This window comes from Sporomusa sp. KB1, from assembly GCF_007830295.1.
Lineage (GTDB): Bacteria > Bacillota > Negativicutes > Sporomusales > Sporomusaceae > Sporomusa.
Genome location: NZ_VLKC01000002.1, coordinates 406940 through 637625 on the forward strand (window position 1 = coordinate 406940; position 230686 = coordinate 637625).

Annotated in this window: 209 protein-coding genes, 1 riboswitch and 1 other annotated feature (1 of these 211 only partly in view); of the genes, 34 read left to right on the forward strand and 175 right to left on the reverse strand. The window is 43.9% G+C overall.

The features are described 5' to 3' along the window. On the forward strand, nt 1–519 hold a 519-nt coding region (istB, locus tag SALPA_RS05690), incomplete at its 5' end, for an IS21-like element helper ATPase IstB (RefSeq protein WP_186450926.1). Nucleotides 520–1594: 1075 nt separating this feature from the next. Here istB and rfbD read toward each other — a convergent pair. The 30 genes from rfbD to SALPA_RS05840 form a co-directional block, all read right to left on the reverse strand. Beyond that, nucleotides 1595–2419, reverse strand: coding sequence for a dTDP-4-dehydrorhamnose reductase (rfbD, locus tag SALPA_RS05695; RefSeq protein WP_145090812.1), 825 nt, complete (start codon nt 2417–2419; stop codon nt 1595–1597). 54 nt (nt 2420–2473) lie between these two features. After that, nucleotides 2474–3031: a dTDP-4-dehydrorhamnose 3,5-epimerase gene (gene rfbC, locus SALPA_RS05700; protein WP_145090815.1), complete on the reverse strand. Its 558-nt coding sequence runs from the start codon at nt 3029–3031 to the stop codon at nt 2474–2476. Between the two features lie 21 nt (nt 3032–3052). Then, on the reverse strand, nt 3053–3931 hold the full coding sequence (gene rfbA, locus SALPA_RS05705) for a glucose-1-phosphate thymidylyltransferase RfbA (RefSeq protein ID WP_145090818.1): 879 nt from the start codon (nt 3929–3931) through the stop codon (nt 3053–3055). 134 nt (nt 3932–4065) lie between these two features. After that, nucleotides 4066–4416 (reverse strand): four helix bundle protein, encoded by a 351-nt coding sequence (locus tag SALPA_RS05710; protein WP_145090821.1) that lies wholly within the window; start codon nt 4414–4416, stop codon nt 4066–4068. A 254-nt stretch (nt 4417–4670) separates the two neighbouring features. Further along, a complete protein-coding gene (rfbB, locus tag SALPA_RS05715) occupies nt 4671–5750 on the reverse strand; it encodes a dTDP-glucose 4,6-dehydratase (protein WP_145090823.1) in 1080 nt (359 codons plus the stop codon). A gap of 559 nt (nt 5751–6309) precedes the next feature. Further along, the gene (locus tag SALPA_RS05720) at nt 6310–7188 is read right to left on the reverse strand and encodes an NAD(P)-dependent oxidoreductase (RefSeq protein ID WP_145090827.1); all 879 of its coding nucleotides are present in this window, start codon (nt 7186–7188) and stop codon (nt 6310–6312) included. Nucleotides 7189–7212: 24 nt separating this feature from the next. Continuing rightward, nucleotides 7213–7992 (reverse strand): glycosyltransferase family 2 protein, encoded by a 780-nt coding sequence (locus tag SALPA_RS05725; RefSeq protein WP_145090829.1) that lies wholly within the window; start codon nt 7990–7992, stop codon nt 7213–7215. Between the two features lie 289 nt (nt 7993–8281). Beyond that, nucleotides 8282–9511 (reverse strand): O-antigen ligase, encoded by a 1230-nt coding sequence (locus SALPA_RS05730; protein WP_145090832.1) that lies wholly within the window; start codon nt 9509–9511, stop codon nt 8282–8284. Between the two features lie 17 nt (nt 9512–9528). Further along, nucleotides 9529–10530 carry a glycosyltransferase family 2 protein gene (locus SALPA_RS05735; protein ID WP_145090835.1) on the reverse strand — a complete coding sequence of 334 codons (1002 nt, stop codon included), beginning with the start codon at nt 10528–10530 and terminating at the stop codon, nt 9529–9531. Further along, nucleotides 10509–11669 carry a polysaccharide pyruvyl transferase family protein gene (locus SALPA_RS05740; protein ID WP_145090838.1) on the reverse strand — a complete coding sequence of 387 codons (1161 nt, stop codon included), beginning with the start codon at nt 11667–11669 and terminating at the stop codon, nt 10509–10511. Before SALPA_RS05740 ends, SALPA_RS05735 begins: the two co-directional genes overlap by 22 nt. Before the next feature lie 204 nt (nt 11670–11873). Next, nucleotides 11874–13325, reverse strand: a complete 1452-nt coding sequence (locus SALPA_RS05745; RefSeq protein WP_145090841.1) for a lipopolysaccharide biosynthesis protein — start codon at nt 13323–13325, stop codon at nt 11874–11876. A 21-nt stretch (nt 13326–13346) separates the two neighbouring features. Next, a complete protein-coding gene (locus SALPA_RS05750) occupies nt 13347–14657 on the reverse strand; it encodes a hypothetical protein (RefSeq protein WP_145090842.1) in 1311 nt (436 codons plus the stop codon). Between the two features lie 2 nt (nt 14658–14659). Next, entirely contained in the window at nt 14660–15799 is a 1140-nt protein-coding gene (locus tag SALPA_RS05755; RefSeq protein WP_145090845.1) for an NAD-dependent epimerase/dehydratase family protein, read from the reverse strand. Continuing rightward, nucleotides 15789–16439, reverse strand: coding sequence for an acyltransferase (locus SALPA_RS05760; protein ID WP_145090848.1), 651 nt, complete (start codon nt 16437–16439; stop codon nt 15789–15791). Before SALPA_RS05760 ends, SALPA_RS05755 begins: the two co-directional genes overlap by 11 nt. 27 nt (nt 16440–16466) lie before the next feature. Further along, on the reverse strand, nt 16467–16883 hold the full coding sequence (locus SALPA_RS05765) for a hypothetical protein (RefSeq protein WP_222427885.1): 417 nt from the start codon (nt 16881–16883) through the stop codon (nt 16467–16469). A 114-nt stretch (nt 16884–16997) separates the two neighbouring features. Further along, complete coding sequence (locus SALPA_RS05770) at nt 16998–18191, reverse strand: IS256 family transposase (protein WP_145088854.1); 1194 nt, start codon at nt 18189–18191, stop codon at nt 16998–17000. 75 nt (nt 18192–18266) lie between these two features. Next, on the reverse strand, nt 18267–18818 hold the full coding sequence (locus SALPA_RS05775) for a hypothetical protein (protein ID WP_145090854.1): 552 nt from the start codon (nt 18816–18818) through the stop codon (nt 18267–18269). A gap of 94 nt (nt 18819–18912) precedes the next feature. Then, nucleotides 18913–19557, reverse strand: a complete 645-nt coding sequence (hisH, locus tag SALPA_RS05780; RefSeq protein ID WP_145090857.1) for an imidazole glycerol phosphate synthase subunit HisH — start codon at nt 19555–19557, stop codon at nt 18913–18915. Further along, on the reverse strand, nt 19557–20321 hold the full coding sequence (gene hisF / locus SALPA_RS05785; RefSeq protein WP_145090860.1) for an imidazole glycerol phosphate synthase subunit HisF: 765 nt from the start codon (nt 20319–20321) through the stop codon (nt 19557–19559). The genes hisH and hisF overlap by 1 nt, the downstream gene beginning before the upstream one ends. Beyond that, a complete protein-coding gene (locus SALPA_RS05790; protein ID WP_186450928.1) occupies nt 20290–21036 on the reverse strand; it encodes a cytidylyltransferase domain-containing protein in 747 nt (248 codons plus the stop codon). The genes hisF and SALPA_RS05790 overlap by 32 nt, the downstream gene beginning before the upstream one ends. Next, nucleotides 21015–22175: a UDP-N-acetylglucosamine 2-epimerase gene (gene neuC, locus SALPA_RS05795; protein ID WP_145090866.1), complete on the reverse strand. Its 1161-nt coding sequence runs from the start codon at nt 22173–22175 to the stop codon at nt 21015–21017. Before neuC ends, SALPA_RS05790 begins: the two co-directional genes overlap by 22 nt. Then, nucleotides 22168–23202 carry an N-acetylneuraminate synthase family protein gene (locus tag SALPA_RS05800; protein ID WP_145090869.1) on the reverse strand — a complete coding sequence of 345 codons (1035 nt, stop codon included), beginning with the start codon at nt 23200–23202 and terminating at the stop codon, nt 22168–22170. The genes neuC and SALPA_RS05800 overlap by 8 nt, the downstream gene beginning before the upstream one ends. A 19-nt stretch (nt 23203–23221) precedes the next feature. Then, nucleotides 23222–24433 carry an N-acetyl sugar amidotransferase gene (locus SALPA_RS05805; protein WP_145090872.1) on the reverse strand — a complete coding sequence of 404 codons (1212 nt, stop codon included), beginning with the start codon at nt 24431–24433 and terminating at the stop codon, nt 23222–23224. Nucleotides 24434–24767: 334 nt separating this feature from the next. After that, the gene (locus SALPA_RS05810; protein ID WP_186450930.1) at nt 24768–25346 is read right to left on the reverse strand and encodes a sugar transferase; all 579 of its coding nucleotides are present in this window, start codon (nt 25344–25346) and stop codon (nt 24768–24770) included. A 122-nt stretch (nt 25347–25468) separates the two neighbouring features. After that, nucleotides 25469–27382 (reverse strand): nucleoside-diphosphate sugar epimerase/dehydratase, encoded by a 1914-nt coding sequence (locus SALPA_RS05815; RefSeq protein WP_145090875.1) that lies wholly within the window; start codon nt 27380–27382, stop codon nt 25469–25471. A gap of 37 nt (nt 27383–27419) precedes the next feature. Next, nucleotides 27420–28115 (reverse strand): CpsD/CapB family tyrosine-protein kinase, encoded by a 696-nt coding sequence (locus SALPA_RS05820; protein WP_145090878.1) that lies wholly within the window; start codon nt 28113–28115, stop codon nt 27420–27422. 2 nt (nt 28116–28117) lie between these two features. Beyond that, nucleotides 28118–29575: a GumC family protein gene (locus SALPA_RS05825; RefSeq protein WP_145090881.1), complete on the reverse strand. Its 1458-nt coding sequence runs from the start codon at nt 29573–29575 to the stop codon at nt 28118–28120. Between the two features lie 39 nt (nt 29576–29614). Next, on the reverse strand, nt 29615–30250 hold the full coding sequence (locus SALPA_RS05830; protein ID WP_255450875.1) for a polysaccharide biosynthesis/export family protein: 636 nt from the start codon (nt 30248–30250) through the stop codon (nt 29615–29617). Between the two features lie 903 nt (nt 30251–31153). Continuing rightward, entirely contained in the window at nt 31154–32047 is an 894-nt protein-coding gene (locus tag SALPA_RS05835; protein WP_145090884.1) for a hypothetical protein, read from the reverse strand. Between the two features lie 78 nt (nt 32048–32125). Then, nucleotides 32126–32959, reverse strand: a complete 834-nt coding sequence (locus SALPA_RS05840; RefSeq protein ID WP_222427886.1) for a hypothetical protein — start codon at nt 32957–32959, stop codon at nt 32126–32128. A gap of 842 nt (nt 32960–33801) precedes the next feature. On the opposite strand from SALPA_RS05840, the gene SALPA_RS05845 reads away from it, so the two are divergent. Next, nucleotides 33802–34686 (forward strand): glycosyltransferase, encoded by an 885-nt coding sequence (locus SALPA_RS05845; RefSeq protein ID WP_145090890.1) that lies wholly within the window; start codon nt 33802–33804, stop codon nt 34684–34686. Nucleotides 34687–34759: 73 nt separating this feature from the next. On the opposite strand, the gene SALPA_RS05850 is transcribed toward SALPA_RS05845, so the two are convergent. Next, on the reverse strand, nt 34760–35845 hold the full coding sequence (locus SALPA_RS05850; protein ID WP_186450931.1) for a glycosyltransferase family 4 protein: 1086 nt from the start codon (nt 35843–35845) through the stop codon (nt 34760–34762). 31 nt (nt 35846–35876) lie between these two features. Beyond that, on the reverse strand, nt 35877–36878 hold the full coding sequence (locus SALPA_RS05855; protein ID WP_186450932.1) for a glycosyltransferase family 9 protein: 1002 nt from the start codon (nt 36876–36878) through the stop codon (nt 35877–35879). Nucleotides 36879–37203: 325 nt separating this feature from the next. On the opposite strand from SALPA_RS05855, the gene SALPA_RS05860 reads away from it, so the two are divergent. Next, complete coding sequence (locus tag SALPA_RS05860) at nt 37204–38166, forward strand: glycosyltransferase family 2 protein (protein ID WP_186450933.1); 963 nt, start codon at nt 37204–37206, stop codon at nt 38164–38166. A gap of 22 nt (nt 38167–38188) precedes the next feature. Further along, complete coding sequence (locus SALPA_RS05865) at nt 38189–39367, forward strand: glycosyltransferase family 4 protein (protein WP_145090904.1); 1179 nt, start codon at nt 38189–38191, stop codon at nt 39365–39367. Nucleotides 39368–39496: 129 nt separating this feature from the next. Here SALPA_RS05865 and waaF read toward each other — a convergent pair whose 3' ends face one another. The 86 genes from waaF to SALPA_RS06290 all read right to left on the reverse strand — a co-directional run bounded on the left by waaF (nt 39497) and on the right by SALPA_RS06290 (nt 125326). Further along, nucleotides 39497–40525, reverse strand: a complete 1029-nt coding sequence (gene waaF, locus SALPA_RS05870; RefSeq protein WP_145090908.1) for a lipopolysaccharide heptosyltransferase II — start codon at nt 40523–40525, stop codon at nt 39497–39499. Between the two features lie 38 nt (nt 40526–40563). Then, nucleotides 40564–41034 carry a D-glycero-beta-D-manno-heptose 1-phosphate adenylyltransferase gene (gene rfaE2 / locus SALPA_RS05875; protein WP_145090910.1) on the reverse strand — a complete coding sequence of 157 codons (471 nt, stop codon included), beginning with the start codon at nt 41032–41034 and terminating at the stop codon, nt 40564–40566. After that, nucleotides 41031–42029, reverse strand: coding sequence for a bifunctional heptose 7-phosphate kinase/heptose 1-phosphate adenyltransferase (locus tag SALPA_RS05880; protein WP_145090913.1), 999 nt, complete (start codon nt 42027–42029; stop codon nt 41031–41033). The genes rfaE2 and SALPA_RS05880 overlap by 4 nt, the downstream gene beginning before the upstream one ends. A gap of 32 nt (nt 42030–42061) precedes the next feature. Continuing rightward, complete coding sequence (locus SALPA_RS05885; RefSeq protein ID WP_145090916.1) at nt 42062–43450, reverse strand: LPS-assembly protein LptD; 1389 nt, start codon at nt 43448–43450, stop codon at nt 42062–42064. A gap of 152 nt (nt 43451–43602) precedes the next feature. After that, entirely contained in the window at nt 43603–44532 is a 930-nt protein-coding gene (locus SALPA_RS05890) for a hypothetical protein (protein WP_255450880.1), read from the reverse strand. 193 nt (nt 44533–44725) lie between these two features. Beyond that, nucleotides 44726–45997, reverse strand: coding sequence for an S-layer homology domain-containing protein (locus tag SALPA_RS05895; RefSeq protein WP_145090919.1), 1272 nt, complete (start codon nt 45995–45997; stop codon nt 44726–44728). A gap of 221 nt (nt 45998–46218) precedes the next feature. Then, nucleotides 46219–47451, reverse strand: a complete 1233-nt coding sequence (locus SALPA_RS05900; RefSeq protein WP_145090922.1) for an S-layer homology domain-containing protein — start codon at nt 47449–47451, stop codon at nt 46219–46221. 444 nt (nt 47452–47895) lie between these two features. Further along, nucleotides 47896–49179, reverse strand: coding sequence for an S-layer homology domain-containing protein (locus tag SALPA_RS05905; protein WP_145090925.1), 1284 nt, complete (start codon nt 49177–49179; stop codon nt 47896–47898). A gap of 258 nt (nt 49180–49437) precedes the next feature. Next, complete coding sequence (locus tag SALPA_RS05910; protein WP_145090928.1) at nt 49438–49851, reverse strand: pre-16S rRNA-processing nuclease YqgF; 414 nt, start codon at nt 49849–49851, stop codon at nt 49438–49440. A gap of 124 nt (nt 49852–49975) precedes the next feature. Beyond that, nucleotides 49976–51142 carry an S-layer homology domain-containing protein gene (locus SALPA_RS05915; RefSeq protein WP_145090931.1) on the reverse strand — a complete coding sequence of 389 codons (1167 nt, stop codon included), beginning with the start codon at nt 51140–51142 and terminating at the stop codon, nt 49976–49978. Nucleotides 51143–51545: 403 nt separating this feature from the next. After that, nucleotides 51546–52814, reverse strand: coding sequence for a DUF3084 domain-containing protein (locus SALPA_RS05920; protein WP_145090934.1), 1269 nt, complete (start codon nt 52812–52814; stop codon nt 51546–51548). 15 nt (nt 52815–52829) lie between these two features. Next, nucleotides 52830–53918: an LptF/LptG family permease gene (locus SALPA_RS05925; RefSeq protein ID WP_145090937.1), complete on the reverse strand. Its 1089-nt coding sequence runs from the start codon at nt 53916–53918 to the stop codon at nt 52830–52832. Nucleotides 53919–53987: 69 nt separating this feature from the next. Further along, the gene (lptB, locus tag SALPA_RS05930) at nt 53988–54707 is read right to left on the reverse strand and encodes an LPS export ABC transporter ATP-binding protein (RefSeq protein ID WP_145090940.1); all 720 of its coding nucleotides are present in this window, start codon (nt 54705–54707) and stop codon (nt 53988–53990) included. 28 nt (nt 54708–54735) lie between these two features. Then, nucleotides 54736–55470, reverse strand: coding sequence for an LptA/OstA family protein (locus tag SALPA_RS05935; protein WP_255450884.1), 735 nt, complete (start codon nt 55468–55470; stop codon nt 54736–54738). Continuing rightward, nucleotides 55467–56021 carry an LPS export ABC transporter periplasmic protein LptC gene (lptC, locus tag SALPA_RS05940; protein WP_145101766.1) on the reverse strand — a complete coding sequence of 185 codons (555 nt, stop codon included), beginning with the start codon at nt 56019–56021 and terminating at the stop codon, nt 55467–55469. The genes SALPA_RS05935 and lptC overlap by 4 nt, the downstream gene beginning before the upstream one ends. Nucleotides 56022–56026: 5 nt before the next feature. Continuing rightward, nucleotides 56027–56911, reverse strand: a complete 885-nt coding sequence (locus tag SALPA_RS05945; RefSeq protein ID WP_145090943.1) for a lysophospholipid acyltransferase family protein — start codon at nt 56909–56911, stop codon at nt 56027–56029. Between the two features lie 89 nt (nt 56912–57000). Next, nucleotides 57001–57546: an HAD family hydrolase gene (locus SALPA_RS05950; protein ID WP_145090946.1), complete on the reverse strand. Its 546-nt coding sequence runs from the start codon at nt 57544–57546 to the stop codon at nt 57001–57003. Then, nucleotides 57546–58520 carry an SIS domain-containing protein gene (locus SALPA_RS05955; protein WP_145090949.1) on the reverse strand — a complete coding sequence of 325 codons (975 nt, stop codon included), beginning with the start codon at nt 58518–58520 and terminating at the stop codon, nt 57546–57548. The genes SALPA_RS05950 and SALPA_RS05955 overlap by 1 nt, the downstream gene beginning before the upstream one ends. Before the next feature lie 18 nt (nt 58521–58538). Next, nucleotides 58539–59363, reverse strand: a complete 825-nt coding sequence (kdsA, locus tag SALPA_RS05960; RefSeq protein WP_145090952.1) for a 3-deoxy-8-phosphooctulonate synthase — start codon at nt 59361–59363, stop codon at nt 58539–58541. Continuing rightward, complete coding sequence (kdsB, locus tag SALPA_RS05965) at nt 59360–60106, reverse strand: 3-deoxy-manno-octulosonate cytidylyltransferase (RefSeq protein ID WP_145090955.1); 747 nt, start codon at nt 60104–60106, stop codon at nt 59360–59362. The genes kdsA and kdsB overlap by 4 nt, the downstream gene beginning before the upstream one ends. A gap of 34 nt (nt 60107–60140) precedes the next feature. After that, on the reverse strand, nt 60141–61298 hold the full coding sequence (gene lpxK / locus SALPA_RS05970) for a tetraacyldisaccharide 4'-kinase (protein ID WP_255450886.1): 1158 nt from the start codon (nt 61296–61298) through the stop codon (nt 60141–60143). A 26-nt stretch (nt 61299–61324) separates the two neighbouring features. After that, entirely contained in the window at nt 61325–62641 is a 1317-nt protein-coding gene (locus SALPA_RS05975) for a 3-deoxy-D-manno-octulosonic acid transferase (RefSeq protein ID WP_145090958.1), read from the reverse strand. A gap of 16 nt (nt 62642–62657) precedes the next feature. Further along, a complete protein-coding gene (locus tag SALPA_RS05980; protein WP_145090960.1) occupies nt 62658–64382 on the reverse strand; it encodes an ABC transporter ATP-binding protein in 1725 nt (574 codons plus the stop codon). Then, nucleotides 64379–65527 (reverse strand): lipid-A-disaccharide synthase, encoded by a 1149-nt coding sequence (gene lpxB / locus SALPA_RS05985; protein WP_145090963.1) that lies wholly within the window; start codon nt 65525–65527, stop codon nt 64379–64381. Before lpxB ends, SALPA_RS05980 begins: the two co-directional genes overlap by 4 nt. Nucleotides 65528–65540: 13 nt before the next feature. Continuing rightward, the gene (locus tag SALPA_RS05990) at nt 65541–66344 is read right to left on the reverse strand and encodes an LpxI family protein (protein WP_145090966.1); all 804 of its coding nucleotides are present in this window, start codon (nt 66342–66344) and stop codon (nt 65541–65543) included. Between the two features lie 184 nt (nt 66345–66528). Then, nucleotides 66529–67350 carry an acyl-ACP--UDP-N-acetylglucosamine O-acyltransferase gene (gene lpxA / locus SALPA_RS05995; RefSeq protein ID WP_145090970.1) on the reverse strand — a complete coding sequence of 274 codons (822 nt, stop codon included), beginning with the start codon at nt 67348–67350 and terminating at the stop codon, nt 66529–66531. Between the two features lie 195 nt (nt 67351–67545). Continuing rightward, the gene (gene fabZ, locus SALPA_RS06000) at nt 67546–67977 is read right to left on the reverse strand and encodes a 3-hydroxyacyl-ACP dehydratase FabZ (protein ID WP_186450934.1); all 432 of its coding nucleotides are present in this window, start codon (nt 67975–67977) and stop codon (nt 67546–67548) included. 26 nt (nt 67978–68003) lie between these two features. After that, nucleotides 68004–68831: a UDP-3-O-acyl-N-acetylglucosamine deacetylase gene (gene lpxC / locus SALPA_RS06005; protein ID WP_145090973.1), complete on the reverse strand. Its 828-nt coding sequence runs from the start codon at nt 68829–68831 to the stop codon at nt 68004–68006. 91 nt (nt 68832–68922) lie between these two features. Further along, the gene (locus SALPA_RS06010; protein WP_145090976.1) at nt 68923–69696 is read right to left on the reverse strand and encodes an amino acid ABC transporter ATP-binding protein; all 774 of its coding nucleotides are present in this window, start codon (nt 69694–69696) and stop codon (nt 68923–68925) included. Nucleotides 69697–69721: 25 nt separating this feature from the next. Continuing rightward, nucleotides 69722–72076 carry a hypothetical protein gene (locus tag SALPA_RS06015; protein WP_145090979.1) on the reverse strand — a complete coding sequence of 785 codons (2355 nt, stop codon included), beginning with the start codon at nt 72074–72076 and terminating at the stop codon, nt 69722–69724. Nucleotides 72077–72326: 250 nt separating this feature from the next. Further along, nucleotides 72327–73211 (reverse strand): lysophospholipid acyltransferase family protein, encoded by an 885-nt coding sequence (locus tag SALPA_RS06020; protein ID WP_145090982.1) that lies wholly within the window; start codon nt 73209–73211, stop codon nt 72327–72329. Between the two features lie 15 nt (nt 73212–73226). Further along, nucleotides 73227–73859: a YjbH domain-containing protein gene (locus SALPA_RS06025; RefSeq protein ID WP_145090985.1), complete on the reverse strand. Its 633-nt coding sequence runs from the start codon at nt 73857–73859 to the stop codon at nt 73227–73229. A 57-nt stretch (nt 73860–73916) separates the two neighbouring features. Next, a complete protein-coding gene (locus SALPA_RS30185; protein WP_222427887.1) occupies nt 73917–74171 on the reverse strand; it encodes a hypothetical protein in 255 nt (84 codons plus the stop codon). Then, a complete protein-coding gene (lpxD, locus tag SALPA_RS06030; protein WP_145090988.1) occupies nt 74137–75156 on the reverse strand; it encodes a UDP-3-O-(3-hydroxymyristoyl)glucosamine N-acyltransferase in 1020 nt (339 codons plus the stop codon). The genes SALPA_RS30185 and lpxD overlap by 35 nt, the downstream gene beginning before the upstream one ends. A 13-nt stretch (nt 75157–75169) precedes the next feature. Then, a complete protein-coding gene (locus tag SALPA_RS06035) occupies nt 75170–75592 on the reverse strand; it encodes an OmpH family outer membrane protein (RefSeq protein WP_145090991.1) in 423 nt (140 codons plus the stop codon). A 54-nt stretch (nt 75593–75646) separates the two neighbouring features. Next, a complete protein-coding gene (locus tag SALPA_RS06040; protein WP_145090995.1) occupies nt 75647–76603 on the reverse strand; it encodes a molecular chaperone Skp in 957 nt (318 codons plus the stop codon). A 110-nt stretch (nt 76604–76713) separates the two neighbouring features. Then, a complete protein-coding gene (locus SALPA_RS06045; RefSeq protein WP_145090998.1) occupies nt 76714–77184 on the reverse strand; it encodes an OmpH family outer membrane protein in 471 nt (156 codons plus the stop codon). Nucleotides 77185–77268: 84 nt separating this feature from the next. Next, nucleotides 77269–78618, reverse strand: coding sequence for a hypothetical protein (locus tag SALPA_RS06050; protein ID WP_255450890.1), 1350 nt, complete (start codon nt 78616–78618; stop codon nt 77269–77271). 3 nt (nt 78619–78621) lie between these two features. Further along, on the reverse strand, nt 78622–80358 hold the full coding sequence (locus tag SALPA_RS06055) for an outer membrane protein assembly factor (protein WP_145091001.1): 1737 nt from the start codon (nt 80356–80358) through the stop codon (nt 78622–78624). A 22-nt stretch (nt 80359–80380) separates the two neighbouring features. Then, nucleotides 80381–80971, reverse strand: a complete 591-nt coding sequence (locus SALPA_RS06060; protein WP_145091004.1) for a hypothetical protein — start codon at nt 80969–80971, stop codon at nt 80381–80383. Between the two features lie 366 nt (nt 80972–81337). Further along, nucleotides 81338–81976, reverse strand: a complete 639-nt coding sequence (locus SALPA_RS06065) for a sigma-70 family RNA polymerase sigma factor (RefSeq protein WP_145091007.1) — start codon at nt 81974–81976, stop codon at nt 81338–81340. Nucleotides 81977–81990: 14 nt separating this feature from the next. After that, entirely contained in the window at nt 81991–86322 is a 4332-nt protein-coding gene (locus SALPA_RS06070) for a translocation/assembly module TamB domain-containing protein (RefSeq protein WP_145091010.1), read from the reverse strand. A gap of 156 nt (nt 86323–86478) precedes the next feature. Further along, nucleotides 86479–87828 (reverse strand): TolC family protein, encoded by a 1350-nt coding sequence (locus tag SALPA_RS06075; protein ID WP_145091013.1) that lies wholly within the window; start codon nt 87826–87828, stop codon nt 86479–86481. Nucleotides 87829–87937: 109 nt separating this feature from the next. After that, nucleotides 87938–89209 (reverse strand): MlaD family protein, encoded by a 1272-nt coding sequence (locus SALPA_RS06080; RefSeq protein WP_145091016.1) that lies wholly within the window; start codon nt 89207–89209, stop codon nt 87938–87940. Continuing rightward, nucleotides 89206–89964: an ABC transporter ATP-binding protein gene (locus tag SALPA_RS06085; protein WP_145091018.1), complete on the reverse strand. Its 759-nt coding sequence runs from the start codon at nt 89962–89964 to the stop codon at nt 89206–89208. The genes SALPA_RS06080 and SALPA_RS06085 overlap by 4 nt, the downstream gene beginning before the upstream one ends. A 21-nt stretch (nt 89965–89985) precedes the next feature. Further along, a complete protein-coding gene (locus SALPA_RS06090) occupies nt 89986–90756 on the reverse strand; it encodes an ABC transporter permease (RefSeq protein ID WP_145091021.1) in 771 nt (256 codons plus the stop codon). A 201-nt stretch (nt 90757–90957) separates the two neighbouring features. Next, on the reverse strand, nt 90958–92784 hold the full coding sequence (locus tag SALPA_RS06095) for a SpoIVB peptidase S55 domain-containing protein (protein WP_370516729.1): 1827 nt from the start codon (nt 92782–92784) through the stop codon (nt 90958–90960). Between the two features lie 11 nt (nt 92785–92795). Then, complete coding sequence (locus SALPA_RS06100; protein WP_145091024.1) at nt 92796–93107, reverse strand: biotin/lipoyl-binding protein; 312 nt, start codon at nt 93105–93107, stop codon at nt 92796–92798. A gap of 64 nt (nt 93108–93171) precedes the next feature. Then, nucleotides 93172–94599 carry a phosphodiester glycosidase family protein gene (locus tag SALPA_RS06105; protein WP_255450892.1) on the reverse strand — a complete coding sequence of 476 codons (1428 nt, stop codon included), beginning with the start codon at nt 94597–94599 and terminating at the stop codon, nt 93172–93174. A 36-nt stretch (nt 94600–94635) separates the two neighbouring features. Continuing rightward, nucleotides 94636–95049 carry a rod-binding protein gene (locus SALPA_RS06110; protein WP_255450893.1) on the reverse strand — a complete coding sequence of 138 codons (414 nt, stop codon included), beginning with the start codon at nt 95047–95049 and terminating at the stop codon, nt 94636–94638. 34 nt (nt 95050–95083) lie between these two features. Further along, nucleotides 95084–96205, reverse strand: coding sequence for a flagellar basal body P-ring protein FlgI (locus SALPA_RS06115; RefSeq protein ID WP_145091027.1), 1122 nt, complete (start codon nt 96203–96205; stop codon nt 95084–95086). A 52-nt stretch (nt 96206–96257) separates the two neighbouring features. Beyond that, complete coding sequence (locus tag SALPA_RS06120; RefSeq protein WP_145091030.1) at nt 96258–96842, reverse strand: flagellar basal body L-ring protein FlgH; 585 nt, start codon at nt 96840–96842, stop codon at nt 96258–96260. A 15-nt stretch (nt 96843–96857) separates the two neighbouring features. After that, entirely contained in the window at nt 96858–97829 is a 972-nt protein-coding gene (gene flgA / locus SALPA_RS06125) for a flagellar basal body P-ring formation chaperone FlgA (protein ID WP_145091033.1), read from the reverse strand. A gap of 10 nt (nt 97830–97839) precedes the next feature. Then, nucleotides 97840–98622: a flagellar basal-body rod protein FlgG gene (gene flgG / locus SALPA_RS06130; RefSeq protein ID WP_145091036.1), complete on the reverse strand. Its 783-nt coding sequence runs from the start codon at nt 98620–98622 to the stop codon at nt 97840–97842. A gap of 133 nt (nt 98623–98755) precedes the next feature. Further along, the gene (flgF, locus tag SALPA_RS06135; protein ID WP_145091039.1) at nt 98756–99499 is read right to left on the reverse strand and encodes a flagellar basal-body rod protein FlgF; all 744 of its coding nucleotides are present in this window, start codon (nt 99497–99499) and stop codon (nt 98756–98758) included. 66 nt (nt 99500–99565) lie between these two features. Further along, nucleotides 99566–100594 (reverse strand): rod shape-determining protein, encoded by a 1029-nt coding sequence (locus tag SALPA_RS06140; protein ID WP_145091042.1) that lies wholly within the window; start codon nt 100592–100594, stop codon nt 99566–99568. A gap of 170 nt (nt 100595–100764) precedes the next feature. Continuing rightward, the gene (gene spoIIID / locus SALPA_RS06145; protein ID WP_145091045.1) at nt 100765–101034 is read right to left on the reverse strand and encodes a sporulation transcriptional regulator SpoIIID; all 270 of its coding nucleotides are present in this window, start codon (nt 101032–101034) and stop codon (nt 100765–100767) included. A gap of 225 nt (nt 101035–101259) precedes the next feature. Continuing rightward, nucleotides 101260–101973, reverse strand: coding sequence for a M23 family metallopeptidase (locus SALPA_RS06150; RefSeq protein ID WP_145091048.1), 714 nt, complete (start codon nt 101971–101973; stop codon nt 101260–101262). Nucleotides 101974–102025: 52 nt separating this feature from the next. Then, entirely contained in the window at nt 102026–103027 is a 1002-nt protein-coding gene (gene spoIID, locus SALPA_RS06155) for a stage II sporulation protein D (protein ID WP_145091051.1), read from the reverse strand. A gap of 281 nt (nt 103028–103308) precedes the next feature. Further along, nucleotides 103309–104565, reverse strand: coding sequence for a UDP-N-acetylglucosamine 1-carboxyvinyltransferase (murA, locus tag SALPA_RS06160; protein WP_145091053.1), 1257 nt, complete (start codon nt 104563–104565; stop codon nt 103309–103311). A gap of 222 nt (nt 104566–104787) precedes the next feature. Beyond that, nucleotides 104788–105201, reverse strand: coding sequence for a F0F1 ATP synthase subunit epsilon (locus SALPA_RS06165; protein WP_145091056.1), 414 nt, complete (start codon nt 105199–105201; stop codon nt 104788–104790). A gap of 3 nt (nt 105202–105204) precedes the next feature. Then, nucleotides 105205–106614: a F0F1 ATP synthase subunit beta gene (gene atpD / locus SALPA_RS06170; RefSeq protein WP_145091059.1), complete on the reverse strand. Its 1410-nt coding sequence runs from the start codon at nt 106612–106614 to the stop codon at nt 105205–105207. Nucleotides 106615–106646: 32 nt separating this feature from the next. Beyond that, on the reverse strand, nt 106647–107498 hold the full coding sequence (gene atpG / locus SALPA_RS06175) for an ATP synthase F1 subunit gamma (RefSeq protein ID WP_145091062.1): 852 nt from the start codon (nt 107496–107498) through the stop codon (nt 106647–106649). A gap of 6 nt (nt 107499–107504) precedes the next feature. Next, nucleotides 107505–109028 carry a F0F1 ATP synthase subunit alpha gene (gene atpA, locus SALPA_RS06180; RefSeq protein ID WP_145091065.1) on the reverse strand — a complete coding sequence of 508 codons (1524 nt, stop codon included), beginning with the start codon at nt 109026–109028 and terminating at the stop codon, nt 107505–107507. Between the two features lie 82 nt (nt 109029–109110). Next, nucleotides 109111–109665 (reverse strand): F0F1 ATP synthase subunit delta, encoded by a 555-nt coding sequence (locus tag SALPA_RS06185; protein WP_145091068.1) that lies wholly within the window; start codon nt 109663–109665, stop codon nt 109111–109113. Continuing rightward, the gene (atpF, locus tag SALPA_RS06190; protein WP_145091071.1) at nt 109659–110162 is read right to left on the reverse strand and encodes a F0F1 ATP synthase subunit B; all 504 of its coding nucleotides are present in this window, start codon (nt 110160–110162) and stop codon (nt 109659–109661) included. Before atpF ends, SALPA_RS06185 begins: the two co-directional genes overlap by 7 nt. An 86-nt stretch (nt 110163–110248) precedes the next feature. Next, a complete protein-coding gene (atpE, locus tag SALPA_RS06195; protein ID WP_075757102.1) occupies nt 110249–110500 on the reverse strand; it encodes a F0F1 ATP synthase subunit C in 252 nt (83 codons plus the stop codon). A 55-nt stretch (nt 110501–110555) separates the two neighbouring features. Continuing rightward, complete coding sequence (gene atpB, locus SALPA_RS06200; RefSeq protein ID WP_145101780.1) at nt 110556–111233, reverse strand: F0F1 ATP synthase subunit A; 678 nt, start codon at nt 111231–111233, stop codon at nt 110556–110558. Between the two features lie 21 nt (nt 111234–111254). Further along, entirely contained in the window at nt 111255–111674 is a 420-nt protein-coding gene (locus SALPA_RS06205; protein WP_186450935.1) for an ATP synthase subunit I, read from the reverse strand. 12 nt (nt 111675–111686) lie between these two features. Next, entirely contained in the window at nt 111687–111896 is a 210-nt protein-coding gene (locus SALPA_RS06210; protein WP_145091076.1) for an AtpZ/AtpI family protein, read from the reverse strand. A 192-nt stretch (nt 111897–112088) separates the two neighbouring features. Beyond that, the gene (wecB, locus tag SALPA_RS06215; protein WP_145091079.1) at nt 112089–113255 is read right to left on the reverse strand and encodes a non-hydrolyzing UDP-N-acetylglucosamine 2-epimerase; all 1167 of its coding nucleotides are present in this window, start codon (nt 113253–113255) and stop codon (nt 112089–112091) included. A gap of 112 nt (nt 113256–113367) precedes the next feature. Beyond that, nucleotides 113368–114417, reverse strand: coding sequence for a glycosyltransferase family 4 protein (locus SALPA_RS06220; protein ID WP_145091082.1), 1050 nt, complete (start codon nt 114415–114417; stop codon nt 113368–113370). A 108-nt stretch (nt 114418–114525) separates the two neighbouring features. Continuing rightward, nucleotides 114526–115200: a nucleotide pyrophosphohydrolase gene (locus SALPA_RS06225; protein WP_145091085.1), complete on the reverse strand. Its 675-nt coding sequence runs from the start codon at nt 115198–115200 to the stop codon at nt 114526–114528. A gap of 131 nt (nt 115201–115331) precedes the next feature. Then, nucleotides 115332–115793, reverse strand: a complete 462-nt coding sequence (locus SALPA_RS06230) for a cytidine/deoxycytidylate deaminase family protein (RefSeq protein WP_145091088.1) — start codon at nt 115791–115793, stop codon at nt 115332–115334. A gap of 68 nt (nt 115794–115861) precedes the next feature. Next, nucleotides 115862–116488: a uracil phosphoribosyltransferase gene (gene upp, locus SALPA_RS06235; RefSeq protein ID WP_145091091.1), complete on the reverse strand. Its 627-nt coding sequence runs from the start codon at nt 116486–116488 to the stop codon at nt 115862–115864. Nucleotides 116489–116507: 19 nt separating this feature from the next. Next, complete coding sequence (glyA, locus tag SALPA_RS06240) at nt 116508–117743, reverse strand: serine hydroxymethyltransferase (RefSeq protein ID WP_145091094.1); 1236 nt, start codon at nt 117741–117743, stop codon at nt 116508–116510. A 33-nt stretch (nt 117744–117776) separates the two neighbouring features. Further along, a complete protein-coding gene (locus tag SALPA_RS06245; protein ID WP_145091097.1) occupies nt 117777–118331 on the reverse strand; it encodes a TIGR01440 family protein in 555 nt (184 codons plus the stop codon). A 19-nt stretch (nt 118332–118350) separates the two neighbouring features. Next, nucleotides 118351–118794 (reverse strand): ribose 5-phosphate isomerase B, encoded by a 444-nt coding sequence (gene rpiB / locus SALPA_RS06250; RefSeq protein WP_145091100.1) that lies wholly within the window; start codon nt 118792–118794, stop codon nt 118351–118353. A 56-nt stretch (nt 118795–118850) separates the two neighbouring features. Continuing rightward, the gene (locus SALPA_RS06255; protein WP_145091103.1) at nt 118851–119315 is read right to left on the reverse strand and encodes a low molecular weight protein arginine phosphatase; all 465 of its coding nucleotides are present in this window, start codon (nt 119313–119315) and stop codon (nt 118851–118853) included. A 61-nt stretch (nt 119316–119376) separates the two neighbouring features. Beyond that, entirely contained in the window at nt 119377–119973 is a 597-nt protein-coding gene (locus tag SALPA_RS06260) for a manganese efflux pump (RefSeq protein ID WP_145091106.1), read from the reverse strand. A 61-nt stretch (nt 119974–120034) separates the two neighbouring features. Next, nucleotides 120035–121081 (reverse strand): L-threonylcarbamoyladenylate synthase, encoded by a 1047-nt coding sequence (locus SALPA_RS06265; protein WP_145091109.1) that lies wholly within the window; start codon nt 121079–121081, stop codon nt 120035–120037. After that, entirely contained in the window at nt 121071–121952 is an 882-nt protein-coding gene (gene prmC / locus SALPA_RS06270) for a peptide chain release factor N(5)-glutamine methyltransferase (RefSeq protein ID WP_145091112.1), read from the reverse strand. The genes SALPA_RS06265 and prmC overlap by 11 nt, the downstream gene beginning before the upstream one ends. A gap of 63 nt (nt 121953–122015) precedes the next feature. Next, complete coding sequence (prfA, locus tag SALPA_RS06275) at nt 122016–123083, reverse strand: peptide chain release factor 1 (protein ID WP_145091115.1); 1068 nt, start codon at nt 123081–123083, stop codon at nt 122016–122018. Beyond that, nucleotides 123073–123963, reverse strand: coding sequence for a DUF1385 domain-containing protein (locus tag SALPA_RS06280; protein ID WP_145091117.1), 891 nt, complete (start codon nt 123961–123963; stop codon nt 123073–123075). Before SALPA_RS06280 ends, prfA begins: the two co-directional genes overlap by 11 nt. A gap of 117 nt (nt 123964–124080) precedes the next feature. After that, nucleotides 124081–124290 carry a 50S ribosomal protein L31 gene (gene rpmE, locus SALPA_RS06285; RefSeq protein ID WP_094603960.1) on the reverse strand — a complete coding sequence of 70 codons (210 nt, stop codon included), beginning with the start codon at nt 124288–124290 and terminating at the stop codon, nt 124081–124083. A 214-nt stretch (nt 124291–124504) separates the two neighbouring features. Beyond that, on the reverse strand, nt 124505–125326 hold the full coding sequence (locus tag SALPA_RS06290; RefSeq protein WP_255450901.1) for a carbon-nitrogen hydrolase family protein: 822 nt from the start codon (nt 125324–125326) through the stop codon (nt 124505–124507). A 121-nt stretch (nt 125327–125447) separates the two neighbouring features. Here SALPA_RS06290 and SALPA_RS06295 point away from each other — a divergent pair, with 121 nt between their 5' ends. Beyond that, entirely contained in the window at nt 125448–126605 is a 1158-nt protein-coding gene (locus SALPA_RS06295) for an HD-GYP domain-containing protein (protein WP_145091122.1), read from the forward strand. Nucleotides 126606–126635: 30 nt separating this feature from the next. Here SALPA_RS06295 and SALPA_RS06300 read toward each other — a convergent pair whose 3' ends face one another. The 3 genes from SALPA_RS06300 to SALPA_RS06310 form a co-directional block, all read right to left on the reverse strand. Then, nucleotides 126636–127538, reverse strand: a complete 903-nt coding sequence (locus SALPA_RS06300; protein WP_145091124.1) for a hypothetical protein — start codon at nt 127536–127538, stop codon at nt 126636–126638. Next, complete coding sequence (locus SALPA_RS06305; protein ID WP_145091127.1) at nt 127528–128109, reverse strand: RNA polymerase sigma factor; 582 nt, start codon at nt 128107–128109, stop codon at nt 127528–127530. Before SALPA_RS06305 ends, SALPA_RS06300 begins: the two co-directional genes overlap by 11 nt. A 138-nt stretch (nt 128110–128247) precedes the next feature. Then, nucleotides 128248–130779: a hypothetical protein gene (locus SALPA_RS06310; protein ID WP_145091130.1), complete on the reverse strand. Its 2532-nt coding sequence runs from the start codon at nt 130777–130779 to the stop codon at nt 128248–128250. 171 nt (nt 130780–130950) lie between these two features. Between SALPA_RS06310 and SALPA_RS06315 the strand changes: the two genes are divergently transcribed. Beyond that, a complete protein-coding gene (locus tag SALPA_RS06315) occupies nt 130951–131244 on the forward strand; it encodes a hypothetical protein (RefSeq protein ID WP_145091133.1) in 294 nt (97 codons plus the stop codon). Between the two features lie 211 nt (nt 131245–131455). Here the strand turns inward: SALPA_RS06315 and SALPA_RS06320 are convergent, their stop codons facing one another. The 26 genes from SALPA_RS06320 to SALPA_RS06445 all read right to left on the reverse strand — a co-directional run bounded on the left by SALPA_RS06320 (nt 131456) and on the right by SALPA_RS06445 (nt 163246). Beyond that, nucleotides 131456–134389 carry an insulinase family protein gene (locus tag SALPA_RS06320; protein ID WP_145091136.1) on the reverse strand — a complete coding sequence of 978 codons (2934 nt, stop codon included), beginning with the start codon at nt 134387–134389 and terminating at the stop codon, nt 131456–131458. A 152-nt stretch (nt 134390–134541) separates the two neighbouring features. After that, nucleotides 134542–134949 (reverse strand): VOC family protein, encoded by a 408-nt coding sequence (locus SALPA_RS06325; protein ID WP_145091139.1) that lies wholly within the window; start codon nt 134947–134949, stop codon nt 134542–134544. Continuing rightward, nucleotides 134946–135722: a histidinol phosphate phosphatase gene (locus SALPA_RS06330; protein ID WP_145091142.1), complete on the reverse strand. Its 777-nt coding sequence runs from the start codon at nt 135720–135722 to the stop codon at nt 134946–134948. Before SALPA_RS06330 ends, SALPA_RS06325 begins: the two co-directional genes overlap by 4 nt. A gap of 232 nt (nt 135723–135954) precedes the next feature. Next, complete coding sequence (locus tag SALPA_RS06335; RefSeq protein ID WP_145091145.1) at nt 135955–136242, reverse strand: hypothetical protein; 288 nt, start codon at nt 136240–136242, stop codon at nt 135955–135957. 70 nt (nt 136243–136312) lie between these two features. Further along, entirely contained in the window at nt 136313–137254 is a 942-nt protein-coding gene (gene gluQRS, locus SALPA_RS06340) for a tRNA glutamyl-Q(34) synthetase GluQRS (protein WP_145091148.1), read from the reverse strand. A gap of 73 nt (nt 137255–137327) precedes the next feature. Continuing rightward, nucleotides 137328–138605 (reverse strand): uracil permease, encoded by a 1278-nt coding sequence (gene uraA / locus SALPA_RS06345; RefSeq protein ID WP_145091152.1) that lies wholly within the window; start codon nt 138603–138605, stop codon nt 137328–137330. 280 nt (nt 138606–138885) lie between these two features. Next, nucleotides 138886–139779, reverse strand: coding sequence for a radical SAM protein (locus SALPA_RS06350; RefSeq protein ID WP_145091155.1), 894 nt, complete (start codon nt 139777–139779; stop codon nt 138886–138888). A 107-nt stretch (nt 139780–139886) separates the two neighbouring features. Further along, nucleotides 139887–140354 carry a chemotaxis protein CheW gene (locus tag SALPA_RS06355; RefSeq protein ID WP_145091159.1) on the reverse strand — a complete coding sequence of 156 codons (468 nt, stop codon included), beginning with the start codon at nt 140352–140354 and terminating at the stop codon, nt 139887–139889. Nucleotides 140355–140569: 215 nt separating this feature from the next. After that, nucleotides 140570–141175 carry an NTP transferase domain-containing protein gene (locus SALPA_RS06360; RefSeq protein ID WP_145091162.1) on the reverse strand — a complete coding sequence of 202 codons (606 nt, stop codon included), beginning with the start codon at nt 141173–141175 and terminating at the stop codon, nt 140570–140572. Next, on the reverse strand, nt 141172–141948 hold the full coding sequence (gene yqeC / locus SALPA_RS06365) for a selenium cofactor biosynthesis protein YqeC (RefSeq protein WP_186450936.1): 777 nt from the start codon (nt 141946–141948) through the stop codon (nt 141172–141174). Before yqeC ends, SALPA_RS06360 begins: the two co-directional genes overlap by 4 nt. Beyond that, entirely contained in the window at nt 141923–143263 is a 1341-nt protein-coding gene (locus SALPA_RS06370) for a nucleobase:cation symporter-2 family protein (RefSeq protein ID WP_145091167.1), read from the reverse strand. Before SALPA_RS06370 ends, yqeC begins: the two co-directional genes overlap by 26 nt. A 143-nt stretch (nt 143264–143406) precedes the next feature. Continuing rightward, the gene (locus SALPA_RS06375) at nt 143407–145698 is read right to left on the reverse strand and encodes a xanthine dehydrogenase family protein molybdopterin-binding subunit (protein WP_145091170.1); all 2292 of its coding nucleotides are present in this window, start codon (nt 145696–145698) and stop codon (nt 143407–143409) included. Continuing rightward, nucleotides 145695–146150, reverse strand: coding sequence for a (2Fe-2S)-binding protein (locus SALPA_RS06380; protein WP_145091173.1), 456 nt, complete (start codon nt 146148–146150; stop codon nt 145695–145697). Before SALPA_RS06380 ends, SALPA_RS06375 begins: the two co-directional genes overlap by 4 nt. Continuing rightward, nucleotides 146141–146941: a xanthine dehydrogenase family protein subunit M gene (locus SALPA_RS06385; protein WP_145091176.1), complete on the reverse strand. Its 801-nt coding sequence runs from the start codon at nt 146939–146941 to the stop codon at nt 146141–146143. The genes SALPA_RS06380 and SALPA_RS06385 overlap by 10 nt, the downstream gene beginning before the upstream one ends. Before the next feature lie 166 nt (nt 146942–147107). Continuing rightward, nucleotides 147108–148664, reverse strand: coding sequence for an ABC-F family ATP-binding cassette domain-containing protein (locus SALPA_RS06390; RefSeq protein ID WP_145091178.1), 1557 nt, complete (start codon nt 148662–148664; stop codon nt 147108–147110). 324 nt (nt 148665–148988) lie between these two features. Then, entirely contained in the window at nt 148989–149816 is an 828-nt protein-coding gene (locus SALPA_RS32420) for a methyl-accepting chemotaxis protein (RefSeq protein WP_304624546.1), read from the reverse strand. 152 nt (nt 149817–149968) lie between these two features. Beyond that, nucleotides 149969–151075, reverse strand: coding sequence for a uroporphyrinogen decarboxylase family protein (locus SALPA_RS06400; RefSeq protein WP_145091184.1), 1107 nt, complete (start codon nt 151073–151075; stop codon nt 149969–149971). Nucleotides 151076–151126: 51 nt separating this feature from the next. Continuing rightward, on the reverse strand, nt 151127–152344 hold the full coding sequence (locus SALPA_RS06405; RefSeq protein WP_145091187.1) for an MFS transporter: 1218 nt from the start codon (nt 152342–152344) through the stop codon (nt 151127–151129). A 266-nt stretch (nt 152345–152610) separates the two neighbouring features. Then, nucleotides 152611–153735, reverse strand: a complete 1125-nt coding sequence (locus tag SALPA_RS06410) for a uroporphyrinogen decarboxylase family protein (RefSeq protein ID WP_145091190.1) — start codon at nt 153733–153735, stop codon at nt 152611–152613. 74 nt (nt 153736–153809) lie between these two features. After that, nucleotides 153810–154967, reverse strand: a complete 1158-nt coding sequence (locus SALPA_RS06415) for a uroporphyrinogen decarboxylase family protein (protein ID WP_255450911.1) — start codon at nt 154965–154967, stop codon at nt 153810–153812. Nucleotides 154968–155183: 216 nt separating this feature from the next. Continuing rightward, complete coding sequence (locus SALPA_RS06420) at nt 155184–156617, reverse strand: S-layer homology domain-containing protein (RefSeq protein ID WP_145091196.1); 1434 nt, start codon at nt 156615–156617, stop codon at nt 155184–155186. 293 nt (nt 156618–156910) lie between these two features. Continuing rightward, the gene (locus SALPA_RS06425; protein ID WP_145091199.1) at nt 156911–158122 is read right to left on the reverse strand and encodes an MFS transporter; all 1212 of its coding nucleotides are present in this window, start codon (nt 158120–158122) and stop codon (nt 156911–156913) included. Between the two features lie 206 nt (nt 158123–158328). Then, a complete protein-coding gene (locus tag SALPA_RS06430) occupies nt 158329–159435 on the reverse strand; it encodes a uroporphyrinogen decarboxylase family protein (RefSeq protein ID WP_145091202.1) in 1107 nt (368 codons plus the stop codon). Between the two features lie 121 nt (nt 159436–159556). Then, on the reverse strand, nt 159557–160675 hold the full coding sequence (locus SALPA_RS06435) for a uroporphyrinogen decarboxylase family protein (protein ID WP_145091205.1): 1119 nt from the start codon (nt 160673–160675) through the stop codon (nt 159557–159559). Between the two features lie 150 nt (nt 160676–160825). Then, nucleotides 160826–161938, reverse strand: a complete 1113-nt coding sequence (locus SALPA_RS06440; RefSeq protein WP_186450937.1) for a uroporphyrinogen decarboxylase family protein — start codon at nt 161936–161938, stop codon at nt 160826–160828. A gap of 108 nt (nt 161939–162046) precedes the next feature. Then, nucleotides 162047–163246: an MFS transporter gene (locus SALPA_RS06445; protein ID WP_145091211.1), complete on the reverse strand. Its 1200-nt coding sequence runs from the start codon at nt 163244–163246 to the stop codon at nt 162047–162049. Between the two features lie 324 nt (nt 163247–163570). On the opposite strand from SALPA_RS06445, the gene SALPA_RS06450 reads away from it, so the two are divergent. Together SALPA_RS06450 and SALPA_RS06455 are read left to right on the forward strand one after the other, a co-directional pair. Beyond that, nucleotides 163571–164458, forward strand: a complete 888-nt coding sequence (locus tag SALPA_RS06450) for a LysR family transcriptional regulator (protein ID WP_145091214.1) — start codon at nt 163571–163573, stop codon at nt 164456–164458. A 1019-nt stretch (nt 164459–165477) separates the two neighbouring features. Further along, a complete protein-coding gene (locus SALPA_RS06455) occupies nt 165478–166644 on the forward strand; it encodes an ABC transporter substrate-binding protein (RefSeq protein WP_145101782.1) in 1167 nt (388 codons plus the stop codon). 206 nt (nt 166645–166850) lie between these two features. Here SALPA_RS06455 and SALPA_RS06460 read toward each other — a convergent pair whose 3' ends face one another. The 7 genes from SALPA_RS06460 to SALPA_RS06490 all read right to left on the reverse strand — a co-directional run bounded on the left by SALPA_RS06460 (nt 166851) and on the right by SALPA_RS06490 (nt 173602). Next, nucleotides 166851–167609: an amino acid ABC transporter ATP-binding protein gene (locus tag SALPA_RS06460; RefSeq protein ID WP_145091217.1), complete on the reverse strand. Its 759-nt coding sequence runs from the start codon at nt 167607–167609 to the stop codon at nt 166851–166853. A gap of 12 nt (nt 167610–167621) precedes the next feature. Further along, a complete protein-coding gene (locus tag SALPA_RS06465) occupies nt 167622–168275 on the reverse strand; it encodes an amino acid ABC transporter permease (RefSeq protein WP_145091220.1) in 654 nt (217 codons plus the stop codon). Nucleotides 168276–168286: 11 nt separating this feature from the next. Further along, a complete protein-coding gene (locus tag SALPA_RS06470; RefSeq protein WP_186450938.1) occupies nt 168287–169051 on the reverse strand; it encodes an amino acid ABC transporter substrate-binding protein in 765 nt (254 codons plus the stop codon). A 163-nt stretch (nt 169052–169214) separates the two neighbouring features. Continuing rightward, nucleotides 169215–169979, reverse strand: a complete 765-nt coding sequence (locus tag SALPA_RS06475) for an epoxyqueuosine reductase (protein ID WP_186450939.1) — start codon at nt 169977–169979, stop codon at nt 169215–169217. A gap of 37 nt (nt 169980–170016) precedes the next feature. Then, entirely contained in the window at nt 170017–170769 is a 753-nt protein-coding gene (locus SALPA_RS06480) for an AAA family ATPase (RefSeq protein WP_255450913.1), read from the reverse strand. 116 nt (nt 170770–170885) lie between these two features. After that, entirely contained in the window at nt 170886–171494 is a 609-nt protein-coding gene (locus tag SALPA_RS06485; RefSeq protein WP_145091229.1) for a peptidylprolyl isomerase, read from the reverse strand. Between the two features lie 62 nt (nt 171495–171556). Next, entirely contained in the window at nt 171557–173602 is a 2046-nt protein-coding gene (locus SALPA_RS06490; RefSeq protein WP_145091232.1) for an LTA synthase family protein, read from the reverse strand. 230 nt (nt 173603–173832) lie between these two features. On the opposite strand from SALPA_RS06490, the gene SALPA_RS06495 reads away from it, so the two are divergent. From SALPA_RS06495 to SALPA_RS06510, 4 genes are all read left to right on the forward strand, one after another. After that, on the forward strand, nt 173833–175032 hold the full coding sequence (locus SALPA_RS06495) for a hypothetical protein (RefSeq protein WP_145091235.1): 1200 nt from the start codon (nt 173833–173835) through the stop codon (nt 175030–175032). A 507-nt stretch (nt 175033–175539) separates the two neighbouring features. Beyond that, entirely contained in the window at nt 175540–176511 is a 972-nt protein-coding gene (gene arsM, locus SALPA_RS06500) for an arsenosugar biosynthesis arsenite methyltransferase ArsM (protein WP_145091238.1), read from the forward strand. Between the two features lie 53 nt (nt 176512–176564). Then, a complete protein-coding gene (locus SALPA_RS06505) occupies nt 176565–177362 on the forward strand; it encodes an MIP/aquaporin family protein (RefSeq protein ID WP_186450940.1) in 798 nt (265 codons plus the stop codon). A 25-nt stretch (nt 177363–177387) separates the two neighbouring features. Next, nucleotides 177388–178488, forward strand: coding sequence for a GTP-binding protein (locus SALPA_RS06510; protein WP_145091244.1), 1101 nt, complete (start codon nt 177388–177390; stop codon nt 178486–178488). A gap of 288 nt (nt 178489–178776) precedes the next feature. On the opposite strand, the gene nirJ1 is transcribed toward SALPA_RS06510, so the two are convergent. Next, on the reverse strand, nt 178777–179955 hold the full coding sequence (nirJ1, locus tag SALPA_RS06515; protein ID WP_145091247.1) for a putative heme d1 biosynthesis radical SAM protein NirJ1: 1179 nt from the start codon (nt 179953–179955) through the stop codon (nt 178777–178779). A 136-nt stretch (nt 179956–180091) separates the two neighbouring features. Beyond that, a complete protein-coding gene (gene fliB, locus SALPA_RS06520) occupies nt 180092–180997 on the reverse strand; it encodes a flagellin lysine-N-methylase (protein WP_255451405.1) in 906 nt (301 codons plus the stop codon). 162 nt (nt 180998–181159) lie between these two features. Between fliB and SALPA_RS06525 the strand changes: the two genes are divergently transcribed. The 3 genes from SALPA_RS06525 to SALPA_RS06535 all read left to right on the forward strand — a co-directional run bounded on the left by SALPA_RS06525 (nt 181160) and on the right by SALPA_RS06535 (nt 185145). Next, nucleotides 181160–182746: a spore germination protein gene (locus SALPA_RS06525; protein ID WP_145091253.1), complete on the forward strand. Its 1587-nt coding sequence runs from the start codon at nt 181160–181162 to the stop codon at nt 182744–182746. After that, a complete protein-coding gene (locus SALPA_RS06530) occupies nt 182743–183915 on the forward strand; it encodes a Ger(x)C family spore germination protein (RefSeq protein ID WP_186450941.1) in 1173 nt (390 codons plus the stop codon). The genes SALPA_RS06525 and SALPA_RS06530 overlap by 4 nt, the downstream gene beginning before the upstream one ends. Nucleotides 183916–184041: 126 nt before the next feature. Then, the gene (locus SALPA_RS06535) at nt 184042–185145 is read left to right on the forward strand and encodes an endospore germination permease (protein ID WP_186450942.1); all 1104 of its coding nucleotides are present in this window, start codon (nt 184042–184044) and stop codon (nt 185143–185145) included. A gap of 11 nt (nt 185146–185156) precedes the next feature. On the opposite strand, the gene SALPA_RS06540 is transcribed toward SALPA_RS06535, so the two are convergent. From SALPA_RS06540 to SALPA_RS06570, 7 genes are all read right to left on the reverse strand, one after another. Next, nucleotides 185157–185543 (reverse strand): YkvA family protein, encoded by a 387-nt coding sequence (locus tag SALPA_RS06540; RefSeq protein WP_145091261.1) that lies wholly within the window; start codon nt 185541–185543, stop codon nt 185157–185159. Between the two features lie 57 nt (nt 185544–185600). Next, complete coding sequence (locus SALPA_RS06545) at nt 185601–187010, reverse strand: MFS transporter (protein WP_145091264.1); 1410 nt, start codon at nt 187008–187010, stop codon at nt 185601–185603. Between the two features lie 242 nt (nt 187011–187252). After that, nucleotides 187253–188566: an ammonium transporter gene (locus SALPA_RS06550; protein WP_145091267.1), complete on the reverse strand. Its 1314-nt coding sequence runs from the start codon at nt 188564–188566 to the stop codon at nt 187253–187255. A 162-nt stretch (nt 188567–188728) separates the two neighbouring features. Then, nucleotides 188729–189067: a P-II family nitrogen regulator gene (locus SALPA_RS06555; protein WP_145091270.1), complete on the reverse strand. Its 339-nt coding sequence runs from the start codon at nt 189065–189067 to the stop codon at nt 188729–188731. Nucleotides 189068–189184: 117 nt separating this feature from the next. Further along, complete coding sequence (locus SALPA_RS06560) at nt 189185–190378, reverse strand: IS256 family transposase (protein WP_145088854.1); 1194 nt, start codon at nt 190376–190378, stop codon at nt 189185–189187. A gap of 412 nt (nt 190379–190790) precedes the next feature. Then, a complete protein-coding gene (locus tag SALPA_RS06565; protein ID WP_145091273.1) occupies nt 190791–192041 on the reverse strand; it encodes an S-layer homology domain-containing protein in 1251 nt (416 codons plus the stop codon). Between the two features lie 393 nt (nt 192042–192434). After that, nucleotides 192435–193160 (reverse strand): HD domain-containing protein, encoded by a 726-nt coding sequence (locus SALPA_RS06570; RefSeq protein ID WP_186450943.1) that lies wholly within the window; start codon nt 193158–193160, stop codon nt 192435–192437. Nucleotides 193161–193329: 169 nt separating this feature from the next. After that, nucleotides 193330–193540, forward strand: a binding site (T-box leader). A 56-nt stretch (nt 193541–193596) separates the two neighbouring features. Here SALPA_RS06570 and SALPA_RS06575 point away from each other — a divergent pair. From SALPA_RS06575 to SALPA_RS06585, 3 genes are all read left to right on the forward strand, one after another. Then, entirely contained in the window at nt 193597–194076 is a 480-nt protein-coding gene (locus tag SALPA_RS06575; RefSeq protein ID WP_145101786.1) for an Lrp/AsnC family transcriptional regulator, read from the forward strand. Further along, complete coding sequence (locus tag SALPA_RS06580) at nt 194073–195239, forward strand: aminotransferase class I/II-fold pyridoxal phosphate-dependent enzyme (protein ID WP_145091279.1); 1167 nt, start codon at nt 194073–194075, stop codon at nt 195237–195239. Before SALPA_RS06575 ends, SALPA_RS06580 begins: the two co-directional genes overlap by 4 nt. 219 nt (nt 195240–195458) lie before the next feature. After that, a riboswitch (cyclic di-GMP riboswitch) is annotated at nt 195459–195546 on the forward strand. Between the two features lie 208 nt (nt 195547–195754). Further along, nucleotides 195755–197470, forward strand: a complete 1716-nt coding sequence (locus SALPA_RS06585; RefSeq protein ID WP_145091282.1) for a methyl-accepting chemotaxis protein — start codon at nt 195755–195757, stop codon at nt 197468–197470. Here the strand turns inward: SALPA_RS06585 and SALPA_RS06590 are convergent. The 3 genes from SALPA_RS06590 to SALPA_RS06600 all read right to left on the reverse strand — a co-directional run bounded on the left by SALPA_RS06590 (nt 197438) and on the right by SALPA_RS06600 (nt 201334). Then, nucleotides 197438–198418, reverse strand: a complete 981-nt coding sequence (locus tag SALPA_RS06590; protein WP_145091285.1) for a P1 family peptidase — start codon at nt 198416–198418, stop codon at nt 197438–197440. The two genes, SALPA_RS06585 and SALPA_RS06590, sit on opposite strands and share 33 nt — an antisense overlap. Before the next feature lie 21 nt (nt 198419–198439). Next, entirely contained in the window at nt 198440–200344 is a 1905-nt protein-coding gene (locus tag SALPA_RS06595) for a [Fe-Fe] hydrogenase large subunit C-terminal domain-containing protein (RefSeq protein WP_222427888.1), read from the reverse strand. 342 nt (nt 200345–200686) lie between these two features. After that, nucleotides 200687–201334 (reverse strand): HD family hydrolase, encoded by a 648-nt coding sequence (locus SALPA_RS06600; protein WP_222427889.1) that lies wholly within the window; start codon nt 201332–201334, stop codon nt 200687–200689. Between the two features lie 480 nt (nt 201335–201814). On the opposite strand from SALPA_RS06600, the gene SALPA_RS06605 reads away from it, so the two are divergent. Further along, the gene (locus SALPA_RS06605) at nt 201815–203236 is read left to right on the forward strand and encodes a DEAD/DEAH box helicase (RefSeq protein WP_145091289.1); all 1422 of its coding nucleotides are present in this window, start codon (nt 201815–201817) and stop codon (nt 203234–203236) included. A gap of 65 nt (nt 203237–203301) precedes the next feature. Here the strand turns inward: SALPA_RS06605 and SALPA_RS06610 are convergent, their stop codons facing one another. Together SALPA_RS06610 and SALPA_RS06615 are read right to left on the reverse strand one after the other, a co-directional pair. Further along, nucleotides 203302–204534, reverse strand: coding sequence for an aminopeptidase (locus tag SALPA_RS06610; RefSeq protein ID WP_145091291.1), 1233 nt, complete (start codon nt 204532–204534; stop codon nt 203302–203304). A 167-nt stretch (nt 204535–204701) separates the two neighbouring features. Beyond that, nucleotides 204702–206384 carry a methyl-accepting chemotaxis protein gene (locus SALPA_RS06615; protein WP_186450944.1) on the reverse strand — a complete coding sequence of 561 codons (1683 nt, stop codon included), beginning with the start codon at nt 206382–206384 and terminating at the stop codon, nt 204702–204704. A gap of 636 nt (nt 206385–207020) precedes the next feature. On the opposite strand from SALPA_RS06615, the gene SALPA_RS06620 reads away from it, so the two are divergent. Together SALPA_RS06620 and SALPA_RS06625 are read left to right on the forward strand one after the other, a co-directional pair. Further along, complete coding sequence (locus SALPA_RS06620) at nt 207021–207371, forward strand: hypothetical protein (protein WP_145091295.1); 351 nt, start codon at nt 207021–207023, stop codon at nt 207369–207371. Beyond that, complete coding sequence (locus tag SALPA_RS06625; RefSeq protein WP_145091297.1) at nt 207368–208219, forward strand: GGDEF domain-containing protein; 852 nt, start codon at nt 207368–207370, stop codon at nt 208217–208219. Before SALPA_RS06620 ends, SALPA_RS06625 begins: the two co-directional genes overlap by 4 nt. Nucleotides 208220–208441: 222 nt before the next feature. On the opposite strand, the gene SALPA_RS06630 is transcribed toward SALPA_RS06625, so the two are convergent. The 5 genes from SALPA_RS06630 to SALPA_RS06650 all read right to left on the reverse strand — a co-directional run bounded on the left by SALPA_RS06630 (nt 208442) and on the right by SALPA_RS06650 (nt 213300). Beyond that, nucleotides 208442–208921: a DUF134 domain-containing protein gene (locus SALPA_RS06630; protein WP_021169443.1), complete on the reverse strand. Its 480-nt coding sequence runs from the start codon at nt 208919–208921 to the stop codon at nt 208442–208444. A gap of 225 nt (nt 208922–209146) precedes the next feature. Then, on the reverse strand, nt 209147–210394 hold the full coding sequence (locus tag SALPA_RS06635; protein ID WP_145091300.1) for a M20 family metallo-hydrolase: 1248 nt from the start codon (nt 210392–210394) through the stop codon (nt 209147–209149). A 2-nt stretch (nt 210395–210396) separates the two neighbouring features. After that, complete coding sequence (locus SALPA_RS06640) at nt 210397–211356, reverse strand: DMT family transporter (protein WP_145091302.1); 960 nt, start codon at nt 211354–211356, stop codon at nt 210397–210399. Between the two features lie 82 nt (nt 211357–211438). Then, nucleotides 211439–212248 (reverse strand): AraC family transcriptional regulator, encoded by an 810-nt coding sequence (locus SALPA_RS06645; protein WP_145091305.1) that lies wholly within the window; start codon nt 212246–212248, stop codon nt 211439–211441. Between the two features lie 137 nt (nt 212249–212385). Beyond that, a complete protein-coding gene (locus SALPA_RS06650) occupies nt 212386–213300 on the reverse strand; it encodes a DMT family transporter (RefSeq protein WP_145091308.1) in 915 nt (304 codons plus the stop codon). 245 nt (nt 213301–213545) lie between these two features. Here SALPA_RS06650 and SALPA_RS06655 point away from each other — a divergent pair, with 245 nt between their 5' ends. The 8 genes from SALPA_RS06655 to SALPA_RS06690 are packed head-to-tail and all read left to right on the forward strand — an operon-like array spanning nt 213546 to nt 222971. Further along, entirely contained in the window at nt 213546–214067 is a 522-nt protein-coding gene (locus SALPA_RS06655; RefSeq protein ID WP_145091311.1) for a chemotaxis protein CheW, read from the forward strand. A 13-nt stretch (nt 214068–214080) separates the two neighbouring features. Continuing rightward, nucleotides 214081–214512, forward strand: a complete 432-nt coding sequence (locus tag SALPA_RS06660) for a hypothetical protein (protein ID WP_145091314.1) — start codon at nt 214081–214083, stop codon at nt 214510–214512. Beyond that, entirely contained in the window at nt 214509–216026 is a 1518-nt protein-coding gene (locus tag SALPA_RS06665; RefSeq protein WP_145091317.1) for a methyl-accepting chemotaxis protein, read from the forward strand. The genes SALPA_RS06660 and SALPA_RS06665 overlap by 4 nt, the downstream gene beginning before the upstream one ends. 27 nt (nt 216027–216053) lie before the next feature. Continuing rightward, nucleotides 216054–217082, forward strand: a complete 1029-nt coding sequence (gene cheB / locus SALPA_RS06670) for a chemotaxis-specific protein-glutamate methyltransferase CheB (RefSeq protein ID WP_145091321.1) — start codon at nt 216054–216056, stop codon at nt 217080–217082. After that, entirely contained in the window at nt 217079–218629 is a 1551-nt protein-coding gene (locus SALPA_RS06675; protein ID WP_145091324.1) for a protein-glutamate O-methyltransferase CheR, read from the forward strand. The genes cheB and SALPA_RS06675 overlap by 4 nt, the downstream gene beginning before the upstream one ends. A gap of 38 nt (nt 218630–218667) precedes the next feature. Beyond that, nucleotides 218668–220848: a hybrid sensor histidine kinase/response regulator gene (locus SALPA_RS06680; RefSeq protein ID WP_186450946.1), complete on the forward strand. Its 2181-nt coding sequence runs from the start codon at nt 218668–218670 to the stop codon at nt 220846–220848. A gap of 21 nt (nt 220849–220869) precedes the next feature. Beyond that, on the forward strand, nt 220870–221466 hold the full coding sequence (locus tag SALPA_RS06685) for a response regulator (protein WP_145091330.1): 597 nt from the start codon (nt 220870–220872) through the stop codon (nt 221464–221466). A gap of 38 nt (nt 221467–221504) precedes the next feature. Continuing rightward, nucleotides 221505–222971: a sigma-54 dependent transcriptional regulator gene (locus SALPA_RS06690; protein WP_145091333.1), complete on the forward strand. Its 1467-nt coding sequence runs from the start codon at nt 221505–221507 to the stop codon at nt 222969–222971. 79 nt (nt 222972–223050) lie between these two features. Here SALPA_RS06690 and SALPA_RS30190 read toward each other — a convergent pair whose 3' ends face one another. Both SALPA_RS30190 and SALPA_RS06695 read right to left on the reverse strand, forming a co-directional pair. Then, nucleotides 223051–223272 (reverse strand): hypothetical protein, encoded by a 222-nt coding sequence (locus tag SALPA_RS30190; protein ID WP_222427890.1) that lies wholly within the window; start codon nt 223270–223272, stop codon nt 223051–223053. A gap of 107 nt (nt 223273–223379) precedes the next feature. Then, a complete protein-coding gene (locus tag SALPA_RS06695; RefSeq protein WP_186450947.1) occupies nt 223380–223682 on the reverse strand; it encodes a helix-turn-helix domain-containing protein in 303 nt (100 codons plus the stop codon). Between the two features lie 302 nt (nt 223683–223984). On the opposite strand from SALPA_RS06695, the gene SALPA_RS06700 reads away from it, so the two are divergent. From SALPA_RS06700 to larA, 5 genes are all read left to right on the forward strand, one after another. After that, complete coding sequence (locus SALPA_RS06700; RefSeq protein WP_145091338.1) at nt 223985–224248, forward strand: helix-turn-helix domain-containing protein; 264 nt, start codon at nt 223985–223987, stop codon at nt 224246–224248. 97 nt (nt 224249–224345) lie between these two features. Continuing rightward, nucleotides 224346–226388, forward strand: coding sequence for a methyl-accepting chemotaxis protein (locus tag SALPA_RS06705; protein WP_145091341.1), 2043 nt, complete (start codon nt 224346–224348; stop codon nt 226386–226388). A gap of 543 nt (nt 226389–226931) precedes the next feature. Then, entirely contained in the window at nt 226932–227873 is a 942-nt protein-coding gene (locus tag SALPA_RS06710; RefSeq protein WP_145091344.1) for a GGDEF domain-containing protein, read from the forward strand. 129 nt (nt 227874–228002) lie between these two features. Next, nucleotides 228003–229694, forward strand: a complete 1692-nt coding sequence (locus tag SALPA_RS06715; protein ID WP_145091347.1) for a methyl-accepting chemotaxis protein — start codon at nt 228003–228005, stop codon at nt 229692–229694. 59 nt (nt 229695–229753) lie between these two features. Further along, nucleotides 229754–230686, forward strand: partial view of a nickel-dependent lactate racemase gene (gene larA, locus SALPA_RS06720; protein WP_145091350.1) — the 5' portion only. The gene runs 360 nt beyond the window's last position; 933 of the gene's 1293 nt are visible here — the first part of the coding sequence; it begins with the start codon at nt 229754–229756; its stop codon lies off the right edge, out of view.

Here is a 230686-nt window from a genome sequence, read left to right on the forward strand (position 1 = left end):
GATTGTCAATATATCCAGCAAAAAGAAGGCATTGTCTTTTGTGGCAACCCTGGTACTGGGAAAACGCATCTGGCAACTGCCCTCGGTCTAAAAGCCTGTGAAAAAGGACTGCGCGTGCGGTTTTACACTGCTGCGGGGCTAGTGAATGATTTGTTAGAAGCTCAGCAAAATCACACACTTTCTAAGTTGGAACAACAACTCACCAAACTCAATCTATTGATTTTGGATGAACTGTCGTATCTAACCTTCGCGCGTTCCAGCGCCGAGCTGCTATTTCAGATTCTATCCAGTCGTAATGAGCGTGGCAGTGTGATCATCACTACGAACCTGGAGTTTTCACGCTGGACGGAGATCTTCGGTGATCCTATGCTTACTGCTGCTATCGTGGACCGAATGACGCATCGTTCTCATATTGTCGATACCAACGGTCCCTCATACCGCCTCCGCCAGAGGATTGCGGCAACCGGACAGTTTGGAGGTGAGACTCCAGACAACAACAGCGGAGACCAAGAGGTTTAATATTTTTTATCGGGGTGGCTCACTTCTTGAGCATCAAAAGTGGCTCACTTTCTGAATGTCAAATGGCTCACTTTTCTATTGCTTTTCACACTAGCGCAAAGGAATCTAACAAAAGTAATTTGAAATTTCGATAGAGCATGGCTCTCACCATGAACACGGGTGGCTCCGATTGATGCACATAGTGGCTCTCGTCTCGTTGAGCACACTCGTGGCTCTATCCAAAATATTATTATTCATAGTGCAAGGGAGCAAGACGCCAGACGATCTGAAGCCATGTCTTTCTAATGGATTCCAGCGACTAGGCGAAGGAACGAAAAAAATGGTTGAGAGTTTCGTGAATATTACGGTGCGGTAGTACCTCAGTTCCGACAAAGTGGAAACCGCCTATCCGAAACTAGGAAACCGCTTTATTCTTCTGGATGTTGATTTTAGAATTTTGATAAGTGTTACCGAGTAGAATTTCCCTGTTAACTATAAATCATTTTCTGAAATCATTTAGTCAAGGGCGAGCGCTTTTTGCTCGGCAAAGCGTACCCTTGATTGAATGATGGAAGGAAATATAATCTGATTACAGAAGGGAAATTTTCATAAATAACACGGTTTCCATGACCGGAATTGCGGTTTCCAATCATCCGGAACTGCGGTTTCCTAACACCGGACAGGCGGTGTAGTTGGCTCCGGAATACTCATTTCGTAGCAGGCTAGGTTCAGGGAAATCCCCCCGCATAATGGAGATAATTCCTAAGTGGTCGGAACGCAGCATCAAGCCAAGGACAATTTACTACAAACTACTTGAAGGTGTTTTCGCGGGAAAAGCAAGGTTGAAAATCATGTAACACAGAATCAATAAATTTCAGCATGGGTATGGTCAATCGCAAAAATTGGATACCCTATTGGGTATAACCCTTTCAGCGATCTGATTTCCTTTCTGGTTGAGGGACCTTTGGATATCATATCATTGTTTGAAAGGGTTATTTGTTTTTTTGAGAACTTTTCACTCTCCAGTCACCATATAAGAACCTCCGAAATTGCCACTCTGTCATTCACAATTAGCATCGATTGCTTTTGCCACACTTCACTTCAGATAGGCTTGGAGCGCCTCTTGCCATGTTCTCATAGGGTCACCAATCGTCATCCGAAGCATATAATTATCCAGCACCGAATAAGCTGGTCGCTTAGCCGGACGGAGAAATTCTGCTGTCGTTACCGGCTCTACTTTGACCTTTTTCCCTGCTTGCCGGAAAATTTCACAGGCAAAATCATACCAGGAACAATGCCCCTGACAGGTGGCGTGATAGGTTCCATAAGCATTTGTTTGCAACAGCTTAAAAATAACTGTTGTAAGGTTCGCTGTGGATGTAGGTGACCCAATTTGATCAGCTACTACACGCAGCGTATCCTGCTCATCTGCTAGCCGCAACATAGTGCGCACAAAATTATTTCCCTCACCATACAGCCAGGCAGTACGCACAATATAATGCTGGCCTAGTAACTGCCGTACCATCTCTTCTCCCTGCCATTTCGTTCTGCCATATACCGTTTGAGGATTGACTGCATCAAATTCTCGGTAAGCTTGGTTCCCCGCCCCGTCAAACACATAGTCGGTGCTCACATATACCAGCCGAGCTCCAGTTTCCAAACAACCGGCAGCCAAATTTTGCGCACCGATGACATTGACCCGAAAGGCCCCGTCCTCGTCAGCCTCCGCCCCATCAACATTAGTATAAGCCGCGCAATGAATCACAGCATCTGGCTTACTGTCTTGCATACACTTGGCCACTGCCACTCCATCAGTAATATTGAGTGTATCATAATCAGTCAAAATCAATTCATGTTCGCTTCCCTGCCTTGCCACTTCCCGGCCAAGCTGTCCATTAGCACCGGTTACCAAAATTTTCATATCACATTGTCCTTTCGGTTATATTATGATGGGGCGGTTTAAAAACCGCCCCCATTATCTCCTATATACAGGCAACTTATCGGCTGCTATATCTCTCAGTCTCGGATACACCTGATCCTTATCTGAAAGCACTGCACCATCAATCGGCCACTGGATACCAATATCCGGATCATTCCAGATAATGCCGCCTTCGGCCGCCGGTGTATATACATCAGTGCATTTATAGGTAAAATATACAGTATCGCTTAACACACAAAAACCATGGGCAAAACCAGGCGGAATCCAGAATTGACGATGGTTCTCACCAGAAAGCTCCACCCCCACCCATTGACCAAAAGTCGGCGAACCTGCACGAATATCTACCGCTACATCAAATACTATTCCCTGCACAACCGACACCAATTTTCCCTGGGAATGTGGATTCTGGTAATGTAGACCACGCAAAACCCCACGGGTAGAATAGGACAAATTATCCTGAACAAACTCTTCCTTAATGCCAATGGCTTCATACTTCGGCTTGCTCCAGGTTTCTTGAAAAAAGCCCCGGGTATCGCCAAATACCTTAGGCTCCATGATGAGCACTCCATCAAGCTTTGTTTCTATAACATTCATATTTGTTCACTCCCAAATTTCTTACTCTTCTCCAGCAATCTGCAACAGATACTTGCCATACCCGTTCTTCTTCATTTCCCCCCCCTGGGCAACCAGTTCCTCTCTGGAAATATATCCCATCCGGTAGGCTATTTCCTCCGGACAGGCTACCATAAGACCCTGACGTTCCTGAATGGTCGCAATATAGTCAGAAGCCTGTAAAAGAGACTCATGGGTTCCTGTATCCAGCCAGGCATAACCCCGACCTAAGGTCTCTACTCGAAGTGTATTTTGCTCTAAATAAAGCCGGTTTAAATCGGTAATTTCCAATTCCCCCCGGGCAGAAGGTTTCACCGTTTTCGCAAGTTCCACCACTTGGTTGTCATAGAAATACAGCCCAGTGACCGCATAATTGGACTTTGGCTTAGACGGCTTTTCTTCCAGACTAACAGCCTTGCCAGCGGCATCAAACTCTACCACACCATACCGTTCTGGATCTTTCACCCAATAAGCAAAAACAGTAGCCCCTTGCTCCTGCTGCGTCGCTTTTTGCAGTTTTTCACTAAATCCATACCCATAAAAAATGTTATCCCCCAATACCAGCGCACATCCATTTCCGGCAATAAAGGATTCCCCGATTAAAAAAGCCTGCGCCAGTCCATCCGGACTGGGTTGGGCGGCATAAGACAGATTGATTCCCCATTGCTTGCCTGTACCCAATAACTGTTGAAAGCTTGCCTGATCCTGTGGCGTAGTAATAACCAGGATATCCTGAATCCCGGACAGCATTAAGGTTGATAATGGATAATACACCATAGGCTTATCAAATACCGGCATTAGCTGTTTGCTAATAGATTTTGTAATCGGATACAGACGAGTACCTGACCCACCTGCCAGAATAATTCCCTTTTTTATAGACATGTTTTCATTCCTTTCATGGCTCAGGGAACGAGGCGTAAGGCTCCTGGCACAGGGCGCATGGCGCGGGGTTGCGAGGAACGGAGCCCTGAGCCCCACGCCCTGTGCCCTGTGCCCCGCGCCCATACCCCCGCGCCTTACGTTCCGTTCCCTACTGTCTTTTTCAAAGCACGTACTTGTTTTTGCACCACTTCACATTGCAAGCTTAAATTATGTATTTCAACTGAATAACAGCGTTGTGCTAATTCTAACTGTGTTTCCAATTCACATAAGCTTCCATGCGCAATATCTAAAAAATGATTAAATTCCTTATCTCGTTTTCTTCCCCAACCTTCCGCAATATTCGAAGGTACAGATACTGCACTGCGTCTTATCTGCGAAATCAATCCATGCAATTCATGTTGCGGAATTTGCTCCGCCATTTTATACACTTGAGCAGTCAAATCCATTGCATCTTGCCAAACCCGCAGATCTCGAAAACTAGACATAAAGAACCTCCTAGAAGTGGCTCAGGGCTCTTGGATCAAGGCGCAGGGCTCAGAGCGCAGGGCTCGAGGCTCGGAGAGAGTGGGGCTCTGGCACGTGCCCCGTGCCCCGCATCACGCGCCCCAATCCTCACACCCCGTGCCCTGGGCTCCGTGCCACGCAACCTCAAACCTCACACCCTGTGCCCTGCGCCCCATGCCACGAGCCCCAAGCCTTACACCCTGTGCCTTGCGCCCCGTGCCACGAGCCCCAAGCCTTACACCTCGTGCCCTGCGCCCCGTGCCACGAGCCCTAATCTCTCCCGCCGATAACTGCCGTCAGTCACCCGGCGGCACCATTCCAAATTGTTCAGATACCATTCCACAGTTTTTACAATCCCGGTTTCAAAGGTCTCAGCAGGCACCCAGCCCAATTCTTTTTGAATCTTAGATGCGTCAATGGCATAGCGCATATCATGTCCGGGACGATCTTTTACATAGGTAATTTGTTCCCAATAGGACTTACCATCACTGCGCGGCTGCTTTTCATCTAATAATTTACACAAAATCTGAACAATATCAAGGTTTTTCTTTTCATTATGTCCGCCAATATTATATTTTTCCCCCGGTTTTCCCGCTTCCAAAACCCTCAGAATAGCCTGGCAATGATCTTCCACATACAGCCAGTCCCGTACATTTTGTCCATTACCATAGATAGGCAACGCCTTGCCTTCTAATGCATTCAAAATCATTAAAGGTATCAGCTTTTCCGGAAACTGATATGGGCCATAGTTGTTAGAACAGTTGGTCATGAGTACCGGAAGCCCATAGGTGTGATAATAGGCCCGCACTAGATGGTCAGACGATGCTTTGGATGCGGAATACGGGGAATTCGGTGCATAGGGTGTTTCTTCCGTAAAAAAGCCGGTATCCCCTAATGAGCCATATACTTCATCGGTTGAAATATGCAGAAAACGAAACTGGTTTTGTTTCTCTTTATCCATCTCCCGCCAATACTTTCGCACTCCTTCTAAGAGAGTAAAAGTTCCCTGAATGTTGGTGCGAATAAATTCCCCCGGCCCGTCAATCGACCGATCTACATGGGACTCGGCAGCAAAATGAACGATGCTGTCAGGCTGATATTGAGTAAAAATATCATTTACCAAATTACTATCACAAATATCCCCTTGGATAAAGGTATATCGGAAATCGTGCTCCACATCTTTTAGCGAATCCAGATTTCCCGCATAAGTTAGCTTGTCTAGGTTAATAAGACGAATATTAGGATTCTGTAATGCAATATGGATAAAGTTGCTGCCAATAAAACCGGCGCCGCCGGTGACAAGAATGGTTTGCATAGAATTTGCCTCTCTTTCTATACTATAATTTTTCTTTCTGCCAATATCCCAAACAAAGTTGATTCAAGAATTTTCCGCAAAGTACTCAAAATTTCCTATGTTTGTTTGATGAGTAACTCCTCTTACCATTATATGATATATTCCTGTTTCACTCTTTTTCGCGTATGCCTGGGCACATCAACGTTGAGTAGCTCGACTTCCACCTCACTTTAATGATGAGTTAAATGTAAGAATGCCGTCCACGCCCCTCGCAACAATAGGCTAGTCCCTTTTCTCGTGTTTGTTCTGGAAGATTTCACAAGTAAAATCTATCAATACAAATTTCTGGCCCCTTATCTTGACTTCCCGACAGCGTGTTATCAAACAAAAACATTGTCAGTCAGAACCGTCGCGAGTGGCACTCCGTTTCAACTACAGCACTTCCCTGCTGCTGTCTTTATACACCTGTCCGCCAGATACCACAACAATCAAAGCCTGTTTTTTTTCTGCAGACGAGCCGCTGTCAGATGGCTCCAAACCTTCCTTTTTCATGGCAGAGAAAATAACTCTCATCTTTATATTAGATCATCCCTGCTTTTCTAAGTGATTCTACTTCCAATCTTATACCTTCACCAAATGTAATTGGATTAAAATCTAATTCTTGAGCCGCTAAAGAATAATCAAAATTTTTGTCTTCTAATAGTCTTTTAACCTTCTCATAATCAATAATTCCATTTGGAATATAGTCGGCGAGTTTGCCAACAACTAAAGCAAAACAATACGGTATATGAATAAAGAATACTTTTTTCTGCATAGCAATTGATATCTCATTTAATAAGTTAAAATAGGTTATTGGATACTTCCCCGCAACGTTATATTCTTTATACCTTGTAACTGTTTCACGTTCAAAAGCAGTCAATATAACTTTAGCAAGATCAGATGCATAAATAGGATGCATTAAACCGCTACCTTTCCCGATTACAGGAAACAGCTTGCATTTATTTATCAATTTAACTAATTTATGAATATTAACATCTTGTTGGTTTCCGTAAATCATTGTCGGCCTTATTATTGTATAAATTAAGCCACTAGATTTCATCTTTTTTTCAAGCTCAATATACATTTTTGCATAAGCCTTGTATTTACTATACATACCTGTTGTATTTACAAAAAAGACTCTTTTAACGCCTTTTCTTAAACATGCTTCTGTCACATATTCTGAATTAGTAATGTAAGCTAGATGAATAATCATTTCTACACTTTCAAATGCTTGTTCCAATTCATTTATATTTTCAATATTTGCAAAAACTATTCTATTATCAATATCTTCTTTAGACATAAAAGAAATATTGGAATTATTTCGTACTAGATACTTTACTTCTAAATTAGGCATACGGTGCTTTATTTCTTCATATAAGAATCTTCCTGTTAACCCTGTAATTCCAGTTATTAGTATCAATTTAACTGACCCCTCCCCTCTTAATTAATAAAACTTCCATCCCCATTTGTTAAAATAGTAAATAGCTGATTTTAATGTTATTAGAGTTTGTTTCCATGATTTATGAGAACCTCGCCCCCACAAATGTTCTACTGAATTGTAAGGATAAAATATGCATTTAGATATTTTATTAGTCCTTCTTGATATGTCTGCATCTTCCATGTGAAGAAAAAATTTTTCGTCAAATCCACTAATCTGGTTCAGAACTTTACCTCTATAAAACATAAAACATCCTGTTGCATATGGTATTACAAATTCTTTATTATATCCTGTATACTTCATTTGAAACCAGTCTTCTCGGTTTTGGAATAGCCTTTTTAGAGGCTTTGGTAAAAAACGTCGTACAAACAAATCAAATACCGTTGGATTTTGTTTGCATAAATATTGAATTTCTCCGTCAGGATAAGTTACTTTGGGTGTTAGCATACCTATATCAGTGTGAACTTCCATATAATTATATAACTCTTTTATAATGTTATTTTTAACTCTAAGATCCGGATTATAAATCAAGTAATATTTCGCATCATATTTTTTTAACACTTGATTATGACCATAGCCAAATCCATAATTAATATCACTGCTAAGAATCATAATATTAGCCGACTGTATTGAATTTATTATGCTTAATGTTTCATCAGATGAATTGTTATCAAAAACTACTATTTTATACAGTAAACCATCAGTATAATTCAATATAGACTCAATAGTATCTTTAATTATTTTATCGTTATTATATGTAACAATGCAAACTAATACATCTACCATTTTTCACCTCTACTATAAGAATAATAATCATTTGAGGAATTTGATTAATTTTTGAAACAAACATTTATCCTTGGGCGAATTTCGTCTACCAAATGATAAGCATGTTTTTTGCATCCCCAAAGTTCTTCAATCAGATTAATGTTGGAACTGTCATCTCCAAACGTTGATCACTTGATACCTACGATATTAAAAGAAGAAAATTTTTCCTAATGTAAGTCTTTTTTTAGATATTTATATATATTAAAAATTCTAGATTTATTATTGCTACAAAATCTTGTAAAAAAATCAACTATTTGGTTTTCTTTTCTATATATATCTTTTCCATTTCGATTATCATGAACAAAATAATGATCATCCCAACAAAATTTAATAAATAAGGATTAGTTGCAGTACTAAATAGAAATGCCACTGTCCCAGCAAGCGTATAAAGCCATTTCTTCCTCCCTTCACGATCTACATATGGGGGTTTTGCATGATAAAAAAGGCAAGCTAAAGTTAAACCCCATAGTGAAACACCTACAAAACCCAATTTCATTAATAGTGAAACTAATGATACCTCATAGGTAAATGGGACATCCTGAACCCGAATATATTCCGCATGTCCTCCAAATCCAATTCCAAATAAAAAATTTTTTGTCCACATGTCTAAAATAGAATCAATTTGAACGATTCTTTCTAAAGTTCCATCATCATCATAGAGACTATTTAATCTCGAAAACGTAGTTTCACTAACATCTGTAAAAATAGAAATACCAATCATTCCACATAAAACAACAGCAATTATAACAATTCCTTTTACCTTTATTCTTTTTCTTATTAATAAAACAAGCATTATTCCAATTATGCATGCTAACCATAAGGCACGAGTATAAGATATATATAAGGTAAATAAGAATAAAACTATTTTAATATAATCCAATAAATTATTTCGGCTATTACCAGCAATTAAAAATATCCCCGGAATTGTAAAAACTGTTGAAATCCACATAACCCTATAGAAGCCATCTTTCATATGACCTACATAAATTGAACCATATTCATCTGCTCCAAAAAAGCTAATCATATTTAAAGACAATCCAAGATCCAAAGTACCATTTATCCAAATTAATACTTGAAACAAAGCAACTACTATAATGAGATTAATAAAATATTTTTTAACATTTTCCCAGTTAATTAATTTTGTACGAATAAGCTGTACTATAGGGAAATACAATAAAAATATAAATATTGAACCGCCATCTTGAAACGCAAAACCCAAGCCTTGACCATTTACTACTGGTAAGACCAACATCCAAATAATTGTACTTAGAACTATACACAAAAAAATAAGTTTATCGCGAAAATATACCTTAAAATTCCCCTTTTCAAAGAATTGTATATATGCTGTAATTAATAGCGCAATAAAAATTAATTTTCTGATTGATATTCCTATTTCATTAATTCCCCAAAAACCGGGACCACCTAATACTAGTTCTGCCAAAAATAAATAAAAGATAATGATAAAAAATAATTTAAACATTAGTTACCTCACGTATACTAAATATAGTCTTTATATTTACAACGAATTAATATTAAATAGAATATTATTCTTCTAATATAACTCAGCTGAGATATACCCATTTTATGTATCCTTAATACTGCGCTAATACCTCCCTGTAAAATAATTTTAATATAATCATCCAAAAAGGTAGACTTCGAATAACTGAGTTTAGCTAAGTGATTTTTTAAATCGATTGCCTGCAAAAATGCACCCGCAAATAGTTTATCCAAATATGAAAGCTTAAATATTTTTTTCATATTATATATTGCATAAAATCCACATGCTCCAACCTGATTATTTCCATGTTGACGATATAAAATGTTTGATTCTTGTGACAACAATATTTTCCCGGTAGCAGCTGCAACTATGGCAAACCACCAATCATGCATCAACACTTTGGGTGGAAAAGGAAGAGCTTTATTAATCAAACATCGATTCATCATCACTGTACAACCGGTAACAAAATTATGAGTCAGAAGAACTTTAAGCTGTTCTTTCTCCTCATGATGAATTTGCCGCATATGCATAAATGAAGAGTGAATAACATTACATTGTTTATCAACTACCTGTAAATCTGAGTGAACAAGTATCGGAATTTCACTTCCTAAGCATTCTTCTTCAGTTATTATGGTATTTATTGAATCTTTAATTTTATTTGGTAACCATATATCATCTTGATCACATAATGCAATATACTCACCCTTGCATAAGCTTACTGCTTTTTCAAAGTTCTTACTTACTCCTAAACTAGTCTCATTACAAAATACTTTTATGGGAAACGGTGCTCTCATGGCAAATTCTTTAATAATTAGAACAGTATTGTCACTAGAAGCATCATCACAAATAACTAGTTCAGTTGGTAAATATTCCTGAGCTGCAATACTATCAAGTTGTTCCAATATATATTTAGCACCATTATAAGTACATAAAGCAATTGAAATAGATATCTGTTTTGTATACAACATTTCACCCCTACTTAATACTTTGTTGACAACCATTTATTTAACTTCTTATAATACAAATTTGCTTGATCATTTAACCCAACATTTAATTTAGCATAATTCTGTTTAATTTCATCAAAATTATTCAAACTATTATCCAATTTATATAATAATTCCTCTACAAACTGCTTACTATTTATTTTAACACATCGTTTCGCCAAACCTAACTCGTCATACAATGAAGATATTTGTTCATGTCCTGCCAAACCAATTGTAGGTACATTCATGCCGATTGAACATAAATTTGAATGAAACCTCATGCCAATTACACAAGAACATACTCTGTATAAATCAAAGATATAGTCTACTGCCTCCCCACCACCGGAATAAAAAGGAGCAACTGCCAACCTTGTTCTTCTGAATTGATCTTTAATCTTTTCCATAAGTATGCCGATAGTAGTTAAGTCTTGATGTGTATGTGGAAACAATATAATACCTGCATTGTTAGTTTCCGCCAAAATATGGTTAATGAATTGACCAATAAGATCATTAAAATCATCTATACTAACATCTTTATTAAATTTTTCATTAAACAAATCATTTGTAATGCACATTCCAATCCACGTTTTATCATTATCTTCTAGACCAAGCCTATTATATTCTTTGGGACAGAAAAAACTTCCATGATCTGGTATTTTTAATATTCTATCCACTACGTTACCATATCTATTATGCAGTCTGCTAAAAGAACCATCATTTCTCACAGAAATAAACCAATTATTATTATCAATAGTAGTTTCAAGGAAGCTTCTAAATTTATTGACATTATCCTCATCTATTACACCAAATTCATGATACCCCATTCCGTTCACCAAAACAGGAACTTTTATCTTATGAATTAACTGTTTTGAAAAGTCAATTGTTGTACCACTGCTTGAGTAGGCCCATTTCAAATCAAAGAATCCGCCTCCTCCTAGTACTAATAAATCATACTGATTAACCATTTCTGCAAATCTATCGTCAAATTTCATTTCTGCATACATTCTGTAAAATTTTCTTATTTCTATTTGATTAAATTCAACATTATTAAATATATTTTCTTTAAACTTTTTATAAAATCCAGCGTGATTAGCATAGTCCCCAATATTACCTAAAAAAGAGGCAAGATGAAGTATCTTTATCTTTTTATTATTCATTTTAGTCAATCCTTTTCGTTCTTAATTATTTCTAAGCCTTTAAATAATTCTTACATAAAGATTTTCCGCTTAAAATACTATTTAACCGTATTGGCGGGTTGAGCGAAAAAACGGTAAATTACGGTATTCAAAAGAAACTTGCTTACAAAAAACTGGCTTAATTCATCATTCTGACCGTGGCAACCAGCGTTAAAATGCGAACATTCATACCACCGGATTCCTTTTATATTTTTTCAAAAATATGATTAATTCACTTATTTCTTTTTTAAAAGAAACTGCAGTAATAAATAGTATTCCTAAAATAATCATCATTTCTAATATATATTGATTAACAAATATACAATTTGTAATTGAAAGAACTAAAATCATTATAATGACCATAAACGTTTTTACTGGCTGACAGATACTTCTATAGTATTTTTGCCCAATAATAGTTGATAACAAAAGATAAATTAGCGCTGAAATCATAGATGCAACAGCGGCACCAATTATTCCCATATAAGATAACAAAACATAACAACCTACCACGTTAATAACAGCCGACAATAAATTAATTAATAAACTATATTGGATTTTTTTTGCAATTGTAATACCATAAGCAGTTGTTTCTGCGATAATCTGAAATAATGGATATACTAAAATAAGTGTGAAAAAATAGCGACTTTCCTGATAGTTTCCACCCAATAGAGAATACAAGATATTTTGGAATATAATAAATATCCCTAATAAAGCTATAGTAAACAACAATACATAATTATGTACCTTTTTAATCTTTTCTTGTTCTGTAATATATTTTGCATACATAAAAGCTGCCCAATATGTTTTAAAACCATTTTGTATAACGCCTATAATGCCTATAAATATTCCCGCTGAAGCATATATGCCAAGTGAATATGCTCCTAATTTCCAATTAATTACCATTTGAGAGAGAAATGTATTTAAATGTATTATCATTACAATAGGCCAAGATAAAACGGCAAACTGCAAAACTTCTGTAAAATTGGTAAATGACCAATTTATTTTTTTAGGCAATACCTCTTTTTTTTGAATTAAGAAATATACTACCGTTAAGATAATAATTCCTATAGTATTAAATGTAATTACTATATTTGTACTTGGTTCAACTAATGCAGCACTGATTACAAAACATTTTGAAAAAAACTGAAGTAATACACTTTGTATTGTGTAATTTCGGGCATCGCCACGCATTCTATAACAAGTTGCGAAAAAATTCAAGACCACTAAAGAAAGTGCATTGGCACAAAGAAGAATAGTAATAACTAAACTTACCTTATTAAATAATGCATCTGATATCTGCTGATAAAACAGTGGTACAATTAATAATGATAACACTGTTAAAAATGCTATCGGTATCCCCATGCATTTTACCAATAGTTGTTTCGCATCATATCCCTGTGGAGGCTCATTATAAAATCTGAGAAAACTGCTATCAAGCCCCAGACACGCTACTCCCATCAATACGTTTGAAGCTGAATTGAACATATTTAAGGTTCCATATAAATCAGGTGAAAAAACTCTTGTAATTATCGTTACTGAAATAATACTAATAATGAAGTTCACCCATGATGAAATCGAGAACTTAAATATCGATTTAATAAAAGTATTTACTGATATTCTTCCTTGGATATTACTCATATTAATAATCCTTTATCTGTATTACATATAATTATTGAAAAAGCTTCTATAATTGTCAGCTATATCACCTTTTCCACACAATAAATGCCTCACCTCATTTTTTCGGTGCTGAAACTTTTCTTTATCATTTTGATACTCTTGTATTAAATTCAATAAATCATCTGTACTTTCAAAATTTCCCCACTGAACTAGATCATAATCATCTCTTACCAGTGTGTAGCGAAAAGCAATTCCTCCCATATACATTAAATCTACATATACACTCGAGCTACCTACTATACTGAAATCAACATTTGTAATGTATGCTTCCAAAGAACTATCTTTATCACAAATTGCATATAAAAATTCCTGGTTTACCAAATCATCATATGTTCTACATTCATTAAGCGTATCGCCCGGATGATATTTAATTACATAATTTATTCCTAATTTGTAAGATACACTATTCGCGATTTTAATTAAATCTCGATTTTCTTTGTAACACTGATAATTACTCCGACCAAGAATTATTCCAAATATATTTTTAGTTAAACAATTTTCTTGTTTTTTTTCACAGCCAATATATGCAGGATGTCCTATACAAACAATATTCTCAGGCTTTATACCACTACTCTGTATAGCACTCATCTTGGCATACTCACCCCAAACTAGAAACTTATCGCTAATAAAACCTTCAAAACTAACCTCAATACCACTAAAAGCAGCAATGTCTTTTAGCGTTTTACGATACCAGCCATGCTGCAATGTTGCAGTGGTAACTCCTGCTTTTTTAAAGCACTGTGTCATTAGATTATCTGCTAAATGAGCATCACAAAAGGTGACTAATAAATTATATTTCGAGGGAAACTTTCTAAATTCAGCACTTGAAGTCCATTTTTTACTTTCGGCAATAACCGATAACAAATATAACTTATGCTGAAAACCAATTTCAATTTTACGCATTTGTATTAACCATATTGGCAAATAGAACAATAAAAGTATACCCCGCAAATAAAGCATATTATGTCTGGCTTCTGCCAGCAGTATATCCCTATCCGTTAATAAGTTTGTGACTTTATTGAATATTTTGCTTAAATCTGTTCTTACTGCATAACTATGCGAAAACAAACATAAAATTTTAGCGTCTGTTTGTATTTCAACCTTATATAAATAATTATTAAAGAAAACAGACGCAATAATTCTCTTAAAAGTTGTTTTTATATTCTCCGGACAAGTCAAAAGCGCCTCTCTAACCGATATAGTCATAGCAGTTCCCATATCATACTCAGTTAAGCCGACAAAACGTATTTCATTCAGATTTCTTATTATTGTTCTAAATCGATCAAGCAACATGGCTACTTGTATAATCCCTTCTGTTTCATCTCATCAATGGATGCATCATAACCATCTTTCTCGATTTCCTGTGACTGAACCCAACAAGCAAACTTTCCTAATCCTTGATCTATTGTTACCTTGGGTTCAAAACCCAGCTTACTTTTTATCAGTGTAATGTCCGCATAGTTATGTCGAATATCACCAAGTCTATAATTTCCACTAATTTTTATTTTAGTATCCTTTTTATACATTGCTACCAGCATTTCGGCAACAGACAACACATTGGCTGCACTGCCTGTTCCAACATTAAAGCAACAATAATCCGCTTCTTTCCTCTCGATTCCCATCATTGTTGCATTTACCACATCGTCAATATAGACAAAATCCCTGCTTTCTTTTCCATCCTCAAAAATATTAATCTCATTCCCATTCATTATTCTGGTCGAAAATACCGACAAGATGCCGGTGTAAGGATTTTTTAAAGATTGACCGGGACCATATACATTTTGATAGCGAAAAGCAACCACAGGAATATTCAACGATTTTCCGACCAGCATGCACATTTGCTCCTGTACACTTTTTGTCAGCCCATACACCGATGTCGGATGATTCATTGAACTCTCATCTGTTGCTTTTAATTCTACATCATTCCCGCAATGTGGACACTTAGCACCAAAATCACCTTTCGCCATATCCTCATCTTTACGTTCTAGTGGATAGACATTTCCATGTTCTGTACAAACATATTTACCCTCACCATAAATAGCCCTGGATGACGCAACCACTATCTTTTTTACCGAATGCTTTTCGTTAGTAAGTATATCCAGCATCAAGGCTGTTCCTTTTATATTTACATCTGTATATTTTTCAATTGCATACATTGACTGCCCGGTACCAGTTTCTGCTGCTAAATGTACTATAACATCCACGTCTTTGATGGCTTTACCCCAATCTTCTTGGTCTTGTACACTCCCAATCATCACCTCGGCAATATTTTTAACTGATTGATATAATTGAGATTGGGTATAATCATCTCCATGAATTTGTGGAGACATATTATCTAAAATTCTAACTTTATAACCATGTCCAACAAGTTTTCGAGTTAAATTACTACCGATAAAACCTGCGCCACCGGTAATCAATATTCTGTTATACTGCATCTATAAAATCTCCCTTACTGTTTGTTTTCCGCCACATGTTTGCTTCAAAATCATAGCGTTTAATAATTTTTGCTGGAGTCCCTCCCAATACCACATAACTGGGATATTCACCAATTACTACAGAATTACTCCCAATAATGCAGTTGTCACCCAATTTTGTACCAGCCATAATCTTTACCCCCATGCCGATAAAACAACACTTACCGATAACTGTTTCCTTCACTTCCAACGGCTGACTCATTACATTTTTATTGATTACCGAATAAGAATGATTATTATCCGTTATCATAACATCAGCTGAGATAACTGTATCATCACCAATTTCAATAAGTTTGGCACATATCATATGAAGCCTCTGTTCAATTGAAACTCTATTACCAATTATTATTTGGGGCTTGTATGAAATATTTCCCCATCTTTCTATTGTCATAATGCGCGATTGTTTAAATATATGTACACCGTCACCAATAAAAACATTCTGAGGATTAAATAAACTAAGTGGTGTATAAATCATGCTTTTTATCCCAATTCTTCCGAAACGCCATTTATAAATCAAATTCATTCTGGTAGAAATATATTCTACTTCAAACCTCTGAATAAGTCGTTCGACCATTTTAAATATGCTTCTTGATATTTGCATTTAGCCTTAACTCCACTCTACTATTAGCTAATTATCTATATCTAATATTTTTTTAATCCAATTAGTCAATGAATACCGTTCAACTATTGCTTCCTGAATATCTTCATAAGGTGCCGTTAGAAATTTCAGATCAATCATAGGATTTTCCCGATCAACAATAAGTATATTATTAGTATTATAAAAATCGTACTTAACCACATCACTATTAGTAGTTATTAGTTTGGCTTTAGCGGCTAAAGCCTCAATTGTACGCATAGTCAAACCTTTCTGCGTCGGATGTTGAATGTCAAGAAGTATTTTACTATTTTTGGTTAGTTCTGCATTTTCTTTTAATGATAGTGTATTAAATTTTATATACTCTGGATCCTTACTAAAATTTAATTGTTTTATTTTATTTATTAAATAGTTCCATCGACCAGTAAAAATATGAATATAGACTTTCATTTCATTATATTTGAATACTGGTAAAATTTTTTCTATAAGCTTTCTTCTATCTGAATGTTCCCAGGTAGTGTCAAGAAAGTTTCGCAAAAAGGTTTGCAGTCCTAGGTAGTAAAATCAGTCATCACTAAAATCCGACTCAGGGTCGGTATTTTCTAGATGTTTCATATTCATATACTTTTTACTGCCCCACTGGGTTCCAGCAACGTGGCGAAGGCGGGCGCAGACCAGCATCAGAGCGGACTGCCCATCCGGGAAAGCACCCACGACCCTGGTTCGCCGCCTGATCTCCCGGTTGAGTCTCTCAATCACATTGTTAGTCCGGATTCTTGTCCAGTGCTCGCCGGGAAAGTCGGCATAAGCAAGCGTTTCCTCGATGCTTTCCTCGATTTTGGCCGCCGCTTCTTTGAGTTTCATGTCGCGCAAGCTTTTTGCTACCTGTGCCGCCTTTTCCCGGGCAGCGGACTTGCTTTCCTGCGCATGAATCGCTTTGAGCATTTTCGCAACCGTTTTGACCTTGGAGCGGGGAACAACTGAAAAGACATTGCGGTAAAAGTGAACAGTGCAGCGCTGGTATTTGGCCTGGGGGAAGACCTCATTTGCCGCTGCCAGCATCCCTTGGCATTTATCACCAATGATCAGTTGGACGCCTGTTAAACCGCGGCTTTTCAGCCATTTGAAGAATTCCAGCCAACTGACTTTGTCTTCTTTCATGCCTTCGGCCGCTCCCAGCACTTCACGGTAGCCGTCTTCGTTGACGGCAATCGCCACCAATACGCTCACATTCTCATATTCACCGCCCCAGTTGCGGCGTAAGTAAATGCCGTCGACGTAAACATAGGGATACTTACCACTTTGCAGCGGCCGACTGCGCCACTCTTCAATGTGGACATAGGCCTTCTTATTCAACTCACTGATGGTGGACGGCGATACCTTGCTGCCCCACAGAGCCTCGGTGATGTCTTCCACTCGCCGGACGGATACGCCAGCTAGATACATTTCGATGAGCGCTTCTTCTACGGAACTTTCCCGCCGGCGATAGCGTTCGATAATGGCGGTTTCAAAAGGAATGCCCTTGAGCTTGGGAACTTTCAGCGTGACATCGCCGGAGGTAGTAGTCAACCGCCTGTCGTAGTGACCGGAGCGGTAACCTTGACGGGTTTCAGTACGCTCATATCGGGCCGCCTGGGTTAGGTCTTTGGCTTCCTGATCCAGCAAGTTATTGAGCGTTTCCTCCACGCTGCTACGCACCAGTTCCTTCAGTTCTACCTTGATGATTTCTTCATTCAACTGTATAATTTCTTTGGACATGTTTGCTCTTCCCCTTTCGGTAAATGGTGTGTGGTGACTTCATTTTACCGGGGAACTGCAAACTTGTCCTCTTTTTTAGCCGTATTTCAATTTGCGAAACTTATTGTACCTTATCTGTTCCCATCCTGAAAAATATATATCTATTTTCTTTTTATTATTGTTGGTTTTAAATTCAGAACAAAAAAATAATGGCAAAAAAGATAATCCATTTTGCTCAGCATCTATTCTATCAAAAGTAAATATTTTATCGTAAAATTTTTTATTCTCAAAAAAACTTTCAACTCTTACAATGTCATCCCATAAATATAAAATAAATCGCGCATTTGGATTAAGTTGTTTCAGTTCAGTCATGAATTTGTTTGTCAGTTTAGCTCCCTTTATTACAAAAATAAACTCATACTGTTTCTTTTGAATAGCTAAAGTATTAATAAATTCATCCTGTTTTTTTGAATTTTTGTTTATAGCATATTGAGGATTAAATTTGTAAATTAACTTTTCAAAAAAATTAAAATTGGCATCTTCACAAAAACAATCCACGTCATAACCGAATTCGCACATTTTATTTACTATTCGCTGATTATATTCGTAAAAATCGATATGAATGAATAAAACTCTTTTATTGGTCATATAATTTGCCTCACATATATAGAAGATGTTAGTTTGGTTACTTGTTAGTTTAAAAGTCACTAAAGTTTTAAAGCAAAAAGTAAAATTATCTATCTTACTTTATTTTTAAAAAATTCTCAATAATTCTCAATCCAACTTTCCCACTTTTTTCAGGATGAAACTGACAACCATACAAATTATTTGATTGAACAGTTGCCGTAATTTCCAGACCATTATAAATACAGTTTGCTAAACGATTACTTTCATATGTAGGTACAGCAGCAAAAGAGTGGACGAAATATACTGCCTCGCCTTGATTAATCCCATCAAGAATACTTTTATCCCAGCTTAGAAATAATTTTGTTTTCTTCAATGCATTCCAACCAATATGAGGTATCTTATGCAATTGATTATCAGTTCCTGTATCCGATATTCTTACGACTTTCCCTGGTATTAAACCTAAGCCTTCATGCGTTCCAAACTCTTCACCAATTTCTAACATCATCTGCATTCCTAAGCATATACCTAAAAATGGTCGGTTTTTCTTTGCATATTCTTTAATTGGTTCGATAAACCCGCGTTCTCTTAAACCTGCCATTCCGTCCGCAAAAGCTCCAACACCCGGCAAAACTAAGTGTTCAGCTTGCTCTATCTTCTCTATAGAATTGCCACTAATAATCTCTGCATTGCAATATTCAAAAGCTCTTTGTACACTAAGCATATTGCCTATACCATAATCTATTATTGTTACTTTAGGCATTACTCATATCTCCTAACATTTATATTTTTAGCAAGAGCTTCATTACGAATATCCATTACAGTCAATTTATTATAATGTAGTACATACGCCATAGCTACAGAATCTGCACAACCTTGATTTACAACCTTAACAAAATCATCAGTGTTACCCATACCCCCGCTGGCAATTACGGGAATAGGAACAGCTTCTGTAACAGCTTTAACTAATTCAACATCAAAACCCTTGGCCGTTCCTTCTCTATCAACAGAAGTTAATAATATTTCCCCTGCTCCCAGTTCATATCCCTTAACAGCCCATTCTATAACATCTACTCCTGTTTTTTCACGTCCATTGTCATAATAGGCTTCCCACTTACCTTGAGCAACTTTTTTGGCTTCGATCGAAAGAACCATACACTGAGAACCAAATCTTTGCGACACTTCGGATATGATTGCTGGACGTTTAATCGCAGCTGTATTAATTGATATCTTGTCTGCTCCAGCCCGCAACATATCCCTAACATTCTCAATGGAACGTATGCCGCCTCCAACAGTTATGGGAATAAAAACATCTTGGGTTGTCCTTCGCACAATATTAATTATACTTTCTCTTTCATATAAGCTAGCCACTATATCCATATATATAATTTCATCGATGCCTTGATCGTAATAGCGTTTGGCAAACTTATTCGGATTACCTAATTTACGTAATCCTTCAAGCTGTATGCTTTTTATTAAATTAGAACCTTTTACATCAAGTCTTGCAATTAGTCTTATATTTTTCACACTGTACGGCCCCCACAAAAGATTTGTTTTTAATAATAACCTCTGCCATCTCTAAATCGGAGCGATTGTCAATATCTATACTATCATTTGCACTCATCACATAAGACATCACCGGTGGTACAAAAAAAGTTCTTGCTTTTAAAAATAGCTGAGTCCTTACACCATAAATCGCACCATTTTGTCTGAATACCTTAGGAAGCAATTGTCGAGGCATATCTAGACTTTGAACATCATGAAAAGGCTGAAGCTGTCCACTATCATCACAAGTTAAACATTTATATGGATGATGCTCAGTTTCGGCAACACTCATAACACTACTGAAATTACTGGATAAAAACGTATCCAAACACTCATCCAAATGCTTTTCAGTACGCAACGGCGATGTAGGTTGCAATAAAACAAAATAATCAGGAAAAACGCCCTTATCGTGGAGTTGCAGTAAAGCGTGACAGACTACATCTTTACTCATAGCATAATCGGTCGCTAATTCAATTGGTCGATCACAAATCTCCGCTCCCCATTGTAAACTAACTTGTTTTATCTCTTCATCTTCTGTACTTACTATACATCGATTAATAAAACTACTATTTAAGGCCGCCAAAATACTATGAGCAATTAGTGGTTTTCCAGCTAAATTTCTAACATTCTTTCGAGGTAATCCTTTAGATCCCCCCCTAGCAGTTATAATAGCAATTACATTGTTTTTTCTTTCCATATATGTTTCTCCAATTCGTAAAATTGCTTTTGTTTGGACAACTTCCAAAGTTCTTCACTCTTTAAAACAGCTATGAACTTTTGTGCGCTGTCACCCTGTCCAAAATACATACATGGCTGAGGCTTATTGTGTACTAGATTCCGGGTCTCAGCAATAGCTTTCAATATTTCATTCTTACATGGATTAACATGATTGATTGTATTATGGTCAAACCTACCATTCTGTCGTGTACCTATATCTATTGAAGGAACTGCATATACTGGCGCCTCTCGTATTCCTGCACTTGAATTTCCAATAATAAAATCAGCGTGTTTTAATAAAACTAGAAAATATTCAAATCGCAAGGATGGAAACATTTTAACCCTTTCTAACTTACGCAATCTTTCATACCCCGCAAATATATCATGGCATCCTTCGTCATTATTAGGATAAATAACAACATAATTTCTCTTTGTCTCAATCAAAGCATCCACCAATTCGCTTATATCACTGTGTATTTTGTCAAGTTCTGTCGTTACAGGATGAAACATGACAATTGAATAATGCTCAAAAACAATATCATAATATTGTTTCACCTCATCTATCAATGGAAGGGTAGATGAAAGCATAATATCAATATCTGGCGAACCAATAATATAGATTGACTTAGGATTTTCCCCTAGCTGTGTTAATCTTGCGGCAGCTTCTTCATTGGCAACGAAATGTAAATGGGCTAATTTCGAAATCGAATGTCGAATAAGCCCATCAATTGTACCAGATAGCTCTCCACCTTCTATGTGTGCTACAAAAATGTTATTCAAGCTGCCAACAATTGCACCTGCTAACGCTTCAACTCTGTCACCATGAACGACAATCATATCCGGCCTATTCTCATGAATAAATCTTGATAAACCATTAATAGTATTCGCTAAGACCATATCCATCGGTTCACCGTATATTTGATTCATGAAAATATGAATATTATTAAAACCAGCTTTATTAACTTCATCAACAGTATATCCATACCGATTCATTGTGTGCATACCAGTAACAAAAATGCAATATTCCATTGCGGAATCTTTAACAGCTTTTATTAACGATTTAAGTTTACCAAAATCAGCTCTAGTACCTGTAAGAAATAGTATTTTTTTTTTAGTCATGAACATGACCCCATTTTATTTGCTCATTTTTCCTAATATACTTATTAGATCTTTTACCCAATATTTCATTGTATTGATCTGCTTTAATTTCGCCAGTTCCAGGGCGCTTAACCCATATATTACTTTCTGTAAAGATGGCCCCTTCCGTTATATCGGAAATTGCCACAACACAAGCATACGCAAAATCAATTGTTGGTCGTTCTTCTGGCAATATTGTTTTGTTACCACCAATTGCTTCATAAATTGCTTTGCTTCCATTTATTAATTCCTGTAAATTTTTCGGATCCATCGAAATTTCAATATCAGGTCCCGGCCATGTTTTATCTGAGGTAAAGTGCCTTTCTAATATACTAGCACCTAACGCAACAGCTCCAAGGCATGGATAGTTTGATAAAGAATGATCAGATAAACCTAATACAGCATCTGGAAATCGTTGTTCTAAATCCCTTAATGCCCCTAATCTTACTTTATTGTATGGAGTAGGATACATACTCGTACAATGCATAAGTGCAAACGGAACTTTATGGCTACGAAAAATATTAACAGCCTTACTTATACTGTTAATATCATTCATTCCTGTACTTAGAATAACGGGCTTTCCATATTTTGCAATATGTTCAACTAAGGGATAATTATTACATTCGCCTGACCCAATTTTATATGCACTAACACCCATTGTTTCTAATCGCACAGCTGCTGCTCTAGAAAATGGAGTACTCAAAAAAATCATTTTTCTTGCTTCAACATAATTTTTAAGTTTGATTTCTTCTTCTTCTGTTAAAGCACAACGCTTCATAATTTCCCAAATTGATTGTTTAGCATTTCCTGGAATAACATCATTAGGAATCATTTCATCTTCAATTACATGAGTTTGAAATTTAACACATTCACATCCAACATTTGCAGCATCATCAACCATTTGTATTGCTTTATCAAAACTGCCTTCATGATTGATGCCAATTTCTGCAATAACTAATGGAGGATTGTTAGGGCCTATCCGTCTACCACATATCTCAATTTCCGGCATATATTTCAACCTCCATTATTTATAACACCTGATGTCGTAACTTCCAAACGCCATTTTCCTTTTTCCATAAATGAGGAGATCTGGCATTATCAATTATTTCCCAAAATCTCTCCTCCGTAATATCCATATACTCTAAAATTTCCCTAAAATATTTTGCTGGAAATTCATCATCATACTTATGTACTAACGCCACCCCCTCTTCACGAGTTATTTTACCATTGCGGATTTCTTGAGAACTGTCATAAGTTGCTCTACCAATACCAAATTTAATAAATGTTGTATAATAATGCAACGGATCAATTCGATCATCAATTGAACTATATTTTGAATAGGAACCTTCTGTTCTCTCTGTATTGGCTTGAAAGCCAACATTCTCAGACGCATAATAATAACATTCTTGCGGATCCCATTTTATGTAATAGCTCAAATAATGTACTTCGGTGCCAATTTTTTTCAGTCTAGAACCATCAACAGGTAAATATGGATTAAGGTCTCTTTTATCCACATGGTAATCTTCCACTAGCTGTTTAACTGTAAGGCCACCCAAATATAATTTATTCAAGTCTGGGCGTTCACTATAAAAATCAGGAGCCATCGTAGGTCTATCATTATCTTTAATGTTGTTTCCATATTCTGCTTGGTTTTCACCATAAAAAACCAATGGTATATTATATAAAGCAGAAAATCTTGGCCCAATTAATCTTTGACCAATAATAAACGGCTGAAAAGGATGCACTAAATTCTCAAAAGCAAGTTTTGTTAGTGTCCTATGTAGTTTACCGTTAGGTCCATATAAAATATTATCTAAACCTGCATGAATCCAATTTTGCATATTATTCCAACCAATATCGGTATATTTATGTGGTGCCCACGTCACAGTTAGGGGATTCATCCCATATTTATATTTCAAAATATGGGAAACAAAAACACTGTCCTTTCCTCCACTACCTGGAACAATACAATCATAAGAACCATCTTTACTGCGATATTTATCACATAGTTCTATTAATTGTTGTTCGCGTTCTTGCCAATCAATTTTTGATTCCTTAATCTCGGCAAATTGACAAGCGCTACATACATTCTCTTCATCAAATTCAATAGTTGGCTTAATATCAGATGGTTTATTTTTAAATTCAATTACCGAACTAGGTCTTTGATTAGAAATAGTACATTTTTTACAAAATTTCACTTCTTGGGGTAATCCATAATATGCTTCAAGTTTTTCTGACATTTTATCACTCCAAATCTTTATTATCTTAATGTTTTATTTTTTTGAAAGTACAAAAAAATAAAACTTTTATCGAATATTTTAGTGCTAACAAACACAGCAAAAGATAGTGTTCCTCTCTCATGATGGCACTACACAACTTGCAATAGATTTGCTAGTAATCCTAGTAGATAACACTTGCTTGGGGCTGTTTATGGAACATTGAGGAGGATTCCAGTCGATAAATAAGTCCATTATGCACTATAGAAATCATTATTCCTCTGTCAAATCTTAAAATGAGAAAGGTTGTTTGCTCAGGAATTTCCGCTTCCATGGCTAATGCGAAACTCAACAGCAATTACTTCAACGAAAATGTCTTAACCTTCACACCACTACCAGAAAAAACACTAGCAAATGTATAAACAATAATTTTCATATCAAAATAGAAGCTTTGCCGTAAGCGATACTGTTCATCGAATGCAACTTTCTCACCTAACCCAATCTCATCTCTCCCATTTATCTGTGCCCAACCCGTAAGGCCGGGACGCAAGGCGGAAATTCCTTGTTTATTTCGCATTTCCCGTAATTCATACTGGTTATATAATGCAGGTCGTGGCCCAACGACAGACATCTCGCCCTTTAAAATATTGATTAACTGCGGTAATTCATCCAAGCTGTACTTACGCAAATAATAACCAACATTTGTAATATATGCCTGACTATTTGACAGCTGATCAGTGGCTACTTCCGGTGTTCCAGCAGTCATGGAGCGAAATTTATACATCATAAACTCTTTATCATTGACACCTACGCGTCTTTGGCAAAAGAGTATCGGTCCTTTGGAGTCAGCTTTTATTAGTATTGCTATGATAAAAAATACCGGCAGAAATAGGAGCACTGCAAGAGCAGATGATATTATATCAAATAATCTTTTCATTATGCACATCCTTTCAAAAGCTAAGAAATCACACCTACGGATGCAGTAGTCTTTTGATTTCTTATCCAATATGTAAGCGAACAAACTGATGCTGATTAAATCTCCCGGAAATTTAATCAGCATCAAACCTCCGCCACAACACGATAGTCTTCAAGACTAACTTCAGGTCGACTTGTCATCCCAAACTCTCCAACCTTGCCATTCTCTCGAGCTACTTTTTCCCTGGTAACCCGATATTGTGGCACAATCTCTTCAATGATATGGACAATATTATCACCTGTGTGTACTCCGGTCTGCAATAATGCCAAAGCTTTCCGTAAACGTTTCTCATTTACCAACTTAAGATTCGCCACATAAATCTTCTCATGCCGGGTCGAACTTGTTCCTTCTTCTGCAGTCAGCAACTCTTCAAATAACTTCTCTCCCGGCCGCAGCCCGGTATATTTAATCTCCACATCTTTCCCCGGCACCAAGCCAGATAGCTCAATCAGATCTCTCGCCATATCGACAATCTTTACTGGCTCACCCATATCGAGGACAAAAACTTCCCCCCCCTGGGCCATGGAACCAGCCTGCAGCACCAACTGGGTTGCCTCGGGAATGGTCATGAAATACCGTTTCATTTCCGGATGGGTAATGGTAATAGGACCGCCTTTGGCAATCTGGCGCCTAAATAACGGGATAACACTGCCCCGGCTTCCTAAGACGTTACCAAAGCGTACTGCGGCGAATTTGGTTTTACCTTTTCCATTCATGGATTGGACAATAAGCTCCGCTACCCGTTTGGTTGCCCCCATGACACTGGTCGGGTTTACTGCTTTATCTGTCGAAATCATAATAAACATTTCAGTATCTGTCCTGCATGCGGCTTCCGCCACATTCTTGGTCCCAAATACATTATTGCGAACAGCCTCTTCCGGCTGCGCCTCCATCAAGGGAACATGCTTATGGGCAGCGGCATGAAAGACTACCTGGGGTCTGAAACGGTCAAATAGCTGGTTAATCCTACTCTCATCCCGCACGTCGGCAATAATCGGCTCTACCTTGAGATTGCCATGTTTTTCACGCAATTCCCTGTCAATCTCGTAGATACTGTTTTCGCCTTTACCTAGCAGGACTAGTTGGCTGGGCTCAAGCTTAGTAAGCTGGCGGCATAATTCTGAGCCAATAGAGCCACCGGCTCCGGTAACCAATACCCGCTTTCCTCTTATATAACCAGCAATTTGGTCAAGATCAAGCTTGACTGGTTCACGTCGTAGTAAGTCCTCTAAATCCACATCTCTTAGTTGTTGTAGGGTAACTTTACCATCAATCAACTCATAGATTCCCGGAACTGTTTTAACCTTGCAACCTGTCAGCTTGCAGACCTGTACAATTTCCCGTAGTTCTGCTCCCTTCAAGGACGGTATCGCGATAATGATTTCATTGACTTGATACTTATTCACAATGCACTTAATATCTTGCCGGTTTCCCAGCACGGTTGCGCCAAACAAGCTTCGCTTCACTTTGTAAACATCATCATCAATAAAACCGACAAGCTTTTTGGTATCATAGTAGCGTTGACCAATTTCGCGGGCAATCATAGCCCCGGCATCACCGGCACCGACAATGAGTGTCCTCGTAGCAGCTTGGCATTTGTTGCTTGTACGGATAAAATGCAATACTCGAATACATAATCGACTACCACCAATTAACAAAATAACGATGATCCAGTTAAGAAAGGGAATACTTCGTGGAACATTTGCACCAGTGGCATACATATAGACTGTAATGAACAGGGAGCTTATAGTTACGGCACTGATAATCGCCAGCAATTCACTAATACTCGCATAACGCCACAGACGATGATAGAGTCCAAAAGCATAAAATGTCACCAAGCGTAGTAAAATAATTGCTGGTAGATAGCTTAGAAATAAGCTGTAATAATTTTGCCCTACCACCCCTTCAAATCGAAGGAATAGTGCAATAAATGGAGCTGCAGCAACTATGACCATATCCATTATAATTAAAAACAGTGATATAACTTTCTGTCTCATAAATCACTCCAGCCTCACCTTCATATTTGACCTTCAATTACTGCCTTTTCTTGGAAGTTTTTTCCCCATGCCCATAATAATAGTAATAATAACTATGTTCTGCATCAATCTCAACCCGGTTTAAAACTACTCCCAATATATGACCATTAGCCCTTTCCAGTGCTTCTTTGGCCTTTTGTGCCATTTCAGGTCTGGCAATGCCAGCACTAACAACCAGGAGAATTCCATCGACTTTTGAGGACAGCACTGATGCATCAGTTACCGCCACAACCGGCGGCGCATCAATTACGACATAATCAGCTTGATCCTTTAGGGAATCAATTAGTTTTACCATCTTGCCAGAGCCAAGTAATTCCGAAGGATTGGGAGGAATCGGGCCGCTGGTCAGAACTTTTAACCCTAGAACATCTGTTTCCTGAATAAACTGCTCGCAGGGAAGATCCTCAACTAGAACATTGGTTATGCCCCGGTTTTTTTTGCCAAAAATACGATGCTGCACCGGTTTGCGCAAATCGCAATCAACAAGCAGTACCTCTTTGCCGGATTGAGCCAGCGCGACTGCCGTGTTAGCCGCTGTAGTTGATTTGCCTTCCCCCGGCCCGGCACTGGTAAACATAATGGTCTTAATTTCGCTGTCTACCTTGGCAAATTGAATATTGGTTCGCAACGTCCTATACGCTTCCGATATCGGGGACTTGGCATCTTCTTGTACAATTAATTTACGTTTATTCACAGTTAGCCCCTCCTCTGCGTTTTAGTGCCTATAGCCGCTTTTACCTTAGCCCAGAGAGTAAGGTCATTGCTTTGGTGCTCTTGGTCAAAATCCGGAATACTGCCAATAACCGGCAGATCAAGGTATTGCTTGACATCTTCGGCGGTTCTGATTGTTTTATTCATATATTCCAATCCAAATGCAAGACCTGTTCCAGCAAACAGACCTACTATAACCGCAATTACTATGTTCAGCATTTTCTTAGGCTTGACTGGTTTTTCAGGGGCAATAGCCACATCAATAATTTGCACCTCGGTGGGCTGCATGACTTCACTAATACGGGCTTCTTCATGGCGCTTAGCCAACATGACGTAGATTTCCTGGGCCACACTAGCGTCACGCATAACCCTGACTAACCCTTGTTCTTTTGCCGGCAGTTTAATAAGTTCCTTTTCATTGTCGTTAATAATACCGGCAATGGCTTGCTTTTGGGCAGCAGAAGCCGCAATCTCGGCTTCTGACTGAATCTTACTCTGCAGCAAGCCTTGATGAATAGGGTTCATAGATGGGGCTTCCGCATTTACAATTCGGCTGACTTCGACATTGATTTTGGTTCTTGTTTCATCTATTGCTGCCTGAGTTGCTATGACTTCAGGATGGTTGCCGGTATATTTTTGTAACAGGCTGACAAGCTGTACTTCATAGTCGGCTAACTTTCCTTTATACTGCTGGATTAACGGGCTGTCAGCAACAAAACCTTGTTTTTCCCTGTCCAGTTGCTGCTGGGCGCTACTTAACTTAGCCTGCGAAGCCGCTGTGTTTACTGTATTTTGGGCCGATAGTTGATTGATATCTTTCAGTCGATCAACCATCGCTTTCGTTTCTTCCGTAGGTGCAACAATTTTATTATCCCGCTTATACATTTCTAGCAGGCTTTCAGCTTTTTCCAACTCCTGTTTGGACCCCTGCAAACGCTGACCGATAAATTCCCTGACTACCGTTTGCTCAGAACGCACTAAGCTAGTTAAGCGATCGGTAAAGGTATTTACCAGTATATTAGCAACATCTCTGGCCTCTTCCGGTGATTTGGCCTGCACCTGGATTTTCAGGATTTCGGTGTCTTTGACTGGCTGGGTAGTAATAGTCTTCAACATACCTTCATATGTAGGTATATTTTCCTTATTTTGTTGGGTTTTATCAATAACCGTCTGTATAACGGTGCGGCTCTTCAGAATCTCCGCATAGGTTGACATCAGTTGTTTGGTATTACTGCCACCGGTAGGCATATCGGCGAGCAACGAATTGGCAAGCCCTTTTGGTTGTTTGATTCGTAAGGTAGTCTCAGCCTCGTAAGTAGGGGGAATTAGGAAACTAATAATTGCAGCCGCTATCACGAAAGCCAGAAATACTTTCGTGATTATTCCCCGGCGTTTTTTTAGGGTTTTTATTATATCCCGCAGATCTAGGGTCGTTTCATCCACAATTCTTCCTCCAATGCTCGTTGTGTATTTTGCTATAAACTAGTCGTTTTTCATATTGTCCACATAATACAGTCCGCTGACAAACGGCATAATGTCTCTAGCAAAATCAATCCGGCCATTATCCTTGAGGAAGACAATGTCACCATCAGCTAGCGGGTAGTTTTGCGTCAGATCTGCTTTGTTAAGAAGATTTATCAAATTGGCTGTCTGCACTTTTCCAGGTTCAGCTTTTCGCAACACCATAACTTTTTTCTTCGCCGCTTCTTTGGTATAGCCACCAGCCATACTAATCGCATCCAAAAGATTGTGCTGTCTTTCAATTTCGTACATACCTGGTTTGCTTACTTGACCCAAGACATAGATTCGGGTGGTATGGAATTTATCCACATTCACTGTCACTTGCGGATTTTTAATATACACACTCAACTTTTTCATCAAGCCCTCGGTAAAATCACCAGTAGAAATACCTTCAACTTTCATCTCCCCCACCAGTGGAAACGAAACTTTGCCATCCGGTCGTACTATGACTTGCTTTAGCTGTAGTTCCTCATACCCCCAAACCCCGATGGAAAGGATATCTCCGGGTGCCAAGTGGTAGTCAGCAGCCGTAACAAGCTGAATTGGCGTAATGAATACAATGATAGCCATAAGAAGCGTTCTTAAAGTACTTGCCACTTTTATTCCTCCTGATTTACATGATAATATCCAAATTCTTGCTAGATAATAGTTCTGCATAATTTTGCATAATCCTGCCAACTTGATTTGTAAATTTTTGGATGAACAAAAAAATACTCAGTCCCTTTAAACCGAAAAACAATAACAGAATTCTATTCTTATATTGGTCCAACAACAATGCTACCCCTTCTTGGGTGAAACGAAGGTAATTGATTTGTAATTATTAGATTAGCTACTACAATGTTGCCTTGGCTATATTTAACAACAAATTCAATGTAAATCTCATCTCATCTCGGCGACATAGTATAAAAGTCCCATCAATAGGACTTTAACAGCATATATTGTACCATGAAATCCCTCAATTGTAAAAAAAGTATTTAGTTTTGGCAATATCCAGTCGTCTATAATAATACAACGAATTAGCCTTGGACAATACTATCCGAAAGTATACTCTTTTCCATCAACCATTCTTGTGCTCCATATTAATGGGAAACCGTGGTGGATTGATCATACAAGTAACACTAAATCACCTTCCTTCTAAGGATAAGGCTAAAAAGCAAAAGCAAAGGCTAGCGTCTATATGCGTCAGCCTTTACTTTGCTGAGTTGTATTAATAAATTTGTCACAATCCTCAGCATCCTCAAATAAGCCCCTTTGTCTGGTGTTTTACTTATTGAAGTTTTAGCATAATTACGATAAAATTACGCTAAAATAACCTAAGGAGTGGCTAACATGGCACAGATTGGACCTGTATCTGATTTAAGAAACAACTTTGCTGACATTTCAAGGGTTTCATTCTTTCGTGCTTGCCTTGGCACAACAGCACAAAAATATTGTCTTCCTTCTAGCAAGAAAAGTCCCTGTTCCTTTGTCTGCCTTCACACCCATAGTCAAAAATGGAGATTAGCCTTCGTCTTTTGGGTAATCGAAATATAAGAAAGTATATTTTTGAGCTAAAGCTTTCACCTGTTTGGGGGACATTTCATCCATATCTATAAATTCATATTCATGTTCATTACCTTTACGTCCATAAATATCCAATCCGTTAGTTATACAGTTTTCTATGTATTCCGCCGAATAAGCATTCGCTTTCGATTCGACAATTGAATTTAATTTTAGCAAAATTTTATCAATTCCACCTAAATAAGAGAAATGCCAACCTCCGTTCTTTATTCGAGGGAATTTATCCCTTCTATTTCTCATTTTTTGCGGAGTGGAAAGATTTTTACCCTTAGTTATCACAGTCCCGTTCCAGCGGCCTTTAGAGCGGCAGTTAACAAAATAGTAAAATAATGTTTGTTCCAAAGCAAGAGGCGTTCTATCCAATAAGCTCAGGCCGTGATTTTTCAGGATACTTTGTGGAAGAAATTGGATTACCTGTATTAAATCCAACTGTGATCTGTTTCGTGTCTTGAAAACTACATGACTTTTATTACTATTTAATTCTTCTAGAACATTGGGGTTGGGAATTTCGTCCACATCTGATATAAAGACGATATCTTCAGAATCAATATTTTGCAAGCCTCTGGCGATACAGTTTCGCTGATAATTTTCTAGTATCCACTCATTACCAGGATTGTAATCCGGCATATCGTCAACTTTTATATGAATTATTTTATTAAGATAATCTGCAAATCTGTCTTTATTTTTTTCAAAATAAAACTCTTTATTGCTGTTCTTATGAGTTTTATTTGCTTCCACCAGTACAAAATAATCTACCATATTGTTCAACAAATTTAATCGTAGTTCTAATAATTCAAACTCATTAAAAAAGGTAAAGCAGTCATAAACTTTCATGGAAATCACCCTCACTACTTCTTTTTTGTGGTAAAAGTTTTATTCTTCTCTTTCCGTCTGCGTTATCCGAATAGTCCCTTAATGACCTATAAATACATCTTTAAACTTTTCCATAACCGCTCTGGGATTAAACCGTTCCGAATAAGCATCCCAACTTTTTCCTGAATCTCCTTTTTTGAATCTAAGCAGTATATTTGTTAAAGTTTGATAATTGAAATAATGAATCCCTTTATTCCCTAATATTTCAATATGACTACGTTCCCGTATGTAAGGTGCGTCGCAGGTAATAACCGGCTTATTACAGATGGAAAACTCACCGCAGGTAATACCAAAGCTTTCTCCCTGCCGTCTGGCATGAAGCATCGCATCACAGGTTTGAATAAACTTTCTTTTATATATAGGATCGGCTGTCCCTTCTAAAAAAATAATATTATTGATTTTATTCTTAGAAAACATCACCGGACTTACAATCTTATTGATCCATTTTTTACGAAAGAAACTTTTATCTTCTAAAAAATTTTCCGTATTCATAAATAAAAAAAATATATCTTTTCGTTTTTCGGCTACTTTATAAATTACCCGTTTAACAAAAGGAAGATCAAAGGTTTCTCGGCCACCGTAGCGGCCGAAAACAATTGCACTGCTGGGTATTCCCAATTGAGACCGTAAATCTCCATCCTCTTCAGGAAGCAGTATCATATGTGGGACATAGGGGCTCTTTCCCCCCGTCATCTCATTACTGAGCCACTCAGAGACATAGGCGTACACATCACCATGAAAATCATGGTGTTTAAATACCGCATGAATGCAGTTTTTTACCCCGTTTAGCACTATGCCGTCATTTTTGCCTGATTTAATTGCGTAAAAAATATCTATTTTTTCAGTGTCTGCATACTGCTGCAATTCTGCCAATGTATCGTAATAGATTACCTTAAAACGTTTGGCAAACTTTTCGACGGCCAAGGGATGATGATGTCCATCCCGCCTTGTTGCCACAACAGACTCGTTGTTTAAGTATAGTTCATTAAAATGAGCATAATCATATAATGCAACTTCAGTGCCCCGTAGTGACAATTGATTAGAATGGAATAGAATTTTCATCGTTATATTCACGCCTTTCGCTGCGTTCAAGGCACAAAATGTTATGAAAATTCGTGCCAGAACGCCTTATTTTTTCTATACTCTAGCTTACAGGAATAACGGTATACGACCAATCACGGGGAGAAGGTAAAACCTTTCTCGTTTTCGCTTAGGCTTCCAGTCAATGCCTTTGTTCCCTGTAATTTTGTATAAAAAGGAATTTCGTATGTCCCTTAAAATCGTTTATCCTATTTGCTGTGTGCTGTGGTATTGATATCCATAAAACTTTCGTTTTTGCCTGCATCGCTTCCACCAATCGAATATTACTTTCTGAGCTCGGTACGAACATGGAAGCGAATTCGCCAGGAAACAGCGAGAATAAACACTTTATACATTCAAGTTATTCTCAAAGTGGTTTCTCTGTAAAATAGATTCATTACGGCCACATCAGGATATAAATAAAACCGTTACCCCTTAGAGTACAGGAATACGGCGTTTTCACTCAAAAGTCCTTTTATAGTATACAGTAACTCCGTCTTTCCGAAACAAGAGACTTGTCCCCTTGTCTGAGTCCTAATCGAAAGAATAATCTTTGAGATCGTATACTCGAAAAAAGGTTTATGGTGGCCAAATAGCAAATTGATTTAATGCGCAAATAATACAAGGAGAAACATATGGATAAAGTTGCAATTATAGTATTAAATTACCTAAACTATAAAGACACCATTGAGTGCATCGAGAGTATCGCCATCGATCAGTACCCGCTAAAAGAAATAATTATCGTGGACAATGGGTCGACCAATGATTCTAAAGCAAAGCTGGAAGAAATGTTCAGGAATAATGATGAAATCCATTTATTAGCGAATGATAAAAACGCAGGTTTTGCCAGAGGCAATAATTTAGGCATCCGCTATGCCAGAGATATTCTGGGGTGTAGCTTCGTATTGCTTGTGAATAATGATACCATCTTCAAAGATCCCAACATGATAACTACTCTAATGGGAGCCTATGAGCCGGGAGTAGGTGTATTGGGTCCACGGATCTTAGCCGCTGACGGACCTGAACAAAACCCGGCAAGGGTAATGGTCAGAGGTAACCTACAACAGCATTTGTATTATTGGCGTATAAGGCTTAAGCAAAGCTGTTTGTATCAAAGCCTAAAAAGGCTAAGGCCAAATATCTTTAGGAAGAAAAAGAAAAAAAACGGTAAAATTGCGCGCAATAATTTGGCCTTTAAAAGTATCACCTCGGCAAATTTAGTATTACATGGATCCTGTTTTCTCCTTACCACAGATTACTTTAAGTATTACCCTTGGCTTTTTCCGGGTACCTTTCTCTTCTATGAAGAGGCTATTCTTACCATACTGACTGGTAAAGTGGGTTTAGTAAAGAAATTTGTTCATACAACCTATATCTTTCACAAAGAACATCAGGCTACTGAAATGAGTTTTGAGCATAAGAACAAAAAAACCGAATACTTTACGGATAGCCTCAAAATGGCTAATGAAATCTATTCATTAAACTATAAGACCTTGATAGAACTGTATTTTAAGCCATAGTAGGCTGCACTCCACTAGTCAGCAATTGTCTTTGGGCAAGAAAAACCGCATTAAGCAATCAATTGCATTAGCGCTAGTTGCTATTCAGTGTATCATAATAAACCTTCCGAGTATTTATCGCCATATCTCTCATAGTAAACTTTTTTGCCCTGTTCATTCCGCTTGTTTTTAGTTTACCGGCTAACTCACTGTCGGTCAGTACCCGTATTATGGCTTGCGCCAACTTTGCTGGATCTTTGGGAGGAATAAGAATACCGCTTTCGCCATCGATAATAATTTCTGCTGTCCCTCCTGTGTTGGTTGCCACAACAGGGGTACCTGCGGCCATGGCTTCAACTGTCACTAAACCAAACGGCTCATTCCATGATGCTAACACAAAAACATCCAGATCCCTCATTATTCCGAGAATATCATTGCGTACTCCCAGAAAGTTTACAGCACCGTTAATCCTTTTCAATTCCGAAATATATTCATCACTACCGCCACCAATGACAACAAATACCGTGTCTGGAAGCTTGCACAATATCTCCGGGATGCTTTGGATAAATGTTTCCTGCCCCTTACTCGGATTAACACGACCAACCATACCTACAATTTTAGTTTGTGGAGAAATACCCAATTCCTTCCGTAATGTTCCCGGCTGCGCGGCCGAGTATTTTTCTACATCTATTCCATTGTAAACCACTGCTATTTTTTCGGACGGAAAAATCGTTATTGCATTTTTAACTGTCTGAGACACAGCTATTACTTTATTTACTTTTTTATATGCCCAACGGCGCAGCCCACTGTTTTTTAAGGGGGCGCGTATATGTCTGGTTATGACTATCTTCAGTTTCGGGTTAAAGAATTTTGTCCAAATTGCCAGCCAATAGTCTCGCCCCGTATGAGCATGAATAATGTCTACAGAGTTTTCTTTGCAAAACTTTGCCAGTATCCAAGCGCTCCTAAAATCAATGACTGTTGCAAGTGGTAAGTTAAAGACCGGAATATTTGCTTCTCTGGCATTTTGGTCGATGGCACTTCCCGGCCGGCATGTCAGAACTATGCTTTCTCCTATGTCTATTAGTTCTTTGCACAACAGACATACATGTACTTCACCACCGGCCCAATTCTTCATGGAGTTGATCTGTAACACCTTTATGGAGTTACTTTGTTCCATAATTATTCCCCCTGTCCATGGCAAGAACATGCTAAGTCTCACTTATCGCTATTTTCGTCGCTTCTACTACTTGTTCAACGCTGATATCTTCTATCAAATTTCCTTTTTGCGGTCTTACAGCCCATTCCGGATGTCTATAGGGACCAATTCTCAGGTAATTGGTAGGACCAACAAGCATAACTGTGCGCTTTCCCGCAGCTAGCGCGGCATGCATTAACCCAGTATCTCCACCTACCACGATTGAAGACAGCGTCGTTAACCCCACAGATGTAAGAAAATCAGACTGCCCTGCCGCGACAGGGAATTGGGTTGCCACATCATTTAGTTTCTCCCGTTCTGCCGGGCCTCCGCCAAACACGATCTGAAGCCCCTGGCTTTTCCAGTATTCAGCAAGGATCACATACCGCTCTATTGGCCAAATCTTACCATTAACGCCATCACCCGTAAAAGGTTGCATGAATATCGTAGGTTTTTGCAGGGAAAGGCCCCATTGGTTAAACAGTGTTTTAGCTTTCTCTAAGTTATCTTTCGGTACAATGTATTGATTTTTAACTGGAAAAGGCGTTAACCCGCCTTGTTCAAGCAGTTTAAGATGCTGATCAATAAGATGAACATCTGGTAACCGCCTTATAAAAGTATTAGTATAAAACCACTGCCGTACTGGCTTTCTTGATTTAATTGATCCCCAGCGATGTTTTATCCTACTTAACCATAGTAAAAAAGCATGTTCCCCATGTCCGACAAAATCAACCGCTAATTGATAGTTATTATCTCGAATGGTATGAAATAGCTCTGTACTCATTTTCCCTATCTCTAGTATGTTTTTAGAAGAAAGCACTTTATTGCTGATAACCAGAACCTTATCAAGATCGGGAAATCCTCCTAAGACATGTGAATATCGATCCTTAACTAAAAAACTAATTTTGCTATTTGGAAAATTGGCCTTAAGCATATAATAGGCGGGAAGAGTAAAAATAATATCCCCTATGGCGCCTCTCCGGATCATTAGAATATTCTCTATACTATCTTTCATTAAACTATTCCTCCATTTCTCAGCATAGCTAAGACTCATACTTTTGCTGCATAGATTTTATAAAAAACAATACTTTATTTTACAAAGAAAGGCAATAATAGCTAATGTATATTATATTGCAGTAACTTCTCTCTTGCAACTGTCATGTTTTGATGCCAAAACCACTGCTCAAAACCGTTCCGCGGCTTCCAGAACAATAGCAGGAATTTAAATTTTCTTGTTGAATTTGTGAATTTATATTAAATTAAGCTTAGTGCTTACTTGACTGGTGTTGCTCCGCAGTCAATAGCGCTTGAATTATTAACTATTGGGAGATGACACTAGCTTGGACAAACTTGTATCAATCATCGTTCCTGCATATAATGTGGCTCCAGAAATTGGGGATTGCATTCGTTCTGTGCAGCAGCAAACTTACCCTCACTGGGAACTGATAGTAGTAAACGACGAATCAAAGGACAATACCGAGGTAGTAGTGGAAGAATTAATGCGGGATGATTCCCGCATTCGATTAGTTAACCAGGAAAATGGTGGTGTATCAAAAGCACGCAATACTGGGCTAAGTAAGGCATCCGGAGTATATATTGCTTTTCTTGATGGGGATGACATGTGGGAACCCACTTTCTTGGATGAATTGATAGCTGCCAAGGAAAAATCCAACGTGGATATGGTTTATTGCGGGTATTCCCATTTATATACTAGCGGTCTAAAACGAGGATTTAGCTATCCGTATTCAAATGGGCATATCTTAATGGATGTTATCAACAAAACAACTCATATTCATATCGGCGCCATCCTAGTAGATAGAAGCTTTATTGCCCAGATGAATTTATCATTTACTGAAGGATGTTTAGTTGCTCAGGATCAAGAATTTATTAAAAAACTGGTGTCTCGCGCTAATGTCCAAGCCGTACCCAAAGAGCTAATGATTTATCGAATTCGTTCTGGGTCGGCGGTAAGAGCCAAGTGGAACTGGGAGAAGCATATTCATGGTATACATGCTTTTCGGCGGGCTGCTGAGTTTATTCTAGCACAAGATAATCCCCATTACGACAAACAGCAACTCATCTACGAGCTAAATGCGAAAAATGCTTCCAATTTGTATAAGTTACTATGGCGAATGATTAAGCACGGCTATCAACGCGAAGCATTGACATTAATGGATGACCAAGAAAACGCATTCATCTTATCCCAACTTGATAGGTCTAAAATTAATTTACTCCAAAGAGTTAAGTATTGGGCGGTTAGATCAAGAAATAACGCAATTTGGCGATTAGTAGGATTTTTGTAAAGAAGATATATGGAGGAAATTTATGCATGTTTGTATGATAATGTCCAGTTACCACGGCGAAAATACATTTCAGAGCGGGGCGGAACTGCAGGCTCATACACAGATTCAGCTACTGAAAAGCTTGGGCTGCAAGCTCACGGTCATTACTAAAAAGCGATCTTCACAGAGTCAATATAAAGAGATTGTCAACCGAACAATCATATACCGGGTATTTCCAACAGGACTGCGATCGATTAGGGCCGCCTTGCTGCTTTTTCAACACCGCCATGAATTTGATGTTGTCCACATTCATGGACAGCATCTCTTCAGCACCCCTGTTATTTTGCTCTGTCGGCTACTTGCTATCCCTACAATACTTAAAATTACCATTGCCGGCCAGACAACAAGCCCAATGGCACTGGATAAACTGTTGCCGAAAGGCTGGAATCCTTGCCGCAAACTGGTTAATGGAGTTTCTCGCCTAACTTCTGCTTATTTGGCGATTAGTACGGAGATTGTTGACGAACTGAAATCCCAGGATATTGCTCCAGATAGAATTGTTGCTTTGCCTAATGGAGTGAACACAGAGCGCTTCCACCCGGTAACAGCTGAAGAACAGCAGCAATTGAAGTATAAATTGGGATTACCGCCAGATAAAAAAGTGATGCTTTTTGCCAGCCGCTTGATCGAGCGCAAAGGCTATGACATCATGCTTGAAGCCTGGAGAAACATTCATCTCGCCTGTCCTTCGACAGTTCTCATGCTGGTGGGAAAAGGTTCACCTGAGGCTGTGCATGCTCTTGAACAATTGCAACAGGAATTGGGCAAAGATTCTATTTTCTATAAAGGCGAAGTCCTGGATACTGCGCCATATCTTCAAGCCAGTGACCTGTTTATTTTTCCGTCCCGACAAGAAGGATTACCTAACGCATTGCTGGAAGCCATGGCTTGTGGTTGCGCCTGTGTGGCATCTGATATTGGTGGCTGCAGCGATCTTATTATTTCCGAAAAAAACGGATTACTGTTTCCAAGCGGTGATCCAGCAGGTTTAGTCGAAGCGGTGAAGCTGATGATGTCGAAGTCGGAACAAATGGAGACGTTCGGCCAAAAGGCTTATGAGACTGTCAAAGCTAACCATGATATTGCTATTATTGGAAAGCAATTGCTTCAACTCTATCATAACCTGCTTGATGGGAAAAAACCGGTTACTATTAATCGATAGATCTGATGTTAAATGCCCGGGCTGAAGCAGAAACAATGCTCCAGGAACCTAAGAAATAGAACCAGCCTTGTTAAATCACAAGGTTGGTTCTATTTCTTAGTCGCAGTTCCCCAAATACACCAGAGCAACCTAGGGGTGGTTGACTAAGCGCATAACTGCATCAAACACCTGGCCGACTTGTATATCTGCTAAACAGTCTTTGCCATCAGGACACTGCCGCTTCCAACAATTCTGGCAAGAATGTCCGGGTCGCAATATAATATGCCCTTTTCCATGGGGCCCGTTACGTTTAGGGTCGGTTGGGCCAAATAAGGCGACCACTGGGGTCTCCATGGCGACGGCTAAATGCATGGGGCCAGTGTCGCCGGCTACGACGGCACTGGCATTTTGTAATATATATGCCAATTCTTTTAGCGATGTTTTTGCACTAATATCAACAGGCGGGATATTGGTCTGCTCCAGTATCTTTTGAACTAAATGCTGCTCATTCGGACTGCCAGTAATCACTGGAATAAGATTGGCTTCGTACAGTTTATTGGCCAATTGGGCAAAATGCGGCAAAGGCCAGCACTTGTTCGGCCAGTTTGTCCCCGGTATCAGAACAACATATTTACTTGCTATATCCATTCCGGCCAGTTTGAGTTTTGCTGCCGCCATTTCTTCTTCAGCGGAAGTGATATTGATACAATACTGGAGACTACCTGTATCACAGCCCAACGCCCGGACAACATCAAGATACCGGTCAACAACATGCCCTTCCCGATTGGGTCCGTACACCTGCTTGCTGACTTTATTGCTATATTCCCGGGCGTTGCAGTATACAAGACGCTTGGGCGCGCCGCTCAGATAGGCAATAGCCGCACTTTTGAAAAGACCTTGCAGATCGAGGGCCAGGTCAAAACGGCGCTTGCGCAGTTCACTAATGAAGCCGGGCACATTGCACAGCAGACCGGTCAAGGTTTTGAATTTTGCTTTATCAAAAATAATAATTTCATCTATATTGGGGTTGTTAGTTAACAAATCGTAGGCCGGTTTTTCCACAACCCAGGTTATTCGGGCTTGCGGAAAGCATTTTTTCAGGGCTGGCGCTACAGGCAGCGCATGAATTACGTCACCAATGGCGCTTAGTTTGACAATAAGGATATTGGTATAACTCAAATAGGGCACCTCCTGACGGAGTGTGGCGACCTCGCCTTTCATACTTCACGGCTGATTTTTTTAATAATATTACTGGATGACCGCCCCGGTACCTCAGGTACCAATACAATACGACCACCATGGGCGGCTACTATTTTACTTTCAGGCAGTGTTTCGATGGTATAGTCACCGCCTTTTGCATAAACATCAGGTTGAACTACAGCAACCAGGTTTTCTGCTGTAGTTTCATCAAAAACAACCACATAATCGACTGCTGCAAGACCGGCAAGTACTTCGGCTCTGTCCTCCTGGCAATTAACCGGGCGGTTTGGTCCTTTGAGCTGCCTTACCGAACTGTCACTGTTCAAACCAACAATTAGACAGTCGCCTAGTTGCCGGGCACCTGCCAGATAGCGAACATGACCGGCATGTAATATATCAAAACAGCCATTGGTAAATACAACAGTTTTCCCCGCTGCCTGTAATGTTTTACTGATGATACCGCTAGTTGTCTGATCCACAATTTTCATCCGTAATACTCTCCAATCGCGACTTTGAGCTCTTGCGGCGTAGTAGTGGCTGTACCAGGCTTACGCACAACAATGCCTGCAGCAAAGTTAGCCAGGCAGGCAGCCTCTACATAATTCGCGCCAGCAGCCAATGCCAGCATCATAGTGGCCACAACTGTATCACCAGCACCTGTCACATCGTAAACCTCGCTCATATTGGTTACTGGAATATGAGTATGGGTGCCATTGCGATTGAATAGTGTCATCCCGTCCGGCCCCTGGGTAATTAAAATTACCTCTGCCTTTAGTCGTGCCAGCATGAGTTCGGCGGCTTGCTGCAACTGACTGCCATCAAGCACTTTTAAACCGATAGCAGCCGCTGCTTCTGATTCATTTTGTTTGACAAGCCGAATACCTTCATATGCCATAATATTATAGCGTGAGTCGACAATCGATGGAATGCCCACCCGGTTACAGACGCTAATCACCTGTTCCCTAATGGCGGGTGAAATTGTCATACTGCCATAGTCGCTAATGATTACAGCCGACATGTCTTGAAGTGTTGCTTCAATATAAGTAAGCATCTTTTGTTCAATAGCAGTGCCAAGCGATTCTTTACTTTCACGGTCGATCCGCACGATCTGCTGACGAACAGTAGCCTGGCCTCCAGCCATAATACGGGTTTTGGTAATTGTTGGCCGCGAGGCATCAATAAAAAGTCCATCTGTATTAACCTTTTTGTCATGCAGGCTGTTGGTAAGCTGCTCGCCTGCATTATCTTGACCAACCACGCCAACAGCATACACCTGTCCGCCTAGGGCGGCAGCATTATGGACAGCATTAGCCGCGCCACCTGGCACTACGATTTCATGGGAGTGTTCAAGGATAAGAACAGGTGCTTCACGGGATATGCGGGCTATCTTACCTTCAAGGTAAACATCGGCAACCATATCCCCGATAATCATTATTTTTTGATTCTGGAGTTTATCGATATAATGCACTAGATTCCGAGACATATGTGGAATGGCTCCTTTCAGAGTTAAAAGAATTACCATTTGATAGTATTAACATCCACTCGAAGTTGATCGCGTTCAGCGCGGTACGTTATTTTCGCTTCCCAGCAATGCAGATTGCGATACCAGCTATAGTCAACATCGTGAACTTCATGGTTATCCAGATCATAGCTGTGACTAATGCCAATAGCATTCATTTTGTCGATTTTATAGATAAAGCCAGATTTTAGTTCACGACTCAAATCTGTTTTATCATACTCAAACAGCGTATTATTATTTTGAGCATAATGATATCCAACTGAAGTACTGAAGCGCTCAGACCATTGCTTATCAAGGGTCGCATCAAATTTCCAAATATTTCGTGTGGAATCATCATAACTTTCTTTTACATGCTGAACCCCAGTTCCTAAATTTAGCTTGGTACTGCTGCCAAATTTAATCGGTTCATGCTGCAAATAAAGACTATACTCCTGGTGCCAGCTTGTTTTGTCTGAATCACTCCATTTTCCATAAGCAGCAGAAAAGGTATAGTTTATCGGCAGGTTACCTAACCGCTGGGGCTTGTAGGAAAATTTAAATTCTGGTTCTTTCTTTATCCAATTGTTATCATCATCGGTAAAATGACCTTGGTCAATACTAAAGGTATAGTTTTTGTCGCGATGAATCAGACCATAGCTTGGCTTAAAATTGGATCGTGAGTAATAGTCAAGGTTCGCATAGGCTGATACCATGTTGTTAAGAGGGTATTCAAGATGCTGTTTTATGAACGCACCGTCATCATTATCGTAACCTAATCGAGGAAACACGCCTCTGTTCCCGGCATTCGGTTTCAAGGACTGTTCATATTTAGGAAGAGTAAAGATCACCATCTTGCCAATCCAAACTTTAGCATTATAAGCAATCATTTTATCGCCAGGCCAAATTTCGATTTTATCAGCACTAATATGATAGTCCGGAACTTTGGCTGGACAGGCCGTAGCCGTACCATTATTGATTGTAAGCTGACTGGGAGACATACTAATGGTTTCGCCAGCGATATATTTATCCTCAAGTTGACCTTTTGCCTGTTTCATACTGCCTGTTTTAAGTTTATAGTTATATACTGTTCCTGTACCATCTAGTGTAAGATCTTTTTGAAAAAACCGGGATTTTTCTTTAATCCGTATTTCGCTTATTTTGGCGTTGCCGTCAATTTGTTCTGCTTCCAGGCGCTGGCCAACGTTAGTGATAACTACATTGCCTTTAGCAAGGATGTCACCTGTTTCATCGCTGAAAGAAAGGTCATTAGCTTCAATTACGATAGGCACTTGGGGGGCAGCAATCTCATTAGTGGCTTTTGTGTCTTTAGCCTGACTAGGAACTGTTCCCCCAAATACTATGGCAAACGCCAATAGCCCTAAGATAAGTTTATTATTATTAGGCATAGCACATACTATTCTCCTATTTAGTAAATATTCAAGCAAGATTCTTGGTTATCTAAAGTTAATTCTACACCTGCTGCACCATTCCTTCATAGTTTTTTCGGTAATATGTAGAAAAGCCGCATAAAGCGGCTTTTTTCGCAGTTATTTACCGGTTATTTAACTCTAATTCCATATACTTCAGCATCTTCTTGGGTCTGTATGTATAGTTGACTGCCAATAGGTATGTTAGCCTCTTTGCCATTAATAAAAGCTCCGCCAATAATGCCAACTGGGCCAAGGATAATCATGCCGGCTACACTGGCACCTGCCGCTTTGGCCAGCGACTTGGTTTCGGCTTTGGCCTTTTCGCCCAATATGGTAGCAACTGTACTGCCATCTGTGGCACGAATGTTGTCAAAGCTTATGTCCAACTTGGCATCCCGGCCAAAGTTTTTTGCTGATTGAACTTTTAGAATTTTACCAATCCCACTGGCGCCTTGGGGGAATACCAATACGCCGTCAATGGTTACGTCTTCAGCGATACCTAAAGCCACAGTATCGCCAACCTTGCTTTGTTTGCTGTTTAGTGTGGAGAGGGTTTTTATTTTAACAAGCGTGTCTTTGGGCACTTTCGTAGCAATAACTTCAAACTGGCCATCTGTGTAGGCAAGTTTGAGAAGTTTACCCAGACGCGAATCCACAGATCCCGTTGCCGGGCTGCCATTCATTATTGTCTCAAGCTTCTCTACCCGCACTTTTATCGGATTATCACTTACCCGATGTGTCAGTGTCCACTCAACAGCATTAAGTTTGGTAAGTACTGATGGTGCATGTTCGGTTGTTTCAAGAACATGCACATACAAATTATCCACCCGTGGCAGCAACGCTTCCTGCGTTTTACTGCCATAGACTTCTTCTTCTACTTTGTTTATCCTATCTGTTAATGCGCCTGTTTGCGTAGTGCCGTAAATAGCTTTCTCGATTATCGCCAATTTGCCGACAACCGTAGGCTCGCCAGCTGTTTGTGCCGAAACAGGAACGGCAATTGCCGAAATCATGAGCATAAGTGTAACAAATAGCGCTGTAATTTTCTTATTAACCATGAAGACCCCTCCTTGATGAATTACGTATTTGTAATAATTCGTCATGGCAAAGAAAATATCCTGCCTTGGGAGCACGATAATATGATATCAGAGTTACCATATATCCTCGTCTTTCTGGTTCCCCACATGAGCGGAGGAGTGAGTCAACAAAAAACCCGCTAACAAAGTTAGCGGGTTTTTACGATTGTTGATATTAGAATGTGTAGATAAGCTCAGCAAACATATTATTCTTATTGGTATTGCCAGTTTTTTCATCTTCCATATCATTGTATTGGATCCGCATAATGCCGTTTTTGAATAAGGCATATTCAAAACCGTAATCTACACCTTTAATATCGTCCATTTCCTTGATGCCATTCCAACTAGTATTATCAGTGAAGTCATTCCAGTTTCTCGGGTCAAAGCCAGCTTCAGCTTTTCTGTAGCTAACATACAAACCGTAGGAATGAACCTTGCTAGCGATTGCACCTTTATACTTAATTCTGCTTGCCCAAGCTTTGGATGTATCGCCATTACTACTATTAGCCGTGTAAGAATCGTTTTCGCCATACTCACCGGTAACTGTGAAATCTTTCCAGCCAGTATATTTCAAACCAGCAGCAACGCTCTTATAATATATTTCATCCTGATCGGCAAGATAAGAAGCGGTAATGTTGAGATTTTTATTTACTTTGAAATCAATATTACCGGCAGCAAAGTTAAGATTTTCATTTACAGCTTCGCCGCTTACTTTTTTGCCAAATTTTCCTTCATTTTTGAAAGCATATGCAGTAACTTTAATATTTTTACCAGCACTTAATGACAAACCATCATTGTATTGGGTGTTATTGGAAAGTAATTTTTGTCCAAGAACTATCGGCTGACGACCAAAGCTATATCCTAAACCATTTATAGCACCAGTAATATATGCCTGGTCAATTTTGGCTTCCGAGTCAGTTGAACTGCCCCATGCACTTTCACTGTGGAAACGTCCTTTGAAGGTTACATTTTCATCAATTGGTGCCGTCATGGAAATACGGACACGAGTTTTCTCGCCAGTTCTATCGCCATCTTTAGCTACTTCATCGTTCCACTCATAACGCTCACGAATTTCACCAGTGAATTTTACTTTGGAAGAATTTTTCTCCAGGTTGTCAACGCGAACGCCGAGGTTGTTGAGTTCTGTGCCGAATTCAGCTTTCAGGGCTTCAATCTCTCTTTTGGTTGCAGCGTCGGCTTTGTCGCTGTTAGCCATAGCTTTGGCTACGATAGTAGCAACTTCATAACGGGTAAGGGTTCTGTCACCTTTGTAGGTGCCGTCGCCGTAGCCGGAGATTACGCCAGCTTGCGCAAGTTTGTTGATGGAGTCATATGCCCAGTGTTTTGCCGGTACGTCGACGAAGGGGTTAGCAGGTGCTGCCAGCGCGGTGCCAGCAACGCTCATTGCAAATACTGCTGCAAGAGCCATAGCAGTTTGTCTTTTCATTGTGTTTTGGCCTCCTTAGATTTTGGAAATTTTATTTTGAGCTGCCCTACTAAGGAGAAAGACTTGTAAGTGTCCATGTTTCCTTACATTTTTCTCTCTGTAGCTTGCTCATAGGGTATATATTCTACATTATGTATTATATTCCTGCTAAGGGAAATAATATTTTTCCATTTTTGAAATTAAAAGCCGCTAACCAAAGTTAGCGGCTTTTATAGGTTAGATTAGAAGAAATATTCTAATTGGGCAATCATGTTTTTCTTATCAATTTTGGTGTCTTTTGTTTCTAAATCATTGTATTGAATTGTCAATACACCATTTTTGAATACAGTATAGTTAATTCCATATTCCAAACCTTTAACATTGTCAGCAATACCATATGCATGAGCAGTCATATCCGCAGCAGCAGCGGTATCACCGGAATCTAAAGTAGTAAATACACCTGGGTCGAAACCAGCATCAGCATTTCTATAGCCGACCCATATGCCAAAGGACTTAGGTTGTGCGGAATCAGCACCTTTATAAGCTATTTTACTCATCCAGCCTTTAGCTGCATCGCCCATATTATCTGAATTAGCTCCATCTGAATCGTTTTGGCCATACTCTCCACTAATTGTGAAGTTCTTCAAGCCAGTGTAACTTAACCCACCAGAAGTTGTTTTATAGAATTCAGAATCTTTATCTTTTAGATAGGAAGCTGTTACGCTAAGCTTATCATTCAGCTTAGCGCTAATGTTGCCAGCATAGAAGTTGTAATCCTCTCTTTTGAATGCACCAGCAGTAACCTTCACGTCATTACCACCGGTTATTAGGATACCATCATTATTACCGGTAATATCAGCAATTAAACCTTGACCTAGCCAGATAGGCTGGCGACCAAAGCTATACTCTAAACCAGCGACTTTCCCAGTAATATAGGCTTGATCTACTTTTGCCGTACCATTAGAGCTACCCCATTCTGATTCGTTGGCAATACGGCCTTTAAAGGTTACATTATCATCAATTTTAGCTTCCATTTTCAAACGGAGACGAGTTAATAATGCATTATCAACGTCTTCGGCATACTCATACCGTGAACGAATTTCGCCAGTGAATTTTACTTTAGAAGCATTTTTCTCCAGGTTATCAACCCGAACGCCGAGGTTGTTGAGTTCTGCGCCGAATTCGGCTTTCAGAGCATCAATTTCTTTTTGGGTTGCGGCGTCAGCTTTGTCGCTGTTAGCCATAGCTTTGGCTACGATAGTAGCAACTTCATAACGGGTAAGGGTTTTGTTACCTTGGTAGGTGCCGTCGCCGTAGCCGGAGATTACGCCAGCTTGCGCAAGTTTGTTGATCGAGTCATACGCCCAGTGTTTTGCCGGTACGTCGACGAAAGGATTAGCAGGAGCAGCTAGTGCTGTGCCTGCTACGCTCATTGCAAATACTGCTGCAAGAGCCATAGCGGTTTGTCTTTTCATTGTGTTTTTTCCCCCTTAGGTTTTTTAATTTTTGAGCAGTTACCTAAGAAGAGACTATCTGAGTGGCCATGTTTCCTCAAATCCTCTTCTCTAGCTTGTGCTCTTATCTAAGCGCCTGCCTTTTGGCAGACGTAAAGACCAGGTAGTTAACTTTTATGGGATTTTCTCTTTACCTTGAAGTATATTCCTTACTATGCAGTATATTCTACGTCGTGAGATATATTTCCTGCTGCAAGTTAAGAAAATGTTAACATAAACAATATTTTTATTTATCCAAAGGTATGGTATGCTTACTTTTTATGCTGCAAAATAGCGCTCAGCCAGGATTACGGCAAAATAGAGGTCGCCCAAACCATAAAAAGCTTTTGGGACGACCTCTATTCTCTTACGCATAAAATAGAAACCGCTAACTTAAGTTAGCGGTTTTTCTTTATGCTATGTTTATTAGAAAGTGTAAGTTAAGTGAGTGAAGAAACTTTTCTTATTTTTGTTAAAACCAGGAAGACCAAACGGATTATCTTTAAGGTCCAAATCATTATACTGAACTGTCAGTACACCGTTTTTAAACAAAGTATACTCAACCCCAAACTCAGCACCTTTAACATTGTCAAGAATGCCATAAGTAAAATCATCATCAATTCTACCAGATTCAAGAGTGGTCAATTGGCCAGGATCAAAACCACTTTCAGCACTTCTGTAACCTACCCATACGCCCATGGAGCCTACTTTATCACTTTGGGCACCACGATATTTAAGCTGACCCATCCAGGCTTTTGCTTTATCGCCGTTAAAAACATTAGCAAAATCAGAATCATTCTCGCCATACTCACCGGTTACAGTGAAGTTTTTAATTCCAGTGTACTTTAAGCCAACTGACGTAGTTTTATACAAATCATCATCTTTGTCAGCAAGATAGGATGCAGTCATGTTGAGGTTTTTATTTAGCTGAGCATCAATATTGGCCGCAACAAAATTCATATCATAGGTACCGCCATAATATGTCGAGTCCTCTCTTTTAAAGGCACCTACAGCAACTTTTACTTTGTTGCCACCGCTTAAAAATAAGCCATCATTATTACTATCAATATCGGCAATCAGACCTTGGCCCAACCAGACAGGTTGACGACCAAAGCTGTAGCCTACCTCGCCAATTTTGCCATCAATATAGGCGTGAGTCAGCTTGGATTCAGAGTCGCTGCCGCTGCCCCAGTTTGTTTCTGTTTCATAACGACCATGGAATGTAACATTTTTGTCTATCGGAGCTTCCATGTTTAACCGAAAACGAGTCCATTCTCTAGTGCGGTCTAGAAAACCAAAATCTGTTTCATCTTGGTTATCATAACGCACCCGAACTTCGCCAGTGAACTTTACTTTGGAAGAATTTTTCTCCAGGTTGTCAACGCGAACGCCGAGGTTGTTGAGCTCTGCGCCGAATTCGGCTTTCAGGGCATCAATTTCTTTTTGGGATGCAGCGTCGGCTTTGTCGCTGTTAGCCATTGCTTTGGCTACGATAGTAGCAACTTCATAACGGGTAAGGGTTTTGTCACCTTGGTAAGTGCCGTCGCCGTAGCCGGAGATTACACCGGCTTGTGCAAGTTTGTTGATGGAATCATACGCCCAGTGTTTTGCCGGTACGTCGACGAAAGGATTAGCAGGAGCGGCCAGCGCAGTTCCTGCTACGCTCATTGCAAATACTGCTGCAAGAGCCATAGCGGTTTGTCTTTTCATTGTGTTGTTTCCCCCTTAGGTTTTTTAAATTTTGAGCAGTTACCTAAGAAGAGACTATCTGAGTGGCCATGTTTCCTCAAATCCTCTTCCTTTAGCTTGTGCTCTTATCTATGCGCTTGGGTTTACAAGCGTAAAGATCGAAAATATTTATATTTTCCCTATATTTGTAATAATAAATATTTGTAATATTAAATAAATATTTATTATACCACATTATACCTATTCCTGCTTATCTTTTTTAAAAATTTCCAAAAATGGTTATCGTCCTACAAAATAGCGTTCAGCCAGAATTACAGCAACATAATCGTCTACCGGCCCTGGGGGAACTTGCATGGTGGTTGGCAGCAAGCGTTTGATACCCTTAGGGGGATGCTCTACCCAGTAGCGCTTGCGAGCCTCATCGGTAGAACGGTGCTCATTGACCGGAATGACGGTGATTTCTTGTCCGTTGACTTTGATCCCTGTTAAGGTCGCTTGCGCGGTATGGGAGGTAGTGCGATCACCGATGACGGCAGTAAATACATTATGAGTTGTGGCGAGGATAGTCACAACTCCAGGCAGGTCAGCTGTCGCAGCAATGGTTTTGTAAATAACGCCTTGCTCTTTATGTACTACGGCAATACCACATTTCTCCCGGCCTGGGTCAATAGCTATAACTATGTTTTGTGCCACTTTATCCGCCTCTCCTTAACTATATGCATACACTTTGCAAAAGTTTCCTTTTTATATTATCACATTTATAGGCCAAATACAAAAAGGACGCCCGCAGGCGTCCTTTTTGTTGCAGAATACTTTATTAGAATTTTACGTTGATAGCAGCTTGGGTACGAGCGCCGCCATCGATTTTAGTACCATCTTGTTTTTCAAAGTCTTGGTATTTGAGGTTCAAAGTGGTGTTTTTAGCAATTTCGCGGTCATATCTTACTTCAAGACCTTTATAACCGTTTTCGTTTTTAAGGTTCTGGATATCATTTTGGATGTTGGAGTAAGGAGAGTTTGCGCCGTCTTCTACGTCACGATACAGAGCTGTTAAGCCAAGTTTGTTGAATTTCAGACCATAAGCAACAGCGTTGCCATCAGTTGTGCCGTCGTCAACATTGTAGAATTCACCAAGAGCAGTTACGCTGTTAGTCAGTTTAATGCCTACGTTAGCGCCATAAACATCTACACTATTATTGTCAATATCGTAATTTACATAGTCGGCAGCAATGTTAGCCGCGCCAAGTTTCATACCATATTCAGCACCATAGATTCTGTTGGTGTCTTTCAGGTTACCGGCAAACATTTTCAGGTTGCCAGCTTGGGAAGCGATACCAGTGATAGCGGAGTCATGCAGGAAACCGTTACCCAGTACCAGATCTTGACGGCCAATTGTATTAGTCAGGCCAAGTGCATTGAAAGTTACATTAGCAGTGTCAAGCTTAATGGTGTTAGTGGTATTGAAGTCTGAACCACTGAAGTCGCCTTTATATCCCATGTTGCCACTAGTCAAACGAGCATTGAATTTCAGATTGTCGTTGATTTTACCGTCAAAGCTTACACGGGCACGGAAATCTGTGTTATCAAAGCTGTCGCCATTACCATAACGGACACGTGCGTCACCAGAGATTTTAACCATATTGTCCACTTTATTGTCAAGATTGTTAACTTTGATGCCCATGCTGATAAGCTCAGCAGCAAATTCTTGGGACAGTTTGTCAACAGCTGCTTTTTGATCGCCGTTGAGGTTCTTTTGCATTGCAGTAGCAACCACGGAAGCCATTTCGTAACGGGAAACGGTTTTGTCGCCTTTGAAGGTGCCATCGCCGTAACCAGATACCACACCAGCTTGTGCTAATTTGTTTACTGCGTCATAAGCCCAATGTTTTGCAGGTACATCGGTGAATGGGTTAGCGAAAGCTGGAACAGCGAAAGCTACGGTAAGAGCAGTAGTTACAGCTACTTTAAGAAACCTTTTGTTCATTTTAAATAATCCCCCTTGAAATATTCTTATTTGTGCGGGTGTTGCCACCGGCATACCGGAAGATTCACCCGTTCAAGGGGGAGGGGTTCAAATGAGTATCCACGTTTCCTCAATCTGTCCTTCCTCTCTGCAGGGTTTATTTTCGATACGCACCTGCCGCATTCTGCAGGTTTTATATTAACATAACTTCGACACATCTGTAATGTTTCCTGCTTATTTACGTAAGGTATGTTTTGGTAAACACCTTTATTTGCAACACTTTGCAGGAACTGCAGATTGTATCTGGACCGATTATGAACTTTACATAATCAATCTTTATGCTTGTATATATTCGCACAAAAAAGAAAGAATCCTGCTTAATAAACAGGATTCTTAACTAGTATATTTTGTTAATGCCGAAGGATTACCACACGTTTTTAATTCTTATTTCTATTTGTAGCGGGCCTGCGGTATAGGTGTCATTTTTGGCAACAGCAGTGAGTTCTATGTTTCCAGACTGGCGCTTAACCTTGCTGACGGTGTTAAATAGCTGTGAACCGCTCATGCTGCCAACTGTACCCTGGATGGGGTCAGAAAGAATGCCTTTAGCTACGGCGGCTGTGTTTACTTTTTGCAAGAAAGATATAATCGTCTCTTCTGCCGAATCATCGTTGGTGATCGTAACAGTTTCGCTGTAGATAGCTTCTCCCTGGCTATAAACAAGATAGTTGGGAAACAGCTCAAGCTGACCGATGACTGGTTCACCGTAGATGGTGTTACCGACAGTCGAAATACGGACAATGACTTCTTGATTGGTTGCGGCGATCAGTTTGGCTGCTTGGTTGAACTCCGAAGTGGCAATCCATAGTATTTCTAGTTTTTTATCGGTTACATTTAGCTTATCAAGGATATGCTGATTGGTATCATAGATTACACCGCCCAGCTCCTTAGTCGTATCTTCCTGTGACTGGCCGCCATGCACAATGGCAGTTGAAAGTATTTCACCAGCCCGGAATACTACAGTACCCTGCCTGACAATCTGCAAGCCTTGTTTCAGATTGGAGGTCAATTCATTAAGGCGGTCAACGTCTGTTTGCAGCGTGGTCTTGGCGGTGTTTAATTCACCGATTTGGCTATTAAGCCCGGCAACCCGTTGATCCAGTTCGTCTTTAATGGCCTGGAGATTTTTGATGTTATCCTGATAGCTAACTAAATCACTTTGTGCCAAGGCATAGTCTGCCTGCAATGTAGTTAAGGCAGCTGTTGTTCGATCACGTTCAGCGGTTACTTTTGTGAGTTCGTCCATGATTTGGGCAAGTTGCTCTGTTGTTTGTTTTACTTTGGCACTGATGGCGGCATATTCAGCATTTTTTGCGTCCAGAGCCGCACGGCTGGCTTCCAGTTCGGTTGTTTTTGAGGTAACTTCTGTAGTTAGGTCTAGGAGTTCGGCTTTGAGTTCTTCCATACCGAAGAGAGCTGTGCGCACATCCCACGACACGGCGGTCATAATGCCAAGGGTTGTGGCAGAAATCAGGATACCGGTAACAATAGTGACAATGATCGATGTATGTTTTGGTCTGAGGCCAAACATACTCAGTTTTTTCTTGCCCACCTTGGTGCCCAGTTTGTCGCCAATATAGGCAATGGCTCCACCCATGATAGCAATAATGGTGATTATCGCCAACCCGTACATGGTGCTCCCTCCCTTCTACCGCGAGGATTTGGATACTAAATATATACCTGCCAGGATACCAATAATATTAGGCATCCAAGCTGCTAAAAACGGATCAATGGCTCCACCTTTTCCTAAGGCTGTCGCTATCGTCAAGATGATATAGTATATAAAGATGATGATAATGCTTAGTCCAAGGCCAATGGATGAACTGGAGCGAGGCGATGATAACCCGAGCGGCGTGCCAATCATGGCAAAAACAAAGCTGGCAAGCGGAATAGCCAGTCGCTGATATAATTCTACTTCATACTCGCTGGTTGCTACATATTCCTGCTTTAATACTGCAATATGCTGCCTGAGTTCTTGTATGGACATATCTTCGGCGTCTTTTTGTTCCCGTGATATACTAACTGGATTCTTCTCTATGGGCAATACCTGTTCAGTAAATTTAAGCGTGCGTTCTACCCGCCCCTCAGCCGAAAATTCGGTAATTGTACCCTCAACCATCATCCATTGATTATTCTGCCATACAGCTTTTTCCGCGTTCTCTACCCGCACAAGCCGGCTGTCCGCATACTGCTGAACAGCTACCTTATTCATGGTGCTGGTTTCTTCTATGAAATTTTGTGCATAGGTTATCCGTTCCAACTCACCTTGTTTAATGTCTTTGATAATAATGTGTTCCTGGATTTTGGGACCAGTATTTTTTTCTACCTCATAGTGCACAATGTTATTATAGGCGGTGTTAGCGGACGGCACCAGGGCTTCATTGAAAACTACGGCTGCAAAGCTAACAAAAAATGCAGCAATCAACACAGGGACAGCCAACCGGGCAAAGCTCTGACCGCTTGATTTCATGGCTGTTATTTCGCTGGAACTTGATAACCGGCCAAAGGCCAGGAGCGATGCCAGCAGCATAGCCATGGGAAAGGTCAGGACTATAATGCTAGGCAGACTGTAGATAAAAAGCTTGACGACAGTTAGCACCTGCGCATTATATTGGGTTATATATTTGGTTAACTTAACGAGCACATTGGTACCGATAAAAATACTGGCGAAGGCGGCTACGCCGAAAACAAACGGCCCCAGCATCTCTTTGATGATATATTTGTCAAGTATACGCATTAGCTTCTCCTACTTGGTAAGTTAGCGTCGGAGTGAGATTGCTGCAGGTACGACGCAGCAATCTCACTTTTACAGGGTGAAATTTTGCCCCAGGTAGTACTTCTTGGCAATTTCGCTGGTGGCAATGGTATCACTATCGCCGGCGATGAGGATTTGGCCTTCGTTTAAGATATAGGCATGGTCAACAATGGTTAAGGTTTCACGGACGTTATGATCGGTAATGAGTACGCCAATGCCGCGTTTTTTGAGGTAGGCAATGATCTCCTGGATATCCGCAACAGCAATGGGATCAACACCGGCAAAGGGCTCGTCCAGTAGGATGAATTTGGGGTCGGTCGCCAGTGCCCGGGCAATTTCCACCCGGCGGCGTTCGCCGCCTGACAGTTCGGAGCCTTGACGCTGACGAACATGAGTGACGTTGAATTCTTCCAGCAGACTGTTCATTTTGTCCTGGCGTTCGGCTGGAGTAAGCTCTGTTGTTTCCAGGATGGCCATGAGGTTATCCTCTACTGTCATTTTACGGAAAATCGAGGCTTCCTGGGGCAAATAGCCGATACCGAAACGAGAGCGCTGGTACATAGGCAGGCTGGTAATATCCTGGTCGTCAATATATATTTTGCCGCTGTTGGGGCGTTCCAAGCCGACAATCATGTAGAAGGTAGTTGTCTTGCCTGCGCCGTTAGCACCTAACAGGCCGACGATTTGCCCCTGGTTAACACGAAGGCTGACACCGTTGACTACATTGCGGCTTTTATAAGTTTTAATTAAATCGCGGGTTTCAATATACATATCGGCAACATCCTTGCTCTATTTTAGATTACTTCGGAGTAATAACTAACTTGCTGCGGCCACCTTGGGAGTCCATAGCTTTTTCGTCAAGGCGTATGGTGAGGGTTTCACCTGTCAGGACATTGCCGTCCTGAACGGCGCGGGCATTGCCGTTTAAAATGACTTTGCTCTGGCCTTTGGGCTCACCGTAATAGGTGGCCGTATTGGCGGTAGCATCTAACTTTCGGACCAGGCTGACTAAATGGACAAGGCCAGTGCCTATTGCTCTGTTTTCCTGCAGGAAGGCTTCAATTTTGTCGGCTGTCATGGTGCCGTCCGGCAGCTCGATTTTTCCATTTTGGGGAATTAATGCATATTGCGAATCGGCAGAGTATTCCACTCTGGGACCAGTAAGGCGGTTTTCACCTTTGGTCAGTACGACATCACCGCTGGCAATAAGATAGGTGTTGCTTTTGTAGGTTTCCACTTCGGCAGCTGTTAGGGTGGCATCCTGATTGACAGCTGTGACACCGCCAGTAATCCGCCCTTCTTGGCTATCGGTGTTGTACTGGGCTTTAGCACCTGTGATTACTGCTTCACTTTGGGTTATACGAACCGTGCCGGTGGCGTTAATAATGCCTTGTTTGGAATCGTAGTCGATGGTATCAGCAACAAGTTCAACCGGTGTTTTGGCCTCGTGCTGCGCTGCCGCCATGGCGAATAGACATGTAGCACTTATGAATAATGCAATAACAAAGCAAACTCGCTTTTCACTTTTCATCATTTATTGCCTCCTGTAACGACCTTGGCATTACCTTGGACTTTTACTTTTTCCAGGTTGGTATTAGTATCGATTTTGTCGCCGGTAATGATGGTGTCACCCTGGGTCAAGGTGATGCCACCTGTGCCGGAAAAGGTTTTGGTTTGTTCCTCATAGCGGCCTTGGGGAGCCGTAAATACAGCACCCTCGCTGGAGGTGGCTTTGATATCCCCTTGCAAGGTAATGTCATGAGTCTTGGTATCAAGAATACCCTCTTGAGCAATAATATCCACTTTACCGCCTTTTTCCTGATAGAATACTCCTTTAAGTTTTTTAAGAAAAACCAATTTGCCACTCGCATCAACTTCGATACTTTCAGCGTTTAATTCCCATACCTTTTGGCCATTTTTCTCTTCAACAATGGAAGATCCGGCAAAGGTTAGATTAGACGCCGGTTGTGGTGTTGTTTGCTCAACGGCTGGAGTATTATCAGGCAGCACCGGTTCTTCCCGGAAAAAATAATAAAGTCCCCCGGTTACGAGCAGTAAGGCACAGGCAAGACTTACGTATGCCATTTTGTTCACTGAGACTTCACCTCTGTATTCCAGCGCTTTTTAAACCAGACCCATTCGTCAGGATAGGTCCTGATTGCGGACTCAATGATTTTGGTCGTACGTTCTGTCAGATTATATAAATCGGCATCCGGGTTGCCGGTGTCTTCATAGTAAATAGGCGGCTGTAATTGGATACGGTGTGTGCCATCCGGGTTACGGGTAATAAAGCCCGGCACTACTGGCGAATTAAATTTGCGGGCAAATACGGCCGGTCCCAGGTGGGTTGAAGCTTGCTTGCCAAAGAATTCAATAAAAATACCGTCACGACCGGCGTCACCATCGGCAAAAAAGGCGAGCATCTTGCCTTTTTTCAGGGCTCTGGCAGCACCAATGATTTCACTGGTGCCACTGGCAAAAATCTCAATGCCAAATAACTGTCGGTTTTCGTTCAAAAGACGGGTATGCTGGTTATTGGGCTGGCGTTTGACAATGTCGGCAACAGGAAAACCAGCCATAGCCAGTGCTGCGCCAAACCATTCCCAGTTGCCAATATGAGCAGTTAAAAAGACAACTCCTTTTTTCTGGGCCAGCGCGTCGTCAAGATAGTGGCGGTTCTCAATGGTTACATAGCGTGCCAGTGTTTTCTTGGTCAAAGCAGGCATATAGAGTACCTCTATAAAAGTCTTGGCAAGCTTAATGAAGGAGCTTCTGATGGTTGCTTCTGCCAGTTCCGGGGTTAGACCAAGACGTTCTTTGATCTGCCTTAAGGCACGGTTGCGCTGTTTGGCGGCAATGCGGTAATATAGGCGGCCTAGCAATTTGCCGCAGGACAATAGGACAGAACGTGGCAGCAAGCACACGAAACGGCTAACTAGCTTCCAAGTATAATATTGCCATTCATTTGATAACATGTGCTCCGGCTGTTTTTATAAACGCCCATCGGCATTGTTGCTGCTGAACATTTCTAAACATCCTCCACCTCCTGCACTACTTCAATTCATTACTGGGTTATCATAAACCGGTCTGAAACCATATACTCGCTGATAATTTTGTCCCAAACATTTTGGGATTTCAAAATATACTCGATAATGTCACGGACAGCGCCGTTGCCGCCTTGGCGGGTGGCGATATATTTGGCCACAGCTTTAACCTCTGGCACAGCATTGGCTACCGCGCAAGGCAGCCCGACCTGTACCATGACCGACAGGTCGTTAATGTCATCGCCAACATAGGCAATCTGTTCGAGGGGTAAGGAATGTTTTTTCATAAGGCTATGCAAGGCAATAACTTTGTCGGCTGCACCCTGGTGGATATCACCAATTTTCAGCTCGGTGGCACGCCGGTGTACGATTTGGCTCTCGCGTCCGGTAATGATAGCGGTCTTGAGACCGGCCTTGTGGGCCAGCGAAATGCCCATGCCATCCTGGCAGTGGAAGGCTTTTAGCGCTTCACCGTCCTGACCAAAGATAATATGTCCTTCTGTTAACACACCGTCAACGTCAAAAATGATCAGTTTAATTTGTTTAGCATAAGGGACATTATTCATTATACCACTCCTTGACGTAATAAGTCAGTAAGGTGAATAATTCCAATGGCATGAAATTCACTGTCAACAACTGGCAGCAGTGTGATGGGACGCGGCTGATTTTTTTCCATAATATTGAGCGCCTGTGCAGCTAGCTTTTCTTTTGTAATGGTGCGTGGTTTTTTCGTCATCAGCCCGGCTACCGATTTATCAAGAAATTCATGGCCTTTTTCCAGGCTGCGGCGAATGTCGCCATCAGTTAATAGCCCTACCAACTGCATGGTAGTCAGTGAATCAACCACAAGGACTGCGCCAAGTCCTTTGGCGGTAATGGAAAATAAAGCTTCTTTTACTGTCTTATCTGGTGTTACTATTGGCAGTTCTTCGCCGCCATGCATAACGTTTTCAACTGTTAGCAGCAATTTGCGCCCCAACGCGCCGCCTGGATGGTATAAGGCAAAATCCTCGGACGTAAAATTGCGTGCTGATAGCAGTGCAACCGCCAAGGCATCCCCCATCGCCAGTGCTGCTGTAGTACTGGCAGTAGGTGCCAGACCAAGCGGACAGGCTTCCCGTTCTACAGTTACGTCCAGAAAAATATCGGCATTTTTGGTCAGGGTAGACTCTTCCCGGCCAGTCATAGCAATGATGGGCGTGCCAATCCGTTTTAGCGTTGGCAGCAGGCCAATCACTTCGTTGGTTTCACCGCTATTTGAAATAGCGATAACAATATCATTGGCTGTTACCATGCCTAAGTCACCATGAATGCCTTCGGCCGGATGAAGAAAAAAGGCCGGCGTACCGGTGCTGGCCAAGGTTGCGGCTATCTTTTTACCAATAATGCCTGATTTGCCCATACCTGTAACTATCACCCGGTCATGACAGTTCAAAATCATGTTCATCGCGGCAGCAAATTGGTCGTTGATCCTGGGAATTAATGCGCGGATGGCCTCCGCCTCAAGTTCTAAGCAAGCGCGCGCATGTTCAATTGGCATGAGACTATTCCTCCTTGGTTACTTGTGTTTCCGCACAATATTATCAATGGCTAGCACATCTTGCAGTAAAGCCTCCACTTGGTCAATGTAGAGCATGTTGGGACCGTCTGATTTGGCTTCAGGCGGGTTATCATGTACTTCCATAAATAGTACATCAATGCCTGTCGCGACAGCAGCGCGGGTCAGGTAAGGCACAAATTCGCGCTGGCCGCTGGAGGTTGTTCCCGCACCGCCGGGAAGCTGCACACTGTGGGTGGCGTCAAATACTACCGGATAACCGAGTGAACGCATAATGGGCAAAGCGCGAAAGTCGGCTACCAGGTTGTTGTAGCCAAAGGTTGCGCCGCGTTCGGTCAATAGGATATTTTTGTTTCCGGCTTCTTCCATTTTGGCAATAACATTCTTCATATCCAGTGGAGCCAGAAACTGGCCTTTTTTTACATTGATAACCTTGCCGCTGCGGGCGGCCTCATATACCAAATCAGTCTGACGGCAGAGAAAGGCGGGAATCTGAAGGATATCGAGCACCTCAGCGGCTGCTTCAATCTGGGTAATGCAATGAATATCACTCACTACAGGTACGTCTAACTCTTTTTTTATATGAGCCAGGATCTGCAGTCCTTCTTTCAAACCAGGGCCGCGGAAGGAGTTATAGGAAGAACGGTTGGCCTTATCATAAGAAGCTTTAAAGATATAGGGAATGTGCAAGCGGTCAGCAATTGCTTTGATTGCCCGGCCGATAGCTAAGGTACGTTCGGCATCTTCAATAACACAGGGCCCGGCAATCAGGGCAATAGGGTTTTTCGCACCAACGGTGATGTTTTTAATCTGTACTGTGTTCATAGATTACGCCTCCTAAAATATTCGTTCACTTTTTCTAAGTCTTCCGGGGTATCTACGCCGATAGATTTAAAGTCGGTTTTAAGTACTTTAATCTTATAGCCGTGTTCCAGCGCCCGTAACTGTTCCAGGGATTCCATCTGTTCGAGCGGAGTCGGGGTCAGGGCGGCATAGGTAAGCAGAAATTCACGGCGATAGGCGTAGATGCCAATATGCTTGTACACCGCCGGCAGCAAACCACCGGGCAGTTTATTGCTGCGAGGATAAGGAATGAGTGAACGGGAAAAATACAAGGCATAGCCAGTAAGACTTGCCACTACTTTGACTGCACTGGGCAGATTATACTCGCTTTTATCCATTTCAGTCATTAGGGTGGCCATGTTTAATTCAGGATCCTTATCAAAAGCACCTGACAGCAAATCAATAACTTCAGGTGCAATGAGCGGTTCGTCTCCCTGGACGTTGATAATAATATCAGCTTCCGGGTGCTCTTTGGCCACCTCAGCCAAACGATCAGTACCTGTAGGGTGGTCAGGTGAAGTCATCATTACTTGGCCGCCAAAGTCCTGAACTGTCTGGTACACTAGCTCATGGTCGGTGGCTATTAGCACGGCTGTTGGCCGTTTGGCTTTTTTTGCCTGCTCATAGACCCGCTGAATCATGGGTTTGCCGGCAATCAGGGCTAGCGGCTTGCCTGGCAGGCGGGTGGATGAATACCTGGCGGGAATTACACAAAGTATGTTCATGGTTTTTTGCCTCCAAAGCGGAACTGTGGCGTTCTCACGCCTCTTTATGTTTGGCTACATTTTTTATCATGTCCATTAGTTCTTCATAGCCGTCATGAAATCTGACTTCAATGGATAATACATACACTGGCAGAGGCCGTTCAGAGTGAATAAACTCGGCAGGAATTTTAACGGCATCTTTGTCGGTGGTAATCAACGCCTCGGCCTTATTATCAACCGCTTTTTGCATGATCACCTGCATCTCGGCCATGGTATAGTCGTGGTGGTCCGGATAGCGGGCAGCAGCAACGATTTTGCCGTCTAAATCAGTAATGGTTTGTTCAAAGGAGGATGGATTGCCAATGGCCGAAAATGGGAAAACTGAGCAGCCCTTAATGACTTCCAAGGGCACTGTTTCCGACCGAACCCCTTTGTACCATTCTTCAATTTCAATGAAACAACGCGGGGTATGAGTACTCTCAATGATTAGCGCCGCTGAATTGTATTTTCGCAAAGTCTCCCTGATGGCGTCTCTGGCTGTGTCGGTAGACTGATCCACCTTGGTCAACAGGAAGGCATTGGCTCTGTTCAGGTTGGTGAGCGGCTCGCGTAATGTGCCTCTTGGCAGCAAAAAGTTATTACCAAAAACATTGATGGTATCAATTAGCACAATGTCAAGATCACGTTCCAGCTGCCAATGCTGGTAGGCATCATCCAGGATAATGACTTCAGCGTTTAGGTGCTCCACGGCGTAAGCGCCGGTAATGGAACGGTTGCGGCCAATGACTACCGGTACGCCTGGCAGGCTCTTGGCAAGCAGATAGGCCTCGTCGCCTGCTTCGGTAACTGTCATGTAAATTTTACGGCCATCAGAAACAACGCCAACTTGTCCTTTCCAGCCAGCCCGGTATCCCCGGTTAAGAATGACAACCCGGTATCCCTTATCGCGAATAAAGGCCGCCAGGCGCTGAGCCGTCGGGGTCTTACCTGTCCCGCCAACAGTAATGTTCCCCAAGCTGATAACTTTACAGGGAAGTTTATGCCGCTGCAGGACACCCCAGCGGTACAATGCAAGCTTGCATTGTACTCCTAGTCCATAAATGAAAGACATGACGCGAAGCACGCCAATAATCACGACTGTTAACAAACTATGTTTCTCGCCGTGCACTAGTTTATATAGATATACTTGGAGCGCTTCCCGCTGATTCATCATATAGTTTCCGCCTTTTCCTTGGACTTTCACTGTTTGCTGCTTTCTAGAGCTTTTTTTTGCTGCAATATTTCTTTTAAATACAAGGCGCTTTTATGTGAAGCACCACGATTTTCATTGATAATTATAAGTGCCTCCTGACCGATCGCTTGTCTCTGCTCAGGACTATGCAGCAGCTTGAGCATTGCTTCGGCTAAACCAGCACTGTCACGAACGGTCAGACATACCCCTCGCTCAGAAAATAGCGCATAAGTCTCTTTGAAATTAAACATATGCGGTCCGACTAGTATTGGTTTACCATGAGCAGCTGGTTCTAGAATATTGTGACCGCCATGGGGGATAAGACTGCCGCCAACATAGACAATATCACCCAGACCATAGATTTTTCCTAGTTCGCCAATGGTATCAACAATAATCATATCAGGGTTCTCGGCCAATTTCCCTGGCATATTGGTACGCCTTACGGCGACAAAGTTATATTTGGCAGCTAACTCAACAAGCTCATCGGCCCGTAATGGTTCACGCGGAGCAATTATAAACTGGGTATGGGGAAATTGTTCGCGAACCTCATTGAAGGCCGGAAACAGCAACTCTTCCTCACCCCGGTGAGTACTGCCTGCTACCAGGATTTGGTCAGCGCTGCATAGCCCCAGGGATGAAAGCATGTTAGTCTTGTCTTCCAGGCTAAGTTCTGTATAGCTTTGATCAAATTTAGTATTACCGGTAACAACCACCCGTGCCGGATCGGCGCCTAACCGGGTAATATATTGGGCATCAATGTTGGATTGCATGCAAAACTTGACAACAGTATTCAGCATGTCAGCTAGTACCCGTCGGAAGTAGATGTATCGATTTACACTCTTGTCGCTAATTCGGCCATTAACCATCATGGCCGGTATATTGAATTTCCGGACAACTTTGAGAAAGTTCGGCCACAATTCGGTTTCTACCATCAGAAATGCCTGTGGTCTGATTTTAGCAACAACCGAATAGCTAAGAAGCGGTAAATCCAAAGGGAAAAAGATAATACCGTCTGCTTCCGGGATAATGCGTTTAGCCATAGCGTAACCACTAGCAGTAACTACCGATACCACAATGGGAATACCCGGCAATTCCTGCCGTATTTCTTTAACAATCGGACTCGCGGCCACAATCTCGCCGACTGATGCGGCATGCACCCAAATAGCCTCTTTGCCCGCAACTTTTACCAGAGTTTCGGCCGGCAAGGCACCAAAGCTTTGCTTCACCCGCTCTGCAAACCCTTTTTCCCGGACAAGACGTACGACAAATACAGGCAATGCCAGGATGACTAGTATGACTGCCAGGATATTGTAAATAAAATACATATTGATACCTCGCCTCTTACTTATCGGCAAATTGCACTTGGTACAGCTTGCTGTACAGACTTCCTGCCGCCACTAATTCGGTATGGGAGCCGCTTTCGATAATTTGGCCTTTTTCTATAACTAAGATAACATCAGCGCGCTGTACGGTAGATAAACGATGAGCAATCACAAACGAGGTTCTGCCAACCATCAGCTTATCAAGTGCGCCCTGCACCAGTTTTTCACTTTCGGTATCAAGCGCCGAAGTGGCTTCATCCAGTATCAGTACACGGGGATCTTTGAGAATAGCCCGGGCAATGGCAATACGCTGGCGCTGTCCGCCTGAAAGCTTGGAGCCGCGTTCACCAATCTGAGTATCATATTTTTCAGGCATTGCCATTATAAATTCATGGGCATTGGCAGCTTTGGCCGCTGCAATCACCTGGTCTTTATTAGCTGCAAGATCGCCATACAAGATATTTTCATATACCGAGCCGTTAAAAAGAACTGTCTCCTGTGGCACGATACCAATTTGCTCGCGCAAGGAATTCAAGGTAACAGTTTTAATATCATAACCATCAATGGTAATACGGCCTGCCGTTGGGTCATAAAAGCGGGGAATAAGGTTGGCAATCGTAGTTTTCCCGGCGCCACTGGGTCCAACAATAGCAATCATTTGTCCGGCCTCGGCCACTAAGGATACGCTGTTAAGTGCCGGTTCACCTGGTTTATAAGAGAAATCAACATTTTCAAAAGCTACTCGCCCGGTAATGCGCGGCAACTCCTTGGCTCCTGGCAAATTTTGAATTTCAGGCACCGTATCAAGGACATCGAAAACGCGCTGCGCCGCGGCCAAGGCCCGCTGGATGTTGCCATACACCCGGCTCAGGCGTTTGATGGGGTTGCTGATGTTAACCGCATAGATTAAAAAAGCAATCAGCGAGCCTGCTGTCAGGCTGCCGTTGATGACCTCAGTACCGCCATACCAGATGATAATGGTAATTCCAATAGCGACCAAAAATTCTACAACCGGGGTCAGCGTAGCCATGATTTGCGCCGTTTTCATTTGGGCGCGGAAGTTGGAATAGTTTTCGCGATTAAAGCGTCCGATCTCGTAGTCTTCCCGGACAAAGGATTTAATGACCCGTACTGCCGCAATGGTCTCCTGCAGAACAGAGGTAATATCTGCTGCCCGTTCCTGCATGATCCGGCTGGAAACGCGAAGACGTTTACCAAAAATACTAATGGCCTGGGCCACCAGCGGTAATGCAATAAAGGTCAACAGCGAGAGCTTCCAGTGCAGGTAGAACATGGCAGCCATGGAGCCAAGCAGTGTCATGCCTTCGGTAAACAGTTCAATCACACTTTCAACCAACGCATTTTGCAATGCGGCCACATCATTGGTAATATGGCTCATGATAGCTCCTGTCTGGCGTTTTTCATAATAGGATAGGGATAATCGCTGCAAGTGGCGATATACGGATTCCCGGATGTCTATAATGACCTTTTGTCCAATAAAGGACATCAAATAGGTCTGTCCGTAAAAGAAAACACCACGCAACAAATACACCATTACAATGCCGATGGCAATTTTGTTGAGCATGTCCATATCTTTGGAAGCAAGGACACCATCAATTACATCCTTAATTATCCAAGGCACGTACAGGTTGGCGCCGGAAGCAACTAAAATGCACACAATGGCCAGTGCAAAGCGCGGTAAATAAGGACGTATATAGCTGATTAACCGTAAGTAGAGCTTCATATAGTTACCTCTTTTTTTCTGCACGCTACTTCTAGGATGACCTCTGCGACCCGTTTCACGGCACCGGTTTGACCAAGCTTCGCTTTTACTTCAGCCAAGTCTGCCTGCGTTTGGGTGTAAACTTGACTATCTGTGAGGATTTTCAGCGTTTCGGCCGCAATGTTCTCTGGATTAGCGTCATTTTGCAGTAATTCGGGGACAATGCGGCGCCCGGCAATAATGTTAGGTAATCCGATATTAGGTATTTTAACCAAAAACTTGCCTAAAAAATAGGTAAGCGGAGCAAGTTTATAAATAATGACCGTAGGCGCCCCCATGATAGAGGTCTCCAGGGTCGCTGTTCCAGAAGCGGCTATGGCAACATTTGCCAAACCCATTAGATCATAGGTATAATCGGTTGTTAAGGTAACAGGCACTTGGTAGCTGTCTATTATATCTTGCAGTATTTCCCGGGAAATTGTCGACGCTATGGGTAAAAAGAATTGACAGTCCGGCAATTTTTTCAGTATTAACTGACTTGCACCCAGCATTACCGGCAGTAGTTTGACAATTTCCTGCTGCCGGCTGCCTGGCATTAACAGTACAAGCGGCCGGTTTTGCTCGGCTTTAAAGTGTTGATAGGCCTCTTCCTGAGTCATAGCCGGTCTTACAATATCTACCAGCGGGTGACCAACAAAAGTAACATCCGCACCGGCTGCTTTGTATATTTCAGCCTCAAAGGGAAAAATGGCCGCAACTTTATCTACTGTCTCGGCCACCCCTTTGGCCCGGCTGCGCCGCCACGCCCACGCTGAAGGGCAGATATACGACACAACCGGAATCCCTTTTGCTTTTGCAATTTTTGCCAGACGCATGTTAAAGTCCGCATAATCAATAACAACAAGCGCATCCGGACGTTCTTTATCCATAAGGGCCGCCAGGTTATCCCGCAATTCAAATAGCTTTCCTAAATTTTTTACGACTTCCACTAACCCCATAATTCCCTGACCGGCAATATCATAGTCTACTCGTACGCCTGCAGACCGCATGGCTTTGCTACCCATTCCAAAAAGTTCAATATCTGGCTGCAAAAGCTTGAGGGCGGCCGCCACACTGGCGCCATGCATATCACCTGAGGCCTCGCCGACTGAGAGCATGATTTTCATGGTGTCCTCCCTATTACATAGCAACGATGGTTATATTATTCATGTTAGCTAATTCAACAACTTGCTTTTTATCCACTAACAAGGTTTTGCCTGCTTCGACAACCAAAGCTACTGCCCCGGAGCCAATCATAGCCTTCAGGGTATCTGGCCCCACACTGGGAACATCAAAGCGGGCATCCTGCTGCGGTTTAGCAGCTTTTGCCACCACTGTACCGCCGCGGCCAAGGTCTCCCCCCCGCTTAATACAGGCATCGGTGCCTTCAATAGCTTCCACAGCCATAACTGCCTTATTTTTTACAACAACGGTTTGGCCAATATCCAAACCGCCAAGTTGACGCGCCATAGCCAGGCCGTACTCCATATCCGCCTGTTCCTCCGGAGTGGGCTGGCGGGTTGTAAGTACACCTGGCGACGGCATAAGCTGACGAATAAACTGTGTCTGGTCAAACACACCCACACCGGCTTTAGCAAATTCATGCACAAGTGCCAGCATGACAGTGTCATCATTCAAATCCGGAAGTTTGGCTAACAACTGCTGCATACGTGCATCCGGGCGCGCAGTGCCGCTGAAAAGGTGCTCCTTGGTAACCTTGCCCAGCATAGTAACTTGTTGTACGCCGTCTTGTTGCAGCAGACCAATCAGCTTATTCAATTCACCCAGGCCAACTGTGTGAAAACGGGTGACGGCTTGTTCCAGTTCTGCTTCCACCCCTGGCGCCACAGCTATGGCTATCACGTCAAAACCCATGCCGCGAGCGGCACGGGCAAATTCTACTGGTAACCGGCCAATTCCGGCAATTAATCCGATTATATTCATAATGGTTTCCCGCCTTATGTAGTTGATGCGGCACACTGCCGCATCAAGCACTGTTATCCTACACTCTCTTTACTTTAATTGACCAATTGAGTATAAAAAAGCGCCGTATCAAACGCTGTTAGTATACAACTTTATGTCGCTCTTTACCTATAGGTTTTGCTGAGTAGCATTTACCTATTCACTCCTAATTATCTGATTCCCTGCGTCCACGGCAAATACCGCGTTCTGCGTTGCGCAGAAACCGCAGCATATGCTCGACTTCTTCACAGGCGTCCAGTTCCTGCTCCATTACGGCAATGGCCTGGGGCAGGCTAAGGCCGGAACGATAGAGCGTTTTATAGGCTTTTTTCAAATTGCTGCGAGCAACTGTGCCTACACCGGCGCGAGCGATACCAACACTGTTTAGGCCGCAAACTTTAGCCGGATGACCATCAACAATTACGAAAGGCGGAATATCTTGTACAACCTTGGAAGCGCCGCCAATCATAGCATTCCGGCCAATTTTAACAAATTGATGCACACCAGCCAAACCACCGATAACGGCACGATCCTCTACAATTACGTGACCAGCCAGGGTTGCAGCATTTGACATAATTACGTGGTTGCCAACAATACAGTTATGCGCAACATGGGTATAGGCCATCAGTAGGCAATTAGAACCAACCCGGGTTTCTTCCCCTTCGCCAGTAGCGCGATTAACTGTAGCAAATTCACGGATTTTGGTATTATCCCCGATAAACACGTAGCTTTTTTCGCCACGAAATTTCAAATCCTGTGGCTCAGCGCCGATAGAGGCACTGGGATAGATTACGCAGTTTTTGCCAATACTAGTCCAACCGTCAACCACTACGTGAGCGCCAATTTGCGTACCGTCTCCTATGAGCACATTCTCGCCAATAACGGCATAAGGCCCGATTTCTACATCTTTACCAATCCGGGCATTAGGATGGATTACTGCAGTTTCATGTATTTTATGCAATGGTATTACCACCGATTCCGGTTTCATATCAAAATCAACTCCCCACTAGAATTAGAACTATATAAGCATATTTTATATGTCGTTTATTGTTATATATATTCCGACTGGACAGTCGAAAAATGACATGCCGATTTTAGGCAAAATAAAGCTATACTCTCTAAAATACGTACATTACTAGCATTTATCAACCATCTTTAAGTGTTTATATCCGTTTTTCGATCATTATACTGCTGTAAGTGCAAACAAAAATTCGGCTTCTGCCACAACCTGACCGTCAACAGAGGCTTGTGCCCATAACTTGCCGATTGAACCGCGAAGTTTCAGAACCTCAGCTTCCATTCGGAGCTGATCACCAGGCGTAACCGGTTTTCTGAATTTAACCCGCTCCATTCCCCCAAAAACAGCCAGCTTGCCACGGTTTTCCTCAGGATATAGCATAGCTACACCGCCAACCTGAGCCATAGCTTCCAAAATAAGAACTCCCGGCATAACCGGTTTTTGCGGGAAATGTCCTGCGAAGAAATATTCATTGATGGTTACACTTTTTATGCCTACCGCCCGTTTCATTGGTTCAAGTTCAATAATACGGTCCACCAGTAGCATAGGATAACGGTGCGGAATAATGGCTTGAATCTCTGTTGCTGTCAAAATCATCTAGGAAACGCCTCCTCAACTCTTCATCACATACTTGCTTTTACAATCTCTTTGGCCAATGCCGTATTAAGCGCATGACTTGACTTTACGGCAATAACATGACCGGCAATACGGCCAGCTAGTGCCAAATCGCCAATTACATCTAAAATTTTATGCCGGACCAGTTCATCAGAGAACCGCAGCGGCGTTAAGCAATTTTCATCATCGTATACTACTACATTGTCCAGGCTGCCTCCCAAAGCCAAGCCCTGGGCTTTGAGAGTCTCTACCTCGTGCATAAAACCGATGGTACGAGCCGGAGCCAGTTCCCGGGCGAAAACTTCAGGAGTTATTTCATAGTCACCAAACTGAACACCTAACAGTGGGTGCGGGTTAATTGAGGTAAAGGTGATGCGAAATCCATCATAAGGTAAAATAGTAATAAATTTTTCAGGATACCGCACTGTTATGGCTTGTTTAATAATAATGGGCGGACGACGCAGTTCAGAGAGTACCTGGGTGCCTGCTGTTTCAAATAGTTTAAGAAAAAGCAATGAACTGCCGTCAGCTACCGGTGGTTCCACAGAGGAAATTTCCACCAGACAGTTGTCAATGCCCATAGCGGCAAATGCAGCCAATAGGTGTTCCACGGTAAAAACTTTGGCCTCGCCAGCTTCTAGCGTAGTTGCCCGCATGGTATTGGTTACGTTGATTGCCTTAGCCGCAACACGAGGTGTACCAGTAAGGTCAGTCCGGGCAAATACAATGCCACTACCGGCAGGTGCCGGGTTCAAAGCAATGGTTACATCCCGCCCTGAGTGCAAGCCGATACCGGTATAAGTTACGCGCGAAGCTACTGTGGTTTGGCGATCCATAGGTTTCCTCCTGAGTTGTCTAAGTCCAATTAATTTTACAGGATATTGAGATTTTGTGCAAGTATGTTAGTGAACTTAAGGAAACGAATCGTTATGCAATACGTTTACCAGCCAGAGTACGGGCACTGGTATTTAGTTGGTACTCAATAAGTTCTTTATACTGACGGCCAACGTGAGAAGCCGGATTAACAAACACTTGGCTGGGAATGCCCGACTCTACGATGGTGCCTTTTTCCATCAGCACAATGCGGTCGGCTACATGTAGTGCAAAAGCAATTTCATGGGTCACCACCAGCATGGTGGCCGCCCGGTATTTGGCCAGTTCTTCCATAACGACAAGAACTTCTCTTACTAACATGGGGTCAAGGGATGCAGTAGGCTCATCCCACAACATGAGTTCTGGTTCAAAGGCCAGCGCCCGGGCAATGCCTACCCGTTGTTGCTGCCCGCCGGACAGTTGCTCTGGTTTGTGGTCTTGCAACTGTTCCATACCTACTTTGGTCATGGCAGCAAGCGCCTTGTCATAGGCCTCTTCTTTGGTTTGTCCCCCCATGACTAATCCCAGCATGACATTTTCAATCGCGCTAAGACGATTGATAAGATTAAAGTGCTGAAATACATAGCCAATACGTTTACGTACCTTTCTTAGCTCATCCTCCCTTACTTGGGTAATGTCCAGGCCATCAAAAACAATCGAGCCACTATCTGGTTCAATTAAACGATTAATTGTCCTGATGGTTGTTGACTTACCACAACCTGACGGCCCCATGATGACAACAGTCTCACCAGGTGCCACTTCCAGGCTAAGGTTGTTGACAGCTACCAGACTGCCAAATTTTTTATACAGGTTCTGGATGGTAAGCATACTGCTCACCTCCATTCTAGTCATATTACTTAAACTTTACCTTACGTTGGTTCAACTTTTGCATAAGACCTGGACGGCCGCTGGGGATAACAATCTCTCTCATGACTTCGTCGAGAGACAGTCCCAGTGCCTCACCGGCCATAACCTCTTCGCCTGCAATCGGGCTAATCTTTTCAGTATAGGCAGCCACTATCAAGCCAAGCAGTGCACCAATAACAGGCACCCCAATCCAAGGCAGGTACGGAATACCACCGCCAGCGAGAATGAACATGGCTGTCAGCATCACGGCACCTACGCCCATACCATAGCGGCGCTCCGGTGCAGTAAAAGCTCCTGTCATACGCTCTATTACTTTGCGCCAGCCTGTGGCAGGCAGCTTTTTTGCTAAGCGCTTACGGCGAATAACAGTCATGATCGCTGTGTGGTCCAGTCCCAGGAACAAAATGGTGATAATGATGGCCGTCATGCCTGCCAATACTCCTCTTACTTCATTAAGCACCTGGTATAGCTCGCCACGTGCGTTGGGTTCAATTACACCCAAAGCGGTCGAGTAGAGCGATACGTTGTTGTTACCGGCCTGTGCATGAACAATAGGGGCCACAGCCTCTGTGCTAATGCTGCTTGTTGTCAAAATCTGAATCCTGGCACCGGGAATAACTTGTCCGGCGATAAATTTATCCAGTAAGGTAACTGAATGACTGATTTCGTCATCTTTGAGATTAGGCACAGCACTTGCCAGATATTGAACCTGAGCTGTAATCATGGGCACATTAATTTCCTGCAACCCATTAAGGCGGGCATTGGCATCTGTCAGTCCCCGTTTGGCTCCCTGCGCATCAAAAGCGCGCAAGGTACCAAGTGTTGTTTCTCCATTTGCAACAATGTTGTCAATGGCTGACTTAGCCTGGCGGGCATTGGCTGCCACACTATCCAGGGAGGCCAAGCTGGAGCTTAAACTGCCCAGATTTTGCTGTGCCCCTGTCAGAGTGCTGATAGTCGAGTTGACATCACCATTGAGCAACTTCAATACCTGCAGGCTAGTAACCAAACCGCCGATGTTACGTGAGGAGCTGTCAAGCTGATAACGGATACCGCGGGTGTCAATACCAGCCAGAGCACTGGTAGCAGCCTGAATGGTACCACCTGCCACCTGCAAGCTTGATAAAGTGCCTGCTAATGCGTTCACACTGCCGCCATAGTTATCAAGTGCACCCAGGGCAATGCCGCTCAGGCTTTTGGCATCTTGGGCAAAACCGGGAATTTGTCCGACAAGCTTACCTGTCTCGCCTAATGCATTTCCCAGTTCCTGCCGTGGATTTTTATAGGTGGCGCTAGCGGTTTGCGCTCCAACTACCTCTTTTTCTAATTTATAACCTGGTGTGCTGCCTAACTTGGAAGCATCACCCTGAGTAATACGGCCTTCTGCCATGCCATTGGCAAGAGCAGCTGTGATTTCCACAATTACATTACTTTTTTCCGGTGCTTGTCCAGCTTGTGGCAGCTGCGCCGCCTGACCTTGAAAGACAACAATATCCCCTTTTGCCAGTTTAGTACCGGCAGCCGGGGTTAGCGTGACTTGGGAAGCATAGGCTGACAGGAACCGTTTCAATTCAATCATGGTGCTGACCATATAGGTCATATCATCATTTTTGCCGTCAATTGATACATTCTGTGCATATTCCAGGTGCAGATCTTTTTGCATGGCTTCTGAAATACCTTCACCCAGACGTACTGGATTGGCTGGTTCACTACCTACCGGAAAGGTAATTTCAATAACTTGATAGTCTTTTAAAATATTCTTGATACTGTTACTTACAGCTGATGACTTATCCAGTGAAGTTAAAATAACGCCAACACTGCTGCCATCACGGAAAGCGAAACGAACCCCCTCCATTTTCATGATACGCTCAATCAACATGTTTTTCGCACCGTCTGGCACGCCGCGAATATTAAGGCGTGGCTCAGTCATCATACCGACACTGCCACCGCCGGGGATGCTGCCAAAGGTTTTCGACAGATTTTCATAAATTTCTTTGGTTTTATATTGGTCAGGCAGAGTAACATAAAAAAACGATTTGCCGGTAACTGTCGGTCCTTGACTTACCGTGCCGCCTGGGAACACCTCGGCAACAATCTTGTTCACCTGCATGGCGGTATCGTCTTTCATTTCTTCCCTGACTTGAATTACTAAGTCATATTCACCATAGTCACCCACAAGGCTAGCGAGTGTTTTCGAAAAATAGGCATTAGCGGCCATGGAGACCGAACTGGACACCAATGAGCCGATAATTACACTTACGGTAAGCAATAGTACAATATCTCGTTGAATAGAATCCTTACATATGCTTCTAATTGTTCTCATTATTTTCATTTTCAACATACGTTTTCGTCACCCCATTTCTGGAGTACATTATAACACATATATCAGTTTTATGTAAATAAGTATATCAAATTTAACGTATTACTTATATACATTTTTAGATTATTTTCTTTACTAATGAATGATTTGCCTGTTTCTGCTGCCTAAAAAAGCGAGCTTGCCCCGCTGTGCTATCATCACAACGACCGGGATCGTAGTACCGTTTCCCATTACAGTCATTGTGAGCACCAACGTGGCAATCTCGCTTTTCCTACATGCAATATTTATCTTTTAAATCAGGCGGAGCCGTCTTCCAACGGTTGTGCAGCCAGAACCATTCCTGGGGATGCTGTCTGATATGCTGTTCAATAATTCGGGTCAAGTGCTGGGTAGTATTGCGAATATCCTCAGTACGATCCTCTGTTTTAGTTACCAGGATAGGCGGGTGAAGGATGGCGATGTGGGTACCATCGGGGTTCTCGGTGATAAAGGCCGGAACTATGGGAGTGTTACCCAGTCTGGCCAGTGCGGCAGCCCCTTGCGGCGTGGAAGCCATACGCCCGAAAAACTCTACAAATACACCATCCCTGTGATTGTCTTGATCCATTAACAAACCGATAATTTTGCCTGATCCCATTAGCTTGACCATTTCCCGCACTCCTTGCTTATAGGTGACATGCATACCGGCTTTAGTACGATATTCATTAATAAAGGTATCCATGGCGGCATTGGTCTGACGCTGGACTACGGCCACTATAGGAAATCCATGCATGGCCAGTGCTGCCCCTAAGAGCTCCCAATTACCACTATGTGCGGTAGCCAGTACAGCTCCCCGTCCCATAGTAAGCGCAGCTTCAAGATGCTCACTGCCTCTAAGGGTGACATACTTATTAATGTTGTCTTTGTTCAGTCTGGGCATGTGGAGTACTTCCATAAACATCGGTCCAAAACGAATTCCACTGCTTTTTGCAATGGTTTCTGCCTGCTCCTCAGTAATTCCAAGACTGCGGCTGATGTTGTCAATGGCCATCTTCCGGCGCTTTTTTGATACTAGTGGCCAACAAAGCCTGCCAATAACCATACCCAGATTACGCCGTAAAGCTCGCGGCAAAATACATACAAAACGGCTTATTGTTTTCACCAGGTAGTACAGCATTCGCTGTCCCTCCTTTTAGTAGGTAAAGCTGGCACCAAAGTACGTCTGATGCTCGCGACGGCCAACATCTAATTTGAGGCCAGGCACTACTGCCATACGCGCGCCATAATTCATGTCATTGCCATCCCATTCAGCGATCAGCGTTGTTGCCGGAAAAACGTTGTTGCCAGTAAGTATGCCTAGCGGGTTAATGGTCTTTTCCACGGCAGCAAATACACCATCATAGCGGCCATTGCCAATACCGGCATGAATACGGAATCCGAAAGGCAATGCTTTGCTGGCAGATACATAGGCTGTGCGCTTGTCTAAATTGGCAATATCTTCAACGCCAATAGCCACACCAGGGGTTAAAACGGTTTCCGGCACCAGACCATACTTGGCATTAACATAGGTGTGATCTTTACGACCAGCGTCGTTATCATAACGAAAGCCTGCTGCACCAACTTCCAGTTTGCCAGTCAAATTCATAGTAACGGTACCAACACTACCATCTTTTAAATGATGGTATCCCAAAGAGAATTGCCCCTCCTGCAGGACATCGGCCGAAGGAGTATTAATAAGGCCTGTTGAGCCATTGACAGAAGGTGCTGCGAACACAGGCGACGCCGTCAATAAAAAGGTTATAGCCGCAAAAATTGTTTTTTTCATGCTTATTCTCCTTAATAGAAGTGTGGTTTTATGGTACGAGTTTATATGTATTCCCCATCAGGCTCCCAAATCCTGCTTACCAGGGCAGCATAATTTATGGAAGTGAACTTGTTTCAGCATAGCTGAAACATCGGCGGGTTCAGGTGGGGAGTCAACCCCACCTGAACAAACGCCGCCTGCAGAGGCGGTAGTCTTAACTCGCCGCAAAAGATAAAAAGAAACGGTTATGGTGTAATCATTTTGAATGATACACCATAACCGTCCTCGATATTCCCGCTTACTTAGGTTCCAGTTGAGCAAGTCTTTGTTCAAGTTTGCGGATTTTTTTGACTAGTTCCGGCAGGTGACCGATGGCGGCTTCGGAACGCAGCCATTCCTGGTGTGGGCGGGCAGGAAAGCCGGCACAGAAGGAATTGGCTGGAATATCATTTATTGGTGCGGTACGGGCGGCAAATACACAGTTGTCGCCAATGGTTATATGCCCGTTGCAGCCTGATTGTCCGGCAAAGGTAACGTTATTGCCGATTTTGGTGCTGCCGGCAATGCCTGTCAGGGCCACAAAGAAGCAATTTTCACCAGTTACTACATTGTGAGCCAAATGTACCAGGTTATCAATTTTGGTACCTTTACCAACAATGGTACTGCCGGTTGTGGCTCTGTCCAAACAAGAATTGGCACCAATTTCAACATCATCTTCAATGATAACATTTCCTACTTGAGGTACTTTTTGGTGGCGGCCACCGACGGTGACAAAACCAAAGCCATCGCTGCCGATGACAGCACCGTTTTGAACAATAACCCGGTTACCGATGTGACAGGTTTCACGTACGGTGACATTGGAATAAATGATTGTATCATCACCCACAGTCACATCCCTGCCAATATAAGTATTGGAGTAAATAATGGTATTATTGCCGATTTGAACATTATCTTCAATGACGGTATGGGCCATAATGGCCACCGCTGTTCCCAGTTTTACATTCGTCCCAAGGATAGCGGTCGGATGGATACCAACAGGTATCGCCGGTTTAGGAGTAAGCAAAGCGAGTAATGTGGTAAAGGCCATCCGGGGGTTAGTTACCCGGATAGCCGGCTTGGGAAAGTCTCCCATTGTATCAGGAATGATTACCGCTGCGGCAGCGCATTGAGCGGCTTTGTCAATATGAGGAGGTACAGCAAAGGTAATGTCACCAGGGCCGGCATCCTCAATGTTTGTTATACCGGTAACCTCCCTATCAGCGTCACCAATGACTGTTCCGTTAACCAATGCGGCAATCTCAGCTAATGTTTTTTTCACTGGACGCCTCCATTTATTGCATTTTCTGAATAACGGCATCAGTTATATCTGTACCGCCTGTGGCTATACTGTTTTTATAAAGTACAACGCCCATCTTTTTCTCTTGGCTTACTTGCTCAATGGCCTGTTTAATATTGGTGTCAATCTGGGTTTCCAACTCTTGTTTGGTCTTTAGAAATTCACCATAGGCAGCTTCCTGGCGTTTTTGAAATTCTTCTGCACTGATACTGGCTTTGTCTTTTTCCAGTTGGTCACTCAATTCTTTGCCTTTAACATTAAGCTGGTCTTGAAACTGCTTAATTTTTGGGCTGTCAGACATAACTTTGTTTACATCAAGAACACCAATGGCCGCCTGACCGCTATTACAGCCTGCAAGTGCCAAACCGGCAACAAAAACGAGTACTAACACCAGGACAATTCTAATTTGTCTATTCATGATAAACTCCTCCTTTGGAACCATCATCACTTAATTATAGTATATGCACGCAAATTATTTCTTAAACGCGGCAATCACCGCGTTAGTAATATCAACAGCCGTACTATTGACTTGATATCCTGTCAATACAGTGTCCAGGCGACGTTCAATTGCCACTTTGGCCGTTTTATCACGGATATCATTTAAAATAGTTTCTTCAAGCACATTGATTTCCTGTTGTTTCATGCCCAGTTGCTGCTCTAACTGCTTATTAGCTGCCGCTCCATCCGGGGGGGTAATTGCCTGGGCTATCGGGGCAGATATATTGGCAGTTTGAGCCAGTGTTTTGGCATTGAGCTCCGCATTTACTTGTTGGGCATAGGCAGCAAGTTCCTTCTCAATAGCAGCTTTTTCAGGAGCTAGCAAAGCATCTAAGCTTTGGCCCAACTCTTTTTCTTTGGCGGCCAGTTTATTGGCTTGCTCTGCTTTCAATTCATCCAGGATCTTGCTTTCTTCAGCCGTTTGTTTTTCATCTAGCCGGACAGTTTGTAATTTTAGCTGTTGATTAAAAATCTGTGGCCGATATTCCTTATCCAGTTCTTGGGCATAGGCCTTAAGCTCAACCGCTAGTTCACCATGGACTTTATCAGCTTTTTTGACAAGCTTAGCCTGCAATTCTTGTTGTTTTGCTGCCATTTTGACATTAAATTCCTGTGCAGCTGCGGTTTGGAGTCCGTCAGCCACACTGCCTTGCAGATCCATGACTGGTGCTTCTGTGGCATTACGCGCTTGATTAACTTGCCCGCTTAGTTGTTGGCGAAGGGTGGCTGCCTGTTGCTTGAGTTTTTGCCACTCCTGATATTTAGGATGAGCATTTATGGCCTTATCCATGTCAATTACGCCAACTTGCGGTACTTCGGGGGGCTTGGTTTCAGGTGTCGCCGAACGGGAACAACCTGCAAAAAGAACAGTACTAAGGATCAGGATTACCAGAAACCGTATTGGTGTTGTTTGCTTTTTAGTTGTAAACACCAAATCACCCTCTCTAGTGTTAAGGTTCAGGATTACAGGCTTGTTTATGGTAAGGCTAAAGCCGAGCACAGACTAAACCGGCTCGGCTCAATTTATACCGGAACCTTATATTATTTACCGGTAATTTTTTTGCTAACATCCTCTGTCAGATCCTGGGCACCATAAACTACGTTGCCGACATCAAACACGACAGCGATTCCTTTGGCATCAGCTACTGCTTTGATGGCCGCATCTACTTTGTCCTGAATTGGTGCAAATAACTCTTGCCGTTTCAATTCAAGGCGTTGCATAGTTTGATTGTAGTATTCTTGTTTTTCTTTGTCTGCCATATTAGCAGACTTGGTTTCAAAGTCGGTTTTAGCCTGCTCTACTTCGGTTTTCATGGTTTCTTCTGCTTTAGCCAGATCAGGATGCTGTTGCAGCAGTAATGACCTGTTTACTTTGCCGATATTAGATGCAGTACCGGCACTAGCCGCATGGCCTGTACCAGCTTGAGAAAGCGCCAAACCAAAGACCCCCAGCAAGAATACTGCAGCTATAGTAACAGCAACAATTTTAGCATTTTTTTTGTTTTTAAACATTTTTTACCCTTCTTTCCTGCCACTTGGCAATAAAATTTCTCCTCCACTTACCAATTATAACAGGCCCTACCCTATTCAGCAAGCCTACAAATTGGCGATCAGTCTAAGCCAGTTTTCCTTTTCAGTAATAACATATTCGGCACTTAGAAACTCATGCAGCTTATATCTGACCCCAAATTCGTAGTAATCAGCTTTGGGCGTGTCTTCCAGCCGAATCATCCAGTTGGGGCCAAGGTTGTGATTAAGCCATAGGATACTATCATGTTCTGAGATATTGTACCTTAGACCGGCTAGCGTATTTTCTGTAAATTTATGGCCCCAACCTGGTTCAAACTCCCACTCCATGCTATCAGGGGCAAATTTAATTTCCATAAAAGCCTCATCCCGCTTGCCGGTAAATTTACCAAAATGAAGTTTCGCCATCGTATTATCTTTCTCTCGCCCCATATCCAAACTGCCTTCGAGAATTACCCGGTATTTGGTAGTTTCGGCCTGAAGTGTTATTGCAGTATCAACGCCGGGATTTATAGCAGGAGTTAATAGCAAGCCATACTTTTTAACTACGGGATGCTTAGCCGCCGTTTTTTGTATCTCAGTAGTAAAATACTCTTTATGCCGCTCCACAAAAGCTACCGGCAAACCACGCAGCATGTCCGCCGCTTTGCGGACAGGGGGCCTGGCCTCAGCCAGCAAGATATTGGGAATGGTACTTGAGCGCAGGGAAAGTTCAACATTATTAATTGTTGGTCCTGTGGGAATTAGCGAAAGTTTGATACTCGTATGCTGCCCGGCAGTAATCTCAAGATTACTGCGAAATTCCGGCAGTTCGGTTGCCAACAATTCGCGGATAACCGTCTTGGATATTCCGCCTGCCCATTCTACTGAGTCTACAGGCAGACCAATCAAAACATCGGCAGCTTGATCTTCTATCTTACCCATGTCGTTTTTGATTACTGTCATTACCTCAGGTGAGAGACCACCGATGTCAATTTCAAGAGAAATGTCGCGCACGACATCACCCCAGGGTCTTACTGTCACTAAAATATTGGTGCTGGTACCTGGAGTTAATTTAACTTGCTCGACTGTATAACCAACGAGTACTCTGTTGAATATATCCCTGACAAGATCTTCATAGTTGGCTTGATTTGTCTCTACATCAATAAGGGTTCGCCCAACAAGAATCTGTTCTCCTACTGTCATAATACTTGCGGTCATTCGCTTGGCAATTCTGGCAGGAGGCGGCTCAGCAGCCGCAACAGTTACCACGATTTTATCCACTGTCTCAGTTGCAGCTAAGCCGGTTCCCGGCCAAAGGCTCAGCAAGGTAATAAAGCTGAGAACTAGGAGTATCTGGCGTGGACATTTTCTGCTAATAACTCGCACCTCCCTCTTAGTAAATGAGTCAGGCCAGCGGCCTGACTCATTAGCTAACATGTTTTAGAACTGACCACCAAAACTGAAGTGAGTACGTCCACCCTCATCGCCTTTAGCAAAGTCGATACGAACCGGCCCAATTGGCGTTGTCATGCGGATACCAACACCAACGCTGCTTTTTAGGTCATCAAGTTTGTAACCGCCACCAGTCCAGGCATTACCAATATCAGTAAATACTACACCCTGAATTTTGCTAATAACCGGGAAGCGATATTCGACAGAACCGGCAAGCATCTTGTTGCCTTTGTATTGTTCATCCTCATAGCCACGGAGTGTATCGGCGCCGCCGACTTCAAACCGGTTTGCATCCGAAATATTACCGTCAGCATAACCGGCCGTGAGACGGGTAGCGATTACGTGGTTAGGCCCGACTTTGAAATATTTACGTCCTTCAAGAGTATATTTGTTGAAATTAAAGTCGCCGCCCAAACCGGCAAATTCGGCTGACAGGGAGTACCGTGCTCCCTCAGACGGAGCAAAAACGTTATCCCGCGAGTCAAACACTCGCATTAACGTAACGCTGCGGGTCAGGCCATAGTTATCTTTAAGATATTGGTTATGCTCCGCAGTCCCGTCTAAATAGTTTATAGGTCCACTTTCATATTCTTCATAGGTGTCTTTACGGTTTTTAAAGGTGATATAATTTTGAATATACTCACCTGACGGACGGCCCAGGGTAATGTCAAAACCTCGACGGTTTTTGTCATAGGTTGTCTTCTCAGTATCAGTACCGTCATAGTAATCCGTATACTCATTGGTCAAGTCGTATACGCTGAAACTCAGCGAGGTTTGTTTGCTGTCAAGCCAGGGGCGGGTAAAGCTAACTTCATAGTTTTTGTCGCTGGCACCGCCAAACTCCCAGTGAAATTTGACTTTGTCGCCACTGCCCCTGAAGTTGTTGTCACCTACTTCAATAATACCAATCATACCATCAGATTTGCTGTAACCGCCGCCGATGGAAAAGGTACCTGTTTTCTGCTCAACGACTCCTGCCTCAAGCACAACAGCATTCGGCTCTTTACCAGGATTAAGTTTCATGTTAACATCTTCAAAATAACCAAGGTTGTACACTTTTTGCATGCTGCGTTTGGCATCCTTTACATTGAAAGGTTCGCCTGGCTTGACTTTCATTTCACGGGTGATAACATTGGTTTTGGTTTTATCATTACCTTTAACAACAACACCTTCCAACACACCCTCACTAATGGTCAGTGTCAGTACACCAGCCGGGCTCATAGCCACATCAGTTACCTTTGCCAGAATATAACCCTGGTCATGGTAGTACTGTTCGATAGCCCGAACATTGGTGTTTAGGGTTCTGGTGTTCAAAATACTATCTTTGCTGGTAGTCACTAATTCTTTAATTTTGTCTACAGATACTTTGGTATTGCCTTTAACAACAATGTCGGCTAACTTTGGGTTTTCCATAACGGTATATACCACGTTGATGCCTTCAGGCACTTCATTGAAGTTGGCTACAACATCAAAAAAGTAGCCTAAATCGTAGATAGCCTGCATGTCCTGTTTAACTTTCTCGGCGGTTAAGGTATCCCCAGGCTGGATTTTTACCACACCCCTAACAGTGCTTTCGGCAACTTTATCAGTGCCGGTAACTGTTATGGAGGTAGCCGTTTTGCCTTCAATATTTGCTGCTGCATAAGCAGGCAGAACTAACGATGCGGTCATGCTTAAAACAAGCGCAGCAATAACAAAAATTCTGCAGCGTAGAACGTTCTTCATCTATTACCTCCTTATTTATTTGTTATTGACCTCGCAACGATTGTCCAGCTGTGCGGATTAGCTTGTTAATCTCATCCGTTGTCAGGGGAACTTCTTTGCTTTGGTCGGCATTAGAAGCGGATTTTTTTGGTTCTGATGGTTCCGAACCTTCATAAGCAGACTGTACAGTCTGCTTATGAGTTGCAGGCTGAACAGCTGCAACTGTTGTAGCTGCTGGCAGTGAGACAGACATTGCAGCCGGCGGAGCCTGGATGGAGTTTATTTCCACCGCCGGAACCAACTGTTGAGTCTCAGCTATTGGCTGTACTTCCTGTTGCTGGCGCCCTCCCCACCAATAACTGACGCCTACTCCGCCAACAGCTACCACCACAGCCAACCCCAAAGCCAGACTATGCCGCAGCACCGGATATTTGTACCGCCACTGCTGGGAACGGTTAACTTCCCTGGCATGGGTGAGTTCAGCCTGAGCTAAAAACAAGTTAAGCTCGCCGCGAATGTCTTTGTCTTTGTCAAAAGCCTGTTCAGCCTCTGAAAGCCATTGCTGTGCTGAGTTTAGATGCCTGTTAACATTTTGTTTACAATCCGCCACATTCACCACCCCTATTATAAACACTATTTATACTCCTGTGAAGAGGCCAGATTCTGGTCATTAGTAAACAGCCAAAAACGGATAAATGTCTAAATTAGCTTGTTGATAGTCGGTATTTCGAGTAGTTTCGACGTATTTGCTGAGTTTTTTGAGATTGTCGTTTTCTTTTCCCCCGGCGTGTTTGATAAAACACGTTACCTTACTTTCCGGAAACTGGCGAGAAATGTCAGCTGCGAGGCGCACCGGAGAAACGTGCAGCGCCGCGTACAAGGCGTACGCAAACAAGCGTTTCGAGGAGCAACACCGTCGCCTACGAAAATACTTTACGGCAGTTTGTGGCAGTAGTCTTGTTATAACAGCCCGTGCAGATGGGCGTTTATCGCCAGTTTCCTACCAGTTGCCCATTAGCTTGGACAACATCCCTCGCAAGCGCCTAATTCCTTGTTTTTGCAGACGATAGATATGTGATAGGCTTACCTCCATTGTAGCCGCTAACTCTTTGGGCTGACAGTCATCAAGAAACACGCCCTGTAAGACCTGCTGCTCTTTGGCTGGCAGACGATCCATGGCCGTTTTGAGTTGCTCGACAAGGTAGTTCTGCTCTACTTGTGCAGCTACCTCAGCCTGAGCATCAACTAACAAGTCAGCAATTGTTGTCTGGCTAACCCCCTCGGTTAGCGGGCTATCGATATGCAACAAGCTGCCGTCTTCACATTTCAGGTGATTAATAATCCGGCCCTTGATGCGATGCACAGCAAACAGGCTAAAAGCGACCCCCCTGGTATGGTCATATTTTTCAACAGCTTCAATGAGTCCTACTGTCCCTTCCTGAATACTATCCAGCATCGCCGGTTCAGGCAGACGCCAGCGCATGGCTGTTTTAAAAACCAGGGGCTGATAGCATTCGATAAGGCGGCGGCGACTTTCCAGGCTGCCGTCCACCTTATAGCTCTGCCACAAGCTCTGTTCTTCTTCCGGCAGCAAGGTTTGAATATTTTTCAGTTCTGCCAAATACTGACTGAGAATCATGGTATCCACCCTTTTTAGAAATTAGCTCTTGTCTCAATTATGAATAGCCCATTATTCGTTCCCCCAAAGGTTCCTCCGACGGAAAAACGCTTGTTCAAGTCATAACGCAGACTTACACTATTTTTTTTCTGATCAAGATCCATGGTATAACTTAGTAGTAGCTTATCTGTTAGATACTTGCCTATTTCCAGGTTGTATCCCTGGAAACTGCTATCGTTATTATCTTGACTGTCCCGAGTGCTATAGGTATCAAATACTGAAGATTTTGCCAGACGAAACTCATCAACCCCCAAAGCATTTTGCATGGAATTCTCTATCTCGGCAATAAAACGCATCTGCAAGCCAGCATTTAGCAGGCTGACTAACTGATCATGGCCTAACACACTATCATGTCTGGCCTGACTATTCGATTTAGAAAAATCGCCGCCGCTGAGCGTCAATATTGACATAATTTCCTGCTGGCTCATATCCGGGTCAGAGGTTAAGGTAAGGTCCATCGCCGTAGCAGGGCCATTGATCACCAGATCGATACGTGTTCGTTGCAGTTTGGCGTTAGCCTTTAACTTAATTATCGGTATAATCGAATTGTATTGGGTAAATTCGGCACTGCCACTTTCAATGTTAAAACGGTTTGTCAGGTATTTTACCGTACCGCGCCTTGCTTCTATGCGGCCAGCGGCTCGCGGCTTTTGTAATGTACCGGAAAACTTCACTTTACCCGCGGCCCGGAAATCATAGAGATAGGGATTATACATCCGGACTTTATCGCCAATGACTAGCTCGACATCCAGCCCGGTATCCCAATCAAGCTCACCGCCTTCAGGCACCGCCGGTATATTAACGGTGGCATCTTCAATGGTCAGTTTCCCTGATAGTTGCGGTTTTCCTTTTTCACTAGTTAATGATACCACACCATCTAGCGGTCCGGCAAAGTATTTGTGTTTAATTCCCAAATGATCCAATCGCAGCATGAGGTTGTAATTATCAAGCGCTAAGCCATTTAGACGGGCAGAACCGTTTAAGGCATAGGAACCGCCCCCCATTTGTCCATCAAAGTCATTTATAGTAATTGTATCATCTTGAAACTGAATATCAACCCCTACATTTTGGATGGGTTCATTAAGGTCGGCCAATTTAATAGTGCCCTTAACTACTGTTAGCTTACCATTCAAAGTAGGCTGAGCCAATGTGCCGCCAACACTGATTTCACCGGTAGTTGGACCAGTAGCCCAGGCCACTTCTTTGGTCAGCATCGGCAGTATCCTTAGATCCGCGTTATCAAGGCGCAGCTTCAGATCCATTCTATCGGTTATATCAGCTTTGCTGCGGCCTTGGCTATTGAGGGCTTTTAACGGTATTACGCCATAGGCGCTTGCTTTATAAGGTCCGCGCGCCAAAAACAGCTGATTAACATGAATGCTGCCTTGCTTATAGATGAACAACCCGTAAAGATTATCAAATTCAGCGTTAGCAACACTCCCGTCTTTGATCTCTAACGATACGGCTACATTGGGATCGGCTGTTAGGCCGGTAGCCTGGGCATTAAAGCTAAATTTCCCTTTGGTCTCAACAGTTGTATCAAACAAGGCCGGTAAAATTCCGGTCTCAATATCGCGACCACCAAATTCCATATCAATAGCCCCGTTCAGATCGGCCTGCCCTCTGGCAACCAGTATCCCATCAGCCCCTTGTTTACCCATAAATTTATTGATAGTAATAATCTGGTTGGTAAGCTCAGCATCAATGTCAATACTGTCAAGTGAATAGTTTTTGATCTGGCCGCTGGAGATGGCGCCGCGTAATAGCACGTCGGGATTGGTTATGCTGCCATTTAAGGCGATTTCCCCGTTAAGCCGGCCGCGAATACCTCGCTCCGGTATATTGGCTATCGCCAAAATACCGGCCAATTCACCATTTTCCACCTTGAGCAAGCCGTCAATTTCTTTTGTATTTAGATCAGCAGCCCCCGCAAAAACATAGTTGCCAGTACCTTGAGCAAAATGAAGTTCCTGGATAGTAGCGTGTCCGTCTTGATACGTTAAGCGCGAAAAAATGTTCTTAACCTCCTGGCCGTTCAGCAGGACTAGCGGCGCTTCCAGTTGTCCTTCCAGTTTGGGGCTAGCCATAGTACCTGTTACTTGACCACTAATATTCACCTTGCCTAAAACTGGGTAAGGGTAATTTACCCGCAGTCTGCCAAGTTTTACATCTTGGGCGTTTACGGCAAAGTTTAAACTATTATCAGCTGCCACCGTACCTGATAGTTTTATGCTGGTACCCAGTGATACTATATCCAGATTATTGACAATAATAGCGCCATCTCTGCGTTCATAAGATCCCTCGGCTTTGGCAATAAGCTGACCGTACAGACTGCCTTGCGTCAATATAATTTTCCCTTGAAAGTTTGGATTGCTCAGCGGCCCTGTCAGGCTTAGCTCATGGTCCACATTGCCTGTTAATTTAAGTTCAGGCATAATCATTCTGGCAAATGTCTCAGCCCGGGCGGCGTGAGATATCACCCTCAGATTAAGCTCCGGCTCGAAGCCTGTCAACAAGATTTTGCCAGTAACTTCATGTCTGGCGGTGCCGTCGGTAAGGAGCACCTGATGCAAAGCTACCTGTTGGCAATCGGCTGTAAGCTTACCTGTAGCTGTTCCCAATAATTGTTCATTGGCCTTTAGGTTAGCAATATCGAAAGTAAGGGCGATGACTGGGGCAGCTGTTGTACCGGTAATTTCACCGTCAAATGCCGCTATTCCGGCAAAATTACTATTTTTCACAATAGCATCGTCAATATCCTGTAATGCTATCCCCTGGCCGCTGACCTTCATTGTCAGCTGTTCTCCCTGCAGCATGCCATTGGCGGCAACATAGCCTGTTGGCAGCGCTGCATTAAAGTATTCTACTGTTGTCTTATTGCCACTGCGTTCTATGAGAGTTGACATCGTATTGTACGGTATCCCATTGATGTTCCCTGCTGCCAGGGTCACAGCAGCCATACCGGCCATTGATTGCCAGTCATTGCCTTGCCCGCTGACAGAAAGATGGACTTTTCCCCGCCCACTTAGTTCCAGCGGCAGCTCTTGAACAGCAGCTGCATCCAAATTTTCACCAGCAAGCTGCAATTGATAGCGGCTGCTGACAACATCGAATTCTCCCTGCCCCTGTACCTGCCCCCCCAGCATACTAGCAGAAAAATTATCAATAGTAAGGATATTGCCGGCAAATCTGAGGTTTGCCTTGGCTGCTTGCAAGGAATAGTTGGCAACTGTCCCCTGGGCTGCGGTAACTTTAGCAGCCACAACCGGATCGCGCAGTGTCCCTGCAACCGTAGCGTCAAACTTAACAATCCCGGTAACTGGCAAATTTCCGTTAATGGCCCCTGGATCAAAACCGGGAGATCCTACCCTTAAATCGAACACCGGCTGATCACCAGCTATGCCGATTTTTCCAAACATAGTCACTGGCTGACTGGCAACAAGCGCATGACTGCCCAGTATGTAAACACTTTCATTAGAAAACATAACATCACCCTGCGCCTGCTCAACAGGTATACCTGCCACCTGGGCTGCAAGGTTATCCAGGCCGAATTTCCCTGCATAACGCAAGCCTGCAGGACTGTTGGTAACTGTAACCTCTACCTGTTTGAGCAAACCGGCGGTGAATTTGAGTTCTGTACCGGCAGGCACCAATGCCTGATAATTGGCTGGATTCAGCTGTTCTGCTTTGACTGTCAGCCATAGGCTGTTTTTGGTATTGTTAAGCGAGCCTTGTATTTTCAGTGGCGAGGCGTTATGACTGGCGGTCAAAATTGCATCAACGGTTTGACTCCCGTCGATAGTAAACTGACCATCAATCTTATCAAAATCCCATTGGCCTTTACGTGAATGGACTTGAATACTTGCCTGCTCTAAGACTACATTACCACTAAATTCCGGGCTGCCAGGCTTAGCGTCCTGCTTTAAACACGCCGCATTCCAGGTACCATCAGCTTCTTCTACCAATACAATTGTCGCTTGCGTAAGTGTGATTTTTTTGAGAGCATCTATGGCCGTCTGACCACGCAGCAAAGCAAGCAGGCTATAGGAAACAGTGACCTGCTTAATAGCCGCCATTTCCCGGCCTTGCTTATCAAATATCGTTACATCATCTACGGTAGCTGAAGTTAGTCCTGCCGTATGCAGTTGGCCGATTGTTACCTTGGTTCCCAACGAATCGGTCAATTGGGCAGCTAAGGTTCCTTCCAGTTCGGCAAAAACAGTCTGACTGTGGGTTGACCACCAGCCAAAAACAGCCAGCCCAACCATAAGTACTATTATAAATAAAGCAATTGCTTTGATTCGCATTGTGTGCCTCCTCGGCTTGTTCAGTACTGTTTATTTCGACGAAGCTGCTGCATCTTCCTTTAAAACCAGCTGGGAATTTTGCATTGGATAATGTAAAAAAAAGGTTGTTTTGACATAATTGTCAAAACAACCTTTTTTTACATTCCTAAATAAAACCTATTTTACTGCCATACCCATAGCCTTATTAAGCTTCGCACGACTGGTATTGTAGTCGTACAGGGCTTGTACATAATCGGTTTTGGCTGAGGTTAAGGCAACCTGGGAATCAATAACGTCAAGGTTAGTACCAACCCCGGCACTATAACGCACTTGGGCAATTTTATAGTCTTCTTCGCCTTTGACTACCGCTACTTTACTGGTCTCAATCCGCTTTTCAGCTTCCAGCATATTGAGATATGCCTGGCGGACTTCAAGCTGCACACTGTCTTTGGTTTGACGCAGCTGTTCTGTCGCTTTCGTAAATTCAGCCTTGGAACCTTTAACTTGCGCTTTGACTAAGCCGCCGTCAAACAGATTGTAGCTGGCGTTTATGCCGATCGACCAGGTGTTGTTTTCTGTCCCTGGAAAATCACTGTCATGCCACTTTTCGGATGCTGTGGCAGCTACTGTTAGCTTGTTGCCGCTTTCGGCTACTTTAATACTAGTTTTGGCAATATCGACATTGACCTGTGCCTGGGCTAAATCAGGCCGGCTGGTTAAAGCAACCTTAATGCAGTCTTCCAGCGATTTATCAAATTTTTGGTATTTCAGTTCATCTTTAACGATAAGTTCCGTATCAAGCGGCAAACTAATAATATTATTTAAGCTGGATACCGCAAGTTCGTAAGAATTTTTGGCTATAATCAGATTTTGCTCGGCATCGGCTTTTTCCACTTCTGAGCGCAATACATCAGTTTTCGCCACTGTGCCGGCATTATACTGGGCCTCTACATTCTTCAGATGCTCGGTGAGACGGTCTAAGGATTCTTCGCGAAGGGTAACCAAATTACGTGTCTGTAAAATACTGTAATACCCGTTTGTGGCATCCAGTTTAATCTGCTGCTGGGCGTTGGTTATACCTAAATCGGCGACCTTCACTGCCAACTTAGCCTTATCAATAGTACCTTCGAGCTTACCACCGGTGTATAAGGGCAGTGTCATGTCAATACTGTTGGTATAGAGAGTGGTTAAATAGTCCGGAACAGGATATTTGAAAATGTAATTTGAAGTTTCATTGTAAACATAAGTACTTGATGCCGCCGTCTTGTAACGACTAGCATTATGAGCTAAGCTTACCGATGGTGCTTTCCCCGCTTTGGCAACACTTACATCCCAGTTGGCTTTTTCCAGCTCTGATTCAGAAATTTTTACAGAAGGATTACTCTTGAGTGCCATTGCGACAGCTTCATCAAGCGTCAATTCTACTGGTGCAGCAAAGCCTGGAAGCGATGCCGCCATTAGCATCGTCCCTGTAAGTAAGGCTGATGCCTGTTTAACCCTACGACTGGATAAGATAAATTTTACCATAATCTTTATATGACCTCCTTGATGTGATCACGTGTTTCAAGTGCTGACTGTTTAGTCAAGCACTTATAATTATATGTCCACCCCCTGATGGTGTCAATGCGAACTAGCGCTAAAATGACTGTCTTATACCAAAATATGAAGTTCTTTCCTCATCCTTATTAAGACTGCTGGTCTGCCCTACAAGAAAGGTGTCCGGAGCTACCTGATACTGAGTGCGCAGTTTGACCCGGACATCATTGGGATCATAGGCATCTAGCGACATTCGCAGCTCATTACCCAGTTTAGCATCCAAACCAACGCCGATCTTATTATCAATAATGCCTACCCGCCGGCTTACAGCCGGACCACTTTTACCTAGTTGCAGATTTACTCTATTGTCTTCACCGATATCGTTAACACCAATGACAGCAAAATCACTGGGCGAAGTGTTGATGGTAAAATTAGCGTTGCTTTGGTATTTGCGATTATCAGCATCATATAGGGCTTCGATACTGGCTTCGGTTTTAATATTTGCTACCTTGTTCAGCATTTGATTCGCTTTGGCCGCGGCATCACGGGCATTTCTCAGCGTTTCCCTGAGATTCCTGGACGCTTCGGGGTCGGTTACGACTCCCTCTAAGGCAGCAGCCATCTTTTCAACCCGGCTGCTGGTTTGACGAAGTGCGGCAATAGTTTCCCGCAAGTCTTTGGCTGTTTCTCCGTTGTTATCCACATCGGCAAGCATAGTATCCACCCGGGCAGCCGTAGCCTTGAGACTGATAGACATATCCTTTAGGTTACTGACCATAGATGTTACATCACCATGGCTTTCATCAGCCATCATCGCCAAAGTAGCTGTCAGCCTATTAAGGTTGTCTGTTATATCTCTGGTATTTAGCGCCGTTTCTTTAAGTGCTGCCCTAACCTTTTCGTCACCGACAACATCATTGAGCGCCTTAACCAACGTTTTGATTTCAGCCAGTACCTCATTGGCTGATACCAAGAGTTCATCCATTCCCTGGGGATTTTCGCCATAAACGGTGTCGTTAGGAACTAAAAAACCTTTCACGTCCCGCTGTGGCACTACATTAATAAACTTTTCCCCCAATAGGCCATCTGATCCGATGGTAAATTTTGAGCCAGCAGGAACCTTTACCCCAGGATTCAGCATAATATCAGCAACCACACCATCAGGCAGCACCCTAACATCAGCCACCTTGCCAACATCGACACCCGCATAGCGCACAATGTTACCTGGCTTCAAACCGCTTACCTGCCCAAACATTGCATGCACCGGATACCCTTTGTCACCAAAACTCATACCGCTCAAATAAAAAAGCATTCCGACCAGTAAGGCAAGGCCCGCCAGTGTTATGGCTCCAACTTTTGCTTCCGTATTCATGCTCTGGACCTCCCTTTACGTTCTGGGAAAGTAGATCCTCCCCGGATAAATTTGATCATTATCGGATTTTCGGACTGTCTTATTGTCTCTGGTGTGCCAGTTTCGACAATGCTGCCGCCATAAATCATCGTAATCCGGTCGGCAATGTTGAACACGCTCGACATGTCGTGAGTAACAACAACCGAAGTGGCGTCCATCATCCGTCTGGTACTAACAATCAGCCTGTTAATAGTATTTGACATAATAGGATCAAGGCCGGCTGTAGGCTCATCATACAACACAATATGCGGATCAATCGCAATCGCCCGGGCCAAACTGACCCGTTTTTTCATCCCGCCGGACAATTCGTTGGGCATCGCAGTTTCCTGCCCCCGCAGACCAACCATTCGTAACTTACGCCGCACGGTTCGTGCAATGTCTTCTTCCAGCATATCGGTATGCTGCCGTAAGCCAAATGCCACATTTTCCCCTACTGACATGGAGTCAAACAAGGCAGAATACTGAAAAACCATACCCATTTCCAGCCTAATCTTGTTAAGCTCATCTTCTGTCATAGTCGTAATTTCCCGGCCATTAACCCAAATCTCCCCGCTAGTGGGTTTCAATAAACCGATAATTAACCTGAGCAGGGTACTTTTCCCCGAGCCACTTGGCCCGATAATGACCATTATTTCCCCCTGTTCAATTGTCAGGTTAATGTCTTTGAGGACTTGTTTCCCACGGAAATTCATATTGACATTAACTAGCTTGATCATGGTTGACCTCACATTTCTATGTTACCGATATAGCGCTACAGATAAAAAATAGTTACTGACAAAAATTAGAATGATAGACAAGACCACTGAACCTGTCGTTGCCTGTCCTACCCCTTCAGCGCCTTGCGCAGTGGTTAACCCTTTATGGCAGCCGATAATGGCAATAATAGATCCGAACACCATGGCTTTAATCATTCCGCCAATAATATCATGCGGCACAGCAAAAGCCTTAATCGAATTAAAGAAGGTAAACGGCGTAATGCTGGCATAGGATGTAGCAATCATATAACTGCCTATGATACCAATAACATCGGCAAAAATGACCAATATGGGCAACATGGCCATACAGGCAAGTAAACGCGGAACTACCAGGTAGGCAACAGGACTTATCGCCATAACCCGTAGGGCATCTATTTGCTCGGTTACCTTCATTGAACCAATTTCGGCAGTAATGGCCGCCCCTACCCGCCCGGCAAATACTACCCCTGCCAGCACTGGCGATAATTCACGTCCCATAGCCACCGCTACCAACCCGCCTACTGACGACTGTGCCCCATATTTTACAAATTCATGGGCAGTCTGCACCGTCATGACCATGCCGGTAAATAGCATAGTCAGAAGCACGATTGGCAACGAGTCAGCCCCTAAATGTGCCATTTGCCGCAGCAGCAGCCTACTATTTAGGTGGCGTAAATGATAGACAGTCTGACCAAACAAAATCAAGACTTCTCCTATATTTTCTAAAATGCCAATAACCATCCTACCGGTACGGGCGAAAAATTCGATAAGCATAACCAGGCTCCTTACCCTGTATTTGGTTCAGATTATGTTTATAAATATTCAATATTTATTTGTAATTCCCTGCTGCTTTCCTGTTAATTTAAATTTTCAAATGCGCCAGCTAACCGGCCTCTTGCTGTCGCTTGCCGCGCCGCGCCCCTTTGTTGCATGTAAAAAGAAGCCGATATTCGGCTTCTTTCGCAAGTAATTATTTTACTTATTTACGGTGAGTACAAGCTGGGTATCGCCATCAATGATATAGTCAGTACTGATGCATACTTTACGTTGACTGTCATCGCCTTTAGTGACTTTGGTGGTGGTTGTATTGCCATTACCAGTTAGTCCCGATTTGACAGTGCCAGCATGCAAAGCTGGGCTAGGGCTTGTTTCAAATTTTCCAGTTACCGGTTTTTGAGGATTTCCATCACTATTTTGCGTAACTCCAGGAATATTCATATCAAGGGTTTCTACCACAATGTCATTATTTCGGTCCCGCTTGATCAGTTCCTTGACGGCCTCATCCAATGACTTAGGACGGGCTTTAACAAATAGCTTGGCAATATCTTCTTCCCCACTTTGTTGCTTACCAAGTAGTTGTGCCACTGAAACCATCCCGCCGCCGCGTACTACCAGCGTCAGTGGTCCCGCTTGCTGATCTTTGGGGACTGTATAGGTAATATGGCGCGTAATAAGCTCATTACGGAAGGGTTTGAGTTTAACTGCAATATCCACATTGTCACCTGGCTTAACAACAGCGTTAGCGGCTTTGGCCTCGATAATAGTGGCTGTCCGCCGTTCGGCATCTATGTCGATATTTACTTTGACATCCATGATGTCAACAGCAGCGAACTGGTTGCCTGCCAAAAGCGTCAAGGCTTCATGCACTTCAGCTATTGCCAGTTCACCAATGTTTCCCTGGGTATAAAACATATTTTCACGTTTTAATACTTGGCCGGGAATACCGGCTGCACTGATTTCAAAGCTGACTTTTGCTGTTCCAGAACCAATGCGATCAGTCGTTTTTTCAATGGCATTAACAACACTGACTGCCGCCAGGGTAGGCGCCAATTCTTCATCCCGGATTACTTGTGCCCACAGCTCATTGGTCTGCCCCAGGTTCTTATCAGTAACAGTGATTCGCAGCGGCACAATGCCAGGAAATTTCCCCAGCTTACCTGCAACTCCAGCTCCTCTGTCCTGGTTAATTACGCCAATAGCTTCAGTGGGTGTTCCCACTTTGAAGGAGTTTTCCAAACCACTGATTGTTGTAAAAACATCAGCGTCAGTGAGAAAGTAGTTGGCTTTCCCCCGTTTTAGAAAAGGATGGCCAAACGCCAATATTTTGTCGCCTTCCACATAGGTAACTGTTCCTAATGCGCCTACGCTGACATCACCACGCACTAATTGTATGCCGATAGTGCTGCCAGGTTCCACTGTTTTATAAGCAATTCCATTGTTGTCGTCAGCCATACTGGCATTTACTGCATAGGGGATAAGATTATAGGGTTTGAGCTTATCTGCCAGCATTTTCAAAGAGTGTTCACCAAAGCCTGCTACCATCAGCGGTGTGGCGACTGGGGTAGCTGCCAGCCCCTCATCCGGACCCTTCTGCTCAGCTTGGCTATCAGTAATATCCCATAGTTTGAGCATGTCGGCAATTGGTGTTACCATCCCAATTTTATGGTCGGTTAATGACCAGCCATAGGCAATAGCGCCTACCAGCTTGCCATTAATATATACCGGGCTGCCGCTCATTCCCTGAGCAATACCACCAGTACGGTCTATTACATCGCCGTAGGTACGGACTAAAATCAGATCCCCTGACGGACCCTTTTGTTTCATAACTTCCAGAACTTCAACACCAAATTCCTCAATGGTATTACCGGAAACAACCGTTTTGGCAATTCCATGCATACCTTTAGTAATTTGGTCTACAGGCAAAAATTCAGGCGCGGCCTGGACGTAAGCAATTGGTAGCAGGAAAAATACGGCTACCAGCGCTGTCAGACAGCGCCTCATAAATATTGACAAAATATTCATCCTTCCCAAAATCACCGTTTAGCTGGTTCAATTCTAACTAATATATCGCCTGCTCTGACTTTGTCGCCAGGTCTGACCAATACTTCTCGGACAACACCATCAACATTGGCACGTACTGCAACAGCCGGGCCAGTGATGGTTTCAACATATACCAGAATATCACCCTCACGCGCCGCAGCGCCAGCAGCGACAAGACCGTTTGATAAAACATTGCCTGACAGCACACCGCGTTGATCAACGGTTTGACCGGCTGCCAGTGACCAAGCAACCGCACCGATTATTAGCAATACGGTAATGGCAATAATAGTTTTTTTGTGGGCCATACATAACACCTACCTTTACTTTACTTAAAAAGGCTCTTCTTACTTTTATTATAACGTATTTTTTCTAATTGGCAACAGAGGAAGGCACAATTACTAACGCATCACCTACCCGCCGCTCATGGCCATCAGACGGGTGGTTAACAATCTTACCTTTTACTACCATTTCACTTGAACCGCCACCATCCAGGTTCATAGCGTCCTGAGCCCCTAATTCTTGCATAAATAAGGCTAGTTCCAAAAGTGTCATACCAATACTGTTTTCTTGCCGGCCATCAACAACCACTGCCAGAATCTGGCCGTCAGCTTTAAGACCAAGTGCCGTTCTCGGGGCACGGCCACCAGCTACATCTGAGCCAAATTCTTCAATTTTTGTAGTCAAAAATACACTGCTATTCTTAACCAACATGGGGCCGGCCCCCAGCACATGTTGGGTCTTATCCCATATCGTCCCCAGTGTTTGCTGGACCTTAACGGTATCGCCTACTTTAAGAGAGGACATTAGTTTTGCAGCTTCACCATGAACTGACAGTACTACCCCATCAGACGGTATTGGGGAATTACTCGGATTAATGGCAGTTACTATGTCATTTACTACGACATATTCCTGTCCATAATTGTTACTACCAGTGGCAGGAGCATACAAACCATTATATACTATAAGCTCATTTTCACCGCGTTCCCGGTTAACTGCATTAATAGGCACAGTCTGCCCATCAGGCAGTGCCACTTTACCGTCATATTGTACCTGATCAATCAGAAGTTTGCCATCTGGCATAATGCCTAGGGCTGTCCGTGGCAGTTCCGGCGTGCTGGCAATTTGACCATCAATTTTAAGTAAGCCGATAATGGAGCCATCAAGGCCAAAATAGGAACCATTAACAGCAGCCAGCGCCTGCGTACGTTCAACCATAGATAGTAACGGCTCCAGGCCTTTCACAACGCCATTAGAGATGGCTGGTTTTATGATAAAGCCCGCTTTAGGATCAATATCAAGAATATGGGCAAATACCGGACCACTGGCTGATCGTTTCAGCCACGAGGTATAGGTAATACCAGGAGCTACTTGCTCGACAAGTTTGCGATCATATTTTTTGATAATATCGACAACTAGGCGGTTAGGATTTTTCAGGGTAAATACTTTATATGTATACTCTGTTTTAAGATCAATAACGGCTCTGACCTTACCTGCTTCACCTGTTGATAGCCGCAACTTGTCTACTGTCGCATCATTAAAAACATATTGACTAGCCGCACTATTGCCAATATCTGGAATATCAATGACCAACCGCGACGGGTTTTCGAGGGTTGTTACTGAATACTCAGGCAAAGCTGTCACATCAAAAACAATTCGCACTGTATCAGCTGTCTGGCTTGTCCGGACTTTGCTCAAAACATTACCCGGAGCTGCCCAAACAACACTCTGCATTACAAAGATAGCGATGGCTGTGACTACAGTAGTAAAGGATAACCTTTGCCTAACATGATTAAACATCTATTCCACACTCCTGATATATAGAGTAAAACCAGGCTACCGAGTAGCCTGGCTTTTAACAGTAGTTTTACTCAACTGACGGTAAAGCATATCGGCCAAGCCCATGCCACCGGCTTGCGCCATATTTTTGGTTAATTCAGTGTCTAACATCGAGGTCAGCATTTGTTCCTCTTGGCTGTTGCCAAATAAACCATCTTTGGGAACAGTAGCCCGCATGCGTGTCATCATCATATTAAGAAAGACAGCCTCCATATCCCGACAAGCAGCTTTGAGCTTGGCATCTTCGCCAGTTGTCGCTGTTGCCGTCGCTGTAGTTTTGGCCTGTTCTGAAGCCTGAACAGCTTTTCCCAGCCGATTGGCAAAGTCCGCTTCTTGGTCAGACGTGGTCATCCCACCATTACCGGCAGAAATTGTACTGGGCTGAATCAAATTGCTGGAGTTAATTCGCATTCGATCACCACCTATGGAAATTGAGATTATTCTTTTACATTATTTGTAGCTCGGCGTGCAAGGCTCCTGCTGCTTTTATGGCTTGCAGAATAGAGATAATATCACGTGGAGTTGCACCTACCGCATTAAGAGCAGAAACTATATCACCAACACTGGACGAAGCAGGTAGTTCAACAAGTCCGGCAGGCTTTTCTTTAACTTCAACGACGGTATCTGTTGTTACCACTGTGTTGCCGTCTGAAAAGGGTGCTGGCTGAGAAACATTCTTCGTCTGTCCAATCTTTACAGTAAGGCCGCCTTGGGCAACAGCTACCTGGTCAATTGTTACATTGCCGCCAATAACCACTGTACCGGTACGTTCATTAATGGCAACTTTCGCGGCATTATCCGGCGTGATGGGTAATTCCTCGATAGCCGCGATAAAAGCTACTAAATTGTTGCTGTAATAGGAAGGTATCTCGACAGCCACTGTACCAGGATCTTGGGGCAACGCGATTTGACCAAAATTCCGGCCAATAGCTTCACTAATCCTGTTAGCGGTAGTAAAGTCTGGCTGACTGAGCGACAATGTAATTTTATCGTTGTCTTTGTCGGTAAAGGACATCGGTACTTCCCGTTCCACTAACGCTCCGTTCGGAACATTGCCAGCGGTAGGGAAATTTTTACGTTGGCTGGCACCACCATTGCCGGCAACATAACCACCTGTTGATACTGCTCCCTGGCCTACAGCATATACCTGTCCATTGGCTGCCCGCAGGGGTGTCTGCAGTAGTGTGCCCCCCTGCAAATTTTTGGCATCACCCATAGAAGAAACAGTAACATCAATAGTATCGCCAGCTTTGGCAAAAGGCGGTAAATTAGCTGTTACCATAACAGCAGCCACATTTTTGGTTTTAGACTGCGTTGCATCGATAAAAACGCCGAAGGATTTAAGCATATTGCCTATCGACTGAATAGTAAATTTACTTTTATTACTGTCGTCGCCTGTACCATTTAGACCGACCACCAAACCATAGCCTACCAATTGATTACTGCGTATGCCCTGCACCTTGGCTACGTCTTTAATCCGGGTGCTGACTTGGGCGTCAGCTATTGACGGAATCGTCATACTTACAACCAGCACGGCGGCTAGAAGGATTGCTGTGACTTTGCGCATATGTCCTCCAATACTATTTCTAGAACAATTAGAACTGCTCATTGTTCATGTCCTAGAATAAAAAGTTGAATGCCTGTGTTAATATTCCCTGGCGCTGTTTGCCAGTCAGCGGACCCTTGCCTTCGATCTTAAGTTGAGCATCAGCTACATTGCTTGATAGCACCGTGTTGGCAGCAGTCACATCGTCTGACCTGACGATACCAGTAATGGTAATTGTCTGTACATCGGTATTTTGTCTAATGGTTTGCGTGCCTTTTACAACCAATTGACCATTTGGTTGAATTTCCGTTACCTTGACGGTAATCCTTCCAGTTACTTTGTTGGTGTTAGACAAAGAACCGTTGGCAGTAAAGCTGTCAGAAGTTGAGCCACTGAGTGCATTAATAAAAGTAAATAACCCTGTACCACTCTCCAGGCTAACACTGGCATCTTTGGTGTTAGAAGCACTACCAACACGTTTGGCACTCGAAGACTCGCTGATAATAATGGTAATAACATCACCAACAGCATGAGCCCGATGGTCGTAAAATAAGTTAGCAGCCGGCGCGCTGTCTACCCAAAGAGAATTGGCTTCCGCATTAAGCGCAGACGCAATAATCAATGTACATGCCAGTAAAAAACCTATTAGCTTGCGCATTATATCACCTTACTTTTATATATTTGCCCGAACAGTTGTGTCATCAATTACCTGACAGATAATTACTTTTTGGGAATTGATGTTTTTCACGCGGATAAACTCACCTTTACTGCCGTCTTGTAAGGCAGTGCCTGACACTATTACCTCTATGCCGCCATTTTTAGCAGTAATTGTGACTGGTTTTCCTCGTCTGATAAGTACAGTTTGCCCCAACATGTTTTCGGTTATGACTACCCCGGGAGCCAATTGACGTTTTACCGGTAAGCCCAGTATTTTATCAACCTCGGTAAAATATCCCGGCACCAACCGGCCAATATCGCGTCGTTCAAAGATAATATTATCAGCTGTTATAGGCTCATTGGCATTGAGTAACCGGTTGGCAATGGCAACTTGTTGGTATTTTTTAATATCAAACCGCAACATAGCTGTAGAAAACGATCGACCAGCCACTTGAACATCAATACTTACGTTAGTAGGGGCGTTATAACGAATCCCATAGGGCAACGCCATGTTAAAAGCTATCTCCCCTGGCGGCACCTGAATATCCTGAGGTTGCCCAGCTGAGGTAATCATAACCTCTCCGGTTAAGCAAGCCCTTAGATACTGCTTAGCTTGCTCAACAAGCTGCTGCCCGCTGATTGACTGTGCCAATGCTGTTACCTTAAGCTGCGGTGGCAGCTGCCAAGCGATACCTGATAAATCAACGTGTGCCGCTCTTATCCGAGCCATTAAAATATCTCCAGCAAGTACATAGCTTTGCCCTGGCCGAGGAGTATGCCCCAGCCGAATGTGCCGTAAGCTGTCAATGCGCTCCGTATCGTCACCATTGATACTAGCGATATCTCCCAAGGTAAAATATTGTCCGGTAATGGCGGCTTCCTGGGGAATGCGAACTGTCAGCTCCTGGGCCCGAACACTCTGGCCGGTAAAGAATATACCGGCAACACATAGAATCACCATGATAAGCCGGTATAGGTTAGTTTTCATAAATTATTTCCTATCGTTTAAGACCAGCAGCTGTTTCTAACATAGAATCAGCCGTCGTAATCGCCTTGGAGTTAATCTCATAGGCTCGTTGAGCCACAATCATGTTAACCATCTCTTCCACTACCTGAACATTAGACATTTCAACATATTGTTGCACCAACGTCCCGGCGCCTTCTTCTCCAGGATTATTCACAATCGGCGCACCGGAAGCAACAGTTTCTTTAAGCAGGTTGCCACCCAAGCTCTCCAACCCAGCATCATTAATAAACCGGGCAAGAGTTATCTGCCCCAACTCTTGCGTCCCTGTAGGTATGGTAGCTGTAACAACTCCTTCCGATGAAATTGTAATAGCGGTGGCATTATCAGGAATAGTAATCGCCGGTTCCAGCGGATACCCTTCAGAAGTTACTACCCGCCCCTGGGAGTCTTTCTCAAAGGAGCCGTTTCGAGTATAGGCCAGCGTCCCATCAGGCAGAGTTATTTGGAAAAAACCATCATTTTGAATAGCAATATCCAATTCATTGCCAGTACTCTGCAAGCTGCCTTGTGTGTATATTTTCTGCGTAGACACCAGACGTGTACCATGCCCCATTTGAATGCCGCTTGGCAATTGACTGTCAGCTCCGGTAGAAGCACCAGCCTGCCGCATGTTCTGATACATCAGATCGGCAAAATCAGCCCGGCTTTTTTTAAAGCCAGTAGTATTCACGTTTGATAAGTTGTTAGAAATAACATCAAGATTGGTTTGTTGAGCAGCCATGCCCGTTCCGGCAGTCCATAAAGCTCGAATCATAGCATTACCCCCGTATTATTATTCACTCGCCGCCTCAGTCAGTCAGCAGGCTACAGGCCTCCCTACAGGTCCGGCCCTATCTATAGTAAATATCGGTTTTTTTTAAAAAAAGTTAAGTATTACCTATCTGCAACTACGATATCTTACCGACTTCGTTGACAGCTTTATCAAGCAGCTGGTCATGAGTTTGCACGGTTTTTGCATTCAGTTCATAGGCCCGATAACCACTTATCAGGTTGACCATCTCAGAAACAACATTAACATTTGATTGTTCCAAAAAGCCCTGAGATACTTTGCCGGTTGCCTGACGTCCATTATTAGGCGCCTGAAATAAATTAGCACCTTCTTTTATTAATTCACGCTCATTATCAAATTCAACAACTCTAAGTTGTCCAACAGTAGCACCCTCTACTGTCACATTGCCTGTACTGTCGACGGTAACTATGCCGCGATCAGGTAAAGTAATCGGACCGTTTTGCCCTAAAACCTCTTGGCCATCAGCCGTTACCAGTTGACCTCGCGCATTGCGGGTAAATGCACCATTTCTGGTATAACGTATTCCCGCCGCTGTCTGAACAGCAAAGAATCCTTTACCGTCAATAGCAAAATCCAATGGATTGCCACTATAACGCATAGCACCGGTGGACTGAATGGTAGCTATTTCATCAATCACAGTGCCTACACCTAGCCCGCCAATAACCGGTGCCTCCGGGCCGTCATTGATACGCTGGATTAACACACTGGCAAAATCCTTGGATATAGCTACATCTTTCTTATAGCCAGCTGTATTGCCGTTGGCAAGATTGTTGGCTATAGTATCAGCTCTGGTGGTTTCAGCAAGCATACCCGAAGCCGCTGTATAAATACCCCGAATCAATGGTATCACCTCTTTTCATATTATCGTAAATATTTTCGGTTTTCTTAACTTTTTACTATTAGATTTTTACCCGTTCAGATTGCCTTTTTTCAGCGTTGTCAATGTATCCTGAAGGCTCTCCAGTGAATCCAGTGCCTTACCAGTCCCTAACGCCACGCAAGACAAGGGATCCTCAGCTAAATAGGTAGGAATACCGGTCTCCTGATTGATTAGCTTGTCCAGCCCATGAATAAGCGAACCGCCGCCAGTCATTACAATCCCGCGATCAACAATATCAGCAGCTAATTCAGGCGGTGTCTTTTCCAACACCGATTTAACACATTCGACAATGAGCGCTACTGGCTCAGCCAAGGCATCCCGCGTCTCAGCCGAGTTTACACGCAGGGTTTTGGGCAAACCAGATACTAAATCACGACCGCGTATTTCCAAAGTTTCGTTACGGCCATTAGGATAAGCGGTGGCAATAGCAACTTTTATCTCCTCAGCCGTACGCTCACCAATCAAAATATTATACTCTTTTTTCACATGGCGAATAAGCGCTTCATCAAATTTGTCGCCGCCAATACGCAGCGATTCACTAACAACAATACCGCCAAGGCTGAGTACAGCCACATCAGTGGTACCACCGCCGATATCAACAACCATAGCGCCACACGGTTCCGCAATTTCAAGTCCTGCGCCAAGAGCGGCAGCCAGTGGTTCTTCAATTAGATAGGTCTTACTGGCACCGGCCTGCATAGCAGCTTCCAGCACAGCCCGCTTTTCTACGGTAGTCACCCCGGATGGAATGCAAACCATAATTCGGGGCTTAAAAAAGAAATTCTTGCCAGCTACTTTTTGGATAAAGTGTCTGAGCATACTTTCAGTAGTATCATAATCGGCAATAACACCCTCACGCATAGGACGAGTGGCAATAATATTGCCTGGTGTCCGCCCCAGCATCCGGCGCGCTTCCTCGCCAATCGCCAAAATGCGGTTACTGTCACGGTCAATAGCCACCACTGAAGGTTCCCGTAATACAATACCTTTTCCCTTTATGTATACTAAAACGTTGGCTGTTCCCAAATCGACGCCAATATCCATAGATCCAAACATGTAAAATTCCAATCCCCTTTCAAGCTATCTTAATGCCTATCCCAAACTTGCCCTACTATTCTTAAAAGAAAAATAGAGGTGGCAGTAAGATAATCACAAGTGAATTACTAATTCTACATATAATTTAAAAGTCCTCTATTTTTCGCTATCTTTCTAAACCTCAATCCTTTTTATTTACAACTGTTATCTTCTTTTTCTTCTTTGTATTTTTTCCTGGTAGCTTCACCACCGCGAATATGGCGTTCAGCCTTATTCATCTCCAGAATATTTTTCACCTTGGCAGCCAATCGCTTATTTATTTCTGGTAGACGCTCAATCATATCTTTGTGAACCGTGCTCTTGCTTACCCCAAAAACCGTGGCTGTCTGGCGTACTGTATGTTTTGTTTCCATGATGTGATTGCATATATCCAGCACCCGCTTGCGAATGTATTCTTTCATCCATTCTCTTCCCCCTCGCGCCCGTCCTTTTAACTCTTTGCTACCATGTATATGCGGTATCAGAGGGAAGCAGAATATCTGATTTTTAAATTTTTCTACAATAACTCAGGTCAACTTTATGGTTTTCAACGTAACAAGAAACAGCCCCCCCGGTTTAGCCAAGCACTCGTAAATCACTACGACTGGCTTTGCTGTATCGGGAAGAGCTGTGACGATGTTTCTATTTTACTCCGGGATATTGGGAAATATTTCGTGAGGAGCAAGATACTCTTGCTTATCCTGTGTCTGGACCGCCAAATGCAGGTGTGGCTCGGGCTCAGACTGGGTAATCCCCATTGAACCGATTGGCCGGCCTCTTTTTATTATCGTATTTTCCTGCACAGCAACGCTGGCAAGTGAGCTATAGTAAATTAGGTAGTTGGCACTTTTAACAACTGCCGTAAGCCCATATTCTTTGTCAGTATAAATCTCAATTACTTTACCATTTACCAGTGAGGGCACGATTTTCCCTTCACTCCCAGCGATATCAACACCGTTATGATACCGCCAATCCTGGTATAGGGGATGAAGCCGCCAGCCAAATTTTTGCGTGATTACACCGTTCCATAGCTCGCTAATAGCTTGACTATCAGCGGCTGCATTGTTTTCTATATCAACTACTTCTACTGGCGCAGAAACGCTGGATTTCGGCTGAGATGCCGGCGAAGCTGGAACAGCGTTAACAGGATCTGCTGACAGAGAATTCAGCGTTGGGGACTGGGCCTGTTGCAGAGGCTCTGATACTGGTGCCTTTTTAGCTACTGGCGGTTTTGCCGCCGGTTCCAAGGTACTAATAACGGCAAACATAAGCAGCGCCGCCACTGTTAGCAGCATTCCCGCCGTTACTACCTGCCCAACATAACCAGTGCGTATTATCTTAGTGAAAATTCTTCCGGGCATATACTCACCTCATGGTTAGTATGCCCATTCCTGGCGAAATATAGCACCCTTTTTAGGAGCCATAAATATTTTTTAGTGCTGTCCCGGTATAATAGTATGTCAAAATTTGCCGGAAGTCTCGATTTTGCTTTGCCTGCCCATTAGCCCCATACTGACACAAGCCGACCCCATGTCCATAGCCAATTGTTTTAAATATCAATTTATCACTAGCTGCCTTGACACTAAAATTGGCTGAACGCAACTCCAATTGTTGGCGGACTTCAAGCCCGGTTAATGTTTTAGAACCAATTCTTACCCTATTGACCCTTCCTGAGTCGGTATAATCAATAATGCTGACAACCCCAGCACTTCCCCCGCTTTGAGCAGTTACCATAATTCCGGCATCTGTGCCTAAGCGCGCTTCTAGCTCGGCAAGCGATATTTCTTTGGTATCCTGATATCGCGGCGACAGTTGATCCCAACTACAGGCTACACTTTGTAGATAGGGATAATCGAATCCCCATACCTCCTTGGCACTTGCGGTACGTTCCCCACTCGTGGAATGAAATACTGCATTAATGGGTTCTCCCTGGTAAGTAATTATCAATCCTTGTGTCTGATCTACTGCTGTGCAAACTTTGCTCCAATACTTACCATAATTTGTTCCCCAGTGCTCTTTTAGCTTAGTTTCATTATACCAGGCCTGGCTATCTTTATGGTCTGTGGTGACATCGGCACCAGGATGTTCGCCCGCACCTGTTCCACCGAATATCACCATATGCTTTACCGCATAGGTACGTGCTGCTACAGCTTGTGCCTTGAGGGCTTCAACTTCAAACTCAGCTGGCATTTCGGCAGCAACTACTCCTTTTACATAATCTTCAAGATTCATAGAAACAATCTGATTAGTTTCATGCATATATACTCTTATAATAACATCCTCACCCCGCAAAACAGTTGATTGATTAACTGCCACCCGGTTTGTGTCATACGTGCTTAGCACCACCACGATCGACGGAACAGCAATAACTGAGACAATCACCAGCAATATACTGCAGATGACTATATACCTCACCAACTCACCTTCTTTAGCAAACTAGCCTATATTCATACTATGCAAACAAGCTACCCGCTATGAGCAAAAAGGGATCTGGCTGAAAACCTAAAGCGAGATTGCTTTGCTGATACTGGCAATGACTGGTGAGTCAAACTCCCAAAAGTCATTGCCAGCATCGTGAAGCAATCTCGCTTGCGTTTAACTATATACAACGCGTCAAAGTTGGGTCACACCCACTTGCCGGCTCACGTAAACTTCTTTACTATGGAATATATATTATAATTAGTTCATCAATGTGACTAGCAATCTACTCGTTCTATATTTGCGCCAATACTACGGAACTTTTCCACTAATTTGTCATAGCCGCGGTCAATATGATGGATATAGCCAATCTCTGTTTGTCCTTCTGCAACCAAACCAGCCAGCACAAGCGCCGCCCCTGCTCTAAGATCAGTAGCTTTCACTGGGCAACCGGTAAGGGTTGATACACCTTCAACCACAGCGCTGCGCCCATCAATTTTGATCGACGCCCCCATCCGTTTCAGTTCATCAACATGCATGAACCGATTTTCAAAGACAGTTTCGGTTACAATACTTGTACCTTTGGCCACCGTCATAAGCGCCATAAATTGAGCCTGCATGTCGGTTGGAAAACCAGGATACGGCAAGGTTTTAATGTCAACAGCACGAATGCTGCCGTTACTGCAGACTCTTACACCATTTACGTCTTCTTCAATGGTAACCCCAGCTTCTTTTAGCTTGGCAATCACTGGTTTTAGATGTTCTATCAGGGCATTCTCTATATAAACATCGCCCCCTGTGATCGCAGCAGCTACCATATAGGTACCAGCTTCAATCCGATCAGGAATTACGCAGTGACAAGCGCCTTTTAATTCACGGACACCTTCGATTCTTATCATCTTGGTGCCAGCGCCACGGACATTAGCGCCCATGTGATTGAGCATATTGGCCAAGTCCACAATCTCAGGCTCTTCTGCCGGATTCTCAATAATGGTCTGTCCTTTGGCCATACTTGCTGCCATCATAATATTTTCGGTAGCACCAACACTGGGAAAATCCAGATATATTCGCGCTCCTTTTAAGCCTTGCGGCGCTTTGGCTTCGATAAAGCCATGACCCATCACTATTTCAGCACCTAATGCCTCAAAACCCTTTAAGTGCAAGTCAATTGGCCTTGTGCCAATTGCACAGCCACCAGGCAACGAAATTTTCGCACAGCCTTCTCGCGCCAGGAGTGGCCCCATAATCAGAAAAGAAGCTCGCATTTTCCGTACAAGCTCATATGGTGCTTCACAGGTTGTTATCGTAGTGCTATCAACATAAAACGCACCTGGTTCAATTTTAACCGCTGCACCCAAGTGCGTAAGCACCTCGGCAATTGTGCGCACATCTTCTAAATTTGGTATTTCTTCTAAGGTGCTGGGACTTGTCCCGAGCAGTGTTGCCGCAATTACCGGTAGCACTGCGTTCTTAGCTCCGCTGACTTTTACTGTGCCAGAAAGCCGATTGCCCCCTCGAACAATTAATTTTTCCACAAAATTTCCTCCCACCACAGCGGTAAGTACAATTCAATTTTCCCTAACCTAGTTTATCATTACCGTGGTAGCTAAAGCAAGAGCTCCTAGTCCTATAATTATTTAAAATAAAGCCTTTACTTTCATTTTTGCCAGTATTTAGGCCAGTTATTCCATGTAAATTATGGTGAGTAAGAAAAGGATTGTGACGCTAGCATCACAATCCCATTTTTCTTACAACTATTACATTTTTTTCTCTGCAACCCTAAGACGCACTAAAGCACGTTTTAATGCCACTTCAGCCCGCCTAACATCAATGTCAGTCGCGGCTTGTGCTTCCTTTAGACGTCTCTCGGCACGGTCTTTGGCAGATTCGGCACGGTCAATATCAATTTCTTCCGGCAACTCAGCGCAACCTGCCAACACAGTTATCTTTTGAGGGCGAACTTCAATAAAGCCGCCACACACGGAAAACAGGTTCTCGCCTTCGTCTGTCTGAATTCTCAGTGGCCAGATCTCAAGACCGGCAATTAAGGGTGCGTGACCAGGAAGAATACCCAGATCACCGTCAGTGGCTCTGGCAATAACCATATTGACGTCTGCGGAATAGACCATCCGATCAGGAGTAACAATATCCAGCCGAATTTTATTGGCCATGTATTATTCCCCCTTCATCTTTTGAGCCTTTTCCACTGCTTCCTCAATAGTTCCTACCATATAAAAGGCCGTTTCCGGCAAATCATCATATTTTCCGCTCAAGATTTCTTTAAAGCCCCGAATAGTTTCTTTGAGCGGTACGTATTTACCAGGAGTGCCTGTAAAGGCTTCGGCTACGAAGAACGGCTGGCTGAGGAATCTTTGAATTTTTCTTGCCCGGGAAACTGTCAGTTTGTCATCATCAGACAATTCTTCCATACCCAAAATGGCAATAATATCTTGCAATTCTTTATAGCGCTGCAGTACTTCCTGCACACCACGAGCAACTTGGTAGTGATCTTCTCCCAATACATGCGGGTCCATAATCCGGGATGTGGAATCCAGCGGATCAACAGCAGGGTAAATACCAAGCTCCGCAATCTGACGGGACAATACGGTAGTGGCGTCCAGATGAGCAAAGGTCGCCGCCGGTGCCGGGTCAGTCAAATCGTCAGCAGGTACATATACGGCCTGTACTGAGGTAATGGAACCTTTTTTGGTTGAGGTAATCCGCTCTTGCAATGCACCAACGTCTGTGCTCAGAGTAGGCTGATATCCTACCGCCGATGGCATCCGGCCAAGTAGCGCCGAAACCTCGGAACCAGCTTGAATAAAGCGGAAGATGTTATCTACAAACAATAGCACATTTTGCCCAGCAATATCACGGAAATATTCGGCCATAGTAAGACCGGTAAGACCTACCCGCATTCTGGCCCCGGGTGGTTCATTCATCTGACCGTAAACAAGCGCTGTCTTATCAATAACGCCTGATTCAATCATTTCATTCCACAGGTCGTTACCTTCACGGGTACGTTCACCTACTCCAGCAAATACGGAGTAGCCGCCATGCTCTGTGGCGATGTTGCGGATAAGTTCCATAATCAGTACGGTTTTACCTACACCAGCACCACCAAACAGACCAATTTTACCGCCAAGTGCATAAGGCGCAATCAGGTCAACAACCTTGATGCCTGTTTCCAGTATTTGTGTCGATGTTTCCTGGTCTTCAAACGCCGGCGCCGGCTTGTGAATAGGCCAAAAATCATCAGCAACTACTGGCTCCGGATTTTTATCTACTGTTTCACCAAGTACGTTAAATACCCGGCCTAACGTGCCTTTACCAACCGGAATTTTAATTGGCGCCCCGGTATCTGCTGCCTTCATGCCACGAGTAAGGCCGTCCGTAGAAGACATAGCTACGCAGCGGACGGTATTGTCGCCCAGGTGCTGCATTACTTCCGCAGTCAGCTTAACATGAACATCGCCAACTGTTTCGTCAATTGTGACAGCATTATATATGGCAGGCAGTTTTTCCGGGGGAAACTCAGCGTCAATAACAGGACCGATAACTTGTATAATTCTACCGATATTCACGGGGTTTCCCCTCCTTAACTTCTTAGAACCCTCTACTTAAGTGCCTCTGCGCCGCCCACGATCTCGGAAATTTCCCGGGTAATGGTGGCCTGACGAACTTTATTGTAGTTTAAGGTCAGTTTGGAAATGAGTTCTTGTGCGTTATCAGTAGCCGACCCCATGGCAGTCATACGGGAACCTAGCTCGCTTGCAGCTGCTTGTAAAAGGGCTCCGTAAATAACTGTTTCCAGGTAACGCGGTAAGAGTAAACTAAGAACCTCATTAGCTGACGGTTCAAAAATGTACTCAGTCTGGGGCATTTCCTCCCCTTCGCCGATTTCGGCTACCGGCAATAGCTTAATTGTTGTTGGCTGCTGATTAATCGGCGAATAAAAATGAGTATATGACAAATAAATTTCATCATATTCACCTGTTGCAAATTTATCAGCCATGAATTGAGCCAACGCAGCAGCATCCTGATAGGATGGTCTTTCTGAAAAGCCGGTGTACTCGCCATCAATGGTATAACCCCGCCGCTTAAAATAGTCACGGGCCTTACGTCCAACAGTAACCAATCTGGCGTTATCTTTACCGCGCACTTGCGGTAAGACCTCTTTAATCAGGTTCGACGAATACGCCCCAGCCAAGCCTTTGTCTGCACTTAATACCAAATAACCAATCTTCCGTACTTCCCGCACCTCAAGCAGTGGATGGGAGGCATCACGGGCATTGGCCGCCACACTAGCCAATACTTCTCTAACCTTCTGGGTATAAGGCCTACTGGCAATGGCTCGTTCCTGCGCCCGGCGCAACCGGGCCGCAGCCACCATTTTCATGGCTTTGGTTATCTGTTGAATATTTTTTACGCTTTTGATACGGCGACGGATATCGCTGGCGCTAGCCATGTATTATCACCTCGCCGCTTCAACTTTAACAAAAGTGTCTTTAAACTCTTTAATCGCTTTTTTAAGAACGGCCTCAGTCTCAGTATCAATATTTTTCTTTTCTCTGATGGTTTTAGTCACTTCGGCATAATTGCTGCGCATGAACTTGATGAAGTCTTGTTCAAACTTCGTTACATTCTCAATAGCGACATCATCAAGATACCCATTAATAGCGCAATAAATAGATATAACTTGCTCTTCGACTGCCATTGGTGCATATTGTGGTTGCTTCAAAATTTCCATTGTCCGTTGACCACGATCAAGCTGTGCTTGGGTGGCCTTATCAAGGTCAGAGCCGAATTGGGCAAAAGCCGCGAGTTCCCGGTATTGCGCCAAATCCAAACGCAGGCGGCCTGCAACCTGTTTCATGGCTTTTATTTGAGCGGAACCACCAACACGGGATACCGAAAGGCCTGCATTAATGGCCGGACGAATGCCGGAATAGAACAGCTCGCTTTCCAGGAATATCTGACCATCAGTAATGGAAATTACATTTGTTGGTATATAGGCAGACACGTCACCTGCCAAGGTTTCAATAACTGGCAGAGCAGTAATTGAACCGCCGCCTAAATCGCTTGACAACCTAGCCGCCCGTTCAAGCAAGCGGGAGTGTAAGTAAAATACGTCGCCTGGATAAGCTTCGCGGCCGGGAGGACGACGAAGTAAAAGCGACATAGCACGATACGCCGTAGCATGTTTTGATAAGTCATCATACACGCAGAGAACCGAGCCGCCTTTATACATAAAGTATTCGCCCATAGAAACACCGGCATAAGGTGCCAGGTATTGCAGTGGCGCACTATCAGAGGCAGTAGCGGCTACAATAATGGTATATTCCATGGCACCGGCCTCTTCCAGTGTTTTTACAACACGGGCAACCGTCGATGCCTTTTGACCAATAGCGACATAAATACAAATTACGCCTTGACCTTTTTGATTAATAATAGTGTCAACAGCAATGGCTGTTTTACCTGTACCACGGTCGCCGATAATGAGCTCACGCTGGCCGCGGCCAATAGGTACCATAGAGTCAATAGCCTTAATACCTGTTTGCAACGGTTCTTTAACCGACTGCCTGTCAGCAATACCAGGAGCACGGTATTCAACCGGGCGAAACTCAGTAGAATTAATCGGACCTTTGCCATCAATAGGCTGACCAAGTGCATTGACAACCCGTCCAACCATCTCTTCCCCTACCGGCACCTGCATGATACGTCCGGTCCGGCGAACATTGTCGCCTTCTTTAATTTCAATTTCACCGCCTAAAAGTACAGCGCCGACATTGTCCTCTTCTAAGTTGAGGACCAAGCCAAATACTTCGTGCGGAAATTCTAATAATTCGCCGGCCATAGCCTTTTCCAGGCCGTGAATCCGGGCGATACCATCGCCTACTTCGATAACAGTGCCAACATCATCAACATTTAATTCTACCTGATAACTCTCAATTTGTTGCTTGATGATGGCCGTTATTTCTTCTGGCCTCATTTTCATATCTCGTATGTCACCCCAATCATAAAGTCTACAGCAAGGCGGCTCAAGACATAAGCAGTCTTATCCATAAGCTACTAAAGGATTACACTGCAACGGCTTGATTAGTGAGTAGCGCCGCTTTCAGCGCTTTAAGCTGGCGCTGTACACTGCCGTCAATCAGTTTATCACCGATTTTAACAACAATTCCACCGATAAGTGCCTGGTCCAAGGTTGTCTTGAGCACAATATTTTTGCCGGTAACTTTGCTAAGCTTAGCCGCTAGCGCCTCAAGCTGCTTTGCGCTGAGTTCTTTGGCGGTAAAGACTTCGGCCTCGGCAATATTTCTGGCTTCATTGGCCAAGCGAGTATATTCGCTAATAATGGCCGGAAGCGCTGGTTCCCGTCGTTTATCAATTAAAAGCAACAAAAAATTTTGGACAAAGCCATCCAAATCTCCGGCAAAAACACGGGTTATTGTTTCCTTTTTGGCTGGAGCCGGTACCAGTGGATGATACATAAGAGTAGCTAAATCGGCATGTCCGGCAATAGTGGCTTCTACCAGCTTAAGCTGTTTTTCCACTACGTCCAGCATAGCCTTTTCGCTTGCAATTTCATACACGGCCTGTGCGTATTTGAGCGCTAACTTATTGGTTAGCATGGCAGACCACCAATTTCCTTGCCGTCAAGTTTATTGATAAAATCATCAACAATCTTGGCATTGGCTTGTTCATCCATGTTCTGGGCGATAATTTTGGAAGCAGCTGCAACAGCCAGCGTTACAACCTCGCCTTTGAGCTCGGCGATGGCGTGTTCGCGTTCGCGGGCAATTTCTTCCTGGGTGGCCTTTACTAGTCGAATACTTTCTTCACGGGCTTCTTTGAGAATTTCTTCTTTGGTCTGTTCAGCCAGCTTGGCGGCCTTTTCAACAATAGCCTGGGCCTGAGTACGTGCTTCAGCCAGTTGGGCAAGATACTCCTGCTTAAGTTTTTCAGCAGCTTGCTTTTCCTGTTCAGCCGTTTCCAGACTGTCAGCAATTTTGGCCTGCCGGTCAGCCAGCGCCTGCATCAGCGGTTTATATGCCACTTTTGTTAGAATAGCTACAAGTATAAGAAAATTTATAATTTGCGCTATAAGCGTCGCATTCAAATCAACCAATTGAGGGCCCCTCCTCTTTCCGGCGTATAAGGGGAGCGCTGACAGAAGACATAATGCATCCTGCCAGTCGCCCGATAACGCTTAGATTACTTAATGAACGGATTGGCAAATACAAGTACAATTGCAATAACAGCAGCAATAATAGGAATAGACTCGATCAAACCTACGGAAATCAGCATGTTTACGAGAATAGTTCCTTTTGCTTCTGGCTGTCTTGCCATCCCCTCAATTGCCTTGGCGGTTACTGCACCATCACCAATACCGGCGCCAATGGCAGCAAGACCGATAGCTAAACCAGCACCAATAGCAGAAGCCGCAATAATAATAGCTTGTTCCACAGAAAACTCCTCCTTTTTGTTTGTTCAGTTATAGATTTTCAGAGTAAGCGAAAAACTAATGCTCATTCTTTAATGAGTTGGACAGATACGACATGGACAACATGGTAAAAATAAATGCCTGAACAACACCAACAAACACACTGAAAGCCAACCATGCTGTCGGAATAACATATGGCACCAGCATGCCCAAAATAATGAGCAAAATCTCGCCTGCCAGAATGTTGCCAAATAAACGGAAGGATAATGTAATCGGTTTAGCCAGTTCTTCGATAATATTGATAATAACAAAGGGGATATAGGGCTCAAAAAAATGCTTAACGTACCTAACGGCTCCCTTTTCCTTGACACCGATAATATGTACCAAAATAACAACCATCAAAGCCAGCCCTAGTGTTGTGTTGATATCATTGGTTGGTGAGGTGAATCCCGGCACCAAGCCTAATTCATTGCCAACAACAAGGAACAGAAACAATGTGATAATTAGTGGTGCCAATTTTCGGCCTTTGGGCCCCATCGTGTTATCAATCTGATCTAGCAAGGCGGTAACAGCCATTTCCAGGAAGTTTTGCCAGCCCCGGGGAACAATCGCTGCCCGCCTAGTGGCAACAATTGCCAAAATGATGACAATTGCCATAGTCAACCACGTCATAGTTAAGGTGTCCATATTAAAGGTAAGTCCGGCAAAATGCGCCAGCTTATGTCCACCAATCTCATGTCCTCCACCATGTCCCATATTCATTTTCACTCCTTTCTATCAGTTTATTTTTGACTTTCCAAAATTTGTTATAAATCCGGAAACCACGATACATACGGCATTCAAGAAAAGCACTATATGAAGTGAGAATAACCCCACTACTGCCGCCATAAAATCAATACCTGGCACATGAACTGATAAAACAAGCATCGAAACCATAAAACCATACCTGAGCAGCCAACCTGTTCGCATTGATGCAACTGCTTGTCCAGGCGGTAGTTCGGCACTTTTCTTTACCCGGCGGCACATGAGCAGAAAATAAAACAAACTGCCTGCCCAGCCAGTCAATAAACCAGGTATAATGGATATTCTACCTGATACTAAAGCACCGATGGTTATAAATAAACCCCAAGCCAAAAGGTGCAGTAACGTTCGCCGCACTTGACTGGTGTAGTTATCGGAAAACTCTATTTTGAGCAAAAAGAACACCCTTTATGACTTGACAATTTTTTTGTAGGTAGCCCATAACCCAGACAACATGCCTAGTACAATCCCTGATACAGTAAACCAAGGAAAACTGTCACAATAGTTATCAGCCCAACGACCTAAAAACAGTCCTACCGCTACCGTAGCCACCGTAGTAAGACCAATGTTCATTGCTACACTAAGCGCTGACCATGTCCCGTCAGGTTTTCCCGGCATAGCTTCACCTCTTACAAACTTATCAACTATTCTATTTATTGTGACCCAAATAGCAATAAGTTATCATTTTTGGGCAATAATCCACCAAAAGCTGTATCCTGTCAATATATTCTATGCTGCATGTGAAAATTCCTGCTATTATGTTACAGAAAACAATAAAAATTTAACCAATTTGCATAATTTAGAACACTATTATTCTTTACTGCTGACCTTAAATTCATTTGGCAGCGACAAAATCAGGTTATACCTATACAAAATAGTATTCACGATCCGGTTGGAAGCTTTGCCATCCCCATAGGGATTTACCGCACTTGCCATACTCTGATATTCTTTGTCATTTACAAGTAGTTCCCGAGTCTCATTATATACCCGCTGCTTATCGGTGCCGATAAGTTTAACCGTGCCAGAGGTTACTGCCTCCGGACGTTCAGTCGTATCACGTAAAACCAGCACTGGTTTGCCAAGGGCTGGCGCTTCCTCCTGGATACCACCCGAATCAGTAAGGATCAAATAGGATCTGGCCATGAGGTTGGCAAAGGGCTGGTAGTCAAGCGGGTCAATCAAATGTACGCGGCTGAGCCCGCCAAGTTCTTCCTGAACGACTTGGCGCACAAGAGGATTTTTATGGACTGGAAAAACAATTTCAACATCATCAAAATCATCAACAATCGCTTTTAATGCCTGATAGACATGTCGCATAGGTTCACCCAGGTTTTCGCGGCGATGGGTGGTAACCAGGATGACTTTCCTGCTGTCATAGTTAATGTTTTGCAACAGCGGGTCAATAAATCTATAGGTAGAGTCGATGGTAGCTTTCAGCGCGTCAATAACGGTATTACCTGTTACAAATACGGTTTTAGGATCTACATTTTCCTGCAGTAGGTTTTGTCTGGCTGTGGATGTCGGTGCAAAGTGGATATCGGTTAATGTACCTGTCAGCTTACGGTTCATTTCCTCTGGATATGGCGAATACTTATCGCCAGTACGTAATCCTGCTTCGACATGACCAATTACAATCTGGTGATAAAAGGCTGCCAGCGCACCGGCAAAGGTCGTCGTTGTATCACCATGAACCAGGACAATATCCGGTTTTTCCTCGGCCAACACCTGATTGAGGCCTTGCATGACCCGACAGGTAATGTCAAATAGGGTTTGGCCTTGGCTCATAATGTCCAGATCATAATTAGGAGTAATCTTAAATAAACCAAGTACTTGATCAAGCATCTCCCGGTGTTGGGCCGTAACTGCCACTATAGGGGTTATGTATTCGGGATGCTTTGCTAACTCAAGTACAATAGGTGCCATTTTGATGGCTTCAGGCCTAGTGCCAAAGACAGTCATAACTTTAATGCGTGACATAAAAAGCTCCTTCCGCTGGAAACAAAGTGGTGTTTTTCACTTTTTCCTCTGCTAAATACAAGGCGGGCAAAATTGCCCGCCTTGTATTGCATATTCGATTTCAAAATCACTATTAATGGCTTTTCACTGAATCAGTGTGTTTAAGCACGCCATCATTATTACTCAGCACACCAATTTTCTTGGCACCAAGACAGGCCACAATAATAATGGCCAGAACAATTAACCCGGCATATACTTGGCTGACTTCGGTAAGCACAATCGCACTCACGCCTAAAAAACCGCTAATTACATACATCAACAATACGGCCTGTTTCTGGCTTAAACCCATAGCCAACAGTCGATGGTGCAAATGCCCCTTATCTGGCTTAAAAATCGGCCGGCCATTCATATACCGGCGAATTATAGCAAAAGCAGTATCCATAATTGGCAGCCCTAATGCCACAATAGGAACTATCAGCGCAATGGTTGCCGCGCTTTTAACAGCCCCTAATATGGAAACAGCGGCCAGCATATATCCTAAAAACATGCTACCGGTATCACCCATAAAAATCTTGGCTGGGTTAAAATTATGCTGCAAAAAACCAAGTGCACTGCCAGCTAATGCGGCAGTCAACAGAGCTACTGTCCAGAAATTTTGTTCCAGCGCCACTAATAAAATAGTCAGTGATGCAATTGTCGATACCCCGGCAGCTAAACCATCCAAGCCATCAATTAAGTTAACCGTATTGGTCAATCCGACTACCCACATAATTGTAAGCGGGATGGCCAAATAGTTAACATAAATCATATCACCGAAAGGATTAGTCAACCATTCAATCCGAACATCGAACATGACTAGCACAGCTGCTGCCAGAATCTGACCTAACAACTTTACCTTAGCTGACAACTGGATCATATCATCAATAATGCCTACAGCCAAAATGACAGTACCACCTAATAACAATCCTAAAATTTCATGGCTAATATGCATGCTGGACAATACAGCAAGTACAAAGCCAAAATATATTGCCAATCCACCCATCCGTGGAATTGGAGTAGTATGCACTTTACGGGCATCCGGGGCATCCAAAGCTCCTGCCTTAATGGCTAGTTCCTTGACGTGTGGCGTAATAAAGTAAGTTGCTGCCAAAGCAACAGTAAAAGCCACTACATATGTTTGCATATGTTAACACCTCATTTCTACACAACTCCAATTGTAACTCCCCGTGTGAAAGTTGTCAATCCGCAGCAAATGGAGAAATATGCTGGCAATTATAGTAATTCTCTAATATTACTGACAATATCCTTTACGACGCAGCTTATTCACATGCCCCTCAACAAGCTCTGGTATATTTACAGCATACCGCTCAGCTAAAATATATATCATCGTAAAACAGCATTGAGCAACATCTAATAACTCCAAAGCCGCCCCCTTGTTAACCTCGTCGGCAGCAAGACAATTTTGTTCACCTGATGCGCCAGCATGTTTGCCAAGGAATTGGGTAAGTTCGCCAAGTTCTTCCTGAATTTTGCACACAGTAGTAAGTAGTGTGACGTCCGCAATCTGAAGGTGTGGCAGACTAATATACTTGTAGTTGCCGCCATGGCGGTTTTGTATCGTAGTGATGCGATAACTTTGATTATTATCATAGGCATAGCCTTTGTCCAATAATTTTGCAAGATGCTCGCCAATCAGGCTGTCAGCATCAATCACAAAGTAGTCCTCCATGACAAAAATCATCGTCACACAGGTTTGCGCTACATCCAAAAGTTCTTCTTTAACATCCGCAAGTAACCCTGAAGCCAGTGGTTGGTTTGCGAGTTCCTCCGGGCTTAATTTCTCCCAGGGCATAAATTTAAGTACAGCTCGGGCTAATTCTCCGGCTTCTTCCATAGCCTTCAGCAGCGTTGAATCCAGTGTCGGGGTAAGGTTATTAAGTTTTGGTAAATAAATAGCTTCTACCATTGAACTCCCCTTTTATCTTTTGCGGCGAGTTAAGACTCCCGCCTCTGCAGGCGGCATTTGTTCAGGTGGGGTAGACTCCCCGCCTGAACCCGCCGATGTTTCAGCTATGCTGAAACAGGTTCACTCACTGACTAGCCGAAGCAGTCGTAAGTGATGCCGGCTTCAGCAATTAGCTGCTCCGCCAGTTTATCCGGATAGCTATACTGATAGACAATTCGTCTAATGCCAGCATTTATAAGAATTTTGGTACAGGCTGAACAAGGTTGATGGGTCGAGTAAATCGTGGCATCACGAATAGGAACCCCGTACATAGCTGCCTGAACTACTGCACTTTGCTCGGCATGAAGGCCCCGGCAAAGCTCCTGACGTTCGCCTGATGGTACCTGATTAACAGCACGTACACAGCCAATTTCGCCACAATGGGCCAAACCACAGGGCGCGCCATTATAGCCGCTGCTTAAGAGACGCTGATCTTTAACAATCACAGCCCCAATGTGACGACGCAAACAGGTTGAGCGGGTAGCAACAACCTTGGTTATTTCCATAAAATACTCATCCCAGGACGGCCGGGTAAGTTCTAGGTTATCACTCATGCGTTTCTACCCCCTTGGCCAAACAATGTACTAACAGTGTATTCCTGGCCCAAGTAAAAAATGACCGTTTACTTGGTGCCAAAAATCCGGTCACCGGCATCCCCTAAACCAGGCACAATGTAGCCGTATTCATTGAGATGGCTGTCAACAGCAGCTACATACACCTCAACATCAGGATGGTGAGCATTAACCAGATTAATACCTTCCGGTGCAGCCACCAGACACATTAGTTTAATATTCCTGGCACCTTTGGCTTTTAAGAGGTCAATGGCCGCGACTGAGGAACCGCCGGTAGCCAGCATAGGATCGATAACAATAAGTTCACGTTCATCAACATCTTTCGGCAGTTTGCAGTAGTACTCCACCGGTTTTAGCGTTTCATGGTCACGGTATAAGCCGACATGGCCGACCTTGGCAGCAGGAATAAGTTTTATAATGCCATTTACCATGCCTAAGCCGGCACGTAAAATCGGTACAACACCAATTTTTTTACCTGACAGTACTTTACAAGTACAAGTTGTAAGTGGCGTTTCGACTTGGGTTTCTTCCAGAGGCATATTCCGGGTCAGTTCAAAAGCCATGAGCATCGCAATTTCTTCTAAGAGTTCACGAAACTCCTTGGTTCCTGTCCTAACATCACGAATGAGCGAAAGCTTATGCTGAATGAGCGGGTGATCAATTATTTTTACTTGCATGATATCATCTTCTCCTTACTTATGCGTACAATGGGTATTTGCGGCATAACTCGGCCACCAGCGAGCGCGCCTTGTCTTGCACTGCGCTGTCATCCGGGTTGGTCAGTGTCATAGCGATAATATCACCAATTGCCACCATATCGACCTCTGCCATTCCGCGGGATGTAACTGCGGGTACGCCAATACGGATACCACTTGTCACAAAAGGACTGGCAGGATCATTGGGGATAGCATTTTTATTGACTGTAACGCCGATCTCATCCAAAAGGTGTTCGGCTTGCTTACCAGTAATGTTTTGCGTCCGCAAATCAACCAGCATCAGATGATTATCGGTGCCGCCAGATACCAGCGTAAACCCTTTTTGTTTGAGCCTTTCGGCTAAAGCCTGGGCATTTTTTATAATTTGGCCCTGATAAAGGCGGAATTCCTGGCTAAGTGCTTCTTTAAAAGCCACTGCTTTGGCGGCAATTACATGCATTAACGGTCCACCTTGAATGCCAGGGAATACGGCTTTATCAATAGCTTTGGCATATTGGGCCCGGCACAGGATCATACCGCCACGCGGGCCGCGTAGTGTCTTGTGAGTCGTTGTGGTAACAATATCGGCATGTGGCACCGGGCTGGGATGAAAACCAGCTGCCACTAAACCGGCGATATGCGCCATATCTACCATAAACATCGCCCCAGCATCGCGGGCAATTTGTCCCAGTCGGGCAAAATCAATAATTCGTGAATAAGCGCTGGCACCAGCCACCAGCATCTTGGGCTTATGCTTATAAGCAAGCTCAGCTACCTGGTCATAATCGATAAGATGAGTATCATCATTAACACCATAGGCAACTACATTAAAGTATTGTCCGGAAATATTCACCGGGCTGCCATGAGTCAGATGACCGCCATGGGCAAGATTCATACCTAAAATAGTATCGCCGGGCTTCAAGAACGCAAAGTACACGGCCGTATTAGCCTGCGCACCTGAATGAGGCTGCACATTAACATGCTCGACACCAAAGATTTCTTTTGCTCTGTCAATGGCCAGTTGCTCAACAATATCAACACATTCGCAGCCGCCATAATAACGATGTCCAGGATACCCCTCGGCATATTTATTAGTAAGTACTGATCCCTGGGCCTCCATTACGGCTTTGCTGACAAAGTTTTCTGACGCAATAAGTTCCAGCTTATGTTGCTGACGAGCGCGTTCAAGGTCAATAGCTTTTTTTACTTCAGGATCTATTCCAGCAAGTATTGTCATGTGTATTCCTCCCCAAAAATAAAGCAATCTTCTTTAGGATAATTCATAAACAGCGCGTACGCCGCCGATTAGTTTTGGCCTGGTATGGGCCGCAGTTAGATAAGCTTGTCCAATATGCTTTAACGTTAAACGCACAGGAATGGCCACTCGTTTGATATGCATACCTATAAGCGTGCTGCCAATATCAAGGCCGGCATGGGCAGTGATGGTTTCCACCACCGTCGGCTGGGTAAATTCGCGCATAGCCTGTGCCGCCAGCGAACCACCGGCTTTGGCTACCGGAATGACTGTGACTTCTTCGAGATGATACTCAGCAGCTACAGCCTGTTCGACAACAAGTGCTCTGTTAAGATGTTCGCAGCACTGTATCGCCAAGGAAACCTGATACCAGGAACAAACCTTTAAGAGACTTGACAAAATCCGAGCAGCCACTACCTCAGAGCCATAGGAGCCAATGTGCATCCCCTGTACTTCACTAGTACTACACCCCACTACCAGAATTTGACCTGGCTTTAGGTGGGCTGTTTTTATCAATTCTTCAGCCGCCTGTATTGTTTGGCGACCAATCGTTGCCAAGTCTGTGTCCATGATCATCCACTCCAATTTACTAGCAGTCTTTTTCTAGCTCCATAAGTTTGGTTACCCGGCAAGCGTGACGTCCTCCGGCAAATTCAGTTTTAAGCCATACCTCAACAATCATTCTGGCCAAACCAGAGCCAATCACGCGTTCTCCCATTGTCAGGATATTCGCGTCATTATGCTCGCGTGACATCTGTGCCGAAAAGGCATCATTACAAAGAGCGGCTCTAATTCCCTTTATTTTGTTAGCCGCAATACTAACCCCAATGCCTGTGCCGCAAACAATAATGCCCCGTTCATACTCACCTTTTGCCACTGCTTCGGCTACTTGACGGGAAATGTCGGGGTAGTCAACTGATTCACAGGTATATGTACCAAAATCATGGTTATCTACCTTAAGCTCAGTTAATAGGGTTTTAATTTCTTCTTTTAGGCGAAAACCGCCATGGTCGCTGCCAATTGCTACTTTCATTGCAGTAACACTTCCTATGTATATATTTACACGCCATTCTTCATTTTCAACGCTAATTACTTTTTTCCTGCTAAACTTACAATTTTTTCCCACGCCGACATCAGCAGTTGCCGCAGTTGCTGTGCACAAGCATGGTACTTAATCTCGCTGCCGCCAAATGGATCGGCAACATCGCCTGTTTTACCGGCAAACTCAGATAACGTGTACGTTTTTTCCACCATACCTGGTGCCACCTTCATAATCGCCTGTTTATGCGCTATTGTCATGGCAAGTACCAGATCTGCTGCCATCAATTGTGCCAAATCAACCTGCACTGAGCAATGCCTGTCCAAACTAAGGCCAGCCTGATGCATAACAGCCTGAGCCTGAGGCGAAGCGGACTGCTGCCAGGCGGAGAGTCCAGCCGAGGTGACAACAATTTTATCAGCCAGCCCCGCTTGTACTGCCATATCAGCAAGTATAGCGGCGGCCATGGGACTACGACAGGTATTGCCGGTACATACAAATAGTACCTTAAACATCTTTGTTCAACCCCTCCTATTTTGTACCAGGAAAAAATTTCTCATACCTACATATATAATTCTAGCAGATTGTTGTCCATAAGATATGTATTCCTAAAACTACTAAAACACTGCCCCCCATCAGTTCAGCCCGTTTGCCAATATACCGCCCCAACTTACGGCCTAATGCCAGACCAAGCAGCGCAATGGCAAAGATAACTGTCCCCAAAACCAAACTTAGTTCGAATAAATTTACATCAATCATGCCTAGGCTGAAACCAGCTGCCAGAGCATCAATACTCACGCTGGCAGCCAACAAGAGGAGGGCTGCGCCATGCAAGGGATTACTTGGCATAGCATCCTTTGAGCCACGTATATTGTCCTTAATCATTGAGGCACCTAAGCCAGCAAGCACCAAGGCGCCAATAATTGTCGCCATATTCTGCACGCTAGCCACTGGCCAGTTGATATGGTAGGCCCCCACGTGCTCAACAATGCTCCCCAACCAGTGTCCAATATGATATCCAATTAGAATCATTATAATATGGGATACCGCAAACACAAAGGCTGACTGGAAAATCACCAGCCGGCGCACCTTGTTCATACCAATAGGCACCGCCACTGAAAACAAATCGGTTCCCAAAGCGGCACTCAGAACAACCAGTTCAAGCAGGCTCATATTTTCACCTCCGCGGTAATGTATATGTACCACCAAGAGGCAATATGAAGCATTCCTCAATCTAGCGGCGAATGATGCGATATCCTGCGGCTTTGCGTAACCGGTTCATGACAGCAAGCCCCAACCCCTGATCGCTAATACCTTCCGCATAAATGACATCCACTGGCTTATTATCAAAACTCCTAAGAGCCGTATAGAGGTTGGCTGCAATAGCAGCCGTGTCGTCGCGTGGTCCATAAACATAGGCTATAGCCTCAGCCGGCAAACTGTCTGCTAATTCAGCAGATACAATAACCCCCACTGTTTTCCCTGTCGCCAGCGCTTGATCAAGCTCCCGCTTTAGAAGCGCAGTCGCAGCAATCGGTTCGGCCTCCACTAAAAACAGCGGCGCCAAAGGTGCATAATGGATATATTTCATGCCCGGCGATTTTGGTATCGCCTGTGCGCCTGAGAGCGTCGAATCAATTTCAACTTCCCCCAACACTTCGACCAGCATTTCATAAGTAATCCCCCCTGGTCGCAGCAATGTCGGCACCGGGGTGGTACAATCCACCACCGTTGATTCTACACCAATCTCACAGGGACCGGCATCAATCACAGCGGCAATTTTACTATCAAGATCTGCCAATACAGCTTGCGCTGTCGTCGGGCTTGGTCTTCCCGAAGTATTTGCACTAGGTGCCGCCACTGGCACACCTGCCAGACGGATTAGCTCCCTGGCCACCAGCGACGAAGGTAAACGAATGGCCACCGTATCCAAACCACCAGTCACAGCATCAGGCACCAGTGGTCGACGTTTAACCACCACCGTGAGTGGTCCAGGCCAGTAGCGCTCAGCCAAGGCCAACACATTGGCCGGCACAGATGCAGCCAGCGTGTATAGCTTGTCAACAGCATCAATATGTAGAATAAGCGGGTTATCTGAAGGCCGGCCTTTGGCCTGAAAGATAGATTTTACCGCTTGCACGTTAAGCCCGTTAGCGCCAAGACCATACACGGTTTCGGTAGGAAACGCCACCAACTGCCCCTGGCGCAGCATAGCAGCTGCCTCTGTCAAAACAGCTATATCCGGGTTGAACGGGTCTATTTTATAATAATTAGTATGCACTCTGATCATCTCCATTAGCAAAACGAAAAATTACAACACGTTCAATACCAGCATAATCTTTAATAATCGTTTCCGGTATCAGCCTACTGCCGGTATCAGCCAGCGTTGCTACCTGTCCGGCCTGGTTAATTCCTACCTCTACGGCAATGAAGCCAGCCGGTTTAAGGTAGTCTGCTCCCTGCGCCACAATCCGGCGGTAAAAATTGAGACCATCAGGCCCGCCAGCCAACGCCAGTCGTGGTTCCTGACGTACCTCAGGACTTAATCCGGGGATCTCACTATCCGGAATATACGGTGGGTTAGATACTATTGCATCGAATTTTTTACCTGCCAGCGGTTGCAGCATATCACCCCTAAAGAGCGCCAGACGTTCGGAAACCCCTTGTCGACCGGCATTTTCTCCGGCAACTGCCAGCGCCGCAGCAGAAATATCAACCGCCGCGCCTACCGCAGTAACAAGTTTAGATAATAAGCTAATGATTATGGCACCACTGCCTGTACCCAGATCAGCAATAACCGGCGCCGCTGTACCAGCCAGGCGGTCAAGTGCGGCCTCCACCAATATCTCGGTATCAGGCCGGGGAATAAGTACAGCCGGATTAACCATGAAATCCAGCCCCATAAACTCTTTATAACCGTTAATATAAGCTACCGGCGCATACATGGCCCGGCGTTTGACAGCTTGTCTGTAAGAAGCCAGTTCCTCTGAAGTTAGCGGCTGATCAAAATTAGTATATAAATACAGCCTATCTTTGCCTAATATATGGGAAAGCAGTACCTCAGCATCCAGGCGAGAATTATCAATCCCCTTGGAGTCGAAGTACTGCCTGGTCCATTGTACAATTGAAGTGATGGTCCATTGTTCAGTCATTGCACCCACCCGGACAGTAAGAAATGCCCATTCGGCATTTCTCACCATCCTTAACTTTATTATTTATTGTACTTCTTGTAATTTTTCACTTTGACCAGCAGTTACCAGCGCCGAGATTAGCTCATCTAAATCGCCGTTGAGGACAAAATCCAGTTTATGCAGTGTTAGACCAATGCGATGATCAGTAACGCGGCCCTGCGGAAAGTTATAGGTCCGAATTCGTTCACTGCGATCACCGGTGCCTACCTGACTTTTGCGATTCTCCGCCATCTCAGCAGCTTGCTCAGACTGCGCCAGCTCTAATATTTTGGAGCGCAGCACACGCATGGCCTTATCCTTATTTTTAAGCTGCGATTTTTCATCCTGGCATGTTACCATAACTCCTGTCGGCAAGTGGATAATGCGCACCGCCGATTCCGTCTTATTGACATGCTGACCGCCGGCGCCACTGGCGCAATAGGTATCAATGCGCAGGTCATTGGGGTTGATTTCAATATCCACATCTTCGGCTTCAGGCAATACCGCTACTGTCACGGTGGAAGTATGAATCCGGCCGCTGGACTCAGTTGTCGGCACCCGCTGCACGCGATGCACCCCACTCTCATACTTGAGCTTAGAATAGGCCCCCTCGCCTTGAATAGAAAATATCACTTCCTTGAAACCGCCAAGATCGGGTGCATTGGCATCAAGTATTTCAGTCCGCCAGCCCTGATTTTCAGCATAGCGGGTATACATACGGAATAAATCACCAGCAAACAGTGCGGCCTCATCGCCACCGGCACCACCCCGGATTTCAACAATAACGTTCTTGTCATCTTTAGGGTCTTTGGGCAAAAGCAAAATTCGCAGTTCCTTCTCTAAGCCCTCTATTTTAGAGTACGCCTCATTATACTCAGCTTCCACCAGCTCGCGAAATTCATCATCAAGTTTATCTTTGAGCATTTCACGGGCATCCTCAACAGCCTGCAGTGTTTTCTTATATTCCCGGAACTTTTCCACAATCAAAATCATTTTACTGTGAGCCTTGGTCAGTTTCTGCCATTCGGCCATGTTAGCCATGACCGCCGGGTCGCTGATCCGCCCTTCCAGTTCGAGAAATTTATCTTCCATTGCCTGCATTTTATCCAGCATTTGTTTTCACCTCTATTTCTTGGTCAGGCCGCACAGCATGTAAGGCTGCAATCGCTACTTCAATCTGATCGTCACTAGGCTCACGGGTAGTCAACTTTTGCAACCACAGGCCTGGTGTAATGGCACAAGCAACCCACCGAGCTTTACTCCGTCCGGCAAAGCGGATAATTTCATAAGCAATGCCAGCCACTACCGGCAGCAAAACCACCCTGGACAAAATCCGCAGCCACAGGTCCGGCCAGCCCAAAAAAGCAAACATAATTATACTTACTACCATGACAATAAGCAAAAAATTGGTGCCACAGCGGGGATGCAGCCGGCTATATTTTCTGATATTCTCCACCGTCAGTTCCTCGCCAGCCTCATAGGCATGGATAGTTTTGTGCTCAGCACCATGATACTGGAATACTCGCTGAATATCTTTCATGAGTGATATTCCTCCAATATAGAGGAAAAAAATGGCCAGCCGCAAAACACCCTCAAAAGTATTAAGTAACCGGGAATCAGTGACTGCACTATGAATATATTTTGCAGCAAAGGTTGGGATAATCACAAATAATAAAATAGCCAATCCCAGCGAGAATACCATGGTCACGGCAATTTCTTTTGTCGATAAACTCTCTTCCTCCTCACCGGCCGCTTGTGCGGAAAACGATAAGGCCTTCAAGCCATAAACCAGCGATTCTACTAAAGCGACAACCCCGCGAATCATCGGTTTCTTCAAAATAGGATACCGATCAGTAATCGAAGTCAACCGTTCCTTTTGAATCGTAATGTTGCCGGACGGTTCACGAACGGCAGTGGCGATAAATTCCGGACCGCGCATCATAACACCTTCAATAACAGCCTGCCCGCCAACAAAAGGCTTTTTTTGACTCATGCTGCCAGCCCTCCTTCTAGCAAAACTTTCTACGCAATACCAGCTGTGTTCACATATAAGTACAGCAGAGCATTCCTGCTCTGCTGCCCAGATGTTCTTCAATTAGCCAAGCGGCAATTATTCTTTGGTATTGCTGCCAAAACGCTTGTTGAATCTTTCTACACGGCCGCCTGCTGCTATTTGACGCTGTTGACCGGTATAGAACGGGTGGCATTTGGAGCATACATCTACACGCAGTTCTTTTTTAACCGAACCAGTAACAAATGTATTGCCACAGCCGCAGACAACTTTGGCTTCGTTGAATTGGGGATGAATCTTTTCTTGCATATCTTGCACCTCACTTTATCGAGCCATTTAAATTAAATTTATGCGTAGTAATTATAGCATATCAGACTACGCTACGCAAGCTATCTCATGGCAACTTTGCTAATATCCTGTCCCTTGTAAGCCCGGGATAGCCACCGCCATTTCATACCTTGCTGTTAAAACGAAAAAATAGTGGCTGGCATTAAGCCTGAGCCACCAAGCTCTCATTTCTTCCTCAGATCCTGTAAACTTCTGGCTTGCGGTGGCGCAGCAACGGCAATTCTTCCCGCACTCTGTTCAACGTTCTAAAATCAATCTTGCTGGTAATCACGGTTTCGGCTTCATTGGTAAGTGCCAGTACTCTGGCCCAGGGGTCAACAATAATGGAATGCCCATATGACTTATACTCGGTGGCAGCATTTAATGCTGGAGCCGCTCCAATTACATATACCTGATTATCAACGGCTCTGGCGCGCATCAATAGCTCCCAATGGGCCGGACCTGTCACCGGGCCAAAGGCACCTGGATACACTAAGATTTTGGCTCCTTGCAGCACCATTGACCTGGCCAGTTCGGGAAAACGCACATCATAACAAATTGCCACTCCAATCTTTCCCAGTGATGTATCTACCAGCGTCATACTGCTGCCGGCTACTAACGTCTTAGATTCCTGGAATACAGTCCCCCCTTTAATGTCCACATCAAACAGATGTACTTTGCGATGGCGGCCAATCAGGCTGCCCTGCTCATTAAAGATAAAGCAGGTATTATAAATATTACCTACTTCATCCCGTTCCGGAATTGAACCACCAACAAGAATTATTTTGTGCTTTTCAGCGCACTCGGCCAACATGGCAATTGTCGGCCCTTCCGGATAGATTTCAGCATATTGAGAAAACAGTTCTGACTGATAGGGACAATTAAACATCTCCGGCAATACCACCAAATGACTACCCCGATCAGCTGCCTCGGCAATCATGCTCCTTGCTTTACAAATATTCCCCTGTTTATCTGCCACAACACCTAATTGGCAAATTCCAACACTAAAAGCTAACACCTTTCGACCCCTCCAATGATATTCATGCCACTTATGGATTATCAATAAAAAACCTAAAGGATTTTCCATTACCTCCTGTCGAATAAATTCAGTAGACTAGCAGAAGGGGACATCTTAAATCATGCAAAAAATTGCTATATCAGAGCTTCAACCTAACATGGTAGTTGCCCGTAATATCTTCAGCACCGAAGGCGTCTTGCTCTTACGCACCGATACAGTGCTCAATGCTACGCAAATTGAACGCTTACAGCAGTTTGGCCTACCTAGTATCTATATAAAAAATCCCTTTACTGACACTATCCCCTATGGCGACCTTTTAGATACCATTCCTGAAGTTGTCCGCGAAGAAACACGGGTTCAGGCCGTCCAACTCGTGAATACCGCTTTTCAAAACCTTACTGTCATGCGGAATCTCGACACACAGCAGTTTAAGGCAATTTCTGATTTTATTCTTGATGACGTTATCAAAAATCGTGGGGCCATGATTCATCTCACAGATATCCGGGCCCGTGACGGCTATACCTTTGGGCATTCGGTCAATGTCTGCGTATTAGCTACCCTCACCGGCGTTCAGTTAGGCTATGACATGATTAATCTCAAAGAACTGGCATTAGGAGCCTTACTCCACGATGCAGGCAAAATGCTCATTCCACAAGAAATCCTCCTCAAACCTGCTCCGCTTACAAATGCCGAGCGTAAACTTATGGAACAACATTCCGGTCTTGGTTTTGATATTCTCCGTAAACACAGCGACATCCCCTTAGTCTCAGCCCATATTGCCTTTCAGCACCATGAAAAATTTGACGGCACTGGCTATAACCGCGGCCTTGCGGGCACAAACATTCATGAGTATGCCCGCATAGTAGCCATTGCCGATGTGTATGATGCTCTTACCTCAGACAGACCTTACAAAGAAGCCTCCTTGCCGCACGAAGCCTATGAAATCATGATGTCACTGGCTAATACCCACTTTGATCCAATTATTTTGCAGACTTTTCTAAATCAAATTGCCCTTTATCCGCTAGGCAGCATCGTCCAGCTTAATACAGGTGACATCGCGGTAGTAACCCGAGTAATTCCCGGACTACAAACCCGGCCAACTGTAAAAGTTGTCTTTGATGCAAGCGGTCACAAGCTGAAAAATGGCCCCGAAATTGATTTGGCCAGACACCTGACAACTTTTATTACTAAAGTATTCACCCTCACAGAGGTTCTGCAACTGGGCACCAATTCAACCCAGCAAACAAACCTTCATCAGCCCTTTGAACCAAGCAGCTAGCCTGAAACATAGGCAAGCTCCACTTCATGCTTATTTCGCAACACTTACTTTGGTTAATGTTTTGGCAAGGCTCAGTAGTTCTTCCTGGCTGGCTGCGCCTTCCAGCGTTACTTCATTATTATCAATAGTGACAGTTACTTTATTACGGCTTGGCAGCTTACTAGTAATGGCTTCCCTGGGGATGGCCATTTTTTCCTGTACCTGGGGCGGCACCGGCACTGTGCGGAGCGTATTGGTTGGCTTTGGAGCCTGGGTGATGATGATTTCATCAGGAGCACCCTGATGGTACACTTGTCTAATCGTTTTGCTGATTGCATCAATTGTGACAATATCAGCTTTACGGTCAGCCAAGGCCAGCATGGTATCGCTGACTGCTGGCACAGCAGGGGACGGCGCAGCCAAGGCTGCACCAGGCGCCTGGGTGATTTCAGACCTAGGTTGAGCTGGCTCAGTAATTTGAGAACCAGGAGTAGTCGAAGCCTGTATTTTGTCTTTGGCTGGCGGCACTGTCAGATTAGGCGGTGTTTCCACAATAGATGACGGTTGCGGTGTTTCAATGGCCGGCGCCGGTACCGCTTGCGGACTCTTAGCCAATTGCTGTTCTTGCGCGGTTGGTGGCAAAATGTTTAACAGTGTAATTAATAACACCGCCGCTGCTGCCGTACCAGCAAAACCAGCTACGCCCCAGGCCAAGCGTTTTTTACGCTTGGCCCTGGCAATCGAAATGGCTGCTTGCTCCACAATATAGTTTCGTACTGCCGGAGGCGGTACAGCTGGCGGCGCGACTGCCGCTTTAATTAATTGGGCAGTACGCAAGAGTTCGGCGAGTTCTTCCTCGTGCATGTTTTCTAATGTCATCCCCTGATTTAGCTCATCCAAAGCGGCTGACAATGCTTCTGCTTGTCCTTTTTCCGTATTCGTGTTATCCTGCACCAGCTTCCCTCCCTCCTGTAATTCCATTTTCATCAAATAAATCCTTCAGTTTTTTGAGCGCCCGCTGCTGCAGCATTTTTATGGCAGCACTACTTTTCCCCATGATCCTCGCAACATCAGCTATTGCCACCCCTTGAAGAATTCTAAGTTCAATCACTCGTCGTTGCTCTTCAGGCAAAAGTTCCAGCAGCCTGCTCACTTCCCTGCGCTGTTCCGCACTCATAACGGCTTCGTCAGGACGAGTACTTGTGTCAATTATGGGCTCATTATATTGAGCAATATCAATCATATGAGGAGTCCGGCCACGCTTACGGTAATAATCAATAATAAGATTAAGCGTAATGCGTGACAGATAGGTTTTGAAGGTGGCGTTGGTTTCTTTATACCGCGGCAGCGCCGTCAGCGCCCGCAAAAAGGTGTCTTGCGCGATTTCCTGAGCGTCTTCTGGGCTGCCGGTCTTAGATAACGCCAAGCGGTAAATAGGCGGCCAATAAGCAGTAACCAGTTCATCAAGGGCTGCCTTGTCACCCTCCTGCGCTTTGGCAATCAAACGAGTTTCATCCTGCGCCATCTTTTGTCACCACGCTTTACCTTCCCATATATTTAAACGCACTTCCACTCCATAAGTAACTGATACAACTTGGTCGAACTTTATGCACCCTATATTGTTTTCCCAAGTAAAGCAAAAATACTCTTTGCCAGTAACAACTTATCTTACTAAAAACTCTCCTAAGGTGAGCGGCAGTTGTCCTAGCTGCTCTCTTACCTCTTCCATACTGTCGGCAAAGCCACTGGCCGCTTCTGCATCGGTAAAGCGCACCTTTACATCCAGGTTATTCCCGTCATATAAGCGAAACGCCGCATCTACCATGCCGATATTTTCGGTTTCCAGGCAAATTCTCAGCCATGTCTCGGTCACTTTCCGGCCGGGATTTTTTTTGTCTTCTTCCTCTTGATAATAAACATGAATGTAGGCCGGATATACTGTTTGGCCGTCACCAAAGTATAATGGCACCGCTATCGTCAATACCCGCTGAGCATCCTGCCGTTCCGCTGTTACACCACTTGGCTTAGACATAGTCTCGGCCAGTTCCCGCACGACTTTGATGGCCGCTTTAACCTCTTCCGGACTTTCTCCCTGCCAGAGGTTGGCCAGCTCCACTATAGCCTGTTGGCTAAGACCAAATGACTGAGCACCCTGTGGGTGCTTAGGTGTAAGCAACTCTGCCGCCTGTTCCAAAATATTGGCAAACACGATAATCTTCTCTATTGGTGACTGCTGTGATTTTTTGAGAGCTGTCACCAATTCAGCTACTGCCGCTGATAATGTTTGCATCAGTTGCCCGGTTTGCGGGGATGAAGCCTGTGCTGTCAGCGTTGGCGGCGATGACTGAGAGATTGGGCTTGGTGTTTGTTGTGCCGGAAGCTTTTGATTCTGGGTTGTTTGGGCTGACGCTGGCATCTGTGTTGTCTGTGCTGTTGGCGATGCTGGCTCTTCCTGTTGCAATAGGGTTAGAACTAGTTTCCTGATCTCCGGCGGCAGGCTTTGGGCCAGCTCGGGCTGGGTGGTAAAAGCCTTGAGTAATTGGGCCAATTCTTGTGACTTAACCAAATCACCTGCCGGCATGGCAGGTCTTGTAGGCAAATTCTGCAAGTTACTGGGAGAATTATCCTGACGCTGAGGCATTGGAGACTGCTTTGCCTCAGGCTCCTGACCTTCCTTGGCCTTCGGCAGGGTAATCTGCGCGGCTTGCTCTTGACTTGATTCTTCCTGTTGCAATAGAGTTAGAACTATTTTCCTGATCTCCGGCGGCAGGCTTTGGGCCAGCTCGGACTGAGTGGTAAAAGCCTTGAGTAATTGGGCCAATTCTTGTGGCTTAACCGAATCACCTGCTGACATGGCAGGTTTTGTGGGCAAATTCTGCGAGTTATTGAGGGAATTCTCCTGACGCTGAGGTATTGGAGACTGCTTTGCACTAGGTCCCTGACCTTCCTCGGCCTCCGGCAGGGTAGTCTGCACGACTTGCTCTTGACCTGATTCTTCCTGTTGCAAAATAGCTAGAACTATTTTCCTGATCTCCGGCGGCAGGCTTTCAGCCAGCTCGGGCTGAGTGGTTAAAGCCTTGAGTAATTGAGCCGTTTCTTGTGACTTAACCGAATCACCCGCTAACGCAGCAGGTTTTGTCGGCAAATTCTGCGAGTTATTGGGGGAATTCTCCTGACGTTGAGGCATTTCAGGCTGCTTTCCCTCAGGCCCTTGGTTAGGAGCTTTGTTGGTTGGTGCTAACTCTGCCTTTTTTTCTGACAATTGGCTTACCAAACCGTCTGGTTGCTGAATAGCAGCCCGCATATCCTGTTGGTTATTGCCTGGCACATTGGAGCGCGCAGCCAACTGCCGCAGCACTTTGGCCATTGCTTGCAAATCACCAGGATTTTTCCCCTGTAACGCAGCAGTGAGTTCTGTCTGCAGCTGCTGTTTACCTGTTGCTGCCGAGGATGAAGCCTCCCCCTGGCCTTCGATACTATCAGCCAGTATTGCCGTCTTTTCGGCTCTTGTCGTTGATGATTTAAGCAGTGCAACTACACCTGCCGGCAGGCTAGTCTGCGTGGCTTGATCCTGACTTAGCAGCTGCTGAACAGGTCCCCTATTTTCCGGTGGCAAGCTCTTGACTGTCCGGTTGGCAATCGTCTGTGTAAGTTCATCCAGCTCATCAGTTAGCAGAATAATTGGATCACCTGTTGGCATGACCAGTTTTGTCGGCAAATTCTGCGAGTTATTGGATAGATTCCCCTGCCGTTGGACCATTTCAGACTGTTTTGCATCAGGCCCTTGTCCCTCCCCGTTCGTGAGGCCAGCTGCCTGTTCCATAATATCAGCCAGCATTGCCAGCTTTTCTGCTCCTGTCTTTGATGATTTAAGCAGTGCAACTAAGCCCTCCTGCAGGGTAGTCTGTGCTGCCTGATTCTGGCTTACCAGTTGCTGAACAAGCTCCCTGATTTCCGGTGGTAAGCTTTTGATAAGCGCCGTTCTGTTGGCAACAGTCTGAGAAAGTTCACTTAGTTCGGTTGTAATAATGTTTTCTAAAGCCACCAATACCGCTTGCGGTGAATTGGCTGTCTTACCTGATGAATTCTGCTGTACCTGGGTGGTCTCGTCCGGTTGCCCAGCTTGCACAGCCTCAGGTTTAACTGTCGATGTAGTCTGGATAGAGCGGATATCATTAATGGTGTTACTTATCATCGTCCCTCGCCTTTCTCATGCCTTTCCCTCCCCATATCAATCCAATTAAGAATCTAGCTTTATAACTACGATTATCTCTGTTATCGGGATTTTTATTTAATTTCTTAACATAACTCACAATATTTATGCCAATACATAAACTGTAATAAAAGCCATAAAGGAGGCTGCTACATGCCTACATTCCGCAAGCTACTGTCCGGGGGGCGCAGTTCAAGGCCTGCGCCAATATTCCAGGTTGTTCCCGGTCAGCCGCTGACAACTGGTTATTTTTTATTGCAGGTTGAGCCTGCAATCCGTCACGGAATAGCCGAACTGTTAGAAAGCAATCCGCGCCATGCCCTAACCGAACTGGCGTTAATCGCCTATTTGATGGGCATGGGATTTGACTATCCTACAGCACACGTAATTGTTGAAGCTTGGGAGAAGGACGATATTTTATTGGCACAAGGAATTTTGACAGAGTGAACTTGTTCAGCAAAGCTGAACATTGATTCTTCAGGTGAAACTCTTCCCCACCTGAAGTAACGCCTCTTATATAGGCGAGAGTCTTAACTCATTGATTAAGATAAAGAGAATTCTACTTTTGGTTAGGAAAGTAAAATTGCCACGCAACACACTCAATGACTACTCTCAAGGACCTTCGTCATTGCATGTGCTAAGCGTGACAATTTTTTTATTACTCTATTACTGTCACCAATTCCCCAAACAGCTCTTTGTTAGCCTTGATGAGTTGCTCGCCGCCTAAAACGCATAAGATATTGGCTTTCATTACCGTATCGACAAGTTGGGCTAATTGGTGAATATCCTGCTGTTTAGTCGCCAGGATTTCATCCCGCTCTTGCTGCAGATCTCTTTGGCTAATATTACGAATATAGGCAACATCTGCCCGTTCCCCCTTCATCTGCGGCGTCAGCGGCGTATCCATGGTACTTATGGTGCCAATGATATATTTGGTCATTTCGCGTTTACTAACTGTTTCAGCAGTAAAGTTGTTCAGATAGTCTACCGTTGCATCATACACCTTAATGGTGTCAGCCAAGTTGGGATCGCGGTAAGAACCAAACACGACATTACCGCTACGTTCAAATTGGGCAAAAGCACCGTACGCCCCGCCCTGCACCCGAATCCGATTCCACAGATAATCATAGCGCAAGATGGTTTCCAGCACCTTCATGCTGCCATGATAGCCAAATCCTAAGCGGCGGAAATTGCCCCCTTTGGCTACATATTGTACCTTTCCCGATGTCATCAGGCCTTCATTACGGGCCTTAGCCTGGAAACTGTAGGTAACCGGCTCATATTGCCTTGTCCCCAGTTTGCCAAGAAGCACAGGCAAGCTCTGGCAAAAAGCCTGATAATCTTCGTTTTCACAGGTTATACCGATAAAAAGGTTGTTATGATTAAAGATAGTCTGTGATACCTTCGCCAGCGTCTGGCCAATTTTGCTTATCCTGGCATCCAGATTTTGCTCCAGTTCTACAATAAATTTGTAATAAGTCAGCTGACCTACTTCATTGAATTTGGCAACAGGCGATAAATAGGATAATAGGCGGCTGGCGACCACCTGCTGACCACGCCTAAAGAGCGCGGTATCCCAGGTTGCTTTGAGCTCGCGGATGAGTTCTTTCAACCGGGCTGCATCTGTAAACAAACTGCCGCCGGTTATGTCGCCTAACAAGCCAAACAACTCGGGCAGCTTGCTCACAAGCGCCTTGGCTTTAACCCGAAACATTGGCGTGTATATTTGATCATCACTGTTCTCTGAAAAAGCAAAGACATCATAGGAAAAACCACCTGTATGAATATTAGTCTCTTTCGCTAATTCAGCATATGGATATTTTTCAGTATCAACCTTGCCCAAAATATCTGCCAATAAAAACAAATAAGGCAATTCGGCTTCAGCTACAGCGCCGGTGTTGAAATAAAGATTAAGATACGCAATGCGGTTGGTGAACAAAGGGTGCAGCAATACTGTTACGCCCTGCTCCTTATGCTTTTCGGCAACCAATTTCTCTGCTTTCGGATCAATATCTTTTAATTCCACCAGTGGAATCAGTTCGAGTTTTTCCGGTGCATCAGGGGTTTCCTGACGCATTTTCAACGCCTTGGTCTGCTCTACAAGTGCAGCTATCTCAGCTTGGCTTAACCCCTCCTTGTACTTGGCCAGCTTGGCCTTATTCTCAGCCGCCTTGCTTGCGCCGATCTTGCTATTAGGCTTTAGGGTGACCAGTGCCTGGTGAGGGTTCTTTAGCAAGCAATTTTTAATCAACTGTTCAAAATAGCCGTGCCTGAATTGCTGTTTAATTTTCTCCAAAGCCGGTTCGTACGCTAAATGGATCAACGGATTTTTATTATATAGCCAGCTATCAAGACATTTTATGTTGTAAACCAAGCCTTTAGGATGTTTCCCGTAGTTGGCTTCCCGCAGGTGGAATTCAAAAATATTTACAGATGACTCTACCAGTTTTTTATCCAAGCCCTCGGCTGCCAGCTTGTTTAGTACATCATAAACCGTTTCTTTAAACAAATCTACTTGCTCAGGATTAGCGCCGCCGACACCAAAGGTCATGGTTGGCTGAAGAATACTTTTATTATAGCTGCCAAATACTTCTTTACCCAGCCCAGCATCCAGAAGTGCTTTTTTCAGTGGTGCTGCCGGAGTTTCTAAGAGAATATGTTCCAGCATCATGAGGCCCAGATAACTTTCAGGGTCGGTGGCTTTACCAGCAACAATATTTAATGCAATAAAGGTTTTATCGTTTGTTGACTCATCCGGCGATACCGGATAATCCACAACTTTTACAACCATTTCTTTAAACGGTTTTTGCAGTGGAATTTCAGAGTCAATCTCAACCCTTGTGAAGTCCTTGAGATAGGCAGCATCTAAAAACTTCAGATTATCATCCAAATCCATATCACCATAAAGAAAAATATAGCTGTTGGCGGGATGATAGTATTTTTTATGAAAAGCAACAAATTGTTCCTGAGTAAGTTCTGGTATAAACTCGGGGTCGCCGCCTGACTCAAAGCCATAGGGGGTATCTGGGAACAGGCTGGCATAAATCTGATGCTCTAAGATGGCATCCGGAGAAGAGAATACGCCTTTCATCTCATTGTAGACAACACCTTTATAAGTAAGCTCAGCCTCTTTATCAGGCAGCTCGTAATGCCAGCCCTCCTGCATAAGAATCGCAGGCGTTTCCAGCATCTGTGGATAAAATACAGCATCAAGATAAACATCCATCAAATTGCGAAAATCCTTTTCATTGCGGCTGGCAACAGGATACATGGTCTTATCGGCAAAGGTCATGGCATTCAAAAAAGTATTGAGTGAACCCTTTACCAGCTCAACAAACGGCTCTTTTATCGGGAATTTTCGTGAACCGCAGAGCACCGAATGTTCCACAATATGCGGCACACCAGTTGAGTTCTCCGGCGGGGTACGGAAGGTAATAGAAAATACCTTGTTATCATCTTCATTGCCCAAGTGCAGCAGCCTCGCGCCACTTTGTTCATGCACAAACAATTTAGCATCAGAGTTAATCTCATCAACATGCCTGGACTCTAGCAGCTTAAAGCCGTGATAGGTTTTACCAGTCTTAAAAGACATATCGTTACCTCGCTTTTACCATTTTGTTTATCCTATGTAGTGTCTTACTAAGAAGTTAAGTATTCTTTTTCGGCAATCTGGAACCGTTTTCCTTCAAATGAACAAAGAGAAGCTAATAAATAGCTTCTCCCACTTGACAATAATTAATTATCCTATTTTTTAAATGAATCATAAAGCACCTGATACTCATCTGTCGGTGGAATGGATTTATAAATATAGATATGAACGCCACTGGGATCATTAATGACAAAGCTGCGTTCCCCCCACGGCTTATCAACAAGCTCCTCACAAAATTCCACCTCAGCTTCCTTCAACCGCCGATACTCGGCATCAACATCCTCTACTTCAAAGGAAATAATAATACCTGCACCATGGAAAAACTCACCGGCATCGCGCTGTGGCTTGGTAAAGCTAACCCCGACCGAAAGCTCCGGCGCAAGCAATTCAATATACCAGTCGCTTTCGTAGACAAGTTCAAATTTAAAATGCCGCATATAAAAATCTTTGGATTCAGTTAGTTTGTCTGTACTAATTGTGGTATCCACCCGTGTTATTTTCATAAAGCTCTCCCCCATTCAGGTTTTCGCTGCTTAAAATAGACTACTTTTAGCTTGCAGGCTTCTGCCATACCCTGGGCAAGCGCCAGCGCGCGACCGATATCCTCCGGCTTATGGGCATCAGAACCGATAGTCACCAGCTTACCGCCCAATTCAGAAAAGCGTTTATAAATCGGCAGCAACTGCTCTACCGCCGCCAGGCTTGTTAGACGGCGGGTATTAATTTCCATAGCTTTCTCCTGCTGAGCCGCAACCTTTAGTATCTCATCAATTCTGTCGCTAAATTCGCAGTAATGAATATCCGGATCCTGATAGCGGGCATAGCGGGCAATATAATCAATATGACCCAGACTATCAATGAAATCATGGCTCTTTAGACACTGCAGCATAACTTCAAAATACCGGTCATATACCTCTTGCTTAGGTCGTGATTCATAAAACGAGCTATGGTAAATGTCAACATTGTCAACAACATGAATTGAACCAATGACATAATCAAACAAATTATTTTCAATAATGCGCCGATTTTCCTCCAAGCAATCAGGACGCATACCAACCTCAATCCCAAGCAGCACCTTATCGCCCCGGTATTGAGCGTAATCCTGGAAATATGTTTTTACATCCAAATTAAAGACATCTGGCTCAGGGTAAGCCAAATCCATATGCTCAGTAATAATAATCCCTAAATTTAAGTCAGCAGCCCTGCTGACAGCCGTCTTAATGTCCATGTTGGAATCAGAAGAATAACAGGTGTGAATATGGGTATCGAATAACACAGAAAAAGCCTCCCTAATTCAAGAGAATAGAAACGTGATTATCTACCATTCTAATACAAAAATACCAAAACTACAAATATCTAAGGGAACGAATCTGCTTTTTTATCCAGACGGAAAAGTTAACTTTCCCTGAATTGAACGACTATCATTCTTTTCACCACGCATGCAACGCGCAGAAAGCTCATTTCTGCCATGTGGCAAAAATGAGCTTTCTTACTATTGTTCGCTACTTTTACTGTTTGGGTAGACCTTTCATCATCTCACCCATATCCATTACTTCTACGCCCTCCGGCAGTTGGAAAGCAGCCGCTGGCTGAGCCCCCACCTTTAGATTCTTATACTCCATTACCATATTCTTGCTACCATTAGCCTCAGTGACTTCTACCCGCAGGGGAATACCGTAATCTTCCCTCACCCACAGTTTTGTCTGGGACTTACCCTCACCCTCGTCTTGAGTAAGTAACACCTTGCACTTGACACCATCATAAGTAAAACAATAAAAGTCTGATAATTCCGTCATTAGCGAGGATTCTAAAAAAGCAACCTTGACGATTTTGAAGTCAAACCTTTTCGATATAAATCAAGTCATTTTACACTGGCAGCGGATATTCAACAATAAGCTGGCCGGACGGCAATTTGTCAATCGCAAAGCCCGCAATCAGTTCTGACGCTTTAACTTGCTGGCATCGTTCCAACAAACCGGCCTTCCAGGCCAGATAACCAATAATACTTTCCGCTTTCACGCCGCGCTCCCGCAGCGCGGCAATAGATAAAGCCTGCTGCCGTTTGGATAAGCGATGACCTTCCTGATCTATTAATAGCGGCACATGCGTAAAAACTGGAGCTTTTAGCCCTAGCAGCCGATATAACAGCAGTTGGCGTGGCGTTGAGCTTAACAGATCATCCCCGCGTAAAACATGAGTAATGTTCATGGCGGCATCATCCACCACAACCGCTAATTGATACGCATGAATACCATCAGAACGCCGCACGATAAAGTCCCCAATCTCCCGGCTGATATCCTGGCTGCGAAATCCTGCATGCAAATCTGAAAAACTAGTTTCTCCTGGTGGTACGGCTAAACGCAGCGCAGGATGCCGGATTACCTGCCTGGCATCGTCAAGCTTACGCCGCCGGCAAATACCAGTGTAAACACGTTCATTTTCGCTACCATGCGGCGCCGATGCGACCAATTCAGCCCGAGTACAGTAGCAGGAATATACCAAGCCTGCTGCCGCCAGTCGTTCAAGTGCCGCCTGATACAGCCCACGCCGCTCAGCCTGGCAGTAAGGCGCATAACAGCCGCCAACATCCGGCCCCTCGTCCCAATCAAGCCCCAGCCATTTCATATCAACCATCAACTGTTCTCCATATTCAGGCCGTGACCGGTCAGGATCAAGATCTTCTACTCTCAGTACCATGGTTCCGCCAGCCGCCCGCACCTGCAGCCAGGCCAGCAGTGCCGTCCAGGCATTACCTAAATGAATTTCACCTGTGGGACTAGGAGCAAACCGCCCCCGCATTGTTCGCATAATGACTCCTGTCCTCCTTTGACATGAATATAATAACAACAAAGCCGGGGCTTGCCACCCCGGCTTGTTGTTATTATTCCTGACTTTGCTGGGTTTCAGCACTATCATTATCATTGGTAAGACCCAGCTTGTCAAATATCGTAAAGGTCAAGCCAAGAATGATCGCTACTATGGTAGCTAATGCCATGCCTTTAAGTGTGACCGAACCAAAGGTCATGTGGGCGCCGCTGACACCGATAATCAGGACAACAGCTGTTAAAATCAAGTTGCGTGAACGGTTATAATCCACTTTCGACTCTACCAGTATCCGAACACCGGAAGCCGCGATAACCCCGAATAATAACAATGATACGCCGCCCATAACCGGGCCGGGAATGCTTTGAATAAGGGCTGCCAATTTACCGACAAAGGATAATACAATAGCAAGGACTGCAGCAAAGCCAATTACCCAGACACTATAGACCCGGGATAAAGCCATAACGCCAATGTTTTCTCCATACGTGGTATTGGGCGTGGAGCCAAAGAAGCCAGATACCATTGTCGACAGGCCATTGCCTAACAAGGAACGATGCAAACCTGGTGATGCCGACAAATCGCGACCAACAATATTACTGGTAACTACCAAGTGGCCGATGTGTTCGGCAATAACTACCAACGACGCGGGAATGATAATTATGATGGCTTGCAGATTGAATTCAGGCGTATAGAAGGTAGGCAGCGCAAACCATGGTGTAGTGTAGACGGCAGCTAAATTAACCATCCCCAACGCCAAGGCCAGAGTATAACCGGCAGCAATACCAATTAATATCGGAATAACAGCAAAAAATCCACGGAATAAAACAGAACCAAGAATGGTTACCCCCAGCGTAAAGATAGATACCATTATCACCTGGGGATCAGGTTCCTTAGCCAGCAGCCCAGCCATATCAGCAGCAACAGGAGCCAGTTCCAGGCCGATAATAGCAACAATGGCGCCCATGGCGGCCGGTGGGAAAACAACATCAATCCATTTCGTGCCAACAACGCCAATACTTAACGCTACGATGGTAAAAATAAGACCAGCGGCGATAAAACCACCAAGTGCAGCACCATATCCGTATTGGGCCAAGACCAAAAACACCGGTGATAAAAAGGCAAAGCTTGAGCCTAAATAAGCAGGAATTTTTCCTTTAGTAACAAAAATGTAGAGCAGTGTGCCGATACCATTCCACAATAGTACGGTAGCCGGGTTAATCTTAAATAAAATCGGAACAAGGACTGTGGCCCCAAACATGGCAAATAGGTGTTGCAGACTTAACGGCAGCGTTTCAATCATCGGCAATTTTTCTTCCACTTGAATGGTTCGTCGCATAAGCTCCTCCTTAAAAGTTATGTAACATCCTGTCAGCGAATCTTCTTCTCCTCATCTATATACAACGCAGTAAAGTTTTGCAAGTGGGTGGTGTGTTGGCATAAGCGGAAGTCAAACGTCAGTGGTGGAGCGTTGTCAATACACCACCCGCCGGCGCCTGTAGCATTCTTTAGTGCGGAATATATACACATGCTCAGCGTGAGCTAAAGCTTCCATAATTTTAAGCCATAGGGCAACCCTTGTCAAGATATGGAATACTATGACAGCTCTCCTCACCTTCTCATTCGGCGTTATTATAGGGGTCCCAGTCGGCCAGCCGGCTTAATCGGGCCTCAGCCATTTGTAGTTCTTCAAGCAATCTGTTCTTATCCTTGGGCAAAGTGCCTGCCAAAGCAGCATAATTAGAGCTATGGGTGCTTCTAAACAGACAGTGGCTGCCTGACGGTAAATCAATGTTACTCACCAATTGGTAAAGCTCGCCCATAATCTTCATTGGCGGCAATGGCACAAATTCACCACGTTCAAATTCAGCCAACAGTTCACTGCCACGGTATAACATAAGCGTCAGGGCACTCAACATCTGGGGCTGGATAGCGTTGACTGCCTGAGCGGTATGCAAGGCATGACGGCTAGAATGGACTTGACCACCGAGACCGGCAATAACCATCACTGACAACTTGATGCCTGATTCTACAATACGCCGGCCAGCCGCAATGGCCTCGGCTGCCCCAACGCCTTTATTTACCTGCTTTAGTACAAGCTCATCACCTGACTCCAGCCCAAAATATACCAGCCTAAGCCCGGCCTCCCGCAGCGCCGCCAATTCTAACAGCGTTTTATTTAGTATATCCTTAGGACCGGCATAACAAGATACCCGTTGCAAACGGGGAAACGCTTGCTGCAAAACGTGCAGGACAGCTAACAACCTGTCTGTTGCCAGCACCATTGCGTTGCCATCTGCCAAAAATATACGGCGAATATGCCGGGCATAAGGCTTAGCCGCCTCGATCTGGGCCACAACCTCTTCCCAGGGCCGCACGCAAAAGGCAACCGAACGATACATAGTGCAGTAGGTACAGGCATTATGTGAGCAGCCTGTTGTTATCCGCAAAATGAAACTGTGCGCTTCACTGGGGGGACGAAACACCATCCCCTCATTAGTGTCAAAATACAACTATATCGCCTCTTGTCAAAAATGTTATTATACTCCTTCTTACTGTAACAAAAATAAAAAAAGTTGTCAAAAGGGGCCTAAGCCCCCTAACAACTTTTTGAAAACAACTAAGCCAGCTGCTGAATGTTTGTTTCCCGCCCGGCTTCTACCAGCAAGCGGTCAAAATCTAGAATAATAATTCTTCTTTCACCCACTCTGCCAATGCCGTCAATATACGGTGTTTCCTCACCGGTTTCAAAGCAGATTGGCCGCTCGATTTCTTCATCATCAAAGTAAACAATATCCTTTATTTCATCAACAATACAGCCTAAGCCTATAGGCATATCATTAGTACAAGCTATAATAATTTTACTTTCTTCTTTAATTGGTGTATTTTCCAAGCTTAATTTATAGCGCAAATTATAAACATAACTGACATTACCCCGTAAAGTTATCCTGCCTTCAATCTCTTTGGGCATACTTGAATCCTTTTGGATATTACACCTTTTAGCCCTCAAGATACCACTTATCAGTCTGGCATCAATACCAAACTCCTGACCATCCATATCAAACACAACCAGTTGTACACGCGACATAGTAAGCAACCCCCTCCTCATGTCAGAGAAATAGTTTATGACTATGATCTGCCCAACTGTTTTATCCCCCCCCTTTTCTAATCAGTGTCAGACTTGTAGCTTGCGACAATTATCCTATTTTTATCTATTCTATAGTAAACCTGGTTTTCCTCCAATAAATTCCATGTGAAAATAAAAACGCTTCCCTTGCGGGCAAGCGTTTCTTCCTGCAATAATTAGGCAAATAACTCTTGTTTTAACTTTTGATAGTCTTCCCAGGTATCAGCATCGTAAAAAGCCGCCTTTTCAGGCCAGTCAACTTCCACAACCTGCGCCGGGTTAGCACGCATAATCTGCCGTCCGCCGGTATCACCGTTTAGCTCAGTAAGCGCAGTAAACCAATAGCTGCCAAATAGTACAGGACTATGGCGTTGTCCCTGATAACAAGGCACAATAATAGTTTTACTGCTGGCTGACTGCACGAAGCGAGCAATTAGAGTCTCAATCAGCGCTTGCGATACCAACGGCTGATCGCCCAAAAAAAACATGATACCGTCAAGCTCTCTGGCTAACTGCTGAACACCCAAAACAATCGACGTAGCCTGCCCCTGCTGTCGCTTGGAATTATAGATTGAGCGAATAGCCTGCGACTGGCACAGCGCAGCCAGCTTGGCCTCAGGTTCCCCAATAATGGCAATACAATCGGCCCACGGGAATTTGCGCACAATATCTAGTACATGGGACAACAAGGGTTGGCCAGCCAGTGGCAGCAGCAGTTTTTGCCGGCCCATACGGCTGGCAGTACCTGCCGCCAAAATTACTACCCCAATTCCATTACTCACAGGTTATACACCTCGCTTGGCTGCATGGCAACGCCGTAGCCTGTGGTTACCACTACCCGCTCAATACCCACATCAGCCACCTTAACATAGCCGGCAATTTGTTTGGCTGCTTGCCTCGCAGCCTGATCACCGCTACCGCTAAGCAGTAAAACCTTGCTTCCCCGGGCATATTGGAAGATGCCCTGGTGATGCACGGCCAGCCTGGCAATATCCTGCCAGGTGATTGGCTCGCCCGGCTGTTTATTAATTATATGCGTCACTAACTCTAATCGATGGGTATTGGCTGGAGATAACGGCTGCTCCAGCGCGCTTATATTAACTACGCCGACAGTTCGCATTGTACTGGCAGGTATAACGGGCTCCTGCGCCGACGGAGCTTTAATAAGACAATGACGCGCCCCGTCTGCTTCAACCAAAATACAGGCACCAGGCAGAGCGGCGGCCAGCTTATCCACCCAGTCGAGCGGTATCCCTATTACCTTTTCCCCCTCTTGCCGGAAAAACCAAGCCACCTGCTGCTGCTTTGCCAGTGCCTGCATAACCTTTGCCGCCCCTCGGCCATAGTTATCAGTCACCACCAGGGGATAATGAGTTATCTGACGATAAAACATCTTGGTTGTAGTTGTAACCACAATAGGCCATCCCAGACCAGCAGCGACAAGTGACTGCATTAAAGATGTCTTACCTCCCGCACCAACGCACGCCACTACACCTGGCTGCTTTAGTCCTACGGCATCTACCAGCATATTAACCGATATATTCCTGCTTGCCAATAGCGGTTTCACCTGGTTTATCAGTACCATTTAAGGCAGCGTTCAAAATGATCGCTGTCACACTGCCGGCAGTAATGCCGCTGTGGAGAATTACCTGTGCCCAACTGGGGAAGTTCTGATAAAAGTTAGGTACGGCCAGCGTAATCATGCCTACGCCGATACTGACGGCAACTACCATAATATTGTGAGTACCATCAAATTGAACCTTGGATAAGGTCTTAATCCCGCTGGCAGCTACCATACCGAACATAGCAATGCCCGCGCCGCCTAATACCGGATTGGGAATAGCGGCAATAACAGCAGCTGCTTTAGGGAATAAGCCCAGGACTATCAGGATGACGCCAGCAGCTGCTACCACAAATCGGCTCTTAACCCTTGTCAAACCAACTAAGCCGACATTTTGCGCAAAAGCAGTGTACGGGAAACTATTCAATATCCCGCCCAAAATGGTGGAAAACCCATCGGCGCGGAGACCCTTGGTCAAATCCTTTTGCGTAACAGGCTTTTCAATAATCTCACCAATAGCGATACAGTCGCCTGTCGTTTCAGTCATAACTACCAGCATAACCAGTACCATGGCGAGAATGGATGCCAGATCAAAGGTTGGCAGCCCAAAAGCAAACGGCGTGGTAACTCCCAGCCACGCGGCGACAGGAACCTGGGAAAAGTTAACCATCCCCAGGGGAATAGCAATCAGCGTGCCCACAATTAGTCCCAAAAGAACAGCAATATTGCTTAAAAAGCCTTTAAAATAGCGGTAGAAAAATAGCACAAGTATCAAGGTAACAAGCGCCATACAGATATAAGGGAAGGCCGCAAAATCCTTGGCTGCCGGATTGCCGCCAGCAGCCCAGCGAACCGCAACCGGCATCAGCGTGACACCAATGATAGTGATAATGGTACCTGTCACAACCGGCGGAAAGAAACGGATAAGCCGGCTAAAATAAGGACTCATTAGATAAGTCACAAGACCGGCGACCATTATAGATCCATATATGCCTGTCAGTCCGTGAGTCTTGCCAATAATAATCATGGGCGTCACTGCTGCGAAAGTTACCCCTTGAATAACAGGCATCTGAATACCCATATTCCCAAACCCAATGGTCTGAATCAGGGTCGCAATACCACAGGTGAATAAATCGGCGTTAATCAGGTAAATCAGCTGCTCTTTGCTCAATCCCAGCGCATTGGCAATAATGAGCGGCACAGCCACAGCCCCGGCGTACATAGCCAACACATGCTGCAAGCCGTAGGTAAACAGTTGGCCCAGTGGCAGTATTTCATCCACTGGATGCTTGGATTGGTTTTCTTGCATTACATTTTCCCTCCTTCTATTCTTTGGGGATTAACGTTATCTTAGTACGCGAGTCAAGACTCCCGCCTCTACAGGCGGCGTTAATTCAGGTGGAGTAGACTCTCCACCTGAATCCCCAGTGTTTCAGCTATGCTGAAACGAGTTCACTTGGGTCTTGCTTGTGATTTCATCCCCATAAACACCTTTTCTGGAGTAATTGGCAAACGGGTAATACTGACGGCCACTGCATTATACACAGCATGAGCAATGGCGGGCGATGGCGTATTGATAACCGCTTCGCCAATCGACTTGGCACCAAACGGGCCTGTTGGCTCATAGCTCTCTTCAAAAGCCACGGTAATCCTGCCTACATCCTTCCGGCAAGGAATCTTATATTGCATAAAGTTATTGGTCTGCAACCGGCCACGTTCGTCATAGCGAACTTCCTCGTACATAGCCATACCAATGCCCTGGGCGATTCCACCCTCTACCTGGATTTTGACCAGGTTGGCATTAAGTATAGTACCGCAATCTACGACCGCTACATAATCAATAAGTTCAAACTTCCCGGTCTCTGTATCTACTTCCACTTCAACAAAACCAGCAATGAATGGCGGTGGTGATATCGGCGAGCCATAGGTGGCGTTACCTACCAGCTGGCACTTGTCGGTCCCCACAACCAATGATTCTGCCAGCGTTTTGAGACTGATTGCCTTACTGCCGTTAAGCGCTGTAAGCTGCTGACCATCAAATTCAATTTGTTCCGGCGCCACAGCCAGGACTTTGGCACCTTGGGCAATAATCTGATTTTTTAAATCTTCGGCAGCCTGCAGCACAGCCATACCAGTGACATAGGCTGTGCTTGAGGCATAAGAACCGGGATCATAAGGCGAAACATCGGTGTCTGCCGCATGAACAATAATTTTCTCTGGCGGTGTATCCAATACCTCTGCGGCAACCTGAGCCAGCATCGTATCACTGCCTGTCCCCATATCGGTGGAACCGATGAGTAAAACATAGTGACCGTCCTCATTCAGGCGGATGGCCGCCGAAGACGTGTCAATACCGGCAATGCCTGAACCTTGCATGGTTACAGCCATACCAACAGCCCGTATTTTGCCGTCGGGCAGTTCCCTGCGGGGATATTTATCTTGCCAGCCAATCATCTCTCTGCCTTTTTGGATACAGCGCTCCAAGGTCGAGCTGCCAAGCACATTGCCATGATAAGCAAGCGCGGTTTCGCCTTCCTTGATTATATTTTTGAGCCTAAGCTCGGCTGGATCCATATTGAGCCTGGCTGCCAATTTGTTGATTGTCGATTCCAGCGCAAAGGTTCCCTGGGTAGCTCCATATCCCCGGAGTGCTCCTGCCGGCGTTTTGTTTGTATACACAGCGTGACCGTGGTAACGGACAGCTCTGGTCTTATTATAGAGTGGCAGCGTCTTATCGCCACACACCGAAAAAGTAGTTGACCCATGTTCACCATAAGCCCCGGTGTCTGATAGATTTTCAATATCAAGGGCGCGGATAAAACCGTCTTTGTCTGCACCTAATCTGACTTTCAGCCGCATGGCATGGCGGCTGGTAGTACAGCCGAAGGTCTCGGCACGGCTATAGATAAACATGGCGGGTTTGCCGGTTTTAAGAGTCACCAAGCCGGCAAATACTTCGCCTGAACCAGTTTGTTTGCCGCCAAAACCACCGCCAATCCGCGGTTTGATAACCCGCACTCTCGTAGCAGGCAGTTCTAAAGCCCGCGCTACTTGCCGTTTAATATGGAAAGGAACTTGCGTGGAAGTAACCACTACCAATCGGTCAGTATGGTCAAGATAGGTAAACGCGCGAAAGGTTTCCATCATCGCCGGCGCCTGAGCCTGCGTATAATAGGTTTCTTCAACAACAATATCACAATTCTTTAGTTCCTGTTCAACATCGCCTGCTGCCAAGGTATGGGAGGCGCAAATATTGCGTTCTTTTGCCAGGCCAATATCAAAATTGCAGAACAAATCATCTTCCGGATGAATGACTGAGGCATGATCAATGGCCTGCTCAAAATCAAGCACTGGTTCAAACACCTCATAGGAAACTTTGATTAGTTTCATGGCCGCATTGGCAGCCTGTTCGCTGGTAGCGGCAACTATGGCTACCTCATCACCAACATATCTGACAATAGGGTCAAGAATCAACCGGTCATAAGGCGATGGTTCAGGATAAGATTGACCAGCCAGTGTAAACCGCACTTTAGGAACATCTTTATGGGTAAGGATGCATTCTACCCCTTTACAATTACGCGCTTTAGTTGTATCAATCGACTTGATTCTGGCAAACGCATGCGGACTGCGCAGGATTTTTATCACCAGGGCATTGGCGGGTGCCAAATCTTCAGTATATACAGGCTTACCTGTGCAAATAGCAATCGCATCCGTTTTAGGCAAAGCTTGACCTACATATTTCATCCTGCTGTCACCCCCAGGTACTTCTTGATTGCCCTGAGCTGTCCCTGATAACCGGTACAACGGCACATGTTACCTGTCAAATAGTGAATCATGTCAGCTTCGGCGGGATTAACCAGCTCCCGTTTCATGGCCAGCACTGTCAGGATAAAGCCGGGACTACAGTAACCACACTGTTCAGCCCCTTCTGCTGCCATAAAGTGAGCAAATTCCTCTGCCTCATGGCGCAACCCCTCAATAGTGGTAATATGCTTGCCAGCCGCGCGAAAGGATAAAATAGAACAAGACAACGTCGGTTTACCGTTCAGCCAGATCGTGCATAATCCACAGCAGGAAGTATCACAGCCTCTTCTTACACTGTACAAACCCTGCTGGCGCAGCGTATCCACAAGAAAATCGTTAGGATGAACCTCGAGAGTAACCTGCCGGTGATTGATGATGACTGTTATTTGCATGCTGCCACCTCCGCAATAGCCCGTTTAATAAGTGTTTTGGCTACAGCCTGCCGATACACAGCGGAAGCGCGCCGGTTGTCACCAAAGGACAATTCGCCTACTGCTGTTTGTACAGCCTGCTCCATGACCTCAGCGGTTACATTATCGGCCTCTCTTAGTAGCGCCGCCGCTTGAACAGCTAGTCTGGCGCGAGTAGGCCTGGCACCAACGGCAATTTTCCATTCACCCTCAAGCTGGGATGCCGCCACCGTCAACAAGGGATAATCACTGGCTGAGTTGCGCAAAGCCTGATAGGCAGCATGGCCCTTGGTTTTATGAATGATTATTTTTGTCAAAATATCTTTGCTGCGGGGCGTATCCAAAAAGGCCGCTAACGCCATCCGCCCGCTTTTAACTAATTCAACTTCAGTATCAAGCGCCAGTAAGGCGGTAAGAAAATCAGAAAAACCATAACGCATAAAGACAGACGCACCAACAGTCACAACATTACGAAACTGCACACCAATAATATTAGCTACTGCTTTTGGCAATAAACCATCGGCATAGTTATTTAGAGCTGCATCTGTTTCTACCTCACGCAAACTTGTCATGGCACCAATTTCGATATAGCTGCCATAGTCTTTACTATATCTCAGACCAAGTTTCGACAAATCAACTCCGGTATGGATGGTCTGAGAGCCCATTCGTAGATAGGCACAGCCGCCCAGCACGGCATTGCTTCTTTTCTCTTTTAAAATATTATAAGCGGCTTCCAGCGTATCTGGCTGCGCTACATTAAGCAATGTGAACAATTTTCAACCTCCATTACCGATCAAACCTTTGGCAATTATTTCACTAGTATAGTTCGAATTATAACATAGGCGCTTGCTTGTCGAAAAGAACTATTGTATAGGTTGTGTATCCAGAGAGAAAAAAATGCCGACCACTGCAACAGTTGCATGCGACCGGCCAATATATTTACACTATCTTTGTTGTCCAATTCTCGACATTCCATACTGCTGTTACCCAGTCTTCGTAAAATTCAGGTTCGTGGGAAACCAGGAGAATTGTGCCTTTGTACTCAATTAGAGCCCGTTTTAGTTCGGCCTTGGCTTCGATATCAAGGTGGTTGGTGGGCTCGTCCAGCACCAACCAGTTAACATCTTTAAGCATAAGTTTACATAGCCGCACTTTAGCATTCTCGCCCCCGCTTAAAACCATCATTTGGCTGGTTATATGCTCATTGGTCAGACCACAACGCGCCAGTGCGGCCCGTACTTCAAAATTGGTCAGGCCAGGGAATTCATCCCATACCTCTTCTATGGCAGTGCGGCTGTTATTACGGCTGGATTCCTGCTCAAAATAACCGGCTTGCAGATAATCACCCAAGATGACCTTGCCGTCAACCGGTTTGATATACCCGAGCAAGGTTTTAAGCAGTGTTGATTTGCCAAGGCCGTTCACACCTCTAATAGCTACTTTCTGCCCGCGCTCTAAGGTAATATCCACCGGTTTGGTAAGCGGCTCATTATAGCCCAGCACCAAACCTTTGGCCTCAACAACAAATCGGCTGGGCGTCCGGGCTTCGCGGAACTGGAAAGTGGGTTTCGGCTTCTCCCGTGGTTTTTCCATAATCTCCATTTTATCCAGTCTTTTCTGGCGACTGTTAGCCATGCCCCGGGTAGCCACCCGGGCCTTATTGCGGGCGATAAAGTCCTCCAGGCGGTCAACTTCTTGTTGCTGCCGCTCATATGCTTTGGTTTCCTGGCTTTTACGCATAGCGTACATTTGCTGAAATTGCTCATAATCGCCAGTATACCGGGTAAGAACCGCGTTTTCCACATGATAAATAACATTAACAACTTCATTCAAAAAAGGAATATCATGCGATACCAGGATAAAGCTATTATCATACGCTTTGAGGTAACGCTTCAGCCACTCGATATGTTCAACGTCAAGATAGTTGGTAGGTTCGTCTAAAATGAGAATGGTAGGATTTTGTAATAGCAGCTTGGTTAGCAGCACCTTAGTGCGCTGCCCGCCGCTCAAGTCTGCTACATCGCGGTCAAGACCGATATCGCCCAGCCCTAAGCCATTGGCTACTTCTTCAATTTTGGCATCAATAATATAGAAGCTGCCATGTTCGAGCATATCTTGTATCTCGCCGACTTCTTCCATCATTTTTTCTACTTCTTCCGGGGCAGCCTCACCCATTTTATTATAGAGACCCAGCATCTCGGCTTCCATGTCAAACATGTTCTGAAATGCTTCCCGCAGTACATCCCTGATGGTCTTACCCTTGGTTAGCACCGAATGCTGGTCAAGATAACCGACAATCACGCGGTTAGACCATTCCACTTTACCTTCATCAGGGGTCAATTGGCCTGTAATAATATTTAAAAAGGTCGATTTTCCTTCGCCATTAGCGCCGATCAAACCGACATGTTCGCCTCGTAACAGGCGGAAAGAAGCCTCGGCAAGAATAGCACGGGCACCAAAACCATGGGATACATTTTCAACAGTTAAAACACTCATTTTTTTACTCCTCTTACTGTGCAAATACCTTTATATTTTAGCGCAAAGCGGCTAGAGCTGTCAAAACCATTTTTTCAAAAAGAAAAAATACCCTGATGAAGAAGTTTGTCTTTATCAGGGTATAAAAATGAAATATGTTCGTAGCAAGCTTAGCTACAAAACCAGAGCTAGGCAAATATATTTATCTGGATTTTACTCTTGCTTTTGAGTAAAAATACAGTCATTTTTACAAAACTCTTTATTCTGAAACACACTCTATCAGTAATACCAGGAGTCCCGCCATAATCCTGATAACTGCTCCATAAAATACTAATATAGCACTTTTTATACCACCTCGGCAATCTTTTCGAGTTCATTCGTCGTGGCGGTCAAGGATTGCATCGTTGACGTCGTTTGTTCTGTTGCTGCCGCCTGCCGTCTGCTAAGCTCGAAAGCCCGCTCAACCGTTTGGGTTACGCTTTCCGTTTGGTTCTGAATATCTTGCAATATTTTTTTTATTTCGGCAACGGAATTAGCACTGTTAACAGCCATTTTACGAATCTCATCGGCGACAACTGCAAATCCTTTGCCATGATCTCCCGCCCGAGCGGCTTCAATTGCAGCATTGAGTCCAAGTAGATTGGAATTATCAGCAATATCGCTGACAAATTTTAAAATATCGCCCGTTTTATTTATCTGGATAGCAACATTGTGTTCGCCATCCCTAATCTTACTCAGTTCTTCCGCCAAGCGCGTCGCTGTGGCCCCTAACTCCTGGGATGTTACCGCCATTTTTTCGGTTGTGGCGGCAACCGTTTGCGCCACTGCGTGAACATTATCTTGATTCTCCATACTTACAGACATGGAAAAAACACCGATCAATGATCCAGCATTCTCAAATACCGGTTCGCACCACACTTTCAGTTTTATCCCTAAAATTTCTTTTGGAATTACCTCACTCACCGGCCGCCCAGTTTCTATGCACTGATAGCCGAGTCCCGGAGGTATACGTTTTCCAGGTTCAAACAATGCCGGAACGTTCGGAAGAAAATCAGGTTTTTGGGCACCAGCTATAATCACTCCATCTTTATCGATAACGACGGCGCTGCAGGGAAATGGATTTGCTGCAATAATGATATTAATACAATCGCCCAGAACCTCCAATTTGTTCATTATTATAACCATTCCTTTCAAGCTCAGTGGTAACGGTATGAAACCATTGCCCACTATAGTGGTCGATTATTGAAACTCGACGGCCTAGTAGTGTTGCTCCATCGAAGCATTTAATGTAGCTTATATCCTCGAAGTTTAAAGTTTTAGGCCGTCTATTTACCTGAAGCGGCGGAAATCATGGCCTTAACATTTTCCACTTTGGCATTGGGAGGGACGGTGCACCCGGAGGATAATATGAACCCTGTACCCATGTCGTTTATCAATTTTGTGCAGTATTTGTATACATCATCGGGAGTGCCCAAGGTAAGCATGCCTGCCGGAACATCTCCTTTGATACACATATGGTTGCCGAGAACCTCTTTTATTTTGTAGATATTGGTAGAGCTGTCAGTTTCAAAGACGCATTTTCCCCGCGGCAGCATCTTGAAATACTCCAGGTCGCGTTCCCAGTTGCCGTCGATATGAAGATTAGCTATCGCACCCTCTTCAATAACAGCCTCTACTGTTGCCTTTAGGTATTTCCAAACAAACCGTTCCCACAGTTTGAACGAAAAAAATTGACTGGCGCCCCGGGCAGGGGAGATAAAGACGGCCAGCGGTTTGGCCGCCTGAATTTGTTTTCGCAGTGTAGTAATAGTTTCGGCTTGGATTACGTCCAAAACAGCCGCCACTTTGTCCGGCATTTTGAATAAATCTTTCATAAACTTTGGAAAGGAACGGCCGCCACCCAAAAACTCATTTACCGTGATGGCACCACAAGGGTTATAGAATACATAGCCTGCTGCTTCGACATTTTTGCCCATTTGTGGAGCGACTTTCATTTCATCCATAATTGCGGCCAGCGGCAGTTCCAATCTTTTCGTAAAGTACTGCTCGCTAAAGGCGGCCCACCCCTTGGCTAAAATGGTGTCGTAATCTTCCACGGTCATCATTTCTTGTTCGTCCAGTTGCCAGAGGGCATTGTCCGACAGTTCCCGCCCGGGCAGTTTGACCTTCGAACAAAAGCCTAATGCAAATCCCCGTGCTGCCGTAAAGGCTACGCCGGTACCATCAATATCGCCTAGTTCTTTGTAGGATTTTAAAATTATCTCATTGGATCTCTCAAGCGTTGAGATATAGTCAGACAGTTTTACACCCATATGCATAGCGGCAAAAGCATCTCCCGATAGTATTACTGGCGTCTTATCCGGCTTCTCCAGCGCTATTGCCTTTTTTATTCTCACAGTACGTTCTTGCAGTAATTGTTCGGGTGTTTTCATCAATAAACCCTCCTTATTAATCTTCGAATTATCGGTCGACATCACCAACGATTAGTTGTCAACAGTGGTTTGAGTTTCACCTTCACGTTTCTGCGCAAAAATTACATATACTAAGGCAATAACAGCGAAAACGGCCATATTGCCACCGACAAAGGCGAAGCCAGCCCGGATCGAACCATTGGTGATCCAATCAACAAACTGGGTGTAAAAACCGGTGAAGAATTGGCCAAGGTAAATAGCCATGCTTAACAAAGAAATGGCAAAGGTCTTTTTGGAATTAGGGGCCACTATGGACACCCGGTTCATTAGGTAAGGAAACATTAGGCCCATGGAAAAACCAAGGAAAATGACCGCAGCCATCATCATGGTATAGGAGTGGGCAATACTAAATAAGAAATAGCATACTGACATGCAGGCTAAACCGACAACAGCAGTAAACCGTTTAAGTTTATTCCAGATTTGGGCAAAAAGCATACTAACCACAAATGATCCCAGGGTATTGATTGACGAAGCCATACCGGCGTCAGCCGAGGTGCCAATGTGTTCATTAACGATGAACAAGGCTAATTTAAAGATAATAAACATAGCAACAGTCATGAACACCAGCATGTCGAAGGAAGTAAGCCAAACCCGGTAGCCCAGTTTTTCATCCGAGCCAGTTTGCGATTTTGCTTGGATAATGGCCGGGTCCTTTTTTTCCGGGGGGAAATCGGGTAGTAAAAACCACTGCATGACTAAAACGATAACAAAGAGCAGGTAGTAATAAAAGGCGTATTTCCAGTCAACTAATGCGGCATAGCCGGCGGCAATACCAAGCACGAACGAGACAGCGCCGCCGCAGGAGTTGGTCCAGCCCATGAGCTGGGCGCGTTCCTGACCATCATACAGGTAGGCGATCATTGCTGGAGCCAGAGGATAAACAATGCCGCAGCCAATTCCCAGCAGTGCCCTAGTCCAAACTAAATCCATAATTCCATTGGCGAAAACACCACCGAAGCCACCAATAATGAACAAAAGAGTCCCGATCAGCAACAGAGTTTTTTTGCTGATATAGTCAGCTAGTTTGCCGGTTATTAAGATTGCCGGAATCATTAGCAGCGAGGGCAGCGACAGCAACTGATTGAGCCAGGGACCGGCATCCGGGTAGGAGCCGGCGACATTGGCCAATATTGGCACCATCAGGGCGCTGGCGACCATACCGTTCACACTGCTAAGTAATAGAGTTAATTTCAGTAAACCACCAGTTCCTAGCCTTTTACTTTCACTCATGAATAAGTCTCCTCTCAGTTTTTAATTTAAAAACAATGTTGCGATGCTATTGGTTTTCAATTACCGCCGTCAACTGCTATTGCGTGTCTAACAATAAGCGACTGTTTCATCCCAGCCATTTGAACTTGCAAAACTCATGCCAAAATCAAAAAATGTATAATATAAGCTGAGAAGTGAATTAGCTATTCTGCTTTTGAAGGTGATAAATTCCGGCAGCAACAAAAGCATGGCCAGTTGCTCCGGACTAGTAAGGCAGCCCGGCGGGGTTATTCGAGGCAGGCCGCGATAAGCGCATCAATATTTTTGGGCTTAGTGTTATGCGGTAGGGTGCAGGAACCGCTGGTGATAAACCCGGTAGGACCGAAATCAGCTATCTGCTTTTTGGCTTCTTTGTACACTTTGTCCGGGGTACCGAGGGACATGAGAGCGGGGCTGATATTACCGGTAATGCACATCCGATCGCCGAGAATTTCTTTGATCTTGTAGATGTCAGTCATACCGTCGCTGTCAAAGATACAGCGGTTTGCCGGAAATTCTTTGAAGTAATCAAGAACTTTTGTCCAGTTTGCATCCATGTGGAAATACGGCGTTCCGCCAATCTCCAAAACAGCATTGGTTTCTGCCTGAAACAGGGGCCAGATGTATTTTTCAAATTTATCGCGGGAAATAAAATCGCAATTACCGCGTACTGCGGGGGCAATACCTACCCGGATGCTCTCCCCAGGGCAACGTTTCTGTAGTACCGCCAGATCACGCCGGAAGTCGGCCATCATTTCTTCAGTAATGACATCAAGCGTTGCTTTCACTTTGTCCGGTATTTTCCACAAATCGCGGATGAAATTAACGATACCGCGCCCGGCGCATAGACCATCGTAAATAATCGGACCCATCATCTGAGTCATGTTGATACAGCCGATATCCTGCAGTTTTTGGTCTGTATAGGCCATGTATTTTCCGCTCAATAAAAGGTCTTCTTCGGTCAGACCAAGATAATGTTCAAAATAATATTTCTGGTAATACTTCCAGCCTTTGCTGATAATTACGTCGTAGTCTCCCACTTTCATGCAGGCGACTTCTTCGATCTGCCAGGATGCCGTCGGCGCTAGTTCATGACCGGGCAGTTTGGCCTTTGACATCCAGACAGCGCCTAGCGCTTTGCCGGGAGTAATCCCCAAAACGCTTACAGCATCAATGTGCTTCATTTGTTTTAAGGCATCGAGAGCGCGGTCAAGTGCCCAGGGAAATTGGTCCACATAATCAGCGGGAATCGCCGAACGTTCCGCATAATGGAAGAAAGCAAAGTCGCCGGAAAGGCAAATTGGGGTACGATCGGTTTTTTCTCTGCGAACCGCCTTTTCAATCCGTTCTTTTCCTTGATTGATTTCACTCATGATTTACACCTCCATCCTGTTTTTGTTGGAACGGTGGCAAAAGGAGCCGATTTTGAGCTGATGAGCTTGCCGGTCTACTTACCGGAAGCGGCTGCAACCATGGCTTTGACATTATCTACTTTGGCATTTGGCGGTATGGTGCAACCGGAAGCAAGAATAAAACCTGTTCCCATATCATGAATCAGTTTGGTGCAATAATCATACACTTCATCAGGAGTGCCAAGCGTCAGTAAGGCAGCCGGAACATCACCTTTGATACACATATGGTCACCCAGAACCTCTCGCACTTTGTAGATGTTAGTAGAACTGTCTGACTCGAAGATACATTTCTGTTTAGGCAAGGTTTTAAAATATGCCAGATCGCGTTCCCAATTGCCGTCAATATGGAGATTGGCTATGGCACCTTCCTCAACAATCATTTCAACAGTGGCTTTCAGGTATTTCCAGACAAAACGTCTCCATATTTTAGGAGAATAGAACTCGCTGGCACCTCGGGCCGGCGAAAGGAAAACAAGTAAGGGTTTGGCAGCCCGAATTTGTTTCCGAAACTCGGCCAATGTTTCTTGAAGAATTAGATCTAAAACAGCCTCTACCTTATCAGGCATCTTAAACATATCTTTCATGAACTTGGGAAATGACCGTCCGCCGCCCAAATATTCATTAACCGTGATTGTCGCGGTGGTAGCGAATACCAGATAACCGGCATTTTCAAAGTTTTTTATAAATTGCGGTATATTGTCCAGTTGCGGCAGCAAGCTATCGACATCAAATCCTAGTCGATTCTTGATATAATCATCACTAAAATTTTTCCAACCAGTATTCAAAATGGTATCGTAATCTTCCACAGTCATCAGTTCTTGTTCATCAAGCTGCCACATGGCATCATCGGGAAGCTCCCGCCCAGGTAATTTGACTTTGCAATAAAACGCTAAAGGAAAACCAGTCGCTCCTCCAAAAATATTGCCGGCTCCATCTACATCTCCAAAGTCTTTGAATGAATGTAAAATTGCTTCATGAGAAGCCTTAAAATCCGCACAAAAATCTGATAATTTCATGCCTGCATATTTTGCAAAAAAAGCATCACCACTAAGTGTGACCGGTGTCCTGTCAGTTTTCTCAAAGGCAATAGTTTTCTTTACCCGTTCGGTGCGTTCTCCCAATAATTGTTGCGCGTTTTTCATAATTAACCACTCGCTTTCTTTAGTTTCCCGTTCATTCCGGCTACAACTCAAGAACAATCAGATGAATTGGCCTTGAATTCACTTTAGCCGCACCTAAAAGTCCCAATGCTTTCTTCCGCATTGACTACCAGACCATTTCAAAAAGGGCTATTACCACAAAGGCTTCGTCTTTGTGCCCCCCATATTGGGGTTTTCACTGACGTATAAATTATTCAGACCTCTCTATATAGAGGGGGTCTAAATAATTTAGTCTGTATAAAGACCAGATTAATAGAAGAAGTCTAACTTAACTTGATACAGGCTGCCAGCGGCATTGGTGTAGCCAGGCAACAGACTGAGATCTTTATACTTGACATGCCAGTAGGCTAACTGCAGGTTGGTATTTTTAGCGATAACTTTCTGGTACAGCAAAAACAGCGTTTTGGTATTGTCCTGCTGTTCGTAGCTGGGGCTGCCCACATAGTTTTTATTCCACTGAAAATCCCAGCCATTAACGTATGGGGGTACAGCGCCAGCATCACATTCAAAATAGCCAACAGCCCATGCGCTTTGGCCGACGGTTTTGTGGTCAACAATGTCGGAAGCCGGCCAAGTGGTATGAGGAATCGTGACTTGTCCATTGGTTAAAAAGAGAGCAAACGCTTTAGGGTTTTTCGGTATCATGGTGTAACCGGCCAGCGCGGTACGGTCCACAAGCGTAGTGTTGATATATTCGGCCAATAAGGTCAGGTTACCGATCTTGTAATCCGCTGAAAGGTCAAGCCCCTGGGATTTTTGGAACGAAGTGCCAAGGAAGTTGCCGTTAGTATAGGCAATGGTGTCGCTGGTACTGCCGTTAATGCTGGACCAATAGTAGCCGGCCCGCAAGCCGAAATTGTCGGACAGTCTGGTGCCTAATTGAAAGTCCCCCATTACCGGGTTAGTCTGTGGCGGGCTGGTCTGATAAGCCGGTGAGTTTACATTGGCGATATAGGTAGTAGCTTCAACGTTGCCGAGGGTTTTCTTAAAGAAAATGCCATCGGCATTAGACGGACGGGCGATTAGACCTATACCGATATCATGGACAGGCTGACGGCCTGCCCAGATCATGTCAAGGCCCATGGTATCGAACATCATAGCACTGGCGCCGGTCATTTTTACTGCGGCAGTGGTATTGCCGATATGTTGGTCGCCGCCCATTTCCAGAGTGAGGTTTACAAAGGTTTTGTCATTAACTTTGTAGGTAAAGAAGTTTTTGTCGGCAAAGGTAAACTTTTGGCTGCCGTTAAGCCGTTTAGTACCGGCGGCTTCATTGCCGGACGGAATGCTGTCGTAATGGAAGCCCAGTTGTAGGTCACCAGTAATAGTTAATTTATCTTGTTTTTCTTTGATCGCCTTAACTTCAGCGCCGAGGGTCTTAAGTTCGCCGGCGAATTCAGCGGCTAGTTTGTTGATTAACGCTTTGTCTTCGTCATTGGCCTTGTCAACTTTTTTTAGGGCATTGACTACGACTAGAGCCATTTCATAACGTGTAATAGTATTATTGCCACGGAAAGTTTTATCGCTGTAACCATCAACAATTCCGTCGTTCGCCAATTTATTTACGGCGCTATATGCCCAGTGATTGGTCGGAACATCGCCGAACGGGTTTTCAGCGGCAAAGGCTACCGATGCAAAGCTAAATAGAAAGAGTACTAAAATCAGATACGTTAGTTTTTTCATTTTTACCCCACCTTTAATTTTTTATTACCGGGACCTTTCGTCTACCACCGATAGCCATTGTTTGAGGCCGTTAAGTACTTTTGATTATTCACCTCACTTGCTTACTGCGTATTAATTGCAATTTGAGCAGCCAAATAGTACTTTACCAGAGTTCCGTTACCGGCTGCCAAAAGCAAATCACCCCCTTATTTAAAGCTGTTTTTATCCAAATTATCGCTCGCCTGGCTTGCTGCAAATAAACTGCTTGCACTAGGGATAAATAATCTGTCTGGATGCTTCATGCAACGTGCATGCTATTTCTCTACCATGCTTATGTTGCGGTCCCGACTCTGTGTAGCAAAGATATATATTATGGCAATAATTACGCAGATAGCAAGCATCGCCGCTACAAAGGTGAAGGTTCCGCGAATTGATCCATGCGAGACCCAGTCGGCAAATTGCGTAAAAAATGCTGAGAGGTACTGTCCTATGTAAATGGACATACTCAAAAAAGAAATAGCGAACGTTTTTTTAGAATTAGGAGCCACGGTGGAAACACGGTTCATTAGGTAGGGGAACATTATACCCAGCGATAAACCGAGACAGATTGCCGCGACTACAACCAGTGAAAAGCTGTGGGCAATACTGAAGAAAAAATAACCTAAGGCCATGCAAGCAAGGCCAAGCACTGCGGTGAACCGTTTTAGCCCCTTCAATACTTGGACGAAAACCAGGCTAATTAAGAATGAGACCACAGTCTGGATCGAGGTGGCAAGCCCGACATCCACTGATGTGCCAATGTGTCCGCTAACGATAAATAAGGATAGTTTGTAAAGAAGAACCATTGACATGGTCATGTATACAATCATGTCAATGGAGGTCAGCCAGACCCGATAGCCTAACTTTTCATGCGGGTTGCCTTGGACTTTAGTCTGAGCTATCTTGTCATCCTTCTTCTCCGGCGGGAAATTCGGCAATGTAGCCCACTGCATAATTAGCACGAGAACAAAAATCAGGTAAAAATAGAAGGCGTATTTCCAGTTAAATAGTGCGGCATACCCCGCACCGATAGCCAAGGCAAACGAGAATACACTTCCGCAGGCATTGGTCCAGCCTAGTAGCTGTGCGCGCTCCTGGCCCTGGTATAAATAGGCGATCATTGCCGGAGCCATCGGATACACCATACCTGCGCCGATTCCCAGCAGAGCCCGGGTCCAGACTAAATCCATAATATTGTTAGCAAAGACGCCGCCAAAGCCGCCAGCGATAAACAGAATCGTTCCAATCATGAGCAATGTTTTTTTGCTGACATAGTCCGCCAGTTTACCAGTTATTATTATTGTTGGAATCATCAATAGACTGGGTAACGACAGTAGCTGATTCAGCCAGGGGCCGGCGTCAGGGAAGGCGTCAGCGATATTTGCCAAAATTGGTACCAGCAAGACGCTGGCGACCATACCGTCGACACTGCTGAATAGCAAGGCGCCTTTAAGCAGATTTCCCCTTGCTCCACCACTATTAACCACGAGACATTCTCCTCTCAAATTCTGCTGTCTAACTTGAAATAACTACAAAATAGTTGTACCGCGTATATTTCACTATAGTGGTCAATATCTTTGCCTTTATGGTTATGGGAAATATACAAAGGTTTCCGTGCTGACGGCCTAGTAACGTTGATCCATCGAAGCATTTAATGCAGCTTATACCCTCGAAGTTTAAAGTTTTGGACCGCCTATTTACCTGAAACAGCGGAAATCATGGCTTTGACATTTTCCACCTTGGCATTTGGCGGTACATAACAACCGGACGACAGAATTAAGCCTGGGCCCATATCACGTATCAGCTTTGTGCAGTAATTATAGACCTCATCCGGCGTTCTCATCGTCAGCATAGCCGCTGGCACATCACCTTTGATACACATGTGGTCGCCGAGCATTTCCTTAATCTTGTAAATGTCAGTCACCGAGTCAGTATCAAAAATGCATTTACCCCGTGGCAGTGTTTTAAAATATTCCAAATCGCGTTCCCAGTTGCCATCAATATGGATATTAACTGCCGATCCTTCTTCAATAATTACGTCCGCCAACCCCTTAAGGTATCGCCAGACAAACCGCTCCCACAGTTTCCGCGAAAAGAACTGGCTGGCACCGCGGGCGGGAGTCAGACAAGTCACCTTCGGTTTGACGGCTCGCAGTTGCTTTCTAAGCTCCTCTACTGTTTCTTGATGGATGATATCCAGGACAGCTTGAACCTTGTCCGGCATACGAAATAAATCGCGCGTAAACCGGGGAAATGATCGGCCTCCACCCAGGTGTTCATTTACCGTGATAGCGAAGCAAGGCGTATAAACCATATAACCATTATCCTCAACATCTTTGGTCATTTGCGGCACACCGCCTAAATCCGCTACTATCTCGGAAACTGAAATATGCAATCTGTTGGCAAAATAATCGTCCTTAAAGGCTGACCAGCCTTTATTTAAAATGATATCGTAGTCTTCTGTCGTCATTCTTTCCTGTTCGTCAATCTGCCATAAAGCATCATCCGATAGTTCCCGTCCAGGCAGTTTAACATTGGCAAAAAATGCAAGTGGAAATGAATTTGCGGCGGTAAATACCGCGCTTATTCCATCAATATCTCCCAGTTGCTTAACTGAATTCATAATTATTTCATGAGATCTTTCCGGACTGGAGCAATATTCTGATAATTTGACGCCCATATGCATTGCGCAAAATGCGTCGGCTGAGAATACCACTGGCGTCCTGTCCGCCTTTTCCAGCGCAATGGCCTTTAACACGCGTGCGGTACGCTCTTTAAGTAACTCTTGAACTGTTTTCATAGTAAACACCACCTATTGATTTTTAAACTCAAACCCCTTACCCATCCTCGTGCTTAAGTCCAACACCTCTTAGCTTTTTCCCACTGCTTCGGACAAGAAGATTCTTTATCTTCGGTCTGAGTTAGCCTTTTGCAGCAGCAACTAATGCTTCGACATTTTCTGGTTTTGCATTGCAAGGTACGGTACAGCCTGAGGAAAGAATGATGCCTGACGGACCAATTTCTTCGATTAATTTGCGGGAATACTTATAAACATCATCCGGAGTTCCCAGCGTGAGCATCGCCGGCGATACGTCCCCGGTAATACACATCCGGTCGCCAAGTACTTCTTTTATCTTGTAGATATTGGTCGAACTGTCAGGATCAAATATACAACTACCTTTAGGAAAATCAGTAAAATAATCAAGGAAATCATCCCAACGGGCATCCATATGAAATAATACTTTGACGCCTTCAGCGATAGCTACGTCGGTAAATTTTTTGAACAATGGCCAGCCAAATTTTTCAAACATCTTTCGTGATAAGAAGTCACAATTGGCCCGGACGCAAGGAACTACGACTGTGCAAAACGGTTTTTTCACCCGTAGAAATTTTATCTCGTCCTCAACCATTTCAGCCACCATAACATCTAATACGGCTTTGATTTTGTCAGGCTTTTTATACAAATCGCGGTTAAACTTGACAAGTCCGCGACCTGAACAAAGAGCATCATACGGTATTCCGCCGCCAATACCGTCAAGAAGGTTAACCAGGCCGATTGATTTGAACTTTTCATCCTGCTGTTTATTGAATTCCGGGTCTGGCGTTATCTGTTCGGAAGTATAGCCCAATCTTGTAGTCAAAAAGTCCGGTAAAAACTTACGCCAGCCAATTTTCAAAATGGTATCGTAATCTTCTTCGGTCATCAATCCGACTTCATCGATTTGCCAAAAAGTATCATCCGACAGTTCGCGGCCGGGAATCTTGGTTTTAGACAACCACATCGCCCCGGTTGCATCCGCTCTACCCAACACTGGCGGTCCGCCGGCGTCAACCTCGGCCAGTTTCTGATAGCCGTTAATTACCATATCATCAGCCCAATCCGGCCGGTTTATGAAATCAACCATTTTTGCCTGCGGGTTGCCATATTTCAAAAAGAAGGTTCCCGAAAGCAATATTGGCGTTCGGTCGGGTTTCTCTAAGGCAATAGCCTTTTTTAGCCTTGCCATTCGTTCATTGAATAAAGTTTCTGTCGAGTTCACATCGCACACCTCGTTTTCTTCTTTCTTCCATCATCAGGCTTAAATATTACTCCCGTTAACCCCTCCCGCACTTTCGGGGTAGGGTGCAACGGGAGCAGCATATCGCCTTTTATTTACTTAAGCGTTTTTTGTTTATACATAGGAACAAATTTATTTGCCGGAAGCGGCGGCGACCATGGCTTTGACATTTTCCTCCTTGGCGTTAAAAGGTACAAAGCAAGCTTCAGCCAAGATGTATCCTGTCGGGCCAATTTCGTTGACCAGCCTACGGCTGTAGTTATATACTTCGTCCGGCGTTCCCAGCGTTAAGAGCGCCGGCGGTACATCGCCCATTATGCAGGCATGGCCTTCTAACGCTTCTTTGAGTTTATAGATATCGGTTGAATTGTCACTGTGGAAAATAAATTTCTTGGCCGGCAGCTCGCGGAAGACCTCTAAATCCCGATTCCAATCGCCATCCATATGTAAGTAGGCAATTGAACCATTATCTGCGATAAACTCGACTGCCTGTTTCATATACGGCCAGACAAAGCGCTGCCAGAGTTTTGGCGAGAATAAGCCTGTTGCGCTGCGCGGGGCACCCATCATCACCGTTAACGGGTTAGCGGCAAAACAAGGCTTAGCCATGGCCAGCAGGTCCGGCATAGCGGCATCCATGGCCGCTTGTACTTTGTCCGGGCACTTAAATAAATCTTTCATAAAGTTACTCATGCCCCGGCCGCAGCTAAACAAATCAAGGGGCATCATGATTGCGCCGCCGGACAGCGGCACAACGCCGGCGTTGCTAAAATTGGTGTCGTATTGGGGCATATTGGCTTTGCTTACTGTTTCTAAATCAGCCAGTGTCTCGGGAATTCTGGTTTCGAGAAAATGTTTATTGAACGCGTTCCAGCCTTTGTCGATGATCATATCGTAATCCTCGACTGTCATCAGATCCACTTCTTCAACTTGCCAGATATCGTTTTCCCCTAATTCCCGTCCAGGCAGCTTTTGCCGGGAAAGGAACGCCGGTCCACTGGCAATGGCCAAGGCCGTTGTTTGCATCGAGCAATCGGCATTTTCCCCCATGTCCAGCATGCAGTTAAGCATCATTTCGCTTGCTCTGTCCATATCACTTAAGTATTCGGCTAAGGTAAATCCCATATGTCTTGCAGCAAAGGAGTCAACCCCCAGCACTACCGGCGGACGGTCAGTTTTTTCCAATGCAATTGTCTTTTTAATCCGGTCAGTACGTTCCTGAAACAGCTCCAGGCCAGTTTTCATAGTATAATATCCACCTTTCATTTAGTCATTTTGAGGAGTTTTTATCTGTCACGTAATATATACAGAACTACTAACCGTCATTTTATAAAATCTAACGGTGACCATTTTTTAAGCATTCAAGTTCTTGCTACTATTTAAATGTTTATCAAATTGACTTTGCGTTGATAATATGAAGACAACGGAAATAACGACAATAATCAAGACCTGGACAGCAATTATCGAAAATGCCGCTCTTGTTACTCCATTGACAAAAGATTCAACCGCTTGGATATAATACGCCGCTAGAAATTGCCCGATGTACATCGCTGTACTCACGAACGACACTGCGGTAGTCTGCGCGTTTTTAGGAACAACCATGGTTATTGTTGTCATCATGTATGGCAACACAGTTGCTAATGAAACTCCCATAAAAAGCGAGGCAACAATAATCATTTCAAAATTCTGCGCGATACTAAGGCAAAAGAAACATAATCCGGTTGCAGCAAAGCCCACCACTGCCGTATACCTCTTCAAGGCTTTAAATACTTGTCCAAACACTAAGCAAAGAAGCAATGCTGTAAACGATACTACTGAAGAAGCTATTCCGGCATTCGCCGAATTTCCAAGGTTTGCTTCCATGATAAAAATAGCAGTTTTTACAATGAACACCATGCTGATTACCATATATACCAATGTCGCCAAAACATAAACCCAAGCCAGCCAGTTCAAACCGTCATTTTTGTCATCCTTTGTCATTGCGACGTCTTGTTTTTCCGGGGGTACATGGGGTAATATCATTATTTGGGCAATCAACAAAACTATATATAATAAATAAATATAAAAAGCATAATGCCAGTCCATTACCGCAAGGTAGCCGGTAACTGTGGCAAAAACTACTCCGAAAATGCTTCCGGTCGCATTTCCCCAGCCAATCATCTTAGGTACTTCCTGGCCTTGATAAAGTTGCGCAATTAACGCTGGAACCAATGGAAAAATCAACCCTGTACCCAGTCCGCCAATAGTCCGCATTAGTAAAATGAAGTCAATATTATCATACAGGCCACCACCAAACCCGCCAATAATATAAAGAATAGAACCAAAAACCAGAACGGTTTTCTTACTGACATATTTGCTAATATATCCGGATAATAGTATTGCAGGAATCATAACCAATGACGGCAAGGAAATAAGCATAGGAATCTTCGTTCCCGCATTTGGAAATTCTATTGCTAAATTCCCCATGATCGGCATAATTAAAGTTGTCGCCATCATTGTATAGGTGTAGCTAAACAATAACACTGCCTTCAAAGCCGAACCTGTATTTTGCATGTTATAACACACTCTCCCTTATTTTTTTGATCAATGTACAATACTGACAACTTCTTATTCACCTCCCAGCAGTATGTGGCTTTACTAAAATTACATGTTTATGATACTTAAAAATAAAACAATTGTGAAATATCAAAATAGACATGTATATTCCAAAAATTCATAACATACGTAATGATTTTTTATAAATTTTGAAATATAATGATGGATATAACATTATATAAATTTGTCAACAAAGCACATCTGCCGTTTGATACACGCTTTGGTAGTTTCGCCTTCAATAAGCTGATAACATTAAATCATATTTTTCAGAGGTGACAATCCATGAATAATGATATTCGTTATTTACATTCATTCATTGCTGTAGCTGAGTATTTAAATTTTACCAAAGCAGCCGAACATCTCCATATTAGTCAATCGGCACTAAGTAAACATATTATTGAATTAGAAGAACAATTAGGAGTCCAATTATTTATTCGCAACCACTCAATGGTTTGTCTGACGCGTGCGGGGTTTACCCTATTTAAAGAGGCTGGAAATCTTCTGAAGAAAATTGATGAAGTGCTTGAAGCAACACGTCAATCCCAAAATGATGTTTCAGGAAAGCTAAAAATTGGATGCCCTAGCTCTTCGCACACTTTTCTGCCCAAAATCTTCAAACGGTTTAGTGCTCTTTATCCCCACATCACCCTTGAACTGCGAGTGCTCCAGATGCCAATTAGCAATAACCAACTGTATCTAGAAGAATTAGACATTAATTTCAATTCCTGTATCGGGCATACGGAGAAACTAAAGTCTCCATTTAAGCAAAAAGAAATACGAAGATCCCGACTATGTTTCTTATTGCCCATCAATCACACTTACGCTAATAAATATTCCATTAGTCTTTACGAACTTAAACAAGAGCGCTTCATTCTCTTTGATCAACCGGGATTTGAATTTAGCAATTGGTTTGTACGTAAGTGTAACGAACAAGGATTTACCCCTAATATTGCACATGCTTTTTCGGAAGTAGATAGCATTTTTTTGCATGTGGCATCTGGGCTGGGAATTTCATTTTTTGTTTTGGATTCACTATATTGTAAAATGCTGCGAAGTCAAATTTCCGTTGTTGCTATGAATGGCGATGATGCATATGGCATAGTTTCTGCTGTTTGGAATACTAAAAATAAAAACCCCGCTATTTCACTTTTTTTAAATTCAATTAATTGACTATATAATTGAATTTTTAAAAACAGCTAACTAATGTGTACTGAATGAATCGCAAAGCCTTGCTAATACTGAAATGGTCAAATTACCAAACCGTTACGACTGGCATTAGGAGCCCTGTCGATACAAATTGAGTATGGCTACTCTCAGTACCTTAGTGGTAGATGCAAAGATGCAGGCTGTGCGCCCTCGAATATCAAAAATAGTGATCACTTTGTCGATTTTGGCATTGAACCTACACAAGGTTTTTTGCGTTTTTTTTTTGCGTTTTTATAGACAGATGGGTACTTTTTCCCCTTGGGACAAATGGTCATAAAAATAAGGCTTTCGTTCAGTAGATATTAACTAGATCTGGTTGGCGGATTGTAAAATGGCAGCCTCGCAACGCGCGGCGGTCCATGGAAATGGCCTGGAACATAAATAAACGCCCTCGATACTTCCTATTGGAAGCATCAAGAGCTAAAAAGTTGGTTAATATGTAACGGGAAGAAAGTCAATTTTAGGCGACCAGCCATGCTTATGACAATGCTCAGGGATTTTAATTTGAGTAGATAGTCACCGCCGAGCTCTTTATAGTGTTCTTTATCACGTATAATGAAAAATGCGAAAACTAGCATATGGCTGCAATACTCATATAATCCATCCCCTTTGTGTAATTATTGCAACACCATTATTACAAATTAGCAGTCCTTTTGTTTTGTACATTATTGCGCATCTTCTTTAGGATTGTATACTTTACAATTAAATTCTCTACCTATTGCACATTTTTAGATATTAGCGTTATAATTTTACATATTATAGGGAGGGGGATATGTTAATTACGATCACTTTGCGAGGAGGTAAAAATATCTAATAAATGAATTTGTCTTTCAGTTTCCCTTTTTATTTTTATCTTAGTACGCGAGTCAAGACTCCCACCTCTACAGGCGGCGCTAATTCAGGTGGAGTAGACTCTCCACCTGAATCCCCAATGTTTCAGCTATGCTGAAACGAGTTCACTATTAAAGTTTAGGAGGATAATGATGGTAAAAAAATCTCGCTACATTGGTCATCTAGTACTCGTTCTTATCTTAATTACCAGTCTATTTTCCGGTTGCGGGAACAGCGAAAGTAAGGATATTAAAATCGGTATGGTATACGAGTTAACAGGAAATACTGCATCTTACGGTACTTCTGCCGCAAATGGCGCCAAACTGGCCTTCAAAGAAGTCAATGCCAAAGGAGGTATTTTGGGAAAGCAAGTTCAATTAGTTACTGCTGATAATAAAGGCGAGCCTTCTGAATCGACTAATGCAATGTCAAAAGTAATTACTCAGGATAAAGTAGTAGCTGTAACCGGCTTTACCGTGAGTTCCTGTGGAATTGCCGGATCTGCTGTTGCCGAAGCCAATAAAATTCCTTTTGTAGCCGCAGCTACCGTGAACCCAAGGGTCACACTAAATGATCAAACCGGCAAAGTAAAAGATTATACATTTCGAGCTTGCTTTATCGACTCTTTTCAGGGGACAGTAGGTGCTAATTTTGCGTTAAATAGTCTTAAGGCCAAAAGAACTGCCATTATGACCGATAATTCTAGTGACTATAGTAAAGGCTTAGCCCAGATTTTTAAAAGCACCTTCACAGCAGGAGGCGGTCAAATACTAGCTGAAGAGGCTTATCTCCAAAAAGACCAAGACTTTAAATCCATTCTAACAACAATTAAAGCACAAAATCCTGATTTGATTTACATACCTGGATACTACGAAGATGTAGGTAAGATTGTAAAACAAGCTCGCGAGCTAGGTATAACTGTTCCGGTTCTTGGTGCAGACGCCTGGGATTCGCCTAAATTAGTTGAAATTGGAGGGCCTACCGCTTTGAATAATACGTACTTCACCAATTTCTATTCTGTAGAAGATAAAAACCCTACATCGAATGCTTTCGTTGAAGCGTATAAACAAGAATATGGCCAAACCCCAGATTCGATGGCTGCTATGGGTTATGATGCTGCCTATTTATTAGTTGATGGTATTACACGTGCTAATAGCACTGATCCAAATAAAATCCGTGAGGCATTAGCAGCAACTCAGACTTTTAAAAGCGTAAGCGGTGATATGAGCTTAAACGCTACACATGATGCTGTTAGAGGCGTAGTTATCATCGAAATGAAGGATGGGAACCAAGTTTACAAAGAAACTGTAAAACCATAAAAATTATGTTTTCACCCACAATTGCCACCTATATATCTTGGTGGCAATTTTTTTCATGCTACTCCACCAGCACAGGTGATTGTTGATGAATTTGAAAAAATAAAAAACAGCAGCAGCTAATCGCAATACGAAACCAAAAGCGAGCTTGCTTCACTGGTGTATCAGTGAAGCAAGCTCGCTTTTTTAGTCTGCTAACTACTCTTTTCCTATACTACCCTCTGTAAGAAGGCCCTTGTCCGGGCCTGCGACGGCGAACCAAATACAGCGTCCGGCGACCCTGCTTCGACAATCTCACCGTTGTCCATAAAAATAACCCGGTTGGCAACTTCTCTGGCAAATGCCATTTCATGGGTAACAACTATCATGGTCATATGCTCTTCCGCCAGCTTGCGCATGGATTTCAGAACTTCGCCGGTCAGTTCCGGATCAAGCGCTGAGGTTGGTTCATCAAACAGCATAATGTCAGGATTCATTGCCAACGCCCTGGCAATGGCCACTCGCTGTTTTTGACCACCTGACAGGCGTGAGGGATAATCATCGCGTTTTTCGGCTAGTCCGACTTTACGCAAAAGTTCTTCAGCCTGAGGCACAATATCCTCACGTTTACAGCCTTTGACAGTAATCGGCGCTTCAATAATGTTTTCCAGCACAGTAAGATGAGGGAAAAGGTTAAACTGTTGAAATACCATCCCCATCCGGCGGCAAATCTGTCTGGCCTCGGCTTCAGCGGCGTAGTTGACTTTTCCCTGACCGCTATCTGTTACCAGCACATCGCCCTCAATCTCGATGGACCCTTGATCAATGGTTTCCAGGCGGTTCAGGCAGCGCAAAAAAGTGCTTTTGCCTGAACCAGAGGGACCGATGATAGCAATGACCTCGCCTTTGTCCACCGTAAGCGATATGCCTTTTAAAACTTCAAGTTGGTTAAACTGTTTATGAATGTTTACTGCTTTAATCATGTTCATCGCCATTTGCTCCTACTCGTCATATACAGCATACTTCTTTTCCAGCTTTTGAAACAACCAGGTAAGAACCAATGTCATAACCAAGTAAAATACGGCAGCAACAATAAATGGCATTGTATTAAAATCCCGCTGTACAATGGCTCTGGTTGTCCGCAACAGATCATTCATGGCCAGAACATAAATCAGAGAAGTATCTTTGACCAGCGTAATGGTTTCATTGCTCACCGGCGGCAGCACGCGTTTAATGACCTGAGGTAGAACAATGCGACGCATTGTTTGCACATAGGTCATGCCCAATACCTTGGCCCCTTCATACTGACCACGATCAATGGATTGAATGCCTGCCCGGAATATTTCAGCAAAATAAGCCGCATAGTTTAGTACAAAGGCCAGTAACGCCGCCGAAAAATCAGGCAGCCGTACACCAACATAGGGCAAGAACGGCAGCCCAAAATAGATAAACAGGAGTTGCAGCATCAGGGGCGTTCCCCGAAACAGCCAGATGTATACGCCGACCGCACGGCTCAGGACCTTGAACCGGGAAATGCGGGCCAAAGCCAATAGCAAACCCAGAGGCAATGCAAGGACAATAGTGGCAAAAAACATTTGCAGCGTCACTACTGTGCCTTCCAGGAGCGGCGGCAGAATTCCTAGTACATAGTCCATTTATGTCTTCCTTACTTTACAATATCTTCGCCAAACCACTGCTGGGAAATCTTAGCCGAAGCACCGTCTTTCTTCATTTCATCCAGAGCCTTTTGCAGCTTGCCTAAAAGTTCCTTATCTTCTTTGCGCAAGCCGACGCCATATTCCTCTGAACCGAAATTATCCTTTAAGATAGTGTATTCGCCCGGTTTTTTAGCGATATAGTACCGGCCAACAATTTCGTCCACAACGACCGCATCAAGACGGCCGGTCTTTAAATCCATAAGCGCGGCTACGTTGTCGCCAAACTTTTTGAGTTCTTTAAACGACTTCAGAGCGTCAGCATCTTTTTCAATCGCCTCAATACTGCTGCTGCCTTCCTGCGTACCAACTACTTTGCCTGCCAAATCAGCCTTGGTTTTAATCGGCGAATTAGCGGCCACAACAATAATTTGGCGATTTTCCATATAGGCATTGGTAAAGAGGATATTCTCTTTGCGCTTGTCAGTAATCGTCAAACCATTCCACAGCACATCGACCCGTTTACCGCTCAGTTCTGCTTCTTTGCTATTCCAGTCAATAGGTTTAAATTCAACTTCTACTCCCATACGCTTGGTAGCTTCTTTCGCCATATCAATGTCAAAGCCGATAATGTTGTTTTTGTCATCCCGGAATCCCATGGGTGGAAAATTGTCATCAAGGCCAACCACAATTTTTTTCTTGTCGGTTCCGCCGCATCCGGCTACCAACATTCCGGCCACCAGTAACACTAACATGGCTGCTATTAATCGTCTCACTCTAACTCCTCCACTCTCCCTAAATTCTACCCTTATTTTACTTTACCATATTAAAGTTTGGAAACAATAAAAAGCGCCGTTTGCGTAAACGGGGTTAGTGTTTGGATTAAAAATCTTGCATTTGCGGCATAACTCTCAGTATATTGTGTTCTTTGGGAAAAGACTACATCGGTACAGCCGCTTCACACGGCACGGCAGTCTGACATTTACCACAGCCATAGCGTGGTTTAAACCGCACCGCCGTACTCTCAAGAAACCGGGCACAAATATCATTGTTTTTGCCTGTAGCATCAATGGCCTGGGGCGGGCAGCGCTTGATACAGGCACCGCATTTACTGCAATATTCATCATAGGTTTGGTAACTGCGCGGTGTAGGCGTAATATCTGTCGTCACAATAACACTGCCTAGCCGCCCGGCTGCACCGGCCCTGGTAATAAATGACCTATTTAAACTAAAGGTGCCCAACCCGGAAACATAAGCAATATGCCGCTCAGACCAATTGCTTTTGCGGTTAACTACAGCAAACCGTTCATCAAGCCCTGGCGCTACAGCCTGATAGCCTGCCGCCTGAAACCACTCTACTAAAAACTTGCGCAGAGCGTCATTGATCATTTCGCCTTCAATCCGCGCATACAGCCACTCAGCAGCTGGCAGCTCACCCTGCCGGTTAGCCTCCCGTACAGTCTGACTAAAGGGCAAAAAATAAGCGATTACTGATTGAGCCGCCGGCAGCCATTCACGCGGTGACAAGTGATTGGGGCCGACAATATTATCGGCCTTTAACGTCTCAAATAAAGCATCCTCAGCCCGAGACACACCTACCAACGGTTTATCATAGATTTTGCCCAGGCCAATTTCAGCCACAGTATTAAGTGGTGTGCCGGCGATAAAGTCAATCACCGCTTGTTCGATTGTCTGTAGTTCCAAAGCTATCCCTCCATTTGCTTATGTTACACTATATTTTCTAAGTGTTCATTAATATCTTCAGCATCTTTTCCCGGTTATTAATAAATTCACGCATAATAATATAATGCTCTGTTTGCTCATATTCAATTTCTGCCAAACCAGTTTCTGTCAGTTGCACTATCTTGGCATCAGGGTAAGCCATAATAATCGGCGAATGAGTTGTTATGACAAACTGTGAATCCTGCCGAACCAACTCATGAATCCGCGAAATCATAGCCATTTGACGTAATGGCGATAGCGCTGCTTCAGGCTCATCTAGGATGTATAGGCCCTGTCCCCCAAACCGGTTCATAAAAGTTGCAAAAAAGGCTTCACCATGTGATTGTTCATGAAGTGACCGGCCACCATAAGAATCAATTACTCTCGCACCTGTACCTTCCCGGTCAAGTTCTTCTATCGTTGTCGCTACATTATAGAAACTTTCAGCCCTGAAAAAGAAACCAGTGCGCGGCCTTTTAATCCCTTTCACAAGGCGGATATGTTGATATAATTCCGAATGAGAAGGTCTGGACGCAAAATTAAAATTAATGGTTCCTCCCTCCGGGTTAAATCCCCAAGCCACCGCAACGGCCTCTAAAAACGTGGATTTTCCCGTGCCATTTTCGCCCACAATCATCGTCACTTTAGGATGAAAGTCAATACTATCCAACTCCTTAAATGCAGGCAGGCAAAACGGATATTCTTCCTGCGATTTTATTCGCTCGCGTTCTACTTTCACACTCCGCAAATAAGCCCCATTACTCAGCAACAAACATTCACCCCCCATGTCAAAGACAATCTATTTTGCCGTATCGCATTCACTGCAATAGTATTATACCGATAACCAAAAACCGGAACCTGGAAGATTCCGGCTTTAGCTCGTCTTGCTTACAGATTCTTTGCTTGTTCAATAGTAATCTTCTTAATAACAACATCTTCTACCGGTTTATCCTGCGGGCCTGTCTTAACTTTGCCGATAGCCTGAACAACATCCATACCTTCAATTACCTTGCCAAATACAGCATGTTTATTATCAAGCCAGGGGGTTGCTTTCAGCGTTATAAAAAACTGGGAACCGCCGGTATTGGAACCAGCATTAGCCATAGAAATAACGCCTTCCGTATGTCTTAAGTCGCCGTTAAATTCGTCAGGGATAGTGTAACCGGGGCCACCTGTGCCATTCCCCTTAGGATCGCCGCCTTGAATCATAAAGTCGGCAATAACCCGGTGAAAAATCAGGCCATTATAAAACCCTTTATTGGCAAGGGTAATAAAGTTTTTACTGGTCTGCGGCGCTTTATCTTCGGACAATTCGATCCGGAAATTACCCTTCGAGGTTTCAAACAACGCTACACTGTTTTTCTTTGTGGAACCATCTGTTTGTGCTTGTGGAGGATTGTTCTCAGCCTGCTTAGGTGTATTGCTGCCGGCACAACCTGCCGTTGAAAGTACCAATAATGTGAGCAGCAAGATAAATGTAGTTACATATTTTTTCATAAGATCACTCTCTTCTTTTATTTGTTATCCAGATATTAGTATATCACATTAGGTTACATAGTTTAAATTGATTTTACGGTTTGCAACATTTTTCCGTACTTTATCCGCCACCAGGAAATTGCCCTGGCCGAATCAATTTCCTGACGAATTTTATCCTGGTTCGGCGGTAAGAGGCCAGTCTTTGACAAGTGCGCTTCCTGGTAGTCATTATCGGCATTACCCACATAGCCTGGCGTAATCCAGAAACCATAATTCATACCAAAATCATTGCCATTTGTCAGACTGCGTCCTACAGAATAATACTCAAACCCACCAGGGGCGACAAGTTCCAGCAAGGTTGGTATAACATTGATATGGCTGCCTGCCGTTTGCTCAGGAAACGACTCTTTGCTGATATTTTTGCCATAGACGATGAAGGGAACGGCATACCGCTCAAACAAAGCTGGATTTGTCTCCACATTAACCCTGTCAGCATGATCGCCAACAATAACAAACAGGCTGTCCGGATACTGCTGCCGGGCCTCTTTAACAAACTTGGCCAACATTTTATCAGCATACCAGAAATGCCCCAGCTTCTTAATAAGCTCCTGATCATTCTTACATTTATCTGGCAAGCCGGCAGTAACAATAGTAGGGTCAAAGCCTTCCCTGGCCAGATCGACCGTATAGGGCGAATGATTAGATACTGTAACAATAACATGGAACCCAGGGTGATCATTCTGCACCTGCCCCAGCACAGCTTGATACAAATCAGCATCATCAACACCCCAGACATTGCCGCCTTGGCTGGCGAAATCGCCCATACCATAGAACGACTCAAAACCCTGCGCCAGCGTAAAATCCTTGATTTTTTCCCATGAAGCAGGCCCGGCATACCAAAAATCAGTGGTATAGCCCAGCCGCTTCATCTGCGGCGCCAGCGAAGTAGCATATGGTTCTTTGTAAGACTCCGGCAGATAGTTTAGGTACAGGTTAGCCTCAGCTAAACCAGTAATTACACCCATTACACCGGAAATCGTACTCATGCCATTTGGTAAAAAGTCAGGGACATAAGCTGCCTCCTCTTGCGTAATAAGCTCCTTCATTCCGTTTGCAATAGCAAGGTTACTGTACTTAGGCAGTAAGGGCCAATTGGCATAACTTTCGGCAATAATGAGAAATACCTGTTTGGGCGGCGCCTCTGTTCCTACTATTACTTTCTTACGTAAAAAGTCATCCAAATTAACGGAATTCACTCGCTTTCCCGCCAGATAGCTGCCATAATCATTCAAACTTGCTGGCTCCATATCAAGACCAGTAGAGGAACAAACCCGTTCATGTAAAATATAGGCCCGATACAGTGCCTGCACATCATCCAAAATAGCTTCATTAAGCAGCTGATCTTTAGTAACTCCGGAATTCTCCCAGTCGATATTATAGGCATAAGTCATGGTTCCACCAAACCGAATAAAAATAGCCAAATAAAAAATGACTACAAGCAGAGCCGCACGAATAGCAATGTTTTGATACCATTTAGGCAGCCGGGGAAAGCTGAAAGTTTTAACAGCTAGCCACCGCTGCAGTATTTTGCATAACAAGAATGCTGTCATACTCGCCAAAAGCACTCTGACAGGTAAATTATACTGCTCGATAACAGTATGCATAATGGCCGTTACGTCATCATTTAACGTATTGAATAACAATTGATTAAAGGCCATACGAAATTCCTGGTAGTAAGGAATACGCGCATGAAATAAAAAGCTAAGTATAGTAACATAACCCGCCCCTAGATATAAGCGAATATGGCTAAGTCTCTTCCAGGGAAGAAACAAGCGCAAGCCAGTACAACAAACAAGCGGCACCAGCACCAGCATTCCCGCGCTTTTCAAGCTGATTCGCAAACCATAATATAGCGCTGAAACAATGTCGCTCACAGTCACGGCTTCGCTCAAAAACGAATGCATTACCGCAATAAAGCCAACGCGAAACAAACAGAAGACTCCTACTATGAAAATGAAGAGTTTGCAATCCTGCTGCAACTCAGTGTAAAATTCGTCCCAACAAACCAGCCTGATAATAAACCCACCCTTTCCCACCTTTTTAAAAACTACCGCTTTACTACTATTCAAAACCCCGGTAGATTTCTACTTTATTTGCTAAAATCCTGCAACCGTCAGCAAAATTTTTTAACTAAAACAAAAAAGACTACTCACAGGCAGCCTAAAATAATACATCTCAAGACAAAAGAACGCTCACTTTGTCTGTTTTAAAAATTGACTAATCAGGCATAAACTGTCGCGGTTGCTATCTTCTATTTTTGCAAACAATAATTAAAACCTGGTATAGAAAGGAGCAGACTATGAAGCACACCAGCCGTAGAAAAAGTGCCAAACGCAGATGCAAGCGTCTAGTAGCCGCCCTTGCCGGTGCTGCTGTTGTAACCTCAGCTATGCTGCCAGGACTTCCCCTGTCCCAGGCTCATGCTGCAGAGAATACAGCTATCACAGTTCCGTCTCCGGGTACTGAGGCCAATCCTCCCACTGAAGACAAACAAGATAATAACAAGGAAACTACTCAAGAGAATGCAGTGAACCATGACCGTGATAAAGAACGCCCTGGTGAACAGCAGTCTTCACCAGTAGCCGCCGTCAAGGCAGCAGCTGCGGCATATGGCTTTGATGCCCGGCATGACAGTTTTTCACTGCAATGGAATAGTTCGACAGAAGGTGTAGTCATGGTTCGCACCGATAAGGGCAAAACCTTCAAGGTCCGTCTAATTAAAACCGCTGGCGACTGGAAAATTAGTAGTGTAACAGAGGTCGTTACCGGCGGTCAAGGTAATGGTGTTATCCACTTAGGCGACCCGGTAGAGGTTGTAAAAGATAACGCGGCCACCTTCGGCTTTGATGCTTACGACGATAGCTTCACACTATTATCAATGGCGGGCAGCAAAGCCATTGTCCAGGTAAAAACCAGTGGACAAACCTTCAAAGTTGATCTGGAAAGAAGCGGCAGCAACTGGATAATCACCACAATTCGCGGCATCGGCAATAGCAACTACCCTGCCACCTATCGTCCAGCCAGCCTCTATGGTTACCCAGCTACCGCACCGGTAACAACAGTTACTAACAAGACGCTGTATAACAACAATAGCTTTGCCGACTGGACCTGGCACGAAAGTGCCTACCCCGCTGATATGAAAGTCGGTGTTTTACTCTTCAAACCTGAATCAGCCGCTATTGCAGATATACCTGGCATCATTGTCGATAAGGTAGAACCGATTGATTTTAGCCGGCAACTTGTACTATACGCACATATCGGTTCAGTAGCTAGTAAAGGCTATGGCATTGGTATTGAAAACGTTGTACAAACAGGCAATGACCTGACTGTTACCATCAGGACAAAAAGCCCCCTGGAAAACCACAGACTCTCACCAACTATAAACAATGACGTTATCTCCCTTGACCGTCTGACGTTAAACTTTGACAATCCGATTCATATCCAATTTGTAGACCAAAAGGGTACTGCCCTGAGTAACTATACCTTATATAGAAAATAAACAGACTTGGCTTGTGGCAAGTCCGTCAGGACGCCGGCAGAAGCCGCCTTTGGGGGTATAGGCGTTCAATTCAGGGAAAGTTATACTTTCTAGCTGGACGAAAAATAGATTGCCTCTCTGTGCATTATAGCGCACAGAGAGGCAATCTATTTTCTCACGCTCGAAAATGGGATAAATTTTACTGCTTGGATAAAATTTATCTGCAAGTATATAGTTGTTTATGCAACTATTTTCCTATTGAGATAGACTAGTGTAATAATTTTAATATTCAATAGACTTAGTCTATTAAGTGTGTTAATCTATATTAAATAATGTAAGTAAACCTGTTTCAGCATAGCTGAAAACCCGGCGGATTCAGGTGAGGAGTCTACCCCACCTGAACAAACGCCGCGGAGTCTTAACTCGCCGCAAAAGATAAATAGAGCGGCAAACCAATGGACGAGCTCAAAATAAGAAAAGAGCCATTCTTAGTATGGTTTTTAAAAAGCAAATATAGGAGAAAAGGGCATGGGTTATTTAGATACTACAAATGAACTGTACAAAGAAGCGGCTTTGATACCGCAGGACGGTCTCTGCTGTGTTACAAGTAAGTCTCGCTTTTTGCCAGGATTAACAATTCCGGCTGTTATGCAGGAAATGAATTACGGTTGTGGGACAACCGTTCACTTTGGTGACCTAAGTCATGAGGAAACCATTCTCTACGTAGGCGTGGGAGGAGGACTGGAGGCACTTCAATTTGCCTATTTCACCCGGCGGCCCAAATCGGTTATTGCAGTGGATAAAGTTCCCGAAATGCTTGATAAAGCCAGACAAAATTTGGAACTTGCAACAAAAATGAATGCTTGGTTTAGACCAGATTTCATTTATTTGATAAACGGTGACGCTCTCAGCCTACCTGTAGAAACTGAAAGCGTTACCGTTGCTGCTCAAAATTGTCTATTTAATATCTTCGAACAGGATGATTTAACAAAAGCACTAGCGGAAATGCACCGTGTTTTAAAACCCGGTGGCAGGTTTTATATATCTGATCCTATCACAACTAAGCCGATACCCGAACAATTGCGAAAGGATGAACGGTTACGTGCGATGTGCCTTTCAGGTGTTTCGACTTATCAAGAGTACCTAAATAAAATTGTCAGCGCAGGATTTGGCACGATAGAAATTCAAGCACGAAGACCATTCCGCGTTCTGGATAAAGATCGTTATGGATTATCAGAGAATATTCTTTTGGAATCAATTGATCTTGTTGCCTATAAAAACCCCGCTCTTGCCAGCGGAGCCCGCATCTTTGCCGGAGAGACCCTTATCTATTTTGGAAAAGAAAGGCTGAGGGATGAAGATGGCCGCATTATACCACGGGATATTCCTCATCCAGTGTGTCAAAAAACAGCCGATTACTTCCGTAAGTTAAACCGTTGCGATGTGGTTGTAACCGCTCCAACATACCATTACAACGGAATAAATAATGGATGCTGCTGAGAATCTATTGTTTATATAAAAAATATGTAAGGAGATGCTTAGTTGTGGAATATATGCGCGATTTTATCGGGGAGTTTTTAGGAACTTTTTTGTTGGTCTTGTTCGGATGCGGTTCTGTTGCGGTTTCTGTCCTCTTCAATTCCCACAGTGGCTTATTTCAGATCGCATTAATTTGGGGAATTGGCGTTAGCTTAGCTATTTATGCTACACGGCATTTATCTTGTGCTCACCTTAACCCCGCAGTTACTTTAGCTATGTTGGTGAGCAAAAGAATGTCGATAAAAAAGGTGCCGACTTATCTTATTGCCCAATTTGTCGGAGCTTTTTTTGCAGGGCTAACCTTATATATTTTATTTGACCCCTCCATTACTGCTTTTGAAACGGCTCAGAATATTGTTCGCGGTACACCGGATTCCGTTAAGGTCGCAAAAATGTTTGGCGAATATTATCAACTCCCAGGAAGTACAACTGTAGTCTCCATGCCTTTAGCAATATGTGCTGAAGCTATTGGGACTTTTTTGCTTGTGCTCATGATATTTTCACTAACAGAAGGCTGCAATCTCGGAAGACCGGATGACAATTTGGCACCGGTATTTATTGGACTATCCGTGAGCTCGGTGATTTGTCTTATCGCACCACTCACCCAAGCTGGACTGAATCCTGCCCGTGATTTTGGGCCTCGTCTTGTTGCGTGGATTTTTGGCTGGGGTTCTGCTGCCTTTCCTGACCAGTCCGGAGGGTTCTTCTTTGTTTACATTCTCGGTCCCATGATTGGCGCTCTGGCGGCAGGGCTGTTGTTCACAGGCGTGTTGGAACCACTGATGAAAAAAACACAATGTCAGTGTCAATAAATTAATGAAAGGAAGATGAATTTATATGAAAACTAAGATCATTTTAGTCGGAGGATTCCTTGGTGCTGGCAAAACAACGCTTCTTGGGGAGGCCGCCCGTAAGCTTAGTCAAACAGGCAAACAAGTCGGACTAATTACCAATGATCAGGCATCAGAACTAGTAGATACAGTATTTCTTGAGCATATAGCTACAACTGTCTCAGAAGTGAGCGGCAGCTGCTTCTGCTGCAATTTTTCAGGGTTTACTGATGCTATTGCTTATATTAATGAAAAGAAGGCTATGGATGTCATTATTGCCGAACCTGTTGGCAGTTGTACCGATCTTTCCGCAACCATTTTGCAGCCGTTGAAGCATAAGTTTGCTGAAGAATTATGCGTAGCCCCGCTTTCAGTGCTTGTTGATCCTGAGCAACTGTCGGATATTTTAGACGGAAGAATGTCGGGACTTCATATGAGCGCAGTTTATATTCTCCGGAAGCAGCTTGAAGAGGCGGATTTGATTGTCATCAACAAAACAGATTTATTAAGTCCCGAAGTGGTCGCGGCTTTAAAAAAACGTACTGCCGAAGAGTGGCCATGGGCTGCAGTCCATGCCATCAGTGCAAAAAACGGGGACGGTTTAGAAAATTGGCTGAATGAGGTTTTGCAATCTTCTGAAGCCGGAACCCATTTGGCAGAGGTTGACTATGATACTTACGCCGAAGGAGAAGCCGTTCTCGGCTGGCTTAACACCACAGTCAAACTGCAAAGTAGGCTAGCCAACTGGGATAAATTCACCGAAAATTTACTCAATTATCTGAATCGGCGCTTTATAGAGGTAAATGCTGCGGTCGGTCATGTGAAATTGCTTATAAAAACAGATAACGGCTTTGTGATCGGTAATATTACAGGCCCCAAAAACTTCCTGAATATCCGTGGGTCTGCGGGGGAGGGTAAAGAGGCGCAGATGACGCTAAACGCTCGTTCCCAGATGGAGCCTGATGCGCTTAAAGCCATCGTCTTAGAGGAGATTTCCAAAGCTAGCGAGAACCATATAACTACCGATTTTGTAGCTTTAAAATGTTTAAAACCGGGACGTCCTAACCCAACTTACCGTTACGACCATGTAGAAGTCCAAAGTCTCTGAATAAAGCCCTCTTTACACATATAAACTGATTAGCCTAAGTTGCTCACCCAAAAGAGTGAGCTCAAAGATTTGTAACAAAAAACCATCCTCTGCCACAGCAAAGGATGGTTTTTGTTACATTGATTTATTTGTTGGAATCAGTCTCAGCTCATCCAGTTCGTTCGGTTATGGTATTCTATCGCTTCCTTTTACTGCTTATTTTTTATCAGATGGAAAGCAGATAACTTTCCCTGGATTGAACGACTAAGACTTCTGCCGGCATCCTAAAGGACTTGGCACAGCCAAGTCTTATCTTATCCCAATTTCTTCGTCTGTAAGATAACATGCGGGATCAGCTTCCCAGAAATCCCCGGTCATGGCCTCAGCCCTCGTCCGGAAATTTCCATTACAAATAGCAAGGTATTGGCAAACACTGCACCTGCCTTTAAGCAATGGTTTACGGTCTTTAAGTCCGCTAAGAATTGGATTCGTCAGATCAGTCCAGATTTCCCCGAATTTTCGTTCCCGCACATTACCAAAGGTATGGTGTTGAGTGAATTGATCAGGATGAACAAACCCGCTAGGATCCACTTCCGCAAAAGCAATTCCGGACCGGTTACCGCCGTTAAGCGAAATCAATGCTTTAATTCTCTCAGCCAATGCAAGATTATTTTCGCCAAGTGCTTTCAGGTAAAGGTATACTCCATCACAATGATTATCAACTGTTAGAATCTCTTTAGTCAAACCGCGTTCTTCAAAGTCGCGGGCCCGGTTAATAATAATATCCATAGCCTGGCGTGACTCAGCGGTAGTTATATCTTCATCCATCATTAGGTTGCCGCGCCCGGAGTACACTAAGTGGTAAAAGCAAACACGATCAATTTTTTCCGTTTCAATAAAATCAAAGATATTATCCAATTCTTGCAGGTTGTGACGGTTTATGGTAAATCTCAGCCCTACACGCTGGCCGGCCGCAACACAGTTTTGAATTCCCTGCATTGCGGCTTGGAAAGCGCCTTCTTTACCGCGAAACTTATCGTTTACTTCACGCAAACCGTCCAAAGAAATACCGACATAACCTACACCGATCTCCTTGATTTTTCGTGCAACCTCTGGCGTAATCAAAGTACCATTCGTCGACAGTGTCGGTCGAATTCCCTGGGCAGCAGCATAGGCCGCCAGTTCAAAAAAATCCGGTCGGATAAGCGGTTCCCCACCTGAGAACAATAACACCGGAACCCGGAATTCTGCTAAGTCATCAATAAACTGCTTGGCCTCATTGGTGGTTAATTCGCCTTGGTATTTTTTTGAATCCGAATCCATATAGCAGTGGCGGCATTTAAGATTGCATGTCCTCGTAGAATTCCAGACAACAACCGGTCCTGCATCGTGGGTAACCCCATGGCGCGCTCCCCTGGAATTCTGGTTGTAGCGCAAAGTATCGCCAAAGTATTCAGTTGAAAATAAAAGTTTCGTAACACTTATCATTGTTTTATCCCACCTATAATACTATTTGTCAGACTAAATTTCAACTCCGAAAATGGTTGCCATTATAACGCCCGCTACCATCATACCATAAACTATTCCTTAACACGAATTCGTCGCTATTCCATACATTTTTTCTTTACCGCCACAACGCCTGACGATCATGCCCATATTGTAATTCAAAATGCATGATAGCTGCCGCAATATCCTTGGTATTACTCATTTGCTGCCACATACGTTCAAGCAGTAGTAACGTTTTCTCCAAGCCATAAATATAAAAGGGTTTTCTAAAGATAAAACTCACTAAAAAATTTTCCAGTAAGAACTCTCCCGGCCCTGCTGCCAACGGCAGCCTATCAGCAGCCAGCTTTTCCAGCCAGTCATAATTATAATTAAATAAAGCCGTCAGTTCTCTGGCAAGGGTTTCGTTCTGTGGCAAATCATTTATTGCTTTAATTGTTTTAGTCAGAAAGTCCAGACGTTCATCAAGCTGCAGGCTCCGGCACTGCAGGATATCGATAAAATGAGTTTCCAGTTCAAAGTAGTAATGCATTGGTTCCCATGCTGGCTGCTGCTGAGGATAAACTTCGACAGCGTAGTTATTCTCCGGAAAAGCAATTGGTGGTTGACCGGCTCTCTTAATAGCCAGCGATGCCTCTTGTCCAGCCAGCTTCAATACGGCCGGACAACTGAAGCTGAGCGTCAGTTCAATTCCCCGTGAGGTACTCATCGGGTAACGCGGATAAGTCTGACAAACGGCATCAAGCTGGCTGTGACCGGCTTCTTTATGCAAGCGGCAGCGATTGCACTCATCCAAAAACCAACAACCACCCCCATCCTGTTTGGCAATATAGGCATATTCACCATACCCTGCAGCCTCATTCAGCCTGATAAACGCCTGGTCAAATTCCGCCTTGCGGCCAGTGCTACTAAACAATGCTTCATTGCGGCGATAGCTGGTTTCATCCAAGGTTACCTGCCAGGAATTACGGCAACAGGTGCCACACATTTCACAAGTAAACCGTTCACATAGATCTACATAAATATACGTAGAAACACCTTCTTACTCAAATTACTATATTCTGTTTTGTCTGCTATTTCGTACACCTTATCAAGTGTTTCCTAGTACATCAACCAGTAACCCTGAGTAAAAGCTCCATATAGTGTAATACTAACATATGCAGGTAGTTTTAGGTGGTGTTTAGTAATGGAAGAAGCTTCACATGACATGATCAAGAACAAGCTTAATACTCTTAGACAACGAATTATAGAATGTGAGAAAGTCGCAGGCGAAATATCGCAGATTGCTGCCCAACTTAGACTCGTAGAAGGCGTGACTGTCTTTAGAGCCGTAGCGGCCAATAAAGCATTTTTGGAGGATGCGTTCAAAAAAAGTGGCGACGTTATATTTTTTGAATTTGTTACTTTTTCAGGCGTAAAAGTCTTGATCGTATATATTGAAGGATTAGTAAGCAAGGAAATATTAGGACGAGACATAATAAATGCATTTATTATGAAATCGAAAGAACTACCAGCAAACACGTTGCTTGATTCGAAAATATTAACAACCTTAGTTACGGCAGCAGGCGTAATAGAAACTCAAACAATGTCTGAGGTTATTGATGATCTAGTAAATGGTAACACTGTTCTGTTTGTTGATGGAGTAGCTACAGCCTTTCTAATTGAGTCCAAGGGATGGGAAACTAGAACGGTAGCTGAGCCTGATACCGAGTCAGTTATTCGGGGGCCCCGTGAAGGTTTTATTGAAAATATCAGAACAAATACAAGCTTATTGCGGCGAAAGATAAAAAACCCCAATTTGGTATTTGAAAATATCACCCTTGGCAAGCAGACAAAAACCAATGTTGCTATCGCTTATATCGATGGCATTGTAAACCAGGCAGTACTGGGGGAAGTAAGAAGACGGCTAAATAAGATTGATACCGATTCGATACTAGAAACAGGTTACATTGAGCAGTTTATCGAAGATAGTCCGTTCTCGCCACTGGCGACTATTGCCAATACCCAAAAGCCTGATATTCTGGCGGGCAAACTACTCGAAGGCCGGGTAGGCATATTTTGTGATGGGACTCCGCATGTACTCACTGTTCCCCACTTGCTTGTCGAAACATTGCAAACCAGTGAGGATTATTATGTGCGGCCATTCATGGCATCAATGTGGAGAATAATCCGACTTACGGCGCTTTTCTTTAGTATCTTTGTACCCGGTTTATATGTCGCGCTTCAGACTTATCATCAGGAAATGATTCCAACAATACTACTATTACGCATGGCTGGCTCAATCTCGGATATACCCTTTCCGGCTGGAGCGGAAATGCTTATCATGGTTATCTTTTATGAGTTGCTCCGTGAATCAGGCGTCAGACTTCCCCGGGCAGTAGGATCGGCAATCAGTATCATCGGCGCGCTGATTGTTGGCGAAAGCGCGGTAAATGCCGGCCTCGTGAGTGCTCCTGTGGTTATTGTTACTGCCGTTACTGGAGTTGCCGGGTTTATTGTGCCGGCTTTATCGGAAGCTATCATGTTTTTTCGATTTTTTTTCTTAATTGCAGGCAGCGTAATGGGCCTGTATGGCGTCGTATGCGGGTTATTCCTCATTGTGTTGTACGCAGTTTCGCTGCGTTCCTTTGGTGTTCCCTATACCTCCTCGTTAGCACCTTCTGATCAAGGCGTACTTATGGATTTTTTTCTTAGGTTTCCGCTATGGGCGATGAAAAAAAGGCCGCCAGCTATTGCCAAGGACAACCAACAACGGCGGGGGGACAACGAATGAGCCTACGCAAAAGAATGCTTGCCAGTATCGTAATCCTTGTATTAGCTTTATCGCTTACCGGGTGCTGGAATCGTCGCGAGTTAAACACGCTTGGAATTGTCGGCCTGGTAGGCGTAGACGCTAATAATGACGGCATTACAACTACGTTTGAGATCATTAATCCTAAAAAAACCAGTAAGGATGGCAGCGAACAAGCTAAACCCGTCAAGTATGTACAAGCTAACGGCAGAACTGTTGCCGAAACATTTCGCGATGCATCGTTGCGGTTTGACCGCAAGATATTCGTGGCTCACGCCAAAGGATTTTTGTTCAGTGAAGAACTTGCCAGAAATGGGTTGGCAGCGCATCTTGATATGATTTTACGCGACCATGAGGCGAGAATAGCAATGCATTTAGCAATTGTAAAAGGTACTTCTGCTGCCGATGGTATGACCATTGCCAGTGGAATCAATATTATTCCTTCAAACTATTTCGAAGACATAGTTAGACAAGATAAAACCCATGCGAAAAGCGTGGATTCCAAAGTTATCGATTTCTTAAAGACATATAGCGGCAAAGGTATAAATCCCGTTGTTACAGTACTACAGAAAGCAAAAAAGGCCAAAATAGGAACAGGACAAAGTGAAGAATATGAATTAAGCCCTGAAGGATCAGCTGTGTTTTTAAGGGACCGATTGGTCGGATTTTTGAACGGTGAGGAAACAAGAGGCTACAACTGGGTAATCGGCAAAGTACGTAGTGGTATCGTTATATCCCCTACCCCTAATACTAACGGGACTAGCTCTGTGGAAATATTAACAGCCAAGAGTAAAAATGAGGTCGAGATTAGCGGTAATGATATAAAAATCAAAGTAAAAATCACTATGACCGGTATGCTGGATGAAGAAACCACTAAAGTCGAAATAACAGACCGAGCGGTAATAGCAATGCTAGAACAGGCAACTTCACAGAGCATTAAACAGGAAGTGGAGCATACCCTGCAAAAAGTGCAAACTGAATATAAGTCTGATATTTTTGGTTTTGGACAGCTTGTCCATCGCAAATATCCTCAGGAATGGAAGAACATGCAGGATAATTGGGATGACTTGTTCGCACAAGCAACCATTGAGGTGGAAACCCAAACAAAGATAACCAAAACAGGTAAATCAGAAAATCCTGTACAGGATTGAACTTGTTTTAAGCATAGCTGAAACATCGGCGGGTTCAGGCGGGGAGTCTACCCCACCTGAACAAACGCCGCCTGCAGAGGCGGGAGTCTTACCTCGCCGCAAAAGATAAAAAGGGGCCAACAGCAATTGATAGCAAATTTAGAAAAGATATCTCCACTACAAGTCATTCTTTTATTGAGTTTTTGCCGTATAGCGATTGTACTATTATGGTTTAATTTCACCAACCAGGATGTATGGATTACAGAAATTATTGCCCTGTTTTACCTTGCAATACTATCTGCTCCTCTATTATTTTTAAGTAAGCAGTTTGCAACTCTGACGCTAATAGAGTATTTACCGATAATAACCGGCAAACTGGCCGGTAAAATACTGGGATCGTTGTATATTGTTTTTTTTCTGTTTTTGGCTACCCTTGATTTATCGTTGTTTGATAACATTCTTAAGCCAATAAATTATCCTGAAACTCCGGATTCTGTCATTGTATTACTGGCGTTACTCTCTTGTGCTTATGGTGTATATCTGGGCCTGGAATGCATTTGCAGGGCGGCAGAGTTTTTTACCCCGCAAATTTTTGCCATCATTTTCTTTTATGCAGTGCTACAAATCCCTGATATGGATTTCAAAGTATTTCTGCCAATATTGGCTGATTCCACTTTCCCGGAGATTAACTTTCAGGCCTTTATTACGGCTGCCAGAGTGAACGAACTTGTAGTTCTTGCTATACTGGCTCCATCCATTACTAAAAAAGAAAATACCACTATGATTTTATTCTGGACAATGATCGTTATTACGGTGTTTTCCCTTATAATCATAGTTCCAACGCTAGCAGGCTTAGGACTAGATCTCTCCCAAAAAACCTTTGACCCCTATTATCTCTTTATAAAGCAAATCAACATCTATGATTTCATCACGCGCATTGAATTTCTCATTGTTGCCGCCTGGAATATTAGCATGTTCGTGAAAATTTCATTAATGATATATTTGGCAATACTATGTTTTGTTCAAGTTTTTGGACTTACAAATCGCAAGGTTCTCATTATTCCCATGGTTATAGTGATATTCATAACGGCGTTAAAAACAGAGATTCTTAGTTCTGTTGTAGTATTCAATCTTATTGAATATTACGTACCTTATATCAACTTAATTTTTATGTTTGGTATTCCGGTAATTGCATTGGCTATTTTTTTTCTGAAGAAGGCTACGAACGTAAAAAGTGACTGTAACCGTTAAGCAGTCTTTTCTTACTGCATTAAATTACGAACAACCATCACAACAATAACAATCCAGGCCACAGCGACTACCGCAATCACAGCAAAAATATAGGGCATTCGCCGGACCCATTTTTCACTTTGCCGCCTGCTTTCCATAAGTACCGGCGCTGGCAGTAAATTGGTCAAATACAGCATGGCACCAGTAAACAGGGTAACGTCATCAGCAATACCTACCAGCGGCAGATAATCAGGCAATAAATCAATTGGACTAAGCAAATAAATAACCAATGCTGTCAAAATTCCCTTAAAATAATAAGGAGTTTGCGGATGCCGCCAGGCATAAAATAAAATCAGGGCATTTTCCCGCACCATTTTTAATACGGACCAAAATTGAAATAGGCGGCCTGCCTTTATCATAGTCTCACCTGCCTACATTTTTATCTGATGTCCAAACCAGAGTAAGAGTGTCACAACTTATTTCCCTGACCGTTGGAAGGATACCAATGCTCCGATAATAGCAAAGGCAGCACCTACCAGCAATGCGGCTTGATACCCCTCCAGGAAAGCGGCTATCTGCTGCACCTGCGTTGGTTGATTAAAGCCACTAAGGCTGGCGGCTCGCCGATATTCCAGAATAGATACCGCTACCGCTGTACCGCATACCATGCCAAAATTGCGGGCTAAGGCATTGATACCGCCCGCCACTCCCAGTTGCCGGGGTTGTACAGCACTCATTATACTGTTATTATTCGGAGACTGGAATAGGCCATTGCCCAAACCCATGATGGCTTGTGAGGCCATAATCAACCATAACTCAGTATTAACCTGCAGCCTGGCGGTTAAAATTAAGCCCAGCGCCAGTATTCCCATTCCCGTAGTAGCTAGCGGACCTATACCAATCTTATCTGACAAACTGCCGCTCAGTGGTGCAACTACCGCCATAACCAGGGGAAAAGCTGACATAATGAGACCGGTCTTTGCCGGAGTAAAGGCTAGTATATCATGGAGGAAATACGGTAGCAGTAACGTGTTGCTAAACATAGCCATGAAAGAGAGCATACCAGCCAAATTGCCTGTTGAGAACTCCCAATTCTTAAATATTGATAATTCCAGCATGGGATAGGCAATTCTTTTTTCCTGCCATATAAAGAGAACAAACATTACCAGGGCAAATCCCAGGCAAGCAAACGTGCTTACCGAAAGCCACCCCCACCTAGTGCCATAGCTTAACGCCAATAAAAAACTGATCATGCCGATTGTAAACAAGGCCGCCCCTAGATAGTCTATTTTTTCCTGCTGTAAATCCTGATCGACCGGCAAAATCAATCGCACGCCAGCATAGCCGAGCATGCCAATAGGAATATTGACATAAAAAATAGCATGCCAGTCAAAATTATCCACAAGCAGGCCCCCTAACCCCGGTCCACTCAGACTGCCTAACGCTACAATGGTACCAAGCATCCCTAACACCTTGCCACGCTCATTTTGCGGAAAACCCGCCGTAAGTATAGCCATACCATTAGCCATCAATGTGGCAGCGCCAATCGCCTGAATTATGCGAAAGCCAATCAGCAGACCAATAGAATTAGCCATACTGCATAGTAATGAACCTGCGGCAAAACCGATAAAGCCATAGCCATATATCCTGCGACATCCCAATACATCGCCAAGCCGCCCCACAAGTGGCAGCAGGCTGGTGATTGCCAGCAAATACGCTGTCACCACCCACTGGGCTGTGGGAATATCAGTATGTAATGCAATCGTAATCGGCGGCAAAGCAACATTAACAATGGAAGACGTCATTGTCGATATAAAAATTCCTGTACTAATAACACCAAAAATCAACCATTTATAATAAGGAAGTTGCTGCAATTTTTTCTGCACCCAGAAACTCCTTTCCCACTATCTACAACATACAACGCGTTAACGATTTTGGCCGGTAGTGTAATGTAGTCTATTTAGTTTGCCTGCTATTCTCGGGATAAATTCCACCAGAGCTACGCTATTTCCTTTGCCAACTTACTCCATTGTAAAAAAATCAGCATACCCCGTCAAGCAGGATATGCTGATTTGGTCTTTTTTTCAATTATACAACTATACAACGTGTTAAAGAATTTTAATTTATCCTATTCCTCTGCAAGCTGGCGCTGCCCCACAGGTAACGGGCCAATAGCAGATACAGTTCCAAGAGCGGTAAGTGGATTGCACTCCAAATCACTGTAGGCGGTAATGCCATGTTCACTCATATCCAAGCCCTCGGTCTCCTCTTCCACTGACACCCGTATGCCAACTGTCGCCTTGAGGGCAGAAAATAGCATATAGGTCGCGGCAAACCCCCACAATGATACAACTGCTACACCCAAAAATTGCACACCCAGCAGCCCCAGGCCGCCGCCATACAGTAAGCCGCCTTTTTCAGCAAAGATACCGACAGCCACCGTACCAAAAGTACCACATACCCCATGCACGGCAATGGCACCTACCGGGTCATCAGCCCGCAGCCGGTCAAACAACGGTACGGCAAACACTACCAACATACCGGCAATACCGCCAATAACCATAGCACTAATGGGCTCCACAAAAGCACAGCCAGCCGTAATGGCAACAAGACCGCCCAAGGCACCGTTAATGGCCATACTGGGGTCAGCCTTCCCCCACTTTACCGCCGTATACAGAGCAGCAATCGTACCGCCAGCGGCAGCTGACAAATTAGTATTGACAGCAATAAGGGCAATATTTAAGTCCAGACCGGACAAAGTGCTGCCCGGATTAAAGCCAAACCAGCCAAACCATAACAGAAAAGCTCCAAGCGCAGCTAAAGGCAGATTATGTCCAGGCAAAACATGTACTGAACCATCTTTACCAAACTTACCTGTGCGCGGCCCCAATACCAGTACCGCCGCCAGGGAGGCCCAGCCGCCTAACGAATGGACCACTGCTGAACCGGCAAAATCAAGCATGCCAAGCTTATTAAGCCAGCCGCCGTTACCCCATACCCAATGCCCGGCAATAGGATAAATAACAGCTGTAGCAATAAGCGAAAAAACTAGATAAGGCATAAATTTCATACGTTCAGCCACCGCACCTGACACAATGGTCGCCATGGCAATGGCAAAAGCCGCCTGAAACAGCCAAAATGCATAGACCGGTATTTTTAAGCCTAAATATTCCATATCTCCTTTTAAAAAGAAGCCTGACCAGCCAATGACACCGGCTTTATCCAGGCCGTACATTATGGCAAAACCTACAGCAAAATACCCTAGCATGCCAACAGTACAATCCATGATAACTTTCATAATAATATTTAACGAATTCTTACTGCGGACAAAGCCAGCCTCCAACGCCGCAAACCCGCCCTCCATCAGAAATACCAACGCGGCACACAAGAGCACCCAAACCGTGTCAATACCAGCCGCTAATGAATTAATTGATAATTCCACTTTACTCACCTTCCTCAGTAAAATAAAAAGCCAGTAATACTGATGTATTAATACATCAGTATTACTGGCTTCATCGCCATAAATTTTGTATGAATTTAAGATATATTATAGCACATTATCCTAATTACACAATACATTCTTAGCAATATTTTTTCTGTTATACTATAAATCTGTAATTCCTTCGTCATCTGTACGTATCCGGTATACATTTTCAATAGGAAAAATAAAAATTTTGCCATCACCGATCTTACCCGAGCGTCCCTGTTTCGCGATAGCCGTGACTACCGCCTGCTCCAAGTCGGCAGGTATCACTACCTCAATCTTAACCTTTGGCAATAAATTAATGGTGTATTCTTGACCGCGGTACACACCGACATGCCCTTGCTGTAAACCACAGCCAAATACTTCGGACACGGTCATCCCCCTGACACCAAGCTGAGCTAAATCCTCTTTAACCGCATGCAGCTTGTCCGGACGAATGATTGCGTCAATTTTTATCACCCGATTCCCTCCCTAAGTAATACTTGGCAAACACCACCAAACAACTTGCTAAACATAATAACATAGGGTAGTGTCAAGAAAGTTTCGCAAAAAGGTTTGCAGTCCTAGGTAGTAAAATCAGTCATCACTAAAATCCGACTCAGGGTCGGTATTTTCTAGATGTTTCATATTCATATACTTTTTACTGCCCCACTGGGTTCCAGCAACGTGGCGAAGGCGGGCGCAGACCAGCATCAGAGCGGACTGCCCATCCGGGAAAGCACCCACGACCCTGGTTCGCCGCCTGATCTCCCGGTTGAGTCTCTCAATCACATTGTTAGTCCGGATTCTTGTCCAGTGCTCGCCGGGAAAGTCGGCATAAGCAAGCGTTTCCTCGATGCTTTCCTCGATTTTGGCCGCCGCTTCTTTGAGTTTCATGTCGCGCAAGCTTTTTGCTACCTGTGCCGCCTTTTCCCGGGCAGCGGACTTGCTTTCCTGCGCATGAATCGCTTTGAGCATTTTCGCAACCGTTTTGACCTTGGAGCGGGGAACAACTGAAAAGACATTGCGGTAAAAGTGAACAGTGCAGCGCTGGTATTTGGCCTGGGGGAAGACCTCATTTGCCGCTGCCAGCATCCCTTGGCATTTATCACCAATGATCAGTTGGACGCCTGTTAAACCGCGGCTTTTCAGCCATTTGAAGAATTCCAGCCAACTGACTTTGTCTTCTTTCATGCCTTCGGCCGCTCCCAGCACTTCACGGTAGCCGTCTTCGTTGACGGCAATCGCCACCAATACGCTCACATTCTCATATTCACCGCCCCAGTTGCGGCGTAAGTAAATGCCGTCGACGTAAACATAGGGATACTTACCACTTTGCAGCGGCCGACTGCGCCACTCTTCAATGTGGACATAGGCCTTCTTATTCAACTCACTGATGGTGGACGGCGATACCTTGCTGCCCCACAGAGCCTCGGTGATGTCTTCCACTCGCCGGACGGATACGCCAGCTAGATACATTTCGATGAGCGCTTCTTCTACGGAACTTTCCCGCCGGCGATAGCGTTCGATAATGGCGGTTTCAAAAGGAATGCCCTTGAGCTTGGGAACTTTCAGCGTGACATCGCCGGAGGTAGTAGTCAACCGCCTGTCGTAGTGACCGGAGCGGTAACCTTGACGGGTTTCAGTACGCTCATATCGGGCCGCCTGGGTTAGGTCTTTGGCTTCCTGATCCAGCAAGTTATTGAGCGTTTCCTCCACGCTGCTACGCACCAGTTCCTTCAGTTCTACCTTGATGATTTCTTCATTCAACTGTATAATTTCTTTGGACATGTTTGCTCTTCCCCTTTCGGTAAATGGTGTGTGGTGACTTCATTTTACCGGGGAACTGCAAACTTGTCCTCTTTTTTAGCCGTATTTCAATTTGCGAAACTTATTGTACCTTATCTAACATAGTCCTATACTATTGTAACAGACCTGAAAGACAATGTTAAGCTATCGCGAAGTTAAATACATGCTGCCTATTGTCAGCTGCTTCAAAAATGTAAACGCCCTATAGTTCATTCCTGTCTGAACTATAGGGCGTTTGCCATAGTAAGATCGACATGTTTAAGAACCAGAATTTATTCTAGTCGATGCGTTAAGACTCCCCCCTCTATAGGCGGAGCGTTACTTCAAGTGGGGTAGATTCCCCACCTGAAGAGTCGCTGCTTAGCATTTGTGATCGAGTTCACATTTATGAAGCTTAAAACATATACCTTAACTGAGCAGTGAAGTTCTTGGCGTTTCTACCGTCATTTTCAGCTTCAAAGTCTTGGTATTGGAGAGTCATAACCCCATTATTGAACACAGTATATTCAATACCAAAATCCATACCTTTTACATTGTTCATCATATAGCCTGTAGGGATATTTGTTGCAGTTTCCCAAATCAGGTCACCGGTGTGAGCCAAAAATCCGTTGTCAGCCTTTCTGTAGCCTACCCATAATCCATAAGTATTGGGTTTCGCCCAATCGGCGCCCCGGTATTTTACTTGGGCAACCCAGGCTTTTGCAGTATCGCCATTCAATAATTTAGCTGCATCTGAGTCATTTTGCCCGTATTCGGCAGTAATCCCGATATTTTTTATCCCTTTATACCCAAAACCAGCGGCCCAAGTATCATTGAATGTTCCACGGCCAGCTAAACCTAAATCAAATGGTGCAAGATTTTGTGACTTAGTTTTTGCATAAACTAAAGTCATATCAAGATTCTTAGTAATGTCATAAGCTATATTGGCACCGGCGAGATTAATATCTGCCGAACCAAGATCATGTTTAAACGCAACGCCAGTCACTTTAACTTTATTGCCAACAGTCACGGTAACACCGTCCTGGTTAGCGCCCCAACTGTAAACAAGACCTTTACCAAGGTGAATAGGCTGACGCCCAAATGTAAAATTCTTACCAACTAAATAAGCCTGATCCAAGCTGGTTTCTGCGTTAGAACCCCATTCGCTTTCAGCAAAGTAACGACCCTTAAAAGCTAAATCTTTAGTTAATGGTGCATCCATATACAACAGCAATCGATTTTTTAATGCGGTTTTATCTCCGGTTGCAGGTTCGTCAACATATTCATACCATTCACGGACCTGGCCGGTAATTTTGATATTGCCAATTTTATTTTCCAGATTAGTTACACGAACGCCAAGATTATTCAATTCCTGGGCATATTCATCAGCTAACTTATTTATAAGAGCTTTGTATTCGGCATCCGCTTTGTCGGAATTTGCCATTGCCTTACCGACGATTGCCGCCATTTCGTAACGGGTAATGATTCTGTCACCCTGGAAACTTCCGTCAGGATAGCCGCTAATAATACCAGCGTTAGTTAGTTTGTTTACTGCGTCATATGACCAATGTTTAGCAGGAACATCGGCAAACGGATTGGCAAAAGCAGTGCTGGCAATTCCTAAAACAAGCACTAGTACCAGGGTAATAACCATACTCTTTTTCATGTGTTTCCCCCCTAGTTTTTTCTTACCTTTGGTAGTCGCTGAGTTGGGAGAACAAAGTAATGTTTCTATATTCCTCAAACTTTACTCTCCTTCAGCTCATGTCTATCACTGATGCAAGACTACTAATGGCTAACTGAGGTTGCACCTCCTTTCTTCTCATAGGAAAGATCCCTGCAATATCTTATTCCTATGATCACATTTAATGGAGATTATTCCCTATAAAAACCAAATATCCTGCTAATTTTTATTGAGTATTCTCTATTTTCGGAAAAATTTAAATATTAAATTTCCTGGTTTTTTTGAAATTAAAAAAGAGTGGCTGGTTTTCACACAAGCCTCTCTTTTGCATAAGCGAATACTTCCCGTCATTATGCGGGAAAGGGGGCAAATCCCTTATTTCAATCTGTTAGCAATATATTCGTTTAGGGTTGCTTTGATAACACAGCAATCTTCATTGTCAGGCAAGGCTGCCAGTTGCCGTTTTAAATGGCCTTCTTCTACCAATTGTGTTAGTGTCCAGTCGAAATTGATATCATAAAACCAGCTTAACCGAATGAGCCGCTTATCGGCTAGAGTCTTAACATCGGTATAGGATAAAACGCCGCCGGTCTTCAGCTTCTCAAGCATTATGGGAGAATAATCATGGTTAGCCTGAATCGGTGGTAGAACCCGGAAAATATCCAGTTTATCGGCATCGCGAATAATTTTTGCGAACAGCTCATTCTCAGGCGTTGTCGGTGCAATGAGCATTTTGTTATGAGCTATGATGGCAAAAGCAATCGCTGTCTGCTCAGTTGGCGAAAACTCCTGCAATAGTCCCGTTTCCGCCAGCATCACGGCACCTACATTGCCGTGATCGAAGGACTCGGCATCCACAAAGGTACGATATTCGGTGACCTGCCGAAAGCGAGCAAGATCATGGAATAAGCCAATAACTTCAGCCAGGGTTTGTTGACGGGCCGTAAGATTGGCATACTGAGCAAGCTTTACAGTATTGTCTGCCACCCTTTTGCTATGCTCCTCTTTCAGCAGCACACGCTCCATAATGAATTTGTCTTCCGTATAATAGGTGTGGATATATTGCTCCAACCATTGATATAAATAGTTTATTTCAGTCATTACCGCTCCTCCTTCGCTGATTATTATACCACACCCACACCTAAGCAAACCAATGATAACCATGTCAACGGACCTGTCCCTTATGACAGCGAATAACTAATTTCAAAAAACTGATAATTAGACTTGCTCTAGCTCGCTTTTTATGGTATTCTATAAAAAACTTAACAATCACATTGTGATGATAGGGAAAGTATCATATCTGTCTTACCCCTCAGAGAGTCGGCTAGGGTGAAAACCGACGGAAGATAAGTATGAGAAAGCCACCCTTGAGCTGTAAGCTGAAAGTGAGTAGGCCTTACCGTACCTGGCGTTAACAGGATCAAGCGAGCCTTGTGGCTAATTTAGGTGGTACCGCGGGAACTAATAATCTCGTCCTTTTACGGACGGGATTTTTTTATTTGTAAATTAAGGGAGGCAATTACTTGTGAAAGAATCATTGAAAGAATTATTAGTCCAATTGGAAAAAGATTGTACGCAACCGATTGAACAACTGGCTGCCATGCTCAAAAAATCAAAAGAAGAAGTGGCTGCACAAATTAAACAGCTTGAAGATGAAAAAATCATTGTTAAATATCAGCCTATTATCAATTGGGAAAAAGCCGGTGAAGAAAAGGTGACTGCCATCATTGATGTCAGGATCACCCCCCAGCGCGAAGTCGGCTTTGACTCCATTGCCGAACGCATCTACCGATTCCCTGAGGTAGTTAACCTCTACCTAATGTCCGGCGACTATGATCTAAGCGTTATGGTAGAAGGCCATACCCTTAAAGAGGTATCTAAATTCGTATCTACCAAGCTTTCTACCATTGACGGCATTATCAGCACGACCACCCACTTTATGCTCAAACCCTACAAATATGCGGGTGTAATTATTAATGACCGGGAAACCGATCACCGGCTGGTGGTGTCGCCATGAGTTGGGCTGACCGTCTGTCACCGACTGTTAAAGCAGTGCCCCCTTCAGGGATTCGCCGTTTCTTTGACATTGCAGCTGAAATGAAGGGCGTTATTTCGCTAGGTGTCGGCGAACCTGACTTTATTACCCCCTGGCATATTCGCGAGAGTTGTGTCCATGGCCTGCATAAGGGCTATACTTCTTATACCTCCAATTACGGTCTGCTTGAACTCAGAGAAGAAATTGCCCGCAGTATCTACAATGACTATCAGGTCACTTACGATCCGCGCACCGAAGCCTTAGTCACAGTCGGAGTCAGTGAAGCATTGGATCTGGCTGTTCGCGCCTTGTTAAGTCCTGGTGATGAAGTACTCATTCCCGAACCCTGTTATGTTTCTTACAAAGCTTGTGTCACGCTGGCTGGCGGTCACCCTGTGCCGGTCCCGACCAGGATGGAGGATGAATTTCGCGTTACCGTGGAACAATTGGAAAACCTGGTAACCCCCCGCACCAAAGTCCTCTTAATTGGCTATCCGAACAATCCAACCGGCGCTATCATGCCTAAAGAAGAATTAACCGCTATTGCGCAGTTTGCCATAAAACATGATTTAATTGTTATTTCTGATGAAATCTATGCCGCATTAACCTATGATGGCACCCACACCTGTTTTGCCAGCCTGCCTAAGATGCGTAACCGGACCATTTTGTTAAATGGCTTTTCTAAGGCCTATGCCATGACTGGCTGGCGAGTTGGCTATGCTTTATCTAACCCTGATTTTATTGCGGCTATGAATAAGATCCATCAATACACCATGCTCTGTGCGCCCATCACCGCCCAGCTGGCGGCCATCGAAGCCCTCCGGCATGGTCAGGATAAAATGAAAAGCATGGTGGTTGAATATAACTGTCGCCGCCAACTCATGCTGAAAGGCTTGCACCAGCTTGGTCTCAAATGCTTTGAGCCTAAAGGAGCTTTCTATATCTTTCCTTCCATTAAAGAAACCGGCCTAACCTCGCTAAAGTTTGCCGAAGAACTGTTAAAAGCCGAAAAAGTTGCTGTAGTTCCTGGTGATGCGTTTGGCGAAAGCGGCGAAGGCTTCATCCGCTGCTCTTATGCTTCCTCGGTTAGTAACCTCTCGCAAGCACTGGAGAAAATCGGCCATTTTATTAAGCAGTATCAATAGGAAATTAGGAAGAAAAAATACAAAGGCGGGATTGCTTCACTGCGAGAGCAGTTTGGCAATCCCGCCTTTTCGATTAATAGCCCCGGATAAGCAACGTGCAGCGGAAAATATTGGTCTGTACAATGTAAAAAAATGATAAAATTAAAGGAATTTTGTCGTTAAATGTATAATTATATAATAAGTAAGTACTTTCATTCATAGACTAAACCTAAAAAACTATTTTATCAAAGGCAAACTTATTGAAAAATAAGGACGCAAAGCCGTGGGTCTAACGATATTTTTATCAATGACTGCCAGGGTTGCATCAGAGAATTATATGATATTCGCGATGTCCCTGACAGTTTTTTATTATTTTATGGGAGGGAGGTTTATGGTAGATAAACAGGATTTTGATATGATAAAAGAAGAATTGGAGGAATTAATTAAGAGATTTCCTGAAATCTTGAAAGAACTCAAAATGGTGATAGTCTTTGATAAATAAATAGACATAGAAAAAATGTAAGGAGAAAAAGACTATGATTAGCTTTAACAACCTAAAAGTAATGTACAAATTAGGAGTTTTAATTTTTGTCGCTTTTTTTGCGTTAGGTACTATTGGGTTTACAGGATATTATTATCTTCAACAATCGAATGCAACAATGAATACCATGTATAACGATAGGCTCATCCCTGTTCGGAATTTAAATGAAAATCGCATGCTTATTACCAGAGCGAATGCGGCGATCATGGAATTGATGATTACTAAAGATGATAATAAAAATAATCAACTTAAAGCAATCTTAGAAGATACAGGTAAACGAGCTGCTGCTAATTTGGCAGAGCTTGAAAAAATTCAATTAGATGCTAAAGCCAAGGATTTGCTGAACAAAGTAAATACGGCTAGAGAAAAGTACCGTGCTGCAAGGGAGCAAGTTATTAGTTTAGCTCTGCAAAATAAAAATGCCGAAGCATATGCCCTATATGTTGCTACTGTGGATAAGCAGGCTGCAGAGTATATTGATCAAATGCGCGAGTTTAGCGATTATTATACAGAGTTATCTAAAAAAATGAACGAGGATAATCAAGCAGCTTTTGAAAGAGCTAACCAAATTGTCTTGGGAACTCTGTTGTTGGCCTTTCTTGTCTTGGGGCTGATTGGCTGGTACATAACAAAAATCATAACCCAACCACTAAATGAGTTGAACATAGTTTGTGATGAACTTGCTACTGGGGATTTTCGTGATAAGCCGCGCCGGGTTTTCAGAAAGGATGAAATCGGAAAAGTGGCAGATTCTTTGGTAGCTATGCGCAGCAATGTCCGTACGCTGATGAAGAAGATTGACGCGTCTGTTGAGCAGGTGGCTGCAGCATCTGAGGAGTTGACGGCTAGCGCTGACCAATCGGCCCAGGCGGCCACCCAAGTGGCTGGCTCTATTGTCGCTGTGGCACAAGGCATGGGAGAACAGTTGAGTATAACCGGAGATGCTTCGGCAGTCATACGGCAGATGTCGGCAGGTATTCAGCAAATTGCTGCTAACGCCAGTGATGTGTCCGGACAATCGGCTTTAGCCGCGAAAAAGGCCAATGAAGGTAATAGTGCATCCGATAAAGCGGTACAGCAAATGGCACACATTGAACAGACAGTTACAAGTTCTGCCGGAATAGTAGCTAAACTAGGTGAACGTTCTAAAGAAATAGGCCAGATTGTAGATACTATTGCCGGTATTGCTGGTCAAACCAATCTTCTGGCCTTAAATGCCGCTATTGAAGCAGCACGGGCCGGGGAGCAGGGACGCGGATTTGCTGTAGTAGCAGAAGAAGTACGTAAGTTGGCTGAGCAATCCCAGGAAGCTGCCAAGCAAATTGCTACACTTATCGGGGAAATTCAAGGCGATACCAACAAAGCGGTTATCTCCATGGGGGAAGGATCTCAGGAAGTTAAAATGGGAGCGGAGATAGTCAATGCTTCAGGTCTGGCTTTTAATGAAATAGCTAAGTTGGTAACACAAGTATCAGACCAAATCAAGGACATGTCTTTGTCAATAGATCAAATGGCAACTGGCAGTCAGCAGATCGTTAGCTCAGTACAACAAATTGATGAGTTGAGTAAAAAAGCTTCCGGCGAAGCACAAAGCGTCTCAGCCGCTACCGAAGAACAATCCGCATCAATGGAGGAAATAGCCGCCTCCAGCCAAGCCTTAGCCCATCTTGCCATGGATTTACGGGACGCAGTCAATAAGTTTCAAGTTTAGTTCCCTACAACACGTAACCCCGGCCAATGACTTGGCCTGGGTTACTGCTTGGATTACAGCCTGCTCAACCGCCCTGGCGGCCAATACGCCGACGATATTGATATCGGCCACAACCTGACCGGTTCCTAATGCGAAAATAGTATCGCCATCAAGCAGCGTATGTGCCGGACGGATGGTTCTGGCATAGCCATTATGAGCCATCGACGCTACCTTGGTGGCCTGCCCTTTGGTCATAACCGCATTAGTAATGACCGCACCGATGGTAGTATTACCGGCAAACCGGTTGGTTGGTTTTTCCTGCTGGGCAAGCAAACCCTCCTCACAGTTTAAAAATGCAAAGGGATTCGTCTGAAAGGCACCAGCCACAATGCTGCCATTAATGGGATTAACTATATCTCCCAGACAATTGACGGCGACAATAGCACCTACCATTAGACTGCCGGTACCTAGGCACACTGCCCCAATACCACCTTTCATGGCATGCTCGGCACCAAAAATTTTTCCCACTGTCGCCCCTGTGCCGGCGCCTACCGAGCCTTCGGCCAAGTCCTGACTGCCAGCTGCCTGACAGGCCTCATAGCCCATGCATTTATCCGGACGTATCCGATAATCGCCGCAATTCAAATCAAACAGCACTGCACCAGCCACAATGGGCACCTTGGTTACACCAACATCAAAACCGCAGCCCTGCTCCTCCAAGTATTGCATGACCCCTGCTGCCGCATCCAGACCAAAGGCACTGCCGCCTGCCAATAAAATGCCATGTACCTTGTCTACATAGTTTACCGGATTAAGCAAATCCGTTTCCCGCGTGCCTGGCGCGCCACCACGCACATCCACCCCGGCGGTTGCGCCAGCAGGACAAAGTATGACCGTACATCCAGTAGCTGCCACCTGGTTGTCTGCATGCCCAATACGTATTCCGGCAATATCTGTTAACTTTGTCATCTTCCTGCTCCTTCCCCGCTACTACTTCTGTTCCAGCATAGAAGCCGTAGCAGCAATTTCCTGGCACTTAGCCGTTACTTCCTGTACAGTCGCGGAAATATTAGTGATTTCATTATTAACTGCATCCACTTTCTTCTCCAAGTCGTCAGAAATATTTATAATTTTAGCTACCTGCTGTCTGATATCATCCTCACTGTGTTTTGTTGAAGTAACTGCTGTTTTGGAACGGTCAGCCAGCACCCTGACCTCATTGGCAACCACAGCAAAGCCCTTGCCCAACTCGCCGGCCCGCGCCGCTTCGATAGCGGCGTTTAACGACAGAAGATTGGTCTGACTGGCAATACCGACAATTTCGTCAGATGCCTGTCCAAAATCAGCCAGCTTAATTTCTACTTCGCCAACACTCTCCCTAAGTTCAGTAGCAGTTTGAAAAATGAAATGCACTTCTTCAGTAATATGTTCGATACTTTTGGCATTTTCACTGCTGCCAATAGATACTTCATTAATAGCAGCAGTTATGTCTTTAACATGCTCTTTAAGCAATTCGGCAGTGCACGCCCGTTCTTCACTCAGGGCTTTTACCTTAGAAAGCATTTCCTCCACCTCAGTATGGCTTGCCGCTAGCTGCGCTTTTTCATTTTCGACCTCTTTACGGTTATAGTCGCTACAGTTTGCCACATGATTAATGCCGTTAGCTACCGCCATGGCAAAATCCCGGCAATTCCCAAAACCACAGGCATAGCAATTTACTTTACGTGACTCCTCTGTAGCTTTGTGCAACTGGGTAAATATTGGCTCCAAATCCGCAGTTAACGAGTTATAGCGCACTAACGATTTATCTTCATACCGCCGGACAAAGTCATTCAACGTAAATTCTTTATCAAACATCGCAAATAAATCATAGCTTTTTTGGAATAGTTTAGTTTGCATATGTTCTTTAATTTTTTCCTTTTTAAGTTCATTCATGCGATAATCAATATCGTCCAACGCCATAACCTTATTGGTACCTGTACCAAGATTACAACCACAGAGACAGTTTAAAATATCAACTAACAGGGGGATTGGTTTGCCTGCCTGCACACGATCAGCATATTCATCTAGATAATGGTAAACATGAGTTGGACCCTCTATTTGTCTAATCCAGGCATCTTTAGTCTGCAATTCGACGTTTTCACGAAGTCCGCCTGGGCGGCTGAAGGTCAACCCCAGGCCACAATTAAGCTCCTCAAAATCAACCTCCGGATAACTGGCTAGGTTAATTCCATTTTTCACAAGATATTGCTCTAATTTGGCATAGGTTACATTGTACTGCACCAATCCGGCTGTATTTTTTTCATTAATTTCATCAATTTTGCCAATACAAGGAGATAAAAAAGCCAATCTATTTTTTACATTCTTATAATTTCGCAGATAAACGGCAGTGCACATCATCGGGCTATGAATAGGGGCCAGACTCGTAATCAGCTCAGGCTGGAATTTTTGCACAAAATTGACAATCGCCGGACAAGGCTGAGCAATCACCGATTTCAGTTGTTGCTCCTTGATGGCCTTCAAATAGGCCCAAGTAGTAATATCGGCACCAAAGGACACATCATAAATACCCTTGACACCGATTGACTTTAAATAGCCGAAAAGCCGTTTGTAGTTAGTAAAATTAAAACGAACCGCAGGTGCAGCAATAATTGAAATACTTGTCCCTTGCAGCAAATCTGCAAAAAACAGGTTAGTATCATCAGCATAGTCCCTTGCCTCATGATCACATACTTCCAAACACTGTCCGCAATGAATACAGCGGCTTTGGTCCACCCTTACCTTGTTTGTTCCATTACATTCATACGCAATATTAGCTTTGGTCGGGCATTCGGCAATACACTTATTACAACCAACACATAATTCTTCCTTAGTTAATAAGATATCTTCTTTCACTTTTTCTGCCTCACCTTGCCAGTTTGTTAATTTTATCACTATCACATTATAGCACTTATTTTTCCAAGTTGAAATATTTTGTTATTTTTTTCTCAGACTACAATATTTTTTCAATACACCAGCCGTCTGTGTTTGTTAAACCACAAAGGATACAAAGAGCGCAACGGGATACGAAGTGTAGACTGTTTAATAAAATAAAACTTTGAGTACTTTGCGGTAACAATCCTTAAAATAGGCTTGGCGCCTGTAACCTTCTTTACTGCGGAGTATATATAAACAAAGAAGTCCGAAACGATTTTTCTCGCTCCAGACTCTTTTACTATCAGCATTACTATGCTTTAGCTATTTTGTAAGATAGCCCTTTTTGATGGAATCCTGGATAATCTCGTTCACAAGCCGCCCCAACTCAGCGGCGATTTCTGCTGTCCGCTTGTTGCGCTCTTTTACTTGATCGCTGGTTATCCCGTTTAACTGCCAGGATTTCCCCTGCGTGTAATAATGTAATAACAATGGCTGTAGTCTGTCCAAGGCATCAGCAAGACAAGCCTCCGGGCTAACTCTTTGTTCAAATTCTTCCCATAATGAGTGGAATTCCTGCGCCTGATCACCAGGCAGCAGGCCAAATAGTCTGTCGGCGGCCCTGGTTTCTCGTTCCTCTTTATCCTGTCCAGCCTGTTTATCAAAGCAATAGGTATCACCAGCATCAATTTCCACAATATCGTGAATAAGAACCATTTTAAGTACCTTAAGCACATCTACTTGCTGGCTGGTAACATGCTCAGCCAGGAGCATAGCCATAATAGCTAAATGCCAGGAGTGTTCCGCGTCTGTTTCATGGCGCTCACTGCCAATAACAAAATTTTTCCGATATATCTGTTTAACTTTATCCATTTCAACAATGAACTCGATCTGCCGCTTCAACCGTTCAGTAGTCACACAATATCCTTCTTTCATTAATAAGACAATCGCTAATGTTCTAACAATTAGCATAACTTTGCTTTATTCTTGATATTTTACAATTATCCTGCAATAAAATAACATTTTTTTATATTTTGTTGGTAATTATTTCTTTACTATGCTATACTTAATATCTCCCCGGTCAATCTTTATCCCATGTTGGCTTACACCCAACCTTTACTAAAAGGCGGTTGCCGACAGGCTTTAGCCGCGGCGATAATATAATGTAGCAGTTTGATTCTATAGCCTTGGTTTTGCCGCTGGCTTGGCTGTAGCAAATTTATAAAACTGAAATTTTTTTGCTCTTGAGCAAAATTTTGATATTACCAAGATGAGCTGACCATCTTTGAAAGATCATAGTAGATTCCATTATTTTATCCCAACAGAAAGATTAAATGATAAAGGCAGGCTCGACACAAGCCAAGCCTGTCATTACGGCAAAGCGTATATAACCCCTTATAGACTGGTGATACTATTTTAGATGATTTACAGAGCCAGAGGAGGCTACACTAATTGGAAAAATTTAAAGAGCTAGGAATTAGCGATTTAACAATACGCGCCCTTAGCGATATGGGCTTTGAAGAACCGACACCTATTCAGGAACAGGCTATCCCGATATTACTTACAGGTAAAGATTTGGTTGGACAGGCCCAAACCGGTACAGGTAAAACAGCCGCATTCGGCATTCCCTTATTAGAAAACATCGGCAAAAGTGTTGGGGCAACTTTCGGCATTGTGTTAACCCCGACCCGTGAACTGTGCATTCAAGTGGCCGAAGAACTCAACAAGCTTGGACAGTTCTCAAATGTACGGACCCTCCCTATCTATGGCGGACAGGATATTCAGCGTCAAATTAGATCTTTACAAAGAAGACCGCAAATTATTGTCGCTACTCCCGGCCGGCTGATGGACCATATGGATCGCCGTACCATTAAGCTTAGCGATATCAAAATGGTGGTTATGGACGAAGGCGATGAAATGCTCAACATGGGCTTCATCGAAGATATTGAAAAGATTTTGAGTGCTACGCCCGATTCCCGCCAAACTTTGCTCTTTTCGGCTACCATGCCTCGTCAAATTCAAAACTTGGCCCAGCGATTTTTGAAGGATCCGGCACTTATCAGCATTAAGTCCAAAGAAGTAACTGTTCCACTTATTGAGCAGTATTATATGGAAGTGCTTGACAGACAAAAATTCGACGTGTTCTGTCGCCTCCTGGATATCCAGTCACCAGAACTGTCGATTGTTTTCGGCAGAACTAAACGCCGGGTAGATGAACTGACCGAAGGATTGAAAAAGCGTGGTTATTCAGCTGAAGGCATTCACGGCGACCTTACCCAAGCCAAACGTGATTCCGTCCTGCGCCAATTCCGCGAAGGTACTATTGATATTCTCGTCGCTACCGATGTGGCTGCCCGCGGCTTAGACGTCAGCGGTGTCACCCATGTTTACAACTTTGATATTCCCCAGGATCCGGAAAGCTATGTGCACCGGGTTGGCCGTACAGGCCGTGCCGGTCAAACCGGTCTGGCCATGACCTTTGTTATCCCCCGGGAACTAGACCATTTGCGGTCCATTGAACGGCTCACCAAGCGCAAGATTGTGCGAATGCCTGTACCAACCGTTACTGAGGCTATTGAGGGCCAGCAACGCTTAGCTGTTGAAAAATTACTCAATCAGATTGAAGACGGCGGGCTTGAGCAATACCGCGGCCGGGCCGAAGAGCTGCTCACCGAAACAGATTCTGTTTCCCTGCTGTCAGCCGCTCTAAAACTATTAACCAAAGAGCCAGACTGTACACCCATTAAGATTACTGAAGAAGCACCGTTACGCAGCCGTTCCTACGGCGGCGGCAAACGCAGACCTTCGGAAAGTAGAAAACCCGCCTCTGCCGGTGGCAAATCACGCTATAAATCAGGCGGCTTTAGAAAATAACCAAAACGAAATATGTATAAACAAAAAACAGGAAGCCACAGAACTACTCTGTGACTTCCTGTTTTTTAGCCATTAACAAAATTACCGTTTTTAAATACCGGGATAATCTCTCCTGTTGCTGTTGTCCCGGTTATCTCCAAATCGACTGTACCAATCATAAAATCAACATGTACCATGGAGTCATTAGCTCCGGCTTGCTCTAATTCTGTCTGGTTCATTGTAACCCCGTTTTCCAGACAGATAGGATATGCCTTGCCGATAGCCAAATGGCAGGAGGCATTTTCGTCAAATAATGTATTATAAAACAAAATATTGGCATTGGAGATGGGGGAATCAGCGGGAACAAGGGCTACCTCACCCAGATAATATGAGCCTTTATCTGTTTCTATAAGCTTTTTAAGCACCTCATACCCCTGCGCCGCCTTACAGTCAACAATGCGCCCGTCTTTAAAGGTTAGTGAAAAGTTATCAATCAGTGTCCCATTATAATTGAGCGGCTTTGAACTCACTACCACACCATTGACACCCGACTTTTTCGGAAGAGTAAACACCTCTTCTGTCGGCATATTGGCAACAAACTCAATACCATCAGCTGTGTATTCCGGCCCGCCAAGCCATAAGTGCCCAGCTGGCAATTCTACCCTTAAATCAGTACCCAAGGAGTTTTTATAGTGGAGCAGCTTGAATTTATGGGAATTTAGATAATCCATACTTTGTTTTAGCTGACGGCTGTGTTCCTGCCACGCAGCAACCGGATCATCAGTGTCCACCCGCACGGCCTTGAAAATGGCCGTCCATAACGCTTCCATAGCTTCCTCAGCAGATACCCCGGGGAATACCTTCTGCGCCCAGGCCTGAGTAGGTATTGACACAACACTCCAGGCATTTTTGTTACTCATCATACGTTCACGATACTCTTTAAGTGCCGTATTACCGGCCTTTTGCACCCTAACTACCCGCTCGGGATTTACATCCTTTAATAATTCCGGATCAGAAGCAGCAATAGTAATAAAGGCCGCACCCTGGCGGGCATAAAAAAGATAAAATTCCTTCTGCCATTCAGGGAATTCATCAAATATCTCATCAGGTGCCTGCAAAAACTTAATTTTGGAAGATAACTCATCTTTCCAATTCATAACCACCTCTCTGGCACCAGCCTTATAGGCAAACGCGGCAATGCTTCTGGCAAAGGGAGCGCATTCCAGTGGCGAAGAGATGACGAGCGTCTGATTTTGCTGAATATTTATCCCTGTTTTAACTACCAATTGAGCATATTTTTCCAACATCGCAGGTTTCATATTGACTCCTTTCCATCACTTTCAGTGTACAATCTCGTATTACTTTCTTTATTCTTAACACATACTATTCATTTTATCATGGTAATGATTAATCTACATATGAAAACGTTATCTGCTCCCTCGACTAAAGCAAATAACGTTGGCCTTTTGTACCACAATGTCATAACTTAATAGGTAAACTTGTGAATCATATTATTTAATACACCTGTTTCCGCAGTAATTACTTGATTTTCGGCCATTACATCTTTAAGCGAACTGGACTGCTGTTCTGCCAACGCTGACACTTCTTGGGCCATAGCGGCATTCTGCTGGCAAACAGCCGAAATATTTTGAGTAGCTGCTACGGTTACATCAGCGACTGTATCAAGGATGACTATCTTTTCTCTGACATTGGTCAATTGCATACCAATCTTATTCACAGCTTCTTGGATATCGGTAATCGCCTTACAGATAGCATTCGACGCTTCTATTCCCTTTTTCGCCGCCGTTGCATTTTCGACAGTAAAAGTTACCGCAGTACCGATTTCCTGCTGAATGTTATTTACTACCTGAGCAATTTCGCTTGCCGATTGCTCGCTTTGTTCTGCCAGCTTTCTTACTTCGTCAGCGACGACAGCAAAGCCTCGCCCTTGTTCACCTGCACGGGCCGCTTCAATTGCAGCATTCAGGGCCAACAACGACGTCTGCTGGGCAATAGCAGTGATTACTTCAACAATCTGCGTAATCTCTCCAGACATATTTTCCAATTTGGCTATGTGTAGCTGGACACTGCTGCTTTGGGAACTGATCTCATCCATAGTGACCTCAACTTGCTTGAGCAGTGAGTTAGAAACTTCAATCTTATTTTTTGTTATTAACTCCTGAGCAGATGTGGCTTCATTCAACGAGTTTAAAGCATTAACCGCATTTGCCAATATTTCCACCTGGGCCGTGAGAGACTGAGAACCCTCAGCTTGTTCTGAACTGCCTTTAGCAACATCAGCAATACTACTAGTCAGTTGTTCATTGGAGAGTAAAACTACCTGGCACTGAGCAGCAACATTCTGCGTTACCGCATACAGATTGGTTGTAACCTGACCGATTTTACCAATCATTGTCTGTGTACTTGCCACCAGCTTATTGGTAGCATTGGCAATGTCTTCAATCTCGTCGCCTGTTTTGCTGTGTATCCGTCTAGTTAGATCACCGCCGGAATCTCCCAAATCTTCAATTAAGCCAGCTACTTCCCGTAATGGACGAACTATCCGCGTGATCGCATAATACCCTGAACCAATTACTAGCAACACAATCACCAGCGTATTAATTGCAAACCCTACAACAACTTTTCCTCTATTATCTTCGGCCTGCTGGTAGCTGCTCGCTGCCTGGTTTTCATAAATTTGATCCAGTTTATCAATTTCTCCTGAAGCTCGTTCTGTTTTGACATCCATTCTTTCCATGATATTCCCACCAGCAAAATTACCCACTGGATTGGCAAGATTCAAAATTTGAACAGCATCTGGTTTTATTTCCTGCCATTCGCGCCTAAACTCCTGGACAATGGTCAACTCCGCTGGAGTCAGTGACAGATTTTCTAAGTCCCGGAGATTGGTTTCTAGTTGCTCTGACAATTCCTCAAAGTTTTTCCGTTCCGTCACATCACCTGTAATTAAATAATCATTTGCAGGCATTAAGACTTGTTCTAACGTTAGCCGGGTTTTAGCGATTTGCTTCTGAATTTGAGAGTTCTTGGCAGATTCCCTCATACTTTGGCTGGTATCTGTAAAGATAAAATAAGCAAATAACTGAACTAATATACTTATAAGCAGTATCGGAACAGTAAGTAGAATCAATTTGGTATCAATAGTCATTCGCAAGGCAATCTCTCCTTTCGCATAGCTTACATTTTGAAGTATTTGGCTTTTGTTTTACGGCAATTATTCCCATTTGCTTAATGACAATACTATTATAATACAAAATCGTTAACTACGTCACTTCTTAAACTTTAAGATTATTAAAATTGCAGACACGGCTTGCTATGAGCCTTTGACAAAGCAGAAGCCCATGTTGCCCTTATCTTGCTTTTAAGAAATACTTTATATTTGCCATACATTCCCTCGGTGGTAAAAAAGTCCCAAGGTTCTAGGTCTAAATACCTAATTATTCCTTGACATTTCATTAAAATCTATGTAAAAATATATAATATATTTTTACATAATGACAAAATGCTTCCATTTGCAAAGCTGTCTCAAAAAAGCCTGCATAGATATGCATAGATATATATTTTGAACATTACAATACTGCTTTCTAGGCTGCTGTTATAATAATTCATAAATTATGCACTCAGGCGTTGGCCTGCTTTTTTTATACATGAGGTTGAGTTTTACAGGATGATATCCCCCCTACTTGGGCAGGGTTATATAAACTATTACAAAAGTGACATTAGATTTTCTGATTTAGTCAACACGAAGGTTAACTATCTTTTCAGTGAAAAGGGGGCAAACGTCATGAGCAATCCTACAGAAAGCAGTAAAAAAGTAGAAATAAGCATGCGCTTATCCGAATTTGAAATTCCTCCCATGCAGGATGTATTAATCATCGGAAGGAAGTCACCCATCGGTCCGGAGGCAGCAAAAAGAATGGTAAACATTTTATCACCCGATCAATATGAAATAAGAAAAACAGAGCACCCGGCTATTGAAGCGATTGTCGTAAGAAAGTCCTTACTCAATATGTTGCCTCAAGATAAATTAGTATCGCTAGTTTTAGAAGAGGGAGAAAAAATTGCTAACGAAACAATGATACTAAAGGTACAGCTTAATATTACTATTATTGTTAGCAAATCAATAGAAATATGATCCGATATGTATTTGATATAATGATAAAAAAATATTTTATAGTTGATGTACTCGACGGTCTGCGTTATATTCAAAGTCTTGTTTCTGAAAATCAATGCGATGGCTTCCCTGTAATGGAAGACAACCAAATTGTCGGGGTGTTAACATACAAAAATTTACTGCAAGCACATCCCAACAGGATTGCCGCTGATGCCATGTCAGATCACATTGTCTATATTGATGCTCGTTCATCTATATGGAAAGCCAAAGAAGTTTTTGATACTAACAATACTGATCTGCTATTGGTTCTGGACAACAATCACCTTGTAGGCATCATTACGAAATCACTCTTAGAGGTTGAGTTGGGAAAGCACACTGACCTTTTAACAGAGCTTCCTAAAAGCGATTTTATCTATTATAACGCTACGCGATTAATCGAAAGTAATCAAGGAATGTCTCTTGCATTTTTTGATGTTAATAATTTTGGCCTTATTGATAAAGAGCACGGTCATATCGCCGGAGACATCATATTAAAGGAGCTAGGAACACTCCTAAAAACCAATATGACAGAACAAACATATGTATCTAGATTTGGCGGCGATGAATTTTTAGTGCTTACCCCGTATTATATTGATAAGTGCTGCATTTTTGCCCAAAATCTATTAAGAATAATTTCCCATTATACGTTTCATAAAAATATATCCGTTACAGTATCAGCAGGCATTGTAGAAAGAAAAGAGACGCAAGAGAGCTCGCAGAATATATTCCGTACAATTTCTAATCTTATTAATCTTGCCAGTTTGGCCTCGACAAAGGCAAAAAAAGAGAAATGCGAATTAAGTATCGCAACTAACAAATACTACGTGTAATTTTTCTTTCTAACCCGCAGGACACCCTAGGCATCTCAAAAGTGGACTTCCTTATATTTACAGGCTTCACCGATATTTTCTGGTTCTGTTACATGCCATTTTTACTCTTTAAGATTATAAAAATTGCAGACTTGAACATAGTAAAGAAGAACCACCTAAACTCTAAATTCGAAAGAGTTTAGGTGATTCTTCTTGCCCAGATGGAAAGGTTAACTTATGCGGTTAGTGACCGCAGCAACCGCCTTGACCATGCTGGTGCTGTGCACCACCACAGGCATGTTTAACTCCATTGTCCAACTTCATTTTTTTCATGCTGCCACATTGGGGACAGGCAATTTCGTAACCATGTTTTCCACCTTCAGTACATGGAGCTACCTCCCATACATGATGACAATCCACACATTCGAAAACCCGATTTTTCATAACATAATTCCCTCCCTCAATAATAATAGCTCTGCCTTCCACTAACGCCGTTGCGATTTTTTGCCTGGCAGAATATAGGATTCTTTGAAACGTTGGTCTGGATAAGCCCATCATCGACGCACAAATAGCTTGCTCAAAATCCCTGATATCTTTCAGGCGGATTGCTTCCAATTCTTCCAGTTGCACAACAACCGGCTTTTTCCCGCACTCAACCTCAGGGGAAAATTTTCTACAGAATGGTTCTTCATCAATTAATCCACAACAACGCTGCCTTGGCACAAACTATCAACCTCTCTTTTGAGCATATGCTCATTTATATTATATACCAATTTGTTAAAAAAATTCAAGAGGGAATAAAAAAACTATCTATTACGTTATACATAGTTTCTCCTTATGTATAACGTAATAGAATACTTATTAATGCCTGGCTCACAGCTGGACCAGCCAAGGCAGAGCCTTTTCCGGCATTACACCTTCCCGGGTGGGGATACCAGCCTCATATATTTATGGTTTTTGTCCTTCCTTGGCAGCCAGTTTGCTCACTGCCATGAACAACACCTGGGTACCGGCGGTAATATCCCTGATATTGGCCCATTCTGCCGGATTGTGACTAATTCCGTCTTTGCAGGGTATAAACAACATCCCTGCAGGAGCAATCCCAGCCAAATGCATGGCATCATGGCCGGCACTGCTGGGCATCAGCCTGCTGGCATACTGCCCGTCTTTTGCTATGCCCTGTAAGAATTCGACTATTTCCCGGGAAATTTCAACAGGTTTTTCATCAGTAAGTGTACTACTAGTTATTGTCACGCCACGGCGTTTTTTTATTTCCCCCACGCCTGCTGTCAATTCTTGTATTACCTGTTGTTTGCTAGTTGCAATAATGCCACGAATATCAATTCCCAGTTCAACACGTCCGGGGATAACGTTCATAACTCCTGGCTCAGCCGTAATCATACCCACCGTACCCACAGTACCGTTATGAGCTTCCTGGCCTGCCAGCTTTTCCACCAGCAGTATTATCTCGGCCGCCGCTGTTAAGGCATCTTGCCGCATATTCATAGGCGTAGCCCCAGAATGGTCTGCCTGTCCATTGACCACTACTTTAAAGCGGGTCGGTGCCGCAATCCCGGTGATAATACCAATCTGCTCGCCTGCGTTCTCCAGCACCGTACCCTGCTCAATATGTAGTTCAAAAAAAGCCTTAATCGCACCAGTATACCTCGCAGCAGCAACCTGCTCAGGGTCTAGCCCCCGCTGCCGCATAGCTTCGATCAGCGTCATGCCCTGTTTGTCCATAAGTTGCTCCAACTGAGCTGGCAACAGTTCACCACAAAAAGCCTTACTCCCCATTGTCGCCATGCCAAAACGGCTGGACTCTTCGGCCATGAATACCACAACCTCAATGGGATGATAGGTTTGTGTTCCCGCCGCTTGCAAACATTGGACTACTTCGATGGCAGCCAATACTCCCAGCACGCCGTCAAAGTTGCCGCCATTTGGCACACTGTCAATATGTGACCCCAGCATGACAACAGGCGCTGCATTATCGGTGCCTTCCCGCCGGCCAATAAGATTACCAAATCCGTCAACGCGAACAACAAGTCCGGCCTGTTTCATGAGCTCAATAATGAATTCCCTTGCCTCCCAATCGGCATCACTAAAGGCCAAACGCGTAATGCCGCCGTCGGCCTGCGCCCCAATAGCTGCCAGCTTACGGAAATTTTCTTCTAAACGCTTGCCACAAACCAAGCTTATACCCCCTCGACTGCATTTTCACCAATTCTTTCCTGCCTTGCTCTTTCCCAATTCATAACGATAATGGCCAATAAGGTTACTGCGCCACCGGCAATCTGAATAGGCAGCACACGTTCCCCTAAGATAAAATAGCCGCTAATTACACCCACAACAGGAACCAGATTAAGATACAGCGTGGTAATAGCAACATCTAACTGCTTTAGCACATACATATAAAATAGATAACCAAGCACCGAACAGCATATTGACAAAAATAATATATGCCCCCATGCAGTCAGTGAAAGCATCTGCCAGTCGCTGCGTTCTGTAAAGGATAATGGAATGAGAAATATTGTACCAATCATTGTTTGATAGGTTGTCATGCACATTCCTGAATACCTATTCTGTAGTGATTTATTAACAAGTGTATAGAAAGTCCAGGACAACATAGCTCCCACCACAAACAGATTTCCCGCAAAATTGGCAGAATTTAAATCAAGCTGACCATTGGCTGTTACCGAAAGATAGGCACCGGCAATCGCAATGGCTATTGCGATTAGCTTTATTACCGATACTCTTGCGCCAAAAAATAGTATATCCAAGCCAATTGCCAGAATAGGGATAATTGTCACTATCAGTGAGGCATTGGCAGCTGTCGTCAATTTTATACCAATATTCTCAAAATAGAAATATAACGTAATGCCTAAACAGCCAGCTAATACCATCGATAAAATATCAGCCTTAGCCAGCTTGGCATCAGGCTCAACCCGTTTGAGTAACAACCACAGTACCACTGAGGCAATTACAAAGCGAATAGCCGCTGTCGTAACAGGCGGCACCTCGGTAACTGTAATTTTGATGCTTACATAAGATACTCCCCAAAAGAGAATTGTCATCAACATCAGTATGTTAGCCAATACACATTTCTTATTCCTCAGACCTTCGCCAACCTGCGCCTTTGCCCTATTTTCCCGCATAACAACATCCTCCTTATTCTTTTATCTATCATACCGGCAAAACTGGCAGGCGTATTGTAAAAAATTGATCGTAGCCGATGAGTTAAGACTCCTCACCGCTTTTGTATTTATCAGGCGTTACACCTGTATGGCTTTTGAACACTTTATGAAAGTGGCTCTGATCATAGAAACCGGTTTTATAAGCCACCTCTGTTATCTGGTCGTTTTGCCTTAACAATTTCTTAGCACAATTAACCCGTAGCAGAGTTTGATACGTATGGGGCGGTATGCTGAATTCATCCTTGAAAGAACGGATGATAGTAAACTTATTTAGACCTGATACTTGTTCCAACTCTGCCAATGTAATTCTGCTTAAATAGTTATTGTCCAGATATTCTTTTATGATTTTTAGTTTGGGCAATTCTTTTGATCTGCTGGACTTTTTCCAAAATCCCATATCTTGAACTGCCTGTTCTTCAAAAAAACCGATTATGCCTGCTTCTTTTTCCAGCGGGCTTATCGGTTTAATCAGGCGCTCAAGCATGCTGCACAGAGCAGTATAAGACTGAGAGTCAGCAAGCCCTGTCACAACTGGTTGACACAAAGCAGGTAATCCTTTATTTTCAAAGAACTGCTGCATCCAACCGGCTTCAATAAAAAGCATTTTGTACTTCCATTGGTCATGCGGCTGCGGATTGCAGGAATGAACCAGACCAGGCGGAATGAGCACAAAGGTCTGGGGATTAACCCTTGTCGTTTTGCCCTCATACCAAAAAGAACTATTACCGGCTTCCACTACCCCTAAAGAATATTCCTCGTGGGAATGCTTCTTATAACAAAGACGATCAGCATCACATAGTTTCAACTCAAAAAACGGCAAATCAGCATCACGGTAAAATTGCACTCCCGCCACAGCAATACCTCCAATTCCCCACTACCTATAGTACGCGTTGAAGATTTTGCAGGCGGGGTGGATCGTTGTCAATACTCCACCCGCCTGGGCCTGTAAACTTCTTTACTACAGAATATATAGCAAAGCTATGTTGCCAACTAGCCTTTACCATTCGCTTCCTCCGCCATCTCTACTCTGTCCACAGACTGGACACCCTGCAATTGGGTTAACAGCATGCCAGCCAACATTAAGGCACAGCCCACTAGTTCCTGAAAACCCAGCCATTCATCCAGCAGCAAAAAACCGCCAATAGTGGCAAAAACCGTTTCCATACTGAGAATAATGGCCGCCTGTGCCGGTGGAGAATGTTTTTGGCCAACCACCTGCAAAGTGTAAGCAATTCCTACTGAACAAAAGCCGCCATACAGGATGGGGATGAGTGCCCCCCTAAGCCCCGCCAGAGTTATAGTCTCCAATCCAAAAGCCGTACCCATACTCAGCAAACCGCAGGTAACAAACTGAAAAAAGGACAACTTCAGCACATCAACCCTATCGGCAAAGTGATCAATCAGCAGAATATGTACCGACCAGAATAAAGCACCTATCAATTGCAGCAAATCGCCATAGGAAATAAAAAAACTTTCTTTAACACATAGCAAATACAAGCCTACTACGGCCAACACTGCGCTAAGCCAGGTAGCCTTGCTAACACGCTGCTGCAGAAATATCCCCAAAATAGGTACAAGTACAATATATAAACAAGTAACAAATGCGGCCTTGCCTGCGGTCGTATAAATAAGGCCAATTTGCTGCAAAGAGGCTGCCGTAAAAAGAATCAAGCCGGCTAAAAAGCCTGGCAGCAATGCTCCCGTGACATTCATTTTGGGTGATGCTTGCGGCTTTTTTTGAAAATAGAAAATCAGCGGCAACAGCGAAAGACTGCCCAGTACAAATCGTATTCCATTAAAAGTAAAAGGCCCTACATGCTCCATGCCTACCCGTTGCGCTACAAAGGCAAAACCCCAGATAGCAGCCGCAAATAATAACAGCAGATTTGATTTCATCGCACTCATAGTTATCCAAACTCCTTTTGCTAATAGACCAAGCCCCCTTCCTAGAACAAATAGAAAAGGGGCATTGTTACCATACTACCACCAAATTAGCCTTTCGTCTAGTTAGGAATGGCTTCCTAAGCGCTCTGCTCTGTCATTTTTGTACATTTCTTGCTGCTTCTGCCTGCGAAAAATGCTAGTAAAATAAAACAGCTTCATGCTATATTATAGAGAAATATATATAATTGAGGGAGAACAAGCGAAAGATGGCAGATAAACCATTAAAAAGCGACACTATTTTAAGCCAAATTGATGCCCATAGCCTTACCGAAAAGATTATTGAAATAGATGAACCAAATGTTAGTTTCTTCATTTTTCAACTGGGGGACTATTTGTTTTCCTTCTGTGGCAGCCAAGCCCGTGAAATACTGCCCTATACGGCGCTGACATGGATTCCTGGTGCAACTGCGCACATTCCAGGAGTAATCAACCTACGCGGCGATGTAGCTGCAGTGCTTGATTTAAAACAAATACTCGGTATGAATGAGGCTAATTATGAGACAACAGGTGCTGCTTTCATAGTAATGGTACGGTCTGGTGACGGGCGAAATGGATTTCTGGTGGATACTATCATAGATGTTGTGGAGGTACCTAATTCTGCAACTAAACAAGTACTGTCAACCCTGGATGAACGTTTCAAGCGTTTTGCATCAAGTCAGTTTGAATATAGACGCAACCTGGTAACAGTCCTGGACGCTTCTTTACTTATAGAAAAGGTAAATTCCTAACGTGGCTATAGATATGTGCCAAAATGAACTCCGACTATTGATCATTTCGCTAGGTGACAGGCGCTATGGAATTGATATTGAGCAAATTGCTTATTTGACAAATTTTGATCCAACCGAATCTGCTGTAGGTTTTGAACAACTGCTGGCAGCAGGTCCTTTTGCGAATTGCCACTATTCAAAAATGCTGCTCATCAAGCAGAAACTGCAAACACCAATCCTCATTACTGAGCCTGACGAGGTGGCAACATGCAAAGTCAGCGATATTCGTAAACTGCCTGATATTCTGACTGCAGCCGCGGGAAATAAAGGTGTATGGGGACTTTTACCGCAGGAAAATAACCTAATCATACTGATTGACTTTTACAAAAATCAACTATTTAAACAACTCACACGTACTATCGATAAAGAGATATACGGTGCAGTCACAAGGAGCGAATATAAATGAACAGTAGTCTTAAGGTAAAAATAATTGGACTTATGGCGCTTTTCATGTGTTGTTTAGTGGCCGTATTATCCTATGTTTCTGTTACTGGCACACTTCAGCGCGGTGAAGTCCGGTTGCGTGAATACCAGGATATGCTTTATAAGCAAAAAACAGATAACATGAAAAATCTTGTTGAAGCAATTTCCAGTGCTGCTTCCTTAATGACAGAGGACGAGGCAAAACAATTTGTGCGCAATGCCCGCTATGGTGTTGACGGGTACTTTTTGGTTATCAATACCAATGGCAGTCTGGCTGTCCATATTGATCAACCCCTGGAAGGGCAGTCTTTAACAACGATAAAAGATGCCGATAATCAAGCCTTTTTGCTGAAGCTGCTTGAACAATGCAAAGAAAAAGGTGAAGGTACAATCCAGTATACCTGGCTAAAACCAGGTTCCTCAAAAACCGAACCCAAATTATCGTATGGCAAGATCATCGGCAAGTGGAACTGGCTGGTAGTAACAGGCGTATATCTCGATGATGTAGCGGCGGCTGTCCATAAAGAAGAACGCGATATTCAACAAGAGGCATGGACTACGGTGCAAAGATATTTGTTGATAGCAGCTTTTGCTCTTGTACTTATTATTGCTGCAGCCGGTTTCTTCCTTAATCGTTATATAACCCGGCCATTGACCGGAGCCATTACAAAAGTAAATACCTATGCGACAAAAATGGATGAAACTGTGACAACCCAGGCCAGCTTTTCCATTGAGCTTTCCTCTTCGGTAAGTGAGATTTCCGCAACTATGGAGGAATTTTCGTCATCAGCTATTTTAATTAGCAATCATAGCCAGGGAGTAGCCGATAGTGCTGCGCAAACGTTGCAAAGAACCCGGCAAGGCGTTGCTGAAGTCGAGGCCTTGATGGAAAAAATGAAGGAAATCTATAACGATAATCAAGTAAATATTCAGGAGATTGTTGCCTTAGGTCATAAGTCCAAAGAAGTTACCAAAATCATGGAGTTTATCAATAATATTGCGAGTCAGACTCGCCTGATTGCCTTTAACGCCGCGCTGGAAGCAGCCAGCGCCGGGGAAGCTGGCAAACGGTTTGGGGTAGTTGCTTTAGAAATCAGACGCCTGGCCGATAGTGTCATGGAATCAACAAAAGAGATCGAAACTAAAAGCAATGAAATTGTAGCAGCTGTAAGCCGGCAGGTAGTTGCTTCTGAAAAGAATACTAAAGGAATTGAAGAAGGGATGGCCTATTCGGAACGCACTGTTTCTATTATCTATGACATAGAGAATGCAGCCGATCAGACAACCGATGCAGTCCAGCAAATTGTTCTTTCTATCCAGCAGCAGCAAACCGCCGGCGAGCAGGTACTGACGGCATTAAGGCAAATTAAGCAGGGAACAACCGACAATACAACGATGATACAGCAGATAAAAACAATTAGTAAAGAATTGGCTAATTTAGCCGAGGAACTGGATCTTGTCGTTGAACATGGTAAAAAGGTGGCAACAGCTGATTAAGTCAGCAGTTAGGCGGGGATTTATTTTATGGATGCTCATAAGAACGCTATCAGGGTACTTATCGTTGACGATTGCCCGATTGTACGGGAATTTATAATTGGACTCTTAGCAGAGGAAGCCGACATCAAGGTAGTCGGCGAAGCCGCTAATGGTGAAGAAGCAAGCAAGCAGGCTTTCCTGCTGCGTCCTAATCTTATTATTATGGATATCGCCATGCCTGTCATGGATGGCTTAGAAGCCATTGAAGTTATTATGCAGAATAACCCTACTCCGATTCTGGTTGTCACCGCCTATGGCGATGCTCATTTAGCGTACGAAGCAGTAAGCAGAGGAGCCTTGGAGGTAGTCGAAAAACCCAGTATTGATTCCACAAATTACCGGCAATTTATTCATAAAATAAAATTACTGGCCGGGGTAAAAGTAATCAGGCATATCACCGGCAACAGGCAAGCAGCACCAAAACATATCATTGCAAAGGCTGGGGCAAACCGCCGCTCTAAAGCAGTAGCTATAGCCTCCTCACTTGGTGGCGCAAAGGTATTGGAAGCCATACTCTCCCAACTATCTGCTGATTTTCCGGCTCCGATTGTTATCGCCCAGCATATTTCTGAAGGTTTTGCCGAAGCGCTGGCAGACTGGCTTGATTATAAAACACCGCTTACCGTAAAGGTGGCGTCGCAATCCGAGCCTTTGCTTCCAGGGAGAGTATTAATTGCCCCGCCGGAACATAACGTGCAGTTGGATGTAGATGGCAACATAGAACTATTGCCCTATTCACCCGGGAATATCTATCATCCCTCCTGCGATAGGTTGCTTGCTTCCGTAGCGCATGCCTACCGCAAGGGAGCAGTAGGCATTATTCTGACAGGCATGGGGCAAGACGGGGTTAAGGGAATGCAAGCCATCAAAGCTGCCGGCGGCATTACCATAGCCCAAAATAAACAAACTTCACTCATCTATAACATGCCCAGACTCGTAATTGAAGCTGGTTTAGCCGATTTTATTGTGGCGGAAAAAGATATAGCGTCCACATTGACTAAGGTGCTGACCTTATGATAATAAAGCCAGCTATGCTGCCAACGCTTGATTTAGAAAAACTCAGCCTGCTCATCAACCAGCGGTATGGGCTGGAGTTTCGCCAACAACGACTGAAACCGCTGCAAGAAGCTCTACAAGAACGTATGGAAGTATGTAAAATTTCTACTATCGACGAGTATCTGCAGTTAGTGCAGCAGCAGGAAGAAGAACTATTGCTGCTTATTAACCTGTTAACCGTTCATGAGACTTATTTTTTCCGCGAACCAACACACCTTTCTATTATGAGTAAGCAAGCCATTCCGCGGTTAATAAAAAACGGAAGTCAAGCTCCTTTTCTTCGCCTGTTGAGTGCCGGTTGCTCAACAGGCGAAGAAGCCTATTCTATGGCGATAGCTGCTCTTTCAATACCTGGCGCGGGAATTGACTGGGACTTTGAAGTAATCGGTGTTGATGTGGATAAAGAAGCCATAAAAAAGGCGCAAGCCGGTATATATGGCTTATATTCTTTTCGCTCCTGTCCCAGAGATATCTGTGAAAATTGCTTTGATCACGTAGCCAAAGAAAGTTATATGATTAAAAGCCATATCAAAAAAAAAGTACGGTTTGAGTCGCTAAACTTATTTGCGCAAGCGTATCCGGACTGGATGCAAAACATGGACATCGTATTTTATCGGAATGTCTCCATTTATTTCTCTAAAGAACAACAGCAAGAAGTCTTTCGTCGTTTGTCTGAGTTGCTAAAAACTGACGGCAGCTTGTTTCTAAGCTGTACGGAAACTTTATATCACAATAATAAGCTACTATCACTGGTTAAAAATGATGACGTATTTTATTACCAAAAACAAGCTGCTGAAATAGTTGTTGACCGCGCTGCTGCTACCAGAAAAATAACTGCAATAAATAAACAGTACCTGGCTGTTGGCCAGCCAAGGCAAATTTCCGCCTTACAACTAAAGAAACAGTCACCTAAACCTGCACTGCAAACAAATCGTTCCAGCTTAGCAACCAGTAAGAGTAAGCGGCACTCGCCGCTGCCATTAACTGACAAAGGCACTCGCTGCCAAGAACGGTTCACAGCTGCACTGGAATTAGTGAAATTGAAAAAATATCCTGAGGCCATTAGCCGCCTGAACGAAATCCTTGCCGTTGATTCCTTTTTCATTAAGGCTTATACCTTAAAAGCCAATATTCTCCTTAATCTTCAATGTGTTGACACAGCTATAGAACTGTGTCAGACGGCACTGATGCTGGATACCTTTTGCCTGGAAGCCTATCTGCTGCTTGGCATGGCAGCAAAACTTACCGGACAGCAGGCCGAGGCTATTAAGCGCTTTAAGGAAGCGGTGTATGTGTATCCCGAATGTTGGCTGGCTCATTTCTTTTTGGCTGAAATGTATCAGCTGCCGGAAGAAGCCCCCTACGCCAAACGGGAATATGAATTGGCTATGAAAATACTCAAGCAAGGCAACTTTGAAAAACACGGATTAAGCTTTTTTCTAGTACCATTCCAACTTGATAACTTTATCCAATTATGCCAGCACAATATAACAAAATTGCAGGCTTGACCACTAAATCCCTACTGAAGGAGAGGCGGTATGGCATTATGTCATTAAATATCAAACTTCTTTCGGTTAAATTTACCGCAGAAGCCGCGAAACATTGTAACCAAATTGAAAAAGAATTACTCACATTAGAGGCACGCGGCTTTTCCCCAGAGATTCTTGATTCAGTTTTTCGGGCTGCGCACACGATAAAGGGTGCCGCCCGAATGCTAAAATTAACAGGTATCTCAACAGTAGCCCACCGAATGGAAGATGTTTTAGAGCTGCTGAGAAATGGACAAAGCCGCCTTTCCCAAGAAGTAATAGATCTTTTATTAAAAGGCGTTGACACGATTCGCCAACTACTTGCTGCCGTTGCTGCTCTGGCCCCCTTGCCGGAATCATTGCCTCCGGTCTGCTTTGAACTAGAACAATTTCTGCATAAAGATACCGCTGAGAACCAGGAAAAATGCCCAGATCAGACTTCTGCAAAAGTTACCGAAGATCATATCCAGGATGACGCTGCAAACATCACCCATAATTTTGTCCAAATACGTGCAGAGCGGTTAGATGAATTAATCCAGCTGATGGGAGAAGTCGTTTCTTTTCAATACCGCAAGAAACAGCAAGCCAGTATCGTACGCGATATCATGCGATTATCAACAACAAGTCTTGCGTTAGCCTCTTACCAAACTCTTACCACTGCACAGACCGAACCGGTTCGCAATGAATTGGCAACTACATTAGCCGCTATACACAGTCAATTGTCGAAATTCCAGGATTCCCTGCGCAATGACGCGGTAATCGAAAACCTTCTGACTGCTGACCTGCAGGAACGGTCTTTGAAAATACGAATGCTGCCGCTAGCAACCGTTTTTGATAAAATCAACCGTGTAGTTAGAGATCTTACTCGCACAACAGGCAAAGAAATTGAGTTTCAAGTGGAAGGCGGCAATACCGAACTTGATCGTAAAATTATTGAGCATTTGGGTGATTGTCTGCTCCATATGGTTCGCAATGCCGTTGACCACGGTATCGAATTGCCGCAAGACCGGGTTATAGCAGGTAAAAAACCATGTGGAATCATCCGGTTATCCGCTTTTTACGATTCAGGAGGAGTCACTATTGTTCTCCATGATGACGGCGCAGGCATCTCGCTAGATCAGATAAAAACGACAGCTGTAAAGAAACGGCTGCTAACTGAAGATGCTGTGAATACCCTTACAGAAATCGAATTACTGGATTTACTCTTTTTATCTGGTTTTAGCACAAGTCCCATTATTACCGACATATCCGGGCGCGGTGTAGGAATGAACGTTGTCAAACAAACAATTACCGAGAAGCTTAAGGGCTCAGTCAGAATCCAGACACGCGCCGGAAAAGGAACTACATTTTTGCTGAAAGTTCCCATCACGCTGGCACTTTCACGAATGTTACTTGTAGCAGCAGCCAATCACACCTTCGCCATACCCACCTACTCGGTTCAGGAAATAGTAATGGTACCTGCCAGCCAGGTTATCCATGTTGTCAGCAAACGCGCCCTGCGCATACGTGAGCAAATTGTCCCCCTGGAGGAACTTGAGACTATTTTGAGTTGCCCGCAAACCGCAGCGCATGAACGATCTGAGCTGTTGATTATCTTACTGGCAGCCGGCGCGGAAAGACTAGGTCTAATTGTCGATACTATCATAAGTGAAGCCGACATGGTTATAAAACCTTTACCTTCAGCGCTAGCGTCACTTGCGTTGCTTTCCGGTTTTACTGTTGGCAGCAATGATGAAATAATTAGTGTGCTCGGAGTCACAGCACTACTAAAGCAGGCTCGCCAAAATAAGCTGCCTGCAGGTATTTCTTCAAAAACTGACTCGCAAAAACAATCCAAAACCATTCTGGTTGTCGATGATTCTGCCAACACCAGGGATATTGTAAAAAGCATTCTAGAGTCCTATGGCTACCAGGTGGATTTGGCCGAAGACGGGCTGGATGCTATTGAAAAAACTGACAAAAAAGTATATGATGCTGTTATAACCGATGTCGAAATGCCTCAGCTTGATGGCTTCAGCCTTACTTCGCATTTACGTCAAGATGAGCGGTATCGACAAATTCCGGTGATAATTGTAACCTCCCGCGAAAAGGCGGAAGATAAGCGGCGGGGTATTCAGGTTGGTGCCAATGCCTATATTGTTAAAGGTGCCTTTGATCAAACTAACCTCATTGAAACATTGAAAAATGTAATCGGTTAGTACGTTTGAAAGGGATGAACCATGGATAAACCTACAAACAAGCCTCCGATAAAATTGCTGCTTATTGAAGATGACAGCTTCATGCGGGAAATGATTGCCTTAACCCTGGAAACAGAGAACTATGAAGTTACCGGTGTCGAGAGCGGTACAGAAGCCTTGCAAAAGCTGCACAATTGCAATAAATATGGTGGCATTATCTCTGATATGTATTTGCCGGATACCGATGGACTTACACTCTTTGAACAAATCCATACGGAATATCCTGACCTGCTGTATCTGATTTTAACCAGTGAAACCGATGAAATCATTGCCCGAAAAGCAACCAGTCTGGGAATTACCTATATTCTAAAAGATGAAAACTTTGCCGAAACAGTTCTGGCTGCATTAGCTAACCTGCCGCAAATAGAAACCGCACCTGCTTCTCTAGCCCAAATGCCGGCAGAATTATTTCATGATCTTAATCAGCCGCTTAATTCGATAAAAATGATTGCCGGCGGTATCCTCTTTTTACTAAAGCAGGGAGAAAAGCTGCCTGATGAAGAACTTTCCGACTGCATGGAAAAAATTTCGGTTCAAACTGACCTCCTTGCCAGTATGCTTAAAAAAATGCGAATGTAAAAACGTAACTAAGTTTTAGCAACAAGGTGGGATATCGAATGAAGATTTTGCTCATAGACGATGAACAGCATAGCCGCCAGGCTATGCTGTGGTTTTTAAAGCACCAGAACCATGAAGTAACAGAATGCGCCAATGGCGCGGAAGCTTTGGATAAATTTTCCACCGATGATTACCCTATGGTATTATCAGATATTCAGATGCCAGGCTTGTCTGGCATTGAACTGGCTAAAGCTATTAAAAAGCTGCCTAATAGCTGGCAAACCGATATTGTTCTCTTCACAGGCTATGCTGACTTAAACTCGGCGGTTACCGCATTACGTGCAGGAGTCTATGATTATCTGACAAAACCCGTAAATCCGGAAGAACTTGCTTCGGTCATTGAGCGGGTTGCCGAACACCAGGCACTTTTGCGGGAAAATAAAAACCTGACAGAACGCTTTCACGACGAAGTACATGCTGCAACCGAAGAAACCCGGCGTGAACTTGTCCAGATAAAACAAATTGTAGCAGAATCTATTATTGGTTCAGTAGGTGTTTTTTCAGAATATATGCAGGCGATTTTTCGCCAAGCCGAGCAACTGCACTTAGACCGCTCCATTCCGGTCTTAATTGAGGGTGAGACTGGCACCGGCAAAGAAGTAATTGCCAAGCTGATTCACTATGGAAGCAGCTTTGATCTCCTGAGTACCACCCCATTTGTAGATATTAATTGCGCGGCACTAGCCCCGACTCTTTTTGAGAGCGAACTTTTCGGCTATGAGGCAGGTTCTTTCACCGGCAGTATGGCCAAAGGGGCAAAAGGCAAATTCGATTTAGCGCATAGTGGGACCTTGCTGCTTGATGAAATCGGTGAAATTCCTTCTGATTTACAGGGAAAATTACTCCGTGTACTGCAAGAAAAAGAATTTTACCGGGTAGGTGGTTTGAAAAAAATTAAAACTAATATCCGCCTTATCTGCGCAACCAATATACCCTTGGAGCAAGGTGTCGAACAGGGGACTTTCCGGAAAGATCTATATTTCCGCCTGAAAGTTGCGCATATTGTCATTCCGCCACTGAGAAAACGTAAAGAGGAAATTCTGCCGATGGCCACTATGTTCTTACAGGAGTTTTCACGACACAAAAAGAAGCAGTTTGCCACAATTGCTCCGCAAACAGCCAGGATTATGGAAGAATATAACTGGCCCGGCAATATCCGGGAATTACGGAACATTATTGAATATGCCACCTTTGCCTATAATGATAAAGAACTAAAGCCGGAACACATTTTGGGACTATTGCAGCAAAAACACGAGCGAAATTCTTCCCTGCCTGACCGCCGCAATGTTCTGGAGCTTCCCATTCCGGCTCAGGGATATCCGCTGAAAAAATATACCGAAGACATCATCCGCAAAATTCTTGATGCCCATAATAACAATCAATCAGCAACAGCCAATTATTTGGGGATTTCCCGCAGAGCCTTATCCTATCGCCTGGAAGAAATGCGCAATAAAAATGAACCATAATAGAATAATTACAAAAACTTCCCACAAAAACTTCTCACTGATGAAGCTTTTGGCAATCTCTTCTTTTATCTAAATGCTACTATATACCATAACAAATAATTATAAATTGCCGTTTTTCATTTTTTATAGTGGCTATTATCCAGGATCTACGCAAATATCCAATACTAATAACCAACAAAAGCATGTCATTTGGCATGCTTTTTGCATTTATATAAAGTGACTGTAATATCATTAACCATTTACGCTCATTTCCTTGTTTACCACCCTTTTTATAGATATTAACTGCGCTGGCACCAACCAATTATCTTATTCCGTGAGTCAAGACTCCCGCCTCTACAGGCGGCGTTAATTCAGGTGGAGTAGACTCTTCACCTGAATCCCCAATGTTTTAGCTTTGCTGAAACGAGTTCACTTTTTCATCTCTTCTAAAAATACCTGCAAAGCCCATTTCTGTTGAGGTTTTAATGTTCGAATAATAGCAAGCAAACGCTTTAAATCTGGTTCTAATTCGGAGTTGTCTGTTGAAAAAAAATCAACAAGAGTAAAACCTAAAGCAGTAATAATCCGCTCCAATGTATCAAAAGCTGGTTGCTGTTGTCCACTTTCAATGCGGCTTAAATTCGCCTGCGACACTTCGCATATTTTTGACAGACTATTCATGCTTATGTTTTGAGCTTCCCGAATTTCTTTTATTTTTTGCCCTATATTCATAATGGTGCTCCTCATAATAAAATAGTATTAGATCTACCGGAGAGCAAGCGTCTCACCCCTTACATAAATTAGTAGAAGGTGAGTCTTATTTGGTATGCCCTTTTTTAGACCAACTTCTAATTTCCCGTTATCCTTTTTCCATTTTTTTAGTTTTTCCATTGACATTTCACTGCTATGCTTTGTTATATGGATTCGTATGGCTAATGTAGCATAAATATTTTTAGCATTCACTATCCTTTTAAGTATTGACATTGATACTTAAAAGGATAGAATTAGATTGTATCCATATTGGAGGTGGTGAAATGAGTACTATCGGAAAGCAATTGCTGTTATTGCGAGAAAGCAAAGGCTTATCCCAAAACCAATTAGCAAATATATCAAAAGTCCCTCAGTCAGCCATCAGTGAAATCGAATCTGGCAAACGTAAAAATCCAGGAATCATCTATTTCCAAAAGCTTTCCATCGCGCTGGGTGTCACTCTTTTGGAATTGACCAGTGCCGACAGCCCAGAGTGCCTGCCAGAGACACCTAAAAAAAGAAAAAATGGGGCTTGTGATTTTCATTAAGAGCCGCAATCTGCGTGTTATATCGCTTATAATGACCCCAATACTTTAACCTTGCCAATCAAGTAGGCAAAACCCCCAAAAAGGAGATTAAAATGACATGAAAATCACACACAGCATTCGCTTTCGGCTTATGTGTCTCATTGCCATTCTGGTTGTCAGCACACTGCTGGTCGTATCTGGCATCGGTTATTACTTTTCCGAAAAATATCTGGAAGAGAGTCTGAATCAAACAGAGCAGGCAGTGGCTGCCAGTGCCGCCGCGCACGTAGACTCGGAACTCAATATGGCAATTACTCAATTGGAAGACCTCGCCAGTATTGCCCAGTTGCAAAGCAACGACAAAATACAGATTCAACCTGCCTTACAGGAAGCCATGCAGCGCATTGGTAAATATGACGATATTATCTTTTCCTCTTTGGATGGCTCAACCATTAACGGAGCTGGTGTCATACTCAATATTGCCGACCGGGAGTATTTTAAAAAAGTTATCAGTACGAAAAAGCCCTATGTTTCAGAAGTATTTCTCTCACGTGCCAACCAGAAGCAATCAATCACCCTATGTGTTCCGGTTATCCGCGCTGATCAAGTGACCGGGGTCTTACTGGGCACCTACTCGCTGGATAAACTATTGCCGATTATCAAAGACATCAAATTTAAACAACAAGGTTATGGAGCGTTGCTTGATGACAGCGGCGTATATTTAGCGCATCCAACCCGCCCCGAGTTAGCTGGCAGCATGAACGTAAAAACCGGAGAAATTTCTGCTGAACTAAAAAACAAACTGGGCAACGAAGCCGCTCTTGACCCGAAATTCATAGCTGCTTTTGCCGAATCCACGGAAAAAACCCTTCGTGTCCGCTTGGAGTATAAAGCAACAACAGGTTTAGAACAAGTTGGTTCCTTCACTCCGATTGAGCTACCCGGTGGCCAACACTGGGTTCTGTTCATGTCTACAACGAAAGCAGACGCCACCAGTGAAATTACCGCCTTATCCCGAACCCAGACCGGCTTGTCCATTTTTTGCCTGCTGCTTGTCCTGGGAATTACCTTTTGGCAAAGTAACTCATTTGTCCGCCCCATCATCCGTATCAATCAGATCACTCAGGATATTGCCGCCGGCCAGTTAAAATCCATTCAAAAGACCATTCAGGACAAAAGCGAGTTTGGGCAATTGTCAGACAACATCATCCTTATGAATCAAAATTTGCGTAAACTGGTACAGCAAGTTCAAGCTGAGTCAAACCAGTTAGCCGCCGCCAGTGAAGAATTGACAGCCAGCGCCCATCAATCAGCAGATGCGGCCAATCAGGTCGCCGGTTCCATCACCGCAGTGGCCCAAGGAGCGGAAAAACAGGCGACATCTGCAAATCAAATTATGACCGTGGCCCAAACCATGTCAGATCAGGTAACCCAAATTTCTCAAACAGCCGCAGCTGTATCCAGCATTGCAACCGCTACATCCCAGGTGGCGGAACAAGGCCAACACACAGTAGAGAAAACCGTCGAACAAATGAATGAAATTGGCAAAGGCGCTGCTGCTACGCAAGCCTCCATCGCAGAATTAAACAAAAGCTCCCAGGAAATTGGCGAAATTGTTACTCTCATCTCTTCCATTGCCGGACAAACCAATCTCCTGGCCTTAAACGCCGCTATCGAAGCAGCGCGGGCGGGTGAGCAAGGACGCGGCTTTGCCGTCGTCGCCGAAGAAGTCCGAAAATTGGCCGAAGAATCCAACCAAGCTGCCCATCAAATCGGCCTACTTGTTGAAAAAAATCAAGCCAACCTGAGGCAAGTTGTTGGTACTACAGAAGCTGGAGCTACCGGTATTCAAACAGGCATTTCGCTTGCCCATAATGCAGGAGAAACCTTCAAAAAGATTGTAGAGGCCGTTCTCCATCTATCCGATCAAATCAAGGATATTTCCGCAGCCATCCACGAGATTGCCACCGACAATCAGATACTTGTCGAATCAATTCAGGAAATTGATATAGCCAGCAAACAGGCCGCCTCCGAATCACAAAACGTTTCGGCAGCTACCGAGGAGCAATCTGCATCTATGCAGGAAATTGCCTCCTCCAGCCAAAGCTTGGCTACATTAGCTATGGATTTGCAAGTTGCCATAGCAAAATTCCAGTTATAACCAAGATACACACAGTGGAACTCATCAAAAAATCAGTGAGAAGACTGCAAAATGGCTATCTCTTATTGTACTAAAAAGCACTATTGATGAAAAACCAGGAAAATTAGTTTTAGAGTCTCTCTGAAAAAGAAGATTAGGAAGCTTATTCCGGTTACACAGAAATATTGGAATTAGCTGCATGAAGTACTTACAAAAACTTCTCACCTGGGAAGTTTTTGTAAGCAACCTACCACAGTGGAGTGCTAATAACAACAATCAAAAATAACGATCAATCTATTTATTGGGGCTTAACTAGCAAGATTTACGCTGATATCCCAAATTGGAAACCAACAAAAACAAAAAGCATGCCCAGTTTGGCATGTTTTTTGCATTAATCCTTAAGGTAATTGTACTCCAATTACCATATGCCTATCTGGGACATATAATAATAATCCAAGTCATTAGCCTTTTAAGCTCTTTAACGTATTTATCGGATTTATTTCTATTTATGCATTGTTAGTGACTCCAAGTACATTGTGGCGTAATAACAGGAGATGAATCATTTTGACTACTCTACTCACCGATCTGACAATATTAGAAAAATACTATGACATTGTAAGAGTCATTGACCCACTAGCAACAGCCTCACTGCCGCCTGCTGTCTGCGGTCTTTGGGACTGTTATCACTTAAGAAACAGTGCCCCTACTTGCAAAAATTGTGTCTCCTTGCAGGCAATCCAACAAAAAGAAACCTTTAGCAAAATGGAAGTGCGTAAAGGAAAATTCTATATGATTACCGCCATACCGTTAGAGCTGGATGGGCGCACCGTAGCGCTGGAACTCATAAAATGTGTCAGTGAAAAGACAGTTGAAAACTTTCTGCCTATGCCAGGCAAAGGCACCAATCTTTGCCGTTCTATCGCCAAACTCAATGACCTGGCAATCAAAGACGCCTTAACCAACATTTTTAACCGAAGATATATTAATGAACAGCTTCCGCTGGAAATTTCCCTTGCCAAACAGCACAACCAGCCTTTTTCTATTGTCATGGCCGATATTGATTATTTTAAGCAAATTAACGATCAATACGGTCACTTGGTTGGTGATGAAGTACTGAAATTGTTTGCCACGCAATTACAAAACAACATTCGCACAAATAACGGCGATTGGATTGCCCGCTATGGCGGCGAAGAATTTCTGATTGTCTTAAACAACTGCCTGGAGAGTCCAGCGTATAAAATTACAGAAAAGTTCCGTAAAATCATTGAGCAGACTCCCTTCACTACTTCGGCTGGCCAGCTTCATATTACCGCCAGTTTCGGCGTACATACTTTTTCCGGGCAGGAAAACGATCTGCGACAACTGTTTGATAAAGTTGACAGCCAATTATATCATGCCAAACAAGCCGGACGAAACTGCACTGCAGCGACAAATAGAAAAAATTTTTCTCGCAACGGGTTTACTGGCAACGGCGTAAATCATGTAAAAAAACTAAGGCGTTTCTAATTATAAGGGGAAATTAGTATGTCACAAGAAGCCTATCGAGAATCTTTGGTATGGGCTCATGATTTGATTGTGGTAAATTAATAGCTTTACAAATCTAATACTACACTACAATACGAGGAGGAACAAAATATGAAACAACGTATGCCGATTGGCGCCCAACTGGGCGTCATTATAGGAACAGCCTTAGTATTTATGCTCATCCTACTGGGAGTAATTCTCTATGAGTTTCAGGAAATCAGCACCAGTTATCAGAACATGCTAACTGGTTCAGTGCAACGAACTATGGCTTTGCTAAAAGCCCAGGACGATTTTCACCAGGCTTTAAGCGAGCTTCGCGGCTATGTTGCGTACAATGATGAGAAATACGCTACTGACACTATTACGTTGCTAAATCAGAGCCTAGATGCTGTTAAGACATTTAACACTGCCGCCACAGCCTCCGAAGTCAAGCAGGTAGGTGAGCAGCTGCACACAACCATGCTCTCCTACAAAGAAGATATTAAACACACCATTGCCCTAAAGCAAAATCATGATGCCAGTTATGCTGCCGTATTGGCCGGTACCCGCCAAAAGACCGAAATAGTCAACACGCTGTTCAATGATGTCATGGCAACTCAGGACAAGGTTCTTAAGCAGCGAATCAGCCAGCTCAATGAACGACAAGCTACCTTATTTAAAATGGTCATTGGCTCTAGCATTCTGGGCATCCTCGCTATTATTGCCCTGCTGATCTGGTATAGCCGTCAACTGTCCAACCGAATGGGCAATCTGCGCAGTGACCTCCTGTCACTCAGTCAACTGGACTTATCCGGCAAAGACATTCATGCCACCCGTAACGATGAAATCGGCGATATGGCCGCGGCGCTCATTACAATGAAGCATGCACTGCAGGACATTGTCCGCTTGGTCAGAAACAATGCCGACATGCTGGCGGCTTCCAGTGAAGAGCTGTCTTCATCAGTACATGAGCAGCTGCAAGTATCAGAAAATATCGCCAAAACCATTACCGATGTCGCCGCAGGAGCTGACCGAAATACCAGTCATATCACGGAGATTTCAGCCGTTATCCAGGAGGTTAGCGCCGGAGCCGAGCAAATGAGTGCCAGCGCCTCCCAGGTTAACAGCATCACCCAGGATGCTGTTGGCGACGCCGACCAGGGGATGCAGCTCATCAACAGCCTTGTTACTCAAAACACCACTATCGAAAAATCAATGGCAGATATTACGCAAGTATCAGAATCACTAGTAAAACGCTCAGATGATATCCAGCAGATTGTCACTACCATTCACACCATCGCCGGGCAGACCAACCTTCTGGCCCTGAACGCCGCTATTGAGGCAGCCAGAGCCGGCGAAGCCGGACGAGGCTTTGCAGTAGTAGCCGAAGAAGTTCGCAAGCTGGCCGAGCAAAGCGGTGCCGCTACCAGCCATATTGAAAAAATCATTGCCCAAATGACCACCGATATTCAATTTGCAGTAGATGTGGTTGCCAAGGCCAATACGGAAGTAGTGGCAGGCAAGATGGCGACTGATGAAACTCAGCAGGGTTTCCAGGCTATCATCAGCAAGCTGGATCAAGTAAAAACCGGTATAGAACAGATTAGCTATGCGGTGGAAGAAACGGCTCATGGTATGCAGTCTGTGGTCAACAATGTCCAGAATATCAGTGCGGTAGCAGAAGAAACCAGTGCCAGCTCCCAGACAGTAGCGGCATCAGCAGAAGAACAAAGCGCCAGCCTCCATGAAGTGAGCTCCAGCTCTGAATCCATGGCTAAAATGGCTGCCGAACTCAATGAAATCACCGCAAGATTCAAAATCTAATCCCTACCAGCAGGAAATAATTCATATAAGCTAGTATATAAGTAGTTGGAGGGATGAACATGCAAAAAAAATTCGTATTTGGTTTTGGAGAGAAAGAAGTAGCAATCACTCTACCAGAAGATCAAATTCTGCATATTGTTGAAGGTAAAGCCGTCGAAGCCATTACCGATGTACCTGCAGCCATAAAAGCGGCATTACGTAACCCGATTGACTCACCACCATTACAAGAAGTAGTCAAGGCCGGTGATAAGGTTGCACTCATTGCCAGCGATATTACCCGTAGGATCTCGTATCCTGAATTTCTGCCAACACTCTTAAATGAACTGAACAGTGCCGGCATTCCGGACAGCGACATCACGATAGTCGTCAGCCTGGGTTCCCACCGCAAGCATACCGCCCAGGAGAATATTGCCGTCTATGGTCAGGAAGCAGTAAGCCGTGTTCACCTTGTCCAAAGCTATGCTCCCAATACCGAAGACTTTGTCTATGTAGGCAAAACCTCGCGCGGTGTGGAAACTTATCTTAACAAACATATTGTTGCTGCCGACAAGGTCATCATGACCGGCGGCATTATCTACCACTCCATGGCCGGCTTTGCCGGCGGCCGTAAAGCTATTATGCCCGGCGTTGCCGGATACTCCACCATCCAAGGCAATCACAGCTTTTGCCTGCATGATGTTGCCGGTCAGGGTATTAACCCCAACTGCATGGCCGGTAAGCTGGATGGCAACAACATGCATGCCGATATGATAGAAATGGCCGCCATGCTTAAGCAGACCTTTCTCTTTAATGCCATCTTTACACCAGAAGGCAAATTTGCCCGTTTCGTCGCCGGTCATTGGCATACGGCCTGGCTTGAGGGCTGCAAAACGGTAGAGGAAATCTTCGGCGTACCCATTACCGCCAAAGCTGACTTAGTGATCGCCTCTGCCGGTGGCTTTCCGAAAGACATTAATCTTTATCAAGCCACCAAAACGACCGAAAACGCCTTT

What these genes read in the sequence shown, in the direction of transcription:
- SALPA_RS05955 (WP_145090949.1), bottom strand. Translation starts at nt 58,520, where the DNA reads ATGCCAATTGAACATGCGCGCGCTTGCTTAGAACTTGAGGCGGAGGCC.
- SALPA_RS06625 (WP_145091297.1), top strand. Translation starts at nt 207,368, where the DNA reads ATGATCCGATATGTATTTGATATAATGATAAAAAAATATTTTATAGTT.
- SALPA_RS06085 (WP_145091018.1), bottom strand. Translation starts at nt 89,964, where the DNA reads ATGATCAAGCTAGTTAATGTCAATATGAATTTCCGTGGGAAACAAGTC.
- atpA (WP_145091065.1), bottom strand. Translation starts at nt 109,028, where the DNA reads ATGAAAATGAGGCCAGAAGAAATAACGGCCATCATCAAGCAACAAATT.
- SALPA_RS05815 (WP_145090875.1), bottom strand. Translation starts at nt 27,382, where the DNA reads ATGAGACAGAAAGTTATATCACTGTTTTTAATTATAATGGATATGGTC.
- SALPA_RS05925 (WP_145090937.1), bottom strand. Translation starts at nt 53,918, where the DNA reads ATGCGTATACTTGACAAATATATCATCAAAGAGATGCTGGGGCCGTTT.
- SALPA_RS06260 (WP_145091106.1), bottom strand. Translation starts at nt 119,973, where the DNA reads ATGAGCCTGCTTGAACTGGTTGTTCTGAGTGCCGCTTTGGGAACCGAT.
- SALPA_RS06210 (WP_145091076.1), bottom strand. Translation starts at nt 111,896, where the DNA reads ATGCCGGGAAAACCTGACGGGACATGGTCAGCGCTTAGTGTAGCAATG.
- SALPA_RS06380 (WP_145091173.1), bottom strand. Translation starts at nt 146,150, where the DNA reads ATGCAAATAACAGTCATCATCAATCACCGGCAGGTTACTCTCGAGGTT.
- rfaE2 (WP_145090910.1), bottom strand. Translation starts at nt 41,034, where the DNA reads ATGAAAATTGTGGATCAGACAACTAGCGGTATCATCAGTAAAACATTA.
- rfbB (WP_145090823.1), bottom strand. Translation starts at nt 5,750, where the DNA reads ATGCAAACCATTCTTGTCACCGGCGGCGCCGGTTTTATTGGCAGCAAC.
- SALPA_RS06065 (WP_145091007.1), bottom strand. Translation starts at nt 81,976, where the DNA reads ATGATTCTCAGTCAGTATTTGGCAGAACTGAAAAATATTCAAACCTTG.
- SALPA_RS06310 (WP_145091130.1), bottom strand. Translation starts at nt 130,779, where the DNA reads ATGATAAGTAACACCATTAATGATATCCGCTCTATCCAGACTACATCG.
- SALPA_RS06165 (WP_145091056.1), bottom strand. Translation starts at nt 105,201, where the DNA reads ATGGCCAATAAAATTCGGCTGGATATTGTTACTCCTGATCGGATGGTC.
- SALPA_RS32420 (WP_304624546.1), bottom strand. Translation starts at nt 149,816, where the DNA reads ATGAACAAATTGGAGGTTCTGGGCGATTGTATTAATATCATTATTGCA.
- SALPA_RS05865 (WP_145090904.1), top strand. Translation starts at nt 38,189, where the DNA reads ATGCATGTTTGTATGATAATGTCCAGTTACCACGGCGAAAATACATTT.
- lptC (WP_145101766.1), bottom strand. Translation starts at nt 56,021, where the DNA reads ATGGCATACGTAAGTCTTGCCTGTGCCTTACTGCTCGTAACCGGGGGA.
- SALPA_RS06675 (WP_145091324.1), top strand. Translation starts at nt 217,079, where the DNA reads ATGATAATAAAGCCAGCTATGCTGCCAACGCTTGATTTAGAAAAACTC.
- SALPA_RS06565 (WP_145091273.1), bottom strand. Translation starts at nt 192,041, where the DNA reads ATGAAAAAGAGTATGGTTATTACCCTGGTACTAGTGCTTGTTTTAGGA.
- SALPA_RS05755 (WP_145090845.1), bottom strand. Translation starts at nt 15,799, where the DNA reads ATGCAGTATAACAGAATATTGATTACCGGTGGCGCAGGTTTTATCGGT.
- SALPA_RS05790 (WP_186450928.1), bottom strand. Translation starts at nt 21,036, where the DNA reads ATGGAAAGAAAAAACAATGTAATTGCTATTATAACTGCTAGGGGGGGA.
- SALPA_RS05935 (WP_255450884.1), bottom strand. Translation starts at nt 55,470, where the DNA reads ATGATGAAAAGTGAAAAGCGAGTTTGCTTTGTTATTGCATTATTCATA.
- gluQRS (WP_145091148.1), bottom strand. Translation starts at nt 137,254, where the DNA reads ATGCGAACAATGCGGGGGCGGTTTGCTCCTAGTCCCACAGGTGAAATT.
- SALPA_RS05915 (WP_145090931.1), bottom strand. Translation starts at nt 51,142, where the DNA reads ATGAACAAAAGGTTTCTTAAAGTAGCTGTAACTACTGCTCTTACCGTA.
- SALPA_RS06015 (WP_145090979.1), bottom strand. Translation starts at nt 72,076, where the DNA reads ATGTTGAAAATGAAAATAATGAGAACAATTAGAAGCATATGTAAGGAT.
- glyA (WP_145091094.1), bottom strand. Translation starts at nt 117,743, where the DNA reads ATGACAATACTTGCTGGAATAGATCCTGAAGTAAAAAAAGCTATTGAC.
- SALPA_RS05810 (WP_186450930.1), bottom strand. Translation starts at nt 25,346, where the DNA reads ATGAAAAGATTATTTGATATAATATCATCTGCTCTTGCAGTGCTCCTA.
- SALPA_RS06185 (WP_145091068.1), bottom strand. Translation starts at nt 109,665, where the DNA reads ATGCTAACCAATAAGTTAGCGCTCAAATACGCACAGGCCGTGTATGAA.
- hisH (WP_145090857.1), bottom strand. Translation starts at nt 19,557, where the DNA reads ATGCCTAAAGTAACAATAATAGATTATGGTATAGGCAATATGCTTAGT.
- SALPA_RS06225 (WP_145091085.1), bottom strand. Translation starts at nt 115,200, where the DNA reads ATGGTAGAAGCTATTTATTTACCAAAACTTAATAACCTTACCCCGACA.
- SALPA_RS05920 (WP_145090934.1), bottom strand. Translation starts at nt 52,814, where the DNA reads ATGTACGGGTTGGCGATAATCACCATTATTGCTATCATGGGTGGAGCC.
- SALPA_RS06705 (WP_145091341.1), top strand. Translation starts at nt 224,346, where the DNA reads ATGAAAATCACACACAGCATTCGCTTTCGGCTTATGTGTCTCATTGCC.
- SALPA_RS06450 (WP_145091214.1), top strand. Translation starts at nt 163,571, where the DNA reads ATGAATAATGATATTCGTTATTTACATTCATTCATTGCTGTAGCTGAG.
- SALPA_RS06690 (WP_145091333.1), top strand. Translation starts at nt 221,505, where the DNA reads ATGAAGATTTTGCTCATAGACGATGAACAGCATAGCCGCCAGGCTATG.
- atpB (WP_145101780.1), bottom strand. Translation starts at nt 111,233, where the DNA reads ATGGGACATGGTGGAGGACATGAGATTGGTGGACATAAGCTGGCGCAT.
- SALPA_RS05880 (WP_145090913.1), bottom strand. Translation starts at nt 42,029, where the DNA reads ATGTCTCGGAATCTAGTGCATTATATCGATAAACTCCAGAATCAAAAA.
- rfbA (WP_145090818.1), bottom strand. Translation starts at nt 3,931, where the DNA reads ATGTCTATAAAAAAGGGAATTATTCTGGCAGGTGGGTCAGGTACTCGT.
- SALPA_RS06255 (WP_145091103.1), bottom strand. Translation starts at nt 119,315, where the DNA reads ATGTTTAAGGTACTATTTGTATGTACCGGCAATACCTGTCGTAGTCCC.
- SALPA_RS06055 (WP_145091001.1), bottom strand. Translation starts at nt 80,358, where the DNA reads ATGAAGAACGTTCTACGCTGCAGAATTTTTGTTATTGCTGCGCTTGTT.
- SALPA_RS06540 (WP_145091261.1), bottom strand. Translation starts at nt 185,543, where the DNA reads ATGATAAAGGCAGGCCGCCTATTTCAATTTTGGTCCGTATTAAAAATG.
- SALPA_RS06105 (WP_255450892.1), bottom strand. Translation starts at nt 94,599, where the DNA reads ATGTTTAATCATGTTAGGCAAAGGTTATCCTTTACTACTGTAGTCACA.
- SALPA_RS06280 (WP_145091117.1), bottom strand. Translation starts at nt 123,963, where the DNA reads ATGAGTCAAAAAAAGCCTTTTGTTGGCGGGCAGGCTGTTATTGAAGGT.
- SALPA_RS05725 (WP_145090829.1), bottom strand. Translation starts at nt 7,992, where the DNA reads ATGGTAGATGTATTAGTTTGCATTGTTACATATAATAACGATAAAATA.
- SALPA_RS05945 (WP_145090943.1), bottom strand. Translation starts at nt 56,911, where the DNA reads ATGTTATCAAATGAATGGCAATATTATACTTGGAAGCTAGTTAGCCGT.
- SALPA_RS06600 (WP_222427889.1), bottom strand. Translation starts at nt 201,334, where the DNA reads ATGCTAATTGTTAGAACATTAGCGATTGTCTTATTAATGAAAGAAGGA.
- SALPA_RS06420 (WP_145091196.1), bottom strand. Translation starts at nt 156,617, where the DNA reads ATGAAAAAACTAACGTATCTGATTTTAGTACTCTTTCTATTTAGCTTT.
- cheB (WP_145091321.1), top strand. Translation starts at nt 216,054, where the DNA reads ATGGATGCTCATAAGAACGCTATCAGGGTACTTATCGTTGACGATTGC.
- SALPA_RS06585 (WP_145091282.1), top strand. Translation starts at nt 195,755, where the DNA reads ATGATTAGCTTTAACAACCTAAAAGTAATGTACAAATTAGGAGTTTTA.
- lptB (WP_145090940.1), bottom strand. Translation starts at nt 54,707, where the DNA reads ATGTATATTGAAACCCGCGATTTAATTAAAACTTATAAAAGCCGCAAT.
- SALPA_RS06120 (WP_145091030.1), bottom strand. Translation starts at nt 96,842, where the DNA reads ATGCGCAAGCTAATAGGTTTTTTACTGGCATGTACATTGATTATTGCG.
- SALPA_RS05805 (WP_145090872.1), bottom strand. Translation starts at nt 24,433, where the DNA reads ATGTCAGAAAAACTTGAAGCATATTATGGATTACCCCAAGAAGTGAAA.
- SALPA_RS06370 (WP_145091167.1), bottom strand. Translation starts at nt 143,263, where the DNA reads ATGCAAGAAAACCAATCCAAGCATCCAGTGGATGAAATACTGCCACTG.
- SALPA_RS05850 (WP_186450931.1), bottom strand. Translation starts at nt 35,845, where the DNA reads ATGGAACAAAGTAACTCCATAAAGGTGTTACAGATCAACTCCATGAAG.
- SALPA_RS06390 (WP_145091178.1), bottom strand. Translation starts at nt 148,664, where the DNA reads ATGAGTGTTTTAACTGTTGAAAATGTATCCCATGGTTTTGGTGCCCGT.
- SALPA_RS06700 (WP_145091338.1), top strand. Translation starts at nt 223,985, where the DNA reads ATGAGTACTATCGGAAAGCAATTGCTGTTATTGCGAGAAAGCAAAGGC.
- flgG (WP_145091036.1), bottom strand. Translation starts at nt 98,622, where the DNA reads ATGATTCGAGCTTTATGGACTGCCGGAACGGGCATGGCTGCTCAACAA.
- flgA (WP_145091033.1), bottom strand. Translation starts at nt 97,829, where the DNA reads ATGAAAACTAACCTATACCGGCTTATCATGGTGATTCTATGTGTTGCC.
- SALPA_RS06115 (WP_145091027.1), bottom strand. Translation starts at nt 96,205, where the DNA reads ATGCGCAAAGTCACAGCAATCCTTCTAGCCGCCGTGCTGGTTGTAAGT.
- SALPA_RS06315 (WP_145091133.1), top strand. Translation starts at nt 130,951, where the DNA reads ATGCCTACATTCCGCAAGCTACTGTCCGGGGGGCGCAGTTCAAGGCCT.
- SALPA_RS06080 (WP_145091016.1), bottom strand. Translation starts at nt 89,209, where the DNA reads ATGAATACGGAAGCAAAAGTTGGAGCCATAACACTGGCGGGCCTTGCC.
- SALPA_RS06460 (WP_145091217.1), bottom strand. Translation starts at nt 167,609, where the DNA reads ATGAACATGATTAAAGCAGTAAACATTCATAAACAGTTTAACCAACTT.
- SALPA_RS06665 (WP_145091317.1), top strand. Translation starts at nt 214,509, where the DNA reads ATGAACAGTAGTCTTAAGGTAAAAATAATTGGACTTATGGCGCTTTTC.
- SALPA_RS05900 (WP_145090922.1), bottom strand. Translation starts at nt 47,451, where the DNA reads ATGAAAAGACAAACCGCTATGGCTCTTGCAGCAGTATTTGCAATGAGC.
- SALPA_RS05895 (WP_145090919.1), bottom strand. Translation starts at nt 45,997, where the DNA reads ATGAAAAGACAAACTGCTATGGCTCTTGCAGCAGTATTTGCAATGAGC.
- uraA (WP_145091152.1), bottom strand. Translation starts at nt 138,605, where the DNA reads ATGCGACGAACCATTCAAGTGGAAGAAAAATTGCCGATGATTGAAACG.
- SALPA_RS05855 (WP_186450932.1), bottom strand. Translation starts at nt 36,878, where the DNA reads ATGAAAGATAGTATAGAGAATATTCTAATGATCCGGAGAGGCGCCATA.
- atpG (WP_145091062.1), bottom strand. Translation starts at nt 107,498, where the DNA reads ATGGCTAGCGCCAGCGATATCCGTCGCCGTATCAAAAGCGTAAAAAAT.
- SALPA_RS06715 (WP_145091347.1), top strand. Translation starts at nt 228,003, where the DNA reads ATGAAACAACGTATGCCGATTGGCGCCCAACTGGGCGTCATTATAGGA.
- SALPA_RS05735 (WP_145090835.1), bottom strand. Translation starts at nt 10,530, where the DNA reads ATGGTTGTCAACAAAGTATTAAGTAGGGGTGAAATGTTGTATACAAAA.
- SALPA_RS06680 (WP_186450946.1), top strand. Translation starts at nt 218,668, where the DNA reads ATGTCATTAAATATCAAACTTCTTTCGGTTAAATTTACCGCAGAAGCC.
- prmC (WP_145091112.1), bottom strand. Translation starts at nt 121,952, where the DNA reads ATGACTGAACAATGGACCATCACTTCAATTGTACAATGGACCAGGCAG.
- SALPA_RS05885 (WP_145090916.1), bottom strand. Translation starts at nt 43,450, where the DNA reads ATGCCTAATAATAATAAACTTATCTTAGGGCTATTGGCGTTTGCCATA.
- SALPA_RS05800 (WP_145090869.1), bottom strand. Translation starts at nt 23,202, where the DNA reads ATGCCGGAAATTGAGATATGTGGTAGACGGATAGGCCCTAACAATCCT.
- SALPA_RS05765 (WP_222427885.1), bottom strand. Translation starts at nt 16,883, where the DNA reads ATGAAAGTCTATATTCATATTTTTACTGGTCGATGGAACTATTTAATA.
- SALPA_RS06580 (WP_145091279.1), top strand. Translation starts at nt 194,073, where the DNA reads ATGAGTTGGGCTGACCGTCTGTCACCGACTGTTAAAGCAGTGCCCCCT.
- rfbD (WP_145090812.1), bottom strand. Translation starts at nt 2,419, where the DNA reads ATGAAAATTTTGGTAACCGGTGCTAATGGACAGCTTGGCCGGGAAGTG.
- SALPA_RS05775 (WP_145090854.1), bottom strand. Translation starts at nt 18,818, where the DNA reads ATGACCAATAAAAGAGTTTTATTCATTCATATCGATTTTTACGAATAT.
- SALPA_RS06230 (WP_145091088.1), bottom strand. Translation starts at nt 115,793, where the DNA reads ATGAGTGATAACCTAGAACTTACCCGGCCGTCCTGGGATGAGTATTTT.
- kdsB (WP_145090955.1), bottom strand. Translation starts at nt 60,106, where the DNA reads ATGAACATACTTTGTGTAATTCCCGCCAGGTATTCATCCACCCGCCTG.
- SALPA_RS06150 (WP_145091048.1), bottom strand. Translation starts at nt 101,973, where the DNA reads ATGCCCGGAAGAATTTTCACTAAGATAATACGCACTGGTTATGTTGGG.
- SALPA_RS06465 (WP_145091220.1), bottom strand. Translation starts at nt 168,275, where the DNA reads ATGGACTATGTACTAGGAATTCTGCCGCCGCTCCTGGAAGGCACAGTA.
- SALPA_RS05750 (WP_145090842.1), bottom strand. Translation starts at nt 14,657, where the DNA reads ATGTTGCTTGATCGATTTAGAACAATAATAAGAAATCTGAATGAAATA.
- SALPA_RS06505 (WP_186450940.1), top strand. Translation starts at nt 176,565, where the DNA reads ATGCGCGATTTTATCGGGGAGTTTTTAGGAACTTTTTTGTTGGTCTTG.
- SALPA_RS06325 (WP_145091139.1), bottom strand. Translation starts at nt 134,949, where the DNA reads ATGAAAATAACACGGGTGGATACCACAATTAGTACAGACAAACTAACT.
- rpiB (WP_145091100.1), bottom strand. Translation starts at nt 118,794, where the DNA reads ATGAAAGTAGCAATTGGCAGCGACCATGGCGGTTTTCGCCTAAAAGAA.
- SALPA_RS06620 (WP_145091295.1), top strand. Translation starts at nt 207,021, where the DNA reads ATGAGCAATCCTACAGAAAGCAGTAAAAAAGTAGAAATAAGCATGCGC.
- kdsA (WP_145090952.1), bottom strand. Translation starts at nt 59,363, where the DNA reads ATGAACACAGTACAGATTAAAAACATCACCGTTGGTGCGAAAAACCCT.
- SALPA_RS06050 (WP_255450890.1), bottom strand. Translation starts at nt 78,618, where the DNA reads ATGTTAGCTAATGAGTCAGGCCGCTGGCCTGACTCATTTACTAAGAGG.
- lpxB (WP_145090963.1), bottom strand. Translation starts at nt 65,527, where the DNA reads ATGAAAATCATGCTCTCAGTCGGCGAGGCCTCAGGTGATATGCATGGC.
- SALPA_RS06245 (WP_145091097.1), bottom strand. Translation starts at nt 118,331, where the DNA reads ATGGACACAGACTTGGCAACGATTGGTCGCCAAACAATACAGGCGGCT.
- SALPA_RS06070 (WP_145091010.1), bottom strand. Translation starts at nt 86,322, where the DNA reads ATGCGAATCAAAGCAATTGCTTTATTTATAATAGTACTTATGGTTGGG.
- SALPA_RS06025 (WP_145090985.1), bottom strand. Translation starts at nt 73,859, where the DNA reads ATGAAAAAAACAATTTTTGCGGCTATAACCTTTTTATTGACGGCGTCG.
- SALPA_RS06610 (WP_145091291.1), bottom strand. Translation starts at nt 204,534, where the DNA reads ATGAAACCTGCGATGTTGGAAAAATATGCTCAATTGGTAGTTAAAACA.
- SALPA_RS05835 (WP_145090884.1), bottom strand. Translation starts at nt 32,047, where the DNA reads ATGAAAGTTTATGACTGCTTTACCTTTTTTAATGAGTTTGAATTATTA.
- SALPA_RS06510 (WP_145091244.1), top strand. Translation starts at nt 177,388, where the DNA reads ATGAAAACTAAGATCATTTTAGTCGGAGGATTCCTTGGTGCTGGCAAA.
- SALPA_RS06410 (WP_145091190.1), bottom strand. Translation starts at nt 153,735, where the DNA reads ATGAGTGAAATCAATCAAGGAAAAGAACGGATTGAAAAGGCGGTTCGC.
- prfA (WP_145091115.1), bottom strand. Translation starts at nt 123,083, where the DNA reads ATGCTGGATAAAATGCAGGCAATGGAAGATAAATTTCTCGAACTGGAA.
- lpxC (WP_145090973.1), bottom strand. Translation starts at nt 68,831, where the DNA reads ATGGATCGCCAAACCACAGTAGCTTCGCGCGTAACTTATACCGGTATC.
- SALPA_RS06320 (WP_145091136.1), bottom strand. Translation starts at nt 134,389, where the DNA reads ATGTCTTTTAAGACTGGTAAAACCTATCACGGCTTTAAGCTGCTAGAG.
- SALPA_RS06100 (WP_145091024.1), bottom strand. Translation starts at nt 93,107, where the DNA reads ATGGCCCACAAAAAAACTATTATTGCCATTACCGTATTGCTAATAATC.
- SALPA_RS05950 (WP_145090946.1), bottom strand. Translation starts at nt 57,546, where the DNA reads ATGAATAATGTCCCTTATGCTAAACAAATTAAACTGATCATTTTTGAC.
- nirJ1 (WP_145091247.1), bottom strand. Translation starts at nt 179,955, where the DNA reads ATGATAAGTGTTACGAAACTTTTATTTTCAACTGAATACTTTGGCGAT.
- SALPA_RS06090 (WP_145091021.1), bottom strand. Translation starts at nt 90,756, where the DNA reads ATGCTTATCGAATTTTTCGCCCGTACCGGTAGGATGGTTATTGGCATT.
- SALPA_RS06095 (WP_370516729.1), bottom strand. Translation starts at nt 92,784, where the DNA reads ATGAATATTTTGTCAATATTTATGAGGCGCTGTCTGACAGCGCTGGTA.
- SALPA_RS05710 (WP_145090821.1), bottom strand. Translation starts at nt 4,416, where the DNA reads ATGTCTAGTTTTCGAGATCTGCGGGTTTGGCAAGATGCAATGGATTTG.
- lpxK (WP_255450886.1), bottom strand. Translation starts at nt 61,298, where the DNA reads ATGATGAATCAGCGGGAAGCGCTCCAAGTATATCTATATAAACTAGTG.
- SALPA_RS05740 (WP_145090838.1), bottom strand. Translation starts at nt 11,669, where the DNA reads ATGAATAATAAAAAGATAAAGATACTTCATCTTGCCTCTTTTTTAGGT.
- SALPA_RS05975 (WP_145090958.1), bottom strand. Translation starts at nt 62,641, where the DNA reads ATGTATTTTATTTACAATATCCTGGCAGTCATACTAGTCATCCTGGCA.
- SALPA_RS06110 (WP_255450893.1), bottom strand. Translation starts at nt 95,049, where the DNA reads ATGCGAATTAACTCCAGCAATTTGATTCAGCCCAGTACAATTTCTGCC.
- SALPA_RS05745 (WP_145090841.1), bottom strand. Translation starts at nt 13,325, where the DNA reads ATGAGTAATATCCAAGGAAGAATATCAGTAAATACTTTTATTAAATCG.
- SALPA_RS06695 (WP_186450947.1), bottom strand. Translation starts at nt 223,682, where the DNA reads ATGAATATAGGGCAAAAAATAAAAGAAATTCGGGAAGCTCAAAACATA.
- SALPA_RS06140 (WP_145091042.1), bottom strand. Translation starts at nt 100,594, where the DNA reads ATGTTTGGATCTATGGATATTGGCGTCGATTTGGGAACAGCCAACGTT.
- SALPA_RS06685 (WP_145091330.1), top strand. Translation starts at nt 220,870, where the DNA reads ATGGATAAACCTACAAACAAGCCTCCGATAAAATTGCTGCTTATTGAA.
- SALPA_RS06590 (WP_145091285.1), bottom strand. Translation starts at nt 198,418, where the DNA reads ATGACAAAGTTAACAGATATTGCCGGAATACGTATTGGGCATGCAGAC.
- fabZ (WP_186450934.1), bottom strand. Translation starts at nt 67,977, where the DNA reads ATGATTTTGACAGCAACAGAGATTCAAGCCATTATTCCGCACCGTTAT.
- SALPA_RS06640 (WP_145091302.1), bottom strand. Translation starts at nt 211,356, where the DNA reads ATGCGGGAAAATAGGGCAAAGGCGCAGGTTGGCGAAGGTCTGAGGAAT.
- SALPA_RS05760 (WP_145090848.1), bottom strand. Translation starts at nt 16,439, where the DNA reads ATGCAAATATCAAGAAGCATATTTAAAATGGTCGAACGACTTATTCAG.
- SALPA_RS06530 (WP_186450941.1), top strand. Translation starts at nt 182,743, where the DNA reads ATGAGCCTACGCAAAAGAATGCTTGCCAGTATCGTAATCCTTGTATTA.
- rfbC (WP_145090815.1), bottom strand. Translation starts at nt 3,031, where the DNA reads ATGAATGTTATAGAAACAAAGCTTGATGGAGTGCTCATCATGGAGCCT.
- SALPA_RS05980 (WP_145090960.1), bottom strand. Translation starts at nt 64,382, where the DNA reads ATGAAGCTCTACTTACGGTTAATCAGCTATATACGTCCTTATTTACCG.
- spoIIID (WP_145091045.1), bottom strand. Translation starts at nt 101,034, where the DNA reads ATGAAAGAATACATTCGCAAGCGGGTGCTGGATATATGCAATCACATC.
- lpxA (WP_145090970.1), bottom strand. Translation starts at nt 67,350, where the DNA reads ATGAAACCGGAATCGGTGGTAATACCATTGCATAAAATACATGAAACT.
- SALPA_RS06405 (WP_145091187.1), bottom strand. Translation starts at nt 152,344, where the DNA reads ATGAGTGAAAGTAAAAGGCTAGGAACTGGTGGTTTACTGAAATTAACT.
- SALPA_RS05730 (WP_145090832.1), bottom strand. Translation starts at nt 9,511, where the DNA reads ATGTTTAAATTATTTTTTATCATTATCTTTTATTTATTTTTGGCAGAA.
- rpmE (WP_094603960.1), bottom strand. Translation starts at nt 124,290, where the DNA reads ATGCAAGAAAAGATTCATCCCCAATTCAACGAAGCCAAAGTTGTCTGC.
- SALPA_RS06660 (WP_145091314.1), top strand. Translation starts at nt 214,081, where the DNA reads ATGTGCCAAAATGAACTCCGACTATTGATCATTTCGCTAGGTGACAGG.
- SALPA_RS05905 (WP_145090925.1), bottom strand. Translation starts at nt 49,179, where the DNA reads ATGAAAAGACAAACCGCTATGGCTCTTGCAGCAGTATTTGCAATGAGC.
- SALPA_RS06440 (WP_186450937.1), bottom strand. Translation starts at nt 161,938, where the DNA reads ATGAAAACTGGCCTGGAGCTGTTTCAGGAACGTACTGACCGGATTAAA.
- SALPA_RS06445 (WP_145091211.1), bottom strand. Translation starts at nt 163,246, where the DNA reads ATGCAAAATACAGGTTCGGCTTTGAAGGCAGTGTTATTGTTTAGCTAC.
- SALPA_RS06650 (WP_145091308.1), bottom strand. Translation starts at nt 213,300, where the DNA reads ATGAGTGCGATGAAATCAAATCTGCTGTTATTATTTGCGGCTGCTATC.
- SALPA_RS06295 (WP_145091122.1), top strand. Translation starts at nt 125,448, where the DNA reads ATGCAAAAAATTGCTATATCAGAGCTTCAACCTAACATGGTAGTTGCC.
- SALPA_RS06220 (WP_145091082.1), bottom strand. Translation starts at nt 114,417, where the DNA reads ATGCAAACATATGTAGTGGCTTTTACTGTTGCTTTGGCAGCAACTTAC.
- SALPA_RS05990 (WP_145090966.1), bottom strand. Translation starts at nt 66,344, where the DNA reads ATGAATATAATCGGATTAATTGCCGGAATTGGCCGGTTACCAGTAGAA.
- SALPA_RS05890 (WP_255450880.1), bottom strand. Translation starts at nt 44,532, where the DNA reads ATGGTTAATAAGAAAATTACAGCGCTATTTGTTACACTTATGCTCATG.
- SALPA_RS06485 (WP_145091229.1), bottom strand. Translation starts at nt 171,494, where the DNA reads ATGAAAAAATATGTAACTACATTTATCTTGCTGCTCACATTATTGGTA.
- wecB (WP_145091079.1), bottom strand. Translation starts at nt 113,255, where the DNA reads ATGTCACGCATTAAAGTTATGACTGTCTTTGGCACTAGGCCTGAAGCC.
- SALPA_RS05845 (WP_145090890.1), top strand. Translation starts at nt 33,802, where the DNA reads ATGGATAAAGTTGCAATTATAGTATTAAATTACCTAAACTATAAAGAC.
- SALPA_RS06020 (WP_145090982.1), bottom strand. Translation starts at nt 73,211, where the DNA reads ATGCTGTACTACCTGGTGAAAACAATAAGCCGTTTTGTATGTATTTTG.
- SALPA_RS06305 (WP_145091127.1), bottom strand. Translation starts at nt 128,109, where the DNA reads ATGGCGCAGGATGAAACTCGTTTGATTGCCAAAGCGCAGGAGGGTGAC.
- SALPA_RS06335 (WP_145091145.1), bottom strand. Translation starts at nt 136,242, where the DNA reads ATGACGGAATTATCAGACTTTTATTGTTTTACTTATGATGGTGTCAAG.
- SALPA_RS06010 (WP_145090976.1), bottom strand. Translation starts at nt 69,696, where the DNA reads ATGCTTACCATCCAGAACCTGTATAAAAAATTTGGCAGTCTGGTAGCT.
- SALPA_RS06570 (WP_186450943.1), bottom strand. Translation starts at nt 193,160, where the DNA reads ATGACTGAAATAAACTATTTATATCAATGGTTGGAGCAATATATCCAC.
- SALPA_RS06035 (WP_145090991.1), bottom strand. Translation starts at nt 75,592, where the DNA reads ATGAATAGACAAATTAGAATTGTCCTGGTGTTAGTACTCGTTTTTGTT.
- SALPA_RS06355 (WP_145091159.1), bottom strand. Translation starts at nt 140,354, where the DNA reads ATGTCGCGTGTACAACTGGTTGTGTTTGATATGGATGGTCAGGAGTTT.
- arsM (WP_145091238.1), top strand. Translation starts at nt 175,540, where the DNA reads ATGGGTTATTTAGATACTACAAATGAACTGTACAAAGAAGCGGCTTTG.
- SALPA_RS06375 (WP_145091170.1), bottom strand. Translation starts at nt 145,698, where the DNA reads ATGAAATATGTAGGTCAAGCTTTGCCTAAAACGGATGCGATTGCTATT.
- SALPA_RS06400 (WP_145091184.1), bottom strand. Translation starts at nt 151,075, where the DNA reads ATGAAAACACCCGAACAATTACTGCAAGAACGTACTGTGAGAATAAAA.
- SALPA_RS06655 (WP_145091311.1), top strand. Translation starts at nt 213,546, where the DNA reads ATGGCAGATAAACCATTAAAAAGCGACACTATTTTAAGCCAAATTGAT.
- SALPA_RS06455 (WP_145101782.1), top strand. Translation starts at nt 165,478, where the DNA reads ATGGTAAAAAAATCTCGCTACATTGGTCATCTAGTACTCGTTCTTATC.
- SALPA_RS06075 (WP_145091013.1), bottom strand. Translation starts at nt 87,828, where the DNA reads ATGGTAAAATTTATCTTATCCAGTCGTAGGGTTAAACAGGCATCAGCC.
- SALPA_RS06615 (WP_186450944.1), bottom strand. Translation starts at nt 206,384, where the DNA reads ATGACTATTGATACCAAATTGATTCTACTTACTGTTCCGATACTGCTT.
- SALPA_RS06560 (WP_145088854.1), bottom strand. Translation starts at nt 190,378, where the DNA reads ATGTCCAAAGAAATTATACAGTTGAATGAAGAAATCATCAAGGTAGAA.
- SALPA_RS05770 (WP_145088854.1), bottom strand. Translation starts at nt 18,191, where the DNA reads ATGTCCAAAGAAATTATACAGTTGAATGAAGAAATCATCAAGGTAGAA.
- SALPA_RS06525 (WP_145091253.1), top strand. Translation starts at nt 181,160, where the DNA reads ATGGAAGAAGCTTCACATGACATGATCAAGAACAAGCTTAATACTCTT.
- SALPA_RS06495 (WP_145091235.1), top strand. Translation starts at nt 173,833, where the DNA reads ATGAAGCACACCAGCCGTAGAAAAAGTGCCAAACGCAGATGCAAGCGT.
- SALPA_RS06045 (WP_145090998.1), bottom strand. Translation starts at nt 77,184, where the DNA reads ATGTTTAAAAACAAAAAAAATGCTAAAATTGTTGCTGTTACTATAGCT.
- upp (WP_145091091.1), bottom strand. Translation starts at nt 116,488, where the DNA reads ATGCAAGTAAAAATAATTGATCACCCGCTCATTCAGCATAAGCTTTCG.
- SALPA_RS06430 (WP_145091202.1), bottom strand. Translation starts at nt 159,435, where the DNA reads ATGAAAACAGTTCAAGAGTTACTTAAAGAGCGTACCGCACGCGTGTTA.
- neuC (WP_145090866.1), bottom strand. Translation starts at nt 22,175, where the DNA reads ATGACTAAAAAAAAAATACTATTTCTTACAGGTACTAGAGCTGATTTT.